203 protein-coding genes and 1 tRNA gene (2 of these 204 only partly in view) are annotated in these 230,686 nt (G+C 43.4%); 115 read left to right on the top strand and 89 right to left on the bottom strand.

The window, feature by feature from the left end; genetic code table 11:
- The 7 genes from EAH55_RS03345 to EAH55_RS03315 form a co-directional block, all read right to left on the bottom strand.
- Positions 1-201 carry the 5' end (the start) of a type 1 glutamine amidotransferase domain-containing protein gene (locus tag EAH55_RS03345; RefSeq protein WP_121808475.1) on the bottom strand. It extends 468 nt beyond the left edge of the window, so the window shows 201 of its 669 coding nt (coding positions 1-201); the start codon lies at positions 199-201; the stop codon falls past the left edge of the window.
- 213 nt (positions 202-414) lie between these two features.
- Positions 415-987: a Crp/Fnr family transcriptional regulator gene (locus EAH55_RS03340; protein ID WP_121808474.1), complete on the bottom strand. Its 573-nt coding sequence runs from the start codon at positions 985-987 to the stop codon at positions 415-417.
- Between the two features lie 127 nt (positions 988-1,114).
- Positions 1,115-1,372 (bottom strand): hypothetical protein, encoded by a 258-nt coding sequence (locus EAH55_RS03335; RefSeq protein WP_121808473.1) that lies wholly within the window; start codon positions 1,370-1,372, stop codon positions 1,115-1,117.
- A gap of 123 nt (positions 1,373-1,495) precedes the next feature.
- Complete coding sequence (locus EAH55_RS03330; RefSeq protein ID WP_121808472.1) at positions 1,496-1,843, bottom strand: bleomycin resistance protein; 348 nt, start codon at positions 1,841-1,843, stop codon at positions 1,496-1,498.
- Positions 1,844-1,891: 48 nt separating this feature from the next.
- On the bottom strand, positions 1,892-2,761 hold the full coding sequence (locus tag EAH55_RS03325) for an AraC family transcriptional regulator (RefSeq protein WP_121808471.1): 870 nt from the start codon (positions 2,759-2,761) through the stop codon (positions 1,892-1,894).
- A 41-nt stretch (positions 2,762-2,802) separates the two neighbouring features.
- A complete protein-coding gene (locus tag EAH55_RS03320) occupies positions 2,803-3,903 on the bottom strand; it encodes a glycoside hydrolase family 2 TIM barrel-domain containing protein (RefSeq protein WP_121808470.1) in 1,101 nt (366 codons plus the stop codon).
- Positions 3,904-3,926: 23 nt separating this feature from the next.
- A complete protein-coding gene (locus EAH55_RS03315; protein WP_121808469.1) occupies positions 3,927-4,745 on the bottom strand; it encodes a phytanoyl-CoA dioxygenase family protein in 819 nt (272 codons plus the stop codon).
- Between the two features lie 225 nt (positions 4,746-4,970).
- On the opposite strand from EAH55_RS03315, the gene EAH55_RS03310 reads away from it, so the two are divergent.
- The 3 genes from EAH55_RS03310 to abc-f all read left to right on the top strand — a co-directional run bounded on the left by EAH55_RS03310 (position 4,971) and on the right by abc-f (position 10,008).
- On the top strand, positions 4,971-7,313 hold the full coding sequence (locus EAH55_RS03310) for a glycoside hydrolase family 127 protein (protein ID WP_121808468.1): 2,343 nt from the start codon (positions 4,971-4,973) through the stop codon (positions 7,311-7,313).
- Between the two features lie 84 nt (positions 7,314-7,397).
- On the top strand, positions 7,398-8,015 hold the full coding sequence (locus tag EAH55_RS03305) for a DUF1349 domain-containing protein (protein WP_121809021.1): 618 nt from the start codon (positions 7,398-7,400) through the stop codon (positions 8,013-8,015).
- Positions 8,016-8,418: 403 nt separating this feature from the next.
- Positions 8,419-10,008: a ribosomal protection-like ABC-F family protein gene (gene abc-f, locus EAH55_RS03300; protein ID WP_121808467.1), complete on the top strand. Its 1,590-nt coding sequence runs from the start codon at positions 8,419-8,421 to the stop codon at positions 10,006-10,008.
- Between the two features lie 203 nt (positions 10,009-10,211).
- On the opposite strand, the gene EAH55_RS03295 is transcribed toward abc-f, so the two are convergent.
- The 7 genes from EAH55_RS03295 to EAH55_RS03265 form a co-directional block, all read right to left on the bottom strand.
- Positions 10,212-11,300 carry an efflux RND transporter periplasmic adaptor subunit gene (locus EAH55_RS03295; protein ID WP_121809020.1) on the bottom strand — a complete coding sequence of 363 codons (1,089 nt, stop codon included), beginning with the start codon at positions 11,298-11,300 and terminating at the stop codon, positions 10,212-10,214.
- 4 nt (positions 11,301-11,304) lie between these two features.
- The gene (locus EAH55_RS03290) at positions 11,305-14,550 is read right to left on the bottom strand and encodes an efflux RND transporter permease subunit (RefSeq protein ID WP_244228086.1); all 3,246 of its coding nucleotides are present in this window, start codon (positions 14,548-14,550) and stop codon (positions 11,305-11,307) included.
- A 13-nt stretch (positions 14,551-14,563) separates the two neighbouring features.
- Positions 14,564-15,961 carry a TolC family protein gene (locus EAH55_RS03285; protein ID WP_121809019.1) on the bottom strand — a complete coding sequence of 466 codons (1,398 nt, stop codon included), beginning with the start codon at positions 15,959-15,961 and terminating at the stop codon, positions 14,564-14,566.
- Between the two features lie 167 nt (positions 15,962-16,128).
- Complete coding sequence (locus tag EAH55_RS03280; RefSeq protein ID WP_121808465.1) at positions 16,129-16,524, bottom strand: hypothetical protein; 396 nt, start codon at positions 16,522-16,524, stop codon at positions 16,129-16,131.
- A gap of 87 nt (positions 16,525-16,611) precedes the next feature.
- Positions 16,612-17,094 carry a hypothetical protein gene (locus EAH55_RS03275; RefSeq protein WP_121808464.1) on the bottom strand — a complete coding sequence of 161 codons (483 nt, stop codon included), beginning with the start codon at positions 17,092-17,094 and terminating at the stop codon, positions 16,612-16,614.
- 302 nt (positions 17,095-17,396) lie between these two features.
- Positions 17,397-18,077 (bottom strand): energy transducer TonB, encoded by a 681-nt coding sequence (locus EAH55_RS03270; RefSeq protein WP_121808463.1) that lies wholly within the window; start codon positions 18,075-18,077, stop codon positions 17,397-17,399.
- A 140-nt stretch (positions 18,078-18,217) separates the two neighbouring features.
- Complete coding sequence (locus EAH55_RS03265; protein WP_090532141.1) at positions 18,218-18,694, bottom strand: Lrp/AsnC ligand binding domain-containing protein; 477 nt, start codon at positions 18,692-18,694, stop codon at positions 18,218-18,220.
- Between the two features lie 152 nt (positions 18,695-18,846).
- Here EAH55_RS03265 and EAH55_RS30805 point away from each other — a divergent pair.
- The 3 genes from EAH55_RS30805 (at position 18,847) to EAH55_RS03255 (ending at position 23,310) form a co-directional block, all read left to right on the top strand.
- Positions 18,847-18,957 (top strand) — tRNA-Asp (locus tag EAH55_RS30805).
- Between the two features lie 332 nt (positions 18,958-19,289).
- Entirely contained in the window at positions 19,290-19,682 is a 393-nt protein-coding gene (locus EAH55_RS03260; RefSeq protein WP_121808462.1) for a hypothetical protein, read from the top strand.
- Positions 19,683-19,887: 205 nt separating this feature from the next.
- Positions 19,888-23,310 carry a ThuA domain-containing protein gene (locus tag EAH55_RS03255; RefSeq protein ID WP_121808461.1) on the top strand — a complete coding sequence of 1,141 codons (3,423 nt, stop codon included), beginning with the start codon at positions 19,888-19,890 and terminating at the stop codon, positions 23,308-23,310.
- 179 nt (positions 23,311-23,489) lie between these two features.
- Here the strand turns inward: EAH55_RS03255 and EAH55_RS03250 are convergent, their stop codons facing one another.
- Positions 23,490-24,062: a porin family protein gene (locus EAH55_RS03250; RefSeq protein ID WP_114941700.1), complete on the bottom strand. Its 573-nt coding sequence runs from the start codon at positions 24,060-24,062 to the stop codon at positions 23,490-23,492.
- Positions 24,063-24,255: 193 nt separating this feature from the next.
- Here EAH55_RS03250 and EAH55_RS03245 point away from each other — a divergent pair, with 193 nt between their 5' ends.
- The 6 genes from EAH55_RS03245 (at position 24,256) to EAH55_RS03220 (ending at position 29,791) form a co-directional block, all read left to right on the top strand.
- Complete coding sequence (locus EAH55_RS03245; protein ID WP_090532134.1) at positions 24,256-24,471, top strand: hypothetical protein; 216 nt, start codon at positions 24,256-24,258, stop codon at positions 24,469-24,471.
- 62 nt (positions 24,472-24,533) lie between these two features.
- Positions 24,534-26,285, top strand: a complete 1,752-nt coding sequence (locus tag EAH55_RS03240) for a S41 family peptidase (protein ID WP_317127553.1) — start codon at positions 24,534-24,536, stop codon at positions 26,283-26,285.
- Between the two features lie 126 nt (positions 26,286-26,411).
- Positions 26,412-26,912, top strand: coding sequence for a hypothetical protein (locus tag EAH55_RS03235; RefSeq protein WP_112574625.1), 501 nt, complete (start codon positions 26,412-26,414; stop codon positions 26,910-26,912).
- 253 nt (positions 26,913-27,165) lie between these two features.
- On the top strand, positions 27,166-28,041 hold the full coding sequence (locus tag EAH55_RS03230; protein ID WP_112574626.1) for an OmpA/MotB family protein: 876 nt from the start codon (positions 27,166-27,168) through the stop codon (positions 28,039-28,041).
- 371 nt (positions 28,042-28,412) lie between these two features.
- On the top strand, positions 28,413-28,991 hold the full coding sequence (locus EAH55_RS03225) for a hypothetical protein (RefSeq protein ID WP_121808459.1): 579 nt from the start codon (positions 28,413-28,415) through the stop codon (positions 28,989-28,991).
- A gap of 143 nt (positions 28,992-29,134) precedes the next feature.
- Positions 29,135-29,791 (top strand): metal-dependent transcriptional regulator, encoded by a 657-nt coding sequence (locus EAH55_RS03220; RefSeq protein ID WP_121808458.1) that lies wholly within the window; start codon positions 29,135-29,137, stop codon positions 29,789-29,791.
- A gap of 97 nt (positions 29,792-29,888) precedes the next feature.
- On the opposite strand, the gene EAH55_RS03215 is transcribed toward EAH55_RS03220, so the two are convergent.
- The 6 genes from EAH55_RS03215 to pdxA all read right to left on the bottom strand — a co-directional run bounded on the left by EAH55_RS03215 (position 29,889) and on the right by pdxA (position 34,886).
- Positions 29,889-30,386, bottom strand: coding sequence for a hypothetical protein (locus EAH55_RS03215; protein WP_121808457.1), 498 nt, complete (start codon positions 30,384-30,386; stop codon positions 29,889-29,891).
- Positions 30,387-30,453: 67 nt separating this feature from the next.
- On the bottom strand, positions 30,454-31,047 hold the full coding sequence (locus tag EAH55_RS03210) for a hypothetical protein (protein WP_121808456.1): 594 nt from the start codon (positions 31,045-31,047) through the stop codon (positions 30,454-30,456).
- Between the two features lie 37 nt (positions 31,048-31,084).
- On the bottom strand, positions 31,085-31,303 hold the full coding sequence (locus EAH55_RS03205; RefSeq protein ID WP_114941727.1) for a zinc ribbon domain-containing protein YjdM: 219 nt from the start codon (positions 31,301-31,303) through the stop codon (positions 31,085-31,087).
- Positions 31,304-31,382: 79 nt separating this feature from the next.
- The gene (locus tag EAH55_RS03200) at positions 31,383-32,366 is read right to left on the bottom strand and encodes a pyruvate dehydrogenase complex E1 component subunit beta (protein WP_112574632.1); all 984 of its coding nucleotides are present in this window, start codon (positions 32,364-32,366) and stop codon (positions 31,383-31,385) included.
- Between the two features lie 193 nt (positions 32,367-32,559).
- Positions 32,560-33,747, bottom strand: a complete 1,188-nt coding sequence (locus EAH55_RS03195) for a DUF5009 domain-containing protein (RefSeq protein ID WP_121808455.1) — start codon at positions 33,745-33,747, stop codon at positions 32,560-32,562.
- 83 nt (positions 33,748-33,830) lie between these two features.
- Positions 33,831-34,886, bottom strand: a complete 1,056-nt coding sequence (gene pdxA / locus EAH55_RS03190) for a 4-hydroxythreonine-4-phosphate dehydrogenase PdxA (RefSeq protein ID WP_114941693.1) — start codon at positions 34,884-34,886, stop codon at positions 33,831-33,833.
- Between the two features lie 236 nt (positions 34,887-35,122).
- Here pdxA and rsmA point away from each other — a divergent pair, with 236 nt between their 5' ends.
- Positions 35,123-35,902 (top strand): 16S rRNA (adenine(1518)-N(6)/adenine(1519)-N(6))-dimethyltransferase RsmA, encoded by a 780-nt coding sequence (gene rsmA / locus EAH55_RS03185; RefSeq protein ID WP_121808454.1) that lies wholly within the window; start codon positions 35,123-35,125, stop codon positions 35,900-35,902.
- Between the two features lie 518 nt (positions 35,903-36,420).
- Positions 36,421-36,816 (top strand): hypothetical protein, encoded by a 396-nt coding sequence (locus tag EAH55_RS03180; protein WP_121808453.1) that lies wholly within the window; start codon positions 36,421-36,423, stop codon positions 36,814-36,816.
- Positions 36,817-36,970: 154 nt separating this feature from the next.
- Here EAH55_RS03180 and EAH55_RS03175 read toward each other — a convergent pair whose 3' ends face one another.
- Positions 36,971-37,822, bottom strand: coding sequence for a DUF4198 domain-containing protein (locus EAH55_RS03175; protein ID WP_112574639.1), 852 nt, complete (start codon positions 37,820-37,822; stop codon positions 36,971-36,973).
- A gap of 59 nt (positions 37,823-37,881) precedes the next feature.
- Here EAH55_RS03175 and EAH55_RS03170 point away from each other — a divergent pair, with 59 nt between their 5' ends.
- A complete protein-coding gene (locus tag EAH55_RS03170) occupies positions 37,882-39,861 on the top strand; it encodes an alpha-ketoacid dehydrogenase subunit alpha/beta (protein ID WP_121808452.1) in 1,980 nt (659 codons plus the stop codon).
- Positions 39,862-39,959: 98 nt separating this feature from the next.
- Here EAH55_RS03170 and dgt read toward each other — a convergent pair whose 3' ends face one another.
- From dgt to EAH55_RS03160, 3 genes are all read right to left on the bottom strand, one after another.
- Positions 39,960-41,417: a dGTP triphosphohydrolase gene (gene dgt, locus EAH55_RS03165; protein ID WP_121808451.1), complete on the bottom strand. Its 1,458-nt coding sequence runs from the start codon at positions 41,415-41,417 to the stop codon at positions 39,960-39,962.
- Between the two features lie 6 nt (positions 41,418-41,423).
- The gene (locus EAH55_RS30800) at positions 41,424-41,579 is read right to left on the bottom strand and encodes a hypothetical protein (RefSeq protein WP_162996735.1); all 156 of its coding nucleotides are present in this window, start codon (positions 41,577-41,579) and stop codon (positions 41,424-41,426) included.
- A gap of 112 nt (positions 41,580-41,691) precedes the next feature.
- Positions 41,692-43,635 carry a hypothetical protein gene (locus tag EAH55_RS03160; protein ID WP_121808450.1) on the bottom strand — a complete coding sequence of 648 codons (1,944 nt, stop codon included), beginning with the start codon at positions 43,633-43,635 and terminating at the stop codon, positions 41,692-41,694.
- A 277-nt stretch (positions 43,636-43,912) separates the two neighbouring features.
- Between EAH55_RS03160 and EAH55_RS03155 the strand changes: the two genes are divergently transcribed.
- Positions 43,913-44,302: a VOC family protein gene (locus EAH55_RS03155; protein WP_121808449.1), complete on the top strand. Its 390-nt coding sequence runs from the start codon at positions 43,913-43,915 to the stop codon at positions 44,300-44,302.
- Positions 44,303-44,329: 27 nt separating this feature from the next.
- On the opposite strand, the gene EAH55_RS03150 is transcribed toward EAH55_RS03155, so the two are convergent.
- Entirely contained in the window at positions 44,330-45,046 is a 717-nt protein-coding gene (locus tag EAH55_RS03150) for a hypothetical protein (RefSeq protein WP_112574642.1), read from the bottom strand.
- 54 nt (positions 45,047-45,100) lie between these two features.
- On the opposite strand from EAH55_RS03150, the gene EAH55_RS03145 reads away from it, so the two are divergent.
- Positions 45,101-45,817 carry an SAM-dependent methyltransferase gene (locus EAH55_RS03145; RefSeq protein ID WP_121808448.1) on the top strand — a complete coding sequence of 239 codons (717 nt, stop codon included), beginning with the start codon at positions 45,101-45,103 and terminating at the stop codon, positions 45,815-45,817.
- Positions 45,814-47,415 carry an FAD-dependent monooxygenase gene (locus tag EAH55_RS03140; protein WP_121808447.1) on the top strand — a complete coding sequence of 534 codons (1,602 nt, stop codon included), beginning with the start codon at positions 45,814-45,816 and terminating at the stop codon, positions 47,413-47,415. The genes EAH55_RS03145 and EAH55_RS03140 overlap by 4 nt, the downstream gene beginning before the upstream one ends.
- A 123-nt stretch (positions 47,416-47,538) precedes the next feature.
- Here EAH55_RS03140 and EAH55_RS03135 read toward each other — a convergent pair whose 3' ends face one another.
- The 9 genes from EAH55_RS03135 to EAH55_RS30795 all read right to left on the bottom strand — a co-directional run bounded on the left by EAH55_RS03135 (position 47,539) and on the right by EAH55_RS30795 (position 56,214).
- Entirely contained in the window at positions 47,539-49,455 is a 1,917-nt protein-coding gene (locus EAH55_RS03135; protein WP_121808446.1) for a gliding motility-associated C-terminal domain-containing protein, read from the bottom strand.
- A 240-nt stretch (positions 49,456-49,695) separates the two neighbouring features.
- Entirely contained in the window at positions 49,696-50,397 is a 702-nt protein-coding gene (locus tag EAH55_RS03130) for a LytR/AlgR family response regulator transcription factor (protein WP_121808445.1), read from the bottom strand.
- A 5-nt stretch (positions 50,398-50,402) separates the two neighbouring features.
- Positions 50,403-51,584, bottom strand: a complete 1,182-nt coding sequence (locus tag EAH55_RS03125) for a sensor histidine kinase (RefSeq protein ID WP_121808444.1) — start codon at positions 51,582-51,584, stop codon at positions 50,403-50,405.
- Between the two features lie 202 nt (positions 51,585-51,786).
- Positions 51,787-52,386 carry a tRNA-(ms[2]io[6]A)-hydroxylase gene (gene miaE, locus EAH55_RS03120; RefSeq protein WP_208644779.1) on the bottom strand — a complete coding sequence of 200 codons (600 nt, stop codon included), beginning with the start codon at positions 52,384-52,386 and terminating at the stop codon, positions 51,787-51,789.
- Positions 52,387-52,512: 126 nt separating this feature from the next.
- Positions 52,513-52,980 (bottom strand): FKBP-type peptidyl-prolyl cis-trans isomerase, encoded by a 468-nt coding sequence (locus EAH55_RS03115; RefSeq protein WP_121808443.1) that lies wholly within the window; start codon positions 52,978-52,980, stop codon positions 52,513-52,515.
- Between the two features lie 20 nt (positions 52,981-53,000).
- Complete coding sequence (locus tag EAH55_RS03110; RefSeq protein WP_121808442.1) at positions 53,001-53,456, bottom strand: FKBP-type peptidyl-prolyl cis-trans isomerase; 456 nt, start codon at positions 53,454-53,456, stop codon at positions 53,001-53,003.
- A 79-nt stretch (positions 53,457-53,535) separates the two neighbouring features.
- Positions 53,536-54,000, bottom strand: coding sequence for an FKBP-type peptidyl-prolyl cis-trans isomerase (locus EAH55_RS03105; protein ID WP_121808441.1), 465 nt, complete (start codon positions 53,998-54,000; stop codon positions 53,536-53,538).
- Positions 54,001-54,064: 64 nt separating this feature from the next.
- A complete protein-coding gene (aspS, locus tag EAH55_RS03100; RefSeq protein WP_121808440.1) occupies positions 54,065-55,810 on the bottom strand; it encodes an aspartate--tRNA ligase in 1,746 nt (581 codons plus the stop codon).
- Positions 55,811-56,055: 245 nt separating this feature from the next.
- Positions 56,056-56,214, bottom strand: coding sequence for a hypothetical protein (locus EAH55_RS30795; RefSeq protein WP_162996734.1), 159 nt, complete (start codon positions 56,212-56,214; stop codon positions 56,056-56,058).
- A 376-nt stretch (positions 56,215-56,590) separates the two neighbouring features.
- Here EAH55_RS30795 and EAH55_RS03095 point away from each other — a divergent pair, with 376 nt between their 5' ends.
- From EAH55_RS03095 to EAH55_RS03085, 3 genes are read left to right on the top strand one after another with little or no spacing between them, the layout of a single operon-like run.
- A complete protein-coding gene (locus tag EAH55_RS03095; RefSeq protein WP_317127552.1) occupies positions 56,591-59,044 on the top strand; it encodes a TonB-dependent receptor in 2,454 nt (817 codons plus the stop codon).
- Positions 59,045-59,054: 10 nt separating this feature from the next.
- Complete coding sequence (gene pnuC, locus EAH55_RS03090; RefSeq protein WP_121808439.1) at positions 59,055-59,687, top strand: nicotinamide riboside transporter PnuC; 633 nt, start codon at positions 59,055-59,057, stop codon at positions 59,685-59,687.
- Positions 59,688-59,722: 35 nt separating this feature from the next.
- The gene (locus tag EAH55_RS03085) at positions 59,723-60,811 is read left to right on the top strand and encodes an acyl-CoA dehydrogenase family protein (protein WP_121808438.1); all 1,089 of its coding nucleotides are present in this window, start codon (positions 59,723-59,725) and stop codon (positions 60,809-60,811) included.
- 124 nt (positions 60,812-60,935) lie between these two features.
- Here the strand turns inward: EAH55_RS03085 and EAH55_RS03080 are convergent, their stop codons facing one another.
- Positions 60,936-61,250 (bottom strand): low molecular weight protein tyrosine phosphatase family protein, encoded by a 315-nt coding sequence (locus EAH55_RS03080; protein ID WP_121808437.1) that lies wholly within the window; start codon positions 61,248-61,250, stop codon positions 60,936-60,938.
- Between the two features lie 198 nt (positions 61,251-61,448).
- Complete coding sequence (locus EAH55_RS03075; RefSeq protein WP_244228085.1) at positions 61,449-61,970, bottom strand: YfiT family bacillithiol transferase; 522 nt, start codon at positions 61,968-61,970, stop codon at positions 61,449-61,451.
- Positions 61,971-62,078: 108 nt separating this feature from the next.
- Between EAH55_RS03075 and EAH55_RS03070 the strand changes: the two genes are divergently transcribed.
- Entirely contained in the window at positions 62,079-63,908 is a 1,830-nt protein-coding gene (locus EAH55_RS03070; protein WP_121808435.1) for an FAD-dependent oxidoreductase, read from the top strand.
- An 18-nt stretch (positions 63,909-63,926) separates the two neighbouring features.
- Here the strand turns inward: EAH55_RS03070 and EAH55_RS03065 are convergent, their stop codons facing one another.
- Positions 63,927-64,769, bottom strand: a complete 843-nt coding sequence (locus tag EAH55_RS03065) for a hypothetical protein (protein WP_121808434.1) — start codon at positions 64,767-64,769, stop codon at positions 63,927-63,929.
- A gap of 334 nt (positions 64,770-65,103) precedes the next feature.
- Between EAH55_RS03065 and EAH55_RS03060 the strand changes: the two genes are divergently transcribed.
- The 4 genes from EAH55_RS03060 to EAH55_RS03045 all read left to right on the top strand — a co-directional run bounded on the left by EAH55_RS03060 (position 65,104) and on the right by EAH55_RS03045 (position 72,320).
- Positions 65,104-67,422, top strand: a complete 2,319-nt coding sequence (locus tag EAH55_RS03060; protein WP_121808433.1) for a PSD1 and planctomycete cytochrome C domain-containing protein — start codon at positions 65,104-65,106, stop codon at positions 67,420-67,422.
- 4 nt (positions 67,423-67,426) lie between these two features.
- A complete protein-coding gene (locus tag EAH55_RS03055; protein WP_112574662.1) occupies positions 67,427-68,884 on the top strand; it encodes a DUF1501 domain-containing protein in 1,458 nt (485 codons plus the stop codon).
- A gap of 230 nt (positions 68,885-69,114) precedes the next feature.
- Complete coding sequence (locus tag EAH55_RS03050) at positions 69,115-70,140, top strand: NHL repeat-containing protein (protein WP_121808432.1); 1,026 nt, start codon at positions 69,115-69,117, stop codon at positions 70,138-70,140.
- 23 nt (positions 70,141-70,163) lie between these two features.
- The gene (locus tag EAH55_RS03045; protein WP_121808431.1) at positions 70,164-72,320 is read left to right on the top strand and encodes a c-type cytochrome domain-containing protein; all 2,157 of its coding nucleotides are present in this window, start codon (positions 70,164-70,166) and stop codon (positions 72,318-72,320) included.
- Between the two features lie 232 nt (positions 72,321-72,552).
- Here EAH55_RS03045 and EAH55_RS03040 read toward each other — a convergent pair whose 3' ends face one another.
- Complete coding sequence (locus EAH55_RS03040; RefSeq protein ID WP_121808430.1) at positions 72,553-73,113, bottom strand: RNA polymerase sigma-70 factor; 561 nt, start codon at positions 73,111-73,113, stop codon at positions 72,553-72,555.
- 241 nt (positions 73,114-73,354) lie between these two features.
- Here EAH55_RS03040 and EAH55_RS03035 point away from each other — a divergent pair, with 241 nt between their 5' ends.
- The 14 genes from EAH55_RS03035 to EAH55_RS02970 all read left to right on the top strand — a co-directional run bounded on the left by EAH55_RS03035 (position 73,355) and on the right by EAH55_RS02970 (position 90,989).
- A complete protein-coding gene (locus tag EAH55_RS03035; RefSeq protein ID WP_121808429.1) occupies positions 73,355-74,419 on the top strand; it encodes a FecR family protein in 1,065 nt (354 codons plus the stop codon).
- Between the two features lie 220 nt (positions 74,420-74,639).
- Positions 74,640-78,110, top strand: coding sequence for a TonB-dependent receptor (locus EAH55_RS03030; RefSeq protein WP_162996733.1), 3,471 nt, complete (start codon positions 74,640-74,642; stop codon positions 78,108-78,110).
- Between the two features lie 23 nt (positions 78,111-78,133).
- Entirely contained in the window at positions 78,134-79,918 is a 1,785-nt protein-coding gene (locus EAH55_RS03025) for a RagB/SusD family nutrient uptake outer membrane protein (protein WP_121808427.1), read from the top strand.
- 116 nt (positions 79,919-80,034) lie between these two features.
- The gene (locus EAH55_RS03020; RefSeq protein ID WP_121808426.1) at positions 80,035-81,162 is read left to right on the top strand and encodes an acyltransferase family protein; all 1,128 of its coding nucleotides are present in this window, start codon (positions 80,035-80,037) and stop codon (positions 81,160-81,162) included.
- A gap of 284 nt (positions 81,163-81,446) precedes the next feature.
- On the top strand, positions 81,447-83,354 hold the full coding sequence (locus EAH55_RS03015; RefSeq protein WP_121808425.1) for a beta-N-acetylhexosaminidase: 1,908 nt from the start codon (positions 81,447-81,449) through the stop codon (positions 83,352-83,354).
- Between the two features lie 355 nt (positions 83,355-83,709).
- Positions 83,710-84,648 carry an FAD:protein FMN transferase gene (locus EAH55_RS03010; protein ID WP_121808424.1) on the top strand — a complete coding sequence of 313 codons (939 nt, stop codon included), beginning with the start codon at positions 83,710-83,712 and terminating at the stop codon, positions 84,646-84,648.
- Positions 84,649-84,833: 185 nt separating this feature from the next.
- Complete coding sequence (locus EAH55_RS03005; protein WP_121808423.1) at positions 84,834-85,172, top strand: hypothetical protein; 339 nt, start codon at positions 84,834-84,836, stop codon at positions 85,170-85,172.
- Positions 85,173-85,197: 25 nt separating this feature from the next.
- Complete coding sequence (locus EAH55_RS03000) at positions 85,198-86,070, top strand: hypothetical protein (protein WP_162996732.1); 873 nt, start codon at positions 85,198-85,200, stop codon at positions 86,068-86,070.
- 9 nt (positions 86,071-86,079) lie between these two features.
- Positions 86,080-86,763, top strand: coding sequence for a response regulator transcription factor (locus tag EAH55_RS02995; RefSeq protein ID WP_112574673.1), 684 nt, complete (start codon positions 86,080-86,082; stop codon positions 86,761-86,763).
- A 4-nt stretch (positions 86,764-86,767) separates the two neighbouring features.
- A complete protein-coding gene (locus tag EAH55_RS02990; protein ID WP_112574674.1) occupies positions 86,768-88,102 on the top strand; it encodes a HAMP domain-containing sensor histidine kinase in 1,335 nt (444 codons plus the stop codon).
- A 255-nt stretch (positions 88,103-88,357) separates the two neighbouring features.
- On the top strand, positions 88,358-89,035 hold the full coding sequence (locus tag EAH55_RS02985) for an OmpA family protein (protein ID WP_121809016.1): 678 nt from the start codon (positions 88,358-88,360) through the stop codon (positions 89,033-89,035).
- Between the two features lie 170 nt (positions 89,036-89,205).
- Entirely contained in the window at positions 89,206-89,595 is a 390-nt protein-coding gene (locus EAH55_RS02980) for an HYC_CC_PP family protein (RefSeq protein ID WP_121808421.1), read from the top strand.
- 68 nt (positions 89,596-89,663) lie between these two features.
- Positions 89,664-90,164 carry a heavy-metal-associated domain-containing protein gene (locus EAH55_RS02975; RefSeq protein ID WP_121808420.1) on the top strand — a complete coding sequence of 167 codons (501 nt, stop codon included), beginning with the start codon at positions 89,664-89,666 and terminating at the stop codon, positions 90,162-90,164.
- A 24-nt stretch (positions 90,165-90,188) separates the two neighbouring features.
- Entirely contained in the window at positions 90,189-90,989 is an 801-nt protein-coding gene (locus EAH55_RS02970; RefSeq protein ID WP_162996731.1) for a hypothetical protein, read from the top strand.
- Between the two features lie 180 nt (positions 90,990-91,169).
- Here the strand turns inward: EAH55_RS02970 and EAH55_RS02965 are convergent, their stop codons facing one another.
- Together EAH55_RS02965 and EAH55_RS02960 are read right to left on the bottom strand one after the other, a co-directional pair.
- Complete coding sequence (locus EAH55_RS02965; protein ID WP_121808418.1) at positions 91,170-91,484, bottom strand: YbaB/EbfC family nucleoid-associated protein; 315 nt, start codon at positions 91,482-91,484, stop codon at positions 91,170-91,172.
- Positions 91,485-91,618: 134 nt separating this feature from the next.
- Positions 91,619-92,830 carry a serine hydrolase domain-containing protein gene (locus tag EAH55_RS02960; RefSeq protein ID WP_121808417.1) on the bottom strand — a complete coding sequence of 404 codons (1,212 nt, stop codon included), beginning with the start codon at positions 92,828-92,830 and terminating at the stop codon, positions 91,619-91,621.
- Between the two features lie 148 nt (positions 92,831-92,978).
- On the opposite strand from EAH55_RS02960, the gene EAH55_RS02955 reads away from it, so the two are divergent.
- The 13 genes from EAH55_RS02955 to EAH55_RS02895 all read left to right on the top strand — a co-directional run bounded on the left by EAH55_RS02955 (position 92,979) and on the right by EAH55_RS02895 (position 104,253).
- On the top strand, positions 92,979-93,917 hold the full coding sequence (locus tag EAH55_RS02955; RefSeq protein ID WP_162996730.1) for a tetratricopeptide repeat protein: 939 nt from the start codon (positions 92,979-92,981) through the stop codon (positions 93,915-93,917).
- 43 nt (positions 93,918-93,960) lie between these two features.
- The gene (locus EAH55_RS02950; RefSeq protein ID WP_121808415.1) at positions 93,961-94,983 is read left to right on the top strand and encodes a tetratricopeptide repeat protein; all 1,023 of its coding nucleotides are present in this window, start codon (positions 93,961-93,963) and stop codon (positions 94,981-94,983) included.
- A gap of 126 nt (positions 94,984-95,109) precedes the next feature.
- The gene (gene gcvH, locus EAH55_RS02945; protein ID WP_121808414.1) at positions 95,110-95,490 is read left to right on the top strand and encodes a glycine cleavage system protein GcvH; all 381 of its coding nucleotides are present in this window, start codon (positions 95,110-95,112) and stop codon (positions 95,488-95,490) included.
- Position 95,491: 1 nt separating this feature from the next.
- Positions 95,492-95,890 carry a VanZ family protein gene (locus EAH55_RS02940; protein WP_162996729.1) on the top strand — a complete coding sequence of 133 codons (399 nt, stop codon included), beginning with the start codon at positions 95,492-95,494 and terminating at the stop codon, positions 95,888-95,890.
- Positions 95,891-96,396: 506 nt separating this feature from the next.
- Positions 96,397-97,074 (top strand): GDSL-type esterase/lipase family protein, encoded by a 678-nt coding sequence (locus tag EAH55_RS02935; RefSeq protein ID WP_121808412.1) that lies wholly within the window; start codon positions 96,397-96,399, stop codon positions 97,072-97,074.
- A gap of 340 nt (positions 97,075-97,414) precedes the next feature.
- Complete coding sequence (locus EAH55_RS02930) at positions 97,415-97,630, top strand: FeoA family protein (RefSeq protein WP_110586276.1); 216 nt, start codon at positions 97,415-97,417, stop codon at positions 97,628-97,630.
- A gap of 11 nt (positions 97,631-97,641) precedes the next feature.
- Positions 97,642-99,756 (top strand): ferrous iron transport protein B, encoded by a 2,115-nt coding sequence (feoB, locus tag EAH55_RS02925; RefSeq protein ID WP_121808411.1) that lies wholly within the window; start codon positions 97,642-97,644, stop codon positions 99,754-99,756.
- Between the two features lie 160 nt (positions 99,757-99,916).
- Positions 99,917-100,546, top strand: coding sequence for a SprT-like domain-containing protein (locus EAH55_RS02920; RefSeq protein ID WP_121808410.1), 630 nt, complete (start codon positions 99,917-99,919; stop codon positions 100,544-100,546).
- 212 nt (positions 100,547-100,758) lie between these two features.
- On the top strand, positions 100,759-101,397 hold the full coding sequence (locus EAH55_RS02915) for an MBL fold metallo-hydrolase (protein WP_121808409.1): 639 nt from the start codon (positions 100,759-100,761) through the stop codon (positions 101,395-101,397).
- Between the two features lie 59 nt (positions 101,398-101,456).
- Positions 101,457-102,683 (top strand): FtsX-like permease family protein, encoded by a 1,227-nt coding sequence (locus tag EAH55_RS02910; protein ID WP_121808408.1) that lies wholly within the window; start codon positions 101,457-101,459, stop codon positions 102,681-102,683.
- Positions 102,684-102,698: 15 nt separating this feature from the next.
- Entirely contained in the window at positions 102,699-103,064 is a 366-nt protein-coding gene (locus EAH55_RS02905) for a hypothetical protein (protein WP_112574700.1), read from the top strand.
- Positions 103,065-103,164: 100 nt separating this feature from the next.
- A complete protein-coding gene (rbfA, locus tag EAH55_RS02900; RefSeq protein ID WP_090532309.1) occupies positions 103,165-103,542 on the top strand; it encodes a 30S ribosome-binding factor RbfA in 378 nt (125 codons plus the stop codon).
- A 3-nt stretch (positions 103,543-103,545) separates the two neighbouring features.
- Positions 103,546-104,253 carry a peptidoglycan DD-metalloendopeptidase family protein gene (locus EAH55_RS02895; RefSeq protein ID WP_121808407.1) on the top strand — a complete coding sequence of 236 codons (708 nt, stop codon included), beginning with the start codon at positions 103,546-103,548 and terminating at the stop codon, positions 104,251-104,253.
- A 79-nt stretch (positions 104,254-104,332) separates the two neighbouring features.
- On the opposite strand, the gene EAH55_RS02890 is transcribed toward EAH55_RS02895, so the two are convergent.
- The 3 genes from EAH55_RS02890 to EAH55_RS02880 all read right to left on the bottom strand — a co-directional run bounded on the left by EAH55_RS02890 (position 104,333) and on the right by EAH55_RS02880 (position 108,589).
- The gene (locus EAH55_RS02890) at positions 104,333-105,949 is read right to left on the bottom strand and encodes an aminopeptidase P family protein (RefSeq protein WP_121808406.1); all 1,617 of its coding nucleotides are present in this window, start codon (positions 105,947-105,949) and stop codon (positions 104,333-104,335) included.
- A gap of 320 nt (positions 105,950-106,269) precedes the next feature.
- Positions 106,270-107,265: a glycoside hydrolase family 43 protein gene (locus EAH55_RS02885; RefSeq protein ID WP_244228084.1), complete on the bottom strand. Its 996-nt coding sequence runs from the start codon at positions 107,263-107,265 to the stop codon at positions 106,270-106,272.
- Between the two features lie 85 nt (positions 107,266-107,350).
- The gene (locus EAH55_RS02880; protein ID WP_208644778.1) at positions 107,351-108,589 is read right to left on the bottom strand and encodes a DEAD/DEAH box helicase; all 1,239 of its coding nucleotides are present in this window, start codon (positions 108,587-108,589) and stop codon (positions 107,351-107,353) included.
- A 300-nt stretch (positions 108,590-108,889) separates the two neighbouring features.
- Between EAH55_RS02880 and EAH55_RS02875 the strand changes: the two genes are divergently transcribed.
- A complete protein-coding gene (locus tag EAH55_RS02875; RefSeq protein WP_121808405.1) occupies positions 108,890-109,390 on the top strand; it encodes a GNAT family N-acetyltransferase in 501 nt (166 codons plus the stop codon).
- A 117-nt stretch (positions 109,391-109,507) separates the two neighbouring features.
- Here EAH55_RS02875 and EAH55_RS02870 read toward each other — a convergent pair whose 3' ends face one another.
- The 7 genes from EAH55_RS02870 to EAH55_RS02840 all read right to left on the bottom strand — a co-directional run bounded on the left by EAH55_RS02870 (position 109,508) and on the right by EAH55_RS02840 (position 115,063).
- Complete coding sequence (locus tag EAH55_RS02870; RefSeq protein ID WP_121808404.1) at positions 109,508-109,942, bottom strand: low molecular weight protein-tyrosine-phosphatase; 435 nt, start codon at positions 109,940-109,942, stop codon at positions 109,508-109,510.
- A 93-nt stretch (positions 109,943-110,035) separates the two neighbouring features.
- Entirely contained in the window at positions 110,036-110,830 is a 795-nt protein-coding gene (locus EAH55_RS02865) for a S1/P1 nuclease (protein WP_121808403.1), read from the bottom strand.
- Positions 110,830-111,258: a fumarate hydratase gene (locus tag EAH55_RS02860; protein ID WP_162996728.1), complete on the bottom strand. Its 429-nt coding sequence runs from the start codon at positions 111,256-111,258 to the stop codon at positions 110,830-110,832. Before EAH55_RS02860 ends, EAH55_RS02865 begins: the two co-directional genes overlap by 1 nt.
- Positions 111,259-111,464: 206 nt before the next feature.
- Positions 111,465-112,862 (bottom strand): class II fumarate hydratase, encoded by a 1,398-nt coding sequence (gene fumC / locus EAH55_RS02855; RefSeq protein WP_114939694.1) that lies wholly within the window; start codon positions 112,860-112,862, stop codon positions 111,465-111,467.
- A 218-nt stretch (positions 112,863-113,080) separates the two neighbouring features.
- Complete coding sequence (locus EAH55_RS02850; RefSeq protein WP_121808401.1) at positions 113,081-113,686, bottom strand: hypothetical protein; 606 nt, start codon at positions 113,684-113,686, stop codon at positions 113,081-113,083.
- A gap of 72 nt (positions 113,687-113,758) precedes the next feature.
- The gene (locus EAH55_RS02845) at positions 113,759-114,418 is read right to left on the bottom strand and encodes a DUF6624 domain-containing protein (protein WP_121808400.1); all 660 of its coding nucleotides are present in this window, start codon (positions 114,416-114,418) and stop codon (positions 113,759-113,761) included.
- A gap of 39 nt (positions 114,419-114,457) precedes the next feature.
- Positions 114,458-115,063 (bottom strand): hypothetical protein, encoded by a 606-nt coding sequence (locus EAH55_RS02840; RefSeq protein WP_121808399.1) that lies wholly within the window; start codon positions 115,061-115,063, stop codon positions 114,458-114,460.
- Between the two features lie 200 nt (positions 115,064-115,263).
- Here EAH55_RS02840 and EAH55_RS02835 point away from each other — a divergent pair, with 200 nt between their 5' ends.
- The 5 genes from EAH55_RS02835 to EAH55_RS02815 all read left to right on the top strand — a co-directional run bounded on the left by EAH55_RS02835 (position 115,264) and on the right by EAH55_RS02815 (position 119,842).
- Positions 115,264-115,869, top strand: a complete 606-nt coding sequence (locus EAH55_RS02835; RefSeq protein WP_121808398.1) for a DUF4142 domain-containing protein — start codon at positions 115,264-115,266, stop codon at positions 115,867-115,869.
- A gap of 123 nt (positions 115,870-115,992) precedes the next feature.
- A complete protein-coding gene (locus tag EAH55_RS02830) occupies positions 115,993-117,009 on the top strand; it encodes a Gfo/Idh/MocA family oxidoreductase (protein WP_208644777.1) in 1,017 nt (338 codons plus the stop codon).
- Between the two features lie 39 nt (positions 117,010-117,048).
- A complete protein-coding gene (locus EAH55_RS02825) occupies positions 117,049-117,537 on the top strand; it encodes a TlpA family protein disulfide reductase (RefSeq protein ID WP_162996727.1) in 489 nt (162 codons plus the stop codon).
- Between the two features lie 414 nt (positions 117,538-117,951).
- Positions 117,952-119,031, top strand: a complete 1,080-nt coding sequence (gene gcvT, locus EAH55_RS02820; RefSeq protein ID WP_112572746.1) for a glycine cleavage system aminomethyltransferase GcvT — start codon at positions 117,952-117,954, stop codon at positions 119,029-119,031.
- 91 nt (positions 119,032-119,122) lie between these two features.
- A complete protein-coding gene (locus tag EAH55_RS02815; RefSeq protein ID WP_121808395.1) occupies positions 119,123-119,842 on the top strand; it encodes a 2-phosphosulfolactate phosphatase in 720 nt (239 codons plus the stop codon).
- Between the two features lie 114 nt (positions 119,843-119,956).
- On the opposite strand, the gene gltX is transcribed toward EAH55_RS02815, so the two are convergent.
- On the bottom strand, positions 119,957-121,477 hold the full coding sequence (gene gltX / locus EAH55_RS02810; protein WP_121808394.1) for a glutamate--tRNA ligase: 1,521 nt from the start codon (positions 121,475-121,477) through the stop codon (positions 119,957-119,959).
- Positions 121,478-121,645: 168 nt separating this feature from the next.
- Between gltX and EAH55_RS02805 the strand changes: the two genes are divergently transcribed.
- Both EAH55_RS02805 and EAH55_RS02800 read left to right on the top strand, forming a co-directional pair.
- Positions 121,646-122,860, top strand: coding sequence for a sensor histidine kinase (locus tag EAH55_RS02805; RefSeq protein WP_121808393.1), 1,215 nt, complete (start codon positions 121,646-121,648; stop codon positions 122,858-122,860).
- A complete protein-coding gene (locus tag EAH55_RS02800) occupies positions 122,835-123,350 on the top strand; it encodes a DinB family protein (RefSeq protein ID WP_244228083.1) in 516 nt (171 codons plus the stop codon). Before EAH55_RS02805 ends, EAH55_RS02800 begins: the two co-directional genes overlap by 26 nt.
- Before the next feature lie 111 nt (positions 123,351-123,461).
- Here the strand turns inward: EAH55_RS02800 and EAH55_RS02795 are convergent, their stop codons facing one another.
- A complete protein-coding gene (locus tag EAH55_RS02795) occupies positions 123,462-123,836 on the bottom strand; it encodes a DUF6249 domain-containing protein (RefSeq protein ID WP_112572753.1) in 375 nt (124 codons plus the stop codon).
- 957 nt (positions 123,837-124,793) lie between these two features.
- Here EAH55_RS02795 and pdeM point away from each other — a divergent pair.
- Positions 124,794-125,453, top strand: a complete 660-nt coding sequence (gene pdeM, locus EAH55_RS02790) for a ligase-associated DNA damage response endonuclease PdeM (protein ID WP_121808392.1) — start codon at positions 124,794-124,796, stop codon at positions 125,451-125,453.
- Here pdeM and EAH55_RS02785 read toward each other — a convergent pair.
- Entirely contained in the window at positions 125,450-126,598 is a 1,149-nt protein-coding gene (locus EAH55_RS02785; protein ID WP_121808391.1) for a TlpA family protein disulfide reductase, read from the bottom strand. The two genes, pdeM and EAH55_RS02785, sit on opposite strands and share 4 nt — an antisense overlap.
- Before the next feature lie 168 nt (positions 126,599-126,766).
- Between EAH55_RS02785 and EAH55_RS02780 the strand changes: the two genes are divergently transcribed.
- The 6 genes from EAH55_RS02780 to EAH55_RS02755 all read left to right on the top strand — a co-directional run bounded on the left by EAH55_RS02780 (position 126,767) and on the right by EAH55_RS02755 (position 133,864).
- Positions 126,767-127,558: a succinate dehydrogenase cytochrome b subunit gene (locus EAH55_RS02780; protein ID WP_112572759.1), complete on the top strand. Its 792-nt coding sequence runs from the start codon at positions 126,767-126,769 to the stop codon at positions 127,556-127,558.
- A 41-nt stretch (positions 127,559-127,599) separates the two neighbouring features.
- The gene (locus EAH55_RS02775) at positions 127,600-129,534 is read left to right on the top strand and encodes a fumarate reductase/succinate dehydrogenase flavoprotein subunit (RefSeq protein ID WP_112572761.1); all 1,935 of its coding nucleotides are present in this window, start codon (positions 127,600-127,602) and stop codon (positions 129,532-129,534) included.
- Positions 129,535-129,640: 106 nt separating this feature from the next.
- Complete coding sequence (locus EAH55_RS02770; protein WP_114939680.1) at positions 129,641-130,426, top strand: succinate dehydrogenase/fumarate reductase iron-sulfur subunit; 786 nt, start codon at positions 129,641-129,643, stop codon at positions 130,424-130,426.
- A 234-nt stretch (positions 130,427-130,660) separates the two neighbouring features.
- The gene (rhuM, locus tag EAH55_RS02765; protein ID WP_121808390.1) at positions 130,661-131,656 is read left to right on the top strand and encodes a virulence protein RhuM/Fic/DOC family protein; all 996 of its coding nucleotides are present in this window, start codon (positions 130,661-130,663) and stop codon (positions 131,654-131,656) included.
- Between the two features lie 30 nt (positions 131,657-131,686).
- Positions 131,687-132,115, top strand: a complete 429-nt coding sequence (locus tag EAH55_RS02760) for an rRNA adenine methyltransferase (protein WP_112572767.1) — start codon at positions 131,687-131,689, stop codon at positions 132,113-132,115.
- 213 nt (positions 132,116-132,328) lie between these two features.
- Positions 132,329-133,864, top strand: a complete 1,536-nt coding sequence (locus EAH55_RS02755) for a SulP family inorganic anion transporter (protein WP_121808389.1) — start codon at positions 132,329-132,331, stop codon at positions 133,862-133,864.
- A gap of 92 nt (positions 133,865-133,956) precedes the next feature.
- On the opposite strand, the gene porX is transcribed toward EAH55_RS02755, so the two are convergent.
- Positions 133,957-135,510, bottom strand: coding sequence for a T9SS response regulator signal transducer PorX (gene porX, locus EAH55_RS02750; RefSeq protein ID WP_112572771.1), 1,554 nt, complete (start codon positions 135,508-135,510; stop codon positions 133,957-133,959).
- Positions 135,511-135,782: 272 nt separating this feature from the next.
- Between porX and EAH55_RS02745 the strand changes: the two genes are divergently transcribed.
- From EAH55_RS02745 to efp, 6 genes are all read left to right on the top strand, one after another.
- A complete protein-coding gene (locus EAH55_RS02745; protein ID WP_121809012.1) occupies positions 135,783-137,015 on the top strand; it encodes an HD domain-containing protein in 1,233 nt (410 codons plus the stop codon).
- 250 nt (positions 137,016-137,265) lie between these two features.
- Positions 137,266-138,315, top strand: coding sequence for a UDP-3-O-(3-hydroxymyristoyl)glucosamine N-acyltransferase (gene lpxD, locus EAH55_RS02740; protein WP_121808388.1), 1,050 nt, complete (start codon positions 137,266-137,268; stop codon positions 138,313-138,315).
- A gap of 21 nt (positions 138,316-138,336) precedes the next feature.
- Positions 138,337-139,743: a bifunctional UDP-3-O-[3-hydroxymyristoyl] N-acetylglucosamine deacetylase/3-hydroxyacyl-ACP dehydratase gene (locus EAH55_RS02735; RefSeq protein WP_208644776.1), complete on the top strand. Its 1,407-nt coding sequence runs from the start codon at positions 138,337-138,339 to the stop codon at positions 139,741-139,743.
- Complete coding sequence (gene lpxA, locus EAH55_RS02730) at positions 139,740-140,525, top strand: acyl-ACP--UDP-N-acetylglucosamine O-acyltransferase (protein WP_112572778.1); 786 nt, start codon at positions 139,740-139,742, stop codon at positions 140,523-140,525. The genes EAH55_RS02735 and lpxA overlap by 4 nt, the downstream gene beginning before the upstream one ends.
- Positions 140,526-140,675: 150 nt before the next feature.
- The gene (locus EAH55_RS02725) at positions 140,676-141,296 is read left to right on the top strand and encodes an ABC transporter ATP-binding protein (RefSeq protein WP_121808386.1); all 621 of its coding nucleotides are present in this window, start codon (positions 140,676-140,678) and stop codon (positions 141,294-141,296) included.
- Positions 141,297-141,751: 455 nt separating this feature from the next.
- A complete protein-coding gene (efp, locus tag EAH55_RS02720; RefSeq protein ID WP_112572781.1) occupies positions 141,752-142,315 on the top strand; it encodes an elongation factor P in 564 nt (187 codons plus the stop codon).
- A 228-nt stretch (positions 142,316-142,543) separates the two neighbouring features.
- On the opposite strand, the gene hisS is transcribed toward efp, so the two are convergent.
- Positions 142,544-143,914, bottom strand: a complete 1,371-nt coding sequence (hisS, locus tag EAH55_RS02715; RefSeq protein ID WP_121808385.1) for a histidine--tRNA ligase — start codon at positions 143,912-143,914, stop codon at positions 142,544-142,546.
- Positions 143,915-144,161: 247 nt separating this feature from the next.
- Here hisS and EAH55_RS02705 point away from each other — a divergent pair, with 247 nt between their 5' ends.
- Positions 144,162-145,337, top strand: coding sequence for an IS4 family transposase (locus EAH55_RS02705; RefSeq protein WP_121808383.1), 1,176 nt, complete (start codon positions 144,162-144,164; stop codon positions 145,335-145,337).
- A gap of 132 nt (positions 145,338-145,469) precedes the next feature.
- On the opposite strand, the gene EAH55_RS02700 is transcribed toward EAH55_RS02705, so the two are convergent.
- Positions 145,470-146,522 carry a hypothetical protein gene (locus EAH55_RS02700; protein ID WP_121808382.1) on the bottom strand — a complete coding sequence of 351 codons (1,053 nt, stop codon included), beginning with the start codon at positions 146,520-146,522 and terminating at the stop codon, positions 145,470-145,472.
- Positions 146,523-147,026: 504 nt separating this feature from the next.
- On the opposite strand from EAH55_RS02700, the gene EAH55_RS02690 reads away from it, so the two are divergent.
- The 3 genes from EAH55_RS02690 (at position 147,027) to EAH55_RS02680 (ending at position 150,227) form a co-directional block, all read left to right on the top strand.
- Positions 147,027-147,689, top strand: a complete 663-nt coding sequence (locus EAH55_RS02690; RefSeq protein ID WP_208644775.1) for a 3-keto-disaccharide hydrolase — start codon at positions 147,027-147,029, stop codon at positions 147,687-147,689.
- Positions 147,690-147,821: 132 nt separating this feature from the next.
- Positions 147,822-149,558, top strand: coding sequence for a GMC family oxidoreductase (locus EAH55_RS02685; RefSeq protein WP_112572788.1), 1,737 nt, complete (start codon positions 147,822-147,824; stop codon positions 149,556-149,558).
- A gap of 21 nt (positions 149,559-149,579) precedes the next feature.
- Positions 149,580-150,227: a gluconate 2-dehydrogenase subunit 3 family protein gene (locus EAH55_RS02680; RefSeq protein ID WP_121808381.1), complete on the top strand. Its 648-nt coding sequence runs from the start codon at positions 149,580-149,582 to the stop codon at positions 150,225-150,227.
- Positions 150,228-150,337: 110 nt separating this feature from the next.
- Here EAH55_RS02680 and EAH55_RS02675 read toward each other — a convergent pair whose 3' ends face one another.
- Both EAH55_RS02675 and EAH55_RS02670 read right to left on the bottom strand, forming a co-directional pair.
- On the bottom strand, positions 150,338-151,321 hold the full coding sequence (locus tag EAH55_RS02675; protein ID WP_121808380.1) for an alpha-amylase family glycosyl hydrolase: 984 nt from the start codon (positions 151,319-151,321) through the stop codon (positions 150,338-150,340).
- Between the two features lie 59 nt (positions 151,322-151,380).
- Entirely contained in the window at positions 151,381-151,902 is a 522-nt protein-coding gene (locus EAH55_RS02670; protein WP_121808379.1) for an alpha-amylase family glycosyl hydrolase, read from the bottom strand.
- A 299-nt stretch (positions 151,903-152,201) separates the two neighbouring features.
- Between EAH55_RS02670 and EAH55_RS02665 the strand changes: the two genes are divergently transcribed.
- The 4 genes from EAH55_RS02665 to EAH55_RS02650 all read left to right on the top strand — a co-directional run bounded on the left by EAH55_RS02665 (position 152,202) and on the right by EAH55_RS02650 (position 155,533).
- Complete coding sequence (locus tag EAH55_RS02665) at positions 152,202-153,320, top strand: Zn-dependent alcohol dehydrogenase (protein WP_121809010.1); 1,119 nt, start codon at positions 152,202-152,204, stop codon at positions 153,318-153,320.
- Between the two features lie 8 nt (positions 153,321-153,328).
- Entirely contained in the window at positions 153,329-154,126 is a 798-nt protein-coding gene (locus tag EAH55_RS02660) for an alpha/beta hydrolase (RefSeq protein ID WP_121808378.1), read from the top strand.
- 262 nt (positions 154,127-154,388) lie between these two features.
- A complete protein-coding gene (locus EAH55_RS02655) occupies positions 154,389-154,841 on the top strand; it encodes a 3-oxoacyl-ACP synthase (RefSeq protein WP_121808377.1) in 453 nt (150 codons plus the stop codon).
- 308 nt (positions 154,842-155,149) lie between these two features.
- Positions 155,150-155,533 (top strand): RNA recognition motif domain-containing protein, encoded by a 384-nt coding sequence (locus EAH55_RS02650; RefSeq protein WP_112572798.1) that lies wholly within the window; start codon positions 155,150-155,152, stop codon positions 155,531-155,533.
- A gap of 158 nt (positions 155,534-155,691) precedes the next feature.
- Here the strand turns inward: EAH55_RS02650 and EAH55_RS02645 are convergent, their stop codons facing one another.
- On the bottom strand, positions 155,692-156,900 hold the full coding sequence (locus EAH55_RS02645) for a GAF domain-containing sensor histidine kinase (RefSeq protein WP_121808376.1): 1,209 nt from the start codon (positions 156,898-156,900) through the stop codon (positions 155,692-155,694).
- 215 nt (positions 156,901-157,115) lie between these two features.
- Between EAH55_RS02645 and EAH55_RS02640 the strand changes: the two genes are divergently transcribed.
- The 7 genes from EAH55_RS02640 to EAH55_RS02610 all read left to right on the top strand — a co-directional run bounded on the left by EAH55_RS02640 (position 157,116) and on the right by EAH55_RS02610 (position 164,789).
- Positions 157,116-157,961, top strand: a complete 846-nt coding sequence (locus EAH55_RS02640; RefSeq protein ID WP_121808375.1) for a dienelactone hydrolase family protein — start codon at positions 157,116-157,118, stop codon at positions 157,959-157,961.
- A gap of 81 nt (positions 157,962-158,042) precedes the next feature.
- On the top strand, positions 158,043-159,017 hold the full coding sequence (locus tag EAH55_RS02635) for a lysylphosphatidylglycerol synthase domain-containing protein (RefSeq protein ID WP_121808374.1): 975 nt from the start codon (positions 158,043-158,045) through the stop codon (positions 159,015-159,017).
- On the top strand, positions 159,001-160,131 hold the full coding sequence (locus EAH55_RS02630) for a glycosyltransferase (protein ID WP_244228082.1): 1,131 nt from the start codon (positions 159,001-159,003) through the stop codon (positions 160,129-160,131). Before EAH55_RS02635 ends, EAH55_RS02630 begins: the two co-directional genes overlap by 17 nt.
- 172 nt (positions 160,132-160,303) lie before the next feature.
- Positions 160,304-161,512 carry an ABC transporter permease gene (locus EAH55_RS02625; protein ID WP_121808373.1) on the top strand — a complete coding sequence of 403 codons (1,209 nt, stop codon included), beginning with the start codon at positions 160,304-160,306 and terminating at the stop codon, positions 161,510-161,512.
- A 40-nt stretch (positions 161,513-161,552) separates the two neighbouring features.
- Entirely contained in the window at positions 161,553-162,791 is a 1,239-nt protein-coding gene (locus EAH55_RS02620) for a PP2C family protein-serine/threonine phosphatase (RefSeq protein ID WP_112572810.1), read from the top strand.
- Between the two features lie 138 nt (positions 162,792-162,929).
- Positions 162,930-163,526 (top strand): ribonuclease HII, encoded by a 597-nt coding sequence (locus tag EAH55_RS02615; RefSeq protein ID WP_121808372.1) that lies wholly within the window; start codon positions 162,930-162,932, stop codon positions 163,524-163,526.
- A 57-nt stretch (positions 163,527-163,583) separates the two neighbouring features.
- The gene (locus EAH55_RS02610; protein WP_121808371.1) at positions 163,584-164,789 is read left to right on the top strand and encodes a glycosyltransferase family 4 protein; all 1,206 of its coding nucleotides are present in this window, start codon (positions 163,584-163,586) and stop codon (positions 164,787-164,789) included.
- Between the two features lie 412 nt (positions 164,790-165,201).
- On the opposite strand, the gene EAH55_RS02605 is transcribed toward EAH55_RS02610, so the two are convergent.
- The 4 genes from EAH55_RS02605 to EAH55_RS02590 form a co-directional block, all read right to left on the bottom strand.
- A complete protein-coding gene (locus EAH55_RS02605; protein ID WP_121808370.1) occupies positions 165,202-166,170 on the bottom strand; it encodes a transglutaminase family protein in 969 nt (322 codons plus the stop codon).
- A gap of 94 nt (positions 166,171-166,264) precedes the next feature.
- Positions 166,265-167,200 carry an alpha-E domain-containing protein gene (locus tag EAH55_RS02600; RefSeq protein WP_112572818.1) on the bottom strand — a complete coding sequence of 312 codons (936 nt, stop codon included), beginning with the start codon at positions 167,198-167,200 and terminating at the stop codon, positions 166,265-166,267.
- A 243-nt stretch (positions 167,201-167,443) separates the two neighbouring features.
- Positions 167,444-168,892, bottom strand: coding sequence for a circularly permuted type 2 ATP-grasp protein (locus EAH55_RS02595; RefSeq protein WP_114939660.1), 1,449 nt, complete (start codon positions 168,890-168,892; stop codon positions 167,444-167,446).
- Between the two features lie 196 nt (positions 168,893-169,088).
- Positions 169,089-169,946 (bottom strand): AraC family transcriptional regulator, encoded by an 858-nt coding sequence (locus EAH55_RS02590; RefSeq protein ID WP_121808369.1) that lies wholly within the window; start codon positions 169,944-169,946, stop codon positions 169,089-169,091.
- A gap of 96 nt (positions 169,947-170,042) precedes the next feature.
- Between EAH55_RS02590 and EAH55_RS02585 the strand changes: the two genes are divergently transcribed.
- Positions 170,043-171,053 carry a zinc-dependent alcohol dehydrogenase family protein gene (locus EAH55_RS02585; protein ID WP_208644774.1) on the top strand — a complete coding sequence of 337 codons (1,011 nt, stop codon included), beginning with the start codon at positions 170,043-170,045 and terminating at the stop codon, positions 171,051-171,053.
- A gap of 99 nt (positions 171,054-171,152) precedes the next feature.
- Here EAH55_RS02585 and EAH55_RS02580 read toward each other — a convergent pair whose 3' ends face one another.
- The 3 genes from EAH55_RS02580 to EAH55_RS02570 all read right to left on the bottom strand — a co-directional run bounded on the left by EAH55_RS02580 (position 171,153) and on the right by EAH55_RS02570 (position 173,297).
- Entirely contained in the window at positions 171,153-171,920 is a 768-nt protein-coding gene (locus tag EAH55_RS02580) for an exodeoxyribonuclease III (protein WP_121808368.1), read from the bottom strand.
- Positions 171,921-172,118: 198 nt separating this feature from the next.
- Positions 172,119-172,832, bottom strand: a complete 714-nt coding sequence (locus tag EAH55_RS02575) for a peptidylprolyl isomerase (RefSeq protein WP_121808367.1) — start codon at positions 172,830-172,832, stop codon at positions 172,119-172,121.
- Positions 172,833-172,946: 114 nt separating this feature from the next.
- Positions 172,947-173,297, bottom strand: a complete 351-nt coding sequence (locus tag EAH55_RS02570) for a hypothetical protein (protein ID WP_112572831.1) — start codon at positions 173,295-173,297, stop codon at positions 172,947-172,949.
- A 201-nt stretch (positions 173,298-173,498) separates the two neighbouring features.
- Between EAH55_RS02570 and EAH55_RS02565 the strand changes: the two genes are divergently transcribed.
- The 7 genes from EAH55_RS02565 (at position 173,499) to EAH55_RS02535 (ending at position 181,355) form a co-directional block, all read left to right on the top strand.
- The gene (locus EAH55_RS02565) at positions 173,499-173,822 is read left to right on the top strand and encodes a hypothetical protein (RefSeq protein WP_146750055.1); all 324 of its coding nucleotides are present in this window, start codon (positions 173,499-173,501) and stop codon (positions 173,820-173,822) included.
- Positions 173,823-173,898: 76 nt separating this feature from the next.
- Complete coding sequence (locus EAH55_RS02560) at positions 173,899-176,409, top strand: TonB-dependent receptor (RefSeq protein WP_121808366.1); 2,511 nt, start codon at positions 173,899-173,901, stop codon at positions 176,407-176,409.
- 437 nt (positions 176,410-176,846) lie between these two features.
- Positions 176,847-177,827 (top strand): alpha/beta fold hydrolase, encoded by a 981-nt coding sequence (locus EAH55_RS02555; protein WP_121808365.1) that lies wholly within the window; start codon positions 176,847-176,849, stop codon positions 177,825-177,827.
- Between the two features lie 46 nt (positions 177,828-177,873).
- Positions 177,874-178,290, top strand: a complete 417-nt coding sequence (gene tsaE / locus EAH55_RS02550) for a tRNA (adenosine(37)-N6)-threonylcarbamoyltransferase complex ATPase subunit type 1 TsaE (RefSeq protein WP_121808364.1) — start codon at positions 177,874-177,876, stop codon at positions 178,288-178,290.
- A 53-nt stretch (positions 178,291-178,343) separates the two neighbouring features.
- On the top strand, positions 178,344-179,570 hold the full coding sequence (locus tag EAH55_RS02545; protein ID WP_112574218.1) for an alanine dehydrogenase: 1,227 nt from the start codon (positions 178,344-178,346) through the stop codon (positions 179,568-179,570).
- 1 nt (position 179,571) lies between these two features.
- Positions 179,572-180,255, top strand: coding sequence for a M15 family metallopeptidase (locus EAH55_RS02540; RefSeq protein WP_121808363.1), 684 nt, complete (start codon positions 179,572-179,574; stop codon positions 180,253-180,255).
- A gap of 110 nt (positions 180,256-180,365) precedes the next feature.
- Positions 180,366-181,355 (top strand): YihY/virulence factor BrkB family protein, encoded by a 990-nt coding sequence (locus EAH55_RS02535; protein ID WP_121808362.1) that lies wholly within the window; start codon positions 180,366-180,368, stop codon positions 181,353-181,355.
- Positions 181,356-181,571: 216 nt separating this feature from the next.
- On the opposite strand, the gene EAH55_RS02530 is transcribed toward EAH55_RS02535, so the two are convergent.
- A complete protein-coding gene (locus tag EAH55_RS02530) occupies positions 181,572-182,897 on the bottom strand; it encodes a D-alanyl-D-alanine carboxypeptidase/D-alanyl-D-alanine-endopeptidase (RefSeq protein WP_244228081.1) in 1,326 nt (441 codons plus the stop codon).
- 218 nt (positions 182,898-183,115) lie between these two features.
- Here EAH55_RS02530 and EAH55_RS02525 point away from each other — a divergent pair, with 218 nt between their 5' ends.
- Both EAH55_RS02525 and EAH55_RS02520 read left to right on the top strand, forming a co-directional pair.
- Positions 183,116-184,207: an aspartyl protease family protein gene (locus tag EAH55_RS02525; protein ID WP_162996726.1), complete on the top strand. Its 1,092-nt coding sequence runs from the start codon at positions 183,116-183,118 to the stop codon at positions 184,205-184,207.
- 95 nt (positions 184,208-184,302) lie between these two features.
- Positions 184,303-186,945: a zinc-dependent metalloprotease gene (locus EAH55_RS02520; protein WP_121808359.1), complete on the top strand. Its 2,643-nt coding sequence runs from the start codon at positions 184,303-184,305 to the stop codon at positions 186,943-186,945.
- Between the two features lie 138 nt (positions 186,946-187,083).
- Here the strand turns inward: EAH55_RS02520 and EAH55_RS02515 are convergent, their stop codons facing one another.
- The gene (locus EAH55_RS02515) at positions 187,084-187,356 is read right to left on the bottom strand and encodes a hypothetical protein (RefSeq protein ID WP_112574212.1); all 273 of its coding nucleotides are present in this window, start codon (positions 187,354-187,356) and stop codon (positions 187,084-187,086) included.
- 533 nt (positions 187,357-187,889) lie between these two features.
- Between EAH55_RS02515 and EAH55_RS02510 the strand changes: the two genes are divergently transcribed.
- Complete coding sequence (locus EAH55_RS02510; protein ID WP_121808358.1) at positions 187,890-190,850, top strand: outer membrane beta-barrel protein; 2,961 nt, start codon at positions 187,890-187,892, stop codon at positions 190,848-190,850.
- Between the two features lie 87 nt (positions 190,851-190,937).
- Here the strand turns inward: EAH55_RS02510 and EAH55_RS02505 are convergent, their stop codons facing one another.
- Together EAH55_RS02505 and EAH55_RS02500 are read right to left on the bottom strand one after the other, a co-directional pair.
- Positions 190,938-192,452: a PA14 domain-containing protein gene (locus EAH55_RS02505; protein WP_162996725.1), complete on the bottom strand. Its 1,515-nt coding sequence runs from the start codon at positions 192,450-192,452 to the stop codon at positions 190,938-190,940.
- A gap of 124 nt (positions 192,453-192,576) precedes the next feature.
- On the bottom strand, positions 192,577-195,273 hold the full coding sequence (locus tag EAH55_RS02500) for an outer membrane beta-barrel protein (RefSeq protein ID WP_121808356.1): 2,697 nt from the start codon (positions 195,271-195,273) through the stop codon (positions 192,577-192,579).
- 560 nt (positions 195,274-195,833) lie between these two features.
- Between EAH55_RS02500 and EAH55_RS02495 the strand changes: the two genes are divergently transcribed.
- The 7 genes from EAH55_RS02495 to EAH55_RS02460 all read left to right on the top strand — a co-directional run bounded on the left by EAH55_RS02495 (position 195,834) and on the right by EAH55_RS02460 (position 203,741).
- Positions 195,834-196,241: a hypothetical protein gene (locus tag EAH55_RS02495; RefSeq protein ID WP_121808355.1), complete on the top strand. Its 408-nt coding sequence runs from the start codon at positions 195,834-195,836 to the stop codon at positions 196,239-196,241.
- Positions 196,242-196,546: 305 nt separating this feature from the next.
- Positions 196,547-197,347: a hypothetical protein gene (locus tag EAH55_RS02490; protein ID WP_121808354.1), complete on the top strand. Its 801-nt coding sequence runs from the start codon at positions 196,547-196,549 to the stop codon at positions 197,345-197,347.
- A gap of 1,036 nt (positions 197,348-198,383) precedes the next feature.
- A complete protein-coding gene (locus tag EAH55_RS02480; RefSeq protein ID WP_121808352.1) occupies positions 198,384-199,922 on the top strand; it encodes a YifB family Mg chelatase-like AAA ATPase in 1,539 nt (512 codons plus the stop codon).
- Positions 199,923-200,170: 248 nt separating this feature from the next.
- Positions 200,171-200,545, top strand: a complete 375-nt coding sequence (locus EAH55_RS02475) for a hypothetical protein (protein ID WP_121808351.1) — start codon at positions 200,171-200,173, stop codon at positions 200,543-200,545.
- A gap of 157 nt (positions 200,546-200,702) precedes the next feature.
- Positions 200,703-202,154 carry a serine hydrolase gene (locus EAH55_RS02470; protein WP_121808350.1) on the top strand — a complete coding sequence of 484 codons (1,452 nt, stop codon included), beginning with the start codon at positions 200,703-200,705 and terminating at the stop codon, positions 202,152-202,154.
- A 6-nt stretch (positions 202,155-202,160) separates the two neighbouring features.
- On the top strand, positions 202,161-202,718 hold the full coding sequence (locus EAH55_RS02465; protein ID WP_121808349.1) for a hypothetical protein: 558 nt from the start codon (positions 202,161-202,163) through the stop codon (positions 202,716-202,718).
- A gap of 99 nt (positions 202,719-202,817) precedes the next feature.
- Positions 202,818-203,741 (top strand): DUF6624 domain-containing protein, encoded by a 924-nt coding sequence (locus EAH55_RS02460; RefSeq protein WP_121808348.1) that lies wholly within the window; start codon positions 202,818-202,820, stop codon positions 203,739-203,741.
- 413 nt (positions 203,742-204,154) lie between these two features.
- Here EAH55_RS02460 and EAH55_RS02455 read toward each other — a convergent pair whose 3' ends face one another.
- Both EAH55_RS02455 and EAH55_RS02450 read right to left on the bottom strand, forming a co-directional pair.
- On the bottom strand, positions 204,155-205,945 hold the full coding sequence (locus EAH55_RS02455; protein WP_121808347.1) for a cellulase family glycosylhydrolase: 1,791 nt from the start codon (positions 205,943-205,945) through the stop codon (positions 204,155-204,157).
- A 36-nt stretch (positions 205,946-205,981) separates the two neighbouring features.
- Positions 205,982-207,388, bottom strand: a complete 1,407-nt coding sequence (locus tag EAH55_RS02450) for a glycoside hydrolase family 30 protein (RefSeq protein WP_121808346.1) — start codon at positions 207,386-207,388, stop codon at positions 205,982-205,984.
- Positions 207,389-207,663: 275 nt separating this feature from the next.
- Here EAH55_RS02450 and EAH55_RS02445 point away from each other — a divergent pair, with 275 nt between their 5' ends.
- Positions 207,664-208,035 carry a response regulator gene (locus EAH55_RS02445; protein ID WP_112574199.1) on the top strand — a complete coding sequence of 124 codons (372 nt, stop codon included), beginning with the start codon at positions 207,664-207,666 and terminating at the stop codon, positions 208,033-208,035.
- Positions 208,036-208,103: 68 nt separating this feature from the next.
- Here the strand turns inward: EAH55_RS02445 and EAH55_RS02440 are convergent, their stop codons facing one another.
- From EAH55_RS02440 to EAH55_RS02395, 10 genes are all read right to left on the bottom strand, one after another.
- A complete protein-coding gene (locus EAH55_RS02440; protein WP_121808345.1) occupies positions 208,104-209,684 on the bottom strand; it encodes a M1 family metallopeptidase in 1,581 nt (526 codons plus the stop codon).
- A 73-nt stretch (positions 209,685-209,757) separates the two neighbouring features.
- A complete protein-coding gene (locus EAH55_RS02435) occupies positions 209,758-210,870 on the bottom strand; it encodes a hypothetical protein (protein ID WP_121808344.1) in 1,113 nt (370 codons plus the stop codon).
- A 140-nt stretch (positions 210,871-211,010) separates the two neighbouring features.
- Positions 211,011-211,934: a hypothetical protein gene (locus tag EAH55_RS02430; protein WP_121808343.1), complete on the bottom strand. Its 924-nt coding sequence runs from the start codon at positions 211,932-211,934 to the stop codon at positions 211,011-211,013.
- A 78-nt stretch (positions 211,935-212,012) separates the two neighbouring features.
- Positions 212,013-212,756, bottom strand: coding sequence for a hypothetical protein (locus tag EAH55_RS02425; protein ID WP_121808342.1), 744 nt, complete (start codon positions 212,754-212,756; stop codon positions 212,013-212,015).
- A gap of 249 nt (positions 212,757-213,005) precedes the next feature.
- Positions 213,006-214,334 (bottom strand): signal recognition particle protein, encoded by a 1,329-nt coding sequence (gene ffh, locus EAH55_RS02420; RefSeq protein WP_121808341.1) that lies wholly within the window; start codon positions 214,332-214,334, stop codon positions 213,006-213,008.
- Between the two features lie 169 nt (positions 214,335-214,503).
- Positions 214,504-215,334: a DUF3078 domain-containing protein gene (locus tag EAH55_RS02415; protein ID WP_244228080.1), complete on the bottom strand. Its 831-nt coding sequence runs from the start codon at positions 215,332-215,334 to the stop codon at positions 214,504-214,506.
- 339 nt (positions 215,335-215,673) lie between these two features.
- Positions 215,674-216,444, bottom strand: coding sequence for a peptidase associated/transthyretin-like domain-containing protein (locus EAH55_RS02410; RefSeq protein ID WP_121808340.1), 771 nt, complete (start codon positions 216,442-216,444; stop codon positions 215,674-215,676).
- 167 nt (positions 216,445-216,611) lie between these two features.
- A complete protein-coding gene (locus EAH55_RS02405; protein WP_112574194.1) occupies positions 216,612-217,448 on the bottom strand; it encodes a glucosaminidase domain-containing protein in 837 nt (278 codons plus the stop codon).
- Between the two features lie 64 nt (positions 217,449-217,512).
- Entirely contained in the window at positions 217,513-218,052 is a 540-nt protein-coding gene (locus tag EAH55_RS02400) for a glycoside hydrolase family 73 protein (RefSeq protein WP_112574193.1), read from the bottom strand.
- Between the two features lie 3 nt (positions 218,053-218,055).
- Positions 218,056-218,694 (bottom strand): O-methyltransferase, encoded by a 639-nt coding sequence (locus EAH55_RS02395; RefSeq protein WP_121808339.1) that lies wholly within the window; start codon positions 218,692-218,694, stop codon positions 218,056-218,058.
- Between the two features lie 162 nt (positions 218,695-218,856).
- Between EAH55_RS02395 and EAH55_RS02390 the strand changes: the two genes are divergently transcribed.
- Positions 218,857-219,234: a GxxExxY protein gene (locus tag EAH55_RS02390; RefSeq protein WP_121808338.1), complete on the top strand. Its 378-nt coding sequence runs from the start codon at positions 218,857-218,859 to the stop codon at positions 219,232-219,234.
- A gap of 116 nt (positions 219,235-219,350) precedes the next feature.
- Here EAH55_RS02390 and EAH55_RS02385 read toward each other — a convergent pair whose 3' ends face one another.
- Positions 219,351-219,764, bottom strand: a complete 414-nt coding sequence (locus tag EAH55_RS02385) for an acyl-CoA thioesterase (protein ID WP_121808337.1) — start codon at positions 219,762-219,764, stop codon at positions 219,351-219,353.
- A gap of 101 nt (positions 219,765-219,865) precedes the next feature.
- On the bottom strand, positions 219,866-220,276 hold the full coding sequence (gene ruvX, locus EAH55_RS02380) for a Holliday junction resolvase RuvX (protein ID WP_114939617.1): 411 nt from the start codon (positions 220,274-220,276) through the stop codon (positions 219,866-219,868).
- Between the two features lie 223 nt (positions 220,277-220,499).
- Between ruvX and EAH55_RS02375 the strand changes: the two genes are divergently transcribed.
- The 3 genes from EAH55_RS02375 to EAH55_RS02365 are packed head-to-tail and all read left to right on the top strand — an operon-like array spanning position 220,500 to position 223,644.
- Positions 220,500-221,645 (top strand): DNA polymerase III subunit, encoded by a 1,146-nt coding sequence (locus tag EAH55_RS02375; RefSeq protein WP_121808336.1) that lies wholly within the window; start codon positions 220,500-220,502, stop codon positions 221,643-221,645.
- A gap of 2 nt (positions 221,646-221,647) precedes the next feature.
- Positions 221,648-223,165, top strand: a complete 1,518-nt coding sequence (ricT, locus tag EAH55_RS02370) for a regulatory iron-sulfur-containing complex subunit RicT (protein WP_121808335.1) — start codon at positions 221,648-221,650, stop codon at positions 223,163-223,165.
- Positions 223,162-223,644, top strand: coding sequence for a gliding motility lipoprotein GldH (locus EAH55_RS02365; RefSeq protein WP_121808334.1), 483 nt, complete (start codon positions 223,162-223,164; stop codon positions 223,642-223,644). The genes ricT and EAH55_RS02365 overlap by 4 nt, the downstream gene beginning before the upstream one ends.
- Before the next feature lie 7 nt (positions 223,645-223,651).
- On the opposite strand, the gene EAH55_RS02360 is transcribed toward EAH55_RS02365, so the two are convergent.
- The gene (locus EAH55_RS02360; RefSeq protein ID WP_121808333.1) at positions 223,652-224,029 is read right to left on the bottom strand and encodes a hypothetical protein; all 378 of its coding nucleotides are present in this window, start codon (positions 224,027-224,029) and stop codon (positions 223,652-223,654) included.
- 111 nt (positions 224,030-224,140) lie between these two features.
- Here EAH55_RS02360 and EAH55_RS02355 point away from each other — a divergent pair, with 111 nt between their 5' ends.
- Together EAH55_RS02355 and rmuC are read left to right on the top strand one after the other, a co-directional pair.
- Positions 224,141-224,374, top strand: a complete 234-nt coding sequence (locus tag EAH55_RS02355; RefSeq protein ID WP_121808332.1) for a hypothetical protein — start codon at positions 224,141-224,143, stop codon at positions 224,372-224,374.
- Positions 224,375-224,430: 56 nt separating this feature from the next.
- Positions 224,431-225,801, top strand: coding sequence for a DNA recombination protein RmuC (gene rmuC, locus EAH55_RS02350; protein WP_121808331.1), 1,371 nt, complete (start codon positions 224,431-224,433; stop codon positions 225,799-225,801).
- Between the two features lie 155 nt (positions 225,802-225,956).
- On the opposite strand, the gene EAH55_RS02345 is transcribed toward rmuC, so the two are convergent.
- The 3 genes from EAH55_RS02345 to nadA form a co-directional block, all read right to left on the bottom strand.
- Complete coding sequence (locus EAH55_RS02345; RefSeq protein WP_121808330.1) at positions 225,957-226,397, bottom strand: hypothetical protein; 441 nt, start codon at positions 226,395-226,397, stop codon at positions 225,957-225,959.
- Entirely contained in the window at positions 226,397-227,443 is a 1,047-nt protein-coding gene (thiL, locus tag EAH55_RS02340; protein ID WP_121808329.1) for a thiamine-phosphate kinase, read from the bottom strand. Before thiL ends, EAH55_RS02345 begins: the two co-directional genes overlap by 1 nt.
- A gap of 496 nt (positions 227,444-227,939) precedes the next feature.
- Complete coding sequence (nadA, locus tag EAH55_RS02330; protein WP_121808327.1) at positions 227,940-228,932, bottom strand: quinolinate synthase NadA; 993 nt, start codon at positions 228,930-228,932, stop codon at positions 227,940-227,942.
- A gap of 408 nt (positions 228,933-229,340) precedes the next feature.
- Between nadA and nadB the strand changes: the two genes are divergently transcribed.
- Positions 229,341-230,686, top strand: the 5' portion of a protein-coding gene (gene nadB / locus EAH55_RS02325) for an L-aspartate oxidase (RefSeq protein ID WP_121808326.1). The gene runs 247 nt beyond the window's last position; 1,346 of the gene's 1,593 nt are visible here — the first part of the coding sequence; the start codon lies at positions 229,341-229,343; the stop codon falls past the right edge of the window.

Here is a 230,686-nt window from a genome sequence, read left to right as displayed (position 1 = left end):
AGCAACGTTCAGTTCATCGTCCAGTTCAACCATATCTATAGGGGCTTCGCCGCCATTAACGCTGTATACATCAATATCGTAGCCCTGTTTTTTAAAAGTTTGGTAAGGATTGGCAACTTCGGTAAGTAAATTCCCGGTAGCACGGTTGTGTGGACCAATTACACTTGCACTTGATACTACAAATAAGATTCTCTTTTTCATGGCTTTAAACTTTAAGTTGTTAATAATGGATGTTTGTTTTGTTGTTTGATTTACATAACAAATGTCCAAAATCGGGGAGCCCCGATACAAGGAAGCAAGTCACAGAAAAAGTGTGATCCGGATCACACTTTTGAAAGACCCACTCTTAAAGAAACAACTCAACAACTTGCCTTATAGACAATTAAAGACCAAACCGAATCATACCAAATGCTATTAAACTTTACTATTGGAATACAGCCTGCTCAAAGTTTCGCGGCTAACGCCAAGGTATTCGGCTATGTATTTTTTAGGGATCTTTTGCATCAGGTGTGGATAAAGCAAACCGAATTCCTCATACCGTTGCTGCGGCGAGCTGGAAAGTAATGATATGATCCTTCGTTGCAGCGCTACATAACCATTTGTAAGCTTTGCCCTGAAAAAGTGTTCCATTTTGTGCGATTCGGCGGAGAGGGTTTCACGGCCGTGCAGGGTGAGGCAGAGCACCTCAGCATCTTCCATACATACGATATTTAGGGTGGCTTTTTTATCTTTAAAATAAGCCTGATAATCTGCCATCCACCAGTTTTCGCCGGCAAATTGTACAATGTATTCTTTGCCGTCGTTATCCAGGTAAAACATCCTGAAAACGCCCGATAGGATCAGGTATTCAAATGTAACGGTATCGCCCTCCTGGGTAAGGTATTGATGCTTCTTTACTCTTTTATAAGTAAAAAAAGGTTTTACAAATTCAAACTCCTCATCACTGATCGCGATTATTGCTTCGATATGCTTGCGGAGTTTATCCATTAGTGAGGTAGTTCTGTAAATATTGCCTATGATGTATCTCTGCCGATACAAAGGATTTAAATATAGGCAAATTCAGGCATTTGGCCACATTGGCACCCGCAATTACAGAACACGCAAGTTGGTTGGCTTAGTCCTTTGTTTTGCTTAGCCTTCTTCGAAACCTGGAGGCCAGGGATTCCAGGTCGCGTTTTTGAATATCCTCAGGCTTATTAAATTGAGATAAAACAAGAGTTCTGGAAAGTTGAATGGAGCCGTTAGTGGTTCTAACCAGAACATCATCCCCACGTTCGGTATGGTTCTTATAATTCCCGATTTGGGCGTTAACGCCGGCAAGACGCATCAATAATTCAACTATAGCATAGAGCGGCAGTTTGCTTTGCGACATATATTACCAATGTTGTTTAATACTAAGTTAAGTATATTTTAACAATTAGTAAATAGCGGGGCTCGTCGCGCTATAATTTAACATAAAATTTATATGGCTCCGAAAAATGGAAAGTCCTTGTTGTTATTCTTTATAATCAGCAAAATAAAAGATGTTGCCATTGTTATCCACAACAGCAAATTGCCGCAAACCCCAGGGCATCATTTGCAACGGGCCGTTTGGATGGATCAGGCCCAATTGCTGATATTCCTCATAAAGCTGCTCAATATCGGTCACATAAACATAACAGCCCATATTACGGCAAGCTTCCTTATCATCGCAAGGGAATAAGTGCACATTAATACCATCCCGGGTAAATATTAAATATCCGTTATGACTATCACTAAAGGTAAAACCTAATTTGCTGGTATAAAAAGCAATTGTTTTAGCTTCATCCAGCGAGGCCAATATGGGTGTGGAACGTTTAAACATTGTTGCAGATTTTGAATTGCACAGCCCAATTTACAACTCTCACAGCAATCAACCAATGATCTCTATATGATGTTTCCTGTACCCCAGCGGACTTTTACCTGTAGATAGCTTAAATATTTTATGGAATGATGCCACATCGCTAAACCCCGAATCAAAACTGATTTGCGTTGCGTTTTTATCTGTTGAGATCAACTGCTGCATGGCATATTGCAGCCGGTAGTAGGTAATGGCTTCGGTTAGTGTTTTTCCGGTTGTTTTTTTATAAAATTTGCAGAACGCGTTTTTGGTCATGCTGCCTACCTCGGCTACTTCATCAAGGCTTATCTTACTCCTGAAATTATCAATGATAAAACTTTGCACAAGTTTTAACCGCTGATGCTCTATCCCCTGCGGATTGTAAATCACCGGCTCGGCATTTAAGTACCGGTACGATGCATGACCGGTTAAACTATCAAGAATATTTAGCAACAGGATAAGTTTTTTAAACGGATCATCCACCTTAACGAGCGCCAACATCAGATCAATAATTGCCGCCGTGGCTTCGCCGCTAAAGTGGATGCCGTGAAAACTTTTATTGAGCAACTGCACAACCTTCCAGGCCGATTGGTTCTCAAAGAAATTAGCCCCTAAAAAATCAATATTGAACTGGATCACTACCGATTTAGCGTTGATCTCCTCGTTATGCAAAGTCGTTTTCCAGCAATGCGGCACATTGCTGCCAATCAGCACCAGGTCGCCCTGCTGGTAGGCCGACATGTTATTGCCTACAAACCGATTGCCCTCGCCTTTGAGAATAGCCGTTAACTCATATTCAGGATGAAAATGATAGGGCGACTCAAACTCGTGCTGCTCAAATAGCCTGGCCAAAAACGTGTTTTTGTCATGACTGTTTAGAGCTTCTAAAGTGGGCTTGATCATCAGTGCCGGATAATTTTGATATACAAAGTAACCAAATTATCCTATTTGTGTTGATGTGCACTGATATATTCAGCGCTTTTGGACCTGTCGATGAACAACTTTAACGAGTCAATTTCCGCGGCTTTGTATGGTTTAAAGTCGCCACTGTAAAGGTCATGCTGCCATAGTTTTTGCTCCGGATCGCCAGGGCGGTGGCCCCAGGGCAAATTAGTTTGCGTTTTGCCGTTAACCAGTCCCCACAGGTTACATCCTACCTTATACTTGTAAAACACCGGTACAATTTCGCTCACGGTAGATTTCCATGGCCGGTTCATCCACTCGGTATTGATCATCGGGCGATTGTATTGCTTAAGCTCTTCTATGGTTTTAGTAACGTGTTGCTTATCGCCATAGTCATGAAAAGTGATCAGGTCTACATTGTCAGTAATGATCTTGTTCAATCTTGGATTTTGATCAAAAATGCCGATAGTAAGTGGCTGCGAAGGGTTTACCGCCCTTGCCCAAATGATAGTTTTTTTAAGCAGCGGGAAAGTAGCTGTGCCTAAGCCACCGTTTGTAGGTTCGTTATATAAATCCCACATTAAAATACGTTTGTCGTTTTTAAACCTTGTGATTACGTCCGTTACATATTTTTTGAGCTTGGGATGTGTGACAGAGTCAACTACCATGCTATGCCCCGGGCTTGGCGACCAGTCCCAGGCGTACCAGCCCTTCAATGGCTCAGGCTGTTTTCCTGTTTTAGGATCGTTGGTAATACCGAATGAACAATCATCAAACAAAGCCGGGATAAATTTGATATGATGCTTATCACATATCGCCATAAATTTATCTAAAGTGTTTATGAAATATTTAGGATCATCGGCGTATACGGCATATTGCAGCACGGCCCTTAACGAGTTCATACCCGATTTTTCGGCCAGTGCCAGTTCCTTATCAATGGCGACCTCGTTAAACGTTGTTTTATCCCACATGGCGGTATAATTGATGGCATAAGCCGGGATATAATTAAAGCCGCAATACCATGGCTGCTGATTATACCAGTCCCAGATCCGGGCTTCCGGCCAGCGTTTATCCTGGCTTTGCGAAAAGCAGTTTGAAATACTAACGATTAATATTATCAGTAAAAAAATCTTTCTTATCATTTTAAAAACGGTGATCAGGTTTATCAGTAAGCTAAAGGGTTTAAGTGTGATTGGGCTGCGTCGCCGGGGTTTAAGCCGCCAAGCCAACGATGCCGGTCGTTTTCCTGGTGTTTGTTTTGCGGCTCGGTTACGTGTGCGCCATCTGCATAATAAATAATGGTCATCACTTCGCGGGTGGTATCTGCCGAGCTGTTTCCCGGCGCATTATGCAATGTCCAGCCGTAATGCCAGGTAGCATCGCCGGCCTGCATGGTTTCGGCGCGGGTAATAGGATAGTTCTTCTCCCTGATGTGTTTTTGCAACGATGTTTCAGATTCATCCGAGATCGGAATATTTTCTGCAAAGCCATCCAGGTGCGATCCTGAGGCGAAAGTGAGCATGCCCAGCTCAACATCAATATCCATCAGCGGCATCCACATGGTAACCGTTTTATTGGTATCCAGCGGCCAGTAGTATTGGTCCTGGTGCCATGGTGTAAAGCCACCGCCCGCCTCTTTAAACAAAGCCTGGTCATGATAAATGCGCACATGATCAACGCCTAAAAGGTCGGCCGCTATTTTAGCAAAGCGTTTGGCGAGGGTAAACTCCTTCACATTATCATCAACTTCCCAAAGGTTCATGATCTGCAAAAAGGCCTTGCCATAAGTATCCCTGTCTTGCATGGCCCGGGTTTCGGTATTATAGCGGTTTACAGCCTTGTTAATCACGTCGCGGTAATGGGCTACCTCATCGGCCTGTAATATGTTTTTGATAAGCACATGCCCCTGCTGCCTGAAATCATTAATGAGCTCCGCATCCACATTAATAGTGCCGTTAAGCATCGGTTTTTCTGTCTGGATCATGGGAATAAATTAGGTTATAATTGGTTAGCATAACTGATACCAAGAATCAGCATGACAAAAAAAGCGGATTTAATGCGGTAGGGATATGTTTAAATTATTCAATCAGTATTGAATATTATCCAACATTGATTTTCGATTGATTTTTCAGGCTAATATCAATAACTATGTAGTGTAATTATAAACCAGCGATTTTCATAAACAGGCAACCGATTAAGTAATAAAACCATGAGAAAAATATATCAGGCTATAATGTCAATCATGTTATGTGGCTTAATGCCCAACACGGCATCGGCACAAACAGGTTATGTGGTAAAAGATAAAGTTCCCAAACAGGTAAGCCAGTTTAATTTGAGCGATATAAGGCTGCTCGATGGCCCGTTTAAACATGCCATGGAGAAGGATGGTGAATGGCTGCTTAGCCTTGAGCCAGACCGTTTTTTACACCGCTTCAGGGAAAATGCCGGACTAAAACCCAAAGCCGAAATTTATGGCGGCTGGGAGTCGAGGGGCGTATCCGGTCATTCACTGGGGCACTATCTGTCAGCTTGCTCCATGATGTATGCGGCCACCGGCGATGTAAGGTTTAAACAAAAAACCGATTACATAGTTACCGAGCTTGCCGAATGCCAAAGGGTACGTAAAACAGGCTACGTGGGCGCTATACCCGGAGAAGATAAACTTTTTGACGAGATTGCCGCGGGGGATATCCGTTCGCCGGGCTTTGATCTTAACGGTGCCTGGGTGCCATGGTATACCGAGCATAAAATATTAGCCGGTTTGGTTGATTCCTATTTATATACAGGCAATCAGCAAGCTAAACAAGTAGCCATAAAATTTTGCGACTGGATAGACACCAAGTTTAAAAACCTTACCGAAGCGCAATTTCAATTAATGCTGGAATGTGAGCACGGCGGCATGAATGAAGCGCTGGCCAACGTTTATGCCATTACCGGCGATAAAAAATATCTTGATCTATCATATCGTTTTCACCATAAACGGATACTTGATCCGTTGGCACATCAGCAGGATGATCTGGCAGGCCTTCATGCCAATACCCAGATCCCTAAAATAATTGGGTGCGCCCGCCAGTACGAACTTACCGGTAACCCTGCCGACCATGCCATAGCCAATTTCTTTTGGAATACTGTAGTGCATCATTACAGCTACGTCATCGGTGGCAACAGCGATCATGAACGTTTCAGCGATAAGCCCGACTATTTATCAGTTCATTTGAGCTCTACCACTACCGAAACCTGTAACAGCTACAATATGCTGAAGCTTACCGATCATTTGTTTGGGCTTGACCCACAAGCTGCCTATATGGATTATTATGAGCGCGTACTTTATAACCATATCCTGGCTTCGCAAAACCCCGAAAATGGCATGGTGCTGTATTACCTGACACTGGCATCAGGTACGCAAAAGCAATTTGGTACACCCGATGATTCCTTTTGGTGCTGCACCGGTACCGGGATGGAAAATCACAGTAAGTATGGTATGGATATTTATGATAAAGACAATAGCGGAGGCTTATATCTTAACCTCTTTATCCCATCCACTTTAAACTGGAAAGAGAAGGGAATGCTGTGGACCATGGAAACCACTTATCCCGAAAGCGGAACCATTAACTTTACTCTTACACAATCTGCCCGAAACCAACAAATGCCGCTGCATATCCGCTATCCTAAATGGGCGGTTAATGGCGTACAATTATCTGTTAATGAGAAAGCGGTTGCAGTAACCGCCAAACCGGGGAGCTATATCACCGTTAATCGCATGTGGCGGAAAGTGGATAAAGTTAAACTCGTTTATTCTATGAGCCTTTACACCGAAAGCATGCCCGATAACGCCAATATGAAAGCTTTCCTGTACGGGCCGCTGGTTTTGGCAGGGCAGCTGGGTAATGCGGATATTAAAAAACGCGACATCCCGGTATTTGTGGCCTCCGATCCAGATTTAAACCAATGGATTAAGCCTGTTGCTAACAAACCAACCGTATTTTATGCCAGCAACCAAGGCAAACAGGTAATGCTTGAGCCGCTTTACAAAGTTTATGATCAGAAACAGGCCGTTTACTGGGACTTTTTCAACAACGACGAATGGAAATTAAAAAAGCAGCAGTTTGATGCCGAACGCAAAGCCGAAGATGAACTTGCCGCCAACACACTCGACCTGATCCGCGTAGGCGAAATGCAACCAGAACGCGATCATAACTTTAAAGGCGAACATACCAACACAGGCGAAATTGACGGAACCCATTGGCGCGATGCTACAGATGGTGGCTGGTTTTCTTTTGAGCTGGATACCAAAGGAGCAGCAAATGCGCAGCTTCAATGCCGATATTTTGGCGCGGATGGTGAAGGCCGGGAGTTTGAGATTCTGATAGACGGGCAAAAGATAGCTACTGAAAAACTGGTTAAGAAAGCTACCGCTGATATTTATTCAGTAAACTATAGTATACCGGCGGCTTTGCTTGCGGGTAAGCAAAGTATTGTTGTAAAATTTCAGGCCTTGCCCGGTAAAACAGCCGGTGGGATATTCGGATGCAGGCTGTTGATGGCGAAATAGGGGTGTTAAACGGTTTATGACGGTCAGCATAATGAAAACTATTTAAGCGTTGGTGTCATGTTCTATTATTATAAATTTACCGCCATGAAAAAATTAACCTTTTTAGCCTTATTTGCCCTGCTCAGCAAATTTGGTTTCGCACAAAACTTAAACAATATGCAATGGTACAGTAAACCTCAAAAATCATCAATAGAAGGCAGTACGCTGCACATGACCGTTGACCCGGCAACCGATTACTGGCGGGTAACACATTACGGCTTTATCAGGGATAATGGACCTTTTTACTTTACCGAACAGGAAGGTGATTTTGAGGCGAGCGTAAAAATTACCGGTGCCTACAAAGAGCTGTTTCACCAGGCCGGCCTAATGGTGCGGATAGATAACAAAAACTGGATTAAAACCGGGATAGAATATGTTGACGGTGTTCAAAACGTAAGCGCGGTAGTTACCCGCGAAGTATCAGACTGGTCGGTAGTGCCAAGGCATGACAGCCCCAAATCTGTTTGGCTGAAGCTGCTGCGCAAAGGCGATTTTGTAGAGATCAAATACTCGTTCGATGGTGAAAAGTATGATATGCTCCGCCTGGCTTATTTCCCGCCAAATGTAAAAGCGATGATAGGGATGGTTGCAGCAGCCCCCGGCAAACAAAGCTTCGATGTGAAGTTTGAAGATTTTAAGGTGGAGAAGGTAACGAAGCAGTAAGAAATCCCTTGCTAAACCTACCGTGTATATCCATCTTTTTAATTTTACCATAAAAAAATGTCATTTCGACGAACCGAGGAGGATTGGTGCGCCTGCGGTGAGGAGAAATCTTCTACGCCCTGCTTTTATAGGCATAATTGTAGAGCCTGATGCAGAAGATTTCTCTTTCGCTCCACCGCTTGAGCCACCCCTGCTCTATCGAAATGACATTTTTATTTTTGGCTATGCCATTTAATTGATTTTGTATCAAAGCAACTGATTTTGATATCTAATAACCTTTTTACTACCTTTGCCGCGGTAACCAACCACTCCCTCTATGTGATAAATAATTTCTTTCAGGACAAATAACACAGCGCCGTTACTCCAACGCCCTGCAAGTATTCACCTTTTCAAGAAAGAAATTATGCTTATTCTTCACGATATTACCTATATACACCCTAACCGTGATCTTTTATTTGCCGGTATTGATCTCGTAGTTAACAAACATGATAAAATTGCCCTGATAGGCAACAACGGCACCGGAAAATCAACCCTGCTTAAAATCCTGGCCGGAAATTTAAAACCAGCCACCGGCGTGGTTAAAACTGATTCGCGACCTTACTTTGTTCCGCAGATCTTCGGGCAGTATAACGATCTTACCGTTGCCGAAGCACTGCAAATAGCTGATAAGCTGCATGCCTTGCAACAGATCCTCGACGGTAATGTAACCGACGAGAACATGACCATCCTCAATGATGACTGGGCCATTGAAGAACGCTGCACCGAAGCGTTTATTCATTGGCAGCTTACCGATATTGATCTGACGCAGAGAATGGGCGCGCTTAGTGGCGGACAAAAAACAAAGGTTTTTTTGGCAGGGATAGCCATTCATCGCCCCGAAATAGTTTTACTGGATGAACCAAGTAACCACCTGGATACGGCCTCGCGTGAGTTGCTTTATAACTACATCCAAACAACAAATAACACGCTGCTGGTGGTTAGTCACGACCGTACCCTGCTCAATCTACTCAATACCGTTTGCGAACTCAGCAAACGCGGTATAACCGTTTACGGTGGCAACTATGATTTTTATGCCGAACAAAAAGATATTGAAAGCGAAGCCCTGAACCAGGATGTAAAAAGCAAAGAGAAAGCGCTTCGGAAAGCTAAAGAAACAGAGCGGGAATCTATGGAGCGGCAGCAAAAACTGGATGCCCGGGGAAAAAAGAAACAGGAAAAAGCAGGCGTGCCCACCATCATGATGAAAACCCTGAAAAACAGTGCTGAAAAAAGCACATCAAAAATGCAGGGTGTACACGCAGAAAAAACCGGGACTATAGCACAGGAACTAAGCCAGCTGCGTACCCGCCTGCCCGATATCGATAAAATGAAGATGGACTTTGACAATTCCGCTCTTCATAAAGGTAAAGTGTTGGTAACCGCCAGGGATCTCGATTTTGGACATGACGGGCAATCGCTCTGGAATCCGCCGCTCAGCTTTCAGATTACCAGTGGCGAAAGATTAGTGATCAGGGGAGCAAACGGCTCGGGCAAAACTACGCTCATAAAAATGCTGCTTGGCCAGCTGGAGCCACAATCCGGCATGATGGAACGGGTAAAAGTTAAGGCCATTTATATCGATCAGGATTATTCATTGATCAATAATAAACTCAGCGTTTACCAGCAAGCCGAGGAATTTAACTCCGGCGCGTTGCAGGAGCATGATATCAAAATCCGCCTCAACCGGTTCCTGTTTACCCGCGAGGATTGGGATAAACCATGTAGCGCCCTAAGCGGCGGCGAAAAGATGCGGTTAATGCTTTGCTCGCTAACCATCGGCAACCAGGCTCCCGATATGATCATCCTGGATGAGCCCACTAACAACCTCGATATTCAAAACATCGAAATATTGACGGCGGCCATTAACGATTATCGCGGTACCTTAATCGTAGTATCTCACGATGAATATTTTTTAAAGCAGGTAAATGTGGAGCGGGAGATTTTGATAGGGTGAAACAAATAAGGCAGCCCGTAAAGCTGCCTTATTTGTTTATTGAAAATGAATGTGTTTATGAGCCTGGGACTGCGCGATTCCCTCCCCAGGGAGGGTGTAGGGAGGGGTTTTGCCGGTAAAGCAATTAGCAAAGTGTATAAACCCCTCCCTGCCAACACACAATCCCGTCGCACCCCTCCCAGGGGAGGGAATAAAAACTCTTTTTACTCGACCACCGCGCCATCCTTAATCTCATCACTGGCGTTCTTAAGGATGGTATCATTAGCTTTCAAATTACCAAATACCTCGGTAGAGTCATGCCTTGTAAGCCCTTCCTTGATATCGGTTAAAACGGCTTTGCCATTTTTTACGGCAACCACATATTCCCGTTCGGTAGAGCGAATGATAGCATTATTGGGCACCAACAGTGATTTTGCACCCGACAACATCGGGATCTTTACTTCGGCGTACATGCCCGGTTTTAATATTCCCTGATGGTTTTGAACGTCAATTTCAATAGCTTCAGAACGCATGCTCCCTAAGGCGTTGGCCGAGCGACTGATCTTAGCGGTTTGTTCCTGCCCGGGCATGGCGTTAAATGTAAATTTCACCTGTTGTTTCAGGTCTACTTTATCAACATAATCTTCGGGGATATAAACCTCCAAACGTAGTTTGCGGGTATCCTGCAAAATAAGCATAGGCAGGTCTGTACCCTTACCTGGGGCTACCAAAGCACCCGGAGATACGTTACGCTGAATGATCATGCCATCAAATGGGGCACGAATGTTCAGGTAATCCTGCATGGTACGCACAGATGCTACGATAGAGCTTTCTGAACGGGCCATGGCGTCATCGGCTTTCATTTTTGACAAGGCATTATCCAGTTCAAGCGGCGATACCGAGCCAGGCTCTTTAGCGGCTTCTTTTAAGCGCTGATATTTTTCCTTGCTGGCAACGGCATTTTCCTTGGCCTGCATATACCTTGAGTCGGCAGCCTGTAGTTGCGATTCCATTTCCGGCGCTTCTAAGGTGACCAATAATTGTCCTTTTTTTACCAGCGTACCACGGTCAACAAAAACAGTTTTCACAAACCCGTTTACTTTCGGAAACAGGTTTACCTCGTTATAAGGTTTTAGTTGGCCGGGTAAGCGGGCTTCGCTCGACAGCGCTTTTTCGGCTACCTTCCCGGTTTCGTATTCAGTTGCTTTTGGGGTGGATTTTTTGTTTTCTGTAAGATCCACCGGTTTTTGATTGCCTGCGCATGCGGCCATCAGGCTGATACTGCTTAGCAGTATGATATATTTTAGTTTCATGATATTAGCTATTGGAAGTTTCAAGTTGTTGCGGTTGGTTAACATTTACATCCTTTAACAGGGATGGAGAATCATAGGTAGTTTTTTGCTGAACCCAGGCAAATACCTGCGGCAGTATAAACAGCGCGGCCAAAGTTGAGGCAAACAAGCCGCCTATCACCGCGCGGCCTAACGGAGCGGTTTGTTCCCCGGCCTCACCCATGCCTGATGCCATCGGGATCATACCGGCCATCATGGCCAAACTGGTCATGAGAATTGGCCTTAACCTGATAGAGGCACTGGTAATGGCCGCCCTTGTTGAGTCCTTGTAATCGAGCCTTAATGTTTCGGCATTGGTTACAATCAGGATGGCGTTCGCTACCGATACCCCAGTAGACATGATCATACCCATATAACTTTGCAAGTTAAGTGTCGACCCGGTAAGCAACAATGCCGTTAACGAACCTAATATTACCGCCGGAACTGTTGATAATACTGTAAGCGATAATTTAAACGACTGGTAATTGGCAGCCAACAGTAAGAAGATCACCAAAATGGCAAACATCAAACCGTTTTGTAAGCTGTCAAGCGTTTCTGTCAGCAAGCTCGACATCCCTTTGACCTCCGCAATTAACCCTTTAGGAGGCGCCCCAACCGATTTAATTACCTCTTGTACAGCAGCGGTAGCTGTACCCAAATCCTTCTTATAAATATTGGCACTTACCGTTAAAAAGCGCCGCGGACCGGTACGGTCATATTCGCCGGGGACATAGTTAACCTTGAAACTGGCGATATCGCCAAGCACCGGGGTACTTTGCCCCTTTACCAGCGGGATCTCCTTCAGCTCATCCATGGTGTTCATCACATACTCCGGAATCTGAACCTGCACCTGGTAAGTATAGGCCGATTTATCATCGAGCCAAAGGTTCTTTTCTGTAAAACGGCTTGATGAAGTACTGGCCGTAACCGAACGGGCGACATCTTTAATATCCAGTCCCAGCTGGGCGGCTTTAAGCCTGTCAAGGGTTATTGCTACCACCGGGAATTTTAAAGGTTGGGTGATCTGTACGTCCCGCAGGTAATCTATCTTTTTAAGTCCGGCTAACACTTTATTAGCATAACCCTCTATCTGTGCCATATCTTTACCAGCCACCCTTAGTTCTATAGGGGTAGAAGCGCCCTGGCTCATGATCTTCTCGGTCATGTCGATAGGTTCAAAAGTGACGCGAAGATCGGGGATCCTTGATGCTATATTTTTACGGAGGGCATCTTTAAGCTCATCCATATTGATGTGATAATCTTCATCAAGGTTAACCTGCAATACAGCTTCATGCGTACCGGTGTTAAACACGTAAAGATTACTGGTTCCGTAGCTGCTGGGCACAATCCCCACGTAGCCGGATGTAATAGCCACATGATGGTTTACTGTGCTATCGATGATCTGTAGCACCTGTTTCAACCCATCTTCGGTACGTTCAAGCCTGGTGCCATCCGGCTCTTTAATCCTGATCTGGAACTGCCCGTTGTTAAGTTTCGGCATCATATCCTTACCAATGGTAACAAAGCAAATACCGGCAAGTGCCAGCACCACAACAAGGTAAACAGGTACAATGATGCGTTTATTGGGCATCCATTTTTTGAGGATGTTCATGAACCGCATTTTTACCTGCTCAAACAGGTCATTCTTTTCGGGATGTTGTTCTTCCTGCCGCAGGTGATGGTTTACCTGGCCTTCTTCGGGTCTGTCCATAGCTTCACCCGCATGGGCGTGTAATTTGCCATGCTCATAATGCTGATAAGTTTCGGCCTTAATGAGCCAGTTGGACATGATGGGCACCAACGTTTGCGCTATGATGTATGATACAATCATGGTTAAACCGATGGATAACGACAGTGGCAGGAACATGGCCTTAGGCACTCCGTTCATCATAAATGATGGTGCAAACACCGCCAGGATACAAAGCAGGATGAGTAGCAGCGGAAACGAAATTTCTTGGCAGGCATCAAAAATTGCCTGCGCCTTGCTTTTGCCCATCTCCAGGTGCTGGTGAATATTCTCAATGGTCACCGTAGCCTGATCTACCAGGATACCGATAGCAAGCGCCAGTCCGCTCAGGGTCATGATATTGATAGTTTGACCGAATAAGCCAAGCAACAGTACGCCTAATAAGATAGATACCGGGATGGTGATCACCACAATCAAGCTGCTTCGCCAGTCGCGCAAAAACAGTAACACCATCAGGCCGGTAAGCAAAGCACCTAAGCCGCCCTCGGTTAACAAGCTTTTTACTGCGTTTATTACGAAAATAGATTGATCAAACTCGTACGAGATCTTAACGTCGTCAGGCAAAAGGCCCTGAATTTCCGGGATCTTCTTTTTCAAGGCCTGCACCACGCTCCAGGTACTGGCATCGGCGGTTTTTACCACCGGCAAATAAACGGAGCGCTTGCCATTGATCAGGGCATAGTCAACCGTAACGTCGGTAGCATCGGCAACACGGGCAACGTCTTTTACTAAAATGGGCACGCCGTTTTTGGTTACTACAGGTATGTTGCCAAACTCATCGGTTTGGTTAATCAGCGTGTTAACCGTAGTTACAAACATGGTGTTGCCTAACCTCAGGTTACCCGAAGGCGACATCACGTTAAACTTAGCTAACGCGCTCACCACCTCATCGGGGGTAAGGCCATAACTTCTGAGTTTGTTAGGGTCAACATTTAAAGTGATTGACCTGGCATTTGAACCAAACGGCGGCGGGGCAGACAATCCCGGAACTGTTGCAAACATCGGCCTTACTTTGGTGGCCGCCATATCGTAAATATCCTTCAGACTACGATTTGGGGCCGATAGCACCAACTGACCTACAGGTAGCGACGAGGCATCAAACCTTACCACCTGCGGGGGCAATGCTCCCGGAGGGAAAAAGCTCATTACACGACTTACCTGCAAGGCTACCTGGGCCTGTGCTTCGGCCATATCGGTGCTTTCGTAAAAGCTTAGCTTCACCATAGTTAAGCCCTGGATGTTTTTACTGGTGATGCTCTTGATACCGTTTACGTACAGGAACTGATCCTGCAAACGGGTAGAAAAGAAGCCCTCCATTTGCTGGGGCGACATCCCCCCGTATGATTCAATTACATAAATGGTGGGCAGGTTTAATTTCGGGAAAATATCTATTGGTATATTGATAGCACTAAGCACCGCGAAAATGAGCAGGCTCAAGGTAACCACCACTGTTGTGATAGGCCTTTTAAGTGCGGATGTGACCATTGACATAGCTAAATTATTTTAAAAGGTTTAATACAGAACTTACCTGGTTTTCGGTAATGGCTTTCTGGAACAGCGCGTTCGAGTAAGCATATTTAGCCTGTACGTAATCTGTTTCGGCGCGGTAAAGGATGTTTAGCGCGGCATTGAGTTCGATAATATCGGTTAAGCCGTTTTTATACAACGATAGTTTCTGACGATAACCATCTGTCGCGGCTTTAAGCTGATGGGGGATCTCCAGCAATCGTTCATGTGCGGTCTGTAGCTCAACATTCGATTGGTTGGCACTCACCGCCAGCAATTGCTTTTGTTCTTCCAGCTTTTTCCGGGTATAATCGGTATTGGCGCGTTGCGTGCGCAATTTTAACTGACGGCGGCGGATATCAAACAGGTTATAGGAAACGCCTATACCTACCAGGTAATTGTTCCTGTCGAAACCCCAGCCGCTGCTCAGGCTGTTAAAATGGTCGTTAGCGTCAACGCTTGAACCACGGCCCCAAACAGCGCCTTCAAGCATTATTTTAGGGTTATAGCTTTTCTTAACAAGCTCCTCGCGCTGCAGACTGTTTTGGTATACAGATTTATAGTAGTTGATGAGGGGATGATTGGCTGTATCAACGTCTGAGGGCTGCAGGCTATTTTCTGTACCGATGAGGCTCTGTTCAAAAGTAGTATCTGGTACAATGGTTTGATAGGGTAAGCCGCTGATAGCCGATAGCTGTAGTTGAACCTGCTTTACCTGGTTATTGAGCTCGATATAGTTTAACCGGGCTTTTGACAGTTCGGCTTCTGCTATACTGGTATCAACACCGGCACGCACACCGCTTTTGGCAAGCGATTGCACTGAACGCCGGATTTCCTGGTTTCGCCTGATATTGCGGGCCTGGATAGAAAGAAAATTTTCCAATCTTAACAACATCAGGTAATTACCAATGGTGTATGCCTGCAGCTGATACTTTGAATCGGCAAACTGGCTTTGTTGCACCTGGATATCGGAGTTGGCCACTTTATTTTGCGCGCCGTAAGCGCCAAAGTTATAGATCTCCCAATCGAGCGCGGCAACACCTACATTGGCCGATACCGTGGTGGTATTACTTTCTGTGCGTACGCCTCGCGAGTTTGAAGGGATAATACCAAAGCCAAAATACGGACCAGCCACGTTGTTGTTTGTGCCATAATCGGCCTGGTAATTTAATTTAAGGTTGGGCAGCCAGTTGTTGCGGGTTTCGGTAGCCATAGCTCTTTTTATGGCTATCGCCGCCGAATCGGTTAGCAACGTTGGCGCGTTTTGGTTTACGCTGTTGAGCAACGTTTTTAAGCTAACCGGAGTACTATTTTGCTGCTGCTGGGCATAACTGCATGCGGTTATAAACAAGCCCAGCAATAGGCAGCAGCTTTTCTTTGAAATTAACATATATAAATTCCGAAAAATGCTTACCAACATTTACGGGTATAAGAGGCTAATTATAAATAACCAGCAAACCCATTACAGGCTGATACCGGTAAATGATGGAATGAATGAATTAAAAAAATGAATAAGCAGGATGTAGCTGTGGATGAGATGTCCACCGCTTAATTACATCAGATCCGGAAATTACAAAGAGAAAGGTAAACGTATTGGCGGTCTATCAGCAACCTAAGCGACCTTACATAGGGTTTAGGGCTTAGCTTCCATAACTGCAATACAAAAAACAGCAGGGTGAAAGACCCTATAACCGCTGTAAGCCAGTCGGCAGCTGATTTTTTTTCTTCAAAAGTATATCTGTCAGGCCTCTGGATAGAGTTTCTTTCTGACAGGCTGCTACGTAAGTTCTCGGTTTTACGCTTAAATATAGAGTTATAGCCGGGAGGCAGTTTAGTAGCCGAATGTGTTAAACGCGGTACAAAAAAGATATGAGAGCAAGAGATAAGCAAATAAACAGCCGTTACCGATAAAATCAGCGCCGCTTTTAAATATGCAAGCTTGCTCTTTTTCAACCCTTTAACTTATACTATGCAAAAATGATAAAAAATGCGAATTTGTTTTGCAACACTATTGTTGCAATCAGCTTTTAAGGTTTAATCCTATCGTGCTAAAGCTTCCAGTTTTTTGATATCCTTATACACAATATATAAAGGCATAATCCCGAAAATACCAAAACAGCAATCAATAAACCGCCAGTAAACAGGAATACCGCGGATAGGCCCGGCAATAAAGGCCAGCGGAAATACCATAACGCAGGCTATCATGCCAAACTGTATGATCCAGATATTTTTAACCGGATCTTTCAGCGGACCAACAAATACCATCGCGATTACCAGATGGCCAAAAGCCAGCCAGTCGGTACCATAGGCCAGGTAAGGATAGTTTTGATTGGTGACTTTTACAGCGAGATATACTTTGGTTATCCAATCCTGTAAAAATCCAGGAAATGCGGACGCGTGATTTGCCAGCCAGGCTAATTCGGTTTCGATAGGAAAGGCGGTTACGCCACTTAACACCAGGCCTATAATAAATACTACAACCCAGGTTTTTATTTTTTTGCGAAGTTCAGGTTCGGTTTTCATAACCGTGGCAAGGTAGGAAATTTATGGGATGGAGGTGTAAGATCTCATTTGTATTGGGGCAATAAAAACCTTGTTTAAAATCATGCCCATTGCAAACGAGTGCAATTTAAAATATGTCATTGCGAGGCACGAAGCAATCGCACGGAAGCAAAGCGGCCCTGTATAGCATGCGATTGCTTCGTCGTTCCTCCTCGCAATGACATAATTTTCTACGCTCAAAAAATCTTCTTGCGCTCATTTATAATGAGTGCTTAAAATAGGCTTGCGTTTGTAACGCAAAGACGATGCAAAATCATTCCCCTTTAGGGGTTAGGGGCACAATACTTTTTAATAAAATTATCAGCCTTATCGCTGCCTATATTGCGGATAAAGTTCCAGTCGCGGCAAGCGCCTTCTTTATCGCCTTGTTTAAATTTTTCGTTGGCTTGGCTTAGCACGTCGGTTATAAAATCATCGTCATAGCCAAGCTGTTTTTTAAGGTTGATAATGATTGCCTCTTTAGTGGTATCGGCTTTGCCTTTGTACTTATTGATATAATAATTGGTTACGGCGTTTTCCAGTTCCTGTTGTGCTTTGTAGCTGGCAATGGCACTTTGCATATCGCGGATGTTGGCTGGTCCGCAGCGTGCGGCATCAGGATCAAAACGAATGGGCTGAATAATATTGGTTGCCAAATTATACCCTGCCGGGATAACCCATTGCCCGGAGCTGAGTTTAATAACCCTTAAAGCTTCATCATCAAGGTCGATACCCGGGCCATCCTGTACTTTAGCGTCACGTACAGTACCATCTTTATCAACTTTAAACGAAACATGGATAGTACCCGAAATACAGTTTTGCCGGGAGTATTCCGGATAAATGATCTTTGCTTTCAGGAAATCATCAAGTGCCTGTGCTCCGCCTTTAAACGTTGGTTGCTGGGCAAGTACATTACCTGTCACAAAAATGAGTAATGCGATATTGATGTACAGCGCTTTTAGCATAGTATAAATATCGACAATAAATCGGGGATTATGTTTGGCGGACTGTTTTACAATCCCTTTTTTGACATTTTCATAAAAAACAAACGCCCATAGCCCGGTAAAAACCAGGCTACGGGCGTTTCAATAATTTGAGTAAAAATTTATTCCAGCGTTATCTGCCTCCTGATACTTTCTTCAAGCGAGATGAAGGTTTCGGTACGTTGTATACCTCTTACACCCTGAATCTGCTCGTTCAAAACTTCGCGCAGGTGAGTGGTATCATGGCATACTATTTTAGCAAAAATGCTCCACTCGCCGGTGGTGTAATGCAGCTCAACAATCTCTTTAATTGTTTTTAACTGCTTTACCGCTTCATTATACTGTGATCCTTTTTCAAGGTAGATGCCCAGGAACGCTGTGATATCGTATCCTAATTTTTGTGGATCTACCTCAAGGCTGGCCCCTTTTATTACACCCATCTCCTCTAACTTTTTCATCCGCACGTGTATGGTTCCGCCAGAAACAATCAACTCTTTTGCTATCTCGGTGTACGGAGTAGTAGCATTCTTCATTAATATTGATAAAATCTGGATGTCAAGATTATCAATTTCTAAATTTTGAGCTTTTCTGTGGGACATAAATTTGAATATCTATATTGAAATACAAGTTTAATTAAAATTCGATTAAAAATAAAATATTTTTGTTGAAATATTTGCAAGAAATGGATAGTCCTATTAAATTTGTATCAAGCAAAAGGGAAATGCTTAATGTTCTTTAAAAGAAAAAACAATGTTGGGTGGTGAAATTTTTGGCAGACACACCTCCTTGTCCCGGTGGCGGAGAACTTGGGAAACCCGTAAGGGCTAACCACTCTGTGAAGGTTCGAATCCTTCCCCAACAGCAAGTTTAAGATACGAAGCTTAAAGTGATAAGTTAAAAAAAAGACTTAGAACCGAAGACTTCAGACTTGAAACTTACAATACTGTAGGATGGTGAAATTTTTGGCAGACACACCTCCTTGTCGCGGTGGCGGAGAAATTGGGAAACTTTTAGCAATAAAAATAACCACTCCGTGAAGGTTCGACTCCTTCTCCTACAGCTCTTCTCATAATTTAGGTTTATAATTGGTTAGTAAAGGCCCCTGCCCATCAGGGGCTTTGCTGTTTTTATAGGTTTTCTGCAGTTGTGTTTCAGGCAAAAAATATTGTAGCTTAGTATACCAAGCCAAATCTCATGACACCATCCGAGTATATTCTTGAACAATTCGACGAAAGGCAAGCTTTCTTAACAGATATACACAATACCGTTATTGCTAATGATCATACAGTTTCAGCCATGATTGAAAGCATGATGGGCAAGCAGATGATCCTTTATAAAGAAAGAGGCATTATGAAATACGGACTTGCGGCTGTTAAAAATTACATGTCCCTACATTGTATGCCTATTTATATGAACCCGGCACTGCACGCCAAATACGCCAAGCTATTACCTGTGGCCAAATTCCAAAAAGGCTGCATCAATTTCACCAACGCATCAGAAGTTCCAATCGATATAATTTCGACACTTATCACAGATTGCTACGGAATCAGTATTGCCGATATGCTCGAAAACAGGAAGAGGAAATAATCTTTCCTGTACCCATTCTCAAAAAACCGTCAAAATCACAGCAAAAAATATTGTGTCATTTTTACACATTGCATCTTGTTTCGTAAATATTTAGTTATAAATTTGGTTAGCAGCAATTTATTGCAATCGATTGAGTAGATTGCGGCTGAAACCCTGAATTCAATAACATTAAAACCAATTAACCCAAAACCCACAATAAGTCGATATGAAAAAAATCGTCCTGATGGTTCTTGTGGCAATTAGCTGCATTTACTTATCCTGTAACAAAACACGCCCCAATAAACCGCGGGTACTTATCTTTTCAAAAACCATGGGCTTCCATCATGCATCTATTGATGCAGGCATTGTAGCTATCAAAAAACTCGGAGAAGAGAATGGTTTTGATGTGGATACCACAAAAAACTCGGCCATGTTTAATGAAGATACCTTAAAAAAATACTCTACTGTTATTTTTTTAAGTACCACCGCCGACGTGCTTGATTACAGGCAGGAAGCAGCTTTTGAGCGTTATATACAAGCTGGAGGCGGTTTTGTAGGCATCCACGCTGCAGCGGATACCGAATATGATTGGGGCTGGTACGGCCGCCTGGTTGGCGCCTGGTTTTATGACCATCCCGGCATTCATGATAAAAACCCCAATGTACAACCAGGTACTTATAATATAGTTGATGCCAATAACGACGCGACTAAAGACCTGCCTAAAGTTTGGAAACGTACCGACGAGTTTTACAGTTTCCGCAAGCCATTGGCCAGCGATGTACATGTGTTGATAACGCTTGACGAAAGCACCTACAAAGGCGGTAAACGTATGGGGCTGCACCCGGCTACCTGGTATCATGACTTTGACGGCGGTCGCGCATTTTATACCGCTATGGGCCATACCGACGAAACTTATAAAGAAACCGGTTACCTGAAAATGCTGCTTGCCGGTATTAAATACGCCATAGGCGAAAACAAAGAACTGAATTACAGCAAGGCTAAAACCCAGCTGCCTCCGGATGAAGACCGCTTTAAGAAAACCCAGCTTTCAACAGGCGAGTTTTTTGAGCCTACCGAAATGACCATATTGCCCAACCTGGATATCATGGTGATCCAGCGCCGTGGCGAGATCATGTTATACAAACATGACACCCAAAAGGTAAAACAGGTTGGCTTTTTTGATGTGTACTGGAAAGCCCACGTACCAAACGTGAATGCAGAAGAAGGGATGCTTGGCCTCGCCAAAGACCCGCAGTTTGAAAAAAACAACTGGATCTATATTTACTATAGTCCTGCCGATAGCTCAGTTAACCGCCTTTCGAGGTTTACCTTTAAAAATGATACACTGGATAAAAAAACCGAGAAAGTTATTTTAGAGGTGAAAGCCCAGCGTGATATCTGCTGCCATACCGGTGGTTCAATTGCCTTCGGCCCGGGACCGGATAAAACCCTGTTCTTCTCGGCCGGTGATAACTCAACACCGTTTGATGAAAAAGGTCAAAAGTACGTAAGCAGTGGTTATGCTCCGCTTGATGACCGACCAGGCCATTTACAATTTGACGCGCGCCGTTCGGCCGGTAATACCAATGACCTGCGTGGTAAGATTATGCGTATCAACCTTAAAGACGACGGTACATATGAAATCCCTGAGGGCAACTTGTTCCCGAAAGGTACACCAAAAACCCGCCCCGAAATTTATGTAATGGGCGACAGGAACCCGTACCGTATTTCGGTAGATCAAAAAAATGGTTACCTGTATTGGGGCGAAGTTGGCCCGGATGCCCATAATGACAGCCTGGACAACCGCGGTCCAATGGGTTATGATGAAGTTAACCAGGCTAAAAAAGCAGGTAACTTTGGCTGGCCATATTTTGTGGGCGATAACAAGCCGTACCATCTTTATGATTATGCCACAGGTAAATCAGGCCCGGCGTTTGATCCTAAGCACCCGGTTAATAATTCGCGCAATAATACCGGCTTAACCGATCTGCCACCGGCTCAACCGGCGTTTATCTGGTACCCTTATGGCCCATCTGCCGATTTCCCGCAGGTTGGTACAGGCGGTCGTAACGCTATGGCCGGTCCGGTTTATTATACCGACATGTTCCCGGAAGAAACCCGCCTGCCTGATTACTATAACGGCAAATTCTTAGCATACGACTGGATGCGCGGCTGGATAAAAGCCGTTAGCCTTACTCCAGAAGGCGACTTTGACAAAATGGAGCCCTTCTTCCCTAAACTGAAAGTAAACTCCATGATTGATATGGAAGTTGGCCCGGATGGCAGGCTTTACGGCTTAGAGTACGGCAGCGGATGGTTCTCGCATAACCCTGATGCCGGTTTATTCCGCATAGATTATATTGGAGGAAACCGCCCGCCTGAAATTTCATCGTTCAAAGCTGATAAAACATCCGGCGTGTTACCGTTTACCGTTAAGCTTGCTGTTAACGCTACCGACCCGGAAAAAGACAACGTATCTTATACCTGGAACCTGGGTAATGGCGTAACCAAGGAAACAACCACACCGTCGCTCAGTTATACTTACACAACAGTTGGCGATTACAAAATTACTGTTGAAGCAAAAGACGATAAAGGTGCATCGAGCAAGAGCGCACCGGTTAGCGTTTACGCAGGTAACGAGCAACCAACCGTTAGCATCAATATCAGCGGTGGTAACAAATCATTCTACCTGCCAGGCGTTCCGTTCAAATACGCGGTTAATGTAACCGACGGACCGGATACCAAGGCAGTTGATCCGAAACGCATTTACGTAGGGTTGGATTATATAGAAGGATTTGACAAAGCCCAGTCTGCAGCACAACACGAGCAGGGTGAGCCTGAAAACCGTGGTAAAACACTCATGCTTACCATGGATTGCAAAAGCTGTCACAAGGAAGATGGCAAATCAATAGGCCCATCATTTGTACAGGTTGCAGCCAAATACAAAAAAGATCCTAATGCAATGGCCAAGCTTACCCAAAAGGTAATAAAAGGTGGTGCGGGCGTCTGGGGCGAAACCGCGATGTCGGCACATCCAAACATTAAACAGGGTGATGTTGACCAGATCATTAACTGGGTGCTTTCGCTTGATAACAGCGATCAAAAGCCATCGTTAGCGGCATCTGGTACTATCATGCCTGCTCCGCCAGAAAAACAACAGTCGGCAGCGCTGGTATTATCGGCCAAATACACCGATAATGGTGGCAACGACATCAAAAAACTAACCGGAAGCAGCATTGTATCATTAAACAGCAGCACCTATCAGTTTAAAGGCACCGAGAAATTCAACGGATTTACCGCCTTTAAATACAATGGTATGAACCTGATGATCTACCCCGGTACTGATGGCTGGTTTGAACTGGAGAATATCGACTTAACTGGCGTACGTTCTGTTAACTTAACCAACTTCTGGCAGGCGCCACCAACTGCTCCGCTTAATTTTGAGTTGAGGCTTGATTCAGAAACAGGCGCACTTGCAGGTAAAGGCAGCATGCCGGTGCCAGCCAAAGATGCCAAAGGCGGCGCTGTTCATATAGTACTTACACCGGTAACAGATGGCAAAATGCACAAACTGTTCTTTGTATATAAACCGGCAAGTAAAGCCGCTATGACAGCCGGGGTAACTTCGGTAGTATTTAGCGCGAAGTAGGTAAAATGTCATTGCGAGGAACGAAGCAATCGCATGCTATACAGAGCGGCTCTGCTGCTGTGCGATTGCCACGCTATCGCTCGCAATGACATAATTAAACAATCATAAAAACGACCCGGCAGGTTAACCTGCCGGGTCGTTTTACTTACCCCAAGTTCGTGTCTCCACGAACTTCAAGCTTAGAAAATCTTAAAGCCCACGCTTAACGCCCAAAGGTTTTGGCGTTTGGCAAAGCTGTCGCTTACTTTAGTTAAGCCACCTTCATAGCGCAGGTCTGCAGTAATGGAACCAATATCAACACCGGCGCCGGCCTGAAAACCGAGGTTACTTTTATTAAAATCGGTTGCGGCATTGCTGATGTTATTGCCCAGACTGGTACTATGATCAAGCTCGTAAGTATAGATAGGGCCGGCCATGATACGGAAATTCAAATCTTTTTCACCAAATGATTTACCTATCAACAACGGCACGTTCAAGTTAGTGAACCTTACTTTACCACTAAAAGCTGTATTGTTATCGTTCGATTCAAATTTACCACCTGTACCGCTCAGGTAAAGCTCCGGTTGCAGATAAACGCTGTTACCTACACGGGCAAATAAACCGGCCTGGTAACCGGTGAGGTTTTTGTCGCTGAAATTATCGGAGCCGATCTTTGAAAAATTGACGCCACCTTTCACTCCTAAAGAAAACTGTGCTTTGGCACTGATGCTTACTGCAATCAGTAATGCCACACTTAATAGATACTTTTTCATGTTTTTCGTTGTTAAATGTAAAGCCGTAACGCACGTAATCCTTAAAATTGTATACAGCTCTACGTTATTAATTTAGTTTGGTTTATAACCCGGCCTATATTAAGGCCGTAATAGGCAATATCAATACACGAGCCAAACATTTAAACAGTAGCAACTTGGTATTTTTTATATTTTTGCTGAAAATAAATTAAACATGGCTGAAATCAGTATTACAAACAAAGACTGGGAACGCGTAAAAATTAAAATTCAACGTAAATACAACCACCTTACAGACGAGCAGTTGAAATACAGCGAAGGGCAGGAAGAAAGCCTGATTACCAAACTGATGGACCTTGTAAACCGGGATCGTAAGTATGTGGTTTTCACGTTAAAAAAGGCCCTGGTTAATATTGATACCAACCGACTGTAAAATAGACACTACGGTTATACAAACTGGATAGCTTTTTTGTATTTTTATTTTTTCGAGGATAAATGATGAAACAGGGTTTAGTGTTCAAAAAAGGATACAAAAAAGCAGGCTTATTTGCAGGTATTGCATTGTTGGCCGCGGGCATAGTGGGTTTTAATGACGACCTGTTTCAGATCTCGAAGAACCTTGATGTTTTTGCCTCGGTTTATAAAGAGGTTAATGTTAACTATGTCGATGATATCAATTCGGCCAAACTGGTAAAAACCGGCGTTGACGCCATGCTCGATGGCCTTGACCCTTATACCGAGTTTGTACCCGAATCGGAAATTGAAGATTATAAGCTTCACTACGTAAGCACCCAATACGGCGGTATTGGTGCCAGCATCTTTGTTCGTAACGGTAAAGTATTTGTATCCGAAGTTTTTGCTGGCTTCCCCGCCCAAAAAGGCGATGTACACCCTGGCGATCAGCTCCTAAAAATCAATGACGTTGACCTGAATGGTAAAGATAACGACCAGGTGAGCCAATTACTTAAAGGTTCTAAAGGCGCAGCTATCAAACTGTTTATCAAGCGCGATAATACCCCTCAGCCTTTTGAGAAAAACCTTGTCCGCGATGAGATTAAACAGCCCAATGTATCCTACTATGGAATGGTTGAGGGCAATATGGGCTATATCAAGCTCGATAAATTCCTCGAAAACTCGGCTGCAGAAGTTACCACCGCGCTTACCGAACTAAAAAAGAAAAACCCGAACGGCATCATCCTCGATCTTCGCTCAAATGGCGGAGGTATTTTACAGGAAGCTGTTAAGATCGTGAACCTTTTTGTGCAGAAGGATGTAGAGATCGTATCGCAAAAGGGAAAAATAAAAGAAAAGAATTTTACCTACAGTACCATCAGTGCTCCGCTTGAGCCTAATTTACCATTGGTGGTATTGGTTAACAGCCATTCGGCATCGGCAAGTGAAATTGTTGCCGGCTCGCTGCAAGACCTTGACCGCGCGGTAATTATCGGGCAACGCAGCTATGGCAAGGGACTGGTGCAGCAAACATTCAACCTACCATACAACAGCCTGGTAAAAATCACCATTGCTAAATATTATGTACCATCGGGCCGTTGTATCCAGGAGCTGGATTATACCCACCGCAAGGATGATGGCAGTGTAGTGAAAGTAGCCGATTCGCTTATACACGAGTTTAAAACAAAAAATGGCCGCTCTGTATACGATGGTAGCGGTATCTATCCTGATATTTTTATTAAACAGGAAAAATTTGCCAACGTTACCCAGGCGTTGGTGGGCAAGCTGCTGATATTTGATTACGCTACAGTTTACCGGGACAAACACTCTAAAATCAATGACGCCCGCTCATTCTCTCTATCAGACGGAGAATACAATGATTTTATAAAATACCTGGCCGATAAAAACTACAACTACACCACCGCGTCTGAAAAACTGTTGGATCGTTTAAAAACCGAAGCAACCAAGGATAAACAGTTTAATGATATCCAGGGCGAATACGAAGGCTTGAAAACCAAACTGATGGCCAGCAAAAAGAACGATCTTATCCAGCATAAAGACGAGATAAAGCAGGTACTTGAAAACGAGATAGCATCCCGCTATTATTATGAAAAAGGCCGCTACGAAACCAACTTTAAATACGACAAGGAACTTGCCCAGGCCGTAAAAACCATGCAGGATAAAGCCCAGCTGGCATCCATCCTTAAAGGCGAAGGCAGCTATAAAGTTATAGGCAAACCGGTATTGGCCATGGCAGGTAAAAAAGCCCCGGATAAAGATAGCGACGACGAATAAACTGAATATCAATCAGTTTAACATTTCATTCAACATTGTAACCAATTAGTTACCCGTTACAACATGTAACGGGCTAAACTTTTATGATTTGTTATTGTCATACTTGCAAACAAACGATAACACAACATGAAAAAGATAATTTTAACAGCTGCCATTTTAGTAAGCAGTTTAACTGTAAAAATAGCCAGCGCTCAAATAAGCTTAAGCATTAATATTGGTAGTCAGCCCGAATGGGGCCCTGTAGGTTATGATCATGTAGATTACTACTACCTGCCGGATATTGATTCTTACTACGATATCAACGCCCATCAATATGTTTATTTTGATAACAATGCCTGGGTACATGGCGCAATGTTGCCTCCACGCTTTGGAAACTATGACGTTTACCACAGTTATAAGGTAGTGGTTAATGAACGTAACCCTTGGGTTAGAAACGATGTTTACAAACGTAAATATGCCTCATACCGCGGCCGTCACGATCAGGTAGTAATTCGCGATAGCCATGACGAAAAATACCGCAATCATTACGTTGAACGTAAAACCGTACGCAGGGTTGATGTAGTGAAACACGATAACCGCGGCCATGGTCACGATGATCATGATCACGGCCGTGGCCACCGCGACTAAGTTTTTATTTTGTTATAATTTTGATTGTTTTTATGAAGGACTGTCCCCCCAAAAGGACAGTCCTTTTTTGCTTAAAATCCCTGCTGTTTCGCTATGAAGGGCATTGCCATCCTTCGGCACAAAACTTGCCCACATATGTCACATTTAGGTTAACTTTTATAGTTTGTTTACTTAGGTTTAGCTATAAACAAACATTATATTCGTTACTTAGTTAACCGATTTATTGTTAAACGATTTAAATCAAATTACACTTATGAAATATCGAATATCCATTTTGGCGCTGCTTGTAGTAGCAGTATTAGGCCAAAGCTGTGTAAGCAGCAAAAAGTACAAAGAACTGGATGCTAATTACACTCAATTGCAAAACAGCACCAAAGACCTAAGCATTAAATATCAAACCAGCGAACAGGCACTTGCCGTGGCGCGCAGCCGCAACAAAAGCCTTGAAGAGCAAATTGATCAGCAAAAAGCAAACGTAACCGCTTTGCAGGACGCCTTGAACAAATGTTTAAACTCAAGCAGCCAGGGCAATGTTAACATCTCAAAACTGGTTGACGAGATCAATAGCTCAAACCGCTACATTCAGCAGTTAGTTAATGCTAAAAACAAAAGCGACTCACTTAATATGGTGTTAACCAACAACCTTACCCGTTCATTAACTCCTCAGGAAACTCAGGATGTTGATGTTAAAGTGTTAAAAGGTGTTGTTTACATCTCTCTGTCTGATAATATGCTGTACAAATCTGGCAGCTATGAAGTATCTGACAAAGCAGGTGCTACTTTAAGCAAAATAGCCAAAATTATCATGGACTACAGCACTTATGATGTGCTGATTGAAGGTAACACTGATAACGTACCTATCTCACAGAAAAACATCCGTAATAACTGGGATTTAAGTGCTTTACGTGCCTCATCTGTAGTGCAGGCATTGCAAACTACCTACCAGGTTGATCCTAAACGTTTAACTGCCGGCGGCCGTGGTGAATACAACCCGATTGCCGATAATTCAACCCCAAGTGGTAAAGCTCAAAACAGGCGTACACAGATTATTATTACACCAAAACTTGATCAGTTCATGGACCTGATTGGCAAAGCACCGGCAGATCAGCCAGCTGCGCCTAAGCAATAATTAGTTTACCATTAATATTAGAGCCACCTCTCTTCAGGGGTGGCTTTTTTGTGCTGTTATTATTGTATGTTTTTAAATACAATCTACAAAAGCTATTTTCTTGTCGCATGGGAACGGCCAATGATTTATCCAATCTTTTATTTCTAATTACCGATCATAAAATACAGGTTTTTTAATTACCAGCGCCCTTCATTTAATTAATACAACAACAACCTGTAGTAACTAAATTATACCTACCTAAATTCAGTTCATTACACTAAGACAGTAATGATAGTGGCATTTATTTTGAATAAATAGCGCAACAGGTATTGAAACAAGTTAAACCATGGGCTTTAACCATAGTCATACCTACATAACTTATTACACACGTCATGAAAAAGATTATTTTATCGGCTGCTATATTATTAAGCTGCTTCACTGCGAAGATGGCTTCGGCACAGGTTAGTATTGGTTTAGGTATTAATATAGGCAGTCAGCCAGATTGGGGTCCGGTAGGTTACGATCACGTTGATTATTACTACATGCCAGATATCGATGCTTATTACGATGTACCAACTCACAATTACGTTTATTTTGAAAACAACGTATGGGTACACCACAGATACTTACCTGTAAGATACCGCAATTACAACGTTTATAACGGCTATAAAGTGGTGGTTAACGAACGCAATCCATGGATCCGCAATACTTATTACAGGGATCATTATGCCGGCTATCGCGGTCGTCATGACCAGGTTATTATCCGCAACAGCCGCGATGTAAGATACGCCAATCACTGGCGCGGAGGAGATCGTGGATGGCGTGGCGATAACGGCTGGCACGGTGGCAACCCAAACAGGGGAGGCTGGCATGGAGGTGGTGACCGCGGCGATCACGGTCATGGTGGCGGCCACGGTGGTGGCGAACACGGCCATGGTGAAGGTCACGGCGGAGGTCACGGACACCACTAATATATAATCATATAATAAAGACAGGCTTCCCGAAAAGGAGGCCTGTTTGTTTTTAACAGGTATTTACAATCAAATAGTAACGTTTAGCCGGTAACAGGCGTCCTGCTTTTGCTTATGTTTGTATTTTATCAAAGTAACCACTGATGTACACGCTTTCGGAAGAAAACTATTTAAAAGCTATTTATCGCCTTGCGTCGCAGGGAAAGGATTTTAAAATAACACCTACCGCTATAGCCGATGCACTCAGCAATAACCCGGCATCGGTAGTGGATATGATCCGTAAGCTTACCGAAAAGCAGCTTATTGAGTACGATAAAAAGAAAGGGGTAAGGTTAACACCGCAGGGCTTAAAAGATGCGATATTGATTGTGCGCAGGCACCGCCTCTGGGAAGTTTTTTTGCTGGAAAAATTGGGCTACCATTGGGATGAGATCCATGATATAGCCGAAGAACTGGAGCACATTAACGATGCCACCCTGGCCGATAGGTTAGATAAATTCCTTGGTTTCCCCGAATACGACCCTCACGGCGATCCTATCCCCAAAGCCAATGGCAAAGTACCCAAATCATATTCTGTAACCTTATCGGAGCTTAAACCCGGTTCCCAAAGCAAGGTTGCCGCCGTACGTGATACCAGTAGCTCGTTTCTGCAATACCTGCAAAAACTGAATATCGGTATCGGCACAAAAATTCAGCTGATAGAAAAAATCCCCTATGATAACTCGCTGGTCATAAAAATTGAAGACCGGGAGGACACTACAGTTTCCCAAAAGTTTGGGGAGAATATATTAGTGGATTAATTTAGGTGAAAGGTGAAAGGTGAAAGGTGAAAGGTTTTGCTTCGCAAAACGATAATGAAGCTACCTTTCACCTTTATCCTTTCGCCTTTTACCTCAATTAGGGTTTCCCTGTTACTCTTGATGATTCGGCAAGCTCTCCATCTACGTCTACGTCAAAGTAGAGGCGATAGATCTCCCACTCGTTTTTAGGCTTGTAAAACATAAAGGTGATGCGAGCAGGTTGACTTTCGTGTTTAAGCAGGTAACTGTACAGTACCAGGCTGTTTGAGGCCTTACGCTGCATGATGAGGTCTTTACCAAGGTATTTGCCAATAACACTCCTCATGGAGTCTATTTTAACAATAAGCCCGGTTAGCCGGGTTGAATCCATCAGCTTATTGGTTTTAAAAATATCAATTACAGCGCGGGCTGTGCTTTGCTTATCGTATTCTTTAAAAAACTTATCAATATGAGTTTGTACCCCTGCAACAGCGGCCACGGGTGCCGCAGTAGTAGCGGCGGCAGGCTGAGTTTGGGCGGCGGCATTTCCCGCAATAATCAGGGCTGATACTATGAAAAATAACGGTTTAAATGCTTTAAAGTAGGTGTATCGCATGTTCAAAAAAGTTAATTTTTAAAAGTAGGTATTTTTACAAAAATATTTTTGGCGGCAACGTAAAATTTTAGTCAGGCAACACAATAGCGGCCTTTTCAAATTCAAGAAAAAAATAATCCTCCTTTAGTTTTTTATCAAGCACGGCTTTATCATTACTGAATGATGGGGCGCCCGATTCAAAATGCCATTTACCAAGATAAGTAAGTGTATTATTCTCAACTTTAAAAACAATCCGGTGAAGGTCTTCCATTTTGACAAGGCCACTGTCTATCTTATTTTTTACGTTAACCTCAAAATCAATTCCTCTAAAAACCGGTCTTGTATTATCCTCCGTTCCATACCATTTGGCTTTTGAATAATAAAAGTTTACCACCTCATACGTACCGGCCTTTATAAAGAAACAGAATGGATTCTCCTTTCTTGTTCTGGTCGCCGGTTTCACCTCAAATGAAAATAGCTCATTGGTTTCCAGGTTTCTGATCCTGATCCTTTGGTCGTAACCATTTTGCCAAAAGGTAAGGCGTTGAATAAAACTACCATAAATAATGGCCTGGTTTTCTTTTAAAATAGTACCGGCATCTACATATTCTAATGGGGTTATTTTTTGCCCATAAGCAAACAAGCCTGTAAAAAGAAAAACACAGGCAAAAAAATACTTCATATTGATAAGGCTGTTAAAGTTAGGTTTAGGGAATAGGTTAACGCTTTTTCAGAAATTCGGTCCTGAGTACTATGCTCATGCCGTCAACCTTGCAATCAACCTCTTCATCATTATCAGTAAGACGGATCTTTTTAACAAGTGTACCTTGCTTAAGCGTAACACCACCACCTTTTACTTTCAGGCTTTTGGTTAGCGTAACCGAGTCGCCATCCTTCAGGATATTACCATTACTGTCTTTTACTATGAGTTCGTCCATTATTTTAGGGGGAATAGAAAAAAGAAAGAGCCCGATATTTTCATAGCGGGCTCAATTGATATTTTATTTAATAAAACGATTACTTGGTAACGTACATTACTTGTTTAACCGCTTTGATCACCCTTTCAGGGTTTGGCAGGTACTCCTGGATCAAAGTTGGAGCGTAAGGAAGCGGAACGTCGCCACCAGTGATACGCAAAATAGGAGCGTCAAGATAATCGAAAGCGTCTTTTTGTACTTTGAAAGCAACCTCGGTAGCAATTGAACCTAAAGGCCAGCTTTCTTCAATAATTACCAAACGGTTTGTTTTCTTAACAGATTCAATAACTGTAGCGTAATCAATAGGGCGTACAGTACGCAGGTCGATCACTTCGGCGTGGATACCTTCTTTTTCCAGTTCGGCAGCAGCAGCAACAACCACTTTCATGATCTTGCCAAAGCCAACCAAAGTAACATCGGTACCTTCTTTAACAACTTTTGCTTTACCCAGTGGGATATAGTATGTTTCTTCAGGAACTTCACCTTTATCGCCATACATTAATTCCGACTCCATAAAAATAACCGGATCCGGATCAAGGATAGCTGATTTTAACAAGCCTTTTGCATCATAAGGATTTGATGGAACAACCACTTTTAAGCCAGGGCAGTTAGCATACCAGTTTTCAAAACACTGACTGTGCTGTGAGCTAAGCATACCAGCATTACCGGTAGGGCCACGGAAAACGATTGGCACTGAGAACTGGCCACCGCTCATTGACATCATCTTGGCAGCGCCGTTGATGATCTGGTCGATAGCTACCAGCGAGAAGTTGAAAGTCATGAACTCGATGATAGGGCGTAAGCCGTTCATTGCCGAGCCGATGCCGATACCGGCAAAACCCAATTCAGAGATCGGCGTATCTATAACACGTTTTGCACCAAACTCGTCCAGCATTCCCTGGCTTACTTTGTATGCACCGTTATATTCGGCAACCTCTTCACCCATCAGGTATATATTCTCGTCGCTGCGCATTTCTTCGACCATGGCCTCTCTTAGCGCTTCTCTGAATTGTATTTCTCTCATTATCGTAAAATGATGTTTTTTTGCGAACGCAAATATAAACACTAATGTGTTAAATGCAATTAACCGTGGTATTGGTTTGATTTTTAATACATATATTTTACATTTTGTGTCAGTCTCACCAGAGAAAAACACAAAACTACAGCCAGAAACAAAAACAAATAGGAAATTTGATTTATCGGAGGGGTTAATGTGCCTATATTTTGATCCGGATATTGATCTTATCCAGCAAACCGGTAAGCCATACCATTACAAACGCGAATACGATACATTTGATGAGCCCCCCGGTACCCTGGCTTAAGTATTCGGGGTAACCAATCCTGCTCATTTCATATATGGGATAAAACAAGAAAGGGACTATATAACAGGTAAACGTGTTGGTGCCCGCAGGCTCAATCACCTTAAACCAATTGTATTTATTTTTAACATCAACCAGGAAAATAAAGAAGGCATATACCACCAAACTTATACCGGTACAAATGAGCACCCATGATGGGGTATCACGTTCTTTGGAGATGCCTCCGCTGAAATAGCGTACGATAAAGCCCAGGTTAAACAGGATAATGGCTATCAGGATCATAGCCGCCCAAAGCATCTTCATTTCATTATTGGCTTTAAGGCGCATGTACAGTACCGAAATAAATACCCCTGCCATGGTGAAGGATTGCATAGCACCATTACCGGCTATCCAGATGTAGCCCTGCAGCCTGTCGATAAAATCAAGAAAACCGAAATGAACATCCAGGTTAAAGAACATGAAGAACATCCATGCAGCCAACTGAATCCATAAGTGTCCCTCCGAATAATAGTAAATAAGGGCGCAAAGCATGTACGACCAGCCTATCAAACCTAATATGCCCCACCAGGTAAAATGCAGCCAGACATGCCCGGGGTCGCTGGTACGATAAAGGGCAGCCATACCGGCCAGTAACAATATACCGAAGCCCTGCAATAAATAGCGCCTTCTTGGTGGAGTATCCTTGCTGTAATCTAAAAAGATAAAGAAAAAGCTGAACGTTACCAGGCTTTCCCAAACAGGTTTGGGCAGCAGGGTAGTAGCCTCGTTGTAGGTTTCCATATTGGCATGGAAAAACCCTATAAAAATGAGCGCGAACGAGCGGCTTACAATCCGCGACAGCAGCTTGAAATTATCGCCCTGTTTTAACCTGTTTTGAAAAGCAAACGGGATTGAAAGGCCTACGATAAACAAAAACGCGGGGAAAATAGTATCGGCCAAACCCAGCGCATCAACATTTGAGCCCGCGTGTTTTAGCCAGTTTGGGGTATTCGGAATGCCATCCAGGTCATTCACAAATATCATCAGAAACATTGTTACAGCACGGAAAGCATCAATTGAACGTATACGACTCAGAAAATTACTCATTCAGTCATGTAAATGCGCATAGCGCCGTAAATGTTTTAATTTAACGGCAATTAAATTGAAACATTACTATTACATACCTTTTTTTAGTCCCTGTCGCGGCTCAGTTTGCTAAATAAAAGTGGGTTTTCGTTAAGCTCCAGGCCTTCCCTGCGGTTTTTTACGATATGAATAGCGGTAAATAAAGCCTCGCGGAACGAGATCTCAGAAGCCTGATTTTTACCGGCGATATCATACGCGGTACCATGATCTGGCGAGGTACGCACAAAGTTTAAACCAGCGGTAAAATTAACACCCGATTCAAAGGCGATCTGCTTGAAAGGGATCAGGCCCTGATCGTGATACATGGCCAGCACGGCATCAAACTGCAGGTAAGTACCATTGGCAAAAAAGCCATCGGCCGAGTATGGGCCAAATGCCAGGATATTGTTTGAGCGGGCTTCTTCAATAGCCGGTATAATGATATCTTTTTCTTCGCTACCTATCAGTCCATTGTCGCCTGCATGCGGGTTAAGGCCCAATACCGCGATCTTTGGCTTACGGATCCAGAAATCGGTTTGCAGGCTGCTGTTCATTAGCTTCAGCTTGGCCAGTATTTTTTCGGCAGTAATGCTTTCGGCAATTTTTGATACCGGGATATGGCCGGTAACCACGCCAACACGTAAAGTATCGCTCACTAAAAACATCAGCGATTCGGCAGCGCCATCATATTGCTGCAAATATTCGGTATGACCAGGAAACTGGAATTTTTCGTTCTGGATGTTATCTTTATTGATAGGCGCCGTCACCAGGGCGTCGATATAACCTTCTTTCAGGTCATACACAGCACGTTCCAGCGATTTAAAGGCGTATTTACCGCCTGCTTCTGTAACCTGGCCTAATTCTATTTTTACATCTTCTTCCCAGCAGTTGATCATGTTGGGCTTGCGGAAATGAGTTTGCGAAGGGTCATTGATCACTAAAAAATTAAGCTCATTAACCTGGGTTGCACGACGGTGAAACGAAGCCACTTTGGTATGCCCGTAAACAATAGGCGTACAATACTCATAAATTTTGCTATCGGCCAAAGTTTTAATAATTATCTCTAAACCGATACCGTTTACATCGCCAATGCTGATCCCAATTTTTAATTTATCGCTCATTCTCTGTACTGATTCCACTGATTAGTTTTGATTTCACCCATTTATTGAGGCGATTTTATGAACTTTAACAGTGATGATTATTAATGATTTATAAAAGCTTAATGTTTAAAGCAAACCTTTTACCTTTAACCTTTGGCCTTTAACCTATCTTTGCACTTGCAAATAAAAGATTTTAAGCTTACAGTTCCTGATAAAAGCACAAATATGATTTAATTTGCTCAAATATTTGATTAATAATGACATTGGTAAGGGCAAAAAAACATTTAGGACAACATTTTCTTACTGATAAAAACATAGCAGCAAAGATAGTTGACAGCCTGAAACCCGAGGGGCGTTTCGGTCATGTGCTTGAGGTAGGGCCGGGGATGGGTGTGCTGTCTGATTTCCTGCTGCAAAAAACCGACTACGAAACATCGCTTATTGATATCGATACCGAATCGTATGATTTCCTGAAAAAGAAATACCCGCAACTGGGCGACAGGCTCATTAATGCCGATTTCCTGGAGCTTGATTTTAAAAGCATTTTCCCCGAAAGCTTTGCCATTATCGGTAACTTCCCCTATAATATCTCATCGCAGATCCTGTTTAAAGTACTTGACAACCGCCAGCAGGTGGTAGAAGTAGTGGGCATGTTTCAGAAAGAGGTTGCGGAACGCTGCGCGGCTAAAGCGGGCAGCAAGGAATACGGCATCCTGAGCGTATTCTTACAAGCTTATTATAAAGTAGAATATTTGTTCACCGTAAAAGCAGGCGTATTCAATCCACCGCCAAAAGTACTTTCGGCAGTGATAAGGCTTACGCGTAACGAAAAGGAAACCCTTGACTGTGATGAGAAGTTGTTTTGGCAAATTGTAAAAGCCGGCTTTAACCAGCGTCGCAAAACCCTGCGCAACGCCATTTCATCGCTCATTAATAAAGAAAAATTAACCGACGAACCAATGCTCGAACTACGGGCGGAAAGGTTAAGCGTAGCAGATTTTGTAGCGCTTACCAACAAGGTATCGGCAACAAGGTAATTTTTTATATCTCTTTCTGTAAGGATGCATAATTGCCTCTTTACAAAATTCATCATCCGTAGATCTCTTTCAAATAAAAGAAAATGTCATTTCGATAGAGCTGCGAGCGGGAGAACGAGCGCCGGGGCGAAAGAGAAATCTTATACGCCATGCAGAATGACCCTACATGGCGTACAAGATTTCTCCTCACCAGCCCCGCACGTCCCCAATCGGGTTCGTTCGAAATGACACGCGGTTGATTGATAATCATTAACAGGACAGCACTCCACATTATAGGCTATTTTCACCTCCCGCCTGACCAATAGCTCGAAGCTTTCTACCAACTCCCCAAAATTCCCGACCAACTCCTGAAATTGCGACGAATTGTGCCTTTTTAGCGTTTGCAGAGCGCTTTCGGGGCTTTGTCTATTTATATCCGCGGCTGGTATAACTCTTTTTAGCAGTCAAAATATATGTTGTTCATTTGATCATTGAAAATAACAACACAACATATTTAAAAACATTAAAACCTTAACGCCATGAAAACCTCAATAAAATTATCAGCCTTATTTGTATTATTAACTGCAGGTGTATTTGCTACCAAAGTAGCCAAAGCCGACGAAGGCAATGCCGATGTTAATCCGAAAGCAAAAGAAGTAGTAAGCTTTAAAGCCCTTGATCATGATCGCGGTTTAAAAATAAACTTTGCAAAATCTGAAAGCGGAAAATCAGTTGTAAAAGTTTACAATAAAGACAATGAGCTTTTATTGAAAGACATTGTGCCAAGCAAAACAGATGTGAGCAAAGGCTACGTGTTAGATGGTTTGGCAGATGGTGAATACACCATGGAAATCTATACTAACAACCAGATGGTTAAAAAATCAATCCACGTTTATCAGGATGGCGATCAAAAATCATTTTACATCGCTCAATAATAAAAATCACTTCCCCAATATATAAAGAAGGCCCGGTTGATTGAACCGGGCCTTTATTTTTTTTAAACTGCTCCGCTGCTACTGCCCACCGCAAACCCATAACTGCAACCTGCTTATTGCTACTGGTCACTGCCAACTCGCAACTGCAAACTGCCTAATGTTTATTTCCAAACCCAAACTCCCTATAGGTATTTGGGGTATCGTCGGTATTGCTAAACGCGAAAGTGAAGGTAGCTGTCCAGTTTTCATAATCGGCTTTTTTGTCCTGAGCCGGTTCAACGTGGGTTGAGCTAATCATATAAACCCCTTCGCGGCTTAGTTTAAAAAACACCAGTCCGTTATTATCACTTAAAAGCTTTTGCGGAATGATGGTGCCATTCAGTGTACGTACATATTGAATTACCGCGGCATCCTTCATCGGCTTGCCTTTAAACAGAATCTGTGCGGTAACATCATCTCCGTATGCCGACTTATAGGGATTCTGCTGTATCACAATCTCGTAATCTTCGCCCAGCGGTTTATCAAAGTCTTTTCCATTGGCCTTATCAACAGAGATCAGCGTTTTGGAGGATTGGTGATACCTTTCAACAAAGTATTGCTGACTGCTGGCACGGGCTTCTTCGGCCATTTTATCAAGGCCTTCGCTTTCAAGCGCCCTTATAAATTTATTCCTTTCCGATTCTGTTTCATCCTCCCTCACCAGTTCAAAAAGCGCAAGACCCGAGTTCTGAAGCTCGTAAGTAAGTAAACTACTGTCGGCAGGATTGCTGCTTTTTGAAAGGTCTGTTTTTTTAGAGCCCTCATACAGCATAAACTTAGTTGCCTTTGCTTTAGCGTAAATAAATTCATTTTCGGGCTTAAACTCATTACCGCTCAGCAAATGCAGGTTCAGCTTATCGCCTTTGTGCACGTAAAAATTATGTGGCAATAAGAAAAAATCCTGCGAGCTGGCGGCAAAACCGATCAGCAACAGTAACACCAAGAGTAAAATCCCCGTACGTTTCATAGTTTTTTGATAGTATCATCAAACATACAAAGTTTTAAAAACTTCAGTAGTTTTACGTTATGATTTTTGACAGGAAAAACCTCGATAATGATACTTTGCTGGCATTTTACAAAAAACTGCTATTCCCACGCATGGTTGAAGAAAAGATGCTGATCCTGCTGAGGCAGGGGCGCATTGGCAAATGGTTTTCGGGCATTGGCCAGGAAGCCATAGCAGTTGGCAGCGCCCTGGCCATGAATCCAGACGAATATATTTTGCCCATGCACCGCAACCTGGGTGTTTTTACATCCCGGGGCATCCCTTTATCAAGGTTAATGGCGCAATGGCAAGGCAAACCTTCGGGTTTTACCAAGGGGCGCGACCGCTCTTTCCATTTCGGTACCCAGGAGTATAAGATCATCGGGATGATATCGCACCTTGGTCCGCAGCTTGCACTGGCCGATGGAATTGCCCTGGCCGATGTATTATCGGGCAAAAAAAAGTCAACACTTGTTTTTACCGGCGAAGGAGCTACCAGCGAAGGCGACTTTCATGAAGCGCTTAACATAGCTTCCGTTTGGAAATTACCGGTAATATTTTTAATCGAAAATAATGGCTACGCCCTTTCTACCCCAACCAGCGAGCAATACAATTGCCGCGAACTGATTGATAAAGCCATAGGTTACGGCATGGAAGGTCGCCGGATTGATGGCAACAACCTACTTGAGGTTTACAACACCATCACCACACTTAATAAAGCTATCCGTGAAAACCCGCGCCCCATTTTGCTGGAATGTATGACCTTCAGGATGCGTGGCCACGAGGAGGCATCAGGTACTAAATACGTTCCCAATAATTTGTTTGAATGGTGGGCAGGGAAAGACCCGGTCGCAAACTTTGAAAAATACCTGCTTACCGAAGGTGTTTTGCTTAAAGACATGATCCCTGCTATCCGCAAGGAGTTCGCCGCCATTATAGAAACTGAAATTGAAAAGGTTTACGCCGAGGCAGATATCATACCAGATATACCCACAGAGGTGCAGGACATGTATAAGCCCTACAGCTTCCCGGCTGCAAAACCGCAACCTGTTGTAGTTACTAACAAGCGCTACATAGATGCCATTAGCGACGGCCTTAAACAAGCTATGCGCAAATACCCCAACCTGGTGATCATGGGACAGGATATTGCCGAATATGGCGGTGCTTTTAAAATTACCCAGGGCTTTGTAGAAGAATTTGGCAAAGCCCGTGTACGCAATACGCCCATTTGCGAATCGGCCATTGTAGGTGCAGGTATGGGGCTTGCCATTAATGGCTACAAAGCTGTTGTTGAAATGCAGTTTGCTGATTTTGTCACGTGTGGCTTTAACCAGGTTGTTAATAACCTTGCCAAAACGCATTACCGATGGGGGCAGGGCGTTGACGTGGTGATCCGGATGCCGACGGGCGCGGGCACCGGTGCAGGCCCGTTCCATTCCCAAAGTAACGAAGCCTGGTTTACCAAAACACCCGGTTTAAAAGTGGTTTACCCGGCCACCCCGGCAGATGCCAAAGGCCTGCTGCTTGCCGCTATCGATGACCCCAATCCTGTAATTTATTTCGAACACAAATACTTGTACCGCAGCATCAGCGCCGATGTGCCCGATAATGAGGTAATGATTGAGATTGGCAAAGCCAACGTCATTAAACAAGGTGAAAAGGCGAGCATTATTACATTTGGCCTCGGTGTACACTGGGCTTTAGAATATGCGGACAAACATCCGGAACAATCTATCGAGATCATTGACCTCCGCAGCCTCCAACCCTGGGACCATGAAGCAATTGAAGCCAGTGTTAAAAAAACAGGCAGAGCGCTTATCTTGCATGAAGATACCCTTACCAATGGCTTCGGTGCCGAAATTGCAGCTCACATTGCCGAGCATTGCTTTAAATACCTTGATGCGCCGGTGATCCGTTGCGGCAGCCTGGATACTGCCATCCCCATGAATAAAGCTTTGGAAGATCAGTTTTTAGCAAAGGCGAGGCTGGAGGAGAGTATGGAGAGGTTGTTAAGATATTAGAGACCAGGGCCTTATCAAATCAATTTAATTAAGCAAGGCATTAGTAAACATTCTAAAGAAATAAAAAGCCTTAAGATAAGTATCTTGGCTCAAGTTCTTTAAAACGGTTTAAATATAGTCTCTGGATTTTCAGACTTTAAACGACCATAAAATTCAATCGCGTATTTATCTGTCATACCAGATATAAAATCGCAAATGCATCGATGTTTATCAGCAGTAGTTGAAAAATGATGATAGATTGTTTGGTAATCTGATGGCATTAATCGCCATCCTTCATCGTTTTTTAAAACATCGAATATTGTTTTTACAATCTCCTTGCCTCTAAACTCCGCTATTTTAAGTCGGGGGCTTAAAATTTGACTTTCATAAGTAAAGTTTTTCAAGACCTCTACCCTAATTCTAGTTTTCTCTTCTAGATAAACATCTGATAGAGCTGCATTTTCCTTATTCTCGATGTATCTTACTCCTTCAATAGCACTATTTATAAGTTCTGAAGTAAAAGTATTTCGAAAATAGCCATCCTCCGCTACGAGTTTAGAAGCCTTTGTTATTGTATTGACGATGTTAAAAAGAAACGCCTCTTTAGTTATTCCTTTTGTTATACCAATATAATTGTTTCCATCATCGTCGTCTGCCTCGACCAGATCAAATGTGTCAAAATTATAAACACTAGAAAAGATGCTAAAAAGTTCTTCTCGTACGTCGTTTGCATCAAAATCTTTTTTAGTAATGTACTCTTCTTTTTTTAACGCTTTTTCAACTTTACGGGCAACATTTTCAAATACTGCGTCTGGGTAGGAAAAGAAGTTTGTCGGATGATAAAACCCCGCCTTAAACCCATCTTCTAGATCGTACGTCGAATATGCAATATCGTCTGCAATATCCATGATCTTACATTCGACAGTTTTGAAGGGCTTAGTATCATCTCCCGCTACTTTAGTTTTAATTTGCCTGACAAGATTCGATTCAGATGCATAATATCCTTTTACTGCTCTTTTTTTATCTTCCTCCTTACGACTGTCAATAGTTTCTGGAATAGGATTGTCATATTTTAATATAGATGCCAATGACCTAAAAGTAAGATTGAGCCCAAATCTATACTCGTCATTGGGATTTGGCGAATCAATTTTTGTCTTTTTTTCAATTCTTGAAAGGATTCTTAGCGTTTGAGCATTCCCCTCAAAACCTCCAAAATTTCCCATGCATTCATCAAGAGCTTCTTCTCCCTGGTGACCAAAAGGAGGGTGGCCAAGATCGTGCGCGAGGCCTGCAAATTCACAAATATCAACATCAATTTTTTCAGATCCAGATTCTATAAACTGATCATTTATAAATAGCGCAATTGTTTTAGATATCTGAGCGACCTCTAAAGAATGAGTTAATCGGTTTCTAAAAAAATCAGATTCAACGCCAGGATATAATTGCGTTTTTCCCTGTAATCTTCTGAACGAAGGACAATGAATTAATCTAGCATAATCTCTACGATAGGGCGAACGATAATCTTTTTCACCTGTTTGAACAGGAAATTCCCGTTCGGTATCCGAATTAGAATACATTTATGGCTACTTTTTAACAGTTATAGTCTTCTTATAATCTGCATTAGTGCCGTGCTTTGAAGCAGTTGTGCCTTTAATTTGATAGGTTCCCTTATAGGCATCGGAAATGGCTTTTTTTAATGCCTGAGATTCGTATGAAGAATTTGGATCTTTCGTTGCCATGATGTTGATTTATATACAAATATAAAAACATAATAAAATATAATAAAATATAATTACAGAACATATAACGGACAAATCGCAGTTCATTAGAAGCCTTAAGCAAAACTTCCCCTCAATTACTTAAAACCCAATTCGCTTCTTCATTCGCCGCTAACGTAATTACAGCATCCGGGCTTTCTATTTTCAACTTACCAGCCAACTTCAATTGCTTCCCTTTAAATACCGATGATAAATCCACTGCAAAACGCCTTGGCTTGTCGGATAGGTTCTTTAACTTGAAACCTTTTGCGGTGATGGTATAACGTATATTATACAACGGGTTTGTAAATTCAATTGTGCCATATCCGTTAACCTTGGGCTTAATGCTTAAATCGGCATTTAAGGTGTGTTGAATGCCTAAATAATTATCTATCAAAATGGATGTATAAACGCAGGGATATTCATAATACATATCTGCGCCGTGCCAGTCTTTATTGTCAACGTAGTAAACATGATTCATATCATAACGTTCGCCCATGTAATAGGAATCCTTAACGGCTTCGGCGGCAACAGTTTTAAGTTGTTTATACAGCATTTCGTTGTTGTTAAGCCATTTCCAGTAGGAGGCATCCCACCACCAATAGCGCCCGGCAGCACAAAGGTCATAAGGGCCTCCATCACCAATCTCATTTTTGTCATAGGCTGCTACATCTGCCGAGATAAAACTCGGGAACCGTTGAAATTCGGCCAGGTTTGAGTTAACCAGCTTGGCAACCGCCTGGGTTTGAGTTTCTGTTGTATAACCAAACATAGCTGGCAGAATATTGGCCAGCAAGTGGATATGATTGTGTTTTACGCCGCTTCTGTCTACCCAATCCACAAACCGCTGTTCCTGTTCATCCCAAAAACCCTGTGGTAATGGCTGAACCAATTGATGAGCTATCTTTTTTGAAAACCCGGCATAGTAATCTGATTTATTTCCCCGGTTCAAAATGCTTTCCATTTGTGCCAGCAATTGAAAAGTATAAGCTGCCAACGCGCCCGACATGGTTTCCCTACCATCTTTCATTACCTGATCTTCATAATACACGTCAGACCATACACGCCCATACTGATCTGTGTTTGCGATAGTAAGCGCGGCAGCTTTTTCAAGGTTTTCAATGTTTTTACTGAGCCATACAGAATCTTTGGTTGCCTCAAAATAATGGAATGCCTCTTCCTGAATTTCCATATTGCCAGTTAACAAAAACATATTGGCATTCACCTTATTGTTTTGGCTGTTCCGGCGGATATGGTATTCACGCTCACCGCTGGGCTGTACAGAACATGGATCCCTAAACAAACCTTCCGGATCATCCTGCATTAACTTAAACTGAAGCTCCATCATGCGCCTTACCACGTCGATATCAAGATCAGAAACAAAAGCAAGCCGCCCTTTTATTTGAAATTCGTGATCAACATCCGGGTATGAACCGGCATAGGCCTTAGGGTTTAATGTACTGATTACGTACCCGCTTGAATAAGGATAGTTTTTAGCCTTTGTTTTTTCTATTACCGATTGCAACATGGTTCCCCAGTAAAAACCGGCCAGGGTGTTTGCAAAAGCATCGCCGCCTTGTATGTTGAGGGCATAACGGTTATTAAAACAATCGCTATGCGGACGGGCCTCGGCGGTATGCAACTCAAATTTTTTAGAATATACATTTACCCTCAACCGGTCGTTTTCAGAAACCGCCGTCACCGAGTCACTTCCCGATAATTTGATCAAATAAGCCTTATCCTTCGAAAGCGCGTCCTGAGGCAGGATCCACAAATTTGTATTCGCGCTGATTTTACCAGAGGCGTCATTTAAAGGCAGAACGTACCATTTATTATCTTCCCGGCTCACGCCAACGCAGGTATGCGTTTGAAAAACCAGTTCAACAGGCTTGCTGCCATCCTGTGTACTTACTGTCGAAAAGCCTTTTGTCTTTTTAATATCGGCATTTTTACTATTCAGCAAAATGCCCGAAGGCTTCACCTGGGCATAGGTTATAAAACCACTTAATAAAAAAAGTGCGATTAAAAGTTTTCTCATGTGATTATAAATTGGGGGAGTATCTTAAAATTTCGCATAACATGTCGGGCTTCGCGCAGGAAGCCTTTACATCGGTCATATTGCCAAATAATGTCAATTTTACAGATATTTTATTGGTCAGTAGAAGGGCATGCATTATACACGCAATTCTCCTTCTGTTTCAGGTTTATTCGGTAACGAATATAAATGTTTACCGCAGCAAAATAGCTCTTTGGGAAACATATTATGACAGCGTTTGTATTAAATCTATATTATATCCCTGCAAAACCAAAACACGATGCATCCAAAAATGATATGGGCCAACCTGGCCGTTGACGATTTAGCGCGAACAACAAAATTTTATACCGACTTGGGCTTTAAACTTAATTGCTCCCCCAATGATCAGCTAACCAGTTTTATTATTGGAGAAAATCAATTTGTAATACACTTTTTTCTGAAGAAAGTGCTGCAAGCCAACATGAAAATTGAAATATCAGACGCACAATCAGCAGCTGAGATATTATTCTCACTTTCGGCCGAAAGTAAAGAACAAGTAGACCAATGGGCAACCGATGTTACCAAAGCGGGAGGGAAGCTGCTCTCCCCACCGGAAGCATTTGGCGAAGGCTATTACGGCTTTATGTTTGCCGATCCGGACGGGCACCGGTTTAATGTGTTTCATATGTAAGATCGACTCTTACCGAACACTTTCTTTTTACGCCGCGTTCGAGATAAATTTCACCAAACTCCTTTTGGCCACCGGCAAAAGGGTTTGCTCAAGCGGGAAAGTAATATCGCTGTGTACATAGTAAACCGCAGGGTTGGGTATAAACTTATTACGGTTAATAAGGTGCAGTTTGATACTTTCGGGCGTATTGGCTATGCTTTGCTCATAGGTATCAACAAAAGATATATTGATGCCACGATATTTATCATCCTTACCCTCAAAAATGGTGATCTGGTATTCATAGATGCGGTTGGTGCTTTCCTTGCCGTTACGTAACGAAAAGTAACCATGATAAGGCATTAAGGGGATAATACCTACCGGATCGATATTAACATGCCTTTCAACAAAATCATAAATATCCCTGCCGGTTTTTATGGCCGGATCTATCTTGCCGAGTGCATAGGTAATGATATGTTCTATCTCCTGCATGCTCTGATCATCGGTAATGATCTTTTGATAGGTAAGCTTAACAGCATCAATATCGGCCTGGGACAAGCGTTGCGGAAAGGCCTGCTGCAACAACGATTTATTCGTTTTGAAATCGATGAGGTTGTTGTAGTGAAAAATCAGGTCGGCCAGGTTAGGGTATAATCGGCTGTTATCAAAATGACTGTTAATTTCCTGCAGGTAACTTAACAGGATATATTTTTTGTATTCAAAATCAATATGACCTTCAATAAACCAATTTGCACCTAATTGCCTCATTTTTCCGCCTCCTTTTGATAGCTTAATTTAAACAAAAAACACCAACTTTGCAACATGCCCTATGGAACCCTTTATTTAATTCCTGTACCATTGGCCGATGATGCAGCTGCAAAGTCATTTACGCCATACCTGGTTGATACCATTAACAGTATCAAAGAATACATTGTGGAGAATGAAAAAACCGCCCGCCGCTTTTTAAAAGAGGCCGGTTTAAAAACCCCGCAAAGCGAACTCATTATTCACGATTATGGCAAGCATAACCGCGATATGGGCAACGCCGATTTTTTTAAAGGCCTGCAAGCCGGTAATGATGTTGGTTTGATGAGCGAGGCCGGTTGCCCCGGTGTAGCCGATCCGGGAGCTGAGATTGTGGATAAAGCCCATCGCATGGGTATTAAGGTTGTGCCTTTAGTTGGCCCAAGCTCCATTTTACTGGCGCTGATGGCCTCGGGCTTTAGCGGCCAAAGTTTTGCTTTTCATGGCTACCTGCCTATTGATAAGGTGCTTCGCGCCAAAAAGATCAAGGAGCTGGAAAATACAGCCATTAAGCTCGATCAAACCCAGATGTTTATTGAAACACCTTTCCGCAACAACCCTATGCTTGAGGAGATTCTGAAAAGCGGTAATCCTAAAACCAAACTCTGTATAGCCTGCGATCTTACAGCCGCTACCGAGTTGGTACAAACCAAAACCATTGCCGACTGGCAAAAGAAAGTGCCTGATCTGCATAAACGTCCAACTATCTTTTTAATCTATCACGGCAATAAATGACCATAAGCCAGCAGCATACCCCGGTTGTAATTGTAGGCGCCGGTCCGTCAGGTTTGATGATGGCCGCCCAACTTTTACGCTATGGTGTGCAGCCGGTAATTATCGATAGCAGGCAGGGGCCAACCACGCATTCAAAAGCGTTGGCAGTCCAGGCACGGTCTATGGAAATCTACAGACAAATGGGCATTATAGATAAGGTGCTCAGCGATGGCAAACGTGGTGGCGGTGTTCAATTTAACCAGGAAGGAGAAGAGGTAGCCAGTCTTTCGCTTTCAAACGTTGGCGAAACTCAAACAGCTTTTCCTTTTATCCAGATGTATCCGCAGAGCAAAAACGAGCGGTTATTGCTGGATTTTATTACCCTCAATTGCTGCCCCGTTTACTGGAATACTTCGCTGCTATCCTTAAGCCAAAATACCGAAAAAGTAACCCTGCAATTGCAAAGCGGCGAAGATAAGCAAACCATCACCTGCGATTGGTTGATTGGAGCCGACGGCGCGCACAGCACCGTACGCAAGCAACTCAATATTCCTTTTAATGGTGATACCTATCAGCACCAGTTTTATTTGGCCGATATCAAAATAGATGCAGATTTTGGCGATAAAGTAAACCTGTTTCTGTCAAAAAAGGGGTTCGCTGGCTTTTTCCCCATGCCCGATGAACGGAACTACCGCGTAGTAGGAAACCTTCCCGATGAGTTTGATGGTAAAGATGAATTGCAAATTGAAGAGATATTGCCTCACCTGCGGGATGTTACCAAACAGCAGATCATTGTTGAGCAAACCAACTGGTTCACCACTTATCGCCTGCATCACCGCATGGCCGATAAATTCAGGGAGCAACGCTGTTTTTTAATTGGCGATGCAGCGCATATCCATTCGCCGGTTGGCGGGCAGGGCATGAACACAGGTCTGCAGGATGCCTATAACCTGGCCTGGAAACTGGCCGGTGTTGTTAATAACCAGCTTAAAGTATCGGTTTTGGATAGCTACGCGCAGGAAAGAATGCCCGTAGCCAAAGATCTGCTCAATACCACCGACCGCATTTTTAAAATGATCCTGTCGCGCAACTGGTTTATTAATTTGCTGAAGAAGTATTTACTGCCCGTAGTTTTAAAATGGGTATGGAGTAAACCTCATTTGCGCGAGGCATTTTTTAAACGCGTGTCACAAACCGGCATCGCCTATCGCGACAGCAGCATAAACCTTAACCTAAGCCATGCCAGCCAGATCAAAGCCGGCGACAGGCTGCCTTACCTCAAGGTTTTTGACGAAAAACGTCAACTGGAAACCGACCTGCACGAATGGTGCAGCAAACCAGGCTTTACGCTCATTTGCCTTGGCAAACTCAAAGAGCTCGACCTGTTTACCTTAGCCAAATGGATCACCCAAACCTATGGGGCCAGCCTCAACTTTTTTTACCTGCCCCCATCAACCAAAAACCAACACATTTTTGATGCTTTCGACGTCAAAGAAAATCAAAAGAAAGCGCTCATCATCCGTCCCGATATGCACATTGGCTTTTTAAATGATGTAGTGGATATTGATATGATGGATAATTATTTGCTGAATATAGCGGGGGTAGTTCATGGTTCATAGATCATGGTTCATGGTAATGGCCGCCTTTGTTCGCTTTGCATTTCTGCTGTTTACCATCAAACTAAAAACCACCCACTCTGCAATTCTACCATGAACCATGATCCATGATCTATGAACCAAAACTTACCTCATCACCATCACCCAGCCACTCATTACATTGCCGTTTTTTAGATCTATCACGTAATAGTATGTGCCCGATGGAATATCCTGGCCGCTGTATTTGCCGTCCCAGGCTTTGGGGTAGCCAGTACTTTTAAACACCAGGCCGCCGTAGCGGTTAAACACCTGTGTGGTTGAAGTTGGGTAGGTGTCCAATGCTTCAATGTTCCAGGTATCGTTAACACCATCACCATTGGGTGTAAAAGTATTGGGGATAACTACTTTTTTATAAACGCGCACAAATACCTCGTCGGTAGCTTCGTCGCCGCAGCCGGAGTTTGATACCACGTGAAGGGTGTAGGTGATATCTTCAAACGGTGACGCTGTTGGCTTAAGTTCAAGGCTGCTGCTCAGGTTATCGGTTGGGGTCCAGTAATAGCTTACATTTGTTCCCTTGGTACTGCCGTTTAACGTAACTGACTGTCCCTGGGTAATATGCCTGTCGGGACCCGCATTAGCTACCGGCTTTTTAAGCACATTAACCTGAACCTGAGCGGTTGAAGTACAGGTTCCGTTACTTACGGTAACCGTATAAAGCGTGGTATCTGTTGGGCTGGCTACCGGATTGGCAATACCGGCATCAGAAAGGCCAGTACTGGGCGACCATGAATACGTTGAGCCACCACTGGCATTTAAGGTTACCGAACTGCCCTCGCAAATTGGCTCGACTGGCGCCACAGCTGCAACAGGTTGGGCATTCACTACAACTGATAAGGGAACTGTAACCTCGCATCCCGACGATGATTTAACGGTAACACTATAATTCCCGGCAGCCGCAGTTGTTACATTATCGATGGTTGGGTTTTGAAGTACCGATGTAAAACCGTTTGGCCCTGTCCATTTATAGCTTACCCCGGTTGATGCATTTAGAGACAATGTGGCACCGGCGCAAACCGGCGTATTGGCTGTTGCTGTTGATGAAGGCGGCGCCCCGACAGTCAACGTGAGCACATTTGATGCCGACCTGCAAAGCGCCGAATTGATGTTGCCCGCCTGTGCCGTTACGGCCCGGTAATAATAAGTTCCGGCCACTGTTGGCGACGTGATCTGGTAAGTTGAGCTGGTACTGTTGGCCCCGGTAAGATCTGTCCAGGTGCCATTGCCGTTTTTAGACTGCCATAAAACCGTATATCCGCTGGGGATAGTTGTACTAAGCGTATAAGTTTGAGGAACATCTGAACAGGCCGCTGCGGTTATGGTTGAGCTTGAACTGCTGAAACTTGCCGCTATGACCGGTCCGTAAGGACGAAAAACGATATCGTCAATAGCCAGGTCGTTAGCCGGTGCACCTCCCGCGCTGTTATTGATCATCTTAATCACCACATCGCCAACACCTGCAGGCAGGGTAAAATTAAATGCCTCCTGTACCCATTGATAATTGCCGCTGGTACGTGCAATGGTACCGGTATTATAACTCTGGATAGTTGTCCCGTCGGTTTTTTCAATAGCGAAAGTGATGTTTGGCGGACTGATATCATTGCTCCTCAACAGGTTCACCACCCAGGCCGAAAACTGATAGGTGGTGTTAGAGCATAACCCGGTAATGGTACGTTTATAAAAATAATCGGTTTTGGATACGCTGGCATTTACTACCATCATGTACCCTCCGGTATTACCCGTATGGTCTGTTGCCGACCACCAGACGTTACCGGCACCCGCGGTAGTATTTTCAATGGTGTACGAGCCATCATTCGGAAAATCGGCGCTGCTGTAAGTATAACTCGTGGATCCTGAATCGGCAGGCAACGCACCAGAGTGTGTTGAGGTTCCGGAACCAAAAGTGATACTCACAACCGGGTCGCCGAGGCTTTGCGCGTTTGTTTTACGAACTAATAAGATGAGAAAAAAGCTGATTAGGGGGAGTAACTTTTTTGCTTCCAACGGAATACTGTTTTTAAAAAAGCGCCTGTATGTACTACTAACACACAGACGCTACTATCGCAACTATTATGAAAAGGGGTACTAATAAACCATTTATGGGGTTATATTTGGTTTACTGCATAAATATGCGGGCATGGCAGCTATTCATCAATATTGTATCGATGAATCACAGTTTTGTATAGGCGAACTTAACGGGACTGATAATTTACCGGCAAATAAGGCGAACCCCTTGAAATACTTTTATTTCTGCTTTGCCCAGTTGCGCGCGAATTCGTTATAACTTTCGCTTATCGGCAACTCAACATCGGTTAGCTGAACTTTGCGGTTTTGGATGGAGCGGATCTTGTTAACAGGTACAATATAGCTGCGGTGGATGCGCTGAAATTTACTTGTGGGGAGTTTTTCCAATACCTTTTTCATAGGCATCAGTGTAAGGATGGTTTTCTCGTTGGTGATGTGGATCTTGATATAATCCTCCATGCTTTCTATATACTCAATGGTACCCAGATCTATCTTAACCATACGGTATTCGGAGTACACATACAGGCTTTCCTCCGCCGCTTCTTCGGCGGGCTTGCTTCTGTATTTGTAGTAATCAACAGCCTTTTCAACAGCCTTGGTAAAACGCTTAATATCAATGGGCTTTAAAACATAATCGAGGGCTTCCAGTTCGAAGCCTTCATACGCGAAGTTTTTATGGGCTGTGGTAAATATCACCATAGGCTTTACATCCAGCGAACGTACCAGATCGATCCCGGTAATGTCGGGCATATTGATATCAACAAAAAGCAGGTCTACCGGATTGTGCTTTAAAAATTCAGCGCCGGATATGGCGTCCTCAAAAGTATTAACCATTTGCAGCGCCGAAAAACGAGATACATAATCGTTGATGAGCCTTAAGGCCAGCGGTTCATCATCAATGGCTATACATTTAAGCACCATATTATTTAAGCTTGTAAAGTAAGTTGAACAATATACTCATTATTCATACTGCTTATGCTTAATAAATGTTTGTTGGGGTATAAATGTTCCAGGCGCTTTTTGGTGTTATTTATGCCGATGCCCGTACGCTGATAATCACTTTTTTGTACACCGAAGATGCGGTTTTTGCAGTAAAACGAGATTTTCAATCCCTGGATATCTATGCTGATATCAATATCAGATGGTTCATGTTTACTCACCCCGTATTTAAAAACATTTTCAACAAAGGTCATCATTACCAGTGGGGCTATCTGTTTGTGGTCGATATCACCTTTAACCTCAAAATTCACTTTGGTGTTTTTACCGATACGGAGGCGCTGCAATTCGATATAGTCGCTGATACAATCTATTTCGCTTTGCAGCGGAACAAAATCTTCGGCAACATCGTCGGTAACATAACGCATAATGTTTGATAGCTTCATGATGCTATCTGCCGTGTTATCATCTTTAATAGCCGCAAGGGTATAAATATTATTCAAGGTATTGAACAAAAAATGCGGATTGATCTGCGCTTTCAGAAACGACAGTTCGGCATTGGTTTTATCGGCTTCGGCCCGGGCCGCGCGTTGCTCCGTCAGTTGCCATTGCTGCACCGTTTTTATGGCCATGCTCAGCGCCATGATCATCAGGAAGATGAACAGGCTGGTGCTATCAAGCGGCCGCATGCGATGCCGGCGCCACTGAGACTGCGCTTTGAAATAGGCCGAGTCAGAGCGGAAGGGCGGGTGGTCAAACACGGCGGCGGTATCGCCCGGAGGAACGCCAAAAGGGCCATTACCAAAACGCTCTCCACCAAATGGAGGGCGATGCCGCATCATCATGCCGTTCATCATTCGCCAGCCATCGGTACTGCGCATTAACTTGTCAAAAGGGCGAAGCAGGTAAACCCCGGCTAATAATACCACAACTATGATGCTGTATATAACGTATTTCTTTTTCAGGAAAAACCTTGGGATGAAAACGTACGCGTTTGAATAAAAAAGCACCATATAGGTAACGCAAAACTCCCAGTAGGCTGGCTTCTGTAAAAAAGTGGCAATGGAAGTATTGTAAAAAGCCCGGCTATTTAAAAATACCAGCGGAAAGGCCATGAATAGCAGCCACCCCGCAATATGTATCACAACCGAAAATGCTTTAAAACGCGACATTATGTAAAATAACGCATTATGTTACAGCAATAAAAGCAAGTGTCGGTATTTTACAGAATTGTGTGGATGAGTTTGGGGCTAACTAATAACAAGATAGGCACAAAACGTCATTGCGAGGAACGAAGCAATCCCCGATTTGCAGGTCATCCCTGTATAGTTTGGGATTGCTTCGTTCCTCGCAATGACGCATTTTTATTGAAACTTACCCATGAATAGTTTCGCCCTTGCCATAATTCTGGATCACATGGGCTTCGTACTCCAGGAATTGCTTCCAACGGGCATCAACATCTATTTCTTCGGCATATTTTTTGGCCAGGCGAATGAACATGGAGTAGTGGGTTGCCTCGCTTATCATCAGCTCGTGATAAAAAGCAGCCAATTGCTCATCGTTAATATTTTCGGAGAGTACCTTAAAACGTTCGCAGCTGCGGGCCTCAATCATGGCCGAAAACAACAGCCTGTCAATCAACTGAGCTTCGCGGCCACCGCCCACAATAATAAATTTTCTGAGCTCATTTACGTAGTTATCCTTACGCTCGCGGCCAAGGATATAGCCACGCTCAAGAATAATATCATGCACCCGTTTAAAATGATCCATTTCTTCCTGCACCAGCAGCGCCATCTCCTGTACCAGTTCGCTCAGGCTGGGGTTTTGAACAATAAGGGTAATAGCATTACTTGCCGCCTTTTGTTCGCAAAAAGCGTGATCGGTCAAAATTTCTTCGATATTACTCTCCACCACGTTCTTAACCCAAAGCGGATCGGTAGGCAGCTGCAGTTTTAAAATGGTTTTCTCGCTCACGCTACAAAGATAACTGTTGGAAGTGAAAGTTGGAGGCGAAAGGTTAAAGGCGAAAGACAAAAGGTTGTCACTACGAAGGGTAAAAAAATAAAGGCCATCCTTTACGGATAGCCTTATTTCACTTTTTTATTGCTCTATTTTTTTGAGCTTGATATCAAAGATAACGATAGAGTTAGGCGGGATCTGGCTGGTGCCATATACGCCATACGCTAAGCGGGAAGGAGCAATAAGCAGGATCTCGCCTCCGGCAGCAATCATCGGGATACCGATTTGCCAGCCTGTGAGCAGCACATTGAGTTTATTGCTGTAATCTGTTTGCCCATTTATACTTACACCACTAAGCAATTGCGCCGAGTAGTCGATGGTAACCGTGGCGTTTGGCCCGGCATGGGTGCCAGTTCCCGGTGTGATGATCTGATAATAAAGCCCTGAAGTATCCTTTGTCGCGCTGATCTCGGGATGTGCTGCAAGGTAAATTTTGATATTGCCGTCCTCGTTCAAAACGTTTTGCTGCGGATCGGCCGATTTATCTTTAAAACATGCAGACAGCACCAATAGCGGCGCTAATAACAATAGCAACAGGGTTTTTCTCATTTCAGGCTTTGGTAATTGAATCAGCTAAAACTAAGCAGATCAATCGTAAATACCAAAACCGAGTTTGCCGGGATACCATCTTTAGCAGTGTTGCCATAACCATCTCTTGAAGGGATCACCAAAATGATACGCCCGCCTGCTTTTAAGTAAGGCAGACCAGATTGCCAGCCAGCGATAAGGCCGCTGAGGCTTTGGTTGATAGTACCCGAATCAAAGGTAGTTCCGGCCAATAATTTGCCGGTATAGGTTACCTTAACTGTTGATGACGCGGTTGGTTTTGCGCCGGTGCCTTGTGTTACAATTTTATAATAAACACCAGAACCATCGGCGGTAGCATGAAAAGCAGTATCGGTACCGATGTAAGCTTTAATAGCGGCATCATCGGTAGCCGCCTGTTTTGAAGCGTCGAATTTGTCTTTTGAGCATGAAGCAAGGATCACCAGGGGGGCGAATACGAATAATAGAAATTTCTTCATTGAGTTAATAGTTCTGTTTTAGTTAATTTGACGGGTAAAAGCTACAGAACGCTACAACATTCAACTTATTTTGGCCGATTTACTTAAATTCTGTTAAATCTACAGTAAACACCAATACCGAGTTTTCAGGAATCCGGCCTACGCCATTAGCACCATAGGCAAGCCCCGAAGGTACAATGAGCAATATCGTACCGCCCTCTTTAACCAGCGGAATGCCTATTTGCCAGCCTTTAATTAAACGGTCTAATGAACTCGAAAAGCCGCTTGCCTTATCAACCACCATATCATTTAATAATGCCGCGGTATAATTTACCGTAACCATCGAGCTTTCGGTGGGGTGCTGGCCTTTACCTTCAGATAAAACCTGGAAGTAAATGCCTGACGAATGCTTTTGCACTTTAAGCTGCGGATTAGCTTTCAGGTAAACGCGGATCAGCGAATCATCTGTCTTAGCCTGCCTTTCCTGGTTTAATTTCACAGAGTTATCGCATGACATCATCAGCGTAATGATAACCGCGCTTAGCAATAAAAGGTATTTTTTCATGATGGGGTATTCAAATAAAAGCCCCCTTTGCAATAAAGGAGGCTTAGTTTATGTTTTGGGTTTGTTAAACCGTTGTTTTAATTTTCAGTTCGGTCATTTGCGCTTCGGCAATGGTTGATGGCGAATCGATCATCACATCGCGGCCCGAATTGTTTTTAGGGAAGGCGATCACATCACGGATAGAATCCAGACCGGCAAATATTGATGCCAGGCGGTCAAAACCGAACGCGATACCACCATGCGGAGGTGCACCGTACTCAAAGGCATCCATCAGGAAGCCGAATTGTTTTTGTGCCTCTTCCGGCGAGAAACCAAGATGCTTAAACATCAGTGATTGCAAACCACGGTCATGGATCCGGATAGAACCGCCGCCAATTTCGGTACCGTTAATTACCAGGTCATACGCATTGGCGCGTACTGCTCCGGGTTCGGTATCCAGAAGATTAATATCCTCCGGCTTAGGCGAGGTGAACGGATGGTGCATAGCGTGGTAACGGCCGCTTTCTTCATCCCACTCCAATAACGGGAAGTCAACAACCCATAGCGGGGCGAATGTATTTTTATCGCGCAAGCCTAAACGGCTACCCATTTCCAAACGTAATTCGTTCAGTTGTTTGCGTACTTTATCGGCACCTCCGGCCAAAATCAACATTAAGTCGCCTTTTTCAGCGCTAAATACTGCTGCCCAGTTGGTTAGTTCATCTTCATTATAGAATTTATCTACCGACGATTTCAATGTTCCATCCTCATTGTAACGGCAATAGATCATGCCTGTTACGCCAATTTGAGGGCGTTTTAACCATTCGGTAAGTTCATCTACCTGTTTGCGGGTATAGCTTGCACAACCTTTGGCGTTAATACCAACAACCAATTCGGCATTATCAAAAATGCTGAAGCCTTTGCCTTTAACAATATCATTCAGTTCAACAAACTCCATCCCAAAACGCACGTCAGGTTTATCTGATCCGTATAGGCGCATCGCATCCGAATATAGCATACGCGGAACCTCGCCCAGGTCAATACCTTTTACAGTTTTGAACAGGTGACGGGTAAGGCCTTCAAAAATATTCAGAATATCTTCCTGGCTTACAAATGAAAGCTCGCAGTCAATCTGGGTAAACTCAGGCTGACGGTCGGCACGCAGGTCCTCGTCCCTGAAACATTTAACAATCTGAAAATAACGGTCGAAACCGCTTACCATCAGCAATTGTTTAAAAGTTTGAGGCGATTGCGGCAGGGCGTAAAACTCGCCAGCGTTCATGCGGCTTGGTACCACAAAATCGCGTGCACCTTCCGGGGTCGACTTGATCAATACCGGGGTTTCAACCTCAATAAAATCAAGCTTATCTAAATATTTACGCACTTCCTGGGCCATTTTGTGGCGAAGTACCAGGTTGTTGCGGATAGGGTTACGACGCAGGTCGAGGTAACGATATTTAGCACGTAATTCCTCGCCGCCATCTGTTTCGTCTTCAATCAGGAAAGGAGGCAATTTGGCCGCGTTAAGCACTTCAATATCCGTAACAACAATTTCAATTTCGCCGGTTGGGATCTTGGTATTTTTACTGGCACGCTCAATTACATTACCGGTAACTTTGATCACAAACTCGCGACCAAGTTCACGGCTTTTTTCGCGCAGCGTAGCATCTGTATCTGTGTTAAATATCAATTGGGTTAAACCATAACGGTCGCGCACGTCGATAAAAGTAGTACCGCCCAAATCGCGCGATTTTTGTACCCAACCGCATAAAGTAACGGTTTGGCCTAAATGGCTGATATTTAATTCGCCGCAGGTATGAGTTCTAAGCATAGCAATGTTTTATAAAAGTTTGCTAAAGTAGGATTTTGATTTCGGATTTCGGATTTTGGATTTCGAATTTAGTAACCTGTTAATTTAAAAGCCAATAAAGCCTTATAAAAGAGGTTTTGCGACCACCCAGGTGGAAACTTATAAATTACAAATGGAGGGGCATTTCTTGTAAAGGCGCTAAATCATTAAGGCAGACGGGTATTTGCTTTGCGTCTTATTAATCTTATGAGATTTTTAGTTTTCCTTTAGTTAGTCGAACGTTTCTCCAGACATTTATCAATCATGGCATCGGCTTCTTCTTTGGATAAACACAAGCCGTTCTCAATTTGGCAAATGCCGTCTTTTACAGATTCAATCTCCTCTTCATTTAATCTGTAAATATCATCTTGTTGCTTTTCGTTCATTTTTCATAGCGACTTCATCAAATTTAGCCATTCTCGTTAACAAATCCGAAATCCCACATCCAAAATCCGAAATCAAAACATATCTTTGCCTCAATACAATTCTCAAGGGGTGCCTTGCTTTGGTTGCAAAACAAACTATAGGTTGTTTTACCAAACTGAAAGACGGGCTGAGATCATACCCAGGGAGTAAGTCATAAGTACTAAGTTTCAAGTCTTAAGTCAATCACGACTTCCGGCTAACGATTTCCGACTTGCGACTTCCCCCCACACCTGATCCGGATAATGCCGGCGTAGGGATAAAGGTAAATAAGTTAAGTGTACTGCTGCTTCTCCCTGGCGTGCAGATGGTTTAACTCAAATTTTTGTTTTACACATTTTGAAAAATTTATTTGTGGCCGCAATGGCCCTGCTGTTGCCTGTTATGGCATCGGCCCAGCTTTCCATTTCGGGAAAAGTGACCAATCAATCCGGCGAAGCACTGCCCGGCGCAACTGTTACAATTTTAAATCTACAGCAAAGTGCGGTTACTGATGCTGCCGGCAAGTATAGCTTTAACGATCTAAAAAAAGGCAATTACACCGTTAAAGCCAGTTATATTGGCTATCAGTCCCTGGTAAAAAACGCGGTACTTAATGCAAATACAGCGCTCAATTTCACTTTAGGATCGGGAACATTTACAACCGATGAGGTGACGGTAATTGCCACCCGCGCAGGCAAAAACTCGCCAACTGCATTTACCAACCTCAGCAAAAAAGACCTGGAAAAGAACAACTTCGGCCAGGACCTGCCTTACCTGCTAAACCAAACGCCATCTGTTGTAGTTAGCTCAGATGCGGGTACGGGTATTGGCTATACAGGCATCCGGATCCGTGGTTCAGACGCATCCCGTATCAACGTAACCGTTAATGGCATCCCATTGAACGATGCTGAAAGTCAGGGCGCTTTCTTTGTCGATCTGCCAGATTTTGCTTCATCTATCAATAACCTGCAAATTCAGCGTGGCGTGGGTACTTCAACCAATGGCGCAGGCGCTTTTGGTGGTAGCATCAACGTACAAACTGCAACCCGCCGTGATACTGCGTATGCCCAGCTTGATAATTCGGCAGGTTCATACGGTTCGGTAAAAAATACGGTAAGTATGGGAACAGGCTTGCTTGGCGGCCGGTTCAGTATTGACGGTCGCTTGTCCCGTATCCGTTCCGACGGGTATATCGCCCGTGCATCGGCCCGATTAAAATCATTCTTCGTGAGCGGCGCTTATTATGGCGATAACAGTACTTTAAGATTAAACGTGTTCTCGGGCCATGAGCGTACCTACCAGGCCTGGAACGGCGTGGCTGATTATATAATAGGCGATGATACCCGCCCGGATAACCGCACCTATAACGAATTGGGCTATATGGGCAACAACGCGTTTTATAAAGACGAAGTTGACGACTATCTGCAAAACCACTACCAGTTATTGTACGATAAAAAGTTTTCGGATAAACTATCATTCAGCGGTGCCCTGCATTATACTCATGGCGAAGGCTATTATGAGGAATATAAAAAGGACGACGACGTAAGTAACTACGGCTTAACACCTGTTATTTATGGCACCGATACCATTAAAACCACTAACCTTGTACGCCGTCAATGGCTCAATAATGATTTTTATGGTGTTACCTATGCCTTAAAATATCAGCCTACCACAAAACTAAACTTCAACCTTGGCGGCGCTTATAACGAATACAAAGGTGCGCACTATGGCAATATTATATCTGCCGAGGAAAGCATAGGCGTTGGCCCTAATTATCAATATTACCGTGATGATGCCAAAAAGAAAGACTTCAATATTTTTGGCAGGGCTGAATGGCATGTAGACAAGTTTTTGCTGTATGCCGATATGCAGTACCGCCATATTAATTATTCGTTTTTTGGTATCGACAAAAACCTTAATAACGCACAGCAAACGGCACAGTTAAATTTCTTTAACCCCAAAGCGGGCGTAACCTATCAGTTTAACGAGCATAGCAATGTGTACGCATCCTTTGCGGTAGGTAACCATGAACCCAATCGTGACGACTATGTACAGTCGCCTCCGCAAAACCGCCCGAAAGCTGAAAACCTAAAAGATTTTGAGGCCGGCTATCGTTTTGCCTCATCTGTTTTCAGCGGAGAGCTGAATGGTTTCTATATGTTGTATAAAAACCAATTGGTATTAACCGGCTCGCTGAATGACGTAGGCAGCCCGGTGCGTACCAACGTTAAAGACAGCTACCGTGCAGGTTTAGAGTTTAGCGGAAAAGTGAAAATTACCAGTCAGCTAAACTGGGGTGTTACGGCTACTTTAAGCACCAACAAGATCAAAAACTATCACCAGTTTTTCTCTAACTATGACAACGGGGCACTTGTTGAGGAAACTTTTGCCAAAACGGATATCGCCTATTCTCCGTCGCTCACCGGCTCAAGCGTAATTAGCTACAGCCCGATCAAAGGCGGTGAGATCGCATTCATCAGCAAATATGTAGGCAAGCAATACCTGGATAATACCATGAACCGCAATCCTGAAGGTTTTGGCATAGCGCCGGATAATGCCGCTAACCCTTATGCTGCCAACCGCATGCTGAACAGCTTTTTTGTGAACGATGTGAGGTTGAGGTACAGTTTCAGTGTACGCTCGGTTAAAAACATAACTGTTGGCCTGCAGGTTAATAATATCTTCAGCGAGAAGTATGAAAACAACGGTGCTACCTATCCGGATATTGAGGGCGGCCATGTAATTAACTATAACTATTACTTCCCGCAGGCACCGCGAAACTTTATGGCTTCGTTAAGTTTAGGGTTTTAATTAAGCAACAATGAATCATTGGATAGACTTATTCATTGAACAAATAAAGGAAACTACCTGGCCGCAATGGCTTGCCGTTGCGCTGGGTGTTACCGAAGTGCTGCTTGCCCGCGTAAATAATATATGGTTATACCCGGCAGGGATCCTGGGGACAGCCATATCCATATACCTGCTGATAGACGTTCACTTATATGCCGAATCGTTATTAAACGGGTACTATATTGTGATGAGCGTTTACGGATGGATCTACTGGATAAAGAAACGCAATGAGCCCCCGGTAAAAATTACTTATTCCACAAAAAATGAATGGGTGATAAGTATAGCCATTAGCGTTATAGGCTGGGTGCTATTTTATTTCCTGATCAAAAACCTGCCTGCCAAATATTTCACACCTTCAAACGTACCGGTTTGGGATGCATTGGTATCTTCAACCGCATGGGCAGGCATGTGGCTATTGGCCCGCCGTAAAATGGAGAACTGGATTTTCCTGAACATTTCCAACTTTTTCGCTGTTCCGCTATTGTTTTATAAAAAACTACCCCTGTTTGCCATGCTTACCATCTTCCTGTTTATTATAGCGATATGGGGATATTTTGAGTGGAAGAAACAAGTGAAGCAAGAGAGATTAGTGGTTGGAGATTAGAGGTTAGGCGGTCTACTTAAAAACAGGGATTTACAATGCATCCATCACAGAACTTAAAACCCGAATGGGTTGATATAATCAGGAAAGCAGCCCCGGCAGCCGAACAGGCGGGTAAACTGCAACCTGACCAGCTGGCACTTATTTATGAGCAAGGCTGGTTTAAATTTTTAGTACCTCAGGCTTATTCCGGCTTGCAACTGGCTTTACCACAAATGGTGCGGTTAGAAGAAAGCCTGGCCTGGGCAAATGGCAGTTTGGGTTGGGTAGTAACCCTGTGCAGCGGGGCCGGCTGGTTTGGCGGTTTCCTTAATGCCGATTTCGCGGCCGGGATCATGACCAACCCACAATTATGCTTTGCCGGCAGTGGCGCATCAACCGGAACAGCTACCATCAGCGGTGATGGCTACATCATCAACGGCACCTGGAAGTATGCCAGCGGCGCGCATCATGCAACACATATCACGGCAAATTGCATCATCAAAAACGGCGATGAAACCGTTCTGAATGATGAGGGCGAGCCGCTGATATTACCTTTTGTTTTCGACAAGAAAGATGTGCGTGTTTTTCCGGCATGGAAGTATATCGGCATGATGGCCACCGGAAGCGACGCCTACGAGGTAAAAGATCTTTACGTTGATAAAAACCGTTGTTTCAGGATCGATCCGGAGTATACGGTTGTAAACGAACCTTTATATCGTTACCCGTTTTTACAATTGGCCGAGGCTACCCTTGCCGCCAACCTTTCGGGCCTGGCAGTGCATTTTCTTGACCTCTGCGTACCAGCCTTCGATGAGCGCATGAAAAACCCAAGGCTAACTGATCCCCAAAAGGAATATATCCAACAATTACTGGCTGAACAAACCACATTGGTTAATGAAATCCGCGCCGCGTTTTATAAAGCTGTTGATAACTCATGGGATAACTTTGAATCTGTCGGTGGTGAAAATGGCTTGCAGGAGGTTAGTGTCATGAGCCGTAAACTGGCCAAAACATCAAGAGATAGCGTAGATAAACTTTATACTTATTGCGGGTTATCGGCAGCAAACCCGGACACCGAGATCAACCAGGTATGGCGGGATCTTCATACGGCAGGGCAACATTCGTTGTTAACGTTTGAAGACTAAAAGTAGAGACGCATAATTGCGTCTCCCTCATGCTATTTACGATAGCAAAATGACGTACAAGTTGCCTATCCTACGAGAGACGCAATTATGCGTCTCTACTTAAAAAGACATCCTAAACAACTTCTCAGAGATACCCGCTCAGCACATTTCTTAAAATAGCTACCAGTTCGGGATCATTGAACTGGTAGTTATCTTCAATATCAAGCACAATTAGTTGTTTGCCATTTATGCTAAAGCGTTGTTTCAGTATTTCCTTATGCTTCTGTTCCATCACAAAGATCACATCAGCCCGGTCTATCATTTTTTGATTCACCCTTACCCGTGCTTTATCACTCGTCCCCGCCGACGAAGCTTTATGTTCAGGATGGTTCCTGAATAAAGCCTCAGCCGTTGGGCTTCGCCACTGGTTTTTACTGCAGATGAAAAGGAGGTTGGGCATAGGGGATTAAATAAAAATGTCATTGCGAGGAGGAACGACGAAGCAATCGCACGGAAGCATATTCGCCCTGTATAGCATGCGATTGCCACGTCGCACCTCGGGCTCATCCCGTTTCGCTCCTCGCAATGACATGGGTTACTAAAGGACAATTAAAATACCCACATCGTTCAAAAGCTTTTTGCTTTGAGCCTTCGGCTTTCAGCTCACTTTCACCAACCTTTTTACTGTCTCAGTTACATGTGCCAGGTGGTGATTACTGTGCCACGCATACGTAGCAAGGCCTTTTTTTAGCGATATAGTTTCACCGGATGCGGGGTGTACAAATGTGCGGGCCCATTCGTTTTCGGTAAAACTTTCAAACAGGGCTACAAAATGCTGATGGATGCCCTCAAGCATTTTTAATGATGGTTCAACCGGCAGGCGATAATCGGGCAGTAACGCCCAATCGGCCTCTTCATAGGGTTTTATGGTTGGGTTATCTTCGGTAAGGGCAAGCTTAAAACGGGTGATAGAATTCATATGACTATCGGCCAAATGGTGAATTACCTGGCGTATTGTCCAGCCCCCGGTACGGTATGGCGTATCCAGTTCCTGGTAATTAAGCCCGGTGATGGCGTGCCTTAACTTCCCCGGCAGGGTGGCTATATCTTCGATCCATCCGCGCACATCTTCGGCGGTGTATGAAGCCGGGGGCGCAAACTTCCCGATTGGGTATCTCATTTGTTCATCTGTCATCATAAATGTTAAAAAATTTAAATTAGTTATTATTTTATAGTACCACAAGCTTTTGGCCTATTTTAGCGTTCTGTAGATTGTTTAATTTGACTGATGATAAAAAAGCTACTGGCTGTACTCTTAGTTTTTAACTGTACGCTATCCTTTGCGCAAACCATTAAAACCGACATATTAGTAATAGGCGGAGGCGCAAGCGGTACAGCGGCGGCCATACAGGGCGCACGAAGCAAACTCAAAACCTTGCTGGTTGAACAAGGCCCCTGGCTTGGAGGCAGCATGACCGCGGGCGGCATGTGCATCGTTGAGGGCAACCGCAATTTACCCACAGGCATCTGGGGCGAATTCAGGCGCAGGGTAAGGGATTTCTACAGTAAAACACCAGGCTACGATACTGCTTATAACGCCACTTTAAGATTTGAGCCTTATACCGGCGCGGCCATCCTCAAAAAAATAACCGATACGGTAAAAAATCTAACCGTAAAATTAAACACTCCATTTACTGGTATAAAAAAAGATGGGACAGGCTGGGATGTGAGCATCTCGCTCGACGGGAAAACAACCACCGTAAAGGCCAAAGTAGTTATTGACGCTACCGAAACCGGTGATGTTGCCGCCAAAGCAGGCGAAATTTTTGTTTATGGTTTCGACAGTAAAAAACAAACTACAGAAGCCCTGGCACCCGATAATGAATCGGCGCAACTACAGGATTTAACATGGATTGCCATTTTGAAAGATTTTGGCGTTTCGGCCGATAAAACTATTCCCAAACCCGAAGGTTATGATGCCTCGGCTTATGCCTGCCTTAAAGGAAAAAATATTAAGCAAATGCTTACCGATGGCAAACTACCCAACGACAAATACATGATCAAATGGGCTGAATGCGGGAACCAGTTCCCGGTTACCGTCGATAATTTAAAGCCCGAAAACCGGGAAGCCTTTTATGCCAAAGCCCGCCTGCACACTTTGGGATTGATCTACTATCTGCAAACCGAACTCGGCTATAAAAACCTTGGAGTAGATGACGGTTTTACCACGCCCGATCATTTACCATATATCCCGTATTTGCGCGAAGCCGGTCGTGCTACAAAAGGTCTGGTACGGATGATGCTGGATGATGTGTACAAACCTTACAACCGCGAATCAAAACTTTATCGTACTGCAATTGCCGTTGGCGATGCCTACCCGGGCCAGCATTATACCGATGCAGGAGCTCCGAAAGTAAACTATCCGTCTTTCCCGGCTTATGGCGTGCCGCTTGGGACTATTGTGTTAAAAGATCTGGATAATTTGCTGGTAACCGAAAAAACCATGTCGGTAACGCATCTTGTAAATGCAAGCACTATGTATCCATCGGTACAAATGGCTATAGGACAGGGGGCTGGAGCTACAGCAGCCTATTGCGCGTTTTTTAAAACCACTACACAAAACTTAAACGTACGGATAATCCAGGGCGAACTGCTCGACTTTAAAGCATGGCTTATCCCTTTTACCGATATCAAACCAAACGATCCCTATTTCAGGGCGATACAGCAGGTAGGAGCTTCCGGGTTATTAAAAGGGGTACAAAAAACAGAGGGTAATTCTACCCGGTTACTTTTCCAGCCCGATTCGTTGGTTGCTACGGCCGAAATTAAGCCGACACTGGAAGAAACCTATACCCGTGGCTTTCTATGGTTCAACAAAGAAAAGCCTGGCGCTGTATTTACTGTAGGCAACCTGCTATCCTTCATCAGCGAAACCACACTAACAGACCCGCACACGCTGGAAATTGCTATGCAAAAAGCCTGGAAGGAACAATATAAATTTACATCTCAATTTGATACGAAACGCCCGGTAACCCGCCGCGAGTTTGCTATTTTGGCCAACAGGTTTTTCAATCCGTTTGCGCGATCGGTAGATATTGCAGGAAGGATGGTTAATTAAGAAGTATTTTCCGAACAATTAAGCTTTTTTACTTCGCTTTGCCGGTTCAGTCTCAACATGAGCGTTAAACGCTTTGCCTTGAGATGCCTTTTCCTTATCAAGGATATATTCAACAATCAAACGCCCCAGCTTTTGCTTACCGATGGTTGAAAGGTGGCCTGTATTACGGTATAATATTTTATGCTTTTCGTAATCATCACACACAAGGTTAAATGGCACAACAATGGTCGAATCCTTCAGGCGGGTGTCTTTCAGCATTTCATTGGCTTGTTTACGGTATCCGTCCAGGTTATGGGTGCTGCCATTATCAATAAGCAGTGATGCAAGCTCATTACGTACTTTCTTCAAAATATCAAGGCTATCCTTTTCTTCTTTAAAACCAAACTCGGGCATAGTTACAAAAACCGGCTCGATATTATTACGGGCCAGATCGCTGATAATGAGCGAACAATAATAGGCATAAAACTTAGCGCCCATTTCACCCTCTGCATCACTGGTGCCGGCCAAAACAATGCAATAGTCTAAGTTATGGTGCAGTATTTCGTTACTTGAAAATGGTTGACCGGGATTGGCGTACAGGTTATCGTAAATCTCTTTTGTTTTTGCTTCCGGCTGACCAAAGGCTATCACGTCTGTGTTGATGCCGCGTTTTTTAAATTCATCTCTGATAATGGTATCTATGGTAATGCCGGTGGCCCAGCTGTCGCCGATGATCCCAACACGTAAAGTATCGTTCTTATGCTTTTTTTCGGGCACAAGCACATGCCGTTTCTCCAGCGAATAACGTTGGTACAGGTAAAAACCAAAACCGGTTGTTACTATCAATAACAATAGTAGCAGAAGCCTTAATTTTAATTTCATTCAGATATAAATTCCAATTATTGGGGGCGATAATGAAACCTCTTTTCAGAGCTAAAGGATGTAAATCTACAGCTTTGAACATTCACTTTTTACGATAAAAACAACTAAATGTTAGCTAAAATCCTCTATTTATCGCTTATATGCTTTTCCCGGTTTATTAAATTAGATAAAGTCCTTTTTAATTGATATGTAAAAACATTTATACAAAATGTATGAACATTAAGTTTTTCATCCTATATTGAGCCCGGAAAATCGATTTGGGATACAAATATGCATTTGCAAATTGTAGTACAAATTACATAACTTTAATATCTGCTTAACCAATTTTAAACCCATGTACCGGAAGTTGTATTATGTGTGGCTCACAATAGCCATTTGCATGCTGTACACGCTTTACTCCTGCCATTCATCGGGCGGGGTGGCCGAAGAACAGGTTCCTGATACCATCAGCTACAACTTTAACATCCGGCCAATCCTTTCAGATAAATGTTTTAAATGCCACGGCCCCGATGCATCCCATCGCGAAGCAGACCTAAGACTGGACATTGCCGAAAGCGCTTATAAAGCATTAAAAGATAATCCATCATCGCATGCCCTTGTTCCCGGCGAACCCATGCAATCGGAGGTTTATCGCCGTATCTCTACTAAGGACACAACCGAGCAGATGCCGCCTGCATCGTCAAACCTCAAAAGGTTATCGCCTTACGAGGTTGAGCTCATTCATAAATGGATAAAACAGGGTGCCAAATATGAAAAACACTGGGCTTTTGTTGCACCGCACAATTACCCCATTCCGCAGGTAAAAAATACCACATGGCCTAAAAACGCCATCGATAATTTTGTGTTGCAAAAAATGGAGCGGGCTAACCTCGAACCTAATCCCGAAGCCGATAAAGAACGCTTGCTGAAACGTATCTCGCTTGATCTTACCGGTCTGCCGCCATCCATTGCATTGATGGATGAGTTTTTAGGCGATAAAAGCCCTAACGCTTATGAAAAAATGGTGGATAAGCTAATGGCAACCCCGCAATACGGCGAAAAAATGGCGCTGCACTGGCTGGATGTTGCCCGTTATGCAGACTCGCATGGCTACCAGGATGATAACTACCGCACCCAATGGCCATGGCGCGACTGGGTGATCCATGCTTATAATGAAAACCTTCCTTACGATAAATTTATCACCTGGCAGCTGGCCGGCGATCAATTGCCAAACGCTACGAAGGAACAATTGCTGGCCACTGGCTTTAACCGTAACCATAAAATAACCGAAGAGGGTGGCGTAATTGACGAAGAATACCGTGTAAGTTATGTAACCGACCGCACCAATACATTTGGAAAGGCCATGCTGGGCGTTACGCTTGAATGCGCCCATTGTCATGATCATAAATACGATCCTTTTTCGCAAAAAGAATACTACCAGGTTTACGCCTTTTTTAACAATGTGAAAGAAGTTGGCCTGCAATCAACCGTGGGCGGGCCCGAAACCTACGCCAAAAATCCGATGATGCAGATCAGTAACGACGATGTTAAAAAGATCCTGACCTTTGTGAACAAGCGCGATACGGATAAGCTCATCGTATCTATCATGACCGATAGTGACAAGGTACGACCAACCTATATCCTTAAACGCGGCAACTATGACGCTCACGGAGATGAAGTACAGGCTGGTACACCTAAATCAATACTGCCATTTACCAATAACTATCCTAAAAACCGCTTAGGTTTGGCCGAGTGGCTGTTCAATAAAAACAATCCGCTTACCGCGCGTGTGTTTGTAAACCAGATGTGGCAGGAGTTTTTTGGAAAGGGTATTGTAAAAAGCTCCGGCGATTTCGGGATGCAGGGTGATTTACCATCGCACCCTGAACTGCTGGATTGGCTTGCCATTGATTTCCGTGATCATGGATGGAACATCAAACGACTGGTAAAACAGATCGTAATGTCGGCCACCTACCGGCAATCGGCCATTACAACACCAGAAAAGCTAAAAGAAGATCCTGATAATACCTTATTAGCCCGCGGCCCACGGGGTCGTTTGCCTGCAGAGTTTGTTCGCGATTTGGTTTTAGCCAGCAGTGGTTTGCTTAATCCAACCATTGGCGGGCCAAGTGTGAACCCTTATCAACCACCCGGTTTGTGGGAAAACGCCACATCGGGCAGGGGAATTTTGGCAAATTATAAGCAGGTGCATGGCCCTAACCTGTACCGCAGGGGGATGTATACCTTGATCAAACGTACGGTTCCACCGGCATCATTGGGTATTTTTGACGCCAGTAACCGCGACCAGTGCGAAGTAAAGCGCCTCCGTACCAATACGCCGTTGCAGGCTTTGGTTATGCTTAACGATCCAACTGTATTGGAAAGCGCAAGGGTTTTAGCAGCCAAACTATTACAGGATAAAAGCACATCGGCAGAAAAAATCACCAAAGCTTTCAGGCTTATCCTGAGCCGCCATCCGCAGCAAAAAGAACTGGCTATTTTAACTTCATACTATGCAGATGAGTTAAAAACGATGAAAAAGGCCGATGCTGAAAAACTACTGACTGTAGGCGAGTACCCGGTACCGCCCAATTTGGATAAAGTAACGCTGGCAGCCATGATGAAAGTGGTTGACACCATGTATAACCTGGAAGAAGCAATAACAAAAACCTGAGCTCATGGAAAAAGATTTTTTAGAAAACAGGCTTAACATTAACAGGCGCAGGTTCCTTTCAAGACTTAGTTTGGGTATTGGCAGCGTAGCATTGGGTTCGTTGCTCATCCCGGATCTGTTTAGCGGAAAAGGTGATGAAGCCGAGGCGGATTTTATCCCCGGCATACCCAACTTTGCGCCAAAAGCCAAACGGGTGATCTACCTGTTCCAGGATGGGGCACCATCGCAGTTAGAGTCATTTGATTATAAGCCCAAGCTCCGCGAAATGATGGGGCAGGAATTACCGGCCTCTGTCCGCGGTAACCAGATCCTCACCGGCATGACAGCCAAACAGGCTTCATTCCCGCTGGTGGGTTCGTTTTATGATTTTAAACAATACGGCGAATCACGGGCCTGGATCAGCGATATGTTTCCGCATATAGGCAAAATTGCCGATGATATTTGTATCATTCGCTCCCTCAACACCGATGCCATCAACCACGATCCCGCGCTTACATTTTTCCAAACCGGGGCGCAGCAGGGCAACCGCCCAAGCATGGGCTCGTGGGTAAGCTACGGCCTCGGCAGCGAGAATAAAAATTTACCTGCTTTTACGGTATTACTATCTAAGGGAAAAGGAAACGGACAGGGGGTTTACTCCAAGCTGTGGAGCAACGGATTTTTAGATTCTATTCACCAGGGTGTACAGTTCAGCAGCGGTGAAGACCCAATATTGTACCTGAATGATCCTGAAGGGTTAAACCGCCACGAGCGCCGCAAAATGCTGGATAAACTTGCCGAGCTTAACGACATGAACTATAAAGAGTTTGGCGATCCGGAAATAAACACCAAGGTGCAGCAGTATGAAATGGCTTACCGCATGCAAACCGCCGTACCCGAAATTATGGATGTAAGCAAGGAGTCGGATGATATTGTGAAGATGTACGGGCCGGAGTGTCTCATTCCCGGCACCTATGCGGCTAACTGCCTACTGGCCCGTAAGCTATCTGAAAACGGAGTACGCTTTGTGCAGCTCTACCATCAGGGCTGGGACCAGCACAGTAACCTTCCGCAGGAAATGGCCGGACAAGCCAAAGATGTAGACCAGGCATCGGCAGCATTAGTTACCGATTTAAAACAAAGAGGACTATTAGATGAAACCTTAGTTATTTGGGGTGGCGAGTTCGGCCGCACCAATTACAGCCAGGGCAAACTGGAAAAAGCCAATTACGGCCGCGATCATCATCCGCGCTGTTTCAGCATCTGGATGGCCGGAGGTGGTATTAAACCGGGTATAGTTTACGGCGAAACAGATGAGTTTGGATACAACATTGTAAAAGACCCGGTGCACGTGCATGACTTCCATGCCACCATCTTAAATCAATTAGGTATCGATCATAAAAAATTAACTTTTAAAAGCCAGGGCAGGAGATACCGGTTAACAGATGTGGCGGGCAATGTGGTGAAGGGTATCATAGCATAAAAGGCCTCACCCAACCCTCTCCAAAGGAGAGGGCTTTAAAACAAAATACTGCCGCGGGATACGCTGCGTATCCCGTGGCGAACCATAAAGTAAGCTTTCAGCTTACACAAATTCAGCTGAAAGCTGAAACCATGCGAACCGCGGGGCTGTGCCCCGCGGCAGCTAATAACATAAACAATCAAATAAATTAATCGGTGAAATCATAACCAATCGGTGAAATCCCAAACAACATGGAAAGAAGAGAATTTATTAAGCACACTTCAGTTTTATCAGCAGGCTTTTTTATAGCTAAGGACATGTTAGCAAAAGATAATGGGCCAATTTACGGTCATGGCAATATGCGCTACCGCATGGATAAAAACTGGAGCAAGGCCGATTCGCAGAAAAACCCGGTGAATGATTGCCACGAAATGGTGCAGGATTCAAAAGGCCGTATTTTACTGCTTACCAACGAAACCAAGAACAACGTGCTTATCTACAATAAGTCGGGCAAATTATTGACTACCTGGGGACACGATTTTCCCGGCGCGCATGGCCTAACCCTGTTTAATGAAAACGGCACCGAAGTATTGTTTATAACCGATACCGTAAAACACCAGGTTTATAAAACCACACTTGATGGCCGTATTTTAATGACCATTGATGTACCACTTGAAACCGGCGTTTATAAAAAGGCCGAAGAATTTGTTCCTACCGAAACCACGATCGATAGCAATGGCGATATTTTTATTGCCGATGGTTACGGTGCGCAATACGTTACGCATTACGATAAAGATGGTAAGCTGAAAGGTTTCTTCGGCGGTAAAGGCGAGGGCGACGAACACCTGGACAATGCCCATGGCATTGTGATTGACAGGCGCTATGATACCCCGACTTTACTGATTACCGACCGTACCCGCAACTGTTTTAAACGCTTCAGCATGGATGGCAAACTGCAGGAAGTGATTAAGCTGCCAGGAGCATGCGTTTGTCGCCCGGTGATTAAGGGAGACCATTTGTATGCAGCCGTACTTCGTTCACCAGACCTGAGCAAGGAAAACACCGGCTTCACCACCATATTAGATAAGAACAATAAAGTAGTGTCAAACCTTGGTGGTACCGAGCCGGTGTATACTGACGGTGTGTTGCAACCTATGGCCCAGGCCGAAAAGATTTTCCTGAACCCCCATGATGTATGTGTGGACAATGATGAGAACTTGTATGTGGCGCAATGGGCATCGGGCAAGGTGTACCCTTATAAATTCACAAGGGTTTAATTAACTGATACAGTCCGGCGTATATGAAAAGCAGCCATAAAGGTATTGCAGAGGGGGCATTGTTTGCCCTCAATATTTTCGTTATAGTACTACTCATAGCAGGCGACAGCCTGGTTGTGCCGCGCTGGCTGCAACCGGTTGGCCGCATGCACCCGCTTATCCTGCATTTCCCGATAGTGATACTGATGCTGGCTATGGTGATGGAGTTTTTCCGTTACCGGGAAGAGTTTATTAATGAAAAACTGTACCAAACTTTTACAAGCTACCTGCTGCTTTTAGGTGCGCTGTTGTCGTCAATAACAGTAATCATGGGCCTGTTCCTCTCGAGGGAGCCGGGGTATGAAGGTGATACCTTACAATGGCATAAATGGTTTGGCGTAAGTGTGGCTTTTGCCGGTTATGGGGTATACCTTATCCGCCATACTTCAAAGTATACCGTGAGGCTGGCTAAAGCCGGGGCGGTAATAACTGTTTTTTGTTTAATTGTTGCCGGGCACCTTGGCGGCAACCTTACGCACGGGCAGGATTTTGTTTTGGGACCGGTGATGGATAACAGCAAAAATGCTGTGCCCATTGATCAGGCGCTGGTATATAACGATGTCATTCGCCCCATATTTGAGGTAAAATGTCAAAGCTGCCATAATCCCGATAAAATGAAAGGCGGTTTAATGCTTACCGATTCGGCGGCCATTATGAAGGGCGGTAAAAATGGCAAGCTATTTATAGCCGGCGACCCGGCCATGAGCCTCTTGCTGCAACGTGTACACCTGCCCGAGACCGAAAAGAAACACATGCCGCCAACCGGTAAAACCCAGCTTACCGACGATGAAAAAATGCTGCTTTACCTGTGGATAAAAAGCAAAGCCGGTTTCAGCAAAAAAGTGATTGACCTGCCGGCTAATGATTCACTACGCATGATAGCCGCTATCCGCTTAAAACCCGCTGAAAGTACCGAAGAAGAATATGATTTCTCGGCTGCCAGTGAAAAAGACATCCAAAAGCTCAATAATAATTACCGCGCGGTGTATCCGTTGGCCAATGAATCACCGGCACTGGCGGTTAATATCTACAATAAAAGCACCTACAATGTTAAAGTGCTTGACGAATTAAGCCCGGTTAAAAAGCAGGTAGTTTCGCTTGACCTGAATAAGATGCCTGTAAAAGATGCCGATCTAAAAACGATCTCCAAGTTTGAAAATCTGCGCAGGCTAAATCTCAACTTCAGTGATGTTACCGGGAAGGGGTTAAAAGAACTATCCGGTTTAAAATACCTCAAAAGTATTTCGTTGGCAGGCGTTAAGCTTACTGCAGCCGAGGTAAAACAACTCATCGCCATAAAAAGCCTTAATGAGCTTGCTGTTTGGGATAGCGGCTTAAACCCGGTCGATCTGCAATCGCTTCAAAAACAAAACCCGAAACTCAGCTTACTGACGGGCTTTAAGGATGATGGTAAAGTAATGAAGCTTACCAGTCCGCAGTTAAAAAACGCTTCGGTTATATTTAAACAGAGTTATGCTTTACAATTGAGTAACCCTATAAAAGGGGCCGATATCCGTTATACTACTGATGGCTCTGCACCCGATAGCATCAAAGCAACTTCCTTTAAACCGGGCGTTGTATTTACCCAAAGCACGGTGATCAGAGCCAGGGCATTTAAAGCCGGCTGGTTAGGTAGTGATACGGTACAGTTTAATGTTTACAAATGTGCTTACACGCCTGATAGCATCAGCTTTATCCAATATCCGGACAATAAATATAAAGGCGATGGTGCCAAAACAATTATTGATAAAGAATTAGGCGGCGGTAATTTCGGTAACAGCAAATGGGTTGCCTCACAAAAGGATCTGGCCGTTATGATGTGGTTCAATAAACCTATCGATCTGCAGTCAGTTAGTCTTAATGTAATGCGTAATATAGGTTCGCAAATCTTTTTACCTGCAGCAGTTGAGGTTTGGGCTGGGGCAGATCAAAATCACTTAAAATTGCTCAGCACCCTCAAAACCCGAACGCCTGCCAAAACTGATCCGTTTGCGCTTATCCCGCTGGAGTGTAAGCTAAAGTCGACCCAACAAGTATCTTGTATAAAATTGGTTGCACAGCCGCTTAAAATTGTACCTGATTGGCATCCGGCTAAAGGCAAACCGGGCTGGGTGTTTTTGGATGAGGTGTTTTTGAATTGATGCGAATAGCTATCATGCAAATCACTGACAACTTGCGCTCATCTACGATGAGGGCTTAACTTGGGCTTACGTTTGTAACGTAAGCGTTGAGAATGGCGTTACAAACGCCAAACCACATTAAGCACTCGTTAAAAACGAGCGCAAGTTAAATCGGCTATGCAATTCTCTCTGTAAAGTTCGCGATTGCTTCGTGCCTCGCAATGACGGGTACGAAAGTTACTCCAATCCTTCCTCAAAAAAACATGTAGCTCACATGCTTCAGCACCTGGCGCAATTTTTCAAGGGCAATGCTCATCTGGCGTTCAACGGTTTTGGGGGATATATTTAACTGCACGGCAATCTCCCTGTACTTCATATCACTAAAACGGCTTAGCACAAAAATTTCGCGGCATTTTTCGGGTAGGGTGGCTATGGCAGCCTCTATTTGTAAGGCGAGTTCCTTTTCTTCAAGCCCGTTTTCAAGTGTATTGCGCAACTCATCAAACAGGTTGTTTTTTTCCAGATAGTTAACGTAAAGGTTTTCTATTTTTTGGCGTTTGAGGTAATTAAGACTCCGGTTTTGCACCATTTTAAAAAGGTAGGAACTTACAGACGCGCAAAAAGCAACCTCATGTCCGCGCTCCCACAGGTGGGTAAACACGTCGGCCGTAATTTCTTCGGCTACGGTTAAATCGTTTACGAAGCGGTTGGAGAACAAAGTTAACCGGGTATAGTATAGCCTGAACAGGGTTTCAAACGCTTTGGCGTCACCCTGAGTAAATGAGGTTATAGGTAGTTTGTTTTCCTGGATCATTAATCCTGCCTTTAATTAATCCGAATACTTTTTAAAAAACTTTAACAAGTTACAAAATTTTTAGTTCCGTATCAAATTTAATATGGAAATAATAAAAAGGTAACCCCGAACATTCTGTAAAAAAACTGCTACGCGTAATATGAGGGGTGTATTTAGGCCTCTTGCCGAATAAAATTGAAAAATATTTCCTGCGGCTTTGAGGGTATCTGTTTTTTCGATTGTCTTAACGATAATATTACAAATGGATAACGAAGAAGTAAAACTACTGTTGGTAAAATATATAACCGGCGAAGCTACCGCACAGGAGCTTGAGCAGGTTAAACAATGGATAAGTGCGCACCCCGAAAACGAACAGTATTTTGCACAACTGTACGAAACCTGGCACAACATGCTTTACCTGCAACCCGCGGTTGTAAATAAAGACAATGCCTTTAATAAGCTTTCAGCAGATATAGAGCCGAAGCAACCATCACGCTATGCAAGGCTCATAACCTGGGGTAAAGCGGCTGCGGCAATTGCGTTGCTAACGGCTGTTACTGCTACCTTATATACCAGGTATTCAAAAAATGTGGAGAGTGTAAGGCAGATAGCCGCCAATCCTGGCGCCATTAAAAAAATTGTTTTGAGCGATGGCACACAGGTTTGGCTTAACGCGGGCAGCAAGCTTAACTACACTGCCGATTTTGGCAAAACAACCCGCACCGTTTACCTTGAAGGAGAGGCCTTTTTTGATATCGCACCGGGCAAAAAGACGGTCCCATTTATTGTCAACACAAAAAACTATACCATACGGGACATCGGCACTAAATTTAACCTTAAGGCTTATGCCACCGATCCGTTTTTTGAAACTACCGTAGTAAAGGGGGAGGTATCTGTTGAGGGCAATGTTGATAACAACGTGCACGAAATGAGCCGTATTTATGTGAAATCGAGGCAGGTGCTCAGGATCTACTATCACCCTAAAAAAGAAAGCTACAGCTACACAGCGCCTGATACCAAAAACCTTAACGAGATCCAGGTATCGGAAATTGATTCGGCAAAGCTTGACCGTTACGACGGCTGGAAAGAAAACCTGCTGGTATTTGACGGCACTACCCTCAGCGACATAGCTAAAGTGCTTGAGCGAAGGTACAATGTAACCATAAACATGACCGATGCCGAATTAAGCAACATCCGCTATTCGGGCAGCTTTAAAAACATCCCGAGTATTGAAAAGGTGCTGGCCATTATAAAAGCTAATACCGCCATCAATTATTCAATAAACGGCAATACAGTAAACATTACACGAAACAACAATAATGATTAACCTAACTAAAACAAAAAAGCAAACTATGATCAAAAACTAACATTCTCTTTTACATAAAAAACCCGGATGTGCTACCAACACGCCCGGGCCTAAAGCAATCAAAGCTAATACCCTACGCTTGGGGAAGCATCGTATTAACTGATTAACAAACAAATTTATGATTAATTTTTACAGAAAGTCCGCTCTGGCCGCCGGCCCGTGGCAAAAAACGATCAAAATTATGAAGCTGGTAACCGTTCTGCTCTTAACGGGCATTATGCAAATACACGCTGCCGCTTATTCACAAAACGTTTACAACTTTAGTGTAAACAATATTTCTGTTAAGCAAATGTTTAAGCAGATTGAAAAAAGCAGTAAATACACTGTTTTTTACAGGCTTGACCAGGTTGACGTTGACAAGAAAATAAATGTGGACGTGCAGGATGCGCCTATTGAAACCGTAATGCAGAAGGTGCTGCAAAAACAGCCTTTAACTTTCCAGGTGGTTGATGATATCATTATCATAAAACCGGCCGACGACAAACCGATTGTGACCTTAACAGTAACAGGTGTGGTTAAAGACATTAACGGGCAACCCTTACCGGGCGTAAGCGTAAAACTCAGGGGCAGTAATCTGGGCACAGTTACCGATGTAAATGGTAAATATACCCTTACCATGCCCGACGGAAAAGGCACGCTTGAGTTCGGTTTTTTGGGTTTCACTGCACAAGCCGTACCGGTAAATGGACAAGCCACCATCAACATAACCTTGCTTGAAGAGTCAAAAGCACTGAACGAGGTGGTTGTGGTTGGTTATACCACTCAGAAAAAGAAGGACCTTACCGGCGCCGTTGCTGTAGTTAACGTTAAAGACCTTAATAAACAGGCTTCATCATCAGTTATTAACCAGTTACAGGGCCAGGCATCGGGTGTTACCGTAACCGGTTCGGGCCAGCCCGGCGAAGAGCCGCAGATCCACATTCGTGGTTTCAACACCTTCGGCATTAACACACCACTATATATTGTTGATGGTGTAGAAACAACCGACGTGAGCACCGTTAACCCTAATGATGTTGAATCGTTCCAGGTGTTAAAAGATGCCAGCTCCGCTTCAATTTATGGTTCAAGGGCTGCCAATGGTGTTATCATCATCACTACCAAAAAAGGTAAAGGCAAAGTAAATATCCAGTATGATGCTTACTATGGTACGCAAAAACCTAAAGGCGGCAATGTTTGGGATATTTTGAGTCCGAAAGATATGGCTACCCTGAAAATGACCGCTCAGAAAAACTCAGGCATCACCGATTTCCAGGATGATCAGTACAATCCCGACGGAACCGGTTCAACTTATACACTGCCTGATTACATTACGCCGGCAGGTGCAAAAGAAGGCGATCCGTCTGTTGACCCGAAATTGTATTATGTGAACCCAAATTATACATCACCTAACGACTATAACAGCTTTTACCGCATCACCAAAGCCAATAAAGCCGGTACCGACTGGTATCATGCCCTTTTTAAAAATGCGCCTATCACAAGTCATAACCTTTCTATCAGTGGCAGCACAGATCAGGCCAGCTATTTATTCTCTTTAAATTATTTTAACCAGCAGGGTACTTTGATAGATACCTATCAAAAACGCTACAGCCTGCGTTCAAATACAACCTTCAATTTAACAAAGCATATCCGCGTTGGTGAAAACCTGGCTTATACCATCACCAAAAACCCTAAGGTAAGCACCAACGATCCTGACGGTGTTATCACCATGGCCATTCGTGAGCAACCTATTATTCCGGTTTACGATATAAAAGGCAACTATGCGGGCAGTTACGGTTCTGGCCTGGGCGATGCCAATAACCCGGTTGCTATACAAAACCGCAGCGCTGTTAACGGTGCTATCGACTACAGGATCTTAGGAAACGTTTTTGCCGAAGCAGATATCATCAAGGGCCTTACTTTACGTACAAGCTTTGGTGGCGACATCGCTAACGGGCACGATCATTATTTTTCGTACCCAACTTATGAAAACGTTGAAAACTCGTTAACTAACAGCTACAGCGAAGATTCGTACAGCAACTACAATTACCTGTGGACAAATACGCTGACTTACCAGCGCGAATTTGGCAAACATAGTCTCAAAGCGTTGGTAGGTACCGAAGCTGTTTCTTACTACAACTCCAGCCTTGGGGCAAACAGTAAAAACTATTTCTCGTTTGACCCCAACTACGTGAACCTGTCAACCGGTACACCGGGCAGCAATTACAGCAACAAAAGCTCTCATTCGCTTTTCTCTGAGTTTGCTCGCCTTGATTACGCTTATGATGATAAGTACCTGTTCAATGCAACAATCCGCCGGGATGGCGCTTCTGAATTTTCTGAAAGCAACAAATACGGTTATTTTCCGGCGCTTAGTGCTGGCTGGCGTATCTCGCAGGAAAGCTTCCTGAAAAATACCCAATGGATCACCGATTTGAAGATCAGGGGCGGCTGGGGTATTATGGGTAACCAAATCAATATCAACCCGGAAAATGCCTTCACTACATTTAACACAGCTATTGGCCAATCTTACTACCCAATAAACGGCGGACCGGATATTGTTCCTGGTTTCTTCCAGGCCCAGATAGCTAATCCTAACGCCAAATGGGAAAAAGATATCAATACCAACTTTGGTTTTGATGCCACATTATTTGCCGGAAAGCTTTCCATTACCGCCGACTATTATCGTAAAGATATCCGCGACCTGTTATTTAACGCGCCTCAGTTGGGAACGGCGGGTAATGGAGCGGTACCGTTCATAAACGTGGGCAAAATGAAAACCGATGGTTTGGATATATCTGTAACCGGCAACTTCAAAGCCAGCAGCGACCTTAGCTTTACTACTACCGGTACATTCACCACTTACAGCAACAAAATTAAAACCGTATCAACCGGTGCCGATTATTTTTATGGTAGCCACTTAGGCAGGTTTGACAACTTTATTAGCCGTAACCAGGTTGGCCACTCATTAGGCGAGTTTTATGGTTACCAGATAGATGGCTTCTGGAATTCACAAGCCGAAATAGACGCGGCTAACGCATCGGCACAAAAAATTACCGGCAACCCTGATGACGTCTATCAATCAGATGTTAAAGTTGGTCGTTTTAAATACAAAGATGTTAATGGCGACGGGCTCATCACTGATGCCGACCGTACTTTTATCGGTAACCCCAACCCTAAGGTTACCGCAGGCTTAAACCTGAGTGTTAACTACAAAAACTTTGATGCAAGTGTGTTCCTTTATGGTTCGTTTGGAAACAAGATCTGGAACAGCGTAAAATACTGGACGGACTTTTACTCATCGTTTGAAACAGCTAAAAGCCATACCGCGCTGTATGATTCGTGGACACCAACCAACCATAATGCTAAAGCGCCTATCCAGGAGCTTGATGCCTCTACCAGCAGTGGCTCAACACCAAACTCATATTTTGTTGAAAACGGCACTTACGTACGTATGCGTAACGCGCAGATTGGCTATTCATTTAACCTGAACAGCCTTAAGAAAATAGGCGTACAAAAACTGAGGATCTATGCTTCGGCAACCAACTTGTTTACCATTACCGGATACAAGGGCGTTGACCCTGAACTTGGTGGCTCTACCAGCACTTTTGGTATTGATGAAGGCAGTTACGGCAGCGCCCGTACATTTTTATTCGGTGTTAACTTTTCATTATAACAGATTATTCAAGAAGGATTACGATGAAAGCATTAAAACATATTACAACGATACTGCTGGGGGCCTTGGCACTTAGCGCATGTAAAAAATCATATTTAGAGAAGCCGCTTACGGGCGCGCTTGAGCCGCAGTTTTTACAAACAGAGGCTGGCGCCAATGAGCTACTGATAGGAGCATACGCTGTTCTTGACGGACAGCAAGGCGGTGACGCTGCTGTTGGCGGCGGTGGCGCATGGGAAGCAGCACCGGATAACTGGATCTATGGCGGCGTGGCAGGTGGTGATGCATCTAAAGGTAGTGTGGCCGGCGACCAAACACCAATTGAGCCTATCATGAAATATAACTCAGATGGCAGCAACGGCTTTTTTGATAGTAAATGGCGTGCTGATTATGAAGGTGTTTCGCGGTGTAACAACACCATCAAATCAATCATGAGCGTTCCAAAAATATCTGATGCCAATAAAACCAACCTGCTTGCACAAACCCGGTTTTTAAGAGCGCATTATTATTTCGATCTGAAAAAGATGTTCAACAATGTGCCTTATCTGGATGAAACCACTACCGATATCAACCAGCCAAACTCGGGTGTTGATATCTGGGCCAAGATTGAGGATGATTTTAAATTTGCCTATGCTAACCTGCCAACTACACAGCCAGATGCTGGCCGTGCCAACAAATGGGCAGCAGGCGCATACTTAGCAAAAACATATCTTTTTGAACACAAGTACACCGATGCCAAGCCAATTTTTGACGCGGTTATAGCTCAGGGGGTAACTGCAAAAGGGCAAAAATATGCCCTTAACGCCAAGTTTAATGATAACTTCCGCACAGCTACCAACAACAGCGCCGAATCTGTATTTGCGGTGCAGGCTGCTGCCAATGCCGATCCTAACGGACCATCACAAGCTAATAATGGCGATATGCTGAACTTCCCTTATGGCAACAGCAGCCCGTTCAGTTGCTGCGGTTTCTATCAGCCATCTGTTGATTTGGCCAACCACTTCCGTACTAACCCAACAACTGGTTTGCCTTATCTTGATGATTATAACAGCCATGCCATCAAAACTGATATGAACGTATCGTCGTCAAAAGATTTTACCCCTGATGACGGCACCATCGATCCGCGCTTAGACTGGACTGCCGGCCGCCGTGGCATTCCATACCTTGACTGGGGCTTACACCCGGGTGCCGACTGGATCCGCGACCAGGATTACGGCGGCCCGTACTCGCCGCTTAAAAACGTTTATGGCCAGGCCGAGCAGGAAACCAATGGCGATAATACTTCATGGGCCCCAGGCTCGGGTATTAACTACAATCTTATCCGTTATGCCGATGTACTGCTGATGGCTGCCGAAGTTGAGGTGCAGGTTGGTAGCCTGGATAAAGCCGAAAGCTATGTAAACATGGTACGTAACCGCGCCGCAAATCCGGAAGGCTTTGTACACAAATATGCAGATGACGGAAATCCAACCGGCGGCTTTACTGATGAGCCTGCTGCTAACTATAAAGTAAGCCCATATCCGGGAGGAGCTTTCGCCAGTAAGGATTTCGCGTTAAAGGCAATATACTTTGAGCGTAAAATTGAGCTGGCAATGGAAGGCCACCGCTTTTTTGACCTGGTACGCTGGGGCATTGCCGATACCGAGTTAAACGCTTATATCAGCTATCAAAGCACTATCACCAACGATGTTAAAGGCGGCAAATTCCTGAAAGGTAAAAACGAATATTACCCTATACCACAAAAGGAAATTGACCTTAGCGTAAAAGGCGGGTCGCCGGTGCTGAAACAAAACCCGGGCTATCATTAATTAAATACCTCGCTATAAATAAACTTACCGGGCTATATGTTTCCCGGTAAGTTTATTATCTTGCCTTAACACCCCTGCTTCTGGAAAGCTGATTATAAACTTTTTTAAACCCATTTATGGACAAATCATCATCGCGGTTTTTATCGCTGGATGTGTTTCGTGGCATGACTTTATGCTTCATGATCATTGTAAATACGCCCGGCAGTGGGGCAGCCCCTTTTTCGCCGCTTGAACATGCCGCCTGGCACGGCTTCACCCCAACCGATCTTGTATTCCCTTCGTTTCTATTCGCCGTAGGCAATGCCATGAGCTTTTCAATGAAACGTTACCAGGAAATGGGTAATGCGGCAGTGCTAAGCAAGATCTTCAGGCGTACGCTGCTTATATTTTTAATAGGTTACCTGATGTATTGGTTCCCTTTCTTTTCAACAAACGGAGGCTTTCATTTAAAACCTATTGCACATACCCGCATCATGGGCGTTTTACAACGCATCGCGTTGTGTTACTGCTTTGCCTCCCTCATGATCCATTTCCTTTCTAAACAAACGGTTTTTATTTTATCGGGACTGTTTTTGGTGATCTATTGGATCGTCATGTTGGTGTACGGCAACCCGACCGATCCGCTGAGCATGACAGGCAATGCAGGTATCTATCTCGACAAATTTTTATTCGGCCCGGATCATTTATATCATGGCGAAGGCATTCCGTTTGATCCGGAAGGCGTATTGAGCACTTTACCTGCTATTGTTAACGTTGTGGTTGGTTATTATGCTGGTAAATTCATTCAGCAAAAAGGAAAGGGCTATGATACCACAACCAAACTCCTTTTAACCGGTTGTTTGTTCATCTTTTTGGCCTTATGCTGGAATATGGTTTTCCCAATCAACAAAAAACTGTGGACAAGCTCATTCGTACTGGTTACTACCGGGCTCGATCTTGTGATTCTGTCGGCGCTGATCTATATCCTGGAAATCAACAACTGGAACAAAGGAAACTGGGCCCGCTTTTTCACCACCATGGGTAAAAATCCGCTGCCAATTTATGTGCTTTCCGAAATATTGCTGATCCCGGTAAGCATGATCATTATAGGCGGCACAAATGCCGTAGACTGGGTAAACACGGCTTTTTACCAGGCCATAGCGCCCGGGCCAATAGGCTCATTGCTGTTTGCCATCAGCTTTATGCTAATCTGTTGGCTGGTTGCTTATATACTTGACAAGCGGAATATTTATATCAGGGTGTAATTCGGAATGTCTAATTTCGAATATTCGATTTCGGATTTTTTTATCCTCCAGCGGCCGTGTCCTCACGGCCGCATGCTGGTGTTTTTGTCTGAATCCGAATTTTAAAGAATTAAGTAATTACCCAAATGCCCTACAAATTCAAAAAATTCCAACAATCCCTTAAAATTCAGGTTCAGACAATATCCTGCTCATCTTTAAATCATAAAAATCATGGTTTAGAAATTACTTCTTAATATTATTTAAAAAGTTTAATTTGCGTACATCCAATTAAATAACAATTCTTTATGAAGAAATTATCCTTATTGCTTTGCGGCTGTATGGCGCACCTGCTCTCTGTAGCCCAAACAACCAAGCCTGCTCTCGCGCTTATCCCGCAGCCGGTAAAAGTAACCCAAACAACCGGCGAATTTGTATTGCCAAAAACCGTTGTTGTGGAGGCAAGTTCATCTGCCGATGTAGCCAATGTTACTGCCTATCTTAAACGCAAACTATCTACTGCTACAGGCGTATTCGTCACTGTAAAAAGCACCGCGCCAACGGCACCAATCAGGTTGGTTTTAAATAAAACAGCTGATACTCTCATTAAAACTGAAGGTTATAAACTATCAGTAACACCTAAAAAAGTAGTGATCCGCGCTAATGATGCTGCCGGGCTATTTTACGGTGTACAAACATTTTTCCAGTTGCTGCCTAAGGAAGTTGAGGGACAGGAAGTAGCCAAAGGTGTAAAGTGGACAGCTCCTGCGGTTGAAATTACCGATTACCCAAGGTTTGGATGGAGAGGTTTGATGTTTGACGTATCACGCCACTTTTTCACCAAAGCCGAAGTTAAGCAATACATCGACGCTATGGTTAAATATAAATTTAACCTGCTGCATTTACACTTAACCGATGATGAAGGCTGGCGTGTGGAGATCAAAAGCCTGCCAAGATTAACCGAGGTGGGATCGCACAATGTTAAAAAAGTAGGTCAGTTTGGTACATTTACGCCACCAACCGCTGATGAGCCACGCACTTACGGCGGTTTTTATACCCAGGAAGATATCAAAGAACTGGTACAATACGCCAAAGACAGGTTTGTAAACATCCTACCCGAAATTGATGTGCCGGGCCATAGCCTTGCCGCGGTGGTAGCTTATCCCGAACTTTCATGCACGCCCGGTGCCGATAAATATGTAGTGAACTCAGGCGAGCCTTTCATGGATTGGAGTGGGCCGCATAACCGCGCTATTGTTGATAATACCCTTTGCCCGGCTAACGAAGCTGTTTATACCTTCATGGATAAAGTAATTACCGAAGTTGCCCAACTGTTCCCATTTGGCTATATCCATTTAGGCGGCGATGAGTGCGCTAAGAATTTCTGGGAGCAAAGCGATGCCATAAAGGGGCTAATGGCTAAAGAAAACCTGAAAACCATGAGCGAAGTACAGGCCTATTTCGAAAAACGGTTGGAAAAAATTGTTGAATCAAAAGGCAAAAAATTTATGGGTTGGGATGAGATCATTGAAGGCGGCTTGGGGCCTAACGCGGCGGTAATGAGTTGGAGAGGCATTAAAGGTGGTATTACCGCGGCCAAAGCTGGTCACGAGGTTGTCATGAGCCCTACAACATTCGCTTATCTTGACTACATGCAGAGCGACCGTGTGAATGAAACCAAGATCTATGCTTCGCTCCGTTTAAACAAAACTTACTCATGGGAGCCGGTTCCTGATAGTGTTGATGCGCACCTGATTAAAGGTGGACAGGCTAACTTATGGACAGAGCAGGTATATAACATTCGCCAGGCCGAATATATGACTTGGCCACGTGGTATGGCCATTGCTGAGGATGTATGGTCGCCAAAGGGCACTAAAAACTGGGACGGATTTTTTAGCAGGGTAGAGAAACACTTTCCTCGCTTTGACGAAGCCGAGACTAAGATAGCGCCAAGCGTATACGATCCAGCATTTGATGCTACGTTAAACGCGGACAGCACCCTAAAAATCACCCTGACTAATGAGGTAAGCGGACTGGACACGTATTACAGCTTTGATAACTCGTTCCCCGACAGGTTTTACCCGAAATACACAGCGCCTATAGATGCCCCTAAAGATGCTACTACGTTAAGGGTGATCACCTATCGCGGTAAAAAACCAATCGGCCGTATGGTTACCATGCCATTAGCCGAGCTTAAAAGCAGGATCAAGAAATAAGATAATTATTAGTTAACCAAAGCCCTCCGGATTAAATTTCGGAGGGCTTTTTATTTCCCATAATTTAGAGGAGATACTTCAATAGCCTTAAAGATATTCCCTCCGCAGTTTTATAATTACGAGTCACCACCCTCCCGCCGAAGCCGCTGTGCACTTCTATCTTTTTTATCATCAAAGTGTTAAAAAATGTAAAAATCAGTCAATTACGTTAATCAAAAAAGCTTTTTCATCTCAATTTCATAAAGCGCCGCTACTTTAGTTTTTGTAAAGGAGTGATGTAGCGTAATTGATTTACTCTGCGTAAGGTAATTACAATACATTGTGTGTTCATTTTTAGATACTTAAAACTAATTTTATGCTGGCTATAAAAACTTTAACCGATAATTTAACAGTCTACAAACGTGAAGTACGTTTAATGGGCGATAAATTTGAGATTAGTGTGGTGGGTAACAACCCATTACTGGCCGATGAGCAAATTGACATTGCCATTGATGAGATTAACAGGGTTGAAAAACTGCTTTCGGCTTTTAGCGATGACAGCAGCATCAACCAGATAAACCGTAATGCAGGTATTGCCCCGGTAAAAGCCGACGGCGAAACCTTCAGGCTTATTGACCGGGCATTACAAATATCAGAACTTACTTACGGCGCTTTTGATATCACCTACCTGGCTGATAACTCGGTTAACGACGACGCTGCAGAATCAGCTTCGGTAAAAACAGCTAAACGTATACTGACCCTTGCCAGCTATAAAAACATAGCGCTTGATGCCGTAAATCAAACTGTGTTTTTGAAAGAAAAAGGAATGCGTATAGGCTTTGGCGCCAACGGTAAAGGATACGCCGCCGATAGGGCCAAATATGTATTGCAAATGAATGGCGTAAGCAGCGGCGTAATTAACTTTGGCGGCGACCTGCTTGCATGGGGCTTACAACCCAACCTGCAACCATGGACTGTGGCCGATGCTGATAGCACTCAACAAAACCAACCATTCGCCGATCTGGAGATCAGTAATCTTGCTTTTGCCACCTCGGTGAATGCCGAAAAATATGCAAGTATCAGCACAAAAAAATTCACCAGCGTATTTAACCCTAAAAAAGGTTTTCCGGTTAGTGGCATCACCAGCGTAAGCATTTTAAGCCCTACTGCCGAATTTGCTGACGCTTTGGCAACCCCAATACTCTCCATTGGTGTTAACGCGGGCCTGTACATGATCAATCAGCTTAACCAGGTTGCCTGTGTTATTATTGATGATCAAAACAGGGTTTATCCGTCAAAAGATATAGTTCTTTAATTTTTAGCAATTAAAGTTAATTCATAAACCTTTCATCATAATTTGTGAACCGTATTATTCAATTGCATCGGCATTTTTACAAGTGCCCCTGCAATTGAATTGTTATTATTGTACCTTTCTCATTTTGGTGTAAACATTTAATTTGACCGTTATTTGAGCCTTATTTTTACCTTTTCCTCTCCTCAATGATAAAGTGGTTTGCGTATATTGTCCTGTTTTTGATATTTGCAACACGTATATCATCTGCCAATGCCCTTACAAAAAACATTGATGTGCATGCCTATACCAGTAACAAAAAGCTGGTAACGTTGTCGTATACGCTATTAAAGACCGATACCACCAAAACAAAAAAGCAACAGGAGGAGGAAAAGAAAAAAATCAAGGAGATAGCCAAAGCAAAGCGGCAGGTTAAGCCGGCAACCGTTGATGACGACGCAGTGCCGCCTAAACCCAAACCAAAAAGGCAGCGCCGGCCCGAAGGCATGGAGCGCCCGCCCGAAATACCGAGAAGGAATGGTAATTAAACAGGTTAAACAGTTAAATATATTGATGAAATACCTTTGCTTACTTTTATTTATAGCTGCAAGCAGTTCCGTATTTGCCGCGGATACTGATTTGCACCTTTTTGCCGGTAAGCATTCTTTAGTAGCCGACTCAGATACCATTATCCGCAAACGCTCTGTTTCGGCAGGGGTGAGTTATGGCAGCGATGTGCTGTTTTTTGGCCGGACCGGTCCGGTAAAGTACCCTTTTGTAACAGCTGATTTAATCTACAATACTAAATCGGGCATATTTTTATATAGCTCGGCATTTAAGGTTTTAGGCTATGCCCCTGTTGATGAAGTTGATGTGGGCGGCGGCTATTTTTATAAATTTTCAAAGGCTTTTTCAGGATCAGCAAGTTACACCCGGTTCTTTTTCGCCCGGGATGCGGCGCAGGTTATTAAGTCGGCATCTTCAAATGATATCAACTTTAAAAACTCATATGATTGGAAATATCTGAAAACGAGCGCGGTAGTTGATTACCTTTTCGGTAAATCAAACGATATTTTCCTGACGGTTAGTAACTCCAAATATTGGGAAAGCAGCTGGAGCATTTTTGATGATCAGGATTTCCTGTCATTTAATCCATCGTTCAATTTTATCCTGGGTACACAAAACTTTGTGCAGCGTTATTCGCTCGATCATCATTTCAGGGACGAAGCTGCCAATATCTCAATCGAGTATGATCCGCGTTACGCCAGCCGTAACCGCCGGTTCAATATGCTTAATTATAGCTTCAAAATTCCGGTGGCTTATAACCGGCCACATTACACGTTTGAATTTTCATATAAATACTCTATCCCCGTTAACGTAGAAGGGGTATTGCTCAATCGCCGGGAGTCGTTTTATAACTTAACTTTTTATTACGTTTTTTATTAACCATAATTCATGAATGTTTTAGTAATAGAAGACGAAGAAGCACTTGCCCACGAACTGAAGATCTTTCTTTCAAATTATAACTACATCTGCGAGGTTTGTTTTGATGGCACTTCGGCATCCGAAAAGATCGCTACCAACCTGTATGATTTTATATTGATCGACCTCGGTTTGCCCGATTATGATGGTCTTGACCTGCTCCGCGAATCAAAAAAAACCAACTCGGAAGCAGCCTGTATCATATTAACTGCCCGTGCCGAAATCAACGACCGCATTAAAGGCCTTGACCTTGGTGCCGACGATTATCTGCCTAAGCCCTTCTCGCTGCTTGAACTACAAAGCCGCATGCAGGCCATCATCAGGCGTAAATTCGGGGTAAAAAACAACATTGTTGAACTGGGTGGTTTCCTGATTGACCTTACTGCACGTACTATATCTTACTACAACAGCGTTGTTAATACCATCACCAAAAAGGAGTTCGATCTGATAGCCTATCTCATTTTACATAAAAACCGTACGCTTACCCGTATGCAGCTTAGCGAACATATCTGGGGCAGCGTGGTGAATAACGACTACGATAGCAATTACATCGACGCACATATAAAAAACATCCGCAAAAAATTAAATGCTTATGCCCCGCCCGATTGGCTGGAAACGGTACGAGGTTTGGGCTATAAAATAAAGATCAACGCCTGAGTATTTGAAATTAGGAACAAAACTTACGCTTTTTAACGCCATCTCCAAGCTGGTTATCGTGATACTGTTTGTATTGCTTGTTCCTGTATTGATCAAAAACATCAGTCGAAATTATGTTGACAGCAAGCTCATCAAGCAAAAGAATAAGCTGCTGCAAATTGTAAAAAGCAAAGGCATTGAAACCTATATCGAAAATGGGGAAGCTTATGGCAGTTACCTGCCGCTTAAGGACGAATACATCAGTTTGGATGAAGTTGATCCCGATTATTTCCTGGATACCATAAAAAGAGGCAAGCGTCTTTTTAGCGAGGGCGATACCTTAGAATACCGCATATTAAGCCACACCTTTAAAGTTAAGAACAAAAACTACCTGCTGGAGATAGGCAAAAGCGTGGATACCCTGGACGAAACCAGCGTGCCGCTGCAAAATATAGCCTTCCAGGTATTGCTGGGGATGATCCTGCTTACCGTACTGGCCGACCAGGTATATTCAACCTATGTACTTAAACCGTTACGGCTTATTATCAAAACCAAGCTTGTAGGCCAAAAGTTCCCTAACTTTCATACCTACCGGCAGGTCCGCACCACTACGTCAGATTTTCAGCACCTGGATATCAGTATCCACAACATGATCGAAACCATTGCCGATAAGTTTCATAAAGAGCGCGAATTTATCTCCAATGCTTCACACGAGCTCATGACGCCTATCTCGATCCTCCAGTCAAAAATTGAGAATATGTTTGAGGAGGAGGATATTAACGATGAGCTTAAAGTCCGGCTGCTGGAGATGCAAAAGATCCTAAACCGGCTTAAAAGCATCACCAAAACATTGCTGCTCATTTCCCAGATAGAGAACGAACAGTTTTTGAAAGAAGACAGGGTTTCGGTATCCGAACTATTACAGGAGGTTTATGACGAGATCTCGATCCGTTTGCAGGATAAAAATATAGAGTACGAAATGTCCATGCCCGAAAACTGGCATTTTGTCAATATCAATAAGTTTTTACTCTTTAACCTGTTCTTCAACCTTATTAACAACGCCATTAAATATAATAATGAAGGTGGCAGTATCAGGGTAACCGGCGTAGCGGTGAATCATAAATACATGATCAGTATAACCGATACCGGGATAGGAATTGATGAAGACGCGATCCCGCTGATCTTTAACCGCTTCAAAAAATTCAGGCAATCGTTGCAGCAGGATAGTTTTGGATTGGGATTGCCTATTGTAAAATCAATCGCCGCCTTTCATGATATTGAAATTGATGTAACTTCTGAAAAAGATAAGGGAAGCACCTTTAAATTGATATTTCCTGCCACGCTTATAGTGGTAAGTTGAGGTGAGAAATAATCTGTCAAATTGTACTGTATCAAAAATTTTACTACCGCTTTGTACTAAAAATCGGGCAGTAGCTAAAAAATCCTCAATTCAGCATTCTTTACTCCGTTGAAATTAACTTTACTAATCATTAAAAAAATGTTGCTCTGATTGATGGGGAACATTCTTTTAAAGAATGTGCTTATTAAAACTGCCATCGCCCTTTTTTGGCATCTGCTTTGTAAAATGCACAGTATACATAATTATACAAGTACAATGAGAACGCTTAAATTAAAAGTAGCCACCCTTGGCATAGCATTAGCAACAGCAGGCATATTAGGCTCAGGATGTAATTCACTTACAAAAACACAAAAAGGAGCTGCCATTGGCGCAGGTGCTGGAGGTACAGTAGGTGCATTTATTGGTAAAGCCGCAGGTAATACTGCTTTGGGCGCTATCATTGGTGGTGCTGTTGGTGGTACCGCGGGCGCTTTTATTGGCCGTAATATGGACAGGCAGGCTGCCGAAATTAAACAAACGGTACCTGGCGCAACAGTAACCCGCGAAGGCGAAGGTATTTTGGTGAAATTTGATTCGGGTATTTTGTTTGATACCAATAAATCAGATTTGAAACCTGATGCGCAAACAAACCTGCAAAACCTTGCGGCTTCATTGCAAAAAAACCCGGAAACTAATATTACCATTATTGGGCATACCGATAATACTGGCCCCGATAGTTTCAACCAAACGCTTTCGGTAAAAAGGGCCGATGCTGTAAAATCATATTTAGCTGCAGGAAATGTGGCTTCATCACGCATGACAGTTACCGGAAAGGGCTCAAGCGAGCCAATTGCTGATAATACTACTGCGGATGGCCGTACAAAAAACCGCAGGGTTGAGATAACCATTACAGCTAATGATAAAATGAAGGAGCAGGCTAAGCAGGCTCAATAATTAAAAAAGATAATAAGATCAGTTAATAGTTTAATGAGGAAGTCCCCGGCGCAAGGCCGGGGCTTTTTTGTATATGCAAAAATCACTATTTGCACATTTGTTGAACTATGTGCTTGTCAAACTGATAAAAACATTTTGTAATCAACAAGTTAATCACCTATTTTTGCGATATGGTAAAAAGATCAGGAGCAATATTACTCACTATGCTGTACACAGTTACAGTGTTGGGCTTTGCTCTTAATTTCCATATCTGCGGTGATTATGTAGCATCGGTAAAGATTGACGCCCCGGCTGTTAATTGTAAAATGGACAAGCAAGGCGGCAAAATGAAATGCTGCAAAGACAAGCAGGTTGAAGTAAAGGTGAAGGACGCCCACCAGGGTGAAAGCACTTCATTTTTGGCAAAAATATTCGGGTTTGAACTGCCAAGCTGGTCGTTTGATAGTTTGTTTCCGGCATTGCCAGCTTCGTCTTCCGACAAATTTTATGACCGCGGCCCGCCCGATCCACCTGTGCAGGGCATTGCCTCATTTATCCGCAACTGTATCTTCCGCATTTGATCTGTTAATTGTTAACCCGATAAACCTTATCTTCAGTTTATTATCCAACAATTAATTATACGATCAACATGAAATCTTTAAAAATATTCATCCTTATATTTTCGCTTTCTGTAACCGCAGTAAAAGCTCAATTCATCAAAGCCGAACTACAAGTTAGCGGTCTTACCTGTGCACTTTGCGCTAAATCAACCGAAAAGGCATTACGCACACTGCCATTTGTTGGTGATATCAAAACCGACCTGATCCGTAACACTTACCTCATTACCTTTAAAAATGATGTGCCCGTAAATTTTGAGCAGATCAGCAAAAAGGTTCAGGGTTCCGGCTTTTCGGTTAACAGTTTAAAAGCCACTTTTAACTTTGCCAACACCAAGGTTGCCGAAAATACTTTCAACTATGGAGGCGATACCTACCGCCTGCTTAATGCTGCTGATAAATCACTTACCGGCGATGTAAACTTTACTGTGGTTGATAATGGCTTCGCTCCAAAATCAGTATCCAAAAAATATCTTGGCCAGGTTACCGACACTGCTCCCGCAAGCGGTCGCGTTTATCATTTAGCTATATAAGCCCTTCATTTAACATTATTTATTATGAAGAGGATAATATTGGCTATTTGCCTTATGGCAATGGCTTGCCCGCTATTTGCGCAGGAGCTGTATGTAAATACAGAGCCTGCCAGCAATATGGCAACCAGTTCGTTAGGCATTCGTGTTGAAAACCAGGGATATTTTTCGCCAACCTATAAAAACCGGAGCACTATTGAGGCCATGTACGGCGTTAGTCGCCACCTGATGGTTCATGGTTCGGTTTACATGTCTGATTATTACAGCAACAACCAGCATTTTGAAGGCGGCAGCGTGTATGCCAAGTACCGGTTTCTATCTATCGATACCGTTCAGCAGCATTTCAGGGGAGCGTTTTTTGCCAAACTATCAAGCATCAACAACCCTATAGTTAACCGCGAAATTACTTTAGAAGGCGACAACAGCGGCGCGCAGGGTGGGGTGGTTTTCACACAACTGCTGCATAAACTGGCGCTTTCCGGATCGGCAAGCTATTTGCGGGCTTTTAACAACAGCGGGAACTATGAACTACCGGTAGATAGGGTGCGCAATGCCGTGGCCTATACACTATCGGGCGGTTATTTGCTGCTGCCGCGCAATTACCGCGATTATAAACAGGTGAACCTTAACGTGTATTGTGAGTTATTGGGTAAAACCAACCCGGGACATGGCGAAAGTTATCTGGATGTTGCCCCGGCGCTGCAACTGATCTTCAACAGTGCCTGCCGCGTGGATTTCTCGTACCGGACGCCTATCTACAATGATATGCAGCGGAACACTAAAAATATGTACCTCATCAGACTGGAGTACAACTTTTTTAATCTGTAACATGGCAACCGGGCTGATTTGCGGGCAAAACCATTATTCAGACAGATAAGCCCGGCGTTGACGAGAATGTGATCAGCCAGGACGAACCAGGGAAAATCTTATACGTCATCTCAGCTAATTGAGATGACGTATAAGATTTTGTTTTGCCAGGTGCTTTTTTTTTAACAGGTATATATTTTATTACTTACCAAACATATTGCCAAGCCCGCCCAGGCCACCAAACATACTTTGGGTCATGGCAGCCATTTCACTTTGGCTAATATTTTCTGCTTGTTCAATGGCTTTGTTAATAGCAACAACAAGTAATTCTTCCAACTCTTCCTTATCAGCATCAGCCAAAAAATCAGGATCTATCTGTACCGATTGAATTACTTTATTGGCATTGGCGTTAACAACTATCTTACCGCCTTCGGCAGCGCCTGATACACTGATGGCATCCAGGCGTTTTTTCATTTCGCCAGCCTTTTGCTGGGCTTCCATTAATTTATCAAACATGATTTTATTTATTAAGTGAGTGGTTGATTGAGTTAATTAGGTGAGTAGTTGGAAGTGTCAAAAAATGAATCGATATAGCTCTCTGCCCTTAACCATTCACTTAATCAACTCAATCAACCATTCACCACAAAAAATTAATCATCACTGGTATCACCGTTACCGTTATATGCACTTTTACGTACAACAGGCATGCCAACTGTATTAAACAGATCGTCGAGTTTAAGCAAACTGCCATTGGCCAGGTTGGTAAGCAGCACAACGGTAATGTCATTCTTCATATCGCGCAGGTAAATATGCCTGAACCCGTGCCACCAGCCGGTGTGATAAATAACTTCCTGGCCCGGTGCTGTGAATGTACGCCAGCCGTAACCGTAGCTAAAATGTCCGTGTACCATTGGGTTACGGGGCACATAGGCCGAATCAAGTGTTGCAGATTTTAATAGCAAACCTGCACGCAGGGCACGGTCAAACAGGAATAAATCGCCAACTGTGCTGTAAATACCTTTGTCACCAACAGGACCATCTAAAAAGTTTTGCACTACCGAGTAGCGCCACTGGCCGCGATCATGACCAACAACATCAACCGGAATTTTATCATATACCGCCTTTGAGTAAACATGGGTATGCGCCATGCTGGCCGGTTTAAATACATTTTCCTGCATAAATTGGGCATAGCTCATTCCGCTCACTTTTTCAATGATAGAGCCCAGCACCATAAAGTTAGAGTTGTTATACAGGAAGCGCTTATTAGGCTCGTTGAAACGTGTTGGCTTATTATCGGCAATCATTTTCATGGCCTCGGCATTGGTAAGTCCCTTGCGTTGGTTCAAATGATTTTTCCGGTATATATCATCAATGAAATATACGTAATTCATCATGCCCGACCGGTGTGTGAGCAGCAGGCGAATGGTTACGCCATCGTAAGGAAAATCGGGAAAAAACTTTTTAACGTCGTCGTCGAGTTTGAGTTTGCCGCGCTCCATCAGCATCAAAATAGCTGTTGAAGTCATGGTTTTAGTAACTGAAGCCAGCTCAAACTGCGAGCCTATCTTCAGGCTGTCGCGGTGCAGGTAATCGGCCCAGCCTATGGCTTTTTCATACACTATTTTACCTTTTTTAGCCACAAGCACATTGCCGTTAAAACCACGGGTGCGGTGCAGCTCCTGCATTACGGCATCTATCTTTTTATCGGCGTTTTTGGGATTATAGGCCAACAGCGCCGCGGTATCGAGCGGCTTGGCCGTAACCTGCGATTGCGCTTGGTCTTTATTTTTATTTTTTGATGAACAGGATAACAGTAACAGGGGGGCAGTAAGCACTACCAGGCTTTTGTACACTAATCTCATAAAGCAATTTATCTCACACTAAACGAATGCGAAAATTAGAAATTATACAGCAGGTATTAATTAAAGTTTTAAAATTTTCTGTTAGTTAGCACAATTAGTATGTTTAAGTATGATTTTGTTGAAAAAAGGATTGCTAATTATCACTTTTATGCTTGCCGCCGGATTAACGCAGGCTCAAAATACTGACATAAACAGCATTATAAAAGAAGGTATAAAACTTAACAGCGAAAAAGATTATACCGGGGCTATGACAAAATATAACCAGGCCCTGGCCACCGATCCTGAAAATGCCCAGGCCAATTACCAGATGGCCTACACACTCAATGCTGCCGGAAAAGGAGCAGAAGGCATCCCATACTTAAATAAAGTTATAAAAACCGGAGGCGACCTAACCGGCCCCGCCTATGAACTCATGGGCAGTATTTACGATGCCTCGCATCAGCCGCAGCAAGCCATTGAGGCGTACCAGCAGGGAATTAAGTTAAAACCTGATTATCAGCCCCTATATTTTAATTTAGGGATAGCCTATTTCCGTGCGCAAAAATATGCCGATGCAGAGCAGGCAGCCATTGAAGCAATTAAGCTTGATCCAAAGCACGCCAATAGTCAGCGCCTTTATGGACTGGTAACTTTCCATCAAAACAAAAGAGTACCGGCATTAATGGGCTTGTGCAGCTTCCTGCTCCTTGATCCCGAAGGCCCTCGCGCAGATGAAGCCAATACCAACCTGCAAAGTTTACTAAGGGGAGGCGACCTGAAAGCAGGAAAAGCAGATGCCGAAACGTTGCTGCTCAACAAAACCTTAAGTACTGCGGTTGCCGTGCCGGGCGGACAATTGGAAACCCAATTGAAGAATATCTTTACTGCTGTTGGCAAGCTTGGTGAAAAACCAGGCAGGCAAACTTTTTTCTGGAACTATTATGCGGCATTTTTTTATAAACTATCTCAATCGCCCAATTTTTCAACCACTGTTAAGTTGATTAGCTTGAGTGCCGATAAAGCGGGCGCTGCTAACTGGCTGCAAAACAATGCCGATAAACGTAAGGCCTTGGATGAATGGATAGCATCTGCCGAAAGAAAATTTTAGGTCGGTTCTTGTTTTTTGCAAAACAGGTTTCGTAAATTTCGGTATGAAAACCTATCACAAAATCCTTTTGCTATTTATAGCGGTAACCTTGTCATTTAAAGTTAAAGCGCAAACCAACCAGGAAGCCGTTAATCTTGTAAAGCAGGGTGTTGCCCTTCACGATGAGGGTAAATATGCCGAAGCTATTGAAAAGTACCAGGCCGCGCTAAAGCTCGATCCTAATTATCCCACTGCCTATCACGAAATGTCATATACACTGTTTAGCAGTGGCAAGGGAAAGGAGGCTATTCCTTACCTTGAAAAGTTAATGAAGCTCGATCCTAAAAGTGGCGGCGCGTACGATATGTTGGGCAGCATTTATGACGACGACAATCAACCCGAAAAAGCCATTGAGTTGTTTCAAAAAGGTATTTCGATAGATCCGGATTATCAGCGCCTCCATTATAATTTAGCCATAACCTATTACAGGGTAAAAAAATACAAGGAAAGTGAAGATGCCGCTGTAGATGCTATTAAGCTTCAGCCAAAACATGCCAGCAGCCAGCGGGCGTATGCGATGGCGCTTGCGATGGAAGGCAAGCGGGGTTGTTCCCTGTTGGCTTGGTGCAGCTTTTTGATGCTCGAACCCCAAACTAAAAGATCTGCCGGGGCCTACCAAAGCATCCAGTCCATTTTACACTACGGTATTAAGAAAACCGGCGAGAAAAGTATCAATATGACGATTGATAAAAATGACCTCAATACCGGCAACCTGATTTTACCTATGGCCATCGTTAACGCAACATCGGGTAAAACTAATCTCTCGGTTACCGACTCGCTTAAATTTCAGCTTATTGAAGCATTTAAGGTTTCTTCCAGTTTTTATGGTGATCAGAAAAATGATTTCTATACCCGCTACATGGCCGATTATTTTAAACAACTTGGCCAAAGCGAAAACATGGACGCGTTTGCACACCTGGTATCATTAACGGCTAATCAGGAGGAAAATGCCAAATGGTTTAAGGAGAACGAAAAGCTACTAACCGCACTGGACACCTGGGTAACCAACACCAAACGCGAGTTTTAAAACGGACAAATATATTTCCGATAAATCATCACTATGACATATAGAAAATGATGATTGCATAATTTACATATCCATAATTGCGAAAACCAAAGTTTTACTATTTTTGAGCACACAAAATTTAACGACATGAATTTTCCAGCTGAATTAAAATACACCAAAGATCACGAGTGGATTAAGGTTGAAGGCAATGTAGCTACCGTAGGCATCACCGAATTTGCTCAAGGCGAGCTGGGCGACATTGTTTATGTTGATGTTACTTCATTAGGTAAAGAAGTTGCTAAAGACGAAGTTTTTGGCACCGTAGAAGCAGTAAAAACTGTATCTGACCTGTTTATGCCCGTTACCGGTACTGTAACCGAAGTTAACCCGGCGCTAAACAATCAGCCAGACCTGGTTAACAGCGATCCATATGGCGAAGGCTGGATGGTAAAAATCACCATAGCTAATGCTGCAGACGTTGACGCACTTTTATCTGCCGACGAGTACCAGGCGGTTATCGGTGCATAAAATGAAGCTGTTTTTAAAATATCATGGGCCCGCTATTTTGTGGGCCTTATTTGTTTTAGTGATCTGCTCGGTACATCTCGACTCGGTTGATAAATCGCCGTTGTTTTTTGAAGGCTTTGATAAACTAACGCATTGCGGTTTATTTTTCACGCTGATTGTACTGGTTTGCTTTGGCGTAATAAGGCAACAAAAGCCTAAGCGACTTACGTATACAGGCATGTTCATCATTTGGATTGTCAGCATAATTTTTGGGGGACTTATTGAAATACTGCAGGTCTCCATTTTTACCTGGCGTACTGGTGATTGGAACGATCTTTTTTGTGATGTACTGGGTGCCTGCATGGGCGTTTTTAGTGTTATGCTGACTATTGAGGCGATTGGAAAAAATGAAAAAAAATAAACTGGTTATTTTATTAGGCACGTTGCTGTTAATGGCAACATCATCATGCGGTATTTTTCACAAAGGATGCGGCTGCCCGCATTTTGGGAAAGTCAAAGTGGCAGATTCCAAAGGAACTGTGCAAATGATCGCTTAACCTACCGGCAAAGCACAGTTACTATTCAATTTACGGGTGTTCAATTTTTTAAAGTGTAAACACTTGCAATTATTTTCAAGAAAAGCACCACTGATAATCAGCGAATTAATTTTAACAACTATTGGCAAACTATCAAACATGAACAAATCATCTTTGATAATCAGCGGCTTGCATTTTTTAGAAATTAAAAGCTGAACAACCGTTTTTTTAAAAATTGAACAGTGACGGGATCATGTCAGTAAATAACGCGTGGCAATCGTGGAAGCAGGTGACTTTAGTTTAATATAAATTCAGTGTGGCCTGTCTTTTATTTATCGACTGTAGTGAGTTATAGCAGAAAGTCATAGATTCGTGAATATAATATGTTTTGATGACTAATAGTAAATTTAAAAAATGGCTGTTTATAGCGTCTCTATCGCTCAATGCTTTATTCGTTTTGTTTTTTGTTTTAAAGAGGGTTTATTATGCTAACTATGATTATTTTCATCCAAAGCCCACCATCGAGGCTCGTTGGACTAACTTTTTAAACTCAACTAACAATGGCAAAGAGGTCGTTTTTTTAGGTACAAGTATAACACAAGGATTCAATGTAACTAAGGAGTTTAATAACCCTCAAATTAAAAACATGGGCTTTTCAGGGAATACTACTAATACAGTTTTAGCAAGCTTAAAACGCGTGGTGCCAAGAAAACCCTATAAGATTTTTATTGAAGGAGGTGTTAATGATTTCAAGTACAAAATACCTTTAGATACGGCTGTTAATAATGTTCTTAAAATGATAGAGGTAGTGCAAGCGGAAACTCCCAAAACCACACTGTATATTCAATCAGAGTTTCCGACTAATTTAAAGAAGTTAAATGATACTATTAATGCCTATAACAGCAGGATTAAATCTGTATGTAAATTGAAAGGTGTCAATTTTATCGATTTTCACGATGATTTTTTAAGATACGGGAAGATAGATAACAGCTTAACATTTGACGGAACTCATTTAAATGAAACAGGTTATTTTGTATGGCGCAGAAACATTGAACAGTTTGTAAATTGAAGATCGTAATCATTATTTAAAAGCCCTTGTAAAAGTTATTTACAGGGGCTTTAAATGTTATTTAACTATGGCGTTTAGTCTTAAAAATATTACAAGTGGATTTATTTTTTGTTACAAGTGGATTTTGCGATTTTATAAAAGCAGAAAAAGCAAAATCGATAGCATCAAAAAGTCGTTTGCACATTTGAAATCTGCACATCTGTAATCTGTCGCATTTCCCTCCAAACTTCACACTAAAGTCATTTGCACATCTGCACATTTAAAATCTGCATATCATTACTCGTCTTATTTGGATTTAATATAAATAAGCTTACATTTGCTACGTTTTATATTATAAATGATGAAGCTGTCACAACTGGAAGTAGGCGAAACTGGTATCGTAAAGGAATTTACCGATCTTGAAATGTCGGTAAAACTGATGGAGATGGGTTGTTTACCCGGCGAAGAGGTGCGCATTTCGCGTATTGCCCCCCTTGGCGATCCTATTGCCATCAGCGTATCAGGCTATCAGCTTAGTTTACGCAGGTTTGAAGCGTCCACCATCATTTTGCAGTAGTTTTGTAAGCATTGAAAGCCGATATAAGAGTTGCACTTGTAGGAAATCCCAACACCGGTAAATCAACTCTCTTTAATATACTAACCGGGTTAAATCAAAAAATCGGAAACTTTCCGGGGGTAACTGTTGATAAAAAAACAGGTTTTTGCGCCCTGCCCGACGGTCGTACGGCCGAAATCATTGATCTTCCCGGTACCTATAGCATCTACCCAAAAAGTAAAGACGAATCCATTGTATTTTCGGTACTGGCAGATAAGTCAAAGGGCATGGTGCCCGATCTGGTAGTGGTGATCCTTGACGCATCAAACCTTAAAAGAAACCTGCTGCTTTATACCCAGATAGCTGATTTGAAGATCCCCGTTGTGGTGGCACTCAACATGATCGATGTATCTGAGAAAGCGGGTATCAAAATTAATATCGATCTTTTTGCCAAAAAGCTGGGTGTGCCTGTCGTACCTATCTCTGCAAGGAAAAATACAGGTATCGATAAACTCAAAAATGCCATTGCATTCGCCAACAGCGTAGCGCTGCAACAGGATACCATTGATATTGAAAGCCTCGCCCCCGGCATAATAGCGCAGATAAAAGGGGAGATGCAGGTTGAAAACCCTTATGTGGCCCTGCAGCTTGCACATCAGCATGAAACACTGAGCTATCTTTCAACAACCGAAAGCGACCGCATTGAGCAACTGGAGCAGGAGCACTCCTTCCACTCGCAAAAGGCGCAGGCTACAGAAACCATTGCCCGCTATAATTTTATTAACGACCTGCTTTACGATACGGTCACCAAGCCCGAAGCTGCCCATGACGAAACCATCAGCAACAAAATAGACAAGATCCTTACGCACAAAGTATTTGGCTTTGTGATCTTCTTCGCTATTTTATTGTTCATATTCCAGGCTATTTTTTCATGGTCGGCATACCCGATGTCGCTCATCGAAGATCTGTTTATCTGGCTACAGGCCGGTGCAGCTAAAGTATTGCCTGCCGGGCCGCTGAGTAGTTTGATTATCGATGGTGTGCTCGCCGGCCTGAGCGGGGTATTGGTGTTTATACCGCAAATAGCCATCCTGTTCGCCCTTATTTCTATTTTGGAAGATACGGGCTATATGTCGCGTGTTACGTTCATGATGGATAAGGTGATGCGTAAGGTGGGATTGAACGGAAAATCGGTAGTGCCGCTTATCGGCGGTTTTGCCTGCGCGGTGCCATCTATCATGAGTACCCGCACCATCGAAAACTGGAAAGACAGGATGATCACCATCATGGTAACACCATTGGTGGCCTGTTCTGCCCGTTTACCGGTTTATACTTTACTAATTGCGCTGGTTGTTCCTAACCGCAACGTTTGGTGGGTGTTTAACTTGCAAGGCCTGGCGCTTACTGCCATGTATGTGCTTAGCGTCTTTTCGGCTATCATCGTAGCCTTTGTGATGAAATTTATCCTGAAAGCCCGCGAGCGTGGTTACTTTATCATGGAGCTGCCTGTTTACCGCATGCCAAGGTGGAAAAACGTGATATTTACCATGTACGACCGTTCAAAAACCTTTGTACTACAGGCCGGTAAAGTAATCATAGCCGTATCTGTAATACTATGGGTATTAAAATCATACGGCCCCGGCGACAGGTTTGCCCGGATAGATAAGCAATACGCCCAGCCTCAGTATACCAAAACCATGACTCCGGACAGCCTGACCAAAGTCATCGCATCAGAAAAATTGGAAAACTCTTATGCTGGCGTATTTGGTCATGTTATTGAACCCGTTATTAAGCCGCTTGGCTTCGACTGGAAGATAGGCATAGCGCTCATCAGTTCATTTGCCGCACGAGAAGTATTTGTTGGTACTATGGCCACCATTTACAGTGTTGAGGGCGATGCGGATAAGCTGCAATCGGTACAGGAAAAAATGCATGAGGCCAAAAATCCGCAAACCGGCCAGCCGGTGTTTACGTTGGCGGTGGCATTTTCGCTCATGATGTTTTATGCCTTCGCCATGCAATGCGCCAGTACCGTAGCCGTTGTTTACCGTGAAACTAAAGACTGGCGATGGCCGGCTGCCCAGTTTGCCTATATGACGGCATTGGCTTATACGGCATCATTTATTGTATATCACTGGTTGAAGTAGTTCTTTAGTTCATGGATCATAGTCGATGGTTCATGGTAAAAGCTTTTTAGTCCCCCCACTTAATTTTTTGCTTAAGTCATAGAACAATAACAAAAAAGCTATGAACCTTGATCTATGAACTATACGCCACAAAAACCTTATATTTGTGTTGAGGTAAAAATTGGATAAAGTAAAAGTTTTAGAGAAATATTTACCGGCAGAAGCAGCCCCGCTTATTGCCCGGTGGATTGACTACTTCAAATGCGAATTTAAAATTTCGCGCAACCGCAACAGTAAATTTGGCGATTACCGCTCACCTTACGGAGGTAAAGGCCACCGGATCTCGGTTAATTATGACCTTAATCCCTACGCTTTTTTGGTAACTACCGTGCACGAGTTTGCGCACCTGCATACCTGGAACGAGCATAAACAAAAAGCCAAACCCCACGGAACGGAATGGAAAAATAATTTCAAAAAAATGATGCAGCCATTTTTTGAAAAGGAAATTTTTCCGCCTGATATTAAAAAGGCCATTGTAAACTACCTGGATAATCCGGCTGCGTCAAGCTGCTCGGATTTGAACCTATACCGTTCACTGCGCAAGTATGATCCGCCAAAAGAATCGGAAGCCATTTTAACAGTAGAAAAGATCCCGCTTAAGGCATTATTTAAACTAAAGGATGGCAGAGTGTTCCGCAAGGACGAAAAGCTGCGTAAACGCTTTAAATGCACCGAAGTGGCTACCCGAAGGGTTTATCTGTTTAGTCCGGTAGCCGAGGTAGAGTTGATTGAAGGTGCAACTGCGGCGTAGCAGACTTTATTGGAGCATAAACAAAAAAAGTCATTCCGAGGAACAAAGCAATCCTTCACCACCACGTCATTGCGAGGAACGAAGCAATCGCGAACTACACAGGGCGGACATGCTTATAGGGAATTGCTTCGTTCCTTACAGCAATGACGCTCGTTTAATCTTCAATTCTCGATCCCCCAACACCCAATCAATTTATTCTGTACTTTTACCGCATGGCAAAAGTTATATCATTTGTAAATAACCCTTACCAGGAAAACACCTACATTTTGTACGATGAAACCGGCGAATGCGTGATCATTGATCCGGGCATGTATACAGCACCGGAGCAAAATACGGTTGTAAGTTTTATCAAAAACAATAACCTAAAGCCCGTTATGCTGCTAAATACGCATTGCCATGTTGACCATGTGTTGGGCAATAAATTCGTGTTTGACCAATACGGGCTTAAACCCCGTTTCCATGTTGGTGAGTCAGAAACATTGGCTGCTGTTGTAGCTTATGCCCCATCAATGGGTTTTCGTTATGATGTATCGCCTATGCCCGATGAATTTTTGCCCGAAACCGGCACAATCCATTTCGGCAATACAACACTGCATTTGATCTTTGCGCCAGGCCATTCACCGGCCCACCTGTGTTTTTATGACAAGGAGGATAAGATCCTGATAGGCGGCGATGTATTGTTCAGGAACAGTATTGGCCGTACGGATTTACCGGGCGGTAACTTTAGCTTACTTATAGATAATATCGAAACCAAGCTGTTTACCCTGCCCGATGATGTTACCGTTTATCCTGGCCATGGCCCCGAAACAACCATCGGCTACGAAAAACAAAACAATCCGTTTTTAACTTAGTTAACAGCTTAATAACGTTTATCTACTAAAGCAAACCTGAACGTATAATCCCCGCACAATTGAACACGTCCATTTACATAGCAAAACGTTACCTGTTTTCGGGTAAAAAGATGCATGCTATCAATATCATTTCGGGCATTTCTATGCTGGGGGTGCTTATTGGCAGCGCGGCTTTGCTCATTATCCTTTCGGTGTTCAATGGCTTTGAGAAGGTTATCCTTTCATTATACAGCAACTTTACGCCCGAATTGAAGATAGAGGCCAAACTGGGCAAAACATTCGACCCTAATACGCCCTACTTTGCTTCATTGCATAAAGATGCCCGCGTTTTTTCTTTTACCGAAGTACTACAGGAAAAAGCCCTGATCAAATATGGCGACAACCCATTTTTGGGGACGGTAATGGGCGTGAGCGAAGATTTTTTAAAAAATCCACAGCTTGATAGTACCATTGCCAGCGGCTCGTTCACGCTTAAAAGCGGCAATCAAAACTTTGCCGTAATTGGCGCTACTATTCAACGTACTTTAGGCATTAATGTACATGACGGACTTACGCCGATACAGGTATTTTCTCCGCGTCGCGATGCCGAAAATTCGGCCAATCCCTTAAATGAGTTTGTTGTCCGCAGCATCAATCCTTCGGGCGTATTTGCCATACAGCAGGAGTTTGATGATATCACCGTAACACCTATCGAGTTTGCCCGCGATCTGCTCGACCAACCCGTAAATGTGTCTTCGCTCCAGATAAATTTTAAACGCGGCACCAATCTCGATGCTGTGCAAAAAGACATTATTGGTAAAATAGGCAAGGATTTTACCGTCAAAAACCGCAAGGAGCAAAACAGCGAGCTTTATAAAACCCTCAATTACGAAAGCTGGGCGGTTTACATGATCCTTACCTTTGTGCTTATTATCGCAATATTTAATATCATTGGCTCGTTAACCATGCTGGTTATCGACAAGCGAAAAGACATAGCCATTTTAAGCGGATTAGGCGCCAATAAAAACATGATCCAGGGGATCTTCTTTTTCGAGGGGATGATGATCACCGCCGTGGGCTGCGTTATCGGTATTATATTGGGCACCATTTTCTGTCTGTTGCAGCAACATTACGGCTGGATAAAAATGGGTGCCAAGATGACGGTATTGGACGCGTACCCTATTGATCTTAAGGTCAAGGATTTTGGACTTGTGCTGTTAACCGTTGGAGGTATTTCGGTAATTGCGGCCGGTATAAGCGCCCGTTTAAGTATTAAAGGGTTGGATGAAATCAAACAGGATTTGTAAATTTGTTAAATGGGTATGAGGTACATCAAAGTTTCTATTTTCTTGCTTGTTGTTATTGCTGTTTATGCATGTAATAACGATGCCCATAAAAAGGATCAGGTTACGCTTTATAAAGGTTTATACAGCGCCGGCCCCGAAATAAAATCATTCAAAGATTGCGATAGCGGCCAGGAATTTTGGGCTGTTGACAGTTCGGCCCAGTTGGAGCTGCAGTATTCACAACTCAATTTCGAAAAGCCTTACGAGCCCGTTTATGTAGAGGTAGAAGGCATCAAATCAAAATCGGGCAAAGCAGGAATGGGCTCTGAATATGACAGCACCCTTGTTGTAAAAAAAGTAGTAAAAATAACCAAAGAGATACCGCAGGACGTGTGTAATTAACACCTTGCCATCATTGTTAATAAAAGCCAAAAACAATAACTTAGGCTTTTGCATTAAGCATTAAACACTCATCTGCCTTATCGGCGTTAACTAATAACCAATGGAATCAAAACGTCAGCAAAAATTTGCCGGAGTAATACAGGAAGACCTTGCAGCTATTTTTCAGCGCGAAGGCATGAATTATTTGCCTAATACACTGGTAACCATAACCAAGGTACGTGTAACACCCGATTTGGCCATAGCCCGTATATTTTTAAGCTTTTTAGGTAATCCTAATGTGCAAACGGCTTTGCATACCATCAAATCGCACGCTTCAGAGATCAGGTATAAACTGGGTGCACGCATTAAAGATCAGGTGAGGATCATTCCGCAGCTTGAGTTTTTTGTTGATGATACCAGCGAGTACGTTGAACGCATGGACAAGATTTTTGATAAGATCAGCAAAGAAGAACGCCAGCCCGATACCGAAGAAAATTAATTGATGGACCGGCACGCGTTGTTAACAAACTTTATCAACAATCACCCCGAAGCCATTGGCAAAGTGGTTGATTTTGATAACGAGCGCGACCGCCTGTACCTGCTTGACCTTACTGCCGCCAACAATGAACTGACGGCAGAGGTCATTAATAATACCCCGCTATTCAGCAGCTGGGTTAATTCAAAGTTGCGCGATAATAATTGCCGCTATGGCGTTGGAGGCTATATGGAGCACCGCACCATTTATGCTTTCAGCAGCCACTTTGATACCGGTGATGAGCCCCGGCGCTTACATTTAGGTGTTGATATCTGGGGCGATTCCGGCACTCCGATTTATACCCCGTTGGATGGCCTGGTGCACAGCTACCAGGATAATAACAACATTGGCGATTACGGCCCAACTATCATTTTACAACACGATTTAGACGGCTTAACCCTTTATAGCCTGTATGGCCATTTAAGCCGCAAAAGTCTGGAAGGGATTTTAGTCGGTATGCCTGTTTTTAAAGATCAGCAGATAGCAACCCTGGGGGATATTGACGAAAATGGTCAGTGGCCTCCACACCTGCATTTTCAACTCATGTTTGATATGGAAGGTAAACAGGGCGATTACCCCGGTGTTTGCAAATTTTCAGAAAAAGAGATCTGGCAAAAAAACATTCCTGATCCGGGGGTGATTTTGCGTTTTCCGGATGCAGTGAATGTGAGGTAACACCCTGATAATTTATTATTTAACATAGCGAGAAAACCAGGTATTTCCCCGCTATGTCAAATTTATTCTGATTAAGCTTCTATTTCAGTTTCGGGAACTTAGCCGCTTCAAAAATACTTTTCTCGGTTGCTGCTTTTTCCACATCCTGCCATTTACGTGGTGCGTCGATAGATAGGTTAGTGCCGCCATCTTTACCAATCTGTACGTCATCTTCAATACGTATGCCGATATTCCACCATTTTTTATCACATGGGCTTCCGGCTGGGATATAGATGCCCGGTTCAACGGTGATCACCCAGTTCTCTTCCAAATTACCACGACCACCCTTGTCATGCACATCAAGTCCCAGGTGATGTGAGCATCCGTGTGGATAATACCTGCGCACTTCCGAAGCGTTTTTGATGATCCCCAGTTTGATCAATCCGGCGGTTAATACCTCTGCCGATTTTTGTTCAAGGCTGGCATACGGAACGCCTGCTTTGCATAACTTAAAAATCTCCTCCTGGGCATCATATACCAGTTGATAAATAGCCTTTTGCTCTTCGGTAAATTTGCCGTTGGCTGGTACCGTACGGGTAACATCGGCAGAGTAGCCATGATATTCGGCACCGACATCCATCAGCAATAACTGGTTATTGATTTTTGTGGCCGAGTTTTCTTCGTAATGCAGGATACAGCCGTTTGCACCTGCGCCTACAATTGGCGCATAACCCTCGTCTTCCGCGCCATATCTTTTGTGTACATAGGTCATGATACCTTCAACCTCGCGCTCACTCATGCTTGGTTTTACCGCCTTCATCACTTCTAAATGGGCAAGGCTTGATATTTGAATCGCTTTCTTTAAAACCGCCAACTCCTCGGTAGTTTTTACACCGCGAAGCTTGCTTGTAAAGGCGCCGAAACCGGCAGTGCCCCCTAAAGTATTACCTATTTTAGCTTTAACTGCCATCAGGGTGGCAGAATCTGGCTTGGCCAAAAGTTCCTGCACTAAAGGACTTGCCTTTGTTAAATCGTTATTATACCTGCTTTTAAAAAAGGTAACCATGCGTGATAGGTTCTGCGGCGTTGTACGATTGGCAATCAAGTTCATGTCGCTCACGGCCTGCCTGTCAACATCAGGGATCCCCGCTTTTGTTCTAAAAGCAGCTATCAGTTTTTTTAGCTCTCCTGTTGATCCATCACCGGTAACATCTTCGGGCAGATTATCATAATACACATTGGCAAACTTTTTAAAATCAACCGGAAACTTCGCGAAATCCTCGCCGTTGTATACGCGTTTAAAGCCAAGTTGCGACTTAGCTCCTTCAACGCCTAAACGTCTTCCAGTCCACTGTTCGCGACCGGCATCCCTGTGCCGCACAAACAACACTTCGTTATAACTGCTATCGCCATCGGCCTGCATATCTTTAAACACCAACAATACCGAATTTGGCTCTTTATACCCCGAAAAATAATACAAATCAGGGTTAGGGTGATAAACGTAATTAACATCATTTGAAAACACCTGCTCCGGGTAGGAGAAGATCACCGTTACCGAATTAGCGGGCATCAGGTCACGAAGCGCCTGTCGCCTGCCGGCATGAAATTCTTTGCTTAAATAATCGGTGGGTAGGTTTTCGGCGGCTTGCCCAAAACAGCGGCTGCTGCCAGTCAGGGCAAGTAAAACTACCAATGCCCGAAAAAATGATCGCGTCATAATGATAAAGGAATAAATGTCAGTCAAAAAAACGGTTTAAGATACTAAATATCAGGAATTATCGTGCTCACCCTTTTAGGGGGAAATAAAGATTGATGTGCAGATGATAAGATTTCAGATGTGCAGATTGAGAAACTTACGAAGTTTCAAAAACTTCGTAAGTTTTGCCGGAATTATATCAAAATATGTCATTGCGAGGAGCAGGCGAGGGGATATCGGCGGGGGGCGACATGGCAATCTCGTAGCTGTGCATTTCGAAAATGCATTGGCTACGAGATTGCCACGCTATCGCTCGCAATGACATAAATTAAATAAGTTGATTACTTAATCTTCCTTGCTGTTACACCTTCATTGGTGATTTTAACAGGCAGGATCTTGCCATCCTTGTCAAAATACATTTTGTCGATACAGGTTACACGGTGGTTTCCATCCGTTTCGGTTAACGGGCGGCGGTGGTAAACGATGTACCATTCATCCTTACCCGGTACCTGGATCACCGAGTGATGGCCTGCGCCTGTGGCGATACTTGGGTCTTGTTTTAATATTGTTCCAATGCGGTTAAACGGACCAAACGGCGAGTCGCCGATGGCGTAGGCCACGCGGTAATCCGGACCAGTCCAGCCGCCTTCGCTCCACATAAAATAGTATTTGCCTTTACGTTTAAACATTACCGGACCTTCAACATAATCTTTCGGCGTGATTAGTTTATAGGTTTCGCCATCTTTAAACGGTTCAATGCCTGTAAAGTCGTTTTTTAATTTTACGATGTTGCATTGGCCCCAGCCACCATAGATCATGTAGTACTGGCCATCGTCATCTTTAAAAACAAATTGATCAATAGGTTGAGCTTTATTGATGATCTGCCCGATAAGAGGCTTACCTAAAAGATCTTTGAACGGACCTTCCGGTTTATCAGCAACAGCAACACCTATACCGCCAACTTCATTATTGTTCTGGATATCGTTAGCGCCAAAAAAGATATAGTATTTGCCATCTTTTTCGGTCACTGCCGGAGCCCACATAGCGCGTTTAGCCCACTTTACAGCGGCAGTATCAATAATGCGGTGATGTTTTGTCCAGTTAACCAGATCAGGCGATGAAAAGGCATCCATAAATACCTGCTCATTATATTTAGCCGAGTAGGTAGGGTATACCCAATACTGTTTGTTAAAGATCTTAGCTTCAGGGTCGGCATACCAACCTTCCACAATGGGATTGCCGGATGTTTTTTTCTCCTGCGCTACAGTCTTATTAGCTATTGATGACAATGCCAAACCCGCGCCCAGCAGGAACATGATTTTTTTTGAGATAAACATGGGGATACAGATTTTTGGTTCTAAAGATATAGAAATAGATAAAACGTTTTAGTTTATTTCAAAAAAACAACACCGGCCGTGTTGCTTATGCTTTTTGGTTACCGGTGTTTTGCTGCTTTGGTTTCTTTTTTCCCCATCTGCGGTTGGGTTTCTTTTTAGCATCGCCCTGTGCCGGTTCAGGTTTAAGCGGCTGTATGGCGGCCAGTTCATCGGGCAAGGCCATCAGCTTTATTGGCTTTTCTATCAGCTTTTCAATGTTCTTAAGCTTCCGTTCGTCGCGGTGGTTTACAAATGTAATAGCGGTACCGGTTGTGGCGGCACGGGCTGTGCGGCCAATGCGGTGGATATAATCTTCCGGATCGCCGGGAACATCATAGTTGATCACCAGGTCAATCCCCTCAATATCTATCCCGCGCGAAAGCGCGTCGGTACCGATAATGATAGGCAGCTGTTTGTTTTTAAATTTTAACAGGATCTCTTCACGCTCACGCTGTTCAAGGTCTGAATGGAACGACAGCGCATTAAGCTTAATGGCCCTAAGTTCTTTATATAACGACCGTACTATTTCTTTACGCGAAGCAAAGATAATAGTGCTGGCAAATGCCGAATCCTTGAGGATATGTTGCACCAGCGGCGTTTTTTGCTGATCATGCACCCGGTAAACCTGCTGATCAATACCGACAGCCGGCTGCGAGATGGCGATATTGATCTGCTCCGGATCCTTCAAAATAGCTTTAGCCAATGAGCGGATCCGCCCCGGCATAGTGGCCGAAAACAAGAGTGTTTGCCGCTCTTTGGGCAGGTAACTGATGATCTTCATAATATCATCCGAAAAACCCATGTCCAGCATACGGTCGGCCTCATCAAGTATCAGGTGGGTAAGGTGATTAAGCTTTAAAACGCCTGAAGTAAGATGGGCTATAAGCCTGCCGGGAGTAGCCACAATGATATTTACATTATTCTGGATACCACGACGCTGCTGTTCGTAAACAATACCGTCGCCACCGCCAAAAACAGCGATAGAGCTGATACCGGTAAAGTAGGCAAGGCCTTCAACCTGCTGATCTATTTGCTGGGCAAGCTCGCGGGTAGGGGCAAGTATAAGGGCACTGGTATGGTGTTTATTGGTTTTGCTGATGCTGTTTAAAACAGGCAGCAAATAGGCGCCGGTTTTGCCGGTACCAGTTTGAGCACAAGCTATCAGGTCGCGCCCCTCCATAATGGCCGGGATAGCCATAGATTGAATGGGGGTTGGGTTTACAAAACCCATACTCTCTACACCTTCAAATAATTGCTCGTTAAATTTAAAATCCTGGAAAGTCACTATATCTTATAAGTAAATTATGCAAGGTATACATTTTTAATGGTAAATATCCTGTTTGGCCTTAAATGAACTACGGTTAAAGGCCGTGATAAAATCATCGTGTAAATACAGGAGGCACCTACGGAGCCAAAAGGATTTGTTTCATTTCTATAACAAGGCAGATATTGAGGCTCCGTAGGTGCCTCCTATTACATTTCAAGACCGTGCGCCGCAAAATTCGCCTGTGAAACTCATTAATTGACATATGTTTTACCTAAGTAATGTACAACACAGGTTCAAAAAATATATTTTTGAATACCTATGAATATTATCACTCAAACACCACGCTTGCTCATCCGTGAACTTACAGCCGAAGACGAAGAACTTTTGCTCACAATAGACGAAGACGACCGGCTTACCCAATATGTAAAGAAACGTACTCCGCAGGAGAGTAAGCAGGTTTTTAAGGATACCCTGAAGGAATACAAAAACGGTTCGGGCCTGGGCAGGTGGGGAGTATTCAACATTGCCGACAATGATTTTATAGGTGTTTGTGCCCTCAAACCCAGCGATTACGACAGGAGCCGGATTGAATTAGGTTACCGCCTGCACCTGAAATACTGGGGCCAGGGCGTTGCCACCGAATTGGCAGAGGCCTTGGTTAGCTATGGCTTAAATAAAATTGGCCTAAAAGAAGTTTGTGCCGTTACCCATCCACAAAACGTGGCATCACAAAGGGTACTGATCAAAGCCGGGTTTGCAAGGGAAGGGATTGTGTTTTGGTACGGTGAGGATGTGCCGTTTTTTAGGATTGAGCGGTAGAAAATAAAAAAGATGTCATTGCGAAGCGCGGCAATCGCATGCTATACAGGGCGGTTATGCTTCCGTGCGGTTGCCACGCTACGCTCGCAATAACATAGCTTGAATGTTTGATTAAACTTATCTCAAATCCTTGATAATGTCCTTACACCCGCTTTCAATCAGCTCAAAAACTGGCTCAAACTGGCTGTCATCATAATAAGGATCCGGCACTACTTTATCGCCTAACAGGAGTTTTACTTTTGCTGCCTGTTCTTCGTTGCGGGCTATATCAAGTACATCGCTCAAATTATTGCGGTCCATTACAAAGATGTGGTCAAACTCGTCAAAATCACTGCGTTTAAACTGGCGGCAAACTTGTTTACTGATATCTATGCCGTGGTTCCGCGCAGCACGGATGGAGCGTCTGTCCGGAGCTTCGCCTATATGCCATCTACCTGTACCCGCCGAATCAACATCCCAGCCCAGGCCATTTTCATCTGCCAGATGCTGCATGATCCCTTCGGCCAGCGGCGAACGGCAGATATTGCCGAGGCATACCATTAGTATTTTCATCTTGTTGAAGGTTAAAGGAGAAAGGTTAAAGGCAAAAGGTCAAAGCTGAGAAGGAGCCTTTTACCTTTCAGCTTTAACCTTTCGCCTCAAAAATCAACCAAAAATTTGATTCAATACACCGGCCAAACGAACACCGGCTTTTACCATCTGGTCGTTTAGGATACCAATGTATTTGAAGTTGTATTTGTAGCTCAGGTTTTCGCCTGGTTTAACATCAGTGTACAGCTTTTCGGCAATCTGATTGCTTTCAAACAACCATTGGCTTATCGGGTCTTTCTGCAATTTGGCGCGCTGGGCAACAGTAGTATGGTTAATCATGGTTGCATACTCGGTATAGCTCAACTGCTGAAAATCAATCAACTGGCTGTCCCAAACCGAGTGCAGGTTGCTGTCTTTTCCAAACCACTGAACTTTTACATCGTTACCGCCTTTATCGCTGGTATGGCCGGTATGAAGTGGCTGGTGTACGTCTTCAACGATGTGGATCAGCATCCGCAGGTAAAGCAGTTTGTTGGCTTTAGTGGTAGTTTTCTTTTTAAGCTCGGCAATCAAAAAGTTCATTTTGGTGTAGGCATCAACGGCTGTATCCGCTTTTAAGTAGCCTTGCAGTTCGGGATAGGTGTAAGCTTTATCCAGATCAATAAAATGCCAGTTATACAGGTAACCGTAAGCCGGATCTGATTTAATAAAATCCGCCCAGTTACTGGTGATCGCTACTGATTCATTTCCTAAAATAGCCTCTATGGCCTTGCGGGCTTTAGGTGTAAGGTAGCTGTCGGCAACCTGTCCGCAAATGCGGTGGCCGTTGGTGCCCCAGGCCATACTTTGCAGGGGGATATAAAATATAGCCACCAGCAGTAAAAGTTTCTTTAAAATTTGTGTTTTCATTACAATGGTTTTGGAATACAGCTTGTTCTTTTAATTAGATGCGCGTTGATAGGGATCACGTTGGATGTACTTACAAACCTGATGAGCGAATCGCCTGTGTGGTGAACTTTAAAATACTCTTCATAATCGCCAAACCTGAAACAGCCCTGTTCATTTTTATACGAGCCATCGGCATTACAAAACTGGCCTTTAATGTGCAGCGTATCCTGTCTTTGCGAGTAGGTCCCCCGTACATATTCGGCCCAGTGCCCTTTACTCATGCAAGTATCCGCACCGTAATTAACCTTGCTCACGGTACTAATCTTCAAAAGAAATGAATCGCAGCTAAATTTGATGTCGTATAGCGAATATGTTACCAGGCTTTTTTGCGCCGGTACCGAGTCCTGCCGCCACTCACCCTGCAGTTTGCTATCTCCCGGCTCCTGCATATCAGGGTTCCTGCTGCAAGAAGCTACGATTAGGCAAAAGGCGAAAGGTAAAAGGCGAAAGGCTTTCTTTGAGCGAAAAGCGGAAAGCGGAAGGCTTAAAGCAAAGCGCTGAAAGCTGAAAGAAAAAAAGAGAAAGCTATAGCGTTTTTGCATAAGCGAAAATTAAAAAGCCCCTCTCCAATTGGAGAGGGGTTGGGGTGAGGCTACTATTTTAAGCTGCCTATCATATTTTCAGGGCGTACCCACTCATCAAACTGCTCGTTGGTTAGTAAGCCTAAGCCAATAGCTGCTTCACGTAGTGAGCTGCCATTTTTAAGTGCTGTTTTAGCGATTTTAGCCGCGTTTTCATAACCGATATGCGGGTTAAGCGCAGTCACCAGCATCAATGAGTTTTCAAGGTGCTTTTTGATGCCTTCATAGTTTGGCTCAATGCCTACCGCGCAATGATCATTGAATGATACGCAGGCATCACCAATTAACCTTGCCGACTGTAGGAAGTTAGCAGCCATAACCGGTTTAAATACGTTTAGCTCGTAGTGGCCGTTTGAGCCACCGATAGAAATAGCTACATCGTTACCCATAACCTGTGCAGCTACCATGGTAACAGCTTCATTCTGGGTTGGGTTAACTTTACCAGGCATGATAGATGATCCCGGCTCGTTATCAGGAATATGGATTTCGCCAATACCCGAACGCGGGCCAGAAGCCAGCATTCTGATATCGTTAGCAATTTTCATTAACGAAACCGCGATTTGTTTCAATGCGCCATGGCTTTCAACAATAGCGTCATGAGCAGCAAGGGCTTCAAATTTATTTTCGGCGGTGATGAATGGCAAGCCGGTGAACTGAGCGATATACTCAGCCACTTTTACATCATAACCTTTAGGTGTATTGATACCTGTACCTACTGCAGTACCGCCAAGCGCAAGTTCTGACAGGTGATCAAGCGTATTACGTAATGCTTTTAGGCCGTGGTTTAATTGTGAAACATAACCTGAAAACTCCTGGCCTAAAGTAAGCGGGGTAGCATCCATCAGGTGGGTACGACCGATTTTTACTACCGATTTAAATGCCTCAACTTTAGCCTGCAAAGTATCGCGCAGTTTTTCAATACCCGGAATAGTTACATCAATCAGGATCTTGTATGCCGCGATGTGCATGGCAGTTGGGTAAGTATCGTTTGATGATTGTGATTTGTTCACGTCATCATTCGGGTGGATAAAGGTTTTGCCTTCGCCCAGTTTATTGCCTTGTAATACGTGTGCACGGTTAGCAACAACTTCGTTCACGTTCATGTTTGATTGTGTGCCCGAACCTGTTTGCCAGATCACCAGCGGAAACTCCGAAGCCAGTCCGCCCGCCAGGATCTCATCACACACCTGTGCAATCAAATCGCGTTTTTCTGCCGGCAATACACCTAAATCGGTGTTAGTAAAAGCAGCAGCCTTTTTCAGGTAAGCGAAAGCGTCGATAATTTCCTTTGGCATTGATGCTTCCGGACCAATTTTAAAATTATTGCGTGAGCGTTCGGTTTGCGCTCCCCAGTATTTGTCGGCAGGTACCTGTACCTCGCCCATGGTATCGTGTTCGGTTCTGAAACTCATGGTATTAAATTTTGCAGGGGCAAAGTTATGTTTTTATATGATGCGGGGGAACGCGGGGTGTAAACTTTTTGATGGGAGAGTGTCTGAACCCGAATTTATGGAATTCAGGAATTAACAGAATGCCAGTCATTGTTGATGTTGCCATTTAGTTTTGCTAAATGATTCCAGACGGATGACTTTCAATGATATTACAGTTCATTATTTTTCAATGCTTTGCCTTATTCGGTTCTGTATTCATTCCAAAGGTTGTTTTCGGTTTCTTGATTTGGAAAATCTGTTGATTTTGTATCGATAAAGTTTAAAAAATCACTATCTGTTGATGGTAATCTAAAAGTGTTATCATACTTTAAATAAGTTCGTCCGTTAATTACAAACCTATTGTCAGAGAAATCTATTAAGCCCCGCTTTTGCAAAATCATAAAAAGAGGTTCATAAGGATGAGGTAAATTAATAAACCGCGTAACTTCTTTTTCTGCTTTAAAGATCTCCCAGTTCACAAATAAGAACATAAAATATCCCATAAACTCTCTATAGCCGGAGCGGACAAAGTGCCAGCCTGCAGAATTCAAGTCTTTCACTATCTTATCTTCTGGTATCAGTTCTTCAATCCAGGCTGGATTCAAGTCAGTAAAAAGATTGTGGTAAGATTTCTTCTTGTTAAAGAAGTCATTTCCGTCAAAATTCAAAGCCAACTTCCATGCAAAAAGCCTGGATTGATATTCCCGAAAAAGCAAGACATTGGAAAAAATAAATCTGGTTTCGACTGAAACCCTTAACTCAGAAATTCTTGATATCTCCCGATCGTACTTTTCGCTTATACTCATATGATATAAAAATTTCTCTCGCCGTTGTGGAAGCGCAACAGCAGGGGGCTTTTTTATCCGTATGTTGCCATACTACCACTTCACATCTTCAATTTTTACCACCTTATAATCAAATCCCAGTCTTTTGGCATTTTGTTCAACAGTTTGATCAAAGCCGGCTTGTTTACGGCGTTCGTTCACTTTAGCAGCATCTTTGATAGGCCAAACATAGTAACCCACTTTTTGACCGTTACGCAATGGCTTTGAAGTAGCCTGCGAACCATAGATCTGTTCTTTCCCCTCGTACATCAACCGCCTGTCGAGCATCATGGCGTATAGCCTGAAAGGAAGTTCTTTATTTTCCGCAGCGGTTTTTATCGCCGGAAGGTATTTATCTATTTTAGACGAATGCTGCACTACCGACCATACCGCCTCATTGGTTGGCTCACCAACAAGTGATTTGCCGGGATAGCCGTATTTTGCAACTACGTTTTCAATAAAAATAAGATTGGTTGAATCGGCCTGGCTTTGTAGTTTCCAATAGTAGCCTGTTGCTTCCTCGGGCTTAACAGGCAGCGTTTTCAGTATAGAATCCTTTTTGTCCGGATCCATTAAATAAGTTAGTATTTCGCGGTATTTCTGATCAAGGGCCAGCACACTATCAAGCTGCTTCTTTAAAACAGGATTAAACTTTTGCTGCGCAGATGCTGTGCAGGCCATCAAAAGCAACACGGCAAGTATCAGGTTTTTCATAGTAAATAAGGTTTAAGCAAATAAACGCAAAAACCTGTGTTACAAATATAAACCATCTGCCTTTTCGAACAATTTTCTGTTGCACTCCGTAGCGCCTAATGAGTAATTAAACCGCGATAGCGCATATAACAGCGGCAACTTGGCCGGCGCTATCTCATTTTGCCGCAAATCGGTAAGCCAATCGGCACCATCAAACTCAGTCCGGTATTTTTTCTCAAGACGCTCGTAGATCCTGTAGGCATCATCATGATCAAGCCACTCCGGTTTAATGTAAAGGCCGGTAAGGTCGCCCATTTTTTTGCGTTCCTCGGCCTCTGCCGTATCGGCGCTGCCAAATACAAAATAAAAGTACAGCCATAACAATAAACCAGCCCCCCCAATCATAGAAGCGGTTGTGTCGCGCTCGATAAAAAACAATATAAAAGCTATAAAAGCGGTGATCAGCGAAAACATGCGGGCATAACCGGCAATAATGCTTTGATAGTTCAGCGGTATATTAAACCCGTTACGGCTTCGCCAGGCCGATCGGGTTACCAACATAGAACTGGTTGGGAACAGCGGAATGCCAATAACCACAAATTTGGTCTCTATCCACTGCCCATTTACTTCATGCACCTTGCCCAAAAACAATGATCCTATTAACATATCAGGTATAATTTAGTCGCGTTATTATAAACCTCAACTTATAAAAGTGCTTTTAAACAATTGTTAAATATTCATTAATATGTGAATAAGAGGGTGGAGGTCCGAGCTTGTGCCAGTTATTAAATTTTATAAATAAGAAAACCAAACTTAATTAACTATAAAATGTTATAACTGACAAACAAACACATAAAACACCTACTATGAAAAAGTTAAGTTTAATAGCGATGATGGCACTTGCGGCCTTATCGTTTCAGGCGTGTAATGGCGGCGCTAAAAATGGTGCCACCGATAGTTCGGCAGCTGTAAAAGATACTGCCGACAGCGCCAACAAGGTTAAAGACACCACAACAACCGGCGCCACAGGCATCGCGGTTACTGCCGATGACGCCAAATTTGCTACCGGTGCAGCCAATGCAGGCTTAGCCGAAGTGGCAATCGGTCAATTGGCCAGCGAAAAAGCTACCAATGCCAAAGTAAAAGACTTTGCCAAAATGATGGTTACCGACCATACCAAAGCCAATGACGAGCTGATGGCGCTTGCCAAAACTAAAAACATCAGCCTGCCAACCGAGCCGGATGCCGATCATCAGAAAAAGAAAACCGAGCTTGCCGCTAAATCAGGCGCCGACTTTGACAAAGCTTATGTTGATGCCATGGTTAGCGGCCATAAAAAAGTAGCTTCAATGTTTGAGGATGCTTCTAAAAACTGCAAAGACCCGGATCTGAAAGCGTGGGCAGCCAAAACGTTACCTACTATTCAGCATCACTTAGCCGAAATTGAGGCGATACAAAAAGGCATGAAATAATCAGCTATTGATTAATTCAGAATGGAAAAGGGAGATGTAACAATCTCCCTTTTTCTTTTTTATAACTTGTACGGGTGTAGCTAAAACGATACTTTTAACACAGTAAAATCTACTTTAAACATTATGTCGAAACCAATAGTAACCGGCCTCATGGCCTACGGAATGTCGGGACGGATTTTTCACGCGCCCTTTTTAACTACCAATCCCGGTTTTACTTTTAAGGCCGTGGTTGAGCGCCATGAAAAAAAGGCCGGCAAAAAATATCCGGATGTAATTAGCTACGATACTATCGATGAATTGCTTAATGATGATGAAATAGAACTTATCATTGTTAACACACCAAACAATACCCATTTTGATTATGCCGTACAGGCCCTGAACGCGGGCAAGCATGTTTTGATCGAGAAACCGGCTGCAGTAACTTCCCATGAGGTAAAAGCGCTGTATGATCTGGGTAAAAAGCTTGATCTGAAAGTGATGATTTACCAGAACCGCAGGTACGATAGCGGCTTCCTTTCGGTAAAAGAAGTAATTGAAAGCGGCAGGTTAGGGGAGTTGATGGAGGTTCATTTCAGGCTGGACAGGTACCGCATGGCCATCGGCGTTAAAAAATTCAAGGAAACCGCTGGCGTTCCCGGAGGTGGCCTTACTTATGATCTTGGCGCGCACCTTGTTGATAACGCTATCAGCATTTTTGGCCGACCATTGAGCTATGAAAAAACTACTGCCGCATACAGGCCGGGCTCGCAGGTTGATGATTATTTCAACATTCACCTTAAATATCCTAACCAGCTTAATGTTTACCTTACATCGGGCCTGCTCATTGCCGAGCATACTTACGGCTTTGTAGTTCACGGTACCTTAGGCAGCTTTGTTAAAATGCGCACCGATGTTCAGGAAGCCCAGCTTGATGCTGATATGATGCCTACCGACGAGGGCTTTGGTATTGAACCGGAAGGCAGCGACGGCAAACTGGTGTTAATGGGTGCCGATGGACAAAAAACCGTAGAGTGGATAAAGTCACCAAAAGGTAATTATAACGGGATATTTGACGCCGTATATCATACCGTGCGCGAAAACGCGTTATTCCCGGTAACCGAAGAGCATGTTGCCTGGCAAATTGAATTGCTTGAAAGCTAAAAATGTTGTAACTATGCTCATTAAATGCTAATTAAAATAATGAAGAAACTGTATTTACTGCTTTGTCTGATTATTGCCGCCGGGTGCAGCCAGGCTCAAACGCCACCTGCTAACTCGGGCTTACCGCCATATCACATCCTCACTACAGACAGTGTTTACGTTACTCCTGCAAACCTTAAAAAAAACAAGCCGGTAATGGTGATCTATTTTTCGCCCGACTGCAGCCATTGCCAGCACCTGATGTATGATCTTAAACCCGAGCTGCCTAAGTTAAAAGATGTGCAGATTGTGATGATCACCTTTATGCCTATGCTTAAAGGCATCCAAACTTTTCAGCGCGATTTTGACCTGGCTAAATACCATAATATCACCATTGGAACCGAGGGTTATACTTACGTTGTGCAAAGGTTTTACGCCGTGCAAACCACCCCATACATTGCTATTTATGATAAGTATGGTAAATTATTCCAGTCGTATCCAAAAGTGCCAAAAATTCCGGTGTTGATGGAAACGCTTAAAAAAGTATAAAGTATTTTAATGCTTGTATAAAACCGGTTAAACTTCGTGAAGTTTAACCGGTTTTATTGTTTAATGAGCCATCAGGGTCTCTCGCTGAATACCCTGATGCATAAGCCCCGCAGATTCGCGGTTCTGAATATCTTGTTAGATGTTCAGAATGCTGTGGCGTCCAAACAATAAAGCGTCATTGCGAGGTACGAAGCAATCCCAAACTATACAGGGAGGATCTGCTAATTTGGGATTGCTTCGTACCTCGCAATGACGTGGAGTAGATATCATTTTACTTTCAGAGGTCACGATTTTACCCACTCGCAGCAATGACGATCTTATTTTTTCCATTTTTTATCAACATAATCAAAACCAATGAGGGGTACTGATTACGATTCAGAATAGTTACCTTTGCGGCCAATATTTAAGTTGACGATGAAGAATACCGCATTAACCGATATCCACGTAAAAACCGGCGCCAAAATGGTTCCATTTGCCGGTTATAACATGCCAGTTCAATATGCCGGAATCAATGCCGAGCACGAAACCGTGCGTAAGGCAGTTGGCGTTTTTGACGTGAGCCACATGGGCGAATTCATTTTAAAAGGCGATAACGCGCTTGACCTGATCCAGCGTGTTACCAGCAACGATGCCGCGAAATTATACGATGGCAAAGTGCAGTACTCATGCCTGCCAAATGAAACCGGCGGTATTGTTGACGACCTGTTGGTTTATCGCATCGACGAGAAAACCTACATGCTGGTTGTTAATGCCTCAAACATTGAAAAAGACTGGGATTGGATCTCTAAATACAACACCAATGGCGTAGATATGAAAAACATATCTGATCGTACATCGCTATTGGCTATCCAGGGTCCAAAGGCTGCCGAAGCCTTACAAAGCCTTACCGAGGTGGATTTGGTGTCGATGGAGTACTACACTTTCCAAAAAGGAACTTTTGCAGGTATTGATAACGTATTGATATCAGCTACAGGCTATACCGGGGCAGGTGGTTTCGAGATCTACTTTGAAAACCAATATGCAGAGCAGATCTGGGATGCTATTTTCAAAGCCGGCGAGCCATTCGGTATTAAGCCTATTGGTTTAGGCGCTCGTGATACCTTACGTTTGGAAATGGGTTTTTGCCTTTACGGTAATGATATTGATGACAACACCTCACCACTTGAAGCCGGTTTAGGCTGGGTAACCAAATTCAATAAAGAATTCACCAATGCCGAAGCCCTGCAAGCGCAAAAGCAAGCTGGCGTGAGCCGCAAACTGGTTGGTTTTGAAATGATTGACCGCGGTATTCCACGTCATGATTACGCTATTGTTGATGCTGATGGTAACAACATTGGTAAAGTAACTTCGGGTACACAGTCGCCATCATTACAAAAAGCTATTGGTATGGGCTATGTAGATACCGCTTTCGCTAAAGAAGGCACCGAGATCTACATCAGCATCAGGGATAATAAAATCAAAGCGCAGATTGTAAAACCTCCGTTTTATAAATAGGTCATTTTCCTTCGGGTCATTGGGGCATTAAGTCATTTTTATGGGCTTACCTAATGACCCGATGACTCAATGACATAATGACCAATCACAAATGAATAAAGACTTACACGTTTGCCTTACCCCCGCATTGCTGCCACTTTTTAATGTGGAAGATTATATTGTAGTGGTTATTGATATTTTCAGGGCAACATCATCTATATGTTATGGTATTGAAAACGGTGCTGAGGCTATTATACCGGTATCACAAGTTGAGGAGTGTGCCGCGTATAGAGAGAAAGGGCTGGATTACCTTCTTGCCGCCGAGCGCGACGGATCGGTAGTTGATGGTTTTGATTTTGGCAACTCACCATTTTCGTACACTAAAGAAAAAGTAGCCGGTAAAACAATCGTGCTAACTACCACTAATGGCACACATGCCCTGCATTTATCGCGCAGTGCAAAAAAAATTGTTATCGGTTCGTTCCTGAACCTTACCGCCTTAAGCAACTGGCTTAACACGCAAAACGAAAACATCCTGTTGGTGTGTGCCGGCTGGAAAAACAATTTCAACCTGGAAGACACCCTGTTTGCAGGTGCTGTGGTCGACCAATTAAAAGACAAAGATTTTGTATTGGACGATGCCGCGATTGCCGCTAATGATCTTTTCCAGGCCGGTAAAAACGATATCAACGTTTATCTCAAGAAAACATCCCACGGCGAACGCCTTAAGAAATTAGGCATCGAAAAAGATATTGAGTTTTGCTTACAAATTGATTTTACTACGGCTATTCCGATTCTGGAAGGGGAAAAACTGGTGAAATTGGCGGTATAAAGAACTAAAATATGTCATTGCGAGCGAAGCGTGGCAACCGCACGGAAGCAGAGCTGCTCTGTATAGCATGCGGTTGCTTCGTCGTTCCTCCTCGCAATGACATTTTTTTAACTATCAGGCAGTAAACTCTACAAGCGCCTTTTCAATCCTGCTGATGGTTTCTTCTTTGCCAAGCAGGGCAACAATATCAAACACATGCGGGCCAAACTTGCCACCTACCAGCATAATGCGGAATGGCAGCATCACATCACCCACTTTTAAGCCTTTTTGCTCGCCAAGGGCTTTGAATTTAGCCTCCAGCTCATGCGCATCGATGGTAGTTTCATTGTTTAATAGCGTGATGAACTCACGATAAAACTCTGTTTTGGTATCAGTCCACTTAGGTTTTACCGCGTTAAGATCATACGCTGCCGGCTGCTCAAAAAAGAAGCCCGCCTGCTGATAAAAATCAGACATTAACACACAACGGTCTTTGATCAAACCGATAACTTTTGCCAGATACTCGTCGTCGTTAACAACAACGCCTTTATCAGCAAATACTTTCTTAACAGCCAACTGCAAATCGCCTACTGCCAACTTCTTAATCCACTCGGCGTTGAACCATTTGGCTTTTTCAAAATCAAACTTAGCGCCAGATTTATTAACACGCTCTATCGAGAATTTTTCAATCAGTTCATCAAGCGTAAAAATTTCCTGCTCGGTACCGTCGTTCCAGCCTAAAGTTGCCAGCAGGTTCAGGAATGCTTCAGGTAAAAAGCCCAACTCGCGGAAACCTTGTGTTAATTCGCCCGATTTTGCATCAAACCAGTTCATAGCATAAACCGGGAAACCTAAACGTGCGCCATCGCGCTTGCTCAGTTTGCCGTGGCCATCTGGTTTTAATATCAATGGTAAATGCGCCCATTGCGGCATATCGGCTTTCCAGCCCAAATACTCCCAAAGCAGTAAATGCACCGGGGCAGATGGCAACCATTCCTCACCGCGGAAAGCGTGGGTAATCTTCATCAGGTAATCATCCACAACAACAGCCAAATGGTAAGTGGGCATGCCATCGGCTTTCAATAATACTTTATCATCAACCTGGCTGGTTTCAAAGCTCACATAGCCGCGGATCATGTCGTTAAAATTAACGGTTTCGCCCTCCGGCATTTTAATGCGGATCACGTGCGGGGTTCCTGAAGCAAGCAGTTTATCTACCTCATGCTGCGGCAATGAAAGCGAGTTTCTTAAAGTATGACGATAAGCTAAGCCGTACTGAAAATTGGGAATTTCCTTACGGTTCTTGTCCAGCTCTTCGGCAGTATCAAAGGCATAATAAGCATGGCCTTCCATCACCAGGCGTTCGGCGTATTCGCGGTAAAGCGCTTTACGTTCGCTTTGGCGGTATGGCGCATAAGGGCCTCCGGCAACTGGGCTTTCATCCGGGTGCAGACCGCACCATTTAAGGCAGTCTAAAATATATTCTTCCGCACCTTCCACATAACGGGTTTGGTCGGTATCCTCAATTCGTAAAACAAAATCGCCGCCATGTTTTTTGGCGAATAAATAGTTGAACAATACGGTACGCACACCACCAAGGTGTAAACCACCGGTCGGGCTCGGCGCAAAACGGACTCTTACTTTTTTATCGGTCATGATGGGGCAAAGATAGGTTATTAAGCGGAAAGCTTATAGTTCATAGATCATGGTTCATGGTATTATAGCAGAAATGGCGCAACTATGAACAATGAACCATCAACTATGAACTACTAACAAAAATTATATTTTACAAAGCAATTTTACGTTATTTGGGCCGTGCCCAGTATGAACCCATATCAACAGAAAAAACGTTGGAAATATTTACTCCTTACGTTTGCCGTAGTAATTGCAATTGGCTCATTGGTTTATACCCGTTACCTGGTAAAAAACATTGCCCGTTCTGAGCGTACGCGCGCCCAGGTTTGGGCCATGACTATGAGGCAGTTACTTAATTCGGACGATGACGATTTCTTCAATTACGTAATTGCTGTACGCGATAGCTTAACGGTGCCTGCCATTATTACCGACGAAAAAGGGGAGATCATTTTAAGTCGTGGATTGGACACCTCCAAAGCCTATACCAAGCTGGAAGCCGAGTATAAAAAGAAAAAATACGACCCCAGTTATTTTAAGGAAGAACTGGCCTACATGAAGGAGCAGCATGCGCCTATCAAGTTTAAAGTTTTGGGCGACGACAATTATGTTTACTATAAAGACTCGCCCTTGCTTACGCAGCTTCGGCTCTTTCCATACGTCCAACTCACGGTAATCGCCATATTTTTATTGACGGCCTACACGGCTTTTAGTTCCTCGCGCAAATCGGAGCAGGACCAGGTTTGGGTAGGTTTGGCCAAGGAAACTGCCCATCAGTTGGGCACGCCCATATCGTCGCTCATTGCCTGGATTGAGTTGATGAAGGAGAAATTTAACGCCGAAGACGATGTGCTGATAGCCGAAATGGAGAACGATGTAAAACGCCTGGAAATTGTGGCGGATCGTTTTTCTAAAATAGGCTCCAAATCAGTTTTGGAAGAGCACGGTGTTTATGCCGTAGTGAAGGATTTTGTTGATTATTTTAAAGTCCGCGTAAGCAAAAATATCAGCTTTGAACTTACCGGTAACCCACACTTAAAAGCCGGACTTAACATTCCGCTGTTTGATTGGGTGATAGAAAATATATTAAAAAATGCCGTTAATGCCATTGAGGGCAAGGGCAGTATCAAGGTAGAGATCAGCGGAAACAAGGTAAAAAACCAAATCTTTATCGATATTACGGATACCGGCAAAGGCATCCCGCGCTCCAAATTCGATACCGTTTTTCAACCGGGCTATACTACGCGCAAGCGGGGCTGGGGACTGGGTTTATCGCTTACCAAACGTATAGTGGAAAACTACCATAACGGGCAGATTTTTGTGAAGGATTCGGAAGTAGGGAAGGGAACAACTTTCAGGATAGTATTAAAAAACACGCGCAATGATAACAAAACCAAAACCAGGTGATTATTCGCCGTTTGCAGCGGGATATGTGGGGCTTGTTGGCGACAATAATGTAATTAACATGCTTGAACAGCAAATGGATACCAGCTACAAGCTGTTCAGCAATTTAACCAACGAGCAGGGTTTATATGCCTACGCTCCGGACAAATGGACAGTTAAACAGGCTTTGGGGCACATGATTGATACCGAGCGAACCTTTGCCTACCGCGCCCTGGTATTTTCACGCAACTATACCGAACTGCCTGGTTTTGATCAGGATGTATATGTTAACAATACCGACTTTAATAGCCAGGATATAAAAGACCTTGCCGAAGAGTTCCGGGCCTTACGCCAGGGTAACCTGTATATGGTTAAAGCTTTCACCGATGAGCAATTAGCCCGCACCGGGATTGCCAGTAACCACCTTTTTACCGTTGCATCATTTGTGTATATGCTGGCTGGGCATGAGCGCCACCATTTAAATTTATTTAAAGAGCGCTACGGGATTGAGTAAAACACTCAAAACTCTTCGTATCTGGCAATCAGCAATCCGGTCTTTACAGCGGTAACGGTCAACAAAAAAGCCCCTGTTTTGCAGGGGCTTCAATATTGCCAGGAGTGTTCGTTATTTTTCAAAAACCTTTTCTTCTTTATCCAGCACTTCCCTTTTTTCGATGCGGTATGATAAAAACAGACCGGCTCCTCCAAAAACGGCTATCAGCGATACATATAAAAAGAAAACATCGTCATCAAAACTATTGAATATACCACGGTTTAAAACATAGGCTAAAAACAAGCCGATACCTGAACCGATGAGCAGCAAGCCCCATTTTAAATTTTGATAAGGAGCCGATTGCGGTTTATAACTCCTTGGATCCATGTTTCTTTCGATCATTGCTAATTTCTCCCGTTTGTTTAAATAAACGATCCCGAAGATCATTGCGAATAAGCTGAGGGGTATTATTATTCCTGCTAATACACCCAATTCACCTGCGCCCATAATATTTGTTTTTTTTAATTAAGTTAATATTGTTCTTTATCTCTGCAAATACCCCGTTGTGGCGTATTTGTAAACTATGACCACACGTTTTTTAAACAGGTTACACCCTAAATAAAAAAATAATAAACTTTTGTTTATTGACAGAAATGAGCACCTGATAACATATTTAAAAGCGGCTGTCATTCTGAGCGAAAGCGAAGAATCTTCTTCAATATACAGAGCCGTCGTGCATGGTGCAGAAGATCCTTCGTACCTACCCATGACATAATTAAAACCGGATGTTTTTCGCAGCTGAGCAGCTTCGAGTGAAAGCGGGCAGAACAATGTGGGGAACGTGCGGCTGCAGGGGCATAGCAAGTTTTTGCAGAAGCTGGGGATAGGGCGAATCGGGGCAAAATAATTGCAGCCCGTGGTTCTGTTCGTTTTGCAGGGCAAAGGCCGGGCGGTGGACTTAGGGTAGGGTGTGCGCAAAGAAGCCTTTCTGCTGCAAGCCTTTTTGGGTACTTTTGTGGCGACAAAAGTACCTGGCCCCGCGCGGCCAAGAGCGCGACGATGTAAGTTCATTACAACAATAGTCGTTACCTGCCTCTGCGCGATTGCTTCGTGCCTCGCAATGACGTAATTGTAAGCTATTGATTATTAATGATATTTTTTGATTCATTTATAAATATGGGCGTTGCCTGCGGCCCGTGCTATACGCTCATACTACACAGGCATTAGCCACAAGGCCGGTATCCGCTCCTATCACTAACGCGGCCCCCGCACACCATCGCCAAAATATACGCTATACGTCATCTCGTTTTTTTTCAGGACCACCTGATCGTTACTTGCAATGACGTGGCGGATATGTCATTTGACCTTCACTGATTTCTATTTTCTTCCACCCAGAATGACAAAATTTTTATATGTGGATCAACAGAATCAATCAACTTAAAATTTCGTAGTACATTTGCCTTAATGATTAGTGCGGCTACTTCTTTTAACCTGCTGGGGCAGGATCTTTTATTATTACCACAAAAAGCTATTTACTGGCAACAACAAAACGCCCTGATCATTGCAGATGTGCATTTGGGCAAGGTTGGGCATTTCCGCAAGGCGGGCATAGCAGTACCGCGCGATATGGAGCAAAGCGACCTTGCTGTACTGTCGGACCTGATCTATGAATACAAACCGGAGAAGTTAATTTTTCTGGGCGATCTGTTCCATAGTGACATGAATAACGATTGGGATTGGTTTATTCTCTGGCGAAGCCAGTTCCCGGCGTTGCAGATCACACTAATCCGGGGTAACCATGATATTATTGCAGATAAACATTACCGCAACCTGAATATCGAGCTGCACGACGAATTATTGATAGGCCCATTTCTGATGATGCACCATCCGCTGGCCAATGATCAGGAGGAAAAAGCGGGTTACGTTTTCTGCGGGCACATCCACCCCGGGGTAAACCTGAGCGGCAAGGCGCGCCAAAGCATTACGCTCCCTTGTTTTGCCTTTGGAAGCAAACAGGGGGTCTTGCCCTCGTTCGGAAAATTTACCGGCCGGATAGCTATCCGCAGTGTTCAAACCGACAGGATCTTCGCCGTTTTAAAAGATAAGGTTGTGGCTATTGCTTAACGATGCTTTTTTAAATACTGCTGAACTTCTAAATAAACCTGGCTAAAAGTAATGTCCCGCTCAATGATATGCCAATCGCCATCAACCAAATCATAGCGTGGCAGCCGGGTTACGCTCCAGTTCTGGGTATTAGGCGAATCATCGCCTTTCAGGTCTGATACCTGTGTCCAGGTTATTTTATCTTCATCAACGGCGGTTGTCCACCAATCCCGTTTGGTATCCATCGATACGCTGATCACTTCAAAGCCACCTTTGCCGAGGTCTTTAAGCATAGTTTTAATTTCAGCATGGTTGATCCGGGCAATCTGGTTTCCTGCCCTCCAAAAGTCCACCAGGAAAATTTTCTTGTGCATGCCCTTCGGATCAAAAGGCTTACCATCTATCAATTTCCCTGCAATGGGTGGCGCTTCGTGGCCGGGTACCAATTTTATCAGTTTACTTAATTTATCACCAATCTCTTTGCCATCTTCGGTAGCCTTAACTGCCGGGCTAAATTTCTGGTAGATCTTGTTATAAAAAACCGGATCGCTTTCATAATCCTGCCTCAGCATAACATGCGCGCCTATGGTATTCTGTGGGTTTTCGGTTACATACTTTTCAAATGCCTGCTCCACTATACCATACTTTTTACCCTCCAGTTCAGATACCGAATTAAGGAGGGCGTTAAACTGATCCTTGGGTAAAGCGTCAGATGCTTTACTGTTAACTTTAGCGTTTAGCTCGGCCAGTTTTTGGTTCAGGTCGCCATTCATCTGGTCAACCATGGTATAAAATGCTGTTAACTGCTGTTGCGTAGCAGATGAGGGGGCGGTTATTTTGGGGTAATTTGCAAGCTTATCCGCTTCGGCCTCAATGGAATATTTCCCATCTTCCAGGTAAATCTCAAAGGGATTGTGCTGCTCCCGCGAATTGGCATCATCGGTTATATCCATCACATAATAGCCGGGCACCTCAAGCACCTTGCTTTCTATATGAAATTTGCCATCTTTAATATTTACTCCGTAAAGCGAGTTTTTTGAATGGTCTTTAACAATAAATACGCCGCTTTTAACGCCTTTAGCGGTTCCGTCAAACTCAACATGAGCGTATTTGGTAGTGCATCCGCTGATGGTAAGGGCAAGTAAAACAACCGAAAAATATTTCATAGATAAAATTTAGACAGCACTAATATAGTACAACAGGCATAATTGGCATAAAAAAAGAACGCATTGCTTTAGATTGATTCTAAATAGATTTTTGGTGTTCAATAAGCCAAAACCTCTTCTATGTTTTGTTATTTAATAAATACTTTTGCCTTATAAATCCAATTCATAATGAGCGAATTCAAACAAACCTTAAACTCGTCGCTGGGCAAAAAGCTGATCATGGCTTTAACAGGCTTGTTTCTGTGCACGTTTTTAATTGTGCATGTAGGCGGCAACCTGCTATTGTTTAACAACGATAACGGTTTCAGTTTTAACGTGTATGCCAACTTCCTTACGCATTTCCCGCCTATTGAAGTTATAGCATACCTGTTGTACCTTTCTATTTTGGTGCATGCACTATACGGCCTGATCCTGACTGTCAAAAACCGTAAAGCCCGCCCGGTACGCTATGCAGTAGCGGCAAAATCTGATGCCTCATGGTCATCAAAAAACATGGGCCTTTTAGGTTCAATCATGTTCCTGTTTATCGTTATCCACATGGGCGATTTCTGGTTCCGTTACCACAACGACAAAACCATGGGCTTTAAAGAGTACCGTACCGATCTGGCAACAGGCGAAACAAAAGTTAGTGATTATACTCCTGCTAACGCCGAATTCAGTCACTCGGTATCAACCGAAAACAATGTGGAAGTTGTTAGGGTAAAGGACTTACACGCACGTGTTGCTTATAGCTTCAGCAACCTTATTTACGTTATATTTTACGTAATAGCTATGGGTGCTGTAGCATTTCACTTGTTACATGGTTTCCAGAGCGCGTTCCGTACGCTGGGCTGGGTACACCGTAAATATACTCCGGTAGTTTACTTTATTGGCACATGGCTGTTTGCGGTTATTATTCCGCTGGCTTTTGCCGCCATGCCGGTTTATTATTACTATTTATCAACCCAGGGAGCTCACTAAGTTTAGCTGGCCAAAAGCCACAAACATAAATACAAAAAGAGATGACATTAGATGCTAAAATTCCTCAAGGCCCATTAGCCGAAAAATGGAGCAAGCATAAATTTGATCTGAAGCTGGTTAACCCCGCCAACAAGCGTAAATACGATATCATTATTGTAGGTACCGGTTTGGCCGGCGCTTCGGCAGCTGCCACCTTGGGCGAGCTGGGTTACAACGTTAAGGCATTTTGTTTTCAGGACAGCCCCCGTCGTGCGCACTCTATTGCAGCACAAGGTGGTATCAATGCCGCTAAAAACTATCAGAACGACGGCGACAGTGTTTTCCGTTTATTTTACGATACCATTAAAGGCGGCGATTACCGCGCCCGCGAATCAAACGTTCACCGTTTGGCCGAAGTTTCGGTAAACATTATTGACCAGTGCGTAGCACAAGGCGTACCTTTTGCCCGCGAATACGGCGGCTTGCTGGATAACCGTTCATTTGGTGGTTCACAGGTATCCCGTACTTTCTACGCAAGGGGCCAGACAGGACAGCAGCTTTTATTAGGTGCTTACTCTGCCCTTAACCGCCAGATCCATGCCGGTAAGGTAAAAATGTACACCCGCCACGAAATGCTTGACGTGGTAACTATCGATGGCCATGCCAAAGGTATTGTTACCCGTAACATGCTAACCGGCGCTATTGATACCCATGCTGGTCATGCTGTATTGTTATGTACCGGTGGTTACAGCAACGTATTCTACCTGTCAACAAACGCTATTGGTTCAAACGTAACGGCAGCCTGGAGGGCACACAAACGCGGTGCTTTCTTCGGTAACCCTTGCTATACTCAAATTCACCCAACCTGTATCCCGGTAACCGGCGATCACCAGTCTAAGCTTACGCTGATGTCTGAGTCGCTGCGTAACGACGGTAGGGTATGGGCTCCTAAAACTGTTGAGATTGCCGAGCAATTACGCAAAGGCACTTTGAAAGCAGACCAGGTTAAAGAGGACGATCGCGATTACTTCCTTGAGCGTAAATACCCGGCTTTCGGTAACCTTGTTCCGCGCGACGTGGCTTCACGTAACGCTAAGGAAATGGTTGAAGAAGGTAAAGGTGTAGGAGGTTCGGGCTTCGCAGTATTCCTTGACTTTGCCGATGCTATTAAGCGTTTAGGCGAAGAAACCGTTAAAGCCAAATACGGTAACTTGTTTGATATGTACATCCAGATCACGGATGAAAACCCATATAAACAACCAATGCGTATTTACCCGGCGGTTCACTATACCATGGGCGGTCTTTGGGTTGATTATAACCTGAGCACTACCATCCCCGGCTTATATGCTTTGGGCGAGTGTAACTTCTCTGACCACGGTGCTAACCGCCTTGGTGCATCTGCTCTGATGCAGGGTTTATCAGATGGCTACTTCGTGATCCCTTATACCCTTGGTGATTACCTGGCTAAGATCGGCCCTAAAAAGGTTGACACTAACCACCCAGCTTTTGCAGCCACCAAAAAAGACGTAGTTGACCACGTAAATAAATTACTGGCCCTTAAAGGCACTAAAACTACTAACGAATACCACCGCGAACTTGGCCACATCATGTGGGAATATTGCGGCATGGCCCGTACCGACGAAGGTTTGAGAAAAGCAAAAGGCCTGATTCAGGCATTGAAAGCTGATTTCTGGAAAAACGCTATCGTAACTGGTGAGAACGAAGAAGTAAACGCTTCGTTAGAAAGAGCTGGCCGCGTAGCCGATTTCATTGAACTTGGCGAGCTGATGATTGACGACGCTTTGATGCGTAAAGAATCATGCGGTGGCCACTTCAGGGTTGAATCACAAACTGCAGATGGTGAAGCACTACGTGATGATGAAAACTTCGCGTTTGTAGCTGCCTGGGAATTCAAAGGTGAAAATCAGCCGGAAGAATTGCATAAAGAGCAGCTGACATTTGAAGCAGTTCACCTGTCTCAAAGAAACTATGCTTAATTAGAGAATGGTTGATTAGGTGAGTGGTTGATAAAGTTAAAACCTACACCTAATCAACTACTCACTCAATCAACAAAAACAACGATAACTCAAATCTAAAACAAAGATGAGTAACGGAAATATGAACCTGACGCTTAAAGTATGGCGTCAAAAAAATGCTCAAACCTCGGGTAAATTTGTAAGCTACAAAGCTGAAAATATTTCGCCTGACATGTCGTTCCTTGAAATGCTCGACGTGGTTAACGAAAGCCTTACCCATAAAGGTGATGAGCCAATTAACTTTGACCACGACTGCCGCGAGGGTATCTGCGGTATGTGTTCATTATATATCAACGGTCACCCACACGGACCAAAGCGCGGTATCACTACCTGCCAGCTGCACATGCGCACCTTCCACGATGGCGAAACTATCACCATTGAGCCATGGCGCGCTGAAGCATTCCCTATCGTAAAAGACTTAGCGGTTGACCGTTCAGCTTTCGACAGGATTCAGCAAGCCGGCGGTTACGTTTCGGTAAACACAGGTGGTGTACCTGATGGTAACGCAATCCCAATTCCTAAAGTTATTGCTGACGAGGCTTTCAACTCAGCTACCTGTATCGGTTGCGGAGCATGCGTTGCAGCTTGTAAAAATGCTTCGGCTATGCTGTTTGTATCTGCTAAGATCACCCAGTTGGGTTTATTACCACAAGGTCAGCCAGAGCGCTACCGTCGTGTGCAATCAATGGTTGCCCAGATGGACGAAGAAGGATTTGGTAGCTGTACCAACACTGGTGCCTGCGAAGCTGAGTGCCCTAAGGAAATTAAATTGACCAACATTGCCCGCATGAACAACGACTATTTCAGCGCGAAACTGTTCAGGGAAGATGAAGTACACGAACAAGGTCATTAATTGATCTTTTGTTTAAGATATAGTAACGGCCCGGTTTCACCGGGCCGTTTTTGTTTTATGCTCATCCGATTGCATAAAATCCCACCGCGTAGAAAGCTTGTAGTTTTAAAACCCATGTTACTAATTGTCGTGATTAAACTACCCCGAACGCTCAAATAGTACTTCTTATTTGGCTCCTTCGCAGAACCGCGGGTGGCAATACAATTCTATTAAAAAAACTTACTTTTATATGTTATGCCAAACGATCAAATCATCATATATCAGGTATCAGATAGTGAAACAACCATAGATGTTCAATTAACAGAAGATACGGTTTGGTTGAACCAGCGACAGATGGCTGAGCTGTTTAGCAAAAATACAGATACAATAGGCCTGCATATAAGAAACATATATAAAGAAGGGGAATTAGAACCAGGATCAACTACCGAGGAATCCTCGGTAGTTCAAGAAGAAGCAGGAAGAAGCGTATCAAGAACAATAAGAAGATACAATTTAGATGTGATTATATCAGTAGGATATAGAGTAAAATCACAACGGGGAACCCAATTCAGAATATGGGCTAACAAAGTATTAAAAGACTACTTAGTAAAAGGTTATTCTCTCAATGAGAAGAAACTCCGAGAACAATCTGAGCAACATCAATCTTTAAAGCGAGCTGTCGCCCTAATAAGTAACGTATTGCAAAATAAAGAGGAGCTAAGCACAGACGAAGCTACCGGATTATTAAAAGTGGTGACAGACTACAGTTACGCGCTTGATATATTGGACAAATATGACCATCAGCAACTAACAATTGAAGGCACCACAGATCAGCTAAGCTTTGTTATAACCTACGAAGAAGCGATGCAGGCCATCACTGATTTGAAAGATAAGTTTGGTGGAAGTTCCTTATTTGGAAACGAGAAGGATGATTCATTTAAAGGATCTATCGGCACAATCTATCAATCATTTGGTGGCTTTGAATTTTATCCGACGATTGAAGAAAAAGCAGCCAATCTACTTTATTTTGTCGTTAAAAACCATTCCTTTTCAGACGGTAACAAACGTATTGCCGCCTACTTATTTGTTTGGTTCATGGAAAAGAACAGAATGCTTTACCGCGAAAATGGATCCAAGCGAATCGCAGACAATGCTTTAGTTGCTTTAACTTTAATGATCGCCGAAAGTGATCCCAACGAAAAAGATATGATGGTTAAAGTCGTGGTGAACCTCATCAACCCCAATAATTAATTAGGCTAAGCCTCATAAAAAACCAGCCCCATGCAAATCGACCCCGAAAACCACGTTAACAAACTTTGCGGGCAAGGAATGTTATTAGAAGGCGAAGGTAAACCAAATGAAGCATCGGCCCTGTTCCATCAGGCTTGGGATGAAGCTACAAATGCCACTGAAAAGTTTATTGCAGCACACTACGTTGCCCGGCATCAGCAAAGTGTTGCCGATAAACTAAAATGGGATGAAACAGCTCTAAACCTTGCGCTTGGTATAGAAGGGGACGAGGTAAAACCGGTTTATCCCTCACTTTACCTTAACATAGCTAAATGCCATGAGGATCTGAAGAACCTTGACAAGGCGCTTGAAAACTATCAATTGGGTTTAAGTTTCACCCAGTTTTTGCCCGATGATGGTTATGGCAATATGATCAGGGCAGGGATTAACAATGGGATAGAGCGGGTAAGCATCCTCTAAGAGGTTAAAAGCGATTCTAAAAATCACGTTATTTATAAGACACGAAGCAGTTACGCAATGGACATGGCGTTTGTTTCAGTCCTTTTATTTTGTATATTTTTGCAGCATGACTAAAATCTACAATAGTCCCGCTATGCTAAGTTCAGTTAAGCATGCTTTTTATTTACGTCACAAAAGCTTGTCAACCAAAAATCAATCGCTTAATAACTTAGGATGAAGCCCTCTTTACGTCTTTTCGACTTTTCGCAAAAAATCAATTATAAAAACGAGGTCCTGGCCGGATTAACGGTAGCCATGACCATGATGCCCGAATCATTATCGTTTGCTATTCTTGCCGGCTTTCCGCCGCTGATGGGATTGTATGCCGCCTTTATCATGGGCTTGATAACTTCTATATTTGGCGGCAGGCCGGGACTCGTATCCGGCGGGGCAGGGGCAACCGTTGTGGTACTTATCGCCCTCATGGAATCGCACGGGTTGGAGTATGTTTTCGCGGCGGTGGCCTTGGCTGGTGTAGTACAAATTCTGGTTGGCTTGTTTAAACTGGGCAAGTTTATCCGCCTGGTTCCGCAGCCGGTAATGTACGGCTTTGTTAACGGTCTCGCCGTTATCATTTTCATGGCCCAGCTGGAGCAATTTAAAACCGTAGTTAACGGACAGGAAACCTGGCTTAGCGGCACGCCGCTGTTAATCATGGCCGGGTTGGTAGCTCTAACCATCGCCATAGTAATTATTTTACCTAAGCTCACCAAAGCCGTTCCTCCATCGCTTGTGGCTATTATTGTTGTGTTTGCACTGGTTTTTGGTTTCGGGATCCATACCAAAACAGTAAGAGATATCGCGGCAGTAAGCGGGGGCTTTCCTCCGTTTCATATCCCGGCTATCCCACTTAGTATCGATACATTAAAAATCATTTTCCCTTACGCACTCATCATGGCAGGAGTTGGCCTTACCGAAGGCTTGTTAACCTTAAACCTTGTTGATGAAATAACTGCTACCCGCGGCAACAGCAACCGCGAATGTATTGCCCAGGGAAGCGCAAACATCCTCAATGGTTTCTTTTCGGGCATGGGAGGCTGCCCAATGATTGCTCAGACGCTGGTTAACCTGTCTGCGGGCTCACGGGCGAGGTTATCAGGTATCATAGCATCACTGACCATCCTGTTTATTATATTCTTCGGTGCGCCGGTTATTGAAAAGTTACCTATGGCCGCGCTTACCGGGGTAATGATCATGGTGGCCATCAGCACTTTTGAGTGGATCAGTTTCCGGATCATTAATAAAATGCCTAAACAGGATGTATTTGTTGGGATCTTGGTAGCACTAATCACGATATGGCTGCACAACCTTGCCCTCGCGGTATTGATAGGCGTTATTATTTCGGCGTTGGTTTTTGCATGGGAGAGCGCCAAACGCATCCGGGCCCGCAAATACATTGATGAAGCAGGCGTAAAGCATTATGAAATATACGGCCCGCTGTTCTTTGGTTCGGTGATGGCTTTTAACGAAAAGTTTGACATCGCAGGTGATCCGGAAGCAGTAGTGATCGACTTTAAAGATAGCCGCATCGCGGATATGTCGGGCATTGAGGCACTAAACAAACTCACCGAAAAATATCGCCAGGCCGGCAAGAAACTACAGCTAAAACACGTAAGCGAAGATTGCGTAACACTGCTTAAAAACGCCGAAGGGATCATCAACGTTAACATCCTCGAAGATCCCTCTTACCGGGTGGTGGTTGAAAAATAGCGACGATTTCTCCATAAAAAAGGCCCGGATTTTCCGGGCCTTTTTAGTATAATCTATTTAAGATCGCAGGCAAATTATGCCTTTTCTCAATTTTATTTAGGCCCGTAAGTAACCACCGGTACGATCATTTCCTCTAACGAGATACCTCCGTGCTGGAAGGTTTCATTATAGAAATTAACAAAGTGGTTGTAGTTATTCGGGTATACGAAATAGCTGTCTTCCTTGGCAAAAACAAAGCTTGAGCTAATGTGCAGCCTTGGCAGCATAGCATCATGCGGGTTGCGGATATGGAACACCTCTTTGGCATTATAGTTCAAGTTTTTACCTTGTTTATAACGCAGATTAGTATTGGTGTTCCTGTCGCCCACAATTTTGCTTGGATTTTTTACGCGGATAGTACCATGATCGGTAGTGATCACTACACGTACCTGTTTCTGCGCTAAATACTTTAACAAGTCAAACAATGGCGAATGCTCAAACCACGATAGGGTTAATGAACGGTAAGCAGCGTCGTCACTCGCCAGCTCGCGGATCATCTGCATGTCGGTACGGGCATGCGACAGCATATCCACAAAGTTGTAAACGATCACGTTAAGCTCATTGTTCATGAGGTTATTTACCGACTCGTTCAGGGCACGGCCTTCGTCAATGTTCAGGATCTTGTGGTATGAATGTTTACAATCTTTACGTAATACACGCTTCAGGTGATCGGCCAAAAACTCGGCCTCGTAAAGATTTTTACCTCCTTCATCCTCATCGTTTTGCCACATGGATGGATAGCGTTTTTCCATATCCAAAGGCATCAGGCCTGAGAAAATGGAGTTACGCGCATACTGTGTTGCTGTTGGCAGGATACTGTAATAGGTATCTTCTTCCTCCAGCCTGAAATATTCAGAAATAATAGGGTTAATGATCTTAAACTGATCATACCTCAGGTTATCTATCAAAATAAAAAATAGGGGGCCCTTGCCATCCAGCTTAGGGAATACCTTCTTCTTAAATAGTTGAGGCGATGAGGTTGGCGCCAGGTCCGGGTTTTTGATCCAGTTCAGGTAATTGCGCTCCACAAACTTGCAAAACTGCATGTTGGCTTCGGCCTTTTGCAGCGTCAGGATCTCGTGCATACCGGCATCTTCCAGCTTTTCAAGCTCAAGCTCCCAGTAGATCAATTTCTTGTAAACATCAACCCATTCCTGGTGGCTCAGGTTATCGTTAAGCGTCATGCCCAGCGTACGGAAATCCATCTGGTAAGCCATGGTGGTTTTCTCGGTAACAAGGCGCTTGTTCTCGGTAAGCTTTTTAATGGTAAGCAATATCTGCTTAGGATGTACCGGCTTAATCAGGTAGTCGTCTATCTTGGAGCCGATGGCATCTTCCATCAGGTATTCTTCCTCGTTTTTAGTGATCAGCACAATAGGTACATCATTATTGATGTTCTTGATCTGCTGCAGGGTTTCCAAACCGGTAAGGCCGGGCATGTTTTCATCAAGAAAAACCAGGTCGAAATAGTTGCTCTTGAACGAGTCAACAGCATCGTAGCCATTGGTTACGGTAGTTACTTTATAGCCCTTTTCGCCCAGGAAAAGTATATGTGGTCTTAGCAGGTCAATTTCGTCATCGGCCCATAAAATGGTGGTGTCTTGCATGGTATGTATATGTTAAGGTCAGAACCGGAATTTATCGAATGAATGAATTCATCGAATTTTAGTTCATCCGGCGTACAAATATCGGATTGAAATTCAGGTAATTCTTTAATTCGAAAAATTCGAGTTCAGACAAATTCCGCGAATTCTGATTCAGACAATAAACCCCAAAGAGATGTATTTGTTGTTGCACAGTAAAGGTATTAACAAAATTTAACAAACCTGACGCTCTTATTTTACCTTTGTTTTACATTTTTGCATTTACACAAGCAACATTGAATAAAAAGAAAATAATTAACGACCCGGTTTATGGTTTCATCAGTATCCCCACCGAACTGATATTTGACCTTATATCCCATCCATACTTTCAGCGGTTACGTTATATAAAGCAGTTGGGCATGACTCACCTGGTTTATCCCGGCGCGCTGCATACCCGTTTCCATCATGCATTAGGGGCGATGTACCTGATGGATACAGCACTCGAAACATTAAGAAGCAAAGGCCACCAGATCTCTCCTGAAGAGGAAGAAGCCGTAACCATTGCCATACTGCTGCATGATATCGGTCACGGGCCGTTTTCGCACGCTTTGGAAAATACCATAATTGATGGCATAGCCCATGAGGATATTTCATCAATGCTGATGAATAAGCTTAACGCGAGGTTTGAAGGTAAGCTTACCATGGCTATCGATATTTTTAACGATACCTATCCGCGTAAGTTCCTGCACCAACTGGTATCCAGTCAGCTGGATATGGACAGGCTGGATTATCTTAACCGCGACAGTTTCTTTACCGGGGTATCCGAAGGGGTGATCAGCTCCGAGCGTATCATCAAAATGCTTAATGTTAAAAACGATCATGTGGTGGTTGATGAAAAAGGCATTTATTCGATAGAAAAGTTTCTGATTGCCCGCAGGCTGATGTACTGGCAGGTTTATCTGCATAAAACAGTAATAGCAGGTGAGGAGGTGCTCACCAAAATCTTCAGACGAGGCCGAGAGCTGATATCGCAGGGCGAAAACCTGTTTGCGACACCGGCGTTGATGCATTTTTTAAAGAACCGCATCAGTCTCGATGCTTTCATGAATGAAGAGCGTCACCTGGAAACCTTTGCCTGTTTGGATGATACAGATATTATGGCCTCGGTAAAAGTGTGGGCCTATCACCCAGACCTTGTGCTTTCCCAGCTTTGTAAAAACCTGGTACAGCGCAATCTTTTCAGGGTCGATATCACCAACGATTGTCCGGACGAAGCCTTTGTTGAACAGCTTCGCCAAAAAGCGGTGCAAAAATATGGTATAAGTTATGAGGATGCCGCGGCGTACTTTGTGTTCACCACATCCATCCGTAATAATGCTTACAACCAGAACGATGGCAACATTTGCATATTAATGAAAAATGGCCAGGTAAAAGATATTGCCGAAGCCAGCGATAATTCAAACCTGGTAGCTTTAGCTAAAACGGTGAAAAAACATATTCTTTGCTATAATAAGGAGTTGTTGAATTAATAGGCTTTTTCTCATGTAGAGACGCATAATTGCGTCTCCATGCAGATTACCGTAGTTCAAGCCTGGTAAGGCGGCTTGTCCTAAAGGAGACGCAATTATGCGTCTCTACATAAAAAAACAACTTGCGACAGGCTTGTGCTTAATGAAGATATAATGAAAAATTAAAGGCACTGACAGTCAAAACTTTTTAACGCGTGTTCATAACTCATTAATAATTTGTTGCTTCAATTTTAACATTTAAATTTGCCCGATGCAATTTACCGCTCATGATATAAGTTTACTGCTCAACGGAACTGTTGAAGGCGATTCTTCGGCAACTGTTAGCCAGCTTGCCAAGATAGAGGAAGCCGGCCCAGGCAGTCTTTCTTTTTTGGCTAACCCTAAGTATGAGCAATTTTTGTACACCACCAATGCCTCCATTGTTATTGTTAATAACGATCAGCAATTAACAGCACCGGTAAAAGCTACGCTCATCAGGGTGGAGAATGCATACAGTTCATTCACTGTTCTGCTTGAAAAGTATAATACCTTCAGGCTTGATAAAAAAGGTATCGAGCAGCCAAGCTTTATTCATCCAACCGCGCAGGTTGGGGCGGGGGCATACATCGGTGCGTTTGCTTATATCGGCCAAAATGCAACCATCGGCGACAATTGCAAGATCTATCCTAACGTTAATGTTGGCGATAATGTAACCCTTGGCAATAATGTAACCCTGTTTGCAGGCGCTACAGTTTATTTTGACTGTGTAATAGGCAACAATGTGATTGTACACTCGGGCGCGGTAATTGGCAGCGATGGCTTTGGCTTTGCACCTAATCCGGATGGTACTTATACTAAAATTGCACAGATTGGTAATGTAATTTTGGAGGATGATGTTGAAGTGGGTTCAAACACCACTATAGACAGGGCAACCATGGGTTCAACCATAGTACGCAAAGGTGCTAAAATTGATAACCTGATCCAGATAGCGCACAATGTTGAAATTGGGGCGAATACCGTAATTGCAGCGCAATCCGGCATATCGGGCAGTACCAAAATTGGCGAAAGAGTTGTTATAGGCGGTCAAGTAGGTTTTGCAGGGCATCTAAACATAGCTAACGGGTCTCAGTTTTCGGCCCAGACAGGCATAAACGGCTCTATCACAGAAGAGGGTAAGGTATGGGGCGGTACACCATATATGCCATATAAAGACTACCTTCGTGCCCACGCTAAGTTGCGAAAGCTGCCGGAGCTTGACCGTAAGGTTTATGAGCTTGAAAAATTGATTGAAGAACTACGTAAAGGCAAGGCGAGCGAATAGCCTTAGCCTGTAATTTTAAATATGAACGTTAAACAAAGAACTATTAAAGCGCCGGTTTCGGTATCAGGAACAGGCTTGCACACCGGACAAAGCGTTACAATGACCTTTAATCCTGCCCCTGAAAACCACGGTTATAAATTCAGGAGGGTTGATATTCCCGGTGCTCCAATTATTGATGCCGATGTTGATAATGTAAGCGATACATCCCGCGGAACATCTATCAGCCAAAACGGTGCTACTGTAAATACAGTTGAACACGTATTGGCCGCCTTGGTTGGACTTGAAATTGATAACGTACTGATTGACCTTGATGGCCCGGAAACGCCGATCATGGACGGCAGTTCGATTCAGTTTGTTGACGTAATTACCGAAACAGGCCTTCTGGAGCAGGATGCCGATCGTGAATACTACCACATCCCATATAACATTCACTACTCTGAAACCGACCGTAAGGTGGAAATGGTAGCTATGCCATTAGATGATTACCGCTTTACCTGTATGGTTGATTATAACTCGCAGGTGCTGGGCAGCCAGCATGCCAGTATCTCAACCATCAGCGAGTTCAAAAAAGAAATTGCCTCATGCCGTACCTTCTGCTTTTTGCATGAGTTGGAAATGTTGCTAAAGCACGACCTGATCAAAGGCGGTGACCTGAACAACGCCATTGTGGTTGTTGATAAAGATGTTGATGAAGAAGAACTTAATCACCTGGCCAAACTGTTTAACCGTAAGGATATCAGCGTTGCACCGCAAGGTATTTTAAATAACATTGAACTTCGCCATCAAAATGAGCCGGCACGCCACAAGCTGCTGGATATGATTGGCGATTTGGCCTTAGTTGGTGTACCGCTTAAAGGCCATATCATGGCTGCAAGGCCGGGCCACGCAGCTAACGTTGCTTTCGCTAAAAAGATTAAAGCTTTAATCAAAAAAGAAAAAAGCCGCAAGCAGGTTAAAACTTACGATCTGAATGCCAAACCTCTTTTTGATACCGTTGATATTATGGGGATGCTGCCTCACCGCCAGCCGTTCCTAATGATCGACAAGATCCTGGAGCTTACCAAAAACCACGTTGTTGGCTGTAAAAACGTAACCATTAACGAAGAGTTTTTCAAAGGGCATTTTCCAGGCGCACCAATCTTCCCGGGCGTACTGCAAATTGAAGGCATGGTTCAAACCGGCGGCATCCTGGTATTAAATACCGTACCCGATCCGCAAAATTACCTTACCCTGTTTCTGAAAATTGAGAACGCGCGCTTTAAAAGTAAGGTTGTACCCGGAGATACCATTATTTACATATGTGATCTTACAGCCCCAATCCGCCGTGGTATAGCTACCATGAAAGGTGTTGGTATGGTAGGCGACCGCGTTGTTGTTGAGGCCGAACTGATGGCTCAAATTGTTAAAGTAAAAGAAACAGAAGCATGATCCAGCCATTAGCATATATCCACCCACAGGCCAAAATTGCCGACAATGTGGTAATTGAACCCTTCGTTACCATCCACAAGGATGTTGAAATTGGCGAAGGTACCTGGATCGGCTCCAACTCCGTAATTATGGACGGTGCCCGGATAGGTAAAAACTGCCGTATTTTCCCCGGCGCGGTAGTATCTGCACCGCCACAGGATTTAAAATACAAAGGCGAGCAAAGCACCGTAACCATAGGCGATAACACTACCATTCGTGAATGTGTTACCCTTAACCGTGGTACCGCGCTTGATAAAAATACTACAACCATCGGCAGCAACTGTTTGTTGATGGCGTATGTGCACGTAGCACACGATTGTGTTATTGGCGATAACGTTATTGTTGCCAACGCGGTGCAGCTGGCCGGTCATATTACAGTTTATGATTATGCGTTTATCGGTGGTTCATCTGCAGTACACCAGTTTGTTGAAATTGGCGCACACAGCATGATATCGGGCGGTTCATTGGTACGTAAAGATGTGCCTCCGTATACCAAGGCTGGTCGCGAGCCATTATCTTATGTAGGTATCAATTCTGTAGGTCTACGCCGCAGGGGCTTTTCGGCTGCCACAATTGCCGAAATCCAGGAGATCTACCGGATCATATTCCTTAAAAAATATAACGTAACCAAAGCACTTGATATCATCGAGGCAGAGTTTACCCCAAGCGTGGAACGCGATGAGATCATCAACTTCCTGCAAAACTCGCAACGCGGTATCATGAAAGGTTTTGGGAATACCTAAATGGTTGATGGGTTATAGTTCATGGTTCATAGCCGGATGCTTGTCCGCTTTGTATATGGCCATGAACTATAATTCCAAAACAGCATTCAACCATAAGCTATAAACAGGTTCTTCGGCTATGAACTATGAACCATCAACCATAAGCTCCCTATGATCATCACCCTCCAAAACATCGGCCGCCGCTTTAACCGCGACTGGATTTTCAAAGGGGTGGATTATACTTTTACCTCCGGCGAGTCTTATGCCATCCTTGGCCCTAACGGTTCAGGGAAGTCAACTTTATTACAGGTTCTAAACGGCAGCCTCTCACCATCTGTTGGCAAGATTGATTTCGCCAATGATGGTAAAGCGGTTGAGATAGACACTGTATTTACTCATTTAAGCCTTGCTGCACCTTATCTGGAGCTTATAGAGGAGTTTACCATGAGTGAGATGGTCGACTTCCATTTCAGGTTTAAAAGCTTTAAACAGGGGATGGATAAAGCCCAACTGATCGAACTGCTTAATTTGCCTAAAAGCACCAATAAACTTATCAAATACTTTTCCTCGGGTATGAAACAGCGCCTTAAGCTTGCCCTTGCTTTTTGTGCCGATACCCCCATGCTCATGCTTGATGAGCCAACCTCCAACCTGGATACCCAGGGTGTCGACTGGTATTTAAGCCTCGTACAACAATTTGCCGCCGGCCGCCTTACCATAGTATGCTCCAACCAGGAACATGAGTACGGCTTCTGTAATCACCGGCTGAGTATTGTGGATTATAAGGTTTAGCTTTTAGTGAATGGTTGATTGGGTTGATTAGGTGAGTGGTTTGAGCTGTATGTCTTAATTACGAGGCTCTTACGGAGCCAAAAAACGCCTCTCGCTTAGCTACAAACACGATACTCCTCCGGAGTTTAATTTTACCCGATATTACACCCCATAGGGGTGTCGTGTTTATAGTAATCTATCCATAAATAAAACAGCTCCATAGGAGCTCCGTATACACGCCAGAAACAATTTATCATGATTTAAAGGCATTCTAATAAATAGAAGAATCCTTAATTCGATAAATTTCAATTCAAAAACCGTTTTTTCAGGCCCGCTAACAACTGTTCAATAAATCGCCAATTCCTTATCAAAACAGTAAACCACTCACCTAATCAACCCAATCAACCACTCACTAAACCACTAACTACTTGTTTCTTTGCGCTTAAGTAACTAAGTTTGCGCCTCAATATTATTTTATGGCTAAGGCATCAGATGTTAAAAATGGAAATGTACTTCGCTTCAATGGCGAATTAGTTCAGGTAGAAGAGTTTTTACACCGTACCCCGGGCAACTTACGCGCGTTTTATCAGGCCCGTATGCGCAACGTTAAATCAGGTAAATTGGTTGAATATCGTTTCCGTACAGATGAAGAGGTTGATATAGCCCGCGTTGAAACCAACGATTATCAGTATTTATATGACGAAGGTGATTCATTAGTAGTAATGGACAACGTTACCTACGATCAGCATAACGTGCCAAAAGCATTATTTGGCCCGGCAGTTAAATTTTTGAAAGAAGGCATGAATGTAATTGTTGCCTTTGAAAGCGAAGAGCCTATCATGGGTTCAATCCCAGGTTCGGCCGAACTGGAAATTACCTATACAGAACCCGCTGTTAAAGGCGATACTTCAAGCGGCGCCATGAAAAACGCTACCGTTGAAACCGGCGCGGAGATCCGCGTACCATTATTCATCAACATTGGCGATAAGGTCAAGGTAGATACTGCTACCGGCGCTTACGTTGAGCGCGTGAAAGGTTAGCCTCCCGCCCCCTAAAGGGGGAGTGATGGTTTTAATAAAAAGAGAAGGGGTTTCGCGTTGCGAAACCCCTTCTCTTTTTGCTCTTATGTCATTGCGAGCGATAGCGTGGCAATCCCGTAGCTGTGCTCAGCGGCTTTGCATGTCTCACAGGCATAACGACGAGATTGCCGCGTCGCCCGCGGCTCAGACCCTACGCCGCTCCTCGCAATGACATATAATAGTTAGTTATTAGTTCAGTTTTGCCACAATCTCGTCCGCGGTCAACTTCTCCTGTACACCGCTGGTCATATCCTTAAACGTCAATAAGCCGGTTTGCATTTCATCGCCGCCGACAACTACCACATAAGGGATGTTTTTATTGTTAGCATACTCCATTTGTTTTTTGATTTTCGCACCTGCCGGATAAAGCTCGGTGTTGATATTGTTGCGACGAAGCGCCTGTAATAGAGGCAGACTATAAAGTTCACCTTCTTTATCGAAATTACATATAAGCACCCGGGTAGTTTGGTTGCTGCCCGCAGGGAACAGGTTAAGCTCTTCCAGTACATCGTAAATCCTGTCGGCACCAAAGGAAATTCCCGCACCTGTAAGTCCTTTTAAACCAAACATACCTGTAAGATCATCATAACGACCGCCACCGCCGATGCTGCCCATATTCACTTCGTTAGTTTTCACCTCAAAGATAGCGCCGGTATAATAGTTCAAACCACGGGCAAGCGTAATATCTAATTCAAGCTTGGCAGTTTGCAGCGGGCAACGCTCTATATAGCCAAAAACAGTTTCTATTTCATCGCAGCCTTTTAAACCAATCTGCGATTGCGCCAATGCTTCACGCAGGCTTGACAGCTTTTCGGTATTATTACCTTCAAGCAGGATTACAGGCTTCAATTTGTCAATATCCGCATCCGTAAAGCCTTTTTCAAGCAGCTCTTTAATTACTCCATCAAGGCCTATCTTGTCCAGCTTATCGATGGCTACAGTCAAATCAATAATATTATCAGCCTTATCTATAACTTGTGCTATTCCGGATAGTATTTTTCTATTATTGATCTTAATACTGAAATCTTTAAGCCCAAGCTTGGTTAAAGCCTCGTCGTAGATCATAATAAACTCCGCTTCGTTCAACAGTGAATCAGAGCCTACAACGTCGGCATCACACTGATAAAACTCGCGGTAACGGCCGCGTTGAGGCCTGTCGGCACGCCAAACCGGCTGCACCTGAAAACGTTTGAACGGAAAAGTGATCTCATTTTGGTGTTGTACTACATAACGCGCGAAAGGCACGGTGAGGTCGTAACGGAGGGCTTTTTCAGAAATAGCAACCGCAACAGAATTTGAGTTACGCTCAATAAGTTTTTGCTCATCAACTTTGGCAAGATAATCACCACTGTTAAGCACTTTAAATATCAGTTTATCACCCTCTTCACCATATTTCCCCATTAAGGTTGATGAATTTTCCATCGTCGGTGTTTCTATTTGCTGATAGCCGTATTTGCGGAAAACAGATTTAATAGTATCGAAAATATAGTTACGTTTCACCATTTCGGCCGGTGAAAAATCGCGTGTGCCTTTGGGTACGGATGGTTTAATGGATGCCATGCCGCAAATGTACAAAAAAGAGGGTTATGCGTGTTGGGATGAGTGGGGTTGCGTAATGGTTACCTGACCTGCGGGCCACAAGCCACAGGCCTTGCGGCAGCGACAATGAACGGCTCGTGGAAGAACGTCCCTTAAAACAAAAAGCGGTTTCGTTTTCGAAACCGCTTTTTGTTTTACCCTTCCGCCGCCGCTCGGCTCCAGCCCACAAGTGTTGGGAAGACGGCTATATATAGTAACTTAGTGGTATATGCGTGTTCCCGACTTGTTAAAGTTGATCCCAGAGGAGCGTCTTGCCTTTTTGGCTGACCATCATAAAACAGATCACAAGGTAAAGAAACTTCCAGTCTCACTTCTTTTTAAGCTATTACTTTACAGTCAATTTGAGGTAAAGCACAATAGCCTCAGAGTAATGGAGAATATCTTTAATTCCTATGCTTTCAGCCATTTGTCCGATAAACCTACAGCGCAAAATATACATTACAGTTCTATCAGTGAACGCTTAAGCCGTGCTGACGCGGCTTTTTTCGAAGCTTTATATCAGGATTGCCTTGAACGATTTTCAGCACAATTACCTTCAAAAGGTAATAAGGAGCATCAATTGTTGCGTTTTGATCCAACGCTGATATCGCTTTCTTCCAAGTTGATCAAGATTGGATTTCGCTCAGGAGGAAGCCAGGAACATATAAAGCAACTTAAATTTACTATAGGTTATTCAGAAGTGCCCGAATATGTTGCCTTTCATCATCAAGCTACGTTTAACAGTGAGAACGTAGCTTTGAAACAAGCCATTGTTAACTGTCCTGCATCTGATAAAAGTATCGTTATTGTCGATGCCGGCCTACAATCAAGGGACGCTTATGATGAACTTTTCGATCAGGGTATCAATTTCATTACACGGGTCAATCCGAACCCACGTAGTGTAGTTTTTGAAGAGAATAGCTTATTTGAAGCTACTCCTGATGATTGCAGGCTCAGACTGGTAGTAGACCGTAAGCTTTACTTGTATAACAGGAAGGGTAAAAAGACAAAGAACGTTTATCGATATATCGAAGCAGTCAAACCTAATGGCGAAGTATTGGCTTTTTTGACCAATGTTTTTGATCTTCAAGCTTATGAAATAGCCGCATTGTATAAGAAAAGATGGGATATAGAAGTGTTTTTCAAGTTCATCAAACAAGAACTTAACTTCTCACATCTATTATCCAGAAGCGTAAACGGCATCAAGGCCGTACTATATGTCAGGATGATCTTATCGCTGCTAATAATAACTTACCAAAGGTTAAATAGAATTAAAAGTAGCAAGTCTGCTAAACAACAGTTTGCCTTGGAAATGGAAGCCGAACTCATGAAATTTATTGTAAGACTTTATGGTGGAGACCCAGATAAACCTCCGACAAACGGAAATATCGCCCCTTTTTGGTAACTCTTCCCAACACTTGTGGGCTCCAGCCGAGTGTTGAATATCAAGCGGCCTCTGGCCGCCGAAGTCCGGTGCGCAGGCCAGAGGCCTGGAAATAGTTGCCACTCGGCCGGAGCCGGGCGGCGGCATTATTTTTTACCGCCTGTGCGCGTTAAAAGTTAAACTGCTTGCAAAGCCGATAGTAACATAACCATAGCTGTCTTCAAAAAACTGGTTGTAATCATCCTGACCACGATAGCCGCCGCCAATCATGAGGGCAGCATCGGGCATAAACGGAAACTGGTAGTAATATTTCAGGCTCACGTTTAAACGTTTTTTGAAATCAAAGCTCGAGTAATTATCATATTTATCGGCAATATAAGTGAAGTCGAACCGGATCCGTTGCCAGTTTTGATAGATCTTTTTGCTTTTATCTGTCGGATCTTCATAGGCCTTGGCAAAGTTGTACATACGACTACCGTTAATGCGGATAAAACCGTAATGATCTTTCAAACCTTCAGACAAACCCAGGTTAAACAAACCGGCGTGAACCTCTAAGCCCAGGTTATCATAGCGGTTAATGATCAGGTCTTTTTTATCGAAGCGCTTACCACTGTAATAAGTTAAAGTATAAAAGTTGGTAGTGAACTTTCCGCTATCGCGATTAAAGCTGCCATCAGGGTTAAGCGATGGGCCGCGTACCCCGTTGGAGTGGTGCGAGTATCCAAATGAGAAGAATTTTGGATTGTAGGTATCCTCGTTCACCCTGAAATACAGGGTAGCGCCCGGCATAAAGCTTGGCGATTTTACCGGTGCACCTTGCGAGGCCAGCAAACGGATCTTCACCCTTGCCGTAAACACGAAGAAGAAACGTGATTTTGGCGTACTGAATAAAACGAAGTTAGGCGCCAGATCGGCAGTGAGCTGTGTTTTTATCTTGTTAAAGTAATCGTTGCCACCTTCGGATACACGCAGGTTTTGCTCATAAATATGATCGAAAGTCTGGTTAATCAAGCGCTTTTTCATCAGCGTGCTATCTGCCAATGAGTCTGCCGGGGCAGGGGCCTTAGTGCCGGCAATGGCCTTTGAGCTATCAACTGCGATAAAAATGAGCAGTACACAAATTGCTTTTAACGCAATCGTAAAATTAGAACGGGGAGTTAAAGCGGACTTCTTAAAATCTGGTTTTATAAAATAAAAATTAATCAATGTAGTAAGTATTGTTTTACCGATAATGCCTGGGTTATAGCTGCTTATGGTTAACCCTATGTGTTAACATACGGTTAAGAATAACGGCGCAATATTACTTATTATAAGTTTTTGTACAATCAGGAATATGTCAGGGCTAAGTAAATGTATCTGCAGTTTGTTTCTTATGACATTTGCCGGAAATTATACACGTTTGTTGTCGGTTTATATGGCAAAACGAATATTGTAACCAAGCTTTTACCTCTGTTTTCGCCGGCTTATACTTTATTTTTGCGATAATCGTTTTAGCATTAAAAAAAAGCCAATATATTTATCGCAACCTAAAAAATGTTCGCTTAATTTGTAATTAAAACGTTTTATCAAAATATAGTTCTTAAACAGTTTTAAACTTTTTAAGTCACATACCTTGTACAGAGCAAATACTATGAAACCAACAGGAGCCGCTTCAACCAACCAAAGCTATTTACATGGCGGTTCCGATACTATAAAAAACAATTATAACTTATGAAAAAGATCATGCTTGGCCTTATGGCCATCCCTGCCTTTTGCCTGTCGGTATCGGCGCAGACCAAACTTTTCGACGGGAAAACTACCAAAGGCTGGCACACCTATTTAAAAAAAGAAGTAGTAGGATGGAAAGTTGTTGACGGTGCTTTACAACTTGACCCGAAAGCAGCGGAAGGCCATGGCGACTTGGTTACCGACGGCGAATACGAAAACTATGAGCTTACCTTAGAGTGGAACATCAGCAAAGAAGGTAACAGCGGTATTATTTTCGGTGTGCATGAAGACCCTCAATTTGGCGCTACCTACCTAACCGGTATGGAAATGCAGGTATTGGATAACAAAGATGCCGAAGACAATAAAAAAACAAACCACCTTGCAGGTTCATTATACGATATGATTGCCCCATCAAAAGATGTATGCAAACCTGCGGGCGAATGGAACAAAGTAAAGCTGCGCAAAAAAGATGGCCAGCTTACTTTCTGGCTTAACGGCACCCAAATCGTTGACGTGAAAATGGGTAGCGACGAATGGAACAAAGTATTGGCTGATAGCAAATTTAAAAACTGGAAAGGTTTTGCTCAATATCCTAAAGGCCACATCGCGTTACAGGATCATGGTCACTTGGTTAGCTACCGTAACATTAAACTTAAAGAGCTTTAATATTTTTTATGAACAGGGTACGTTTATAGCGCCCTGTTCATATATTTATACCTTAACTTAAATTGTGTTTAGCATGCTATGGCATGTTTAATTTCCTCTCCATATAAGAATAGAAGGATACTTTGATATAATATGAGCGATCTGCAAATTAAAAAATCATCAGCCACCTATGACGTGGTGATTGTTGGTTCGGGTGCCGGTGGGGGTATGGCCGGTTACGTTTTGGCCAATGCCGGTATAAAAGTTTTAATGCTTGAGGCCGGTGCCTATTTTGACCCTGCTAAAGATTCACAACAATTAAAATGGCCATGGGAATCACCACGCCGCGGTGCCGGTACAACCCGTCCGTTCGGCGATTTTGACGCCGCCTTCGGTGGCTGGCAAATTGATGGCGAGCCTTACACCACTAAAGATAAAACCGAGTTTTTCTGGTTCCGCTCGCGTATGCTGGGCGGTCGTACCAATCACTGGGGCCGTATCTCATTAAGGATGGGCCCGCGCGATTTCCAGGCCAAAGACGGCCTTACCGACGATTGGCCAATCACCTATGACGATGTAAAACCTTATTATGATAAGGTTGACCGCATGATTGGTGTTTACGGTACCAAAGAAGGTTTGGAAAACGAGCCGGATGGTATCTTCTTACCGCCGCCAAAACCAAGACTTAATGAGCTGTACATTGTACAGGGGGCTCAAAAAGCAGGTGTTAAAATTATTCCGGGCCGTGGTTCGGTTTTAACAGAAGCTTTACCGGGCAATAAAGATCGTGGTGCCTGTTTCTTCTGCGGTCAGTGCGGTCGTAGCTGCAAGGTTTATGGCGATTTCTCAGCTTCATCTTGCTTAGTTATCCCGGCTATTAAAACCGGTAACTTAAAAGTGATCACCAATGCCATGGTGCGCGAGGTGATAACCAATGCCGAGGGCTTGGCCGTTGGTGTATCATACATTAATAAAGAAGATTTACAAGAGTACCAGGTAAACGCCAAAACAGTTATCCTTGGTGCAAGTGCCGGCGAATCTGCCAGGATCCTGCTTAACTCAAAATCAGCTCAACACCCGGGCGGTTTAGCTAACAGCAGCGGCGTTGTTGGCCGTTACCTGCATGACTCAACCGGTTCAAGCGCGGGCGGTTTCCTTCCGCAACTGGTAGACCGTAAGCGTTACAACGAAGATGGTGTTGGTAGTGTGCATATCTATTCGCCATGGTGGTTAGACAATAAAAAACTGGACTTCCCTCGCGGTTACCATATTGAATATGGCGGTGGTTTACACATGCCATCATACGGTTTCAGCGGTGGTATCCAAAATATGAACGGTGTAGTGCCTGGTCGCGATGGCAAAATGAAAGATGGCGGTGGCTATGGTGCATCATTGAAAGACGATTACCGTCGTTTTTATGGTACACAGTTTGGCATGGCCGGTCGTGGTACTGCCATTGCCCGTTATGATAACTATTGCGAAATTGACCCTAACGTAGTTGATAAATACGGTATCCCGGTATTGCGTTTCCACTACAAATGGGCCCCTGAAGAAATTAAACAGGCCAAACACATGCAGGAAACCTTCCAGGAGATCATGCACAATATGGGTGGCGCCATCTACGGTCCGCCGCAAGGCCCTGAAACCAATTACGGTTTGGAAGCACCAGGTAAGATCATCCACGAAGTTGGTACTATCCGTATGGGTAACGATCCTAAAAAATCGGCCCTTAACAAATGGTGCCAGGCCCATGATTGTAAAAACCTGTTTGTAGTTGATGCTGCTCCGTTTGTTCAACAGGGCGATAAAAACGCTACATGGACAATCCTTGCGTTATCAATGCGTACTGCAGAATACATTATTCAGGAAAGAAAAAAACTAAACGTTTAACAAGCACATCCATAAAATATCATGAACAGACGTGATTCCCTTAAAGCATTAGGCTTTACCACACTTTCGGCAGGATTATTACTGGAGGCCTGTAAAACCGATACCAAAAAAGGCGCTGAAGAAACAACCACCGCTGCAGCGGGTGACGAAACCGGTCGCCAGCCGTTTGAGGTTGAGCGTGACAAAAAACTGCACGCCGATAAATTCTTTACCGCCGCAGAAATGGCTACCATCACCGTACTTGCCGATATTATTATCCCTAAGGATGATAAATCGGGCAGTGCCTCTGATGCTAAAGTACCTGATTTCATAGAGTTTATCGTAAAAGATATCCCGGACCATCAAACACCAATGCGTGGTGGTTTACGCTGGCTGGACTTGCAATGCCTTAACCGCTTCGGCAAACCATTTACCGATTGCACCAAAGATCAGCAGATCCAACTGGTTGATATGATTGCTTACCCGGCTAAAGCGAAGCCAGAAATGGCCCAGGGCGTAGCTTTCTTCAACCGCATGCGTGACCTTACCGCATCGGGCTTTTTCACCAGCGAAATGGGTGTAAAAGACATTGGCTATGCAGGTAACCAACCCGGTAAATGGACGGGTGTCCCTGAGGATATCCTGAAACATTACGGTATGGAAAACGTGAAAGCTTCGGCTTCGATGTAAGAAGTTTAATAAGTTCGTCATTGCGAGGAACGAAGCAATCCCAAACTCTACAGAGAGGCTCTGCTTATCGGGGATTGCTTCGTTCCTCGCAATGACGTTTTTTATGGTTTTTACTTCAACGCCCAGGCCGCAACGCCAAACGCGGGCAAAGTAACCGCCAGCTTTCCATCCTTCAGCGCCGGCTTAACATCACCAATAACACTAACCGGATTCCCACCGGCATCAATGTTGCCCACCGCTTCTTTATCCGACAAGTTTATCGCCACCAGTATAGTTTGCCTGGCGTCCCTTCTCATAAAAGTAAAAACATGATCGTTATCATTACCGATTGTTTTATAGCTACCCTCAACAAAGGCAGGGTTTGCTTTGCGGATAGCGATCATCTTTTTGTAGTAACGCCACAATGAGTTAGGATCCTGCTTTTCTTCCTCTAAGGAGATACCATCGTTAGGTTTATCGCCATTGAACTGATCTTTCCAGGGGCCTGTTTGCTTATACCATAGCGCCATGCCCCTGCCGGTATCACTTTTATACCATTCGAAGGCTTGCCTGTCGGGAATTTCATTGGCATCGGTAGCGCCAAAATTTGCCGGAGTACCCGTCATGCCCAATTCCTGCCCATAGTAAATGGCCGGGATGCCGCCCATCAGCAGGTTAAAAGCGCAGCCCACCTTCATCTTTGCCAAATCTCCCTTCACGGCATAGCTAAAGCGGGGAACGTCATGATTTTCGATAAAAACCACTTGCTGTTTGCCAGGCGGCAGCATAGCCAGCGTTGAATCGGCATTGGTTAAAAGCAGCTTTTTATCAAACGACCGGATAGCGAAGCACAACCTCAGCCCAAACACCCGGTCAACGCCGCCATGTTCCAGGTATTCGTTACCCAGGCTAAACCAATTGGCTTGCTCGGCAACTATCTTTATTTTAGGGTTGATGGCCCTTAGTTTGGTTAACATTGGGTTCCAAAAAGTATCAAATAAATGCGGGAGGCGGCCTTTATTATCCAGATCGTCCATCATATGATCAAGCCGGAAACCATCTACACCATCATCAAATTTGCCGTCGCCATTAGGATCAATCCAGTAGCTGAACAATTTAAGATTATACGCCTTTGATGCCTCGCTATTGAGATTAGCCGTAGTTATTTTGCGTGTTACGCCATCATATCTTTCAATCCCGTGAGGTTATACACTATGGTCAACGGCTTTTGGTTGTCCTTATCATCCCATAAAATATAGTCGCTATACGGTGATTTTGGATTGCCGAAAGCTTCCTTCCACCATCGGGAATCTTCAGTCACATACTGGGTTTCCATGTCCATATAAAACTTCATTCCACGGCGGTGCAGTTCTTTAATCAGCTTAAGATAATCGGTAAGAGTACCGTACTTTGGATCGATCTTTTCAAAATCAGCGGCGAAATAATTATGATAAAATGCCGATTCATAAAGCGGGGTTAACAGGATAGATGTTACCCCAAGATCCTGCAAATAATCAAGTTTTTGCCGGATGCCATTCAGGTCGCCATGATAATCGCCATTGCTGTCATAAAAACTCCGCTGAAATATATGATAAATGATTTCGTCGTTGGCTGCCGCCTTAGGCCTTGCGTTAATTGTGGTGAAAATTAACCCAAACAACAAACTGCTGAGGATAAATTGCCTGTTTAGTTTCATAAAAGTTACAATCGGTTTTTAAAGTAACGTAAAGCCCTGATAATTAACAATTACTATAAGTGAGAAAAAGTGGCATATTTTATCCCCCGCTGTGTCAAACAAGTGGCAAAATTACCCAAAAACAAAGTCAGGGATAAAATAAGCCACTTTTTGGACAATTTGCTAAAGTTTTAAAACCAAGTGTTAGTATATTTTTGTTTTAAAAGTTAAGCATATTTCGGCCACGCCAGTATGCTGCTTTAATGACACCTATATTGTTAAGCGGGGCCAATGAAACAACCTCAATATATATCACGATTATGGCTATAACGTGCAAGGCTGCTATTGCCAATGGCAAAGGCGGGTTTTCGATACAGGATATTGTGGTGAACGAGCCCAAAGACGATGAAGTGCTGGTTAAGATAAAAGCGGCAGGGCTTTGCCATACCGATCACGACTCCCTGAATTGGGGGAAACAGCTTATTATAGGCCATGAAGGTGCCGGCATTGTGGTTTCTGTCGGGAAAAATGTCAGCAGTGTATCGGCCGGCGATAAGGTGATCCTGAACTGGGCTATGCATTGCGGCAAATGCTTTCAGTGCCTGGAAGGTAATCAGCATTTGTGTGAAGTAGCCTCGCCGGTTGCAGCCGGCGGCAACGGCTACACTCCGGGCCATGCCGAACTTGAAGGCACAACATTAAACGGCGAACCTATTTTAAGGTCATTCAACATTGGCACTATTGCAGAGTATACACTGGTAAAAGAATCGGCGGTGGTAAAAAACACTTCCGAAAGTATGTCGTTCCCGGCGGCAAGTATTATCAGCTGTGGGGTAATGACGGGGTATGGCTCTGTTATAAACGCCGCCAAACTAAAAAAAGGCTCATCAGCCGTAGTCTTGGGCACCGGCGGCGTGGGCCTTAATGTGATACAAGGCGCAAAGGTTGCAGGCGCAGGAAAGATCATCGCCGTTGATATTAACCCAACACGGCTTGAAATGGCTGTTAAATTTGGCGCCACGCACACTGTTCTGGCCTCAAAAGATGATACCGGCCTGCTTAATGCAGCGCAGGAAGTAAAAAAACTTACTGATGGCCGCGGTGCCGATTATGCTTTTGAATGTACCGCCATCCCCGAGTTAGGAGCGGCACCATTAGCTATGGTTCGCAACGCGGGCACTGCCGTGCAGGTAAGCGGCATTGAACAGGACATTACTATTGATATGCGCCTTTTTGAGTGGGATAAAATTTATATCAATCCGCTTTATGGCAAATGCCGCCCGCAAATTGATTTTCCGGATATAGTACAACACTATACCAGCGGGCACTTATTACTTGAAGAAATGATTACACGTACATACCCTATTAACGAACTTGATAAGGCTTTTGACGACATGCTGAAAGGCAGGAACGCCAAAGGTGTTATCGTGTTCGACTGAACAAGCTCATGCCATTTAAAACCACAGAAATTTCCAACCCGCAATATGAAAGCAATCATCTACGGTTTATAACTGTAAAAACCCCAAACCTGAAGGGCAGGGGAGATATTTGCGTATACGTTCCGCCAGGGAACAATAAAAATGAAGTTCTGCCCATTGTGATATTATTGCATGGCGTGTACGGGAGTGCATGGAGCTGGGCCATGAGCGCCGGGGTTCATTTAACCACCAACGAACTCATTAAAAAAGGCGAACTGCCAAAAATGATCCTCGCCATGCCATCAGACGGGCTTTGGGGCGATGGCTCTGGATACTTACCGCACAGCGGCTTCAATTTTGAGCAATGGATTGCCGATGATGTGCCTACAGCAATAATGGAAAACATTCCCGGCGCAACACCAAATTCGCCATTGTTTATTGCAGGCCTATCTATGGGGGGCTTTGGCGCTTTAAGGATAGGTGCAAAATACGGGTATAAGTTTAAAGCTATTTCGGGCCTTTCATCTATAACAAGCCTGCCACAGATCAAACTTTTTGCCGGAGAGCCATTGAAAACCTACGCGCAGGATATCATAGCCGACGAAGACGTATTTGCAACATTTAAAAAGTACAGGGATCAGCTACCTCCCGTGAGGTTTGATTGCGGAACCAATGACCTGCTCATCAATTACAACCGCGACCTCCATAAAAAGCTAACCAAGGAAAAGATAGAGCATATTTATGAAGAAAACACAGGCGGGCATGAGTGGTTGTACTGGGCAAAGCATATTGTATCAACCCTTAAATTTTTTGCGGGCAAGCTGTAAGTGAGGCCTTTAATATAAACTAACAGTTGTATCATAATATGCGAATATCATTATTTTGTCAGATTTGATTAGTCGAACATACCATTATCACTATTAGTAACGTTTACCTACTTTGTAGGTTAACACCTGCAAATAGTGATAAGGTTTAGGTTTAAAGCCCCCAAGCAGCGAGTGCAAGGGGGCTTTTATTTTTTCCAGTCAATTTCTCTGTCCATATGTATTGATCTTTTCTTCTATTTTAGTTTTTTGTTTGATATTGAAAATGGGCGATCTGAAGAAAGAATTACATCAACTATGTGTTAATCATGTACGCAAAATTATGGAGGCGGCAGAGCTTGCGATAGCCGACGCGCAAAAGGCATCAACCGATGATACCAAAAGCAGCGCCGGCGATAAATACGAAACCGGGCGCGAAATGATGCAACAGGAAACCAACCGTAATATGGCCCAGCTTAATGAAGCAAACAAGCTGTTGGTAGCCTTAAACAGGATACCGGTTACCGGCGTATCAACAGTTGCTGAACCTGGCAGTGTGATAATTACCAACAACGGCAATTTTTACCTGGCCATAAGCGCGGGTAGTTTAGTATACGAAGGCAAAACCTATTTCGCGGTATCACCGGCATCACCGATAGGCAATATGCTTAACGGTAAAAAAGCAGGGGATGAGTTTACGGTGAACGGAAAGCCTTATAAAATAGCGTCTGTTGCTTAATTTTTGCCGTCTGTTATGTCCGAAAAATAATTTTTTTGTTACGTTAATATTAAAAAAATATGGTTGCACGTGTTTTCCATATTTATTTTACAAAAACGCCTTGTTTTTAAAACAAATTGCATATCCCTTTGTACTAATGGGTTGCCTATCGCTAATTATGCGCTCAAAACCCGAAAAAAAATAATTTTTTTTAAAATAAAAGCACTCATTCACATAAACATGCAGTAATCATCAAATATCTATTACTATATTTGATGTTAACAAAACGTGGGTAATTAACAAGCAGGCCCATTAAAAACTAAATATTAATGAACATATTCGTAGGAAGTCTTCCTTTTTCTTTAGGGGAAGCCGATTTAAAACAGCTTTTCGAAGCTTATGGTGAAGTTAACTCAGTAAAAATTATTATTGACAGGGAATCAGGAAGAAGCAAAGGGTTCGGATTCATTGAAATGGCAGATGATGAGGCAGCACAACAAGCTATAAGCGGCCTAAACGGTTCTGAAGTTAAAGGAAGGTCAATTGCAGTAAGCCAGGCAGAAGAGAAAAAACCAGGCGGCGATCGCAGAAGCAGCGGTGGCGGCTACGGCGGTGGTAACCGTGGTGGTGGCGGTTATGGTGGTGGCAACCGCGGCGGCGGTGGCGGCGGCTATTCAAGAGACAATCGTGGCGGCGGCGGCAAAAGCTGGTAAAAAATATAACCTAAATTAAAATACCGGGTTCCTTTGATCCGGTATTTTAATTTAGATAATGCACTGTAAATCTACCTTTCCGGAAAACAATTTATTTAAGGATATTTTGCCTTACGCAAATCTCTATGTCCTGAAATTTCCATTTAGTTAGATTTTTATTATTGTATTTTTTGTGGCAGCCTTACTTCAAATACGGCTCCCTGGCCGTGCTTTGAGTAAATATTTAGCGATCCTTTAAGCGTTTCGATAAGGTGTTTTACCAAAGCCAGTCCAAAGCCAAAGCCTGCTTCGCCGGTTGTTCCCGTTGTTGAAGCGGCATTGCCTTTCAATATTTTTTCGATACCTTTTTCATCGATGCCAACCCCATTGTCTTTAACCAGGATCTGCAATATGCTGATATGATCGTTTACCTCAAGGCTCAGGTCAACATCAACAGTACCACCGGCAGGGGTAAATTTTATGGCATTTGAGATTAGGTTGCCGGCTATTTGCAGCAGTTTATTACGGGCAATGGGAATTTGTTCCGATTCGGACGAAGTTTTAACTGTAAGCAAAATGTTTTTGTTGCGGGCCTGCGGAATAAACAACCGCTCAATCTTATCCTTAAAAACAAGCAGATTGAAATCGGATCCGTTGGATATGGGTTTGTGATCTTTTTTATCGGCACTTAAAATCTCATCTGCAAGCTCCAGTATTGATCGCCCGCTTTTATGGATCAGGTTAATAAACTCCAAAACCTCTTCTATCTGGTTTGCCTCACCCTGTTCGCTGATCAGCTGGGCCAGACCGATAATGCCGCTTAACGGCCCGCGGATATCATGGGCAACCTTCTTTTGTGCTTCATTAGCTTCAGAAAGCTTATTTTTTAACTTGCCTATTACTTTCAGGTCTTTCAAGCGGTTCACTATTTCATCGGCAATGATCTTTAAAAGCTCAACCTTTTCGGGGGAGAGTTCCTTAACGTTTTTATCGAGCACGCATAAAGCGCCGATATTGTGATCATCGCTCGTTTTTAACGGAATTCCGTAATAATACCTCAGTTTCGGCTCATCCGTAACATAAAACTTATTCTTGAAGCGCTCATCCCTTTGCAGGTCTTCCACCTCAAAATATTCGCCGTTGATGATGGTATACTGGCAAACCGAGTCTTCACGGGGCATTTGTTCAATCTCAAGCCCATGGCCGCTGATACTCCATTGAGTATAGGAGTCAATCAGGTTTACTAACGAAATTTCGGTGCCGGCAACCTTGGCGGCCAGCTTGGCCAAATCCTTAAAACTGTCTTTATGTTCGGCATAATCGAGATCAAATTCCGACAGGCTAAAAAGCCTTTCCATTTCATTATCGGGAATTGGCGGGACAGGCATATTATATAATATATTGGTTATTATTATATACGTGTTTTTAATTCATAAGGTTCCATGAATAATAAACAGGTATGCATTAATTTTAGATAATTGTAGATTACATTATCATAAATTTATGCTGGCTAATTGCAGTGCCGTTGACAACTAAAACCGCGATACAGCCGTATTTGTTTTAAAACAAACCCCAGGCTTTAACTAACATTAAACTTTTACCCATGAAAAAACTATTTCTGTTAACATTATTTATTGGTTTAGCTGCCATAACTTTTGCTCAACGCAAAGTAGTTTGCTGCAGCAATCCATCGGCAACACAACAGTTTGCCATGCTGGCCTCAAACCCTCAGTTTAAAATGTCGCACAAAAACCCTATGCCTTTCCGCTTTCAAAGCAGCATTGGGGAGACCATCACTTACAAAACGTCAGATGGCAAACAAGCTTCGGCCTTTTTTATGAAAGCCAAAAAGCCCACCAACAATTATTTACTGGTTATACACGAGTGGTGGGGCCTTAATGACTATGTAAAAAAGGAATCGGAAAAATTATATAACGACCTGGGCAACGTAAATATCATCGACCTTGATTTGTACGACGGCAAAGTAGCCACCACCCGCGAAGATGCCGGTAAATTTATGCAGGCCGTAAATGACGACAGGGCACGCGCCATCGTAAACGGAGCTATTGCCTATGCCGGTACTGGTGCACATATTGCGACTATTGGCTGGTGCTTTGGCGGCGGCTGGAGCCTGCAAACCAGCCTCCTTGCAGGTAAAAAGGCTGTAGCCTGCGTAATGTACTATGGCATGCCCGAGCAGGACATAAATAAATTAAAAACCTTAAACACCGATGTATTGGGCAACTTCGCCAATAAAGATCAATGGATCAATCCAAAAGTAGTAGCTAAGTTTGAGGCTGACATGAAAGCCGCCGGTAAAAAAGTTTACCTGCACCAGTACGATGCCGACCATGGCTTTGCTAATCCAAGCAATCCTATTTACAATAGCGAGGCTACAAAGGATGCTTATGCCAATACATTAACGTTTTTAAAAGCACGATTGAAGTAAACAAAACTAACCGTGTAGTGTTGTATGGGGCAAGTTAATCCTTGCCCCATTTTTTTGTAACATTGCATAAAATTTATCTACTTGACAGGTTCTACTAAAAAGGTTGTTTCTTATCTTCTTAAGGCTGGTATATTAATAATTGCGGGCTGGTTTATTTACCGGCAATTCAACAAAAAAAATAACGACCTAAAGCAGTTTGAACATTTTGCATCGCAAATAAGTACTACCCACGTTGTTATCGTGATGGGACTGGTAGTTTTATTGATGTTTTTGAACTGGTTTTTAGAAGCGCTGAAGTGGCGTTATGTAACCAAAACGCTTATTAATATTTCGTTGTGGGAAGCTGTTGAAGCCGTTTTTTGCGGACTTACATGGGCGGTAACCACACCTAACCGCCTGGGCGAATATGGTGGCCGGGTTATGTTTTTACCTCCCCGCAAACGCGTGCCGGGAATTTTTGCCATGGGCGTAGGCTCATTTAGCCAGGGTTCGGTAACCAATGTTTTGGGGGTAATAGCTATGGCCTGGTTTGTGGCCACCTACCTTCATACCAATTTAGTATTGGCATGGAGTGTAACTGCCGTTTGCGCCATAATTGTGGCCGTTCAGCTTATTTTTTACTTTAATATTAATTGGGCCGTAACCTTGCTCGACAGGGTTCCTTTCATCAAAAAGTACCATCGTTTTTTTGAAGTAATGGGGCGGTACCATACCCATGAGCTCATAACGATAATGGGGTTCAGCATAGCCCGTTACCTCACGTTTTCGTTCCAGTATTTCCTGGTATTCCAGATGCTGGTACCTAACATGAATATTGGCCCCATGATGATGATGCTGACATTGTTTTTCCTGGTGTCATCGGCTATACCATCGCTTGATCTTTTTGATATTGGTGTTCGTGGCTTTACCGCCTCGCATTTGTTTGTTTATGTGACAGATCAAAATATCGCCGTAATAGCCGGGGTATCATCAATATGGCTTATTAATTTATTTATTCCTGCTATTTTAGGATCGTTATTCGTTTTAAAACTGAAATTCTTTGACCGCGCTGATTAGTATTATTTCGTTGTTTTCTATAGGGCTTTATGTGGTATTGCTGATTTATCTGCGGATAGGCTGGGCAAAGGTCACTATGCCGCCCATTGTTGCCGATTCTGTTAACACTAAAGTAACGGTGCTTGTCGCGGCGCGTAACGAGGAAGAAAAGATCAGCCTCACCATTGAAGATATTTTAGCCCAGGATTATCCCAAACACCTTGTCGAGATCATTATTGTTGATGATCACTCGACAGATAATACTGCCGCCATTATAAGCAGCTATGCGCCGCAGGGAGTAAAACTGCTGAAGCTTAGCCTTGGCGAAACTCTCAACTCCTACAAGAAAAAAGCCATAGCCGAAGCCATAAAACTTTCAACAGGTGATTTGATGGTGGCAACCGATGCCGATTGTCGTATGGGCAAACAGTGGTTACGCAACATAGTTGGCTTTTATGAGCAAAACGATTTGGTGATGATCTCATCGCCGGTAACTTACTTCCAGGAGCAATCGGTATTTGAGCGGATGCAAACGCTTGATTTTTCGTCGCTCATATGTATGGGAGGTTCATTTTTAGGGCATGGCTTTGCGGCCACCTGCAACGGCGCAAATTTTGCCTACCGTAAAGATGTATTTTATGAAGTTGGAGGCTTTACCGGTATTGACGACCTGGCCTCGGGCGATGACGAACTTTTATTGCATAAAGTAGGGGAGCGCTACCCAGGCAGGATAGGCTTTTTAAAGCGTCGCGAAGCGATTGTATACACCCATGCTAAACCAAACTTAAAAGAGTTTATGCAGCAAAGGCGTCGTTGGGCATCAAAATCAACCAAGTACAAAAACAAAAAAATGGTGGCCTTTGCGCTTAGCATTTGGCTGTGCAATTTCATGTTGCTGTTTACAGCTGTGCTGGGGATTTTTAATATCTGTTTCCTGAAACTGTTTTTGCTTACCATTGGCATTAAATACGCGATAGACCTATTTTACATGACGCCCATCATGAACTTTTTAAAACGGCGCGAACTGTTATTGTATGTAAGCTTCGTTTTGCCACTTAATGTGCTTTATTTCGTGATCATTGGCTTTTTAGGAAAAAACAAAAAATACGCCTGGAAAGGCCGTGTGGTTAGATAAGCTTAAGGCCGAAAGCGGAACGCTAAAAGCTAAAAGCCCAAAGTAGCACCTTCTTAAGCTTTAGGCCTTGCGCTTTAAGCTTTCAGCTATATAAATGTAAAGAAACCGCACCTTATTGCTAATTGCACCTAATTAAGCGATATTTAGCCAATACACATGAACTATTAACACATTGGCCGAAATTACACCAGCAAAACGCACCTGGCGTGTTTTTAAGCGCAATAAAATTGCTATAGCCGGACTGGCATTCATCCTGCTTACTTTACTGGTTGCCATACTGGGCTATCTCATTATGCCCGACGATACCCCGCTGGCCAATAACATGATCATTCAGCTCAGTATAAAAAAGCCCGGATCAGCTTATATGATGCTGAAACTCCGTAAAGCGGAGCCTGTTGATACCGCAAATGTGTTCGCTAAGATGTTGTACGGGCAGCCATCTTTCTATAAAGAGGTACCCATAACCGGCTATCATTTTGTTAAAGATTCCATTTATGTAAACGGCTACATCGGCGATGAAGATAAGCCCGAAAAAAAGTCATATAATATTTTTGAGGTATTATCCGGACAAAAGCCCGTTTATAAAAACGGTAATGTCACCTTCAATGATAATGGGCAGGCGACAACTGTGCTCGCCTCTGCTGCTGTTTATCAAAAATATGATGCCCGGATCAAAGACCAGAACATCGGCTCTAAAACCTTTTGGCTTGGTACAGATGGCTATGGCCGGGATATGCTGAGCCGCCTGCTCTTAGGTACCCGGATTTCGCTTGCCGTAGGTTTAATGTCGGTTATCATCAGCATGTTGCTGGGGGTAACCGTTGGGGCTGTTGCGGGTTACTTCGGTGGCTGGGTTGATGCATCGTTAAGCTGGCTCATGAATATTTTGTGGGCGCTACCGGCGCTGTTGTTGGTAATTGCTATATCATTTGCATTAGGCAAAGGGCTTTGGCAAATATTTATAGCTGTTGGCCTATCCATGTGGGTTGAGGTTGCGCGGCTGGTACGCGGACAGGTGATGGGCCTTAAGCAGGTAGAGTACATTGAAGCAGCAAGGGCCCTGGGCTTTAGCAACAAGCGCATTATAGCCAGGCATATTTTACCCAATATCACCGGGCCAATACTGGTACTGGCGTCATCAAACTTCGCATCGGCCATACTCCTGGAGGCGGGGCTTAGCTTTTTAGGCTTTGGCGCACAACCACCTACGCCAACCTGGGGCGGCATGATCAAGGAACATTACGGTTATATTGTTATGGATTCGGCCTTTTTAGCTATAATTCCGGGAGTTGCCATTATGCTGCTGGTTTATGCTTTTAACCTGGTTACCGTTGGCCTGCGCGACGCCTTTGATATAAAATCACAAAGTACTCGTATTTAAAAATTATTTCTTCTATTTTAGTCAGCGGACTTATATCAATATGCTGAATATAGACGACGGTTCCGGCGAAGACGAATTGATCAGGCTTTTGCTCAAACGGCAGTCGGAATTAAATTCTTTATTGGAAATTACGCGGGCGATAAACAAAAACACCGCTACTCCTATCCTCATTCAAATGCTGGAGGTTATTCTGCAAAACTATTTGCAGGTAGGCAAGCTCCGTTTTTTGATTGAGAAGGATAATAAATTTGCCTGCATAGCCAAATATGGCGGTGATATTGAGTCGTCGGTAGTGCTGGCCCGTGCCTGCAAAAAACTAAGTAAGGTTAAAGCACCAACTGCCATATCCGGCCATCACGATCCCATTCTTAAAAAGTACAACTATTTCATCCCGGTATATCATAAAAGTAAAGCGCTGGCCTATGCCCTCATAGGCGATTTCAATACCTCGGGCGAGATGCTTAACAATGATCTTAACTTCATCCAAACACTGATGAATGTGATCATTGTGGCACTTGAAAACAAAAAGCTTTTCCGCGAGCGCTTACAATCCGAACGTTTTCAACGTGAAATGGAGCTTGCGGTAGAGGTACAGAACATGCTGATCCCGATGCGGGAACATAAGGACGATAGCGTGGAGATCGGCGCCAAATACCTTCCGCACCAAAATATTGGCGGCGATTACTTTGATTTCATCCGTCTTAATGAGCATGAGTTTTTATGGTGCATCGCGGATGTATCGGGCAAGGGAATTTCGGCGGCATTACTGATGGCCAATTTCCAGGCCAGCCTGCACGCATGGGCTGCCGTTGATGGTGATTTGACTAATATTGTTGACCGGTTAAACAAGATAGTGCTCAACAACACCAAAGGCGAGCGGTTTATTACCCTGTTCCTGGCGCGTTATAATCAAAAAACCCGCAGGCTTAACTATATCAACGCGGGGCATAATCCAACCATATTATATTCAGAAGGAGGGGCCATCCCCCTTAAGCTGGGCACTACGATGATTGGTGTTTTTGAAGATCTGCCTTTTTTAAACGAGGGCGAGGTTGATATTGAACCCGGCAGCCTGATCTTTAACTATACCGACGGGCTCATGGATTTTGAATCGCCAAGTTCCAAAATATGGAATGAGGACAAGCTGCTTGATTTTGTGCTGGCCCATGGCGAACTATCGCCCGATAATTTCAACCAAGCTTTAATGGATTACCTGAGCAATGTGCATAAAAGCAAACCCATCGACGATATTACATTGCTTACCCTTAAGATTTTTTAACGCCCGGCGGGACAAGATGCAAGTGATGCGTCTCTACAAAAAACAATGCCGTTTAGGCCTTACAGTCCTCTACTGTTGAAAACCGGATAATACTAATTACTTCACCAACCCGTTTATTACACTTATTATATTTGCAGGATGTTATCAGCCAGGTACCAGTACGAATTTTTGGAAGCAGGATGCGACGAAGCAGGACGAGGGTGCCTTGCCGGGCCGGTATTTGCCGCGGCTGTTATTTTGCCGCCCGATTTTGACCATCACCTGCTAAACGATTCCAAACAGCTTACCGAAGAGGTGAGGTACCAGCTTCGTGCCGAAATTGAGGAGAAAGCTGTAGCTTTTGCTGTAGCCTCTGTTGATAACCTGGAGATAGATGAGATCAACATCCTCAATGCCTCTTTCCTGGCTATGCATCGTGCCATTGAAAAACTACACCTCGAACCACAGTTTTTGATCATAGACGGTAACCGCTTTAAAAAATACCGGAGTATTCCGCACGAGTGCATCATCAAAGGCGACGGAAAATATTTCAGCATAGCGGCTGCATCCATATTGGCTAAAACCTACCGGGATGATTATATGATGCAAATAGCGGCTGAACATCCGGAGTATGAATGGCATACCAATAAAGGCTATCCAACAACAAAGCATCGCGAAACGGTATTGAAAATTGGTTTCACACCATATCACCGCCGTACTTTCAGGGTAACCGATCCGCAGTTAAGTATTTTTTAATGAAGTTTTGAATACCACCGTTAGGATGGTATTTTTGTTAAAAACCCAATCCACCGTTTGAAGATCCTAATTTTAACACATCGTGTACCATTTCCGCAAAATGGCGGCTATGCCATTGTGGTTTGCAATACCATTAAAGGGCTGATTGCACTTGGGCACGAAGTTGCGCTGGTAGCTTTAAACGGCAAAAAATATCACGGCAGCGTTCAAACCACCGAAGATGAACTGCTACAAAAAATCCAATACACATCCTACGATATCAACATCAACGTATCTGTACTTGATGCCATAGGCAACCTGTTCAGCAAAAAATCAAACGATGTCGACCGTTATTACGATGCCGAATTTGAAAAACTGCTGCTGCGCGAATTACGCCAAACCGCATACGATGTTATCCAGTTTGAGGGCCTGTTTGTAACCCCGTATTTGGCCGCTGTCCGTAAGCATGCCAAAGCCAGGTTGATTTACCGGTCGCACAATATTGAACACCAGGTATGGATGCGCCTCGCCCAGCAAAAAAGCGACCTGTTTAAGAAATGGTACCTGCATTTGCTGGCCCGCAAGGTAAAGGACTACGAATTGCAACAACTCAATAAATTTGATGCTATAGCGGTATTTACTAACGAGGATAAAAAAACGCTGTTGTCATACGGCGCCACTATCCCGGTTGAAATTTTTCCTGTTGGTATTTCCCTGCCCGATTACAAGCCCAACTATAACAAAACAGAATTTCCGAGCTTGTTTTTTCTTGGCTCATTGGATTGGATGCCGAACAGGGAAGGGATCGAGTGGTTTATCGAGAGCTTTTATAAAGACCTTACCGATGGCGACCTGCGCGTAAAGTTTTATGTTGCCGGCCATAACATTCCCGATAGTTTTGACGACTACGAGGTAATGGGTAAAATTTTTATCCAGGGCGAGGTTGATGACGCTTCGGAGTTTGTAAACAGCAAGGCCATCATGGTAGTGCCACTGCTCTCGAGCGGAGGTATGCGGGTTAAGATAGTGGAGGGCATGGCCATGGAAAAATGTATCATCTCCACCTCATTAGGTGCCGAAGGCATAAACTTCACCAACGGCGCCAATATTCTTATTGCCAACAACCGGCAAGAGTTTTATGATGCTATTGAGCGCTGCATTACCGACGAGGAATTTTGTCGCAACATAGGGCTCAACGCCCGTCGCCTGATTGAAGAACAACACGACGTGCATGTTGTAGCCCCCAAGCTGGTTGCTTTTTATCAGAGCGTGAACCTGGATTAGCCTGATTTAAGGATTTCTTGAGTTGGGATTAGGTGACTATGCTGTTATATCCATAAATACTCGAAAGATGAGTATCGGTTGAAAATGCTGGTTAAAAAAGCCATGTCATTGCGAGGAGGAACGACGAAGCAATCTCGTAGCTATACAAATCGGACATGCATTGGCTACGAGATTGCCACGCTGCGCTCGCAATGACATATTTTTTTCTGCAAATTGCCAACTGAAAACTGCTACTGTTGTTACTGTTCCGCAGTTGTTGGTGTTGTCACCAGCAACTTTTTGTACCCTTTATTCTTATAAGAACGACATTCCTATTTGCCAATACACTGTATAGCGCAGAGTTGTTGGTGACAACACCAACAACGGCAGAAAGACATCCTGCCAACTGAAAACTGCCACTGCCAACTGAAAACTACTGCTGCTGTTGTTGTTGCTGCTGAATGATCTCCATATATCGTTGATAGCTGTTTTTAGGAAACTCGGTTACGGCGTGCATAGCCGGCGCTTCATGGGTTTTATCTTCAAAAACAATGGTATCTGCATCATCTACCACAACTGATACTTCAAGCTTATGGCCGTATGCGCCTTTGTAAACACCTTTAACCGGCGAGCAATCGGAAAAATTGCGGCCTACAGCTAAACGCACATGGGTTTCATTAGCAATGCAGTTATTTGTTGGGTCGATGCCGAGCCAGCCGTAGTCGGGTACGTAAACCTCGGCCCAGGCGTGAGTAGCACCTTCACCGCGCATGGCACTGCTATGGGTACAGATATAGCCACTTACATACCTCGACGGGATTCTAAGCTGGCGAAGCATTACCATCAAAATATGGGCAAAGTCCTGGCAAACACCGGCTTTAAGTTTCCAAACCTCATCAAGCGTGGTTTCAACTGTGGTTACTCCTTTGATGTATTCAAAATTATTGTACACCCAACTACAAAAACGTAGCGCGACCTGAAAAGGCGTTTCGTCTTTTCGTCGTTCCTGCTCAACTATTTCCTGCAACTCGGGCAGGCCTTCAAAATATTCCTGTTTTAAAAAATCAATGTAAGGCACCATGTATTGCAGGCGCTTTAGGGCCTCCCACTGCTGCTCCGGAAAAATATCGTTCACCGGCAATGGACGCTGACGCGTAACAACAACCAGTTTTGAATTAATCACCAGCATGTTGTGCTGATCGCTATAAGTAAAACTGCCAACCTCATTGCCATAATAATCAATATGGGTATCAACCACAGGGTTACCGGTTATGGTCAGCTCTTGTTTTACCACCTCCTGGTATTCATCTTTTATGGGGAAAAGAATGATCTGGTTAGCGCTGTCACGAACAGGGCCCGCATAAGTGTATTTGGTGATGTGTTGGATCTTAAATTCAGGCATCTTTTTAATTGGTTAATTTATTGATTTGAAGATTTGAAAATGACGTTGAGTGAACATCTTCAAATTTTCAAATCGACACATTTTCAAATCGTTTTTATGAATTAGCAAAATAGTGCTGATTCAATGAATTACCCACACCGTATAGCTCGCTCCTGATCTGGGTAAGAAACAGGTGCAAACCTTCCTGTTTAATGCTTTTTACCGAACTGTATTTAATACGGCTTTGCAGCCTGCCTATCTGGAACGACATCTCCCGGTAATCATCTGCATTACTGTCGTTTTTTAACCTGTCGAAATAACGCTGGATATTGTTTACCGAATAGATAACCGACCGCGGAAAATCGTTATTCAACACAACTTGCTCCAGTACGTTTTCGGCCTCAAAGCCTTCGCGGTAGGTCTTTAAATACAACTCATAGCCGCCAAGGGAAAGCAACAGGTGTTTCCAGTAGGTTGTATCTGTAAGCAAATCGGGGTTATCACTTATCGAACTGAATTTGGTATCCAAAATATCAACCGACTGGATGGCCCGCTCCAAATATTTACCAATATTCATAAAGGCACGGCCCTCGCCGCGCTCCATGGTTATTTCAACTGTGCCGTAATAAAGCATCACCTGTTTTATTAACACATCGAGTACGCCTATCGGATCTTCCCGGTGCAGGGCACGTTCCAAACGCACATCTTTTACGGTGTGATAATATTCATTAAGGCATTGCCAAAGGTCTTTGGTGATATGCTCCTGTACACCCCGGGCATTTTCGCGCGCAAGCGTAATAATGTTGAGTATGGAATTGGGGTTGCTCTTCCCCGTAACCATATACTTTAAAACCGACCGGCTGTCATTTTCCAACTTTTCGGCCTCAACGGCATCCAAACCTGCAAAAATCCTCATTACTGGCTCCCAGGTAAATTCCTGCACGGTATCCTGCGATGAGGCATAATTAATTTTGAGCATCCGCAGCATACCATCGCTGCGCTCAATGTAACGGCTTAACCAATAAAAACTTGCTGCAACCCTGCTTAACATAATGCCCCCTAACCCCCTAAAGGGGGAATGATTATGCCGGCGGTAAAATCGCCGGCCTTGTTAATTATACTTTTGTACTTTATTCAAAAAACGCGGACTTGTGCGATTCCCCTCTTGAGAAGGGTGTAGGGGTGTGTTTATGCTTGTAATAAACTAATCCCAGAAACACACCCCTGCTACCGCGCAGTCCTTCGCGCCCCCTCTCAAGAGGGGATTTTATTCGCAATTCCTTCCTCTTTCACCTCAGGCTAATACCCACGTATCTTTACTACCGCCCCCTTGCGAACTGTTAACCACCAGCGAACCTTCCTTTAAGGCCACGCGGGTTAAACCACCCGGTACAATTTCAATACCATCAGGACCATAAAGCGCGTAAGGTCTTAAATCAACCCGGCGCGGCTTTAACTCGCCCTGCATGTAACATGGCGCTGCCGAAAGACTGATTGTTGGCTGCGCTATGAAGTTACGGGGATCTTTAAGGATCTCTTTTTTGTAATCATCTATCTCCTGCTCACTTGCAGCGTGCCCCATCAACATCCCGTAGCCTCCGCTGCCGTTGGTTTTTTTAACCACCATATTATTGAGGTTTTTAAACACCATTTCGCGCTCATCGGGGTTGCCTAACTGGTGGGTTGGCACATTTTTGAGAATGGGTTCTTCGTTCAGGTAATAGCGGATCATATCGGGCACATAGGCATAAACCGCCTTGTCATCAGCAACACCTGTACCTGTCGCGTTTACAATGGCCACATTACCTTTACGATAAGCCCCCATCAAACCCGCTACGCCCAGCATACTTTCCGGGTTAAACACCAGTGGATCAAGAAACTCATCATCCACCCGGCGGTATATCACATCAACCTGCTGCAGGCCGGTTGTGGTTTTCATGTACACCTTATGATTATTCACTACCAGGTCGCGCCCCTCTACCAGTTCAACACCCATTAAGCGGGCCAGCGTGGTATGTTCAAAATAGGCCGAATTATAAATGCCCGGCGTAAGTAAAACAATAGTTGGGTTATGAATTTGCCGTGGCGATAAGGCCAGCAGGTTTTTATATAGTATCGACGGGTATTCGGTAACGCTGCGCACGCTGCATTGTGGCAGCAGATCAGGAAATAACCGTTTGGTGATCTCCCTGTTCTCGAGCATATAACTTACGCCCGAGGGGGTACGCAGGTTATCTTCCAGCACATAAAAAGTACCATCCTCATCACGAATAAGGTCGATACCCGAAATGTGCACATAAATATCATAGGGTACCTGGAGCTGGTACATCTCACGCAAAAAATGCGGGCACGAGTAAATGATATCGATAGGCACTATGCCATCCTTTACAATAAACTGATTGTGGTAAATATCTTTCAGGAACAGATTAAGCGCGTTAAGGCGCTGCTTAATGCCACGCTCAACAAAGGCCCATTCATCGGCAGTGATAATACGGGGAATGATATCAAAAGGGAAGATCTTTTCAATGCCTTCGCCGCTGTTGTAAACGGTAAAGGTAATGCCCTGGCTCATGAAAAGTCGTTTGGCAAGTTCTTCCTTTTTATTCAGATCGTCTGCCGATTCTTTTGAAATGTAGTCAATAACTTTACGATAATGCTCACGAACATTAGCATCAAGGCCATACATTTCGTCCCAAACATTATTAATTGGGCTATATTTATCAAAATAAGCTGATTCTTCCATAAAAAATTACAATAGTTTAAAAATTGACAATCAGTTATCTTTAAGAATTGTAATTTATGAAGTGTTTTTGATAAAAAAGCAAATTATTTTGAAATTTTTGAATTTATTTTAATCAAATTTTCAATTTTATATAATTTTCGAAATAAAAATTTGCGCTTTTGTTGATAGTATATATAAAAAAAAGGAATTGAAATAGCTAAACAATCGAAGATTGTTCAACTCCCGCTTTCCTAAAATCAGACGGGTTAACATGCCGGTACTTTTTAAAAATTCGGTTCAGGTGGCTTTCATCGTTAAACCCAAGCTCATTGGCTATTTCAACCATGCGCATATTACTATGCAGCAGGCGATTTTCAATCAATTTAAGTTTGTATTTAATAATGTATTGTTGCAGGGTTTCGTTAGTATGCTTTTTGAAATAACGGCCAGCGTAGGTTTCTGAAACGCCCATTTTATCGGCAATAACATCAACCCTGAGCTTTTCGGGGGAGTAGATATTGGTCTGGATATACTGCAGAATATCGAGTACTTTTTCTTCTGTATTTTCATCTACCTCATCGGGCATGCTCATGGCCACATTACGGGCAACAATTACAATAACTGTATTGATATATTGCTGCAAAAGCTCTTTACTGTAAAGCCCGCTTTTTTGCTGTTCGCCAATGATGGCCTGCATAATAGGTTTTACAACAGCGCTGTCCTCCTGGTTTTTCAACACACACCCTGGTGCCTGCGCCGCATTTTTCAGAATAAAATCCAGGTGCTTAACCGCGTTAGCGGGCAACTTATAATCTTTAATATAAGCCATATTGAACCGGATAAACAGAAACTGTGTAAGGGTTGCAATTTCAAAATAGTGGGAGTCGTTAGGAGTAAGTAAAAACAGGTGGCCTGCCTTATAGGTAAACTTGCTGTTGTTGATACATTGCTTACCTGTCCCGCTAACGATGTAAATAAATTCAAAAAAGCTATGTGAATGTTCATTGCGGGGGCAAGCTTCGAGAGGTTCGCGCAACACGATCTCAAAGGGCTGGTATAAATTATCTTTAACCATAGTGTAAATGTACAATTATTACGAGGATTTGTACAAGAGACTCACCCTGTGGCTGGTATACTTTTGTATTGTAATTAAAACCAAACAAATACTACAATGAACACTCAAAATAAAACCATCATGCAAGCACTGATAGCTCCGGAAGCTAATGCCCCTTTTACCCTTACGGAAGTTGAACGCCCGGTAGCCGCTGCAGGCCAGATACTGGTACGCATTATAGCCAGCGGCGTAAGCGTGCTCGATAATAAAATCCGCACCGGCAAAGGCGCTCATGCCAAACAACCATTACCTGCTATTTTAGGGATGGATTTTGCCGGCATTGTTGAAGCTGTTGGCGATGGTGTTACCCGTTTTAAAATTGGCGATGAAGTATACGGACTTGCCGGTGGTATTGGCGGCCTGCAGGGCACCTACGCACAGTACGCTGCTTTCGATGCCGATCTGCTTGCGGTGAAGCCATCAAGCCTGAGCATGCGTCAATCAGCTTCTATGCCCCTTAATTTCATAACCGCCTGGGAAGGCCTGGTTGACAGGGCAAAAGTGCACGAAGGTCAAAAAGTACTGGTTCACGGCGGGGCAGGGGGTGTTGGCCATCTTGCGGTACAAATAGCCAAAGCTTTTGGAGCAGATGTTTATGCCACCGGAAGCGCGGCTCAACAACAATATATAGAAAACATTGGCGCTACATTTATTGATTACCGCGAAAAAACAGTTGAACAATATGTTACCGAATATACCAATGGCGAAGGCTTTGATATTGTGTATGACACTTTAGGCGGCGCAACCTTAGATGCTTCCTTTACTGCTGCTAAATATTATACCGGCCACGTGGTAAGCTGTCTTGGATGGGGCGAACACAAGCTGGCGCCACTATCATTCCGCGGGGCTACTTATTCCGGCGTGTTTACCTTAATGCCAATGATCACAGGCCGGGGCCGTAAACACCATGGTGAGATTATGCAGGAAGCTACCAAACTTTCTGAAGCTGGCAAGCTTGTACCACTGGTTGATGAACGCAAATTTACTTTAGCAACCGGCAGCCAGGCCCACGATATACTGGAAAACGGCAAAGCAAATGGCAAACTGGTGATTGATGTAGCTGAGTAATGCTGGATAAGAACCTTTAAGAGGATCGATCTTAGATTAAACAAGCGAGCCGGAGATAATACATCCCCGGCTCGCCTGTTTATTTTATAAATTGGCGCTTTAAAATTCCAGTTCAAGTAACACCGGACAGTGGTCAGAGTGTTTGGCTTCGGGCAATATTGCCGCGCGGCGGATCTTATCTTCAAGCGGTGTGCTGGCCATGGCGTAATCAATACGCCAGCCTAAGTTTTTGCCACGGGATCCCGCACGGAAACTCCACCAGGTATAATTATGAGGTTCTTTATTTACATGACGGAAAGTATCGATAAAGCCGCCTTCAATAAAATTCTCCATCCATTCGCGTTCTTCCGGTAAAAAGCCCGATGAATTGGCATTTGATTTTGGGTTGTGGATATCAATAGGGCGGTGGCAAATGTTATAATCCCCGCAAACTACCAGGTTCGGATGTTCCACTTTGAGCAGGGTAAGGTATTTGCCAAACTCATCCAAAAAACGATATTTAAAAACCTGCCGCTCATCGCCACTTGATCCCGATGGGAAATAAACGCTCATCACAGACACCTCATCAAAATCTACGCGAATACAACGCCCTTCACGATCAAAATCAGGGATACCACACCCATATTCAATATGGTTAGGCAAAATTTTGGTAAAAATGGCTGTACCACTGTAGCCCTTTTTTTCGGCCGGAAACCAGTAATGCTGATAGCCCATCTGGTCAACCAAACCAAGATCGGTCAGCACATCGGGTGTCGCTTTAATTTCCTGCAAACAAACAACATCAGCATCGGTAGCCTGCAGCCAGGCCAGCCAACCTTTATTTATTGCCGAACGGATACCGTTTACGTTATAGGTAAGTATTTTCATGTGAGATTTCGAATGTTCGATTTCGGATTTAATTTGAATTACGAAACTACGACAAAATTGTCATTTCGGCTGAGCTGGGGAAGGAAGAGGGAGGGAGAAACAGAAATCTTATACGAGCGGCATGCATAGCGAATTTACATGTTGGCTGTGCGAGGCGTATAAGATTTCTCTCTCGTTCCTCGTTCGAAATGACATTTTTTATGGATTCGCTTTCGGAAAAAGAATTTTATCTAACTGCTTACATTCCTTTTTACTCAGCAACTCAACCGTCATGGGTACATCGGTATTAGGGCGATCATTCCCGTCTTTTTTAACGGCGGCGATGCGGTCTACCATATCTATACCCGACACTACTTCGCCGAAAGCGGTATAGTTTTGATCAAGGTGCGGAGAACCGCCAACTGATTTATACCATTCCCGTTGCCAGGTTGGGATCTTACGGCCTTTAAGCCGGGTATTTTCCAGCGTATCCAGCTTACCATCGGTGAAGCGCTTGCCCTCTACAATATAAAACTGACAACCGCTTGATTCTTTTTTAGGATTATCATCACGCGCCGCGGCAAGCACCCCGCGCTTATGAAAAATACTGTCACGAAATTCGGCCGGAATGGTATAACCAACATCACCGTTGCCCAGCTCGGCACCCGGTTTGGCTTTTATCGGATCTTTTGAATCCGGGTCGCCACCCTGGATCATGAAATTCTGGATCACCCGGTGAAACAGCGTACCATTATAAAACCCTTTTTTGGTAAGCTTGATAAAATTATCCCGGTGCAAAGGCGTTTCATTATACAGGCGAAGGATGCAATCGCCATAAGTAGTATGGATGCGTACATACTGATTTTTAGGCGGTCCGGCAAAGGCAGCCGTAAGGGTTAATAGCAGAACGCTTAAAGTAAAAAGTTTCTTCATATCGGACAGTTGATTGTTTTGATTTCGATGATTACGTTGATTTTTTTAAGCCAATTGAAGATAGCAAATACAAGCTATCTCAACCATTCACCTAATCAACCAATAAACCACTCACTAATTTTCCCCATCCATCTCCTCAAAGTAATTTACGATGAGCGATTTCATGAGCATTTCCTGCTCAAGCAGGGTATAATTAGGGATCACTTTTATGCGTTTCCAGTGCGGCCAGCCATCCTGGTCAAGGCCTTCAAGTTCGTAAAAGCCCATCATACTCATTAAGCGGCAGGTAGCAATATGCATCAGCTCCTCCTTTTGGCGCTTGCTAAACTTCCGCGGACCTTGCCCCAACTCCTGGACCCCGATCAAAAAAAGCATCACTTTAATATCAGGCTTTTCGTTGTCAAAGTCCTCAGCTATTCGCTGCTGCAGCACATCCCATTTTTTATTGATCTCGGCAGGTGTCATAATTGGCAAAGATAGATTAGTTCATGGTTCATAGATGATAGTTCATAGTAAAATGATGCAAAGTGGCCTTTTCCTAACAAACATCAAAACCATGAACTATCATCTATGAACCATGAACACCACATTATTGTTACAATGTTGCATTAATATTCGCGTTTTAATACTTACTTTTGCCGTATTCCGTTATATGGAATGTTGACTGTGAAAAAAAACCGCCTACATATTGTATTCGCGTGGCTGCTGCTTATCTGCTTTGTGGCCGGGCAATATATGGTTTATTCGCACCAGCATGCCCTCATTAAGGGAATCACCAAACACAACCACCTGGCAGAGGGCCGGCAAACCATTAAAGAAAAATGTTTAATGTGCGATGCCATGCACCATACCGATGCGGTGGCAGTTAGCAATACCTCATTTTTAATACCCCTCGTAACATCCGATCATGTTTTTAAGCCTGGCGATTATGACTTTATAAGCATCGCGCTTATTCTTTCGGCCGGGAGGGCACCTCCGGTTAGGGCTTAACGCTGTCCTATATTTTTTCTTAAAAACAACTCCGTTATCATTAAACGGTAATTATCAATTTTCTTAAATTTTCATCATGAAATTAAAGCTTATAAGCTTCATTATATTGTTGTTTGTGCAGGTTTCTGCATTTGCTAACAAGTATACTATTACTATAAACAATAAAACCGAAGATGCCATTGGCAACCTTTCGGGTACTATTACCGATAAAGCCGACGGCAAACCAATCATTGGCGCTACAGTAAACATTCCGGATTTACGCAAAGGGGCTATTACCGATGTAAACGGCAAATACAGCTTCGGCAGCGTTCCTAAAGGCGTTTTCCTTGTTCAGGTAACTTATATCGGCTATTTAACCGTTAACCAACGGGTCGACTTTTCAAAAACAAGTGTATTTGATGTTAAAATGCAAACCTCATCGCTTGAAGCCGGTGAAGTTGTTATTACCGGTGTAAGCAAAGCCACCGAAATAAAGCGCAGCCCTGTACCAATGGTTGCAGTAGGTAAAACCTATTTGGAGCAGCGTGCGGCATCCGGCAATATTATTGATCAGATAGCTACCCTGCCAGGTGTAAGCGCAGTTACTACAGGCCCCAACGTATCAAAGCCATTTATTCATGGCCTGGGCTACAACAGGGTGATCACCCTGCAGGATGGTATACGCCAGGAAGGTCAGCAATGGGGCGATGAGCATGGTATTGAAGTAGATCAAAACTCTATCGACAGGGTTGAGGTGATCAAAGGACCTGCAAGTTTAACTTATGGTTCAGATGCAATCGGCGGTGTGGTGAACCTGATATCACCGGCTCCGGTACCCGAAGGGAAGATCCTCGGCTCGGTGCAGGGATTATATGGCACAAACCAGGGGCTATATAATGGTTCATTCAGGTTACAGGGAAACCAAAACGGCCTTATCTGGGGTACGGTGATCTCGGCCAAAGGCAGCAAAGACTATCAAAATGAGCACGATGGCCGTGTATACGCTACTAACTACCGCGAAAAAGATGCCCGTGTAATGGTAGGCCTTAATAAATCATGGGGTTATTCATACCTGCATGCTTCAGTATTTGATGATGAACAGGCTATACCCGATGGAAGTCGCGACTCGCTTACCCGCAAGTTTACCCGCCAAATTACCGAGGATGACGCTTTCAGGCCAATTGTTCCGCAGTCTGTTTTAAACTCGTATAGCATCCCTACGTTGCACCAGCATGTGCAACTTTACCGCATTTACAATAACAGTAACTTTATTTTAGGCAACGGAAACCTGGCAGTTAACCTGGGCTATCAATACAGCCACCGCCGTGAATTTACCCACCCCGAAGCCGGTGACATTGCCGGGCTTAACCTGCACCTAACTACTTATACCTATGATGTTAAATATAACTTCAACATCGGCAACGAGTATGAAACAACCTTCGGCATTAACGGTCAGTATCAAAACAACACCATCGGCGACGCGACGGATTTCCCTATACCGGCTTACCACCAGTTTGATGTAGGCCCTTTCTTTGTGATAAAAAAGAGCTTCGGCAAGCTTGACCTTTCGGCAGGTGCAAGGTACGATACCCGCTCGTTCAGCAATAGCGCGGCGTATGTTGACACACTTGGCCGCAATGGCTTCCCGCAGTTATATACCGGCAGCAATCCCGAAACCACTGCAAACGTGACCAAACAGTTTGACGCCTTTAACAAAAGGTTCAGCGGATTTTCAGGCAGTTTCGGAGCAACTTATAATGTGTCGGACGCGTTCCTGATCAAAGGAAATATTTCCCGCGGTTTCAGGGCACCAAGTATAGCTGAAATTTCGGCCAACGGCCCGGATCCAGGCTCACAGATCTACCACATCGGTGATAAAAACTTCAAACCGGAGTTCAGTTTGCAGGAAGATATAGGCACTTTCCTTACCTTGCCTAATATTTCGGCCAGCGTTGAGGTGTTTAATAACAATTTGTCAAACTATATTTACCAGCAACAGGTATTAGCTGCCGATGGCAGTCCGGTTTATACACAGGGTTATACCACATTTACTTATGTGCAAAGCAAAGCCCGCATTTATGGCGGCGAGGTAAATGTAGACCTGCACCCTATATCATGGCTGCATTTTGAAAACGCCTTAAGCTTAACCTATGGCGAAAACAAAGGCAATGGCGGCCCGGTTGCGGACAGTTTAAAATACCTGCCTTTTATACCTCCTTTGCACACACATTCCGAGTTGCGGGGCACATTTAACGGCGGCTTTGGTAAAATCAAAAGCATTTATGCCTTTGTTGGCTTTGACCACTATAGCGCTCAAGACCGCTTTTTCGCTGCATACGGCACAGAAACCTATACAGCAGGCTACAACCTGTTAAGCGCAGGTTTTGGAGGCAACATTGTTAACAAAGCGGGTCAGCCGGTTATTAAACTTTTTGTTGAAGGTACTAACCTTGCCAATGTTAACTATCAATCAAACATGAGCAGGCTTAAGTATTTTGATAATCCTAACGTACCTGAAGGCGTACACCCCGGCATATTTAACATGGGTCGTAATATCAGCTTCAAGGTGGTTGTTCCTTTTGGGTTTAATAGCAATAAAAAATCCTGATAACATTTAAACTATTAACTGAAAGTCCCGCCTTTGTGGTGGGACTTTTTTTGTTTACATGACTATTCATTTCTTCTTCCCTTTGCCATCCTTAGCAACAATGACGGCTCTTCGCAACTTCTGTTTAAGCTTGGTGATATAGCTTACAGGTAGATAAAGCTTCGTTGCCGTTGGTTTTAACCAACGGAGTAATGAACAACAATAAGAGAGGGCTTCAGCCTAATCCGCTTGTATAGTTGGGCTAAAGCCAGGACCTTTCAACTTTTATTCCGTTGGTTAAAACCAACGGTAATGAATATTTTGCATTGTTAAATATCATCCTGTCACCTTCCCGCTTGCGAACTTGTTACTTTAGGCCGCAATCGTCACCTCCAGGTCAAACTCCCTTTTTAGGCAGCAGGGGCCAAACATTTAATTCCGTCTCCTGTCTCTTCTGTATGCGTAAAATACTGTTAGTTCTCGCTTTCGTATTGGCAAACATCGTTGTCAAGGCCCAATCAACTGATACCCTTTCCATCACACTCGAAAACGTAAAGTATCCATATCCGGTAAACTTTATGCCCATCAAGGTTGAAGGGGAGGATCTCCGCATGGCATATATGGATGTAAAGCCACCTGTCCCCAACGGTAAAACTGTTATGCTTTTTCACGGCAAAAACTTTGGTGGTTACTATTGGACGGATGTTATTAAAGTACTAAGCGGGAAAGGCTATCGTGTGATTGTACCCGATCAGATCGGGTTTGGCAAATCGTCCAAGCCGTTTATTCATTACAGCTTTCACCAATTGGCGCGATTTAATAAAAACCTGCTGGATAGTTTAGGCATACAGAAAATCACACTAATGGGTCATTCCATGGGAGGGATGCTGGCTACCCGCATTACGCTGATGTATCCCGACAGGGTGGAAAAACTACTGCTTGAAGATCCTATCGGCTTGGAGGATTACCGAACTTTTGTACCCTATAACAGTGCCGAAGATGATTACAAAGCCGAGTTAAAAACCAGCTACGAAAGCGTTAAGAAATACTATCAAACATCCTACTTCACCTCATGGAAACCCGAGTATGACTACCTGGTTAATATTGGCGCAGGGGTAAGTAAAAGTGCCGATTTCCCGCGCTATGCTAAAGTAGCCGCGTTAACCTTTGAGATGATTTACGAGCAGCCTGTTTGTTACGAGTTCGGACTGATTAAAGTGCCTACAGTTTTGTTTATCGGCAAAGAGGATAAAACCATAGTTGGCAAAGCGTTACTCAGCGACGAAGAGAAAGCTAAACACGGGCAGTATAAAATATTAGGCCCGGAAACCGCTAAGAAGATTCCCGGCTGCAAGCTGATCGAATTTGACAATTGCGGTCACATCCCGCATATTGAAGCTAAAGATGCCTTTTTTAAAGCACTTACGGCCAATTTATAATTTAGGGATTTTGAGTATTTTTGGATATAGAACAACATCATTACACGTGCAACTATCTGTAAATTCACTATCCCAGTTACCGCAGGCTGCCGAAGCCATTTTGGCCAATTCGGCGGGGAACAAAATTTTTCTTTTTTATGGCGAAATGGGGGCCGGGAAAACCACGCTCATCAAAACCTTGTGCGAACAGTTGGGGGTAACCGAACAGGCCACCAGTCCAACGTTTTCTATTGTTAACGAGTATATTGGCCGTGATAGCCGGATCTTTCACTTTGATTTCTACCGCCTAAAAAACCAAACCGAAGCGTTGGATATGGGTTACGAGGAATATTTTTACAGCGATGCCTACTGCTTTATTGAGTGGCCCGAAAAAATTCCGGACCTGCTTCCCATCCATTATACCACTGTCAGGATCGAAGTATCAGACGCCAGCTCGCGCCTCATCAGCATCGAAAATATTTAGTTTTATCATCCATCGTTTTTTATTATCTTCAACAGCCTTTAAAACAATACATCATGAGTTCAGGGATCTATAGCGGGTTTTCGGATATTGCCAAACAAGCAATGATGCAACCCCAGGAATCGTTGCTGGAGGTAAAAAGCAAAAAAAACAAGCTGTACATCGGCATTCCTAAAGAAGTATCCTTCCAGGAAAACCGGGTGCCTTTAACACCGCTGTCGGTAGCTTTATTGGTTAACAATGGGCACGATGTATTACTGGAAAGCAATGCGGGTCAGGCCGCTAATTTTTCGGACAAAGACTATAGCGAACAGGGGGCCCAGATAGTTTATGATACCAAAAAGGTTTATGAAGCCGATATCATCATCAAAATAGCCCCGCCCACCGCGCAGGAAATTGAAATGATGAAGCCGGGACAGCTCCTGATCTCCACCCTGCAAATGGCTACGCTCAAAGCCGAAAATATTCAAGCCCTCATGGCTAAAAAAATCACGGCCTTAAGCTTTGAACATCTTCGTGATGAAGGCAATATTTTGACCGTAGTAAGGGCCATGAGCGAAATTGTAGGCGCAACCTCTATCCTCATTGCTGCCGAATATTTAAGCAATGTTTTTGAAGGCAAGGGCCTGATGCTGGGCGGCATAACCGGTGTTCCACCTACAGAAATCGTGATTCTTGGTGCAGGTACAGTAGGAGAGTATGCCGCGCGTACCGCGATATCCCTTGGTGCCGAAGTTAAAGTGTTCGACCCCTCAATATACAAGCTTCGCCGCCTGCAAAACAATATTGGCAACCGGGTTTTCACCTCTGTTGTTCAGCCTATTGTATTGGAGAAAGCCATCACCACCTGCGATGTTGCCATTGGCGCGCTCCGTGCCGAAGACGGTCGCAGCCCATGTATTATCTCAGAGGCCACCGTTAGCCGCATGAAGCGCGACTCGGTAATTATCGACGTAAGTATCGACCAGGGTGGCTGCTTCGAAACATCTGAAGTTACTAACCACACCCACCCGGTTTTCCGCAAATATGATGTAATCCATTATTGCGTGCCTAATATCGCGTCGCGTGTTGCCCGTACGGCTACCTATGCGCTCACCAATATTTTTGCACCTATTCTGCTTGATATTGGCGATATGGGCGGCATCAAAAACCTGATTTGGGAAAAATCGGGCGTGCGGAACGCGGTTTACATTTACCACGGCCAGCTCACCAATAAACATATCGGCGAGCGTTTCTCCATCCCATGTAAAGATCTTGACCTGCTGATCGTATCTCACAGATAATATGCTTCGCAGATATTTGATCTTATTGGTATTTGTCGTCGGCTCATTGCATGTTAGCGCGCAGCATTATAAGTATATCGACAGTACAAAAATATGCGGCGTTGCCCGTTATAAAGTACAGGTTAAGGCCAATCCAGATAAACAGCTTGTCGAGATCAAAAAATATATTCCGCAGATAGTCTTAGACCTCCGGTATGCTACCACCAACAATTTCATGCACCGCCGCATGTATACAACGGCTAAGGCATTTGCACGTTTGCCTGTGGTAAAAGCACTGCAGCAGGTGGAGGCCGAATTAAAAACCCAGGGACTTGGCCTTAAAATTTACGATGCATACCGGCCATATTCGATAACCGTCAATTTTTATGAAATGGCCCCCGATACCAATTTTGTAGCCGACCCGCGCAAGGGATCAAAGCATAACCGGGGCTGTGCTATCGATCTTTCACTTATTAACCTTAAAACCGGGAAGGAGCTGGATATGCCAACGGGCTTTGATAGTTTCAGCCGCAAGGCCGGTGCAAACTACATGGATTTACCGGCACAGCAAATTTCCAATCGCGAGCTGTTAAAAACCGTAATGGCCAAATATGGCTTTAAGGTGATCTCAACCGAATGGTGGCATTATGACTTTACCGGCTGGCCCGAGTACGAATTGCTGGACATTCCGGTTCAGGCGCTGTAACGCTTTTAATACTTTCAATTCGAAACTTACACTTTTATTACAGTTGCCTTACAAAAGGCATTAATATTGCTTAGCCTACATAAATAGGCGTTAACCTTAAATCTATTGGCATGAAATTTTTCAGCAAAGAATATTTTAAGCAACTATGGAAAGTCCTGCTGGCAACTTTCACCGGCTTCTCAAAAGATAATGGTTTAAAGCTAAGCGCCTCTCTGGCTTATTACACTGTATTTTCAATAGCACCACTATTAATCATTGTAATTTCGGTTGCGGGTATTGTATTTAAAGATCATGCTACAGATACTTTATACCCTCAAATGTCAAAGTTCTTGGGAGCAGCCGCGGCAGCCCAAATTCAGGAAGCTTTAAAAAATCTCGCGCTTTCAGGCAAATCGGGGATAGCGGTAATTATTGGATCGATAACATTATTATTAGGTGCAAGCAGCATTTTTATTGAGATTCAGGACTCACTGAACACCATTTGGCGAGTTAAAGCGAAGCCTAAAAGCGGCTGGATACAATTACTTCGTAACCGCTTTATCTCATTTTCTTTAATAATTAGCCTTGGTTTTTTATTGCTGGCTTCCCTGTTAATTAATTTAATAATGGATGCGCTAAGCACACGTATTGAACATTTTTTACCGGCTATTACCGGTCTTTTATTGAAAGGTGTAAACCTTGCCATTACACTTATAGTTATCACCACCCTATTTGGTATCATATTTAAGTTCTTGCCCGATGTCAAGATTAAATGGAAAGATGTGCGTAGCGGCGCGTTTTTTACTGCATTACTTTTTATGTTAGGCCAATACGTCATTAGTCTATACATACAAAAAACAGCCCAGGGCTCGGCCTACGGCGCGGCTGGCTCCATCATCGTGATATTAGTGTGGATCTATTATACTTCGGCAATATTATATATCGGTGCCGAATTTACGCAGGTTTACGCCGAGGCCAGCGGGAGCCATATTGAACCGGCCGACTATGCAGTTCATGTTCAGCAAACCGAAGTGGAGCATAGGGTAAAAACACTTCCGGCCCAAAACCCACAACTTGAGGGAAATTTGAAAAAAGACGACGGGAAGGACGAAAAAGGGTAAATTCTTTTGAACAGCAAGCTGGGCACAAGTGAGCCCCGCCCAATCCATCGCGCAACACTTGCACCAGAAAGGAGAAGAAAAAGGATAGGAAACCCCAAAACAACCTGTCATGCTGAACTTGTTTCAGCACCCCACTTGCTAAGTATTACCATGCTAAGCAAGACGCCAACTAATCACATGAGGTCCCGAAACAAATTCGGGATGACAAAATGATGGTTAAAACTCTTCATGTATATACGTCATGATCCTTACCATTTCATCCCTTATTTCGCGGGTTGAGCGGGTAAAGTTATTGTTCATGAACGCGAAGGCCAGGTGCTTGCCTTTGCGGGTAACAATGTAGCCACTTTGATTATGGTTGTTACTTAACGATCCGGTTTTAGCCCACACAAATGGCTGCCCGTTATCGGTTTTATAAGCGCTTTTGATTGTACCGGCTACGCCGCCTATCGGCATCATACTGTGCAGCAGGTTTTCGTCTTTCACTTCATCCTGAATTTTAAGCAGCAGGGCTACAATATCCCGTGGTGTAAACAAATTAAAGCGCGATAGGCCTGAGCCATCTACCCATTGCGGCACATCTGGCAAATCATTTAAAAAATGCGCTTTTGAATAATTGATCACCGAATCGGCGTTAAGGGTATTAAATTTTAATGATGAGCATACCAGCAGCAATTGTTCGGCAATAAAATTATCGCTGGGCTGGAGCATCCGCCGGTAAACCGAATCGGCATTGGTGTTATAAACAGTTTTGGTATCGGCGGTCATGGGTTCCTGTAACAGGGCCACCTGCTTTTTCAGTGTATCCTGCAGTAAAGCCATGGTTAGCTGCAAGCTTGTTTTCCATGGAATTTCCTGCTTATAATTCACCGGGATATCACCGGTGGGGTACACAAAATTATTGCTGATAACATCACGCTTTACTTTAAACTGTTTGGGGCGATAGTTGATATCGGCAGTCAAAAACCTTTTTAAATAATTGGGCTTTACCTGCATATTGCCGTCCCGGTCTGCATAAAGCAGGGCAACGTTATCTTCAAGGGGCAGGGCTGTAATTTCGGCCTGGTAATAATCGTTATAATCATCCCATGCCCAACCGGCGCCAAAAAGTTCGCCCGTATAATTCCCTGGCGAATAAAACAGCTGTTTATTGCTATTCTTTAAAAAGTTAAGCCCGTTAACCCCTTTTAAGTCACTATGTAAAAAAGAGGGATCGCCTGTACCCCAGAATATCAGCGAATCGCCGCGCGTTTGGTAGCGCAATGCAGGGATAGAATCACCGAGCATTTTCAAGCACGTATAAAAGGTAAAAAGCTTGGTATTAGATGCCGGCGTGAAGTATTTATTGGCATTTAATTCATATATCATTTTATGCTCGTCCAAATCATAAAGGGCAAACCCTGTAAAATGATCATTAACAATCTGCGAATGCTTGAACAGCTTTTTAACCTTTCTTTTTTTTATTGAACGGGCATAAATAGTATCATGACAAAGGGATAAAACACAAACAATTAACAGAAATGAAATTGTTGACTTTCGCATAATAAAATAATTATTTAACAAATAAATCTCGTAAATTTAATACACCAACTATAACCGATTTGTTACACAAGCTATATTATAATTTACGCCTCCCGGGGGCATTGTGGCTTGCATCCGTGTTAACATTTTGCTTTGCAACCACAGCCCGGGCCCAGTACTTTGATCTTGATGTGCATAAAAAAAAGGTGACTATTCCGTTTAAATTGGAGCGGAACCTGATGATCATCCCACTCAAAATCAACCATAAAGGGCCCTTTAATTTTATATTGGATACAGGCGTAGGCCTCATGATCATAACCGATCCTAAATTAGCCGATTCTATCAGCATTCCTAACAAACGTATATTAAAAATCCCCGGTCTTGGCGAGGGGGAGGATTCTGAAGCTTATGTAACCTCAACTTTAGATGTAGCTATACCGGGCCTTGTTAGTTACGATGTTGCCGCGGCTATTTTAAGGAAAGATATATTTAACCTTTCGGGTTATGCTGGCATGCCTATCCATGGCTTGCTTGGTTATGAATTTTTTAACAATCTCGCAGTGAAAATCAGTTTCCAGGACAGCACCCTTACCATTTGCAGGCCTAAAGACCTTAAGCCATTCCGGAAATCAAATAAGATCCCGATGTCGGTAGAAGACAGGAAAGCATATGTATACGCTAAGGCCTTTATGCCAGGCATCGCCCCCATAAAAACCAAACTGGTTGTTGACCTCGGTGCAGGCCACCCAGTATCCATTGAGCGTTATATCAAAAACTACGGGCTTCCGCAAAAATTTATTTCTTCAGCCAATCTTGGTATTGGTTTAAACGGCCCCATAAATGGCTTTATAAGCAGGATGGAAGAATTTGACCTGGGTAAATTCAGGATGAAAAAAGTAATAGCTTCTTTTCCGGACGATGGCAATAACCAAACCCACCTGGCTGTTCCGCGCGATGGAAACCTGGGTGTGGGCATTCTGAAACGCTTCACTGTTATTCTTGATTACCCGGATAGCGCGATGTATTTAAAGCCCAACTTCACCTATAATGATCCCTTTGAGCATGACATGAGCGGCCTTGAATATTATGCGGCAGGCGATCATTTGGAAAGGATCATCATCAGCCGGGTTGAACCGGGCTCTTCCGCCGACGAAATTGGTCTTGAACGTGATGATGAAATAATATCGGTAAATTTTAAGCCTGTTTCAAGAATGACCCTCCAGGAAATCGATGAACTTTTTAAATCAAAGGATGATAGGAGCCTGCTGCTTGAAGTTTATCATGATAAACGGGTTGATAAAGTTGTGCTAACCTTAAAACGCCGCATATAATCAATAATACTTGTAAATTATTAATGATAAAACGCTTTATCGGCAAAAAAAGACCTGCTTTTTATATAAATTTACGGTTAAAACTATTGTAATAAATGAAAAAACATTCGCTGCCGGGTATTTATTTACGCGGCTCAGTACTGGCACTTGCTGTTTTGGCTGGCTCATGCGCTACCAAAAAGCAAGCTGCAAACCAAAGCCTCACACTAAAAACCACTACTACAGCTAACGGAACTGTTGCTACCGCGACAACCGGTGCCCCCAAAAAAGAGGGAATTAAAAAATTCAGCGACCTTATTCCGGCTAAAACCAAGGCCGATAGCGGACTTTTTAATACTTATAAAGTTGATGGCAAATATTATTATGAAATACCCGATTCGTTAATTAACCGCGAAATGCTTGTGGTTACCCGCTTTGTAAAAACACCAGGCGGCTTAAAGACATTTGGCCAGCAGTACGGCGGCGAAGAAATTAACGACCAGGTTTGGAAATGGGAAAAACACGATAAGCAGGTATTTATCCGGGTCCCAAGCTATTCATTACGTGCCGATAGCACCAGCGATATGTATCAATCGGTTAAAAACTCTAACCTGGACGCTATTTTGGCCTCTTTTGAGATAAAGGCATTTAATAAAGATACCACTGGCGTTTTAATTGATGTTACCGATTTTTATAATGGCGATATTGCAGCCATCGGTCTATCTGACGATATCAAAAAAGCTTACAAAACCATGGGCGTTGATAACTCACGTTCATATATCGACACCATTAAAAGCTTCCCGATAAATATTGAGGCGCATACCTTAAAAACTTACCGCGCCGGCGAATCGCCAACCGATAACAGCATTGCCGCGGTAACATTTGAACTGAACACCTCCATGCTGCTGTTACCTAAAGTTCCGATGAAGTCCAGGATCATGGACCCGCGCGTGGGCTTTTTTGGGCAGCGCCAAACAGATTATGGCACCAATGCGCAGAAAGCCCTGGTTACTGCTTACATCCACCGCTGGAAACTGGAGCCTAAAGACCCTATTGCCTATGCAAAAGGAGAGTTGGTTGAGCCAAAAAAACAAATTGTATTTTACATTGACCCAGCTACCCCTAAAAAATGGGTGCCATATTTAATACAGGGTGTAAACGATTGGCAAAAAGCGTTTGAGTCGGCAGGCTTTAAAAATGCAATTACTGCTAAAGAAGCTCCAACAGCCAAACAAGACCCTCAATTTAGTACCGAAGATGCACGCTATAGCGTAATCAGGTATTTCGCGTCGGATGTTGAAAACGCTTATGGCCCTCACGTAGCCGACCCACGTAGCGGCGAGATCCTGGAAAGCCACGTTGGCTGGTACCACAACGTAATGCAATTACTGCGCGACTGGTACCTGATCCAAACAGCGGCAGTAAATCCCAATGCCCGCCATGCACAATTTTCTGACGATCAAATGGGTGAACTGATCCGATTTGTATCATCGCATGAGGTTGGCCACACCTTGGGCTTACCACATAACTTTGGTTCAAGCTATGCTTACCCTGTCGACTCGTTACGTTCAAAAACCTTTACCGACAAACATGGTACCGCGCCATCTATCATGGACTATGCCCGTTTTAACTACATTGCCCAACCCGGCGATGGCGTTACACACCTGTACCCACAAATAGGGGAGTATGATGACTGGTCGATTAAATGGGGATATACCTGGTTCCCGGGTAATAAAACTCCGGAGCAGGAAAAAGAAATATTAGCCGTATGGACCAACAAGAATGCAGGTAACCCTGTTTACTACTTCGGTCGCCAGGGCACTTCTATCGACCCTCGTTTACAAAACGAAGACCTGGGCGACAATGCCATGAAAGCCAGCGCTTACGGTATCGCCAACCTGAAACGTATTTTGCCAAACCTCGAAAAATGGTCGTACAAAAAAGATGAGGACTATAGCGACCTTAACGAATTATACAACGAAGTTTTAGGGCAGTTTTATCGTTACATGGGCCATGTAACCACCAACATTGGCGGCATGAACGAAAACTTTAAAACCTATGATCAAAAAGGTGCTGTATATGATTTTGTGAGCAAGGCCCGTCAGCGCGAAGCCGCTTTATTCTTAAATCAGCAACTGTACGCTACGCCATCATGGCTTATTAACAAACCGGAGCTCGCAAAATTTGATAACGGCGTTATCATAAACCGTATTAAAGCTATGCAGGTTTCACTATTGAGCAACGAGCTTAATCCGTCAAGGTTGGCCCGTATGTATGATAACGAGGCTAAAAATGGTGCTAACGCATATACCGTAGCTCAACTATTAACAGACCTGCACACCGGCATATTTGGTACCGCTAAACCAGATGGTTATCAGCGTAACCTGCAAAGAGGGTACATTGAAAATCTGAAAAACCTGTTAAACACAGATGCAAGCTTTTCGTTCCCGGGTGTATCAAGCGCGCAGCTGGCAAGCTGGGGCTTTACCCCAATCAACATCGTACTGTCTGATATCAGGCCGATGGTACGTGCCGAGTTAAAGAAAATTGATACCGGCTTACCAAAAGGCGGCGATGCCATAACAGCAGCTCATTATGCCGACCTTCACCTCAGGATAAAGGAAGCCCTTAACCCTACAAGGCCTGTTGTTAATATTGGTGGAGGAATGGTTAGGGGTATAAATACCGCCAACCAAGATATACTGAATGAGAAAACAGGAAGTATGAATTGCTGGCCACGCACCAATGTTGAAAACTAATTTGAGGTAACCCTTCAAAAATCCTTCTTAAAATCCTGCCTTATTTTTAGGGCGGGATTTTATATTTTATGGGCATATTAAAAACCCCGCCAAATTGCTTAATACTATAAGGAATAGGTGTCAGAAAAGGCCCGCCTACTATTTCAACTGACTAATATTGTCAAAAAAGGCAACCTGCAAATCAAGCAGCGACTTTACATTTATCTTTTCACCGTAAGCATCGAAGCACAAAAACTTAGTGGCCTCCGGTTTATTTTTCTTTGATTTTTCGAAAAAATTAAAGGTTTCAAAAAAATAATGATTGGTTGTAATATGACTTTTGCTGTTGGTTTGCGATGTGTTGAGCCGGAACCCGATCGTATCTATCCATTTGTGCACTTTTGCGTGCAGCGTGTTTCCAATATTGTTCATAGGTTAATGTTTGGTTAAGTATTACGAAATACTGTGCCACAATGTTACTATTGTATCAACGGATTTTAAACAATAGTTTATTTCTTGTGTGAATTACTTAAACGTATCAGGATCATTATTGGTATCTCTCACAACAATTAATGAAACTAATTTTCCACACTTTCGTAATAATGCTTAAAGCAAGTGAATCACTTAATCATGGCCTTGCTCAAACCCGAATCTTATTACGTGATTACGGTACACACTTAGGTTTTGCAACACTTAACAGCCTATAAAACTTAAAACGCACCGGTATTCGTCCTCATTCCTGCCCGAAATTGACTGACTGATCTTAATAACAACCTCAAGGCCGGAATTTTCCGGCCTTTTTCATTTAATATTTTGTAACATTAATATGATTGATAGGCCTTTACGGGCTTTATGTGTAACAATAATATATTGATTTGACTTTATGTATATTTTAAGTTGAACATTTGTAGTTCATATTACGTCTATATACCCAAATACAACAATCGTACGCTGAAAAAACATTTATGAAACCCCTACTTCTTATCTTGAGTTTTATTCTTTTATCTGCCTTTGGCTCCTACGCCCAGACGGGGCGGGAGGTAAAGGGAACTGTCGTTGATTCCACAAAGCTATCCTTACCCGGGAGTAGTGTTAAGCTGGTTTCAAACGGCGGTGACAGCACAATCGCTATTGCCGATGCTGCCGGTAAATTTTCGTTCCCGGTGGTAAAGGGCAACAAACTAACCATTACCATTTCATCAATAGGTTTCACAGCCATAAAAAAACATTATTCGCTTGATGCCGGCACCCAACCGGTTGATCTTGGCGCTATTGTGTTAAAGGCCGAAACTAATATGCTTAACCAGGTTACCATTGTTGGTGTTAACCCGGTAATACTAAAAGAGGATACAACCGAATATAAGGTAAGCGCTTATCCCGTACGTGAAAACGCCCCTGTTGAAGACGTATTAAAAAAACTGCCCGGTGTTGATGTGGATAAAGACGGCAACGTTACGGCCCAGGGAAAATCGGTTACCAAAGTGCGCGTTAACGGAAAGGATTTTTTTGGAGGCGATGTTAAAACCGCTACCAAAAACCTGCCTGCCGACGTAGTAGAAAGCATCCAGGTAATTGACGACTATGGCGATCAGGCCAACCTTACCGGTATTAAAACCGGTGAGCCCGACAAGATCCTGAACATCACCATCCGTAAAGACAAAAACCACGGCTACTTCGGCCAGGCAACAGCTGGCGATGGCGAAGACTTTTTACCGAAAGATCAGGGCATAGCCAACGCCAACCGCTACATCGGCGACCTTAAGTTCTTCAACTTTAACAATGAGCAACAGATAGCCGTGTTGGGTACAATCAACAACACCAACGTAAATACGTTCACCTATGGCAGCGCAACATCCGGCGGTGGCGGAGGCGGTGGTTTTGGCGGCGGGGGCGGCGGCAGGGGCAACGCGTTGCGTGGTTCCAGCAGCTCAACTACCAGCGCAAATGGTATCACCAATGCACATGCCATCGGTGCCAACTTCCGCGATCAGTGGGGTAAAACCTTATCTGTTTATGGCAGTTACAGCTATACGGATAACACCACCAATACCCTTAGCTCGTCTATCCAAACCAACAACGTCCAGACTCCAAGTATCAGTACACAAAAAAGCAACCAGACTGATAATCCAATCAATCACCGCTTTAACTTTAACCTGGAGTGGAAGCCCGATACAATCAACTATTTAAAGGTTGTACCAAACTTTACTTACTCAAGTACCAATACAAATGCAAACGAATCGGTTTCGTCAACCATTGGCGGGATAACAAACTCATCGTATACCTCGTTGTCCCATAGCGATGGTACCACGCCAAGTTATGGCATTAATGCTTTGTACAACCACCGGTTTAACGGGCACGGTCGTAATTTAAGCATTAACATCAGCGCCAATACATCAAAAACGTCACAGTTTGACAATCCAACCTATGATTATGCGGATGGCGCGCCACGCCAGGCACCGGCAAATCAGCAAACCAATACAGATAGCCGTGTAACTACTTTTGGTACAAACCTCTCATACATTGAGCCAATAAGCAAACGGGGGTACCTGGAATTAAATTATGCTTTTAACCGCTCAAACACCACAAGTGATAAGGAAACTGATACACTTAATACAGCCAATACATATGATCATTACGACAGGCTGAGCAATAATTATAAATACAATTTCACCACAAACCGGGTTGGCTTAAACTATCGATTTATCGAGAAAAAATACAACCTTACCTTAGGGATTGGCGTACAGCCGGCCACCTTAAACGGCCTCAACCTTAAAAATGATTCGGCTACCCACGTAACCACCTTCAACGTAATACCAACCGCACGTTTCAGTTATAATTTCTCAAGAGGCAAGGCTTTAAACTTTTTATATAGCGGATCAAGCAACCAGCCTTCATTCACCCAGTTGCAACCGGTTATCGATTTTACAAACGCGCTTTACCCTGTACAAGGTAATCCTACCCTGCAACCAGAGTTTGCCAATAATTTTTCGTTGAGGTATAATAATTTCAGCTTCCAAACCGGCGATATTTTCTTTACCAATTTTAATTTTACGGCAACGCAAAATAAAATAGTACAAAACACTATTTCTTATCCACGTAAATTTAGCAAGGCTGTATTAGCCGCAGACCCATCACTAAAAAGTTTTGAGGGCACAAACCTTACCAACTATTTAAATGCCGGTGGATATTATACCGGTGGCGCTAATGTGGTATATGCTAAACCATGGGCCCAACGCAAATTTACCCTGCAATTTAATGGCGCCTTAACGTATACCAATGGCGTTGCATTCTCTAATACTATCGACAGTAACAATGTTGCCGCATCGGCCGCGCCTTTAAAAAACATTGCTAAAAACCTCAACTTTACTCCGGGTTTAAAATTCAGGGTGAACATTGTTGATATTATCGATGCAGAAGCCAGCAGCAGTTACGGCATTAATAAAACAACCAACTCTATCCACAGTACACTTATTGATGGCAGTTCAAACTTCCGTACATTGAATTTAGGCCTGGCCGGTAAAAATTATTTCTGGAAAGACTGGACCCTGAGCTACGACTTTACCCGTACCGTAAATTATGGTTATGACGCCAGCCTGGATATTAAAAACCCTAATATCCTGAATACTTATGTTGAGCGTAGGTTTTTGAAAGACCATCGCGCCACTATCCGCTTAGCAGCATACGATTTGTTTAACCAAAACACCGGTTATACCTCTGTTGTAAACGGTAACATCACCACGCAATCAACGGTAAACAGGCTTGGCCGTTATTACCTGTTAACGTTTACACTTCGTTTACAAAAGTTTGCGGGCAAAGCCCCAAGTCAAGACCCTGGTCAACGCAGGTTTAACCGCGATGGCGGAGGTCCCGGCGGGCCAGGCGGCGGCCCGGGTGGGGGTGGACCAGGTGGCCCAGGCTCTTTCTAACCTGTAGCTCCTGACTTAAAAACATAAAAAAGGCTGATCGTAATTGATCAGCCTTTTTATTTAAGCCTGTTTTAAAACCAACTACATTTATTTTCCATACCGCAGCGCGTACGGAATGGGTGTAATTTTCTTTTTGGCGATATTATCAGGGGTTACGTATACAAAATCAAGCTTCCTGCCGCCTTCTTTTTGAAAATATTCTATCCGCAATGGATAAAACCCTTTTTTCAGCGGAACGATATATGACCGCTCAATATCACCGTCATGCAAACCATCAAGATCAATGATAACCTTATCGTTCAAATACACTTTACAACCGTCATCCGATCCTAATCCAAAAATATAATAACCGTCCTGTTCAACTTTAAATTGCCCATCTATAACTAAGCCGAAATTGTTTTGGCGCGGAAGCTTATTAATATTGAAGAGGCTATCTTCTGTGCCTTCTTTAACCGGTTTTAATGTCTTAAAGTCGGGCAGTTTATCCCATTGGCCTTCGTAATAAGCGTAATGAAAGCCGCCGGGTTTATAGTTTTTCCTGAGTGATGATGCGGGCAAATAGGCCCCTTCTTTAAATTCTCCGCTGAAGGCTTTGTCAAATTTAGCGCGACCGGCAATCTGGCGCATGGTAACTTTCGCGGGACCGGCCAACTCAATTTCGGGTTTTACAAATGGCGATGTCATTAACGGCAGCGAACCATCAAAAGTATAATGCACTTTTGCTGTATCTTCAAAGTACCAGATCTTTATCGGTCTATCTTTTAAAACAATACCAGCGGACGGGTGAAACTCCAATGGCTTGCCACCATAATCATTATAGGCAAATCTCAGGCCATCGTAAAAGTTTTTCAGCCGCACCGTTCCATGCGATTCTTTAGGGTACGCCTTAACCACCCACTCAAACCCGGCCGGCGCGTCCTTTTTTAACAGGCTATCCATTGGGGTAATCCGCATTTCTTTCATACCCTGCCCCTCACGACCACCTATGTAAAGTGACTTTTGCAGGCCGGCAAGTGACGGCAATTTCTCTTTAACCTGCTTAAGCATAATACCGTTATCCCACCAATAACTCGGGTCGCCGGCAACGTAATTATTAAAAAGCTGCGGCTCGTTCAACAAAGCATAAGTAACAAACACCCCACCAAAGGAGTGGCCGAAAAGCGTGTTATCACCATCCGATGGATAGGTTTTATTGATATAAGGAATCAGCTCATCCTTAAAAAACTTCAGAAATTTATCGGCTCCGCCCGATGTTTTATTGCCACTGTTATGCGTTGGCAAAAAATCCCTGTCCCGGTCGGTATTTAACACGCCTACAATTATCATTGGCGGCATGGTGTGCTCATCAAAAATAAAGTGCTGTATATCGCGCCCTAATTTTATATTCCAATCATCAAGGATATACAATACATCGTATTTCGTTGTTAAACCGGCTTTATAACCATCAGGCAGTATTACCTGTATCACACGTTTCTCATTCAATACAACCGAATTGATAGAATCGCGCTTACCGGGCATGTCCTGCGCATTTGCACGGCCAAATAGGCCGAATGATAGCGCCATAGTAGCAGCTAAAAAAAGATAGGTCCTGGTTTTCATCATGATGGGCATTTTGGTTATAATTAAGACTATCTCCTGATAAAGATAGTTACAGCCACCTTGTAAAATTAAAGACTGCATCTTTTAATTTGATACAGCCTCTTTGTTTTACCGTTTACTTATCTGCCTATTTTGTGCTTAGCTTATTGAACTTCACACTGTAAGTAACCATAAAATAACGTTTCAATGTATTGTTTTGTACGTCGTTAACCGAGTTGCTGTTGATGTAACGGTACACACTTACGTTTTGATTAAAGATATCATAAACAGAAAACTTCAACTCGCCCCGGTCTTTTTTAAGCATTTGCAGGGCCAGCGATGAACTCACTACGTTAACGCCTTTTTTAAAGCCTGCCGCAACCTGGCCATTGTAATTAAAATCCTGCTTGGTTTCCCAGATTATCTTTTTAGGGAACCTCACCACCAGGCTATTGCTTATGGTATAAGTGCCCACTTTTACGCTCCTGAAATCATCATAATGATATTTGGTATTTGATTGATTAAAGCCCACGCCTGTATTCAGGTCAATTACATCTTTCCAGTTAACGCCAATGTTTTCATGTACCCCATACGAAACTGTGTTCTGCCAGCCTTCAACATTATTAAGCAGGTTAAGGCTTTGGTAATAGTTACCATAAAAATTGGTTGATGTGTTAACCTGCCACTCTTTAACCTTTTTAAACCGTTTAAACACCCCAACCGAAAAATTATAGCTTGGCCGGCCATCGCGGTTAACCGTTGTATTGGTTTGCGCGCCATCTGAGCTAATGGTTTGCTGCGTAACGGCCATGTTTTTTTGCGAAGCGATATTGCCGTATGAGTAAATCCCCAATTGGCTGTCATTAAAGTATTTAAAAAAGTTAATGTAATAGTTATTGTTTATGCTGGGCACAAGGTTAGGATTACCCGTATAGCTATACAACGGACTGTAAACTATAGTAATAGGCTGCAAATTTGATATCCCCGGCTGATTAACCCGGCGCTCATAGCTAAAAGATATCCCATAAGCCTCAATACGAACGGTTGGCAGCAGGAAAAAATAGTTTTGCATAAGCCTGCTGGTTACAAAGTTATTGTTGATTTGCTGCCATTGGGTATTAAGCCCGGCGATGATCTGGGTTTTTTTGTTAAGCTGATAAGTAATGCCCGGCTTAATGTTCTCCGTCCACTGATCACGCTTAAGGTCAGAACTTTGATTGCTGATCAGCGAATCGAGGCCGGTTTTACGATCATAGGTAAAAACCTGGTCGCTGGTTTTGTTGTATATGCCCGATGTGGTTACATCAACAATAAGGTTTTTGGTTACGGGGTAGCGGTAACTAAAATCCAGATTACCCGAAACATTATTTGACGTATGGACTGAGAGGCGGTGCAAACTATCTGACAAATCGGGACGCTGGTAATTTACCACATCATTATTGTTGAAATTGTTGCTGTGGTTAGGGTTAATACTCAGGCTATGTGATATGGTAAACGACTCCTTGCTTTTGTTTTTAGATCGCTTATGAAAGTAAAAGCTTTGATTAAACTGCGTTGAATGCCAATCGCTCGTAGAGTTTGACACCGACTTGTTTACCGGCATATCAAAATTGTTTGACGTATTGCCCAAAGCTGAGGAGCCGCTGTTATTAGAATTATAACTTAATGATGGATTATAGCGCAGGTTTCGGACAGTATCCGGCTTCCACTCCACAAGGCCACTAATTGTGTGCGTATGATTGTTTGCATACCTGTTGCTTGAAGCGCGCGTTAACAGGGTAGTATCTTTCAGAAACTGCTGCTGAAAATTGGCCGATTCAACCGTATTATTCCGTTGCGTATAAAAATATTGCAGGTTAAGCTTTAGTTTTTCGCCATAGTTTTGGTTAAGATTAAAGCCACCTGAGGTGATCTTTTCTATACCACCGCCCCAGTTACGGCCGCCGTTAAAGGAGGTGTTGCCACCGCTGCGGTCAAACCCGCCTTGCGCGTTAAGCTCCTCGCGCGAAAAACCTGTATGGTTAAGGTTATTACTTAAGCCGATAATACTCACCTGCAAAGTATCCCGGAACATATTGAATAACCCACCGGCCTCATACCTGTCACGTGAGCCAGCGCCGCCGAACACCTTCCCGAAAATGCTCTTTTTAATGGCCTTTTTTAATTTGATATTGATGATCTTTTGTACCTGGGTTTCGCTCACCAAATGGTCTGGATCGTTTTCGCGGTCATCATAAACCTGTACCTGGGCCACGATAGCCGCATCAAGATTTTTGGTAGCGATTTTGGGATCAGAGCCAAAAAACTGCTTGCCATCTATTAACAGTTTACTTACCTGCTTCCCATTAACGGTAATTGTTCCGTCGCCATCAACCTGTACGCCGGGAAGCTTTTTTAGCAGCTCTTCCACAGCGGCGTTTGGCCGGGTTTTGAATGCGGCAGCATCAAACTCTATGGTATCTTTTTTTACTTTAATAGGCACCCGCTCGGCCCGTACCACAACCTCGCTAAGCATTTTGCTGTTGAGCGCAATGCTCCCTAAATCAACGATATCTCCTTTTTTAAAATTAAAACGGCGGATATAGCTTTTATATCCTGCAAACGAAATAACCAGGCGCACTTCTTTATCAACAGGCAGGCGCTGCAGTTCAAAGTCGCCATTTTTTTTACTGAGGGTATAAGCAATAAGCGAGGTATCTTTCAGATCAACCATCGCGACGGTACTTAATTCAAGAGGTTGCTTATTTAGCGAGTCGGTGACTTTGCCTTTAATAGCGGCCCGGTTTTGGGCAAAAGACGCCGAAAACAGGCATAGCAGGATCAGTGAAAGAAAAATTGTTTTCATCCTGGTTTAGGTGCAGATGTTATAAGGTTAGATTAATTTATAGGTAGAGATGTAGGGCCGTGGTACTGTTAGGAAACTTAATTCATGAGGTAGTATAGGGTTTAGATGTTAGTGCTCTGGTTAATTATTTTGCTGATAAACGCGTGTTCGACAAATATCAACTGTAAAGGTTTAAAGCATAAAAAACCATTCCTCTACTTATCCACTACACTACAACCATACACGGCTGCATTATATGCTATAAAGATGCCCTTATAACAGCAAATTAACGCAAATATTGCGTTGTCTGCGTTCAAAACAGCCTTTTGACGTCGTAATCCGGGATTTGTAACATTTGTTTTACCAAAAATTTCTCTTTTTTCATCAATACGGCAAAAAATAAGACTATTCCCTTCGGTACGATATTTTTTTGCGATATAAGCATCAAACCAAATAAATGAATACAAAAACGATAAAAATCAAACATAATCGCAATAAAATTTTGCCGATTCCGTTTTTAAACCAATATTGTGCAAGTAATATTATTTTGCACCGAATTAATTACCTAAAACCATAACATTATGAAAACAGCAGAAACCTACAAATCCATTTATGTAACGTTTTACAGGTGGAATGTTAAAAACTTTGGTCACGGCGGATTGCCAAAAGCCAACGCGCTTTTTGGGGCGAGTTTTTTAATGATCATTTTGCTGGCCATTTTAGTAAGCGTGGCGCAATTGTTTTTAAATGCCGGCTGGTTTCAATTAAGCCCGCTATCTGGCTTAATGATACTGATGGGGGCAACAGGTGCATTTATACTTAACTATTTTGTGTTGTTGAACAGCCGTTTCTTCAAAAAAATCAATACAGCGTTTGCCCGCATCAGCAAACACAACCCTAATACATGGTCAATAATGCTGATGGTTTGCGTAATAGTTTCCTGCACCATGCTATTGATTGTTTGTGAAGCAGGCGCGTTTTTAAGATAGGATTAAATTATATGGTTATAATAAAACCCACCGGTACCGGTGGGTTTTTTGTTTTATACGGCGCTGCTTTATCACCTCATCAAAATGCTGGCAATCACTAAGCCGTAGCAACAAGCGAAAAAATATTTTAATATTAATATTGATTTATCAAGGGATAATATTTGTAAACGCCCCGACATCCTTTCCTGTACTTTTACAGTATTAAGAATCGCCCGTCATTCTAATCAAACTATCTTGCTACATGCAGATTGAGAATGAGCTGATAATATAATTTTTGAACCGACCTTTTTTGCAAATACCACGAAATGATAAAACATTCCCTGCTTTTCAGTATTATTTTCTGCACCATAAATTGCGTTGCTCAAACGAAACTACCAACAGATCTGGGCAACGGCTCCGTTAAGATAGGACTGTTTTGGTTTCCTCCTGCTGATACAGCAAAAATGGATACTGCCGGGCACATGGTGATGCAGTTTGACTACCACATCCTACATGATAAGGTGCTCAGAAGTAAGAATGCAGAACGGCCACTTGCAAGCAATTCCTCACGTGAAAACAGTACCGGTAGCGATACTACAGTTAAGTCATCTTTGGCGGTATCCCTTATCACACCACACTATCTAATCGACTGGAAGAAAAAACTTGTCTATACCTTTTTTACCAAGAACAAAAAGCCGTTCATCTCCAAGGATTCCCTGCGAACAGATTCCGATGAGTTGTTTTTTAGGGCATTGCTCTTAGCTATCATATCAAAAAGAACAACCATAATAGACACAGCGCATCAACAACCGATAACCGTTGCGGGGTTGCCCTGCTATAAAGCACTGTACAAATCCTCCGACCAGGTACAATGGCATCAGTTTATTTACACAAAACAGCAACTTCCCATCTTCTCGTTACTAAACGCCTATTTGAATTTCAACTTCTCGTTTACCGTAGTCAGCTTTGACGCCGAAAGTACATCAGCGTTCAATAATTATTCGATTACCTGTATATCCAGAATCCAGTTGCTTTCCTTTGACACAGAAACACCGGACCCCAATATATTTCAATTACCTAAAGGGGTGCCAGTGCTCAAAAGTGTCCCCCATTTAAGCATGTATTAACACATTAAATAACCAAATACCTTAACCCATCTAACACAAATCGTATAAAAAGAACACCGCTCCTTGTCTTAACAGCCTTCATATGTGCAGCAGTATCCTGCAAGAAGTCAGCCAATCAGAATACCCCGCCTGAAGGGTCAGAAGCATTCTATAAAGCAAAATTAGAACAACTGGTACATATCACGCCAGCCAGTGCCACCACGGGCGTGCAAACCGATGCTGTAACGAAAGAGACTACGGTTACGTCATTTAAGAGTTATAAAAGGCATATGAAGCGCTTACATTTATCGAGAAGCAAACAGTTTTTACTCACATCGATTCGGTTCAATTGGCTCACACGGCGAACATAGCAGCCAACGCCCTTACCCCCAACGACGTTCCTCTCACGACCAATTATTCTTTTTCTAAAGCCATCACCGATGCCACCTCGATTAGCGGTAGTCTCATCGGCACCCTTTCAGATGCGTACACAATAAATTTTATCGCTGGCTATACTAAAAAAGCAAATGGCACATACTCGTATCAGGGGCTTTCAAATGCGGCTACCACACCGAAAATGGCGTATGGCGGTATCGGGACAGTGACCACAACTAATCCTCTTATGACTACGGGGGTGTACACAGGAAACTTTGCCGGGAATTTACAAGGAAATATCGTCATCGCGACGGTACCGTTCTCGTTTCAAGCCCATTTTAACGGAAATTATACCGTGAACCTTCCCCCCCCCGGGGCAGGACGTGATAATTACTCATAGTTTATCTGCTTCGGCTTGGGATACTGGCGGAGGAGGAACAAATCCACCACAATAGCAAACTGTGATGTTTTCAAATGTAAAATAGCGAAGTCGGCGACTTCGGTATTTTACATTTAATGCAGTCAAATAAAAACAGTTTGGGTATTTGTAACTACCCGGTAAACACATGAAGCAGAGAAAACACGGTTGGCATTATTCTGACAGGTTTTTTGTTTTATACGGCGCTGCTTTATCACCTCATCAAAAATCTATATCTTTCGCTTCAAATAAACTTTTATCACAGTGTTGGTTAAAACCTTTGGAAGCGCGGTTTATGGGATACAGGCTATTACCATAACGGTTGAAGTGAATATTGCATCGGGAACTAAGTATTTTATTGTTGGTTTGCCCGATGTTGCTGTAAAAGAAAGCTATTTCAGGATAGAATCGGCATTAAAAAACTGTGGTTTCAGAATGCCCCGCCAGCAGGTGGTAGTTAATATGGCTCCCGCCGATATTAAAAAAGAAGGTTCCTCTTATGATCTTACCATCGCTACTGGCATATTAGCAGCATCCGGACAGATAGAGCACGAAACCCTTGATAAATTCATCATCATGGGCGAACTTTCGCTTGATGGAAGTCTTCAGCCGATAAAGGGCGCTTTACCTATAGCCATACAAGCCCGCAAAGATGGCTTTAAAGGCTTTATCCTCCCAAAACAAAACGCCCGGGAGGCAGCCATTGTAAATGATCTTGAGGTTTACGGCGTTGAAAGCATTAAAGATGTTGTTGAATTTTTTAATGGTACATCTCAACTAAAACCTGAAATAGTAAACACCCGCGAAGAATTTTACGACAGCCTCTGTAATTACGACAGCGATTTCAGTGAAGTGAAAGGCCAGGAAAATATCAAGCGCGCACTGGAAATTGCCGCGGCAGGCGGCCATAATGTGATCCTGATCGGTCCGCCGGGAGCGGGCAAAACCATGCTGGCGCGCAGACTGCCATCCATTTTGCCGCCTTTGAGTTTATATGAATCATTAGAAACCACCAAGATCCATTCGGTAGCGGGTAAGCTTGCAGCTGCAGACGCGCTGGTGACCATCCGCCCGTTCAGAAGCCCTCACCACACCATCAGCGATGTTGCTTTGGTAGGAGGGGGAAGCAACCCTGCCCCCGGCGAAATCTCGCTGGCACACAACGGTGTTTTATTTTTGGATGAATTGCCTGAATTTAAACGCAGCGCGCTGGAAGTAATGCGTCAGCCATTGGAAGAGCGTCGCGTCACCATATCGCGCGCTAAGTTTACGGTTGATTACCCCAGCAGCTTTATGCTGGTAGCCAGTATGAACCCGTGCCCCTGTGGGTATTATAATCACCCCGAAAAAGAATGTATCTGCCCGCCAGGCATGGTGCAAAAATACCTGAGCAAAATCTCGGGTCCGCTGCTTGACAGGATTGACCTGCATGTGGAAGTAACGCCCGTTAATTTCAGCGAACTATCATCTGACCGTGCTGCCGAAAAAAGCGAGCTCATCCGTGAACGTGTGATCCGGGCAAGGGAGATCCAGGTAGAGCGTTTCGGAAACCGGCCCGACATGCACGCCAACGCGCAAATGAGCTCCCAAATGGTTCGCGACCTTTGCAAAATTGATGCCGCCGGTCAAATGCTGCTTAAAAAGGCTATGGAAAAGCTCGGCCTCTCGGCCCGGGCCTACGACCGCATCCTCAAAGTATCCCGAACCATCGCCGACCTTGCGGGAAGCGAGGAGATCAAATTGGAACATTTGGCAGAGGCCATACATTTCAGGAGTTTGGATAGGGAAGGTTGGGCCGGATAATAAGAAGCGATACAATGGATAAAATATTTTTTCTGGCGCAAGTATGAAGGGTAGGCCATGCGTGTAAAGGCTACTTGTGCCAAATAGAGTATAAATTTATTACCTGATGAGATTGTGAATATCATTATGAAAACCCACTTTAATGGCCCAATTAGCTTAACATTTAATATTTCCATTTTATAATGAAACCCAAACCTTTATTACTTATCACATTCTCCGCATTAACAATCTTCCTCAGCTCCTGCAAAATGTACAACATACCTGTAGGCAGCTTTTTAGAACAGGTGCCGAGCCTGGAAACGGTGAACCTAAAACCGGTTACCATGAAAGATCCATGGGGCCATATCGAAACCTACAATGTTTACCCTATTGATTCGATAAAATGTTTTGATAAAGACGGAACTCCTTATAAATTAAAGAACGGCCCATCTATTGAAATACGTTTTACAGACGTTAACGGCAAGCGATCTACCTTTTATTTCGACCGAACCTGGGTTGTACGGGATTCTGTCATTGGTCTTGAATCAAGATTTCTTTCGCTAAAAAGAACAATAGCTGTAAGCACTATTAAAACCATTGAAGTACAGGATGGTGGAAAAAAGTACAAGTACGTTAATAAGTAGTACGGTTTAAAAGATCCTATGTAGTATCACCTGGTCGGAATTTAATTTTCTTTAAAAAATATTTTTAAAATTAAATTCTGATTTTATTATTTTTATGCGTACTAAATTCCACTTTAGCATGTATAAACCGATACAAACACGGTTTTAGACCCAACCTATGAAAATCTTAAGCAAATCATTGATCCTCCCCCTGCTGTTATTTATACAAGTAGCCGTTCACGCGCAGAATAACAGTCAGGATAAAATCGCACAAGCAGAAAATAACCTTGTTGGCAATATCCAGATCGAGGGAGAAAAGCCGGGGAACCTGTTAAACCGAATGGCTTACTATAAAATTCCGGGATTGAGCATTGCCGTTATTCAAAACTATAAAATTGTATGGGCCAAAGGTTATGGCATGGCAAACGACAGCGCGAAAATACCGGTGACCGCAAAAACGCTTTTCCAGGCGGCATCTATCAGCAAATCGCTTAATTCGGTTGGTGTGCTCAAGCTGGTGCAGGACAAAAAGCTCGATCTTAATGCCGATATCAATGTTTACCTAAAAAGCTGGAAGTTTCCTTACGATAGTGTATCCAAGGGCAAAAAAATCACCATCGCAAACCTGTTAAGTCACAGCGCCGGTTTAACGGTACATGGCTTTGGCGGGTATGAACGCTGCATCCCGTTGCCTACTGTAGTACAGGTACTCAATGGCGAAAAACCGGCTAATTCGCCTGCCGTTAAATCCATGTTTGAGCCGGGGTTGCGCTATGAATATTCGGGCGGAGGTACTACCATCACACAAATGATTGTGATGGATATAACTCATATGCCTTACGCCGATTATATGAAAAAAGAGGTATTAAAACCGCTCGGCATGACAGGTAGTACATACGCTCAGCCGCCTTATGATGTAGATCAGAACCTACTTGCTGTTGCCTACAGCTCCGATGGCAAACCTAAAAAGGGGAACTATCACATTTACCCGGAGCAGGCCGCGGCAGGCTTATGGACCAACCCAACTGACCTGGCAAAATACATCATTGAAACCCAACTGGCCTACGAGGGTAAATCTGCCAAGGTTTTGAACCAGGAAACCACTAAGATCAGGCTCTCTGTTCATGCTGGCAATGATGTGGGTTTTGGCGCATTTATAGATAAAAAGGATAGTGTTTTATATTTCAGCCATAGCGGAGTAAATGAGGGCTTTCGCTGCATTTACTATGGAAGTTTAGAAGGCGGCAATGGCATAGTTGTAATGGTTAACAGCGATAATGATAACGTTATCCCGGAGCTAATCAACAGCGTGGCCAAGGTTTATGGCTTTAAAGGGCTATTCCATTCTAACATCAAGAAAGTTGTATCGGTACCTGCCGACGTTTTAAAAAGCTATGCCGGTAAATTTTATATTGGTCCGCCAAGAACTCTAACTATAAGCGAAGATGGGGGTAAACTTTATGCCGTGGCCGCCGGCGAGGGTAAGCGGGAACTTTATCCGCAATCAAACAATCGCTTTTTCATGAAAGATCTGCCTTACGAACTGGAGTTTAACAAAGATGCCGATGGCAAAATTCACGTTACACTTATTGATGGCGGCAATAAGATGGAACTGAAACGGGTAGAGTAAGCAAAAATGAAATATTGGGCTTATTATATTTTATTTTTCATTTACATCCGGGAGGTAAACGCTCAGATACAATTAAAAATCACTGAACCAGAGCCCCAAATCACTAAAGATAGTATTAGATTTACGGTCACGTTGCCTGTAATAAAACCCGCTCCTTGTTTAGAGAAACTGCTTTGGGCTATCGCGAAATCTAACAAAAAGTATTACCGTTCGGGCGAGTCTTTTTATGTTTTAAATTTCAGCCATCGAAGAGATTATAAATATCTGGAAATATATATGGCGGCCAGGCATGATGCTAAAAAAACGAACTATAGTGCCGCTATTATATTAAAGAGCTCGCTTTTCTTATGTGATGTTAATGTTAGTAATGAGCCTCTTTTTCTTAAGACATCTCTTAGTGAAACAAAACTCAAATTAAGTATTATTAAAAAGTCAACCCCAATTATTTCGCTGATTGAGCCTTCGCTTCAGGGAACAATGAGCATTTGCGAAGGGTTCCCCATTTACGTTGAAGTATATACTCCAGAGCCTATTTCGGGATATAAGATGAATATCAAACGATAGTAATTGTTAAATTTCCACCCTCAAATGTTAAATCCAACATTCAGATATATCTTTTAACCTGGTAAATACGTTTTCATGATTATCATTTAAACCTATACCATGTATCTGAAATGCTTCTGTTTATGCTTAGTTATACTATTTTCCTACAAAAGTAAAGCGCAGGAAAAGCAAAACTTCGCCCAACCGCTTCACATAGCCGACTCCCTTTTTGCAGCAAAACAATACAAAAAAGCGGCCTCGGTTTATGCTAAGGTGCGAGAACTCAATTATGGTGTATTGGATACCGCGCATTTGTATAAAGCGGCTGCCAGCTGGGCTAATATCGGTAAACGGGACAGCGCCTTTTTATACCTCGAATTTATAGCTGGTCGTGGTTTTGAAAATGAACGGATGCTATCTGCTGATCCGCTTTTTGTCAGGTTACACCGCGATAGTCAATGGGAAACCATCTTGGCTGCCATTCATCAAAACAGGGTTAAACTTATTCCATCGGTAGCGATGGAGCTATCTCAAATACTTAAAAATTATAAGGACGATTTTGAGGAATATCAGCAACTGGTTAATCAGCATGGTAAAACATCCAAAGAGGCAACGGCATTTAAACTCCACCTCCGCGAAACGGATTCGGTTAATTATATCAAAATAACATCCATAGTTAACACTTATGGCTGGAAAAGCAAGGAATACTTTGGCCCCGACGGACCGGAAGCCCTGATCACAACCTTGCTACATGCCAATATTGCTAACCAGAAAAAATACTTTGCCATAGTGCGGATTGCCGCGCTCAACGGATCACTCCCGGCCGAAGGTTTTGCTATCCTGGCCGATAATATCGCGTTGTATGAAAATAATACACAAATATATGGCACACATCTGCGGCTCAACAACGGGCAATACGAAGCTTATGACATTGCCGATGAGGCCGGCGTTGATACCCGGCGAAACCAGATCGGTTTATGTACGTTAGCGGTTTACCTGCAAAACTTTAAGTCTTACAGCCAATTGTACTATTACATAAAATAACCCGGCTAAACCGGGTTTAAAAAAAGCATGGCCCGCGGCTGCTGCCAATTGGAAACTTGTTAACCCTGCCGTGCTGGTGATCGCAATGCGTATGATCACGATACATTTTTTGATGCGGCGGCTGACAATTTACGGATATTGGTTGTGTAGTCTCAGTCTTATCAGGCTGACAAACTATGTTAGCTTGTTTTTTCATAACGAAATTCCCTGTTTACTGTGTTAGATTATACTGATAATTGGTATAATAAATTTAACTATAAAAACAGTTAATTACAATAGCTTTTATAAGAAAAATAATATTATGCTTTTAGCTCCTCAAACGTTGTTACATTAGGTCAACGATACTTAAAAATGCAAACAGCCGGTACATTATTATTTGCACCGGCTGTTCAATATTGTTTAGCGTTTAAATATTATTTACCCTTCCAAAACTGCAGGTAACGCAGGTTATACCCGCCATTGCTGGCCAATACTTTTATTTTGTTTGTACCCGCTTTTAAAACAATGTTTTTAACGGCAATAACCTGCCATTTTTTTAATCCCCCGGTGTTTGGCACAGCCACTTCCTTTGCCTGGGTGGTGTTGTTAACCAATACCGATAATTTACTATCATCAGTTGCCGACGCTACTTTCAGGCTAATGGAATATACGCCTGCTGTTTTAACCTGAACGGTATATTGTGTCCACTCGCTGGTTTCGATATGATCTACATAATAGCTGTTATATTGGGTTGAATCCTTGCTGATGTCAACGCCATCATTGCGGTAAACATGCCCCTTGTTGCCAACACCCGGCTTGCCAGATGTGTGATAGTCGGCAGTGTCGGTATCAAAATAAGCGTAACCATTACGACCCAGATCATAATCTACCGCGTTGATGGTAGTTCCGTTACCTATTTTATTGGCCTTAAACGGCTTGGTAACCGTGGTATGAGGCTGGCGGAAAATGGCATCGATCACATCATGATGAATGATGGTGTTTTCTAATTTGGCATAAGTGGCCAGCTCCAGGGTTCCGCTATACACGTTACTTTCTTTTGGTTTATGCCTGCCGGTGTTCAGGTATTTGGCAACATCATCGTAGTTCAGGTTTGAAACAATTTCCATCGGGTTGTTATTACCCAATTTTTTCAATGGCCATAACGACCAGCCAATGTTATTCTTCTCTAACAGGCCGATAGCCTCGGTTATCCAGGTATTGGAGTTTTCGCCGGTTTCGCCCAACCACACCGGGACGTTATACTGGTCGCGGACTTTTACAATATGATCAACAGATTTTTGATCATTAAAATTCCAGTATTTATGGAAACTGAGCACCATGTTTTTATCCCATTGAGGTAAAATACCATTGTAGTTATTGCCCCAGCCATTGCCTTCAATAATGATGATGTGTTTTTTATCTACCTCCCGAATGGCGGCAGTAATATCAACCATCAGTTTTCTTAAAGGGCCGTTTGTCTTCTCCTTCAAACCATTCTTATCATTCTGCGGATCGTCAAAGCCCCAGTTTGGCTCGTTGATGATATCGTAGGCACCAATGTTGGGTTCATTTTTATAGCGCTCGGCCAGCTTACGCCAAAGGGCGATGGTTTTTTGCTTATTGGCCTCGCTGTCCCAAAGCGACGGTTTATCGGGGTCACGATCGGAGATATTCAGGTCGTTTCCTTGCCCGCCTGGCGTGGCATGCAGGTCAAGGATCAGGTACATATGATTCGCTTTACACCAGGCCAGCAAATCGTCGGTCATTTTAAATCCTTTATCCAGCCAGGTATTTTGTCCCGCTACCGGTTCTTTTTCAACTGGCAGGGTGTACAGGTTGTAGTGCATCGGCAGGCGGATGGAGTTGAAACCCCAGCGTTTCATCGAGTCTACATCAATTTTGCGGGTATTGTTGGCCAGCCAGGTATCATAAAACTCTTTGGTTTCGGCGGGGTCCATCAATTCCTCCAGGCGCTCACGGATGCGGTATTGACGGCTGTCTTTATTAATGTGCAACATATAGCCTTCCTGCAACATCCATCCGCCTAAACCCACGCCACGCAGCAATACGTTCTGGCCCTTTTCATCAACTATTTTCTTGCCATCGGCTTTTAAAAAGCCGGTTTGCGCATTGACTTGCAGTGATACGAACAGGGCAGGAGCCGCGGCCAGCAGGACCTTAATTTCTGATTTTAACTTTATATTTTTTATTAACGATGTTAACATGTTGTTGTGCTTTTAATTTTTCTGAACCTGTTTATACTACCAGATATATGTTCCTACCGAGCCTTTATCGAGCTTAACAGCCAATATTTTGCCTTGGTATTTGATGGTGAAGTCCTGCGCGCCGTTGCCAGTATTAGCTACAATCAGCACTTTTTTACCGTCGGGCGTTTTGAAAGCTACGTTAGGTAATGTTTCTGAACTGTTTGAAGCTATGCGTACCGAGCCCGGACGCACAAATTTGGAAGCATGGGCAACTGAATAGTAGGCAACATTTTTCTTAACCTCATTTTTATCGATAGTTACTGCACCCTGGCACATCGGGCAGCCACCTCGGTCTGTATATGGTTTATATTCGGGATCGGCAGCAAGGTTCCACTCCAGTACATTACGGCTCCAGTTACGGGTAGCACCAATGATCAGGCTTTTAACAGGCCAGGCAATGTTAATGGTACTTTGATTTTCCGGCTCAACGGTCATCTGCTCGGTAAAGTAGATGTTTTTATCCGGGTGGGCATTGTGCACATCGGTAAGGGCCGAAATATCACCGCCATACAGGTGGAAGCCTGAGCCATCCACGTATTTACGGGCGGCAGGATCATTCAGGATGGAGATAGGGTAGTCGGGCCTGTCGGCATTATGGTCATATAGAATGATCTTGGTTTTAATCCCGGCCGCTTTAAACGCGGGGCCAAGGTTGTTTTTGATAAAATCGCCTTCATCCGGCGCAACCATCAGCAAACTTGGGTTATTACCCGGATGCAAGGGCTCATTCTGAATAGTAATGGCATCGATATTAATCCCGTTAGCTTTCATGGCCTGGATATATTTAACCAGGTATTTAGCATAAACCGGGTAGCAATCGGGTTTTAACCTGCCGCCGCGGGTATCGTTATTGGTTTTCATCCAGGCCGGTGGCGACCATGGAGAACCCAGTATTTTAATAGCAGGATTAATAGCCAGGATCTGTTTCATTACAGGGATCACATCAGTTTTATCCGGACCAAGATCAAAATGATTCAGCGTTGGGTCGGTTTGACCTTCGGGCATATCATCGTAGGAGAAAACTTTTTCGTTCAGATCCGAAGCACCAATGCTCAACCTTAAATAGCTGATGCCAATATCGTTCCCGGTTACAGCAAAAAGGTTCTTCAATAAGGCCGCCCTGCTCTCAGCGCTCATGCGGATGATGTGCATAGCGCTGCCTCCGGTTAGTGCAAACCCAAATCCATCTATAGGCTGGTAGTGCTGCTTATCATCAACAGTGATGGTTGTGCCTCCGGCTTCACCGGTTTTAAATGTAAGCGGTTCTTTTTGCTGTTCAAAAAGCACCGACCTATCGGCCTTTGTGAGCCACAGGCTTGCCTTTGTTGCTTGTGCGTTTACTGCCGCAGTAGTGCCCAGCAGCATAGCGCCCAATAAAATCGATTTGATTTGCGTGTTCATGAAACAGAATTTACAGGTGTTTATTGGTATAACAGGAATTAATAAAGGGTTAATGAAATTGGATAGGTAAAAATATTACTGTTTTCAGTAAAACGCCGTAATTAATCGGTTACAAAATCAATTATCAGGTTTTGTAGTGTTTAAGAAGTGGTATTTATTCTGATAATTTGAATCAAAAAGGAAGAAAAACCCGTTTAAACACGCTAAATTTAATTAGGAATTTAAAACATTTGGTTTAATGAAAAGATGTTTATAAATTCACGTACAACTATCTCATGAGTACTTCACACAAAAAGATTGTCATATTTGATGACGACGAGGATATCCTGTCTATTTGCAGCTACATTTTAGAAGAACAGGGATGGGAAGTGCATACCTTTAGCGATTGCAATAACATCATTGAAAAGGTTTCGGGCATTTTACCTGATGTGATCATGATGGATAACTGGATCCCCGATTCGGGCGGGATCATCGCCACACAAACACTCAAAAAAACAGAAGGTCTTAAAGATATTCCTGTTATCTATTTTTCGGCAAACAGCGATATTCAGATCCTGGCCAACCATGCCGGCGCTCAAACTTATTTAGCCAAACCTTTCGACCTGGAAGATCTGGAAAAGGTGATCAGTACTGTTATTGCCGCGTAGCTTTAAATTTTTTTGCTATAAAACAAAAGAGGGCTGCCAATTGGCAGCCCTCTTTTTATAAATGCTTCCTATTTATTCTCTTCAAACGTTGCCAGCAGGTTTACGTTCGGGTCAATCTTTACATCCGCAGGCCTTGCTTTTAGCTGAAAACGCGCTGTAGCAGATTTTTCTTTTACAGGTATTGTCAACACCTGGCCATCAACAGAAATCTCCAGCGCCAGGTTGTAAACATTTTCCTGGGTTTGGGTTACATTGATAGTGATATTATTATCCTTTTCATCAAACTTCCAGCTAACAACCAAATTTGGATGCCCTGCAGTGCGTAGCCACTGGGTAAAAAACTGTTTCAGATCTTTTCCGCTTGCCTGCTCCATCACACGCCTCAAATCATCGGTATTGGCATTGCCTCCCTGGTATTTTGAATAGTAGTTTCTTATACCTCTCCAAAAAATATCATCGCCCAGTTTTCGCCTCAACATGTGCAGCACCCAACCACCTTTTTGGTAGCTGTTGGCATTAAGCAGTTGCATATATTGGGTTTTAACGGCAGTATCCACAACCGGCGATAATCTCGACTTTTCAAACTTAAGCACAGTTTTGCGGTCGGCCATTAAGCGGGCCTTTAGTGTATCCGGGCCATATTTGTTTTCGAGGTACAGGTTAGTCATATAAGTGGCAAAGCCTTCGCTTAACCATAAATGCCCGAAACTTTTTTCACTTGCTCCGTCGCCAAACCATTGATGAGCAATTTCATGCGCCATCAGCTCTTCTATCTCAGGACTTTTAACCGATTCTTCAAAGTAGAATATGGCACTGGCATTTTCCATACCGCCAAAAATGGTTTTTGACTGTACATTGGCCAACTTCTCATAGCTGTAAGGGCCAACATTTTTTATAAAGTAGGGGAGAATGTCTTTGGCTACCGCGTAGCTTTTAAAACCAGCCTCTTTGCTTTCCGGAAAAACATATGTAAAAACCGGGATGCCATTAACATCGCCCGGACGATCAACAGCAAATTCGGCTACACCAATTACCATCACTTTGGTTGGCAGGGCAACGGTTTCAACCCAATGGGTTAGCTTCATTTTTCCGTCGAGCTGTTTTTCTTCAGTTTGCAGGCCGTTTGATACTACCTGGTAATGATCGGGAGCCGTTACGATAAAATCAACCGGGGCTTTATCGGCAATATTATCAACGCAAGGCAGCCAGTTATGCGCGCGGTTTGGCCAGTTGTCACCAAAAAAAGTACGGTGACCAAAAGCATTGGTTGATATGATAAGTCCATCAGCAGGTACACCGCTGTAGCTTACGGTATAATCGCGGGTGTTGCCTTTATAAGCGCGGGTACTTATTTTTAGTTGTTCATCGTCCTGGGTAAATTTTACCGGCTTTCCGTTTTCAGTTACCGCTGATACCAGCATCCCTTTGCCTGCTGCATTCTTTTTCACCAAATCAAGGTTAAAGCCGTCTGCGGCATTCAAAAATCGTACTGTAACAGTGGCTTTTCCTTCAATATTATTATCGGCATCGTTCAGTTTAATATCAAATGTATAATGCTTAACATCAATTGGCGCCCCGGGAACCTGGGCAAATGTTGGTGTAATAAATAGGGTAGGTAACGATAGAAGAACTAAAAATATCCTGCGCATAAGCTTCCTGCTGTTTGTTGTGTTCTGCAACAAAGCTAATAAAAAAGCCTCCTCTTTTTTGCTTCGCGATGTGCTACTTTAACAATGCCTTAACAGCGGTATCAAAATTTGTTTTATTGATTTTGATCAGGCTGTTTACCGCTGCCAGATAGTTATCATCGCCCTTGCCGCAATTGATCAGGGCTATAATTCCTGACATTCCTTTTTGCCGTTCCACTTCATCGCATATAACACCGGAAATAACCGACCTTACTTTGGCCATAGAATTAAACACCACCGGATTTTTCGAGAACATATCATATAAACCGGCGCTGGGGTGTTGCTGCAGATACAATCTTAATTGTATCACCAGGTCCTTTTGCAATATCATTTCACCCTTTTCATCGGTGTAATATGCATTTCCCCAACTATATGCAATACCTTCTTCCGCGGCTGTGTTTCTTGGAACCTTACGTACCTTGGCTGCATAATAGTGAAATAAATCATGCGAAAAATCTTCGTTGTACATCACGGAGAAAATGCAATTAGCATCAACACCATAACCATTCCTGGTATTTCCGTTAGCTTCTGCACTATACCCTAATCCCAACAGTGGCAATATTTCCTGGTAGTTATTACATAAATAAAAATTCATGGCCTCGGGTTGCAGGCCTAATTTGGTTGGTATGAGCGTATTCTTTTTATCAAATTTCTTAGCCCTTTTTATATTGATCTCATCCGGGTAGTGGTAAATGATGTTGCCTACCTTTCGGGTTTTCCATAAACGGGTGAGATAGTTTAGCGGCAAAGCGAAGGTTATTTTTCCGCCTCTGTCACATGCTATCAAATTAATAATCTTTTTTAACGAGGGAGCGGTCCCGCTTGAGCTTATTATTGCTATCGAAATAAAATATTGCCCCGGCACAACGGGATACAGATTGATCAACTGTTTTTGACTTGTAGTATCATTTATATCCGCTTGCTGGTCTTTTAAAATGGAAAGGGTTAACCCGCCTTTATCCTGCTCAACATCATTAATATTTAGCTTACCGAACCCTATTTTATATACAAGACTATCCAACGCATTAATTATCTGCTGTTTAGTTATATCCGGAATATCTGTATGAATGTTTTTGCCAACCGTAAAGGATTGCACGTTTACTTGAGCAGCAATAAATAACCCAAAAACAAATAGCAGTTTCTTCATTGTATTAAAAATAAATATAACCCCATCAATACCAATGCATACATACGTTCAGATTTAAAATATTTTAGCAATACAAAAAAAGCCTCTTGCTTTTGCAAGAGGCTTTTCATGATTCAGATAAACAACAGCGTTTAAATCTTTTAAAACGTAACATTAACTCCCGTTGTAAACAAGAAGTAAAGACCGTTCATTTTGGTGTTTGTTACATAATCAACCTGGTTAAAGGGTTTGATAAGATAGGGGGTAAACAGGATTTGCCATTTGTTAATGGTATATGTAAAAGGAAGCGATCCGCTAAAAGCAAGCAGTTTGTACTGCCGTACTTCACGCTGGTTTTGCTGTGTTACGGTTTGCGTTATAATGGTTTGTTTGGGCTGATTAGGGAACAGCACGTTAATTGGAGTTTGCTTTTGGGGCACCTCGACAGAACGGGTAACCTGCGACTCGGTATAATACGTTTGGTAAAATGATTGCGTTCCCGTGTACAGCGTTGCGGTTGGCGTTATCTTTAATCCGCTCTTCCCATCTGTACCGTTTTTTAACGCCAATATTTCTTTTGATAGCTCCGCGGTATTAACAATATCATTGCTGTTGTTTTTATTGAACCGATAGCTAACTCCGCCGGTAAATTTTACAATGTTATCCGGATTAGCGTACAATTGCCCATCAACAGTGGCATTGAACGAAGAAAGGATAATAGGGCTGCTTTTTGTAATGAAGTATTTAGTGGCGGATACATTACCGCCATAGTATCGTTTTGCATCGAAGGTAAAAACATAACCCGGCGTAACACTTAATCCCTCGGTGCCGGATTTTGAGCCATTAAGATCAAAATACCCTATAGCACTTACAAATAAACCCTGTTTACTAACCAGCGTAAGGGAAGGAAGCAGTACCGGAACGCTGCTCTCATCGCGCCGGCCGGCGTAAGTAAGGTTTGAAAGGTATTGGATTCCTGCATTCACAAACAATTCTTTGTTTCTTGCAACAGTATCGGCTTTTTGTTGAGCAAAGGCAGCTGGGCCGGTTAACGCCAGCAACAGGATAAGTTTAAGTTTTTTCATGGCAAATGTGCTTAAAGAAAAGTCCGGATAATCAAAAAGGCCGGAACCGGCCTTTTTGATCAGATATATTAAATGCTATTATTGTTTAGCAACGCCCTGTTTTGATGATCCGCTACCTGAACTTTTAACGTCAATAGTACCCTTACCTGCTTTTACACTTGTGTTTGAGCTTGCTCTGTTTGATACATTGGCATTGAACCGTTTAGAACCAACGGCGGTATTCCCTTTAGCGTTCAAGCTACCTGAAGAATTCAGACTTACGTTTTTGCTTAACGAGTTTACACCATTACCCGCAGCAGCAGTTGTATTATTTGCGGTAGTTGTTGCACCAGCCCTTAACGCGGCAGCATCACTGCTTACTTTGCCAGCGGTATTGGCGGCAACGCCTTTGGTTGTATTTAATTCGTTGGTTACCGCAGTGGTTGATCCGTTTGCATTCAGGTTGCCGGTAACCGCTGCATTGGTATTAACACCTGCCTGCGCGGCTGTAGTTCCGGCGGCTGCGTCAACGTTCGACGCTACATTACCACTAACATTGGCAGCCTGGTTTGCTGTAACGCCTGTCACGGCCTGATTGGTAGTGGCCTGTGTCTGGGCAGCCGTCCGTGCGGCAACATTTTGTGCCTGTGTTGCAGCCTGGTTAGTTACGCTTGATGTAGTATTTACTGTTTTCTGTGCTATAGATGCCGCGTTTACAGTAGGAGTGGCTACACGTGTAGCTATTTTAGTAGCTGTAGTAGCGCCGATATTAACCTGGGCCGAACTAACTTTAAATGCAAATAATGCTGCTGTAAATAAAACTGGCTTAATTAGATTTTTCATGTTCAAATATTTAGTTACTAAATGTGCCGAAGATTATTGCTTATAATTCTCCAAACTATCAGATGCACTAAATCAAAGGAGATGCCATCCGGCTATAGGTGACACTTTGATGACAAATAGAGCTACAAGGTGTGAAATTGTGTATAATAATTTATACATCTGTTCATTTTGTTCAGCGGGGTTGGCTATAAAAAAGAACGCCCCTTTGCTTTGTCAAAGGGGCGTTCTTTTTATTATTCAGGCTGTGTTTTACATCTTCGGCATCCTGCGCATCATGTTGGCCATTGCTGCAGGGTTACTCATCTGCTTCATCACCTTCTTCATATCATCAAACTGCTTCATGAGGCGGTTTACTTCCTGTATATCGGTACCCGAACCTTTGGCTATACGGTTGCGGCGACTTTGATTGATTGTTTCAGGATTTTCTTTTTCAAAAGGGGTCATTGATTGGATAATAGCCTCGATAGCTTTGAAAGCGTTATCATCAACCTCAACATCCTTCATCATTTTGCCTACACCAGGAATCATACCCATCAGATCTTTCATGTTACCCATTTTCTTGATCTGCTGGATCTGGCCGTAAAAGTCATTAAAGTCAAACTTGTTTTTGCGGATCTTCTTTTGTAGTTCGGCTGCTTCCTTTTCATCAAACTGCTGCTGTGCGCGTTCTACCAATGACACCACGTCGCCCATGCCCAGGATCCTTGATGCCATACGATCGGGGTGGAAAACGTCAAGCGCTTCCATCTTTTCGCCGGTACCAATGAACTTAATAGGCTTGTTAACAACCGATTTGATAGATAATGCGGCACCACCACGGGTATCACCATCTAACTTGGTTAATACAACACCGGTAAAGTCAAGGCGATCATTGAACACCTTGGCAGTATTCACCGCATCCTGACCGGTCATGGAGTCAACTACAAACAGGATCTCGTGTGGTTTCACCGCATCTTTCACCTGCTCAATCTCCACCATCATGGCCTCGTCAATAGCCAAACGACCGGCGGTATCAATAATTACCACGTTCTGGCCATTTTGCTTTGCCTGGGCAATACCTTCGCGGGCAATAGCTACCGGATCTTTGGATTCTCGGTTAGCATAAACCGGGATGCCTATTTGCTGCCCCAATACCTCAAGCTGGTCAATAGCCGCAGGGCGGTAAATATCATCAGCAACCAGTAATGGCTTTTTGTTGCGTTGTGTTTTTAAGTAGTTGGCAAGTTTACCGGTAAAAGTTGTTTTACCTGCACCGTTCAAACCTGCAATCAATATAACAGTAGGAGTGGCCGGAAAATTCAGATCGGCAGTAGTACCACCCATCAGTTCGGTAAGCTCATCGTTCATGAGCTTAGTAAGCAACTGTCCCGGCGAAATAGATGTTAATACATTATTACCAAGCGCCTTTTGCCTAACATCATCTGTAAATGCTTTGGCGGTTTTATAGTTTACGTCGGCGTCAAGAAGGGCCTTGCGGATCTCCTTCATGGTTTCGGCCACGTTTATTTCTGTAATTGTTCCCTGACCCTTCAGGACCTTGAACGCCCTGTCGAGTTTATCCGAAAGATTTTCAAACATTATATTAAAAAACTTTAATCTTTTTTATAAGGATACAAAGGTATGATTTTGAACTATATTAACTCAATTACTTGGCACATTAACTTATAGCCCAATTGCACTTTCTGCAAACAAAACAGGCTCCATAAATATGAAGCCTGTTAATGTTATTAATATTTTACAAAATCCTTTACGGGAACCTATACAGCATCCCCAGTCCAATACCTTCGTAGCCCTGGGCTGCGGAGGCGGTGTGTTTATCGTAAAGCAAGGTTCCGTTAACTGTTGCACTAATGAGCCTGTTAACCTTTGCCGATAATACCAAATCGACACGGTGCGTGATAAACTTGGGCGATTGCGCATAGGGGATAAACAGCGCGTAACGCGTATTAAGGTGAATGTTTTTAGCAATATCCTTATCAAATAGGGCAACAATCTGGAATGCCAGATCATTCTTCACCGTTTTTAATGTATCCACACCATAGTTATCTGTTTGGAATTTATGAATGGCGTGATCAAGTACAAAAGTTTGTCTTGCGGTACCGGTACCTAAACGCAAATCGAACCAACTTTTTGGCTTATACTCAAAACCGACAGATTCGGTTAAGTAGCCCGGTGACATGAAATTGGATATATACTGCGGTGTAAATGTTCCGTTGCCATTATCAACATAATTAAACCCTTTATCAAACTGCGACTCGAAGGTTAACGCACCGAAAAAGTACCAGCTTTTTGATAATTGAGAAGCTACTTTGTTATCAAAATAAATACGGTCCTGCGTTTTACGCTTGCCCTGGCCTTTGTTTTTTGATACACCGTAGGTGAGGTTTAGCTCGGATACATAACTGAATGGAGCCTTGTTATATTCTGTATGGTAAATAAAGTTTGAGCCCAAAGCTACCGCGCTTACACCACCCGCCGCGTAATTGTTACTAAACGCCGACTGGCTAAAATTGAGGCCAAATGTAACGGCCTTTTTCCAGTAGTTTACTTTGTAATCGAGCATGGTTACCGGTACCATTTCTCGTTGAATTTGTATGGGCCGAACCCGGGTTGGGATAGCGTTTTTGCGGGAATTTATCCGGTATTTATTGAGTACCGCGGTGTCTATTTTAACAGTGTCTTTTTTCAGGGAGTCCGTTTGTGCCCTGGCTGGCAAAATACACGTGACTAATAATGCAAGTAATAGAAATCCAGGTAGTGTTTTAAACATAGTAAACAAATTAAAGCAAAAAATCTTCTTTTTTACCTACAATAAACAAAATTGTTGCCCCATGGTTTAATCAGGTTAACGACTTTGACGCAAAAATATTGGAATTATCGGATATTAAAATGAACCTTTTATTAAGGTTTATCAAAGTTAATCCTTACCCAGATCCTTCTTGCTGTCTTCTGGAGTAACAAGAGGTGTAAGCGAATACGGGCGTTTTTTATACTTTAAAAAACGGTTAAGGTTGGTTTTGATAGAGGCTATAAACTCATAATCGCTCGCGGTTTTTACCAGGTAATAGCCGGGGCGGTAGCGTAACATAAAGTCGGTAAGCTGCTGATCTTTCAAGTTAGTTATAGCCCCCACGTAGGTACGGTTAAAGCGGTAGTCGATAACACTTTGCTGGTAATCTTTTTCGATAGTTTCACGAAGCTTGGCGGCATTCCGCCCGCTACGGCTTAGCGCATTGTAAATGGCATCAATACTTAAACCAGCTCCGCCGGGGCCAAAGCTCAACAAATCTTTATTATTAAGCGGGCCGAAGATCTTGGTATAGTCGTTTTTGGTAGCCGCCAGCCGTTTCTGCGGATTAAGCAGGGTATCGCGCACAATTACTTCCTTAAGCTGTATGGCCGAACGCTTCATATACACAGCCAGCGATTCGCCGCTTTGAATTTTTAAGGTATCGGGATGATGGTCGGATTTTGTAAAAACAAGTACATCGCCCGGCTGGGCTTCTATTTTAAATTCGCCTTTAAAAGTGTTGTAAATGGATTTGCCGGTTGTGATGTTCTGTACATTTACCTTGGCTATCCGATCCTTACTGTCTTTATCAAACACAACGCCGTCAACGGTTTTTTGCTGGGCAAAAACGTTAGCTACTGGCAGCACAAAACATATCAAGAGCGTCCACAATTTCATTGAGGAGGCAAAAATACATGTTGCACAACGGGTAATCATATAATTTAACAACAATTAACTTTTAGGGGGCTGCGAGAGTCAAGATGTCAGGAATCAAGATACAAGACTACTTCGGAGATACTAATCTCCTTTTTCTCTTGATTCATGGTTCTTGCTATCTCGCTTCTTTATTTAACTACAACAAGCTTCTGGCCAATTTTAATGCTGTTGTCGTTCATACTGTTTAACGCCCGCAGGTCGTCGACAGTTATTCCAAAACGTTTAGAAATGTTGTATAGTGTATCGCCCTGTTTAACGGTGTAGATCTTATCGTCGGGCGGGGTTTTGGATAGGGTATCCTGTGCGGGTTTATTGATGTTGTTATTGATCTGGGTTAAAACACGGTCTTCCCGTTTAATTTTGGCTATTTCACCTTCAGGGCGATCGTATTGGGCCAGGTTGTATTTTTCAATGATATTGATCAGCAACTGCGGATAATTAGGATTGGTTGCATATCCTGCTTTTTTCAAGCCATATGCCCAGCCTTTATAATCGTCCTTATCCAGTTCAAAAAGCTTGGCGTAGTTTTTACGTTTTAAAAAGTTAGAGTGGTCACGGAAAGAATCCTCGGGGTTATCATAAACGCGGAAACAATCATTTACATTGTCGTCATCCTTATAATAGCTTTTGCCTGTCCAGTCGCTGGTGCATTTTATGCCGAAGTGGTTATTGGCATATTTAGCCAGATCGCTGCTGCCGGCACCGGATTCAAACAGACCCTGGCCAAGAGTAATACTGGCCGGGATACCATACTGGTTCATTTCCTGTATGGCAATAGCTTTAAAACGCTCAATATATTCTAAAGAAGTGTATGATTTGTAGTTGGCAACGGCATCCTTATTTGCTTTTTGAATACTGTTGTTATTCCGCCGGGCATCGCGGTTTGATACAGTCGACGTTTTTTTACGGGCAGAGCACGAACTGAAGCAGGCTACAGCAATAAACAGGTATATAATTTTTCGCATTATGCTTAAATCTTATTGAGTGGCATATAAATAGGGGCCAAATTAAGATTTATAAACGTAAATATTATTGTTTAGTTGTCGCGTCGGCCAGTTGCGTTTGGGTTGCCGGGTTTTCGTCAAGTTCGTTAAGGTCATATTTATTAATAATACCTAATACCTGCGCGGCCCATTTGCGGCTGCCAGCATAACCGGCACGTTGAATACCTTTTGCCCATCCTTTGTAATCATAATGTGTAAGCGCGTCGGCCAGGTGGCTGAACTGTTTACGCTCGGTCATGATACGGGCAAAGTCCTGGAATGAGTCAAAAACCGAATCGTATTTTTTATATGAAGTACGAACTTTTTTGTTGTGTTTGGTATAAACTACAGTGTTGTAACCTTTTACTCCAAACTGGTTATTAAGGTTTTGTGCGATAGTGCTGTTGCCACAACCAGATTCGTGCATGGCCACACCTAAAACGATGCTTGCCGGGATTCCGGTTTCGTGCATGATGCGAATGGCATCATCTTTGAATTTATCAATATACGATAATGAGGTATTTTTCTGTGCTGAAGCAGCTAATGTTGAAATCAACAGTGTTGTAATCAGTAAGATTTTCTTCATAATTTATTTTTTTCTGATAACCAGCAGCCCGTCGCGTACTGGCAGGATCAACTTTTCTATCCTGCTATCAACAGCTATCTGGTCATTTAGTTTGCGGATTCCTTCAGTATCGGCATCTTTTTCGGGGCCGTACACCTTTCCCTTCCACAAAACATTGTCAATTATTATTAATCCTCCGGATCTGACTTTGTCAAAAACTAATTGAAAGTAAGTATAATTATTCTTTTTATCCGCATCTATAAACACCAAATCGAAAATATCTTCCTGTAAATCAGCAATAATGGTCTCTGCAGGCCCAAAATGCAGTTTTATTTTATTTTCAACATCTGTTAGTTTAAGGTGTGAATTGATGATTTCCTCCATCTCATGGTTAACTTCAATGGTATGGAGGATGCCGTCTTCGGCTAAACCTTCGGCCAGGCAAATAGCAGAGTAGCCTGTGTAGGTACCTATCTCCAGGATGCGCTTAGGCTGCACCATTTTGCTCAAAAAACTTAGCAAACGGCCCTGGTAATGTCCAGATAACATATTAGGTTTTAACACCTTGATATGCGTTTCGCGGTTGAGTTTTTTAAGCACTTCCGGCTCCGGGTCGCAATGGTCATCTAAGTAAGCCAATAAGGCATTAGGGAGAATATCCATGGCGCAAAGATAAACAAAAACCTTGATTTTCTTGATTTAAGGATTTCCTGATGCTTTACATCGCTCCATTTTGAACCTTGATTCGCTTGATTGGCGTATTTCCTGATGATTTTTAGATGCTTATTTTTGATGTTATATTTTTAGTTTGCTTTTAACCTTATCATGAAATACAAAGAACTTACCGAAAAGATAATAGGCTGCGCCCTGCGGGTTCATAATACACTTGGCAATGGTTTTCAGGAGTTAATTTATCAGCGAGCATTGGCTTTAGAATTAGCTAAGGCTGATTTGAAATTTGCCGAGGAACTTGAAATGATCATTTATTATGACGGTGTTAATATAGGAAAACGCCGGGTCGATTTTTTTATTGAAGGATGCATTATGGTTGAAATAAAAGCCATCATATCCCTGGAAGAAGTACACCTTGCTCAAGCCATGAATTATCTCGAAGCTTACAAAATGGAAATAGGGTTGCTCATAAACTTCGGTTCAAAAAGCTTACAATTTAAACGAGTTCATAATAACAACCCTATCTTCTAAATCTATCTACCTGTTCAAGAATTATCTTCAGATCAAAAAGTTTACAATTTAACCCGCATAGAAATAATCCCCGATTATCTAAATACATCTATCAGGAAATCCTTAAATCAAGTAAATCAGGGTTCCAGAGTCGGCATACTAGCTACCTGCTCCAAAATTATCTCTGGCAAATAAGGCCTTCCGCCGGCCGAGATACATGTGCCGGTAAATACGCCGGTGGTCATCACTTTGCCGCGGCAGGTAATAGTTTGTTTAAAATGTAAACGGGGCAGGCCTTTGGCATCGCCGTACAAATCGCAACTTACGGTAAACTCATCTCCGCTTTTTAACGAGCGTACAAATTTTATTGAATATTCCGACAGTACCATATTCACACCCAAATGTGCCTGTTCTTCAAAATCAAAGCCAAGTACTTCACGAATAAAATCATGGCGGCACCATTCCATATAAAAAGGATAGTATAACCCATCCATGATATTTTGAACATCAATATGTTCTTCTTTTACAGTATAAGTTTTAGTAAAGCTCATTTGAGGCTTGTTTTTTAAGGTTGATTAAAGGCTATAGTAACGGAAAATAGCTTTATAAATTACAGTCTGTCAAAAAATCCTGTAATCAAGCAAATCATGGTTCAGAACCTTGTCCCCATCCAGCTTTGCAGTAAAATCACGGCCGATATGGTATCTACCAGCTCCTTGTTTTGACGGTTCTTTTTGTTCATGCCGCTTTGTGCGATAGTTGCCGAGGCCATTTTGGAAGTAAAACGTTCATCAACCATTTCGATAGGCATTTCCGGGAAAGTTTTCTTTAACAGGTTCACAAACCCTTTTACATGCACGGCCGATTGTGAGGGGGTATTGTCCATCTGCTTGGGTTCGCCCACAATAAAACGCTCTACCTGTTCGGTTTGAAGATATTTTTTTAAAAACTCGATGATACTGTTGGGGTGGATATTATCAAGGCCTGTCGCGATGATCTGCAGGGGGTCGGTAACCGCTATGCCGATGCGCTTGGTGCCATAATCAAATGCCATTACTCTCATTTAGTTCTTAGATTTTAGACGTGAGATATGAGAAGTGAGATTTCATCCGGTAAAGATAGTAGAAGTAATATGAATCTTGCGAGAAGCGCTATCGGTAAAGATTGTAAACAGCCCTGCAACCCGTCTCATATCTCACATCTAAAATCTCATATCTTTTTCAAAAAATATATCCCTCTCATATCTCACATCTAAAATCTCATATCTAATTACTATTTTGCACCAAATGCAGTTTAAAGAAATAGTAGGACAGGAAGCAATTAAGCAACGTTTGCTTAACACGCTGAGCGAGAACCGGGTAAGCCACGCGCAATTATTTTTAGGCCCCGAAGGTTCGGGCAGCCTGGCGCTTGCTGTTGCCTATGCCCAATACCTCTCCTGCGAAGATAAACAGCCCGCAGATTCATGCGGTGTATGCTCTTCATGCAGAAAGTATCAAAAACTTATGCATCCCGATCTGCATTTTTCGTACCCGTTCTTCGCTAAACATAAGGATGATACGGCGCTTACTTTTATTGAGCAATGGCGCGGAGCTTTAACCACCAACCCTTATTTAAGCCTGGATATCTGGCGCGGATATTTGGATGCCGAAAACAAACAGGCCAACATCAACATTGCCGAATGCCACCAGATCATCAAGAAATTAAGCTTTAAACCATTTGAATCGGAATACAAGATCCTGATCCTTTGGCTGCCAGAGTACCTGGATAAGGAGGGCAACTCGCTGCTTAAAATTATTGAAGAACCGCAACCAAACACCCTGTTTTTATTAGTTGCCCAAAACCAGGATCAGATCCTGAATACCATATTATCACGTACGCAGCTGGTTAAAATACCATCGCTCGAGTACGATGAAATTAAAGAACATTTAATAAGTGCCCATCACCAAACCGAAGAGGCCGCTGCCGAAATAGCCTACCTGAGCAATGGTAACATGACCGAAGCATTGGCCATGCTGCAGCAAGACAACAAAAGCTATCATGAGCTGTTTGTACAATGGTTGCGTTATTGCTTTGGCAATAAGGGCATCGAGGTGATGGCCTTTGTTGAGCAGTTTGCCAAAATGGGGCGTGAAAACCAAAAGAATTTTTTGCGTTACGGCACCAGCTTTATCCGCGAGTGTTGTTTGCTGATTGCAGGAGCAGGCAGCCTGGTACATTTACCTGCGAGAGAGTTGGATACCGCTCAAAAAATGAGTAATGTGCTGAGTATTGGCAAATCGCAAATGATTATTGATGAGCTGGAAAAAGCCCATTATCACGTGGAGCGAAACGCTAATCCTAAAATCTTATTTTTAGATGTATCTTTACAAATTATTAAAATACTAATTAATAAAAATGTCCCTGCGGGGAATCAATATATGCCAAGTTAATTATGGGATGTGGAAGTTGCTCAACAGGTGGCGGATGTACGCCTGCGGGCTGCAAAAGTAACGGCAGTTGCCTTACTAATGGTTGCAGCAAATTAGATGTTTACGATTGGCTATCCCACATGGATATGCCAACTAACTATAAGCCTTTCCAGGTAATTGAAGTTAAGTTTAAAGGCTCGCGTAAGGAGTTTTATTTAAACAACGATAATATATACCTCGAATCAGGCGAGCTGGTTGCTGTTGAAGCTACTACCGGCGGTTATGATATAGGCCACGTTTCGCTTACCGGCGAACTGGTGCGCATGCAAATGGTAAAACGCCATGTAAAGGAAGCAGATGTAGTAAAAAAAATCTACCGTAAAGCTACTGTTGCTGATGTTGACAAATGGAAAGCCGCCAAAGATATGGAATGGGAAACCATGCACAAATCGCGCAAGCTGGCACTTGACCTTAACCTGAGCATGAAGCTAAGCGACGTTGATTACCAGGGCGACAAAACCAAGGCAACATTTTATTATACAGCCGAAGGCCGTGTTGATTTTAGGGAACTGATCAAAAAAATGGCCGAAACTTTCCGCATCCGTATCGAGATGAGGCAGATAGGTATGAGGCAGGAAGCAAGCCGCCTGGGCGGTATCGGCTCATGTGGCCGCGAACTGTGCTGCTCAACCTGGCTTACCGACTTTAAAACGGTATCAACTTCGGCCGCCCGCTATCAAAATCTTTCATTAAATACCCTGAAGCTGGCAGGCCAGTGCGGCAAGTTAAAATGCTGCCTTAATTACGAGCTGGATACTTACATGGATGCATTAAAACACATCCCAGATAATGTAAACATACTCAGAACCCAAAAAGGTGATGCCCGTCTGCAAAAAACCGACATCTTTAAACGGATGATGTGGTTTAGCTATCCGGGTGAAGAATCATGGGTGCCGTTACCGATAAAAAAGGTTAAAGAGATCCAACAGCAAAATAAGGACGGTGTGATCCCTGAAGATCTGGGCGAAATTGTTGTGGTTGAAGCTGCACCGGCAAAAGTACTTGATTACGAAAACGTTGTTGGTCAGGATAGTCTTACCCGTTTGGATGAGCGCCGCAATAACAATAAAAAGAAGAACAAAAACCGCAATAAAAACCAAAAACCCGGAGGTCAGGCACAAGCAGCAGAAGGAAAACCCGCCAATCAGCAGCAACCACGCCCGCAACAGCATCAGCAGGGTTCAGGCAATCTGCAGGAAAAACCGGCGCAACAACAGCAACGTCCTGAGGGAAATCGCCAGCAACAAAACAACAAACCACAGGGAAACCGTCCTCCTCAGCAAAATAAACCGCAAGGAGAAGGAAAACCACAGGGTGAGGCTAAACCACAAAAAGAAGGAAGGCCACAAGGAGAACCAAGACCTCCGCAAGGTGAGGGAAAACCACAAGGTGAGGGCAGCGGTAATAATAACAGGCGCCGCAGGCCAAACCGCCCAAACCGGAATAATAACAACAACAATCAACAGGCAAAACCTGAATGAAACGGGCTTTAAATATTATTTACCCGGCAGCATTGTTACTGATAACGATGTTTGCCGGGTCTTGTACCGATCCTAACAGTATCATTGATACCAACACCGAAATTGCCGACCACAACTGGTCGTACGTTAACCGCGTAAATTTTGATGTTAAAATTAATGACGAAAAAGCAGCCTATAACCAATACCTCAATTTGCGGGTAACAGGCAACTACAAGTACTCCAATATATTCGTGCTAGTTTACCAGATCACGCCTGATAAAAAAACACAAACTACCCGTTTTGAAGTAAAATTGGCCAACCCCGATGGCGAGTGGCTGGGCAAAGGATCGGGTAATTTATATAGCTACCAGGTACTTTTGCGCAAAAACTATCATTTCCCTGCTAAGGGCATTTACCGGTTCCAGATAGAGCAAAACATGCGCGATAACCCGCTGCATGAGATCAGCGATGTGGGTTTACGGGTAGAAAAGGCTCAATAATTAGCGTTTAAGGGATATCATAGCTAACCGAAACGGAGCTATGGGTAACTATTTCCCTGCCGGTATCCTGTACCACAATCTTATCGTTATCAGAAATTTTGTAGGTTACCGTATTGGAAACATCAGAGGCAACAACTAATGTCACTTCATCATTTTGGTTCAATGTAGTAGTGTAACTATATGAAGATCCCTGTGCCACAGCTTTTGTATCGACAACCTGGGGGCTGCTATCCGTTGTTTTGTATACAGATAATGAAACGCTAAAAGCATCCGATCCACTTACTGTAACTTTTATAGTATGTGGCTGCGGTGGTTGATCCGTGCTCTTTTTTGAGCATGATACAAATAGCACGCTTATTAGTAGCCCGTAAATCAGTTGCTTCATAATTGGTTTTTATTTGTGAATATGCTTAATTTATACCAGTCAACAAAATTTGCTTTAATTACGATAACAAAACTGAACTATTTAATAACCGTTAAACCGTAAGCGTCACCCATGAAAAAATTCGTTTTTCTTTTTTTAATCACTGCCACAATAGCCTTTACAGCCTGCCACAGCAACGATAAAAGCCCTAACCGTACAAACGATAGCAGCGCGGCGAAAGGCAGCGGAGGCCCCGCCGATTCAAGCAAAACAGCAACACCGGGAAATAGCGCGTCTACACCCAATTCATCCGATACTACAACACTTGGCGCGGATACAGATTCGGCTGTGCATCCGGTGCATTAATTTATTAGCATTTATTAAATTTAATACTTTAATTTGCTAATATTTTTATCAAATAAATGACTGGTATTATATTAGTAATTGTATCCCTGATCATCCTGCTGATTGCTGTTTTTTTATTCCTGAAAAAGCCAAAAGCGGTTGAGCTGATCTCTGCCGAAGAGTTGAGTAAACTTCGTTATGATCATGATCAGCTTAAAATTTCATTGGCCAAAGCCGAAGAAAAATCTAACGGCTTAGCTGCTGAAAAAGAAAGCATTACTAACTTTTTAAAGGAGGAAAAGAACCGCCTGATTGACGAACTTTTATACGAGCGTACCCAGCTGGCCCAGGCCAATCAATCCTTAGAAAGTGCCCGGGCCTATTATAAATCGCAGCAGGAAAAACTGCAGGAGCAAAAAGCAGAAATAGAGCAGATCCGTACGCAATTTCAGCGGGAATTTGAAAATGTGGCCGAAAAGCTGCTTAAAGAAAAATCGAAAGAATTTACTGATATCAACCGTAGTAATTTGGATGTTATTCTTAACCCCTTAAAGGAAAACCTGAAGGCTTTTGAGGATAAGGTAGAGAAGGTTTATAACATGGAAGCCGCGGAACGAAACACGCTTAAAGGCGTGATCACCCAGCTGATGGACCTGAATAAACAGATCAGCGATGAGGCTCAAAACCTAACCAAAGCACTCAAAGGCGATAACAAAAAGCAAGGCAATTGGGGCGAGATGATCCTGGAGCGGATCCTGGAGCGCTCAGGCCTGGTTAAAGATCAGGAATACCGGATTCAGGCCGCTATGCAGGCTACCGATGGTACAAGATATCAACCCGATGTCATCATCGATTTACCGGATGATAAGCACCTGATCATCGACTCCAAAGTATCGCTCATAGCCTATGAAAAACTGGTTAATGCCGATACCGAGGACGACCGAAAACTCTTCTCAAAGGCTCATGTTGAATCCATTCGAGGCCATGTGGCCGGCCTTTCTGCCAAAAAATATCACGATTTGTATAAGATCAATTCCCCTGATTTTGTGTTGCTTTTTGTGCCGATAGAGTCCTCTTTCAGTATAGCTGTGCAACTGGATGGCGAGTTATTTAACTATGCATGGGACAGAAAAGTGGTTATCGTTAGTCCGTCGACATTATTGGCAACGCTGCGTACCATTGCCAGCATGTGGAAACAGGAACGCCAAAACCGTAATGTACTGGAAATAGCCCGCTTGAGTGGTGATATGTACGATAAATTTGTCGGCTTTTTAAGTGATATGGACAGCATCGGTAAAAATATTAACCAAACACAATCCGCCTATAATAATGCTGTCAATAAGTTATCGGAGGGTAGGGGCAACCTTACTACTACTGCCGAAAAGATCAAAAAACTTGGCGCAAAAGCGGATAAGCAAATAGATCAAAAGTTTATTGGTGAAGAGTAAATAAGTAATAAAATTGCCACATAAAAACCATGTCATTGCGAGGTACGAAGCAATCGCATGCTATACAGAGCGGCTCTACTTCCGTGCGATTGCCACGCTTCGCTCGCAATGACATAAAAGATTTCGGAGCCGAGCGGTTGCTAAATTTTCTTTTTTTAATTATTCTTCCGTTCAAACCACCAATCTGCCTGTTTGGTAAACATCAGGGCCCATCCCCATAGCTCAACAATAATCTCGGCAAAGGTTAAAACGATGAGGTAAACCGGCATTTGGACAGCCTTTTTTGGAACGCCGCTATCATGCAAAATCCCAAAACTATACAACAGCGATGATCCCAGGAAAAACACATTCAGCAATATTAAAATAGAGAGGATGATCCTTGCCCATTTTTTCCCTTCGCCGGTTACAAAAACCAGGAAGCCAACGGCAAAAAATACAAACAGGATGGCCGAAAAATTAAAACCATCCAGGTAATTGTTAAGCGTTTGGATCAGTAAACCCAGGTAAAGCAATAAAATTCCCTTTACAAATATCACCGGTGGTTTCCCATCCGGATGGTTGTTGAGGTAAAATTTATCAAATGCTCCCTGTAACATTACTCTGCTTTTTTAAACGCGTTCCAACCCTGGGCTTTCAATTCATGAACGGTACCACTTTTGGTGATCAGGTTACAACCGGCCGATGGTTCGGTGATATACCCGATGATACTGATATCCATTTTAAATTTGATCTTATCGTAATCGGCCTGCTTCACGGTGAACAATAATTCATAATCCTCACCGCCGCTTAAAGCGCAAATAGTAGGATCGAGGTTAAATTCGCGGGCCGTTTCAAAAGTCATCGGATCAAGCGGTATTTTTTCCTCGTACAGGTTACAACCCTTATTGCTTTGCTTGCAGATGTGCAATAATTCGGAAGCCAAACCGTCTGATACATCGATCATTGCAGTTGGCTTTACCTCAATACTTTTCAATAATTCAACCACATCACGGCGGGCTTCAGGTTTGAGCTGACGTTCAACAATGTAATCCTTACCTTCCAGATCTGGCTGAATATTAGGATTTTCCAGGTAAACCAATTTTTCACGCTCCAACAGTTGTAAACCGGTATAAGCACCACCCAAATCTCCGGATACACAAATCAAATCACCTTCTTCGGCACCGTTACGGTACACGATATCAGCTTCATCGGCATAGCCAATTGAAGTTACGCTGATAACCAATCCTTGTTTTGAAGCGGTAGTATCACCACCTATCAAATCCACATTATATTTTTCACAGGCGATATAAATCCCCTGGTAAAGCTCCTCAATGGCTTCGAGCGGAAATTTACTCGACATGCCGATAGATACAGTAACCTGCGACGCTATGCCATTCATCGCATAAATATCACTCAGGTTTACTTGTATTGCTTTGTAACCCAAATGTTTAAGCGGCGTGTAGGCCAAATCAAAATGGATCCCTTCCAACAACATATCGGTACTTACCAGCACTTTTTTGCCGGCAAAATCAAGCACAGCGGCATCATCGCCAACGCCCTTTTTTGAGCTTTCGTTGGTGAGCTTGATATTTTTGGTGAGATGACCGATAAGGCCAAATTCGCCAAGCTCCTCTAAATTGGTTCTATCCTGATTTTCAAACATATTTAACCCTTTAAATTTCACCGCCGAATGCGGAAAAACTTTTAAATTTTTAATTCATTACATTTTGGGCCGCAACCCGGTTTACTCCATCCGCCGAAGGCGGGAAAAATTTTTTGGATTTTTAGGCTACTTCAAGCTTCAGGCATCCAATTACCCGAAATTGGGCTACAAATATATCGACGCCTATCTCTCTTTGCAGCTTATCCCCACCTTATACTTTTTAACAATAATGTGGATAACCCAATTTTCCGGGCCGCAACCTGTCTACATTATATCCGCCTTTGGCGGAAAATTTTTTTACGATTTTTAGCCTTTTTACCGGCCTGAAGGCACTTTTCCAGTAAAAATACCTTCATTTTTATGCCTCCGGGTTTTCCACAATTACCCGGTTTATAAGTTTTACCAAGAGGCCATCTCACCAACAAAAAATCAGTAAAATCAACCTCTATATTTTCAGACTTATGAAGTTTTAAAAACTTCGTAAGTCTTTATTCTTCTACAATCCCAGCTGGGCCGAAATTTCAAGCATGCGCTCTATTGGTTTTACCGCTTTTTCAATGATATGCTCTGGTACAGTTACCTCAGGCGTTTCATTTTTCAAACACAGGTATAATTTTTCCAATGTGTTACGCTTCATATGCGGACAATCGTTACATGCGCAGTTGTTATTTGGTGGCGCCGGAATAAATATTTTATCCGGATTTTCCTTCTGCATCTGGTGTAAAATACCCGATTCTGTGGCTACTATAAATTCCTTATCCTGCCGGCTGCCGGCATATTTCAAAATACCAGTTGTTGAACCAACATAATCGGCCATTTCCAGGATAACATCCTCGCACTCAGGGTGCGCCAGCAGTTTTGCTCCAGGATGCCTTTCTTTCAGCTTAGTGATTTTTTCTCTCGAAAATATCTCATGCACCATACAGGCACCGTTCCACAATACCAGGTCGCGACCGGTTTTCTTGGCTACATACGCGCCAAGGTTTTTATCAGGACCGAAAATGATCTTCTGATCCTTCGGTAAGCTCTCCACAATCTGTACTGCATTGCTTGATGTACAAACAATGTCAGTTAAAGCTTTCAGTTCGGCCGTACAGTTTACATACGTGATCACCAGGTGATCGGGATAGTTTTCCTTAAACTTTTTAAACAAGTGAGGAGGGCAACTATCTGCTAATGAACAACCTGCCTTCATATCCGGCAGCAAAACCTTCTTTGTTGGCGACAGGATCTTGGCAGTTTCGGCCATGAAATGTACACCTGCAAAAACAATGATGTCGGCATCCGTTTTGGCTGCTTGCTGGGATAATCCCAAACTATCGCCTATGTAATCGGCAATATCCTGTATATCACCGTCCTGGTAATAGTGCGCCAGGATCACCGCATTTTTTTGCTTTTTTAATTTTTCAATTTCCGCGAAAAGATCAAGCGTCGGATCAATTTCTTCATCCACGTATCCTTTCAGATTTATTTCTTCGAAGGTATTCATTTCCACAATTCAATTAATAACAACTAATTTTTAATATAAAAAGACTTATTGTTTATTGGGGTGTTGGTAATGTGCAAAAGTCGGAGTAATTTTTGTTTTAAAAGTTAGTTTTCACAATTTATTAACACTTATAAACATTTTTCCACCAAAAAGTATGCTGATTTTTAGATATCTGTGACAATCAATTTTTATTTGAAAAAGTTTTATGTTAATATTTTCAGGGTTGACAAAATGTTAGCTTTATGACTAAAGTGTCGGAAAAGTCGATCAAAAAATATTGATATTCGACCTGAGAAAGGGAGTTATACACACTGTAAACTATTTTTCACTTTTTGTTTACATAAACTTAACAGGTTTTACAGCTGTTATTAACATTAGTACTACTTTTACACACATTTCATATAAAACATGACCCGAACTGTTGATTTCCTTGTAGTGGGTTCAGGAATTGCCGGATTAAGTTTTGCGCTCAAAGCCGCGAAGCATGGTAAGGTTCTGATAGTTACAAAATCTAACGAAGATGAATCCAACACCAAATATGCCCAGGGAGGCGTTGCGGTGGTTGTGGATAAAAAAGAGGATTCTTTTGAAAAACATATCCAGGACACCTTAATAAGTGGAGATGGCCTTTGCGACCGTGAAGTTGTTGAAGCCGTTGTTAAAGAAGGTCCGGCGCGTATCAATGAAATAATTGATTACGGAACCAATTTCGACAAGACTAATGAAGGTGTTTATGACCTGGCCAAAGAGGGTGGGCATTCCGAGTTTCGTGTATTACATTATAAAGATGTAACTGGCTGGGAGATAGAACGTTCGCTTTTAGAGGAAATTCATAAAAACCCTAATATTGAGATACTTACGCATTATTTTGCTGTCGACCTGATCACACAGCACCATTTAGGTGAGCTGGTGGGTAAATCAAGTACCGATATTACCTGCTTCGGGATTTATGCCTTTAATACAGAGACCAAGATTGTTGAAAAGATCCTTTCGAAGGTTACCGTAATGGCTGCAGGTGGGGCAGGGCATATTTATGCGGTTACTACCAACCCAACCATTGCTACCGGTGACGGCATCGCTATGGTTTATCGTGCAAAAGGTAAAGTACGTAATATGGAGTTCATGCAATTCCACCCTACAGCCTTATATAATCCTGGCGAATATCCATCATTCTTGATATCTGAAGCTGTACGTGGTTTTGGTGGTGTATTAAAACGTACCAATGGTGAAGAATTTATGCACGAGTATGATGAGCGTAAATCATTAGCGCCCCGCGATATTACGGCAAGGGCTATCGATGCCGAGATAAAAAAATCGGGCGAGGATTTTGTTTATTTAGATGTTAGGCACCGCAGCAAGAAAGATATCCTGAACCATTTCCCTAATATTTATGCTAAATGCCTGGAAATTGGTATCGATATGACTAAAGATATGATCCCGGTTGCGCCGGCCTGTCATTATATGTGTGGCGGTATCATGGTTGATCATGTTGGCCAGTCATCTATATTAAGATTATATGCCTGCGGCGAATGTTCGTCAACAGGTCTGCATGGAGCAAATCGTTTAGCTTCAAATTCGTTACTGGAGGCGCTGGTTTTTGCGCATCGCATTTATGAAGATGCCATCAAACAATTTGAAAATAATGTGATCCCGGATAATATTCCTGACTGGGATGAGAAAGGTGTTCAGCTGTCAAATGAAGATATCCTGGTGACCCACAACGTGCGCGAAATGCAGAAGTTAATGAATGACTA

It is taken from the genome of Mucilaginibacter kameinonensis, assembly GCF_003675385.1.
Taxonomy (GTDB): domain Bacteria; phylum Bacteroidota; class Bacteroidia; order Sphingobacteriales; family Sphingobacteriaceae; genus Mucilaginibacter; species Mucilaginibacter kameinonensis.
Note: the sequence above shows the minus strand (reverse complement) of the source record. Positions and strands in the feature narration are given on the sequence as shown.

Coding starts and splice junctions, on each gene's coding strand:
- EAH55_RS03340 (WP_121808474.1), bottom strand. CDS start 987: ATGGATAAACTCCGCAAGCATATCGAAGCAATAATCGCGATCAGTGAT.
- EAH55_RS03335 (WP_121808473.1), bottom strand. CDS start 1,372: ATGTCGCAAAGCAAACTGCCGCTCTATGCTATAGTTGAATTATTGATG.
- EAH55_RS03330 (WP_121808472.1), bottom strand. CDS start 1,843: ATGTTTAAACGTTCCACACCCATATTGGCCTCGCTGGATGAAGCTAAA.
- EAH55_RS03325 (WP_121808471.1), bottom strand. CDS start 2,761: ATGATCAAGCCCACTTTAGAAGCTCTAAACAGTCATGACAAAAACACG.
- EAH55_RS03320 (WP_121808470.1), bottom strand. CDS start 3,903: ATGATAAGAAAGATTTTTTTACTGATAATATTAATCGTTAGTATTTCA.
- EAH55_RS03315 (WP_121808469.1), bottom strand. CDS start 4,745: ATGATCCAGACAGAAAAACCGATGCTTAACGGCACTATTAATGTGGAT.
- EAH55_RS03310 (WP_121808468.1), top strand. CDS start 4,971: ATGAGAAAAATATATCAGGCTATAATGTCAATCATGTTATGTGGCTTA.
- EAH55_RS03305 (WP_121809021.1), top strand. CDS start 7,398: ATGAAAAAATTAACCTTTTTAGCCTTATTTGCCCTGCTCAGCAAATTT.
- abc-f (WP_121808467.1), top strand. CDS start 8,419: ATGCTTATTCTTCACGATATTACCTATATACACCCTAACCGTGATCTT.
- EAH55_RS03295 (WP_121809020.1), bottom strand. CDS start 11,300: ATGAAACTAAAATATATCATACTGCTAAGCAGTATCAGCCTGATGGCC.
- EAH55_RS03290 (WP_244228086.1), bottom strand. CDS start 14,550: ATGGTCACATCCGCACTTAAAAGGCCTATCACAACAGTGGTGGTTACC.
- EAH55_RS03285 (WP_121809019.1), bottom strand. CDS start 15,961: ATGTTAATTTCAAAGAAAAGCTGCTGCCTATTGCTGGGCTTGTTTATA.
- EAH55_RS03275 (WP_121808464.1), bottom strand. CDS start 17,094: ATGAAAACCGAACCTGAACTTCGCAAAAAAATAAAAACCTGGGTTGTA.
- EAH55_RS03270 (WP_121808463.1), bottom strand. CDS start 18,077: ATGCTAAAAGCGCTGTACATCAATATCGCATTACTCATTTTTGTGACA.
- EAH55_RS03265 (WP_090532141.1), bottom strand. CDS start 18,694: ATGTCCCACAGAAAAGCTCAAAATTTAGAAATTGATAATCTTGACATC.
- EAH55_RS03260 (WP_121808462.1), top strand. CDS start 19,290: ATGACACCATCCGAGTATATTCTTGAACAATTCGACGAAAGGCAAGCT.
- EAH55_RS03255 (WP_121808461.1), top strand. CDS start 19,888: ATGAAAAAAATCGTCCTGATGGTTCTTGTGGCAATTAGCTGCATTTAC.
- EAH55_RS03250 (WP_114941700.1), bottom strand. CDS start 24,062: ATGAAAAAGTATCTATTAAGTGTGGCATTACTGATTGCAGTAAGCATC.
- EAH55_RS03245 (WP_090532134.1), top strand. CDS start 24,256: ATGGCTGAAATCAGTATTACAAACAAAGACTGGGAACGCGTAAAAATT.
- EAH55_RS03240 (WP_317127553.1), top strand. CDS start 24,534: ATGATGAAACAGGGTTTAGTGTTCAAAAAAGGATACAAAAAAGCAGGC.
- EAH55_RS03235 (WP_112574625.1), top strand. CDS start 26,412: ATGAAAAAGATAATTTTAACAGCTGCCATTTTAGTAAGCAGTTTAACT.
- EAH55_RS03230 (WP_112574626.1), top strand. CDS start 27,166: ATGAAATATCGAATATCCATTTTGGCGCTGCTTGTAGTAGCAGTATTA.
- EAH55_RS03225 (WP_121808459.1), top strand. CDS start 28,413: ATGAAAAAGATTATTTTATCGGCTGCTATATTATTAAGCTGCTTCACT.
- EAH55_RS03220 (WP_121808458.1), top strand. CDS start 29,135: ATGTACACGCTTTCGGAAGAAAACTATTTAAAAGCTATTTATCGCCTT.
- EAH55_RS03215 (WP_121808457.1), bottom strand. CDS start 30,386: ATGCGATACACCTACTTTAAAGCATTTAAACCGTTATTTTTCATAGTA.
- EAH55_RS03210 (WP_121808456.1), bottom strand. CDS start 31,047: ATGAAGTATTTTTTTGCCTGTGTTTTTCTTTTTACAGGCTTGTTTGCT.
- EAH55_RS03205 (WP_114941727.1), bottom strand. CDS start 31,303: ATGGACGAACTCATAGTAAAAGACAGTAATGGTAATATCCTGAAGGAT.
- EAH55_RS03200 (WP_112574632.1), bottom strand. CDS start 32,366: ATGAGAGAAATACAATTCAGAGAAGCGCTAAGAGAGGCCATGGTCGAA.
- EAH55_RS03195 (WP_121808455.1), bottom strand. CDS start 33,747: ATGAGTAATTTTCTGAGTCGTATACGTTCAATTGATGCTTTCCGTGCT.
- pdxA (WP_114941693.1), bottom strand. CDS start 34,886: ATGAGCGATAAATTAAAAATTGGGATCAGCATTGGCGATGTAAACGGT.
- rsmA (WP_121808454.1), top strand. CDS start 35,123: ATGACATTGGTAAGGGCAAAAAAACATTTAGGACAACATTTTCTTACT.
- EAH55_RS03180 (WP_121808453.1), top strand. CDS start 36,421: ATGAAAACCTCAATAAAATTATCAGCCTTATTTGTATTATTAACTGCA.
- EAH55_RS03175 (WP_112574639.1), bottom strand. CDS start 37,822: ATGAAACGTACGGGGATTTTACTCTTGGTGTTACTGTTGCTGATCGGT.
- EAH55_RS03170 (WP_121808452.1), top strand. CDS start 37,882: ATGATTTTTGACAGGAAAAACCTCGATAATGATACTTTGCTGGCATTT.
- dgt (WP_121808451.1), bottom strand. CDS start 41,417: ATGTATTCTAATTCGGATACCGAACGGGAATTTCCTGTTCAAACAGGT.
- EAH55_RS30800 (WP_162996735.1), bottom strand. CDS start 41,579: ATGGCAACGAAAGATCCAAATTCTTCATACGAATCTCAGGCATTAAAA.
- EAH55_RS03160 (WP_121808450.1), bottom strand. CDS start 43,635: ATGAGAAAACTTTTAATCGCACTTTTTTTATTAAGTGGTTTTATAACC.
- EAH55_RS03155 (WP_121808449.1), top strand. CDS start 43,913: ATGCATCCAAAAATGATATGGGCCAACCTGGCCGTTGACGATTTAGCG.
- EAH55_RS03150 (WP_112574642.1), bottom strand. CDS start 45,046: ATGAGGCAATTAGGTGCAAATTGGTTTATTGAAGGTCATATTGATTTT.
- EAH55_RS03145 (WP_121808448.1), top strand. CDS start 45,101: ATGCCCTATGGAACCCTTTATTTAATTCCTGTACCATTGGCCGATGAT.
- EAH55_RS03140 (WP_121808447.1), top strand. CDS start 45,814: ATGACCATAAGCCAGCAGCATACCCCGGTTGTAATTGTAGGCGCCGGT.
- EAH55_RS03130 (WP_121808445.1), bottom strand. CDS start 50,397: ATGGTGCTTAAATGTATAGCCATTGATGATGAACCGCTGGCCTTAAGG.
- EAH55_RS03125 (WP_121808444.1), bottom strand. CDS start 51,584: ATGTCGCGTTTTAAAGCATTTTCGGTTGTGATACATATTGCGGGGTGG.
- EAH55_RS03115 (WP_121808443.1), bottom strand. CDS start 52,980: ATGAGAAAAACCCTGTTGCTATTGTTATTAGCGCCGCTATTGGTGCTG.
- EAH55_RS03110 (WP_121808442.1), bottom strand. CDS start 53,456: ATGAAGAAATTTCTATTATTCGTATTCGCCCCCCTGGTGATCCTTGCT.
- EAH55_RS03105 (WP_121808441.1), bottom strand. CDS start 54,000: ATGAAAAAATACCTTTTATTGCTAAGCGCGGTTATCATTACGCTGATG.
- aspS (WP_121808440.1), bottom strand. CDS start 55,810: ATGCTTAGAACTCATACCTGCGGCGAATTAAATATCAGCCATTTAGGC.
- EAH55_RS30795 (WP_162996734.1), bottom strand. CDS start 56,214: ATGAACGAAAAGCAACAAGATGATATTTACAGATTAAATGAAGAGGAG.
- pnuC (WP_121808439.1), top strand. CDS start 59,055: ATGAATCATTGGATAGACTTATTCATTGAACAAATAAAGGAAACTACC.
- EAH55_RS03085 (WP_121808438.1), top strand. CDS start 59,723: ATGCATCCATCACAGAACTTAAAACCCGAATGGGTTGATATAATCAGG.
- EAH55_RS03080 (WP_121808437.1), bottom strand. CDS start 61,250: ATGCCCAACCTCCTTTTCATCTGCAGTAAAAACCAGTGGCGAAGCCCA.
- EAH55_RS03075 (WP_244228085.1), bottom strand. CDS start 61,970: ATGAGATACCCAATCGGGAAGTTTGCGCCCCCGGCTTCATACACCGCC.
- EAH55_RS03070 (WP_121808435.1), top strand. CDS start 62,079: ATGATAAAAAAGCTACTGGCTGTACTCTTAGTTTTTAACTGTACGCTA.
- EAH55_RS03065 (WP_121808434.1), bottom strand. CDS start 64,769: ATGAAATTAAAATTAAGGCTTCTGCTACTATTGTTATTGATAGTAACA.
- EAH55_RS03060 (WP_121808433.1), top strand. CDS start 65,104: ATGTACCGGAAGTTGTATTATGTGTGGCTCACAATAGCCATTTGCATG.
- EAH55_RS03055 (WP_112574662.1), top strand. CDS start 67,427: ATGGAAAAAGATTTTTTAGAAAACAGGCTTAACATTAACAGGCGCAGG.
- EAH55_RS03050 (WP_121808432.1), top strand. CDS start 69,115: ATGGAAAGAAGAGAATTTATTAAGCACACTTCAGTTTTATCAGCAGGC.
- EAH55_RS03045 (WP_121808431.1), top strand. CDS start 70,164: ATGAAAAGCAGCCATAAAGGTATTGCAGAGGGGGCATTGTTTGCCCTC.
- EAH55_RS03040 (WP_121808430.1), bottom strand. CDS start 73,113: ATGATCCAGGAAAACAAACTACCTATAACCTCATTTACTCAGGGTGAC.
- EAH55_RS03035 (WP_121808429.1), top strand. CDS start 73,355: ATGGATAACGAAGAAGTAAAACTACTGTTGGTAAAATATATAACCGGC.
- EAH55_RS03030 (WP_162996733.1), top strand. CDS start 74,640: ATGAAGCTGGTAACCGTTCTGCTCTTAACGGGCATTATGCAAATACAC.
- EAH55_RS03025 (WP_121808427.1), top strand. CDS start 78,134: ATGAAAGCATTAAAACATATTACAACGATACTGCTGGGGGCCTTGGCA.
- EAH55_RS03020 (WP_121808426.1), top strand. CDS start 80,035: ATGGACAAATCATCATCGCGGTTTTTATCGCTGGATGTGTTTCGTGGC.
- EAH55_RS03015 (WP_121808425.1), top strand. CDS start 81,447: ATGAAGAAATTATCCTTATTGCTTTGCGGCTGTATGGCGCACCTGCTC.
- EAH55_RS03010 (WP_121808424.1), top strand. CDS start 83,710: ATGCTGGCTATAAAAACTTTAACCGATAATTTAACAGTCTACAAACGT.
- EAH55_RS03005 (WP_121808423.1), top strand. CDS start 84,834: ATGATAAAGTGGTTTGCGTATATTGTCCTGTTTTTGATATTTGCAACA.
- EAH55_RS03000 (WP_162996732.1), top strand. CDS start 85,198: ATGAAATACCTTTGCTTACTTTTATTTATAGCTGCAAGCAGTTCCGTA.
- EAH55_RS02995 (WP_112574673.1), top strand. CDS start 86,080: ATGAATGTTTTAGTAATAGAAGACGAAGAAGCACTTGCCCACGAACTG.
- EAH55_RS02985 (WP_121809016.1), top strand. CDS start 88,358: ATGAGAACGCTTAAATTAAAAGTAGCCACCCTTGGCATAGCATTAGCA.
- EAH55_RS02980 (WP_121808421.1), top strand. CDS start 89,206: ATGGTAAAAAGATCAGGAGCAATATTACTCACTATGCTGTACACAGTT.
- EAH55_RS02975 (WP_121808420.1), top strand. CDS start 89,664: ATGAAATCTTTAAAAATATTCATCCTTATATTTTCGCTTTCTGTAACC.
- EAH55_RS02970 (WP_162996731.1), top strand. CDS start 90,189: ATGAAGAGGATAATATTGGCTATTTGCCTTATGGCAATGGCTTGCCCG.
- EAH55_RS02965 (WP_121808418.1), bottom strand. CDS start 91,484: ATGTTTGATAAATTAATGGAAGCCCAGCAAAAGGCTGGCGAAATGAAA.
- EAH55_RS02960 (WP_121808417.1), bottom strand. CDS start 92,830: ATGAGATTAGTGTACAAAAGCCTGGTAGTGCTTACTGCCCCCCTGTTA.
- EAH55_RS02955 (WP_162996730.1), top strand. CDS start 92,979: ATGCTTGCCGCCGGATTAACGCAGGCTCAAAATACTGACATAAACAGC.
- EAH55_RS02950 (WP_121808415.1), top strand. CDS start 93,961: ATGAAAACCTATCACAAAATCCTTTTGCTATTTATAGCGGTAACCTTG.
- gcvH (WP_121808414.1), top strand. CDS start 95,110: ATGAATTTTCCAGCTGAATTAAAATACACCAAAGATCACGAGTGGATT.
- EAH55_RS02940 (WP_162996729.1), top strand. CDS start 95,492: ATGAAGCTGTTTTTAAAATATCATGGGCCCGCTATTTTGTGGGCCTTA.
- EAH55_RS02935 (WP_121808412.1), top strand. CDS start 96,397: ATGACTAATAGTAAATTTAAAAAATGGCTGTTTATAGCGTCTCTATCG.
- EAH55_RS02930 (WP_110586276.1), top strand. CDS start 97,415: ATGAAGCTGTCACAACTGGAAGTAGGCGAAACTGGTATCGTAAAGGAA.
- EAH55_RS02915 (WP_121808409.1), top strand. CDS start 100,759: ATGGCAAAAGTTATATCATTTGTAAATAACCCTTACCAGGAAAACACC.
- EAH55_RS02905 (WP_112574700.1), top strand. CDS start 102,699: ATGAGGTACATCAAAGTTTCTATTTTCTTGCTTGTTGTTATTGCTGTT.
- rbfA (WP_090532309.1), top strand. CDS start 103,165: ATGGAATCAAAACGTCAGCAAAAATTTGCCGGAGTAATACAGGAAGAC.
- EAH55_RS02895 (WP_121808407.1), top strand. CDS start 103,546: ATGGACCGGCACGCGTTGTTAACAAACTTTATCAACAATCACCCCGAA.
- EAH55_RS02890 (WP_121808406.1), bottom strand. CDS start 105,949: ATGACGCGATCATTTTTTCGGGCATTGGTAGTTTTACTTGCCCTGACT.
- EAH55_RS02885 (WP_244228084.1), bottom strand. CDS start 107,265: ATGTTTATCTCAAAAAAAATCATGTTCCTGCTGGGCGCGGGTTTGGCA.
- EAH55_RS02875 (WP_121808405.1), top strand. CDS start 108,890: ATGAATATTATCACTCAAACACCACGCTTGCTCATCCGTGAACTTACA.
- EAH55_RS02870 (WP_121808404.1), bottom strand. CDS start 109,942: ATGAAAATACTAATGGTATGCCTCGGCAATATCTGCCGTTCGCCGCTG.
- EAH55_RS02865 (WP_121808403.1), bottom strand. CDS start 110,830: ATGAAAACACAAATTTTAAAGAAACTTTTACTGCTGGTGGCTATATTT.
- EAH55_RS02860 (WP_162996728.1), bottom strand. CDS start 111,258: ATGCAGGAGCCGGGAGATAGCAAACTGCAGGGTGAGTGGCGGCAGGAC.
- fumC (WP_114939694.1), bottom strand. CDS start 112,862: ATGAGTTTCAGAACCGAACACGATACCATGGGCGAGGTACAGGTACCT.
- EAH55_RS02850 (WP_121808401.1), bottom strand. CDS start 113,686: ATGAGTATAAGCGAAAAGTACGATCGGGAGATATCAAGAATTTCTGAG.
- EAH55_RS02845 (WP_121808400.1), bottom strand. CDS start 114,418: ATGAAAAACCTGATACTTGCCGTGTTGCTTTTGATGGCCTGCACAGCA.
- EAH55_RS02840 (WP_121808399.1), bottom strand. CDS start 115,063: ATGTTAATAGGATCATTGTTTTTGGGCAAGGTGCATGAAGTAAATGGG.
- EAH55_RS02835 (WP_121808398.1), top strand. CDS start 115,264: ATGAAAAAGTTAAGTTTAATAGCGATGATGGCACTTGCGGCCTTATCG.
- EAH55_RS02830 (WP_208644777.1), top strand. CDS start 115,993: ATGTCGAAACCAATAGTAACCGGCCTCATGGCCTACGGAATGTCGGGA.
- EAH55_RS02825 (WP_162996727.1), top strand. CDS start 117,049: ATGAAGAAACTGTATTTACTGCTTTGTCTGATTATTGCCGCCGGGTGC.
- gcvT (WP_112572746.1), top strand. CDS start 117,952: ATGAAGAATACCGCATTAACCGATATCCACGTAAAAACCGGCGCCAAA.
- EAH55_RS02815 (WP_121808395.1), top strand. CDS start 119,123: ATGAATAAAGACTTACACGTTTGCCTTACCCCCGCATTGCTGCCACTT.
- gltX (WP_121808394.1), bottom strand. CDS start 121,477: ATGACCGATAAAAAAGTAAGAGTCCGTTTTGCGCCGAGCCCGACCGGT.
- EAH55_RS02805 (WP_121808393.1), top strand. CDS start 121,646: ATGAACCCATATCAACAGAAAAAACGTTGGAAATATTTACTCCTTACG.
- EAH55_RS02800 (WP_244228083.1), top strand. CDS start 122,835: ATGATAACAAAACCAAAACCAGGTGATTATTCGCCGTTTGCAGCGGGA.
- EAH55_RS02795 (WP_112572753.1), bottom strand. CDS start 123,836: ATGGGCGCAGGTGAATTGGGTGTATTAGCAGGAATAATAATACCCCTC.
- pdeM (WP_121808392.1), top strand. CDS start 124,794: ATGATTAGTGCGGCTACTTCTTTTAACCTGCTGGGGCAGGATCTTTTA.
- EAH55_RS02785 (WP_121808391.1), bottom strand. CDS start 126,598: ATGAAATATTTTTCGGTTGTTTTACTTGCCCTTACCATCAGCGGATGC.
- EAH55_RS02780 (WP_112572759.1), top strand. CDS start 126,767: ATGAGCGAATTCAAACAAACCTTAAACTCGTCGCTGGGCAAAAAGCTG.
- EAH55_RS02775 (WP_112572761.1), top strand. CDS start 127,600: ATGACATTAGATGCTAAAATTCCTCAAGGCCCATTAGCCGAAAAATGG.
- EAH55_RS02770 (WP_114939680.1), top strand. CDS start 129,641: ATGAGTAACGGAAATATGAACCTGACGCTTAAAGTATGGCGTCAAAAA.
- rhuM (WP_121808390.1), top strand. CDS start 130,661: ATGCCAAACGATCAAATCATCATATATCAGGTATCAGATAGTGAAACA.
- EAH55_RS02760 (WP_112572767.1), top strand. CDS start 131,687: ATGCAAATCGACCCCGAAAACCACGTTAACAAACTTTGCGGGCAAGGA.
- EAH55_RS02755 (WP_121808389.1), top strand. CDS start 132,329: ATGAAGCCCTCTTTACGTCTTTTCGACTTTTCGCAAAAAATCAATTAT.
- porX (WP_112572771.1), bottom strand. CDS start 135,510: ATGCAAGACACCACCATTTTATGGGCCGATGACGAAATTGACCTGCTA.
- lpxD (WP_121808388.1), top strand. CDS start 137,266: ATGCAATTTACCGCTCATGATATAAGTTTACTGCTCAACGGAACTGTT.
- EAH55_RS02735 (WP_208644776.1), top strand. CDS start 138,337: ATGAACGTTAAACAAAGAACTATTAAAGCGCCGGTTTCGGTATCAGGA.
- lpxA (WP_112572778.1), top strand. CDS start 139,740: ATGATCCAGCCATTAGCATATATCCACCCACAGGCCAAAATTGCCGAC.
- EAH55_RS02725 (WP_121808386.1), top strand. CDS start 140,676: ATGATCATCACCCTCCAAAACATCGGCCGCCGCTTTAACCGCGACTGG.
- efp (WP_112572781.1), top strand. CDS start 141,752: ATGGCTAAGGCATCAGATGTTAAAAATGGAAATGTACTTCGCTTCAAT.
- hisS (WP_121808385.1), bottom strand. CDS start 143,914: ATGGCATCCATTAAACCATCCGTACCCAAAGGCACACGCGATTTTTCA.
- EAH55_RS02705 (WP_121808383.1), top strand. CDS start 144,162: ATGCGTGTTCCCGACTTGTTAAAGTTGATCCCAGAGGAGCGTCTTGCC.
- EAH55_RS02690 (WP_208644775.1), top strand. CDS start 147,027: ATGAAAAAGATCATGCTTGGCCTTATGGCCATCCCTGCCTTTTGCCTG.
- EAH55_RS02685 (WP_112572788.1), top strand. CDS start 147,822: ATGAGCGATCTGCAAATTAAAAAATCATCAGCCACCTATGACGTGGTG.
- EAH55_RS02680 (WP_121808381.1), top strand. CDS start 149,580: ATGAACAGACGTGATTCCCTTAAAGCATTAGGCTTTACCACACTTTCG.
- EAH55_RS02670 (WP_121808379.1), bottom strand. CDS start 151,902: ATGAAACTAAACAGGCAATTTATCCTCAGCAGTTTGTTGTTTGGGTTA.
- EAH55_RS02665 (WP_121809010.1), top strand. CDS start 152,202: ATGGCTATAACGTGCAAGGCTGCTATTGCCAATGGCAAAGGCGGGTTT.
- EAH55_RS02660 (WP_121808378.1), top strand. CDS start 153,329: ATGCCATTTAAAACCACAGAAATTTCCAACCCGCAATATGAAAGCAAT.
- EAH55_RS02655 (WP_121808377.1), top strand. CDS start 154,389: ATGGGCGATCTGAAGAAAGAATTACATCAACTATGTGTTAATCATGTA.
- EAH55_RS02650 (WP_112572798.1), top strand. CDS start 155,150: ATGAACATATTCGTAGGAAGTCTTCCTTTTTCTTTAGGGGAAGCCGAT.
- EAH55_RS02645 (WP_121808376.1), bottom strand. CDS start 156,900: ATGCCTGTCCCGCCAATTCCCGATAATGAAATGGAAAGGCTTTTTAGC.
- EAH55_RS02640 (WP_121808375.1), top strand. CDS start 157,116: ATGAAAAAACTATTTCTGTTAACATTATTTATTGGTTTAGCTGCCATA.
- EAH55_RS02620 (WP_112572810.1), top strand. CDS start 161,553: ATGCTGAATATAGACGACGGTTCCGGCGAAGACGAATTGATCAGGCTT.
- EAH55_RS02615 (WP_121808372.1), top strand. CDS start 162,930: ATGTTATCAGCCAGGTACCAGTACGAATTTTTGGAAGCAGGATGCGAC.
- EAH55_RS02605 (WP_121808370.1), bottom strand. CDS start 166,170: ATGCCTGAATTTAAGATCCAACACATCACCAAATACACTTATGCGGGC.
- EAH55_RS02600 (WP_112572818.1), bottom strand. CDS start 167,200: ATGTTAAGCAGGGTTGCAGCAAGTTTTTATTGGTTAAGCCGTTACATT.
- EAH55_RS02595 (WP_114939660.1), bottom strand. CDS start 168,892: ATGGAAGAATCAGCTTATTTTGATAAATATAGCCCAATTAATAATGTT.
- EAH55_RS02590 (WP_121808369.1), bottom strand. CDS start 169,946: ATGGTTAAAGATAATTTATACCAGCCCTTTGAGATCGTGTTGCGCGAA.
- EAH55_RS02585 (WP_208644774.1), top strand. CDS start 170,043: ATGAACACTCAAAATAAAACCATCATGCAAGCACTGATAGCTCCGGAA.
- EAH55_RS02580 (WP_121808368.1), bottom strand. CDS start 171,920: ATGAAAATACTTACCTATAACGTAAACGGTATCCGTTCGGCAATAAAT.
- EAH55_RS02575 (WP_121808367.1), bottom strand. CDS start 172,832: ATGAAGAAACTTTTTACTTTAAGCGTTCTGCTATTAACCCTTACGGCT.
- EAH55_RS02570 (WP_112572831.1), bottom strand. CDS start 173,297: ATGACACCTGCCGAGATCAATAAAAAATGGGATGTGCTGCAGCAGCGA.
- EAH55_RS02560 (WP_121808366.1), top strand. CDS start 173,899: ATGAAATTAAAGCTTATAAGCTTCATTATATTGTTGTTTGTGCAGGTT.
- EAH55_RS02555 (WP_121808365.1), top strand. CDS start 176,847: ATGCGTAAAATACTGTTAGTTCTCGCTTTCGTATTGGCAAACATCGTT.
- EAH55_RS02545 (WP_112574218.1), top strand. CDS start 178,344: ATGAGTTCAGGGATCTATAGCGGGTTTTCGGATATTGCCAAACAAGCA.
- EAH55_RS02540 (WP_121808363.1), top strand. CDS start 179,572: ATGCTTCGCAGATATTTGATCTTATTGGTATTTGTCGTCGGCTCATTG.
- EAH55_RS02535 (WP_121808362.1), top strand. CDS start 180,366: ATGAAATTTTTCAGCAAAGAATATTTTAAGCAACTATGGAAAGTCCTG.
- EAH55_RS02530 (WP_244228081.1), bottom strand. CDS start 182,897: ATGCGAAAGTCAACAATTTCATTTCTGTTAATTGTTTGTGTTTTATCC.
- EAH55_RS02525 (WP_162996726.1), top strand. CDS start 183,116: ATGATCATCCCACTCAAAATCAACCATAAAGGGCCCTTTAATTTTATA.
- EAH55_RS02520 (WP_121808359.1), top strand. CDS start 184,303: ATGAAAAAACATTCGCTGCCGGGTATTTATTTACGCGGCTCAGTACTG.
- EAH55_RS02515 (WP_112574212.1), bottom strand. CDS start 187,356: ATGAACAATATTGGAAACACGCTGCACGCAAAAGTGCACAAATGGATA.
- EAH55_RS02510 (WP_121808358.1), top strand. CDS start 187,890: ATGAAACCCCTACTTCTTATCTTGAGTTTTATTCTTTTATCTGCCTTT.
- EAH55_RS02505 (WP_162996725.1), bottom strand. CDS start 192,452: ATGATGAAAACCAGGACCTATCTTTTTTTAGCTGCTACTATGGCGCTA.
- EAH55_RS02500 (WP_121808356.1), bottom strand. CDS start 195,273: ATGAAAACAATTTTTCTTTCACTGATCCTGCTATGCCTGTTTTCGGCG.
- EAH55_RS02495 (WP_121808355.1), top strand. CDS start 195,834: ATGAAAACAGCAGAAACCTACAAATCCATTTATGTAACGTTTTACAGG.
- EAH55_RS02490 (WP_121808354.1), top strand. CDS start 196,547: ATGATAAAACATTCCCTGCTTTTCAGTATTATTTTCTGCACCATAAAT.
- EAH55_RS02475 (WP_121808351.1), top strand. CDS start 200,171: ATGTACAACATACCTGTAGGCAGCTTTTTAGAACAGGTGCCGAGCCTG.
- EAH55_RS02470 (WP_121808350.1), top strand. CDS start 200,703: ATGAAAATCTTAAGCAAATCATTGATCCTCCCCCTGCTGTTATTTATA.
- EAH55_RS02465 (WP_121808349.1), top strand. CDS start 202,161: ATGAAATATTGGGCTTATTATATTTTATTTTTCATTTACATCCGGGAG.
- EAH55_RS02460 (WP_121808348.1), top strand. CDS start 202,818: ATGTATCTGAAATGCTTCTGTTTATGCTTAGTTATACTATTTTCCTAC.
- EAH55_RS02455 (WP_121808347.1), bottom strand. CDS start 205,945: ATGTTAACATCGTTAATAAAAAATATAAAGTTAAAATCAGAAATTAAG.
- EAH55_RS02450 (WP_121808346.1), bottom strand. CDS start 207,388: ATGAACACGCAAATCAAATCGATTTTATTGGGCGCTATGCTGCTGGGC.
- EAH55_RS02445 (WP_112574199.1), top strand. CDS start 207,664: ATGAGTACTTCACACAAAAAGATTGTCATATTTGATGACGACGAGGAT.
- EAH55_RS02440 (WP_121808345.1), bottom strand. CDS start 209,684: ATGCGCAGGATATTTTTAGTTCTTCTATCGTTACCTACCCTATTTATT.
- EAH55_RS02435 (WP_121808344.1), bottom strand. CDS start 210,870: ATGAAGAAACTGCTATTTGTTTTTGGGTTATTTATTGCTGCTCAAGTA.
- EAH55_RS02430 (WP_121808343.1), bottom strand. CDS start 211,934: ATGAAAAAACTTAAACTTATCCTGTTGCTGGCGTTAACCGGCCCAGCT.
- EAH55_RS02425 (WP_121808342.1), bottom strand. CDS start 212,756: ATGAAAAATCTAATTAAGCCAGTTTTATTTACAGCAGCATTATTTGCA.
- ffh (WP_121808341.1), bottom strand. CDS start 214,334: ATGTTTGAAAATCTTTCGGATAAACTCGACAGGGCGTTCAAGGTCCTG.
- EAH55_RS02415 (WP_244228080.1), bottom strand. CDS start 215,334: ATGGTACCGGTAACCATGCTCGATTACAAAGTAAACTACTGGAAAAAG.
- EAH55_RS02410 (WP_121808340.1), bottom strand. CDS start 216,444: ATGAAATTGTGGACGCTCTTGATATGTTTTGTGCTGCCAGTAGCTAAC.
- EAH55_RS02405 (WP_112574194.1), bottom strand. CDS start 217,448: ATGCGAAAAATTATATACCTGTTTATTGCTGTAGCCTGCTTCAGTTCG.
- EAH55_RS02400 (WP_112574193.1), bottom strand. CDS start 218,052: ATGAAGAAAATCTTACTGATTACAACACTGTTGATTTCAACATTAGCT.
- EAH55_RS02395 (WP_121808339.1), bottom strand. CDS start 218,694: ATGGATATTCTCCCTAATGCCTTATTGGCTTACTTAGATGACCATTGC.
- EAH55_RS02390 (WP_121808338.1), top strand. CDS start 218,857: ATGAAATACAAAGAACTTACCGAAAAGATAATAGGCTGCGCCCTGCGG.
- EAH55_RS02385 (WP_121808337.1), bottom strand. CDS start 219,764: ATGAGCTTTACTAAAACTTATACTGTAAAAGAAGAACATATTGATGTT.
- ruvX (WP_114939617.1), bottom strand. CDS start 220,276: ATGAGAGTAATGGCATTTGATTATGGCACCAAGCGCATCGGCATAGCG.
- EAH55_RS02375 (WP_121808336.1), top strand. CDS start 220,500: ATGCAGTTTAAAGAAATAGTAGGACAGGAAGCAATTAAGCAACGTTTG.
- ricT (WP_121808335.1), top strand. CDS start 221,648: ATGGGATGTGGAAGTTGCTCAACAGGTGGCGGATGTACGCCTGCGGGC.
- EAH55_RS02365 (WP_121808334.1), top strand. CDS start 223,162: ATGAAACGGGCTTTAAATATTATTTACCCGGCAGCATTGTTACTGATA.
- EAH55_RS02360 (WP_121808333.1), bottom strand. CDS start 224,029: ATGAAGCAACTGATTTACGGGCTACTAATAAGCGTGCTATTTGTATCA.
- EAH55_RS02355 (WP_121808332.1), top strand. CDS start 224,141: ATGAAAAAATTCGTTTTTCTTTTTTTAATCACTGCCACAATAGCCTTT.
- rmuC (WP_121808331.1), top strand. CDS start 224,431: ATGACTGGTATTATATTAGTAATTGTATCCCTGATCATCCTGCTGATT.
- EAH55_RS02345 (WP_121808330.1), bottom strand. CDS start 226,397: ATGTTACAGGGAGCATTTGATAAATTTTACCTCAACAACCATCCGGAT.
- thiL (WP_121808329.1), bottom strand. CDS start 227,443: ATGTTTGAAAATCAGGATAGAACCAATTTAGAGGAGCTTGGCGAATTT.
- nadA (WP_121808327.1), bottom strand. CDS start 228,932: ATGAATACCTTCGAAGAAATAAATCTGAAAGGATACGTGGATGAAGAA.